At 57.4% G+C, this 230,686-nt stretch carries 191 protein-coding genes, 1 tRNA gene and 15 pseudogenes (2 of these 207 cut by a window edge); 110 read left to right on the forward strand and 97 right to left on the reverse strand.

What is annotated here, in order from left to right; all coding sequences use genetic code 11:
- Positions 1-215 carry the 3' portion of a DUF2789 domain-containing protein gene (locus ACA048_RS16830; RefSeq protein WP_452626926.1) on the forward strand. Its footprint begins 25 nt before the window's first position, so the window shows 215 of its 240 coding nt (coding positions 26-240); the start codon falls outside the window, past its left edge; its stop codon occupies positions 213-215.
- 27 nt (positions 216-242) lie between these two features.
- Here ACA048_RS16830 and ACA048_RS16835 read toward each other — a convergent pair whose 3' ends face one another.
- From ACA048_RS16835 to ACA048_RS16845, 3 genes are all read right to left on the reverse strand, one after another.
- Positions 243-428, reverse strand: coding sequence for a hypothetical protein (locus ACA048_RS16835; RefSeq protein ID WP_497625435.1), 186 nt, complete (start codon positions 426-428; stop codon positions 243-245).
- A gap of 120 nt (positions 429-548) precedes the next feature.
- Positions 549-2,192 (reverse strand): methyl-accepting chemotaxis protein, encoded by a 1,644-nt coding sequence (locus ACA048_RS16840; RefSeq protein WP_497625436.1) that lies wholly within the window; start codon positions 2,190-2,192, stop codon positions 549-551.
- Between the two features lie 158 nt (positions 2,193-2,350).
- Positions 2,351-2,755 (reverse strand): TraR/DksA family transcriptional regulator, encoded by a 405-nt coding sequence (locus ACA048_RS16845; protein WP_007907888.1) that lies wholly within the window; start codon positions 2,753-2,755, stop codon positions 2,351-2,353.
- A gap of 366 nt (positions 2,756-3,121) precedes the next feature.
- Here ACA048_RS16845 and ACA048_RS16850 point away from each other — a divergent pair, with 366 nt between their 5' ends.
- A complete protein-coding gene (locus tag ACA048_RS16850; RefSeq protein ID WP_497625437.1) occupies positions 3,122-3,733 on the forward strand; it encodes a glutathione S-transferase in 612 nt (203 codons plus the stop codon).
- A 25-nt stretch (positions 3,734-3,758) separates the two neighbouring features.
- Entirely contained in the window at positions 3,759-4,862 is a 1,104-nt protein-coding gene (locus ACA048_RS16855) for a DNA alkylation repair protein (RefSeq protein ID WP_497625438.1), read from the forward strand.
- Between the two features lie 99 nt (positions 4,863-4,961).
- Here the strand turns inward: ACA048_RS16855 and ACA048_RS16860 are convergent, their stop codons facing one another.
- From ACA048_RS16860 to ACA048_RS16885, 6 genes are all read right to left on the reverse strand, one after another.
- Positions 4,962-5,822 (reverse strand): alkaline phosphatase family protein, encoded by an 861-nt coding sequence (locus ACA048_RS16860; protein WP_497625439.1) that lies wholly within the window; start codon positions 5,820-5,822, stop codon positions 4,962-4,964.
- Between the two features lie 369 nt (positions 5,823-6,191).
- A complete protein-coding gene (locus ACA048_RS16865) occupies positions 6,192-6,995 on the reverse strand; it encodes a 2OG-Fe(II) oxygenase (protein ID WP_497625440.1) in 804 nt (267 codons plus the stop codon).
- A gap of 83 nt (positions 6,996-7,078) precedes the next feature.
- On the reverse strand, positions 7,079-7,885 hold the full coding sequence (locus tag ACA048_RS16870; RefSeq protein WP_497625441.1) for a glycosyltransferase: 807 nt from the start codon (positions 7,883-7,885) through the stop codon (positions 7,079-7,081).
- A 324-nt stretch (positions 7,886-8,209) separates the two neighbouring features.
- Complete coding sequence (locus tag ACA048_RS16875) at positions 8,210-8,572, reverse strand: DUF6124 family protein (protein ID WP_497625442.1); 363 nt, start codon at positions 8,570-8,572, stop codon at positions 8,210-8,212.
- Between the two features lie 535 nt (positions 8,573-9,107).
- Positions 9,108-9,290, reverse strand: a complete 183-nt coding sequence (locus tag ACA048_RS16880) for a hypothetical protein (RefSeq protein ID WP_497625443.1) — start codon at positions 9,288-9,290, stop codon at positions 9,108-9,110.
- Positions 9,291-9,407: 117 nt separating this feature from the next.
- On the reverse strand, positions 9,408-10,193 hold the full coding sequence (locus ACA048_RS16885; protein ID WP_497625444.1) for a LuxR C-terminal-related transcriptional regulator: 786 nt from the start codon (positions 10,191-10,193) through the stop codon (positions 9,408-9,410).
- 132 nt (positions 10,194-10,325) lie between these two features.
- Here ACA048_RS16885 and ACA048_RS16890 point away from each other — a divergent pair, with 132 nt between their 5' ends.
- The 3 genes from ACA048_RS16890 (at position 10,326) to ACA048_RS16900 (ending at position 13,571) form a co-directional block, all read left to right on the forward strand.
- Positions 10,326-11,141 carry a carbon-nitrogen hydrolase family protein gene (locus tag ACA048_RS16890; RefSeq protein ID WP_497625445.1) on the forward strand — a complete coding sequence of 272 codons (816 nt, stop codon included), beginning with the start codon at positions 10,326-10,328 and terminating at the stop codon, positions 11,139-11,141.
- A gap of 117 nt (positions 11,142-11,258) precedes the next feature.
- Entirely contained in the window at positions 11,259-12,368 is a 1,110-nt protein-coding gene (locus ACA048_RS16895) for a polyamine ABC transporter substrate-binding protein (protein WP_497625446.1), read from the forward strand.
- A gap of 81 nt (positions 12,369-12,449) precedes the next feature.
- The gene (locus ACA048_RS16900; RefSeq protein ID WP_497629884.1) at positions 12,450-13,571 is read left to right on the forward strand and encodes a DmpA family aminopeptidase; all 1,122 of its coding nucleotides are present in this window, start codon (positions 12,450-12,452) and stop codon (positions 13,569-13,571) included.
- A 73-nt stretch (positions 13,572-13,644) separates the two neighbouring features.
- On the opposite strand, the gene ACA048_RS16905 is transcribed toward ACA048_RS16900, so the two are convergent.
- A complete protein-coding gene (locus tag ACA048_RS16905; protein WP_497625447.1) occupies positions 13,645-14,079 on the reverse strand; it encodes a GFA family protein in 435 nt (144 codons plus the stop codon).
- A gap of 70 nt (positions 14,080-14,149) precedes the next feature.
- On the reverse strand, positions 14,150-15,091 hold the full coding sequence (locus ACA048_RS16910) for a carbon-nitrogen hydrolase family protein (protein ID WP_497625448.1): 942 nt from the start codon (positions 15,089-15,091) through the stop codon (positions 14,150-14,152).
- Between the two features lie 104 nt (positions 15,092-15,195).
- Between ACA048_RS16910 and ACA048_RS16915 the strand changes: the two genes are divergently transcribed.
- Positions 15,196-15,891 (forward strand): winged helix-turn-helix transcriptional regulator, encoded by a 696-nt coding sequence (locus tag ACA048_RS16915; protein WP_497625449.1) that lies wholly within the window; start codon positions 15,196-15,198, stop codon positions 15,889-15,891.
- A gap of 357 nt (positions 15,892-16,248) precedes the next feature.
- On the forward strand, positions 16,249-17,151 hold the full coding sequence (locus ACA048_RS16920) for a universal stress protein (protein WP_497625450.1): 903 nt from the start codon (positions 16,249-16,251) through the stop codon (positions 17,149-17,151).
- Between the two features lie 175 nt (positions 17,152-17,326).
- Here the strand turns inward: ACA048_RS16920 and ACA048_RS16925 are convergent, their stop codons facing one another.
- Positions 17,327-17,812, reverse strand: a complete 486-nt coding sequence (locus ACA048_RS16925; RefSeq protein ID WP_497625451.1) for an adenosine-specific kinase — start codon at positions 17,810-17,812, stop codon at positions 17,327-17,329.
- Positions 17,813-18,206: 394 nt separating this feature from the next.
- On the opposite strand from ACA048_RS16925, the gene ACA048_RS16930 reads away from it, so the two are divergent.
- From ACA048_RS16930 to ACA048_RS16980, 11 genes and pseudogenes are all read left to right on the forward strand, one after another.
- Positions 18,207-18,884: a thermostable hemolysin gene (locus ACA048_RS16930; protein ID WP_497625452.1), complete on the forward strand. Its 678-nt coding sequence runs from the start codon at positions 18,207-18,209 to the stop codon at positions 18,882-18,884.
- The gene (locus ACA048_RS16935) at positions 18,874-20,355 is read left to right on the forward strand and encodes an AMP-binding protein (protein WP_497625453.1); all 1,482 of its coding nucleotides are present in this window, start codon (positions 18,874-18,876) and stop codon (positions 20,353-20,355) included. The genes ACA048_RS16930 and ACA048_RS16935 overlap by 11 nt, the downstream gene beginning before the upstream one ends.
- Entirely contained in the window at positions 20,352-21,026 is a 675-nt protein-coding gene (locus tag ACA048_RS16940) for an iron-containing redox enzyme family protein (protein WP_497625454.1), read from the forward strand. The genes ACA048_RS16935 and ACA048_RS16940 overlap by 4 nt, the downstream gene beginning before the upstream one ends.
- Positions 21,013-21,822 (forward strand): SDR family oxidoreductase, encoded by an 810-nt coding sequence (locus tag ACA048_RS16945; RefSeq protein ID WP_497625455.1) that lies wholly within the window; start codon positions 21,013-21,015, stop codon positions 21,820-21,822. The genes ACA048_RS16940 and ACA048_RS16945 overlap by 14 nt, the downstream gene beginning before the upstream one ends.
- Entirely contained in the window at positions 21,819-22,463 is a 645-nt protein-coding gene (locus ACA048_RS16950) for a tetratricopeptide repeat protein (protein ID WP_497625456.1), read from the forward strand. The genes ACA048_RS16945 and ACA048_RS16950 overlap by 4 nt, the downstream gene beginning before the upstream one ends.
- Before the next feature lie 11 nt (positions 22,464-22,474).
- The gene (locus ACA048_RS16955) at positions 22,475-23,137 is read left to right on the forward strand and encodes a response regulator (protein ID WP_497625457.1); all 663 of its coding nucleotides are present in this window, start codon (positions 22,475-22,477) and stop codon (positions 23,135-23,137) included.
- Complete coding sequence (locus tag ACA048_RS16960; RefSeq protein WP_497625458.1) at positions 23,134-24,552, forward strand: sensor histidine kinase; 1,419 nt, start codon at positions 23,134-23,136, stop codon at positions 24,550-24,552. Before ACA048_RS16955 ends, ACA048_RS16960 begins: the two co-directional genes overlap by 4 nt.
- 207 nt (positions 24,553-24,759) lie before the next feature.
- Positions 24,760-25,321, forward strand: a pseudogene (locus tag ACA048_RS16965) (hypothetical protein).
- A gap of 390 nt (positions 25,322-25,711) precedes the next feature.
- A complete protein-coding gene (locus ACA048_RS16970) occupies positions 25,712-26,383 on the forward strand; it encodes a tetratricopeptide repeat protein (RefSeq protein WP_497625459.1) in 672 nt (223 codons plus the stop codon).
- 235 nt (positions 26,384-26,618) lie between these two features.
- Positions 26,619-28,058 carry an IS1182 family transposase gene (locus ACA048_RS16975; protein WP_497625460.1) on the forward strand — a complete coding sequence of 480 codons (1,440 nt, stop codon included), beginning with the start codon at positions 26,619-26,621 and terminating at the stop codon, positions 28,056-28,058.
- A gap of 400 nt (positions 28,059-28,458) precedes the next feature.
- Positions 28,459-28,610 (forward strand): annotated as a pseudogene (locus tag ACA048_RS16980) (Mut7-C RNAse domain-containing protein); the annotation flags it as partial.
- A gap of 53 nt (positions 28,611-28,663) precedes the next feature.
- On the opposite strand, the pseudogene ACA048_RS16985 reads toward ACA048_RS16980, so the two are convergent.
- Both ACA048_RS16985 and ACA048_RS16990 read right to left on the reverse strand, forming a co-directional pair.
- Positions 28,664-29,000, reverse strand: a pseudogene (locus ACA048_RS16985) (DUF6124 family protein).
- 578 nt (positions 29,001-29,578) lie between these two features.
- Positions 29,579-29,794, reverse strand: a pseudogene (locus ACA048_RS16990) (DUF4287 domain-containing protein).
- 227 nt (positions 29,795-30,021) lie between these two features.
- Between ACA048_RS16990 and ACA048_RS16995 the strand changes: the two are divergent.
- Entirely contained in the window at positions 30,022-30,426 is a 405-nt protein-coding gene (locus tag ACA048_RS16995) for a carbohydrate-binding module family 20 domain-containing protein (protein WP_497625461.1), read from the forward strand.
- A 30-nt stretch (positions 30,427-30,456) separates the two neighbouring features.
- Here the strand turns inward: ACA048_RS16995 and ACA048_RS17000 are convergent, their stop codons facing one another.
- Positions 30,457-31,347, reverse strand: coding sequence for a LysR family transcriptional regulator (locus ACA048_RS17000; RefSeq protein WP_497625462.1), 891 nt, complete (start codon positions 31,345-31,347; stop codon positions 30,457-30,459).
- Between the two features lie 121 nt (positions 31,348-31,468).
- Between ACA048_RS17000 and ACA048_RS17005 the strand changes: the two are divergent.
- Positions 31,469-33,061: pseudogene (locus ACA048_RS17005) on the forward strand (GMC family oxidoreductase); the annotation flags it as partial.
- Between the two features lie 229 nt (positions 33,062-33,290).
- On the forward strand, positions 33,291-34,913 hold the full coding sequence (locus ACA048_RS17010; RefSeq protein WP_497625463.1) for an MFS transporter: 1,623 nt from the start codon (positions 33,291-33,293) through the stop codon (positions 34,911-34,913).
- A 51-nt stretch (positions 34,914-34,964) separates the two neighbouring features.
- Here the strand turns inward: ACA048_RS17010 and ACA048_RS17015 are convergent, their stop codons facing one another.
- Positions 34,965-35,333 (reverse strand): DUF427 domain-containing protein, encoded by a 369-nt coding sequence (locus ACA048_RS17015; RefSeq protein WP_497625464.1) that lies wholly within the window; start codon positions 35,331-35,333, stop codon positions 34,965-34,967.
- A 281-nt stretch (positions 35,334-35,614) separates the two neighbouring features.
- On the opposite strand from ACA048_RS17015, the gene ACA048_RS17020 reads away from it, so the two are divergent.
- The 9 genes from ACA048_RS17020 to msrA all read left to right on the forward strand — a co-directional run bounded on the left by ACA048_RS17020 (position 35,615) and on the right by msrA (position 43,080).
- Complete coding sequence (locus ACA048_RS17020; protein ID WP_497625465.1) at positions 35,615-37,564, forward strand: DNA topoisomerase III; 1,950 nt, start codon at positions 35,615-35,617, stop codon at positions 37,562-37,564.
- Positions 37,565-37,642: 78 nt separating this feature from the next.
- Positions 37,643-38,272: a glutathione S-transferase family protein gene (locus tag ACA048_RS17025; protein WP_497625466.1), complete on the forward strand. Its 630-nt coding sequence runs from the start codon at positions 37,643-37,645 to the stop codon at positions 38,270-38,272.
- Positions 38,273-38,323: 51 nt separating this feature from the next.
- Entirely contained in the window at positions 38,324-38,827 is a 504-nt protein-coding gene (locus ACA048_RS17030; RefSeq protein WP_497625467.1) for a GNAT family N-acetyltransferase, read from the forward strand.
- A gap of 519 nt (positions 38,828-39,346) precedes the next feature.
- Positions 39,347-39,676 carry a hypothetical protein gene (locus ACA048_RS17035; protein WP_497625468.1) on the forward strand — a complete coding sequence of 110 codons (330 nt, stop codon included), beginning with the start codon at positions 39,347-39,349 and terminating at the stop codon, positions 39,674-39,676.
- 350 nt (positions 39,677-40,026) lie between these two features.
- On the forward strand, positions 40,027-40,446 hold the full coding sequence (locus tag ACA048_RS17040) for an organic hydroperoxide resistance protein (protein WP_497625469.1): 420 nt from the start codon (positions 40,027-40,029) through the stop codon (positions 40,444-40,446).
- Positions 40,447-40,947: 501 nt separating this feature from the next.
- Positions 40,948-41,400: an Ohr family peroxiredoxin gene (locus tag ACA048_RS17045; RefSeq protein WP_497625470.1), complete on the forward strand. Its 453-nt coding sequence runs from the start codon at positions 40,948-40,950 to the stop codon at positions 41,398-41,400.
- 106 nt (positions 41,401-41,506) lie between these two features.
- Positions 41,507-41,959 carry an Ohr family peroxiredoxin gene (locus tag ACA048_RS17050; RefSeq protein WP_497625471.1) on the forward strand — a complete coding sequence of 151 codons (453 nt, stop codon included), beginning with the start codon at positions 41,507-41,509 and terminating at the stop codon, positions 41,957-41,959.
- A gap of 144 nt (positions 41,960-42,103) precedes the next feature.
- A complete protein-coding gene (locus ACA048_RS17055; RefSeq protein ID WP_497625472.1) occupies positions 42,104-42,565 on the forward strand; it encodes a MarR family winged helix-turn-helix transcriptional regulator in 462 nt (153 codons plus the stop codon).
- 5 nt (positions 42,566-42,570) lie between these two features.
- Complete coding sequence (gene msrA / locus ACA048_RS17060) at positions 42,571-43,080, forward strand: peptide-methionine (S)-S-oxide reductase MsrA (RefSeq protein ID WP_497625473.1); 510 nt, start codon at positions 42,571-42,573, stop codon at positions 43,078-43,080.
- A gap of 39 nt (positions 43,081-43,119) precedes the next feature.
- Here msrA and ACA048_RS17065 read toward each other — a convergent pair whose 3' ends face one another.
- Positions 43,120-44,208, reverse strand: coding sequence for a polyamine ABC transporter substrate-binding protein (locus ACA048_RS17065; protein ID WP_497625474.1), 1,089 nt, complete (start codon positions 44,206-44,208; stop codon positions 43,120-43,122).
- 39 nt (positions 44,209-44,247) lie between these two features.
- Entirely contained in the window at positions 44,248-45,549 is a 1,302-nt protein-coding gene (locus ACA048_RS17070) for an NAD(P)/FAD-dependent oxidoreductase (RefSeq protein ID WP_497625475.1), read from the reverse strand.
- A gap of 145 nt (positions 45,550-45,694) precedes the next feature.
- Between ACA048_RS17070 and ACA048_RS17075 the strand changes: the two genes are divergently transcribed.
- Positions 45,695-46,615: a LysR substrate-binding domain-containing protein gene (locus ACA048_RS17075; RefSeq protein WP_497625476.1), complete on the forward strand. Its 921-nt coding sequence runs from the start codon at positions 45,695-45,697 to the stop codon at positions 46,613-46,615.
- Positions 46,616-46,867: 252 nt separating this feature from the next.
- On the opposite strand, the gene ptrR is transcribed toward ACA048_RS17075, so the two are convergent.
- Positions 46,868-47,746, reverse strand: coding sequence for a putrescine utilization regulator PtrR (gene ptrR / locus ACA048_RS17080; protein WP_452626968.1), 879 nt, complete (start codon positions 47,744-47,746; stop codon positions 46,868-46,870).
- A gap of 100 nt (positions 47,747-47,846) precedes the next feature.
- Here ptrR and ACA048_RS17085 point away from each other — a divergent pair, with 100 nt between their 5' ends.
- A complete protein-coding gene (locus ACA048_RS17085; RefSeq protein ID WP_497625477.1) occupies positions 47,847-49,238 on the forward strand; it encodes an aldehyde dehydrogenase family protein in 1,392 nt (463 codons plus the stop codon).
- Positions 49,239-49,280: 42 nt separating this feature from the next.
- On the opposite strand, the gene ACA048_RS17090 is transcribed toward ACA048_RS17085, so the two are convergent.
- The gene (locus ACA048_RS17090) at positions 49,281-49,652 is read right to left on the reverse strand and encodes a nuclear transport factor 2 family protein (RefSeq protein WP_497625478.1); all 372 of its coding nucleotides are present in this window, start codon (positions 49,650-49,652) and stop codon (positions 49,281-49,283) included.
- Between the two features lie 137 nt (positions 49,653-49,789).
- Here ACA048_RS17090 and ACA048_RS17095 point away from each other — a divergent pair, with 137 nt between their 5' ends.
- Complete coding sequence (locus tag ACA048_RS17095) at positions 49,790-50,461, forward strand: glutathione S-transferase family protein (protein WP_497625479.1); 672 nt, start codon at positions 49,790-49,792, stop codon at positions 50,459-50,461.
- Here the strand turns inward: ACA048_RS17095 and ACA048_RS17100 are convergent.
- Positions 50,458-51,402, reverse strand: coding sequence for an aldo/keto reductase (locus tag ACA048_RS17100; RefSeq protein WP_497625480.1), 945 nt, complete (start codon positions 51,400-51,402; stop codon positions 50,458-50,460). The two genes, ACA048_RS17095 and ACA048_RS17100, sit on opposite strands and share 4 nt — an antisense overlap.
- A gap of 99 nt (positions 51,403-51,501) precedes the next feature.
- On the opposite strand from ACA048_RS17100, the gene ACA048_RS17105 reads away from it, so the two are divergent.
- Together ACA048_RS17105 and ACA048_RS17110 are read left to right on the forward strand one after the other, a co-directional pair.
- Positions 51,502-52,290: an alpha/beta hydrolase gene (locus tag ACA048_RS17105; RefSeq protein WP_497625481.1), complete on the forward strand. Its 789-nt coding sequence runs from the start codon at positions 51,502-51,504 to the stop codon at positions 52,288-52,290.
- A gap of 113 nt (positions 52,291-52,403) precedes the next feature.
- Positions 52,404-53,314, forward strand: a pseudogene (locus ACA048_RS17110) (bestrophin family protein).
- On the opposite strand, the pseudogene ACA048_RS17115 reads toward ACA048_RS17110, so the two are convergent.
- Positions 53,305-53,757: pseudogene (locus tag ACA048_RS17115) on the reverse strand (NAD-dependent epimerase/dehydratase family protein); the annotation flags it as partial. The pseudogenes ACA048_RS17110 and ACA048_RS17115 overlap by 10 nt on opposite strands.
- Here ACA048_RS17115 and ACA048_RS17120 point away from each other — a divergent pair.
- Positions 53,752-53,988 (forward strand): annotated as a pseudogene (locus ACA048_RS17120) (helix-turn-helix transcriptional regulator); the annotation flags it as partial. The pseudogenes ACA048_RS17115 and ACA048_RS17120 sit on opposite strands and share 6 nt — an antisense overlap.
- Before the next feature lie 102 nt (positions 53,989-54,090).
- On the opposite strand, the gene ACA048_RS17125 reads toward ACA048_RS17120, so the two are convergent.
- Positions 54,091-55,425, reverse strand: coding sequence for an MFS transporter (locus ACA048_RS17125; RefSeq protein ID WP_497625482.1), 1,335 nt, complete (start codon positions 55,423-55,425; stop codon positions 54,091-54,093).
- A 128-nt stretch (positions 55,426-55,553) separates the two neighbouring features.
- Here ACA048_RS17125 and ACA048_RS17130 point away from each other — a divergent pair, with 128 nt between their 5' ends.
- From ACA048_RS17130 to ACA048_RS17140, 3 genes are all read left to right on the forward strand, one after another.
- Entirely contained in the window at positions 55,554-56,450 is an 897-nt protein-coding gene (locus ACA048_RS17130; RefSeq protein ID WP_497625483.1) for a LysR family transcriptional regulator, read from the forward strand.
- A 66-nt stretch (positions 56,451-56,516) separates the two neighbouring features.
- Complete coding sequence (gene ilvD, locus ACA048_RS17135) at positions 56,517-58,199, forward strand: dihydroxy-acid dehydratase (protein ID WP_497625484.1); 1,683 nt, start codon at positions 56,517-56,519, stop codon at positions 58,197-58,199.
- A 111-nt stretch (positions 58,200-58,310) separates the two neighbouring features.
- Entirely contained in the window at positions 58,311-58,751 is a 441-nt protein-coding gene (locus ACA048_RS17140) for a hypothetical protein (RefSeq protein WP_497625485.1), read from the forward strand.
- Positions 58,752-58,807: 56 nt separating this feature from the next.
- On the opposite strand, the gene ACA048_RS17145 is transcribed toward ACA048_RS17140, so the two are convergent.
- Positions 58,808-59,671 (reverse strand): methyl-accepting chemotaxis protein, encoded by an 864-nt coding sequence (locus tag ACA048_RS17145; protein ID WP_411741825.1) that lies wholly within the window; start codon positions 59,669-59,671, stop codon positions 58,808-58,810.
- Positions 59,666-60,442, reverse strand: a pseudogene (locus ACA048_RS17150) (MCP four helix bundle domain-containing protein); the annotation flags it as partial. The gene ACA048_RS17145 and the pseudogene ACA048_RS17150, both read right to left, overlap by 6 nt.
- 198 nt (positions 60,443-60,640) lie before the next feature.
- Here ACA048_RS17150 and ACA048_RS17155 point away from each other — a divergent pair.
- Together ACA048_RS17155 and katG are read left to right on the forward strand one after the other, a co-directional pair.
- A complete protein-coding gene (locus ACA048_RS17155; protein WP_497625486.1) occupies positions 60,641-61,501 on the forward strand; it encodes a CAP domain-containing protein in 861 nt (286 codons plus the stop codon).
- A gap of 449 nt (positions 61,502-61,950) precedes the next feature.
- Positions 61,951-64,206, forward strand: coding sequence for a catalase/peroxidase HPI (katG, locus tag ACA048_RS17160; RefSeq protein WP_497625487.1), 2,256 nt, complete (start codon positions 61,951-61,953; stop codon positions 64,204-64,206).
- An 85-nt stretch (positions 64,207-64,291) separates the two neighbouring features.
- Here the strand turns inward: katG and ACA048_RS17165 are convergent, their stop codons facing one another.
- Genes ACA048_RS17165 through ACA048_RS17185 form a run of 5 tightly spaced genes read right to left on the reverse strand, consistent with a single transcriptional unit; the run spans position 64,292 to position 68,594 of the window.
- Positions 64,292-65,221, reverse strand: coding sequence for an amino acid ABC transporter permease (locus tag ACA048_RS17165; RefSeq protein WP_497625488.1), 930 nt, complete (start codon positions 65,219-65,221; stop codon positions 64,292-64,294).
- Complete coding sequence (locus ACA048_RS17170; RefSeq protein WP_310351108.1) at positions 65,218-65,850, reverse strand: amino acid ABC transporter permease; 633 nt, start codon at positions 65,848-65,850, stop codon at positions 65,218-65,220. Before ACA048_RS17170 ends, ACA048_RS17165 begins: the two co-directional genes overlap by 4 nt.
- A 27-nt stretch (positions 65,851-65,877) precedes the next feature.
- Entirely contained in the window at positions 65,878-66,717 is an 840-nt protein-coding gene (locus ACA048_RS17175; RefSeq protein WP_497625489.1) for a glutamate ABC transporter substrate-binding protein, read from the reverse strand.
- A 39-nt stretch (positions 66,718-66,756) separates the two neighbouring features.
- Positions 66,757-67,521, reverse strand: coding sequence for an amino acid ABC transporter ATP-binding protein (locus ACA048_RS17180; RefSeq protein ID WP_497625490.1), 765 nt, complete (start codon positions 67,519-67,521; stop codon positions 66,757-66,759).
- A 50-nt stretch (positions 67,522-67,571) separates the two neighbouring features.
- Positions 67,572-68,594, reverse strand: a complete 1,023-nt coding sequence (locus ACA048_RS17185; RefSeq protein WP_497625491.1) for an asparaginase — start codon at positions 68,592-68,594, stop codon at positions 67,572-67,574.
- Positions 68,595-68,737: 143 nt separating this feature from the next.
- On the opposite strand from ACA048_RS17185, the gene ACA048_RS17190 reads away from it, so the two are divergent.
- Positions 68,738-69,697 carry a LysR family transcriptional regulator gene (locus tag ACA048_RS17190; protein WP_497625492.1) on the forward strand — a complete coding sequence of 320 codons (960 nt, stop codon included), beginning with the start codon at positions 68,738-68,740 and terminating at the stop codon, positions 69,695-69,697.
- An 18-nt stretch (positions 69,698-69,715) separates the two neighbouring features.
- Here ACA048_RS17190 and ACA048_RS17195 read toward each other — a convergent pair whose 3' ends face one another.
- Together ACA048_RS17195 and ACA048_RS17200 are read right to left on the reverse strand one after the other, a co-directional pair.
- Positions 69,716-70,174: a metallophosphoesterase family protein gene (locus tag ACA048_RS17195; protein WP_497625493.1), complete on the reverse strand. Its 459-nt coding sequence runs from the start codon at positions 70,172-70,174 to the stop codon at positions 69,716-69,718.
- Positions 70,175-70,208: 34 nt separating this feature from the next.
- Positions 70,209-71,207, reverse strand: a complete 999-nt coding sequence (locus tag ACA048_RS17200; protein WP_497625494.1) for a bile acid:sodium symporter family protein — start codon at positions 71,205-71,207, stop codon at positions 70,209-70,211.
- A gap of 195 nt (positions 71,208-71,402) precedes the next feature.
- On the opposite strand from ACA048_RS17200, the gene ACA048_RS17205 reads away from it, so the two are divergent.
- A complete protein-coding gene (locus ACA048_RS17205; RefSeq protein WP_497625495.1) occupies positions 71,403-72,422 on the forward strand; it encodes an AbrB family transcriptional regulator in 1,020 nt (339 codons plus the stop codon).
- Positions 72,423-72,764: 342 nt separating this feature from the next.
- Here the strand turns inward: ACA048_RS17205 and ACA048_RS17210 are convergent, their stop codons facing one another.
- Positions 72,765-74,174: an MFS transporter gene (locus ACA048_RS17210; RefSeq protein ID WP_497625496.1), complete on the reverse strand. Its 1,410-nt coding sequence runs from the start codon at positions 74,172-74,174 to the stop codon at positions 72,765-72,767.
- An 860-nt stretch (positions 74,175-75,034) separates the two neighbouring features.
- Here ACA048_RS17210 and ACA048_RS17215 point away from each other — a divergent pair.
- Positions 75,035-78,430, forward strand: coding sequence for an Ig-like domain-containing protein (locus ACA048_RS17215; RefSeq protein WP_497625497.1), 3,396 nt, complete (start codon positions 75,035-75,037; stop codon positions 78,428-78,430).
- A gap of 84 nt (positions 78,431-78,514) precedes the next feature.
- Here ACA048_RS17215 and ACA048_RS17220 read toward each other — a convergent pair whose 3' ends face one another.
- From ACA048_RS17220 to ACA048_RS17250, 7 genes are all read right to left on the reverse strand, one after another.
- Positions 78,515-79,897 carry an LLM class flavin-dependent oxidoreductase gene (locus tag ACA048_RS17220; RefSeq protein WP_497625498.1) on the reverse strand — a complete coding sequence of 461 codons (1,383 nt, stop codon included), beginning with the start codon at positions 79,895-79,897 and terminating at the stop codon, positions 78,515-78,517.
- Positions 79,898-79,956: 59 nt separating this feature from the next.
- Complete coding sequence (locus ACA048_RS17225; protein ID WP_497625499.1) at positions 79,957-80,721, reverse strand: ABC transporter ATP-binding protein; 765 nt, start codon at positions 80,719-80,721, stop codon at positions 79,957-79,959.
- A 25-nt stretch (positions 80,722-80,746) separates the two neighbouring features.
- Positions 80,747-81,532, reverse strand: coding sequence for an ABC transporter permease (locus tag ACA048_RS17230; protein WP_497625500.1), 786 nt, complete (start codon positions 81,530-81,532; stop codon positions 80,747-80,749).
- Positions 81,529-82,434 (reverse strand): ABC transporter permease, encoded by a 906-nt coding sequence (locus tag ACA048_RS17235; RefSeq protein ID WP_497625501.1) that lies wholly within the window; start codon positions 82,432-82,434, stop codon positions 81,529-81,531. The genes ACA048_RS17230 and ACA048_RS17235 overlap by 4 nt, the downstream gene beginning before the upstream one ends.
- 4 nt (positions 82,435-82,438) lie before the next feature.
- Positions 82,439-83,548, reverse strand: coding sequence for an ABC transporter substrate-binding protein (locus ACA048_RS17240; protein ID WP_497625502.1), 1,110 nt, complete (start codon positions 83,546-83,548; stop codon positions 82,439-82,441).
- 35 nt (positions 83,549-83,583) lie between these two features.
- Positions 83,584-84,495 carry a TauD/TfdA dioxygenase family protein gene (locus ACA048_RS17245; RefSeq protein WP_497625503.1) on the reverse strand — a complete coding sequence of 304 codons (912 nt, stop codon included), beginning with the start codon at positions 84,493-84,495 and terminating at the stop codon, positions 83,584-83,586.
- A gap of 867 nt (positions 84,496-85,362) precedes the next feature.
- On the reverse strand, positions 85,363-87,363 hold the full coding sequence (locus ACA048_RS17250; RefSeq protein WP_497625504.1) for a peptidase U32 family protein: 2,001 nt from the start codon (positions 87,361-87,363) through the stop codon (positions 85,363-85,365).
- A 352-nt stretch (positions 87,364-87,715) separates the two neighbouring features.
- Between ACA048_RS17250 and ACA048_RS17255 the strand changes: the two genes are divergently transcribed.
- Entirely contained in the window at positions 87,716-90,007 is a 2,292-nt protein-coding gene (locus tag ACA048_RS17255; RefSeq protein ID WP_497625505.1) for a tetratricopeptide repeat protein, read from the forward strand.
- 275 nt (positions 90,008-90,282) lie between these two features.
- Positions 90,283-92,850 (forward strand): arylsulfatase, encoded by a 2,568-nt coding sequence (locus tag ACA048_RS17260; protein WP_497625506.1) that lies wholly within the window; start codon positions 90,283-90,285, stop codon positions 92,848-92,850.
- A 209-nt stretch (positions 92,851-93,059) separates the two neighbouring features.
- On the opposite strand, the gene ACA048_RS17265 is transcribed toward ACA048_RS17260, so the two are convergent.
- Positions 93,060-93,728, reverse strand: a complete 669-nt coding sequence (locus ACA048_RS17265; RefSeq protein WP_497625507.1) for a flavodoxin family protein — start codon at positions 93,726-93,728, stop codon at positions 93,060-93,062.
- Between the two features lie 849 nt (positions 93,729-94,577).
- On the opposite strand from ACA048_RS17265, the gene ACA048_RS17270 reads away from it, so the two are divergent.
- The 3 genes from ACA048_RS17270 (at position 94,578) to ACA048_RS17280 (ending at position 98,586) form a co-directional block, all read left to right on the forward strand.
- Positions 94,578-95,900 (forward strand): DUF1329 domain-containing protein, encoded by a 1,323-nt coding sequence (locus tag ACA048_RS17270; protein WP_497625508.1) that lies wholly within the window; start codon positions 94,578-94,580, stop codon positions 95,898-95,900.
- Between the two features lie 299 nt (positions 95,901-96,199).
- A complete protein-coding gene (locus ACA048_RS17275; RefSeq protein WP_497625509.1) occupies positions 96,200-96,817 on the forward strand; it encodes a dTMP kinase in 618 nt (205 codons plus the stop codon).
- A 332-nt stretch (positions 96,818-97,149) separates the two neighbouring features.
- The gene (locus ACA048_RS17280) at positions 97,150-98,586 is read left to right on the forward strand and encodes an IS1182 family transposase (RefSeq protein ID WP_497625510.1); all 1,437 of its coding nucleotides are present in this window, start codon (positions 97,150-97,152) and stop codon (positions 98,584-98,586) included.
- 272 nt (positions 98,587-98,858) lie between these two features.
- On the opposite strand, the gene ACA048_RS17285 is transcribed toward ACA048_RS17280, so the two are convergent.
- The 3 genes from ACA048_RS17285 to ACA048_RS17295 all read right to left on the reverse strand — a co-directional run bounded on the left by ACA048_RS17285 (position 98,859) and on the right by ACA048_RS17295 (position 104,979).
- On the reverse strand, positions 98,859-99,791 hold the full coding sequence (locus ACA048_RS17285; RefSeq protein WP_497625511.1) for a GGDEF domain-containing protein: 933 nt from the start codon (positions 99,789-99,791) through the stop codon (positions 98,859-98,861).
- A gap of 433 nt (positions 99,792-100,224) precedes the next feature.
- Positions 100,225-102,234 (reverse strand): putative bifunctional diguanylate cyclase/phosphodiesterase, encoded by a 2,010-nt coding sequence (locus ACA048_RS17290; RefSeq protein WP_497625512.1) that lies wholly within the window; start codon positions 102,232-102,234, stop codon positions 100,225-100,227.
- Positions 102,235-103,086: 852 nt separating this feature from the next.
- Positions 103,087-104,979: an LTA synthase family protein gene (locus ACA048_RS17295; protein WP_497625513.1), complete on the reverse strand. Its 1,893-nt coding sequence runs from the start codon at positions 104,977-104,979 to the stop codon at positions 103,087-103,089.
- Positions 104,980-105,640: 661 nt separating this feature from the next.
- Here ACA048_RS17295 and ACA048_RS17300 point away from each other — a divergent pair.
- Positions 105,641-107,077 carry an IS1182 family transposase gene (locus ACA048_RS17300; protein ID WP_497625514.1) on the forward strand — a complete coding sequence of 479 codons (1,437 nt, stop codon included), beginning with the start codon at positions 105,641-105,643 and terminating at the stop codon, positions 107,075-107,077.
- A gap of 365 nt (positions 107,078-107,442) precedes the next feature.
- Here ACA048_RS17300 and ACA048_RS17305 read toward each other — a convergent pair whose 3' ends face one another.
- On the reverse strand, positions 107,443-107,838 hold the full coding sequence (locus tag ACA048_RS17305) for a hypothetical protein (RefSeq protein WP_497625515.1): 396 nt from the start codon (positions 107,836-107,838) through the stop codon (positions 107,443-107,445).
- Positions 107,839-108,266: 428 nt separating this feature from the next.
- Here ACA048_RS17305 and ACA048_RS17310 point away from each other — a divergent pair, with 428 nt between their 5' ends.
- The 3 genes from ACA048_RS17310 to ACA048_RS17320 all read left to right on the forward strand — a co-directional run bounded on the left by ACA048_RS17310 (position 108,267) and on the right by ACA048_RS17320 (position 109,766).
- Complete coding sequence (locus ACA048_RS17310; protein WP_497625516.1) at positions 108,267-108,545, forward strand: DUF2790 domain-containing protein; 279 nt, start codon at positions 108,267-108,269, stop codon at positions 108,543-108,545.
- A gap of 277 nt (positions 108,546-108,822) precedes the next feature.
- A complete protein-coding gene (locus ACA048_RS17315; protein WP_497625517.1) occupies positions 108,823-109,473 on the forward strand; it encodes a hypothetical protein in 651 nt (216 codons plus the stop codon).
- An 86-nt stretch (positions 109,474-109,559) separates the two neighbouring features.
- Entirely contained in the window at positions 109,560-109,766 is a 207-nt protein-coding gene (locus tag ACA048_RS17320) for a co-regulatory protein PtrA N-terminal domain-containing protein (protein ID WP_497625518.1), read from the forward strand.
- Positions 109,767-109,947: 181 nt separating this feature from the next.
- On the opposite strand, the gene mqo is transcribed toward ACA048_RS17320, so the two are convergent.
- A complete protein-coding gene (gene mqo / locus ACA048_RS17325; protein WP_497625519.1) occupies positions 109,948-111,594 on the reverse strand; it encodes a malate dehydrogenase (quinone) in 1,647 nt (548 codons plus the stop codon).
- A 317-nt stretch (positions 111,595-111,911) separates the two neighbouring features.
- Entirely contained in the window at positions 111,912-112,622 is a 711-nt protein-coding gene (locus tag ACA048_RS17330) for a GNAT family N-acetyltransferase (protein ID WP_497625520.1), read from the reverse strand.
- Between the two features lie 309 nt (positions 112,623-112,931).
- Between ACA048_RS17330 and ACA048_RS17335 the strand changes: the two genes are divergently transcribed.
- Complete coding sequence (locus tag ACA048_RS17335; RefSeq protein WP_497625521.1) at positions 112,932-116,330, forward strand: Ig-like domain-containing protein; 3,399 nt, start codon at positions 112,932-112,934, stop codon at positions 116,328-116,330.
- 199 nt (positions 116,331-116,529) lie between these two features.
- Here the strand turns inward: ACA048_RS17335 and ACA048_RS17340 are convergent, their stop codons facing one another.
- Positions 116,530-117,657, reverse strand: coding sequence for a GGDEF domain-containing protein (locus ACA048_RS17340; protein ID WP_497625522.1), 1,128 nt, complete (start codon positions 117,655-117,657; stop codon positions 116,530-116,532).
- 115 nt (positions 117,658-117,772) lie between these two features.
- Positions 117,773-118,342: a YceI family protein gene (locus ACA048_RS17345; RefSeq protein ID WP_497625523.1), complete on the reverse strand. Its 570-nt coding sequence runs from the start codon at positions 118,340-118,342 to the stop codon at positions 117,773-117,775.
- 208 nt (positions 118,343-118,550) lie between these two features.
- On the opposite strand from ACA048_RS17345, the gene ACA048_RS17350 reads away from it, so the two are divergent.
- Positions 118,551-119,297: an SDR family oxidoreductase gene (locus tag ACA048_RS17350; RefSeq protein WP_497625524.1), complete on the forward strand. Its 747-nt coding sequence runs from the start codon at positions 118,551-118,553 to the stop codon at positions 119,295-119,297.
- A gap of 135 nt (positions 119,298-119,432) precedes the next feature.
- On the opposite strand, the gene ACA048_RS17355 is transcribed toward ACA048_RS17350, so the two are convergent.
- From ACA048_RS17355 to ACA048_RS17415, 13 genes are all read right to left on the reverse strand, one after another.
- Positions 119,433-120,080, reverse strand: a complete 648-nt coding sequence (locus ACA048_RS17355) for a hypothetical protein (RefSeq protein WP_497625525.1) — start codon at positions 120,078-120,080, stop codon at positions 119,433-119,435.
- Positions 120,081-120,605: 525 nt separating this feature from the next.
- The gene (locus ACA048_RS17360) at positions 120,606-121,301 is read right to left on the reverse strand and encodes a phosphoribosyltransferase (RefSeq protein WP_497625526.1); all 696 of its coding nucleotides are present in this window, start codon (positions 121,299-121,301) and stop codon (positions 120,606-120,608) included.
- A 94-nt stretch (positions 121,302-121,395) separates the two neighbouring features.
- Entirely contained in the window at positions 121,396-122,754 is a 1,359-nt protein-coding gene (locus tag ACA048_RS17365) for an MATE family efflux transporter (RefSeq protein ID WP_497625527.1), read from the reverse strand.
- 125 nt (positions 122,755-122,879) lie between these two features.
- Positions 122,880-124,100 carry an organoarsenical effux MFS transporter ArsJ gene (gene arsJ / locus ACA048_RS17370; protein WP_497625528.1) on the reverse strand — a complete coding sequence of 407 codons (1,221 nt, stop codon included), beginning with the start codon at positions 124,098-124,100 and terminating at the stop codon, positions 122,880-122,882.
- A gap of 9 nt (positions 124,101-124,109) precedes the next feature.
- Complete coding sequence (locus ACA048_RS17375; RefSeq protein ID WP_497625529.1) at positions 124,110-125,114, reverse strand: ArsJ-associated glyceraldehyde-3-phosphate dehydrogenase; 1,005 nt, start codon at positions 125,112-125,114, stop codon at positions 124,110-124,112.
- 85 nt (positions 125,115-125,199) lie between these two features.
- Complete coding sequence (locus ACA048_RS17380; RefSeq protein ID WP_497625530.1) at positions 125,200-125,562, reverse strand: metalloregulator ArsR/SmtB family transcription factor; 363 nt, start codon at positions 125,560-125,562, stop codon at positions 125,200-125,202.
- A gap of 249 nt (positions 125,563-125,811) precedes the next feature.
- On the reverse strand, positions 125,812-126,507 hold the full coding sequence (locus ACA048_RS17385) for a tRNA (adenine(22)-N(1))-methyltransferase (protein WP_497629885.1): 696 nt from the start codon (positions 126,505-126,507) through the stop codon (positions 125,812-125,814).
- A 107-nt stretch (positions 126,508-126,614) separates the two neighbouring features.
- Positions 126,615-127,511: an allantoinase PuuE gene (locus tag ACA048_RS17390; protein WP_497625531.1), complete on the reverse strand. Its 897-nt coding sequence runs from the start codon at positions 127,509-127,511 to the stop codon at positions 126,615-126,617.
- Between the two features lie 52 nt (positions 127,512-127,563).
- Complete coding sequence (locus ACA048_RS17395) at positions 127,564-128,427, reverse strand: MurR/RpiR family transcriptional regulator (protein WP_497625532.1); 864 nt, start codon at positions 128,425-128,427, stop codon at positions 127,564-127,566.
- A gap of 37 nt (positions 128,428-128,464) precedes the next feature.
- Entirely contained in the window at positions 128,465-129,700 is a 1,236-nt protein-coding gene (locus ACA048_RS17400) for a cysteine desulfurase-like protein (RefSeq protein WP_497625533.1), read from the reverse strand.
- Positions 129,701-129,720: 20 nt separating this feature from the next.
- On the reverse strand, positions 129,721-130,455 hold the full coding sequence (locus tag ACA048_RS17405; RefSeq protein ID WP_497625534.1) for an amino acid ABC transporter ATP-binding protein: 735 nt from the start codon (positions 130,453-130,455) through the stop codon (positions 129,721-129,723).
- Entirely contained in the window at positions 130,452-131,129 is a 678-nt protein-coding gene (locus tag ACA048_RS17410) for an amino acid ABC transporter permease (protein ID WP_497625535.1), read from the reverse strand. Before ACA048_RS17410 ends, ACA048_RS17405 begins: the two co-directional genes overlap by 4 nt.
- Before the next feature lie 64 nt (positions 131,130-131,193).
- A complete protein-coding gene (locus ACA048_RS17415; protein WP_497625536.1) occupies positions 131,194-131,970 on the reverse strand; it encodes a transporter substrate-binding domain-containing protein in 777 nt (258 codons plus the stop codon).
- A 239-nt stretch (positions 131,971-132,209) separates the two neighbouring features.
- On the opposite strand from ACA048_RS17415, the gene ACA048_RS17420 reads away from it, so the two are divergent.
- Entirely contained in the window at positions 132,210-134,213 is a 2,004-nt protein-coding gene (locus tag ACA048_RS17420; RefSeq protein WP_497625537.1) for a DUF1302 domain-containing protein, read from the forward strand.
- Between the two features lie 16 nt (positions 134,214-134,229).
- Here the strand turns inward: ACA048_RS17420 and ACA048_RS17425 are convergent, their stop codons facing one another.
- The 4 genes from ACA048_RS17425 to ACA048_RS17440 all read right to left on the reverse strand — a co-directional run bounded on the left by ACA048_RS17425 (position 134,230) and on the right by ACA048_RS17440 (position 137,902).
- A complete protein-coding gene (locus ACA048_RS17425; protein ID WP_497625538.1) occupies positions 134,230-134,613 on the reverse strand; it encodes a VOC family protein in 384 nt (127 codons plus the stop codon).
- Positions 134,614-134,701: 88 nt separating this feature from the next.
- Positions 134,702-135,820: an S-(hydroxymethyl)glutathione dehydrogenase/class III alcohol dehydrogenase gene (locus tag ACA048_RS17430; RefSeq protein ID WP_497625539.1), complete on the reverse strand. Its 1,119-nt coding sequence runs from the start codon at positions 135,818-135,820 to the stop codon at positions 134,702-134,704.
- 119 nt (positions 135,821-135,939) lie between these two features.
- Positions 135,940-136,908: an ABC transporter substrate-binding protein gene (locus ACA048_RS17435; RefSeq protein WP_497625540.1), complete on the reverse strand. Its 969-nt coding sequence runs from the start codon at positions 136,906-136,908 to the stop codon at positions 135,940-135,942.
- A 154-nt stretch (positions 136,909-137,062) separates the two neighbouring features.
- Complete coding sequence (locus ACA048_RS17440; RefSeq protein ID WP_497625541.1) at positions 137,063-137,902, reverse strand: HalD/BesD family halogenase; 840 nt, start codon at positions 137,900-137,902, stop codon at positions 137,063-137,065.
- A gap of 132 nt (positions 137,903-138,034) precedes the next feature.
- On the opposite strand from ACA048_RS17440, the gene ACA048_RS17445 reads away from it, so the two are divergent.
- The 4 genes from ACA048_RS17445 (at position 138,035) to ACA048_RS17460 (ending at position 143,283) form a co-directional block, all read left to right on the forward strand.
- Positions 138,035-138,922: a LysR family transcriptional regulator gene (locus tag ACA048_RS17445; protein WP_497625542.1), complete on the forward strand. Its 888-nt coding sequence runs from the start codon at positions 138,035-138,037 to the stop codon at positions 138,920-138,922.
- A gap of 385 nt (positions 138,923-139,307) precedes the next feature.
- Positions 139,308-140,606: a sialidase family protein gene (locus tag ACA048_RS17450; protein WP_497625543.1), complete on the forward strand. Its 1,299-nt coding sequence runs from the start codon at positions 139,308-139,310 to the stop codon at positions 140,604-140,606.
- Entirely contained in the window at positions 140,603-141,214 is a 612-nt protein-coding gene (locus tag ACA048_RS17455; protein ID WP_497625544.1) for a hypothetical protein, read from the forward strand. Before ACA048_RS17450 ends, ACA048_RS17455 begins: the two co-directional genes overlap by 4 nt.
- Positions 141,215-141,246: 32 nt before the next feature.
- A complete protein-coding gene (locus ACA048_RS17460) occupies positions 141,247-143,283 on the forward strand; it encodes an LTA synthase family protein (RefSeq protein ID WP_497625545.1) in 2,037 nt (678 codons plus the stop codon).
- 102 nt (positions 143,284-143,385) lie between these two features.
- Here ACA048_RS17460 and ACA048_RS17465 read toward each other — a convergent pair whose 3' ends face one another.
- On the reverse strand, positions 143,386-144,603 hold the full coding sequence (locus ACA048_RS17465) for a DUF3422 domain-containing protein (protein ID WP_497625546.1): 1,218 nt from the start codon (positions 144,601-144,603) through the stop codon (positions 143,386-143,388).
- A 446-nt stretch (positions 144,604-145,049) separates the two neighbouring features.
- Between ACA048_RS17465 and ACA048_RS17470 the strand changes: the two genes are divergently transcribed.
- From ACA048_RS17470 to ACA048_RS17500, 7 genes and pseudogenes are all read left to right on the forward strand, one after another.
- Positions 145,050-145,454: an antitoxin Xre-like helix-turn-helix domain-containing protein gene (locus tag ACA048_RS17470; RefSeq protein WP_497625547.1), complete on the forward strand. Its 405-nt coding sequence runs from the start codon at positions 145,050-145,052 to the stop codon at positions 145,452-145,454.
- Complete coding sequence (locus ACA048_RS17475; protein WP_497625548.1) at positions 145,448-146,140, forward strand: RES family NAD+ phosphorylase; 693 nt, start codon at positions 145,448-145,450, stop codon at positions 146,138-146,140. The genes ACA048_RS17470 and ACA048_RS17475 overlap by 7 nt, the downstream gene beginning before the upstream one ends.
- A gap of 154 nt (positions 146,141-146,294) precedes the next feature.
- Positions 146,295-146,576: pseudogene (locus tag ACA048_RS17480) on the forward strand (hypothetical protein); the annotation flags it as partial.
- Between the two features lie 197 nt (positions 146,577-146,773).
- The gene (locus ACA048_RS17485) at positions 146,774-147,532 is read left to right on the forward strand and encodes an SGNH/GDSL hydrolase family protein (RefSeq protein ID WP_497625549.1); all 759 of its coding nucleotides are present in this window, start codon (positions 146,774-146,776) and stop codon (positions 147,530-147,532) included.
- Between the two features lie 3 nt (positions 147,533-147,535).
- Entirely contained in the window at positions 147,536-147,964 is a 429-nt protein-coding gene (locus ACA048_RS17490) for a nuclear transport factor 2 family protein (protein WP_497625550.1), read from the forward strand.
- Positions 147,965-148,157: 193 nt separating this feature from the next.
- On the forward strand, positions 148,158-148,481 hold the full coding sequence (locus tag ACA048_RS17495) for a hypothetical protein (protein WP_497625551.1): 324 nt from the start codon (positions 148,158-148,160) through the stop codon (positions 148,479-148,481).
- A 175-nt stretch (positions 148,482-148,656) separates the two neighbouring features.
- Entirely contained in the window at positions 148,657-149,229 is a 573-nt protein-coding gene (locus ACA048_RS17500) for a chorismate mutase (RefSeq protein WP_497625552.1), read from the forward strand.
- 134 nt (positions 149,230-149,363) lie between these two features.
- On the opposite strand, the gene ACA048_RS17505 is transcribed toward ACA048_RS17500, so the two are convergent.
- The 3 genes from ACA048_RS17505 to ACA048_RS17515 form a co-directional block, all read right to left on the reverse strand.
- The gene (locus ACA048_RS17505) at positions 149,364-150,500 is read right to left on the reverse strand and encodes a nickel/cobalt efflux protein RcnA (RefSeq protein WP_497625553.1); all 1,137 of its coding nucleotides are present in this window, start codon (positions 150,498-150,500) and stop codon (positions 149,364-149,366) included.
- An 8-nt stretch (positions 150,501-150,508) separates the two neighbouring features.
- Positions 150,509-150,784 (reverse strand): metal/formaldehyde-sensitive transcriptional repressor, encoded by a 276-nt coding sequence (locus ACA048_RS17510; protein WP_497625554.1) that lies wholly within the window; start codon positions 150,782-150,784, stop codon positions 150,509-150,511.
- Positions 150,785-150,851: 67 nt separating this feature from the next.
- Positions 150,852-150,980, reverse strand: coding sequence for a hypothetical protein (locus ACA048_RS17515; protein WP_497625555.1), 129 nt, complete (start codon positions 150,978-150,980; stop codon positions 150,852-150,854).
- 281 nt (positions 150,981-151,261) lie between these two features.
- On the opposite strand from ACA048_RS17515, the gene ACA048_RS17520 reads away from it, so the two are divergent.
- Positions 151,262-152,749 carry a sensor histidine kinase gene (locus tag ACA048_RS17520; RefSeq protein WP_497625556.1) on the forward strand — a complete coding sequence of 496 codons (1,488 nt, stop codon included), beginning with the start codon at positions 151,262-151,264 and terminating at the stop codon, positions 152,747-152,749.
- Here ACA048_RS17520 and ACA048_RS17525 read toward each other — a convergent pair whose 3' ends face one another.
- On the reverse strand, positions 152,750-153,445 hold the full coding sequence (locus ACA048_RS17525; RefSeq protein ID WP_497625557.1) for a response regulator: 696 nt from the start codon (positions 153,443-153,445) through the stop codon (positions 152,750-152,752). It lies immediately after the preceding gene.
- 727 nt (positions 153,446-154,172) lie between these two features.
- Between ACA048_RS17525 and ACA048_RS17530 the strand changes: the two genes are divergently transcribed.
- Entirely contained in the window at positions 154,173-157,040 is a 2,868-nt protein-coding gene (locus tag ACA048_RS17530) for a multicopper oxidase domain-containing protein (protein ID WP_497625558.1), read from the forward strand.
- Between the two features lie 154 nt (positions 157,041-157,194).
- On the opposite strand, the gene ACA048_RS17535 is transcribed toward ACA048_RS17530, so the two are convergent.
- Complete coding sequence (locus tag ACA048_RS17535; protein WP_497625559.1) at positions 157,195-158,121, reverse strand: Gfo/Idh/MocA family protein; 927 nt, start codon at positions 158,119-158,121, stop codon at positions 157,195-157,197.
- Between the two features lie 283 nt (positions 158,122-158,404).
- Here ACA048_RS17535 and ACA048_RS17540 point away from each other — a divergent pair, with 283 nt between their 5' ends.
- Positions 158,405-159,391, forward strand: coding sequence for an AraC family transcriptional regulator (locus tag ACA048_RS17540; protein WP_497629886.1), 987 nt, complete (start codon positions 158,405-158,407; stop codon positions 159,389-159,391).
- Between the two features lie 63 nt (positions 159,392-159,454).
- Here ACA048_RS17540 and ACA048_RS17545 read toward each other — a convergent pair whose 3' ends face one another.
- Positions 159,455-161,374, reverse strand: coding sequence for a tyrosine-protein phosphatase (locus ACA048_RS17545; protein ID WP_497625560.1), 1,920 nt, complete (start codon positions 161,372-161,374; stop codon positions 159,455-159,457).
- A 493-nt stretch (positions 161,375-161,867) separates the two neighbouring features.
- Between ACA048_RS17545 and ACA048_RS17550 the strand changes: the two genes are divergently transcribed.
- On the forward strand, positions 161,868-162,320 hold the full coding sequence (locus tag ACA048_RS17550) for a hypothetical protein (protein ID WP_497625561.1): 453 nt from the start codon (positions 161,868-161,870) through the stop codon (positions 162,318-162,320).
- Positions 162,321-162,343: 23 nt separating this feature from the next.
- Here the strand turns inward: ACA048_RS17550 and ACA048_RS17555 are convergent, their stop codons facing one another.
- The gene (locus tag ACA048_RS17555; RefSeq protein WP_497625562.1) at positions 162,344-162,736 is read right to left on the reverse strand and encodes a GFA family protein; all 393 of its coding nucleotides are present in this window, start codon (positions 162,734-162,736) and stop codon (positions 162,344-162,346) included.
- A 307-nt stretch (positions 162,737-163,043) separates the two neighbouring features.
- Here ACA048_RS17555 and ACA048_RS17560 point away from each other — a divergent pair, with 307 nt between their 5' ends.
- From ACA048_RS17560 to ACA048_RS17595, 8 genes are all read left to right on the forward strand, one after another.
- On the forward strand, positions 163,044-166,802 hold the full coding sequence (locus tag ACA048_RS17560) for an ATP-binding protein (RefSeq protein WP_497625563.1): 3,759 nt from the start codon (positions 163,044-163,046) through the stop codon (positions 166,800-166,802).
- A gap of 246 nt (positions 166,803-167,048) precedes the next feature.
- Positions 167,049-168,173 carry a response regulator gene (locus ACA048_RS17565; RefSeq protein WP_497625564.1) on the forward strand — a complete coding sequence of 375 codons (1,125 nt, stop codon included), beginning with the start codon at positions 167,049-167,051 and terminating at the stop codon, positions 168,171-168,173.
- A gap of 62 nt (positions 168,174-168,235) precedes the next feature.
- Positions 168,236-168,730, forward strand: coding sequence for a hypothetical protein (locus tag ACA048_RS17570; protein WP_497625565.1), 495 nt, complete (start codon positions 168,236-168,238; stop codon positions 168,728-168,730).
- A complete protein-coding gene (locus ACA048_RS17575) occupies positions 168,727-169,212 on the forward strand; it encodes a response regulator (RefSeq protein ID WP_497625566.1) in 486 nt (161 codons plus the stop codon). The genes ACA048_RS17570 and ACA048_RS17575 overlap by 4 nt, the downstream gene beginning before the upstream one ends.
- 145 nt (positions 169,213-169,357) lie before the next feature.
- Positions 169,358-170,242, forward strand: a complete 885-nt coding sequence (locus ACA048_RS17580) for a winged helix-turn-helix domain-containing protein (RefSeq protein WP_497625567.1) — start codon at positions 169,358-169,360, stop codon at positions 170,240-170,242.
- The gene (locus ACA048_RS17585; protein WP_497625568.1) at positions 170,235-170,726 is read left to right on the forward strand and encodes a hypothetical protein; all 492 of its coding nucleotides are present in this window, start codon (positions 170,235-170,237) and stop codon (positions 170,724-170,726) included. The genes ACA048_RS17580 and ACA048_RS17585 overlap by 8 nt, the downstream gene beginning before the upstream one ends.
- 64 nt (positions 170,727-170,790) lie before the next feature.
- Positions 170,791-171,093, forward strand: coding sequence for a hypothetical protein (locus tag ACA048_RS17590; protein WP_497625569.1), 303 nt, complete (start codon positions 170,791-170,793; stop codon positions 171,091-171,093).
- 223 nt (positions 171,094-171,316) lie between these two features.
- Positions 171,317-171,877 (forward strand): lipid-binding SYLF domain-containing protein, encoded by a 561-nt coding sequence (locus ACA048_RS17595; RefSeq protein ID WP_497625570.1) that lies wholly within the window; start codon positions 171,317-171,319, stop codon positions 171,875-171,877.
- 113 nt (positions 171,878-171,990) lie between these two features.
- On the opposite strand, the gene ACA048_RS17600 is transcribed toward ACA048_RS17595, so the two are convergent.
- Positions 171,991-172,863, reverse strand: coding sequence for a DNA/RNA non-specific endonuclease (locus ACA048_RS17600; protein ID WP_497625571.1), 873 nt, complete (start codon positions 172,861-172,863; stop codon positions 171,991-171,993).
- Positions 172,864-173,264: 401 nt separating this feature from the next.
- Between ACA048_RS17600 and ACA048_RS17605 the strand changes: the two genes are divergently transcribed.
- Positions 173,265-175,433, forward strand: coding sequence for a TonB-dependent siderophore receptor (locus tag ACA048_RS17605; protein WP_497629887.1), 2,169 nt, complete (start codon positions 173,265-173,267; stop codon positions 175,431-175,433).
- A 189-nt stretch (positions 175,434-175,622) separates the two neighbouring features.
- On the opposite strand, the gene ACA048_RS17610 is transcribed toward ACA048_RS17605, so the two are convergent.
- Positions 175,623-176,015, reverse strand: a complete 393-nt coding sequence (locus ACA048_RS17610; RefSeq protein ID WP_497625572.1) for a c-type cytochrome — start codon at positions 176,013-176,015, stop codon at positions 175,623-175,625.
- Between the two features lie 139 nt (positions 176,016-176,154).
- Here ACA048_RS17610 and ACA048_RS17615 point away from each other — a divergent pair, with 139 nt between their 5' ends.
- Complete coding sequence (locus tag ACA048_RS17615; RefSeq protein ID WP_497625573.1) at positions 176,155-176,481, forward strand: DUF7693 family protein; 327 nt, start codon at positions 176,155-176,157, stop codon at positions 176,479-176,481.
- Positions 176,482-176,630: 149 nt separating this feature from the next.
- Here ACA048_RS17615 and ACA048_RS17620 read toward each other — a convergent pair whose 3' ends face one another.
- The gene (locus ACA048_RS17620; RefSeq protein WP_497625574.1) at positions 176,631-177,053 is read right to left on the reverse strand and encodes a DUF1801 domain-containing protein; all 423 of its coding nucleotides are present in this window, start codon (positions 177,051-177,053) and stop codon (positions 176,631-176,633) included.
- A gap of 277 nt (positions 177,054-177,330) precedes the next feature.
- Here ACA048_RS17620 and ACA048_RS17625 point away from each other — a divergent pair, with 277 nt between their 5' ends.
- Positions 177,331-179,043 carry an amidase gene (locus tag ACA048_RS17625; RefSeq protein ID WP_497625575.1) on the forward strand — a complete coding sequence of 571 codons (1,713 nt, stop codon included), beginning with the start codon at positions 177,331-177,333 and terminating at the stop codon, positions 179,041-179,043.
- Between the two features lie 48 nt (positions 179,044-179,091).
- Here ACA048_RS17625 and ACA048_RS17630 read toward each other — a convergent pair whose 3' ends face one another.
- Both ACA048_RS17630 and ACA048_RS17635 read right to left on the reverse strand, forming a co-directional pair.
- A complete protein-coding gene (locus ACA048_RS17630; RefSeq protein WP_223520350.1) occupies positions 179,092-179,472 on the reverse strand; it encodes a RidA family protein in 381 nt (126 codons plus the stop codon).
- A gap of 111 nt (positions 179,473-179,583) precedes the next feature.
- Entirely contained in the window at positions 179,584-180,600 is a 1,017-nt protein-coding gene (locus tag ACA048_RS17635) for a M14 family metallopeptidase (protein ID WP_497629888.1), read from the reverse strand.
- Between the two features lie 172 nt (positions 180,601-180,772).
- On the opposite strand from ACA048_RS17635, the pseudogene ACA048_RS17640 reads away from it, so the two are divergent.
- A pseudogene (locus ACA048_RS17640) lies at positions 180,773-181,258 on the forward strand (TetR/AcrR family transcriptional regulator); the annotation flags it as partial.
- On the opposite strand, the gene ACA048_RS17645 reads toward ACA048_RS17640, so the two are convergent.
- From ACA048_RS17645 to ACA048_RS17665, 5 genes are all read right to left on the reverse strand, one after another.
- A complete protein-coding gene (locus ACA048_RS17645; protein ID WP_497625576.1) occupies positions 181,214-182,221 on the reverse strand; it encodes a DMT family transporter in 1,008 nt (335 codons plus the stop codon). The pseudogene ACA048_RS17640 and the gene ACA048_RS17645 sit on opposite strands and share 45 nt — an antisense overlap.
- Positions 182,221-182,919 carry an ABC transporter permease gene (locus ACA048_RS17650; protein ID WP_497625577.1) on the reverse strand — a complete coding sequence of 233 codons (699 nt, stop codon included), beginning with the start codon at positions 182,917-182,919 and terminating at the stop codon, positions 182,221-182,223. The genes ACA048_RS17645 and ACA048_RS17650 overlap by 1 nt, the downstream gene beginning before the upstream one ends.
- A 5-nt stretch (positions 182,920-182,924) precedes the next feature.
- Complete coding sequence (locus ACA048_RS17655) at positions 182,925-183,638, reverse strand: ABC transporter permease (protein WP_007947843.1); 714 nt, start codon at positions 183,636-183,638, stop codon at positions 182,925-182,927.
- A 120-nt stretch (positions 183,639-183,758) separates the two neighbouring features.
- Entirely contained in the window at positions 183,759-184,541 is a 783-nt protein-coding gene (locus ACA048_RS17660; protein ID WP_497625578.1) for a transporter substrate-binding domain-containing protein, read from the reverse strand.
- A 26-nt stretch (positions 184,542-184,567) separates the two neighbouring features.
- Positions 184,568-186,571, reverse strand: coding sequence for an aminotransferase class I/II-fold pyridoxal phosphate-dependent enzyme (locus tag ACA048_RS17665; protein WP_497625579.1), 2,004 nt, complete (start codon positions 186,569-186,571; stop codon positions 184,568-184,570).
- 404 nt (positions 186,572-186,975) lie between these two features.
- On the opposite strand from ACA048_RS17665, the gene glcD reads away from it, so the two are divergent.
- Genes glcD through ACA048_RS17685 form a run of 4 tightly spaced genes read left to right on the forward strand, consistent with a single transcriptional unit; the run spans position 186,976 to position 191,182 of the window.
- Entirely contained in the window at positions 186,976-188,475 is a 1,500-nt protein-coding gene (glcD, locus tag ACA048_RS17670; RefSeq protein ID WP_497625580.1) for a glycolate oxidase subunit GlcD, read from the forward strand.
- Positions 188,475-189,539 carry a glycolate oxidase subunit GlcE gene (glcE, locus tag ACA048_RS17675; protein ID WP_497625581.1) on the forward strand — a complete coding sequence of 355 codons (1,065 nt, stop codon included), beginning with the start codon at positions 188,475-188,477 and terminating at the stop codon, positions 189,537-189,539. Before glcD ends, glcE begins: the two co-directional genes overlap by 1 nt.
- Before the next feature lie 3 nt (positions 189,540-189,542).
- Positions 189,543-190,760, forward strand: coding sequence for a glycolate oxidase subunit GlcF (gene glcF / locus ACA048_RS17680; protein ID WP_497625582.1), 1,218 nt, complete (start codon positions 189,543-189,545; stop codon positions 190,758-190,760).
- Positions 190,761-190,780: 20 nt separating this feature from the next.
- Positions 190,781-191,182 carry a heme-binding protein gene (locus ACA048_RS17685; RefSeq protein ID WP_497625583.1) on the forward strand — a complete coding sequence of 134 codons (402 nt, stop codon included), beginning with the start codon at positions 190,781-190,783 and terminating at the stop codon, positions 191,180-191,182.
- A gap of 67 nt (positions 191,183-191,249) precedes the next feature.
- Here the strand turns inward: ACA048_RS17685 and ACA048_RS17690 are convergent, their stop codons facing one another.
- Entirely contained in the window at positions 191,250-191,585 is a 336-nt protein-coding gene (locus ACA048_RS17690; RefSeq protein WP_497625584.1) for a hypothetical protein, read from the reverse strand.
- Positions 191,586-191,671: 86 nt separating this feature from the next.
- Here ACA048_RS17690 and ACA048_RS17695 point away from each other — a divergent pair.
- Positions 191,672-192,024: pseudogene (locus ACA048_RS17695) on the forward strand (MocR-like pyridoxine biosynthesis transcription factor PdxR); the annotation flags it as partial.
- Here ACA048_RS17695 and ACA048_RS17700 read toward each other — a convergent pair.
- A pseudogene (locus ACA048_RS17700) lies at positions 192,024-192,732 on the reverse strand (ArnT family glycosyltransferase); the annotation flags it as partial. The pseudogenes ACA048_RS17695 and ACA048_RS17700 sit on opposite strands and share 1 nt — an antisense overlap.
- A gap of 370 nt (positions 192,733-193,102) precedes the next feature.
- On the opposite strand from ACA048_RS17700, the gene ACA048_RS17705 reads away from it, so the two are divergent.
- Positions 193,103-194,524, forward strand: a complete 1,422-nt coding sequence (locus ACA048_RS17705; protein WP_497625585.1) for a M15 family metallopeptidase — start codon at positions 193,103-193,105, stop codon at positions 194,522-194,524.
- Between the two features lie 118 nt (positions 194,525-194,642).
- Here the strand turns inward: ACA048_RS17705 and ACA048_RS17710 are convergent, their stop codons facing one another.
- From ACA048_RS17710 to speB, 6 genes are all read right to left on the reverse strand, one after another.
- On the reverse strand, positions 194,643-195,104 hold the full coding sequence (locus ACA048_RS17710) for a GNAT family N-acetyltransferase (protein ID WP_497625586.1): 462 nt from the start codon (positions 195,102-195,104) through the stop codon (positions 194,643-194,645).
- A 25-nt stretch (positions 195,105-195,129) separates the two neighbouring features.
- Positions 195,130-195,783 carry a peroxiredoxin gene (locus tag ACA048_RS17715; protein ID WP_497625587.1) on the reverse strand — a complete coding sequence of 218 codons (654 nt, stop codon included), beginning with the start codon at positions 195,781-195,783 and terminating at the stop codon, positions 195,130-195,132.
- A gap of 231 nt (positions 195,784-196,014) precedes the next feature.
- On the reverse strand, positions 196,015-197,703 hold the full coding sequence (betA, locus tag ACA048_RS17720) for a choline dehydrogenase (protein ID WP_497625588.1): 1,689 nt from the start codon (positions 197,701-197,703) through the stop codon (positions 196,015-196,017).
- 2 nt (positions 197,704-197,705) lie between these two features.
- Positions 197,706-199,274 (reverse strand): purine-cytosine permease family protein, encoded by a 1,569-nt coding sequence (locus ACA048_RS17725; protein WP_497625589.1) that lies wholly within the window; start codon positions 199,272-199,274, stop codon positions 197,706-197,708.
- Between the two features lie 235 nt (positions 199,275-199,509).
- Positions 199,510-201,018: an aldehyde dehydrogenase family protein gene (locus tag ACA048_RS17730; RefSeq protein WP_497625590.1), complete on the reverse strand. Its 1,509-nt coding sequence runs from the start codon at positions 201,016-201,018 to the stop codon at positions 199,510-199,512.
- A 27-nt stretch (positions 201,019-201,045) separates the two neighbouring features.
- Complete coding sequence (gene speB / locus ACA048_RS17735) at positions 201,046-202,050, reverse strand: agmatinase (RefSeq protein ID WP_007942954.1); 1,005 nt, start codon at positions 202,048-202,050, stop codon at positions 201,046-201,048.
- A gap of 151 nt (positions 202,051-202,201) precedes the next feature.
- On the opposite strand from speB, the gene ACA048_RS17740 reads away from it, so the two are divergent.
- From ACA048_RS17740 to lipA, 5 genes are all read left to right on the forward strand, one after another.
- On the forward strand, positions 202,202-203,116 hold the full coding sequence (locus ACA048_RS17740) for a LysR family transcriptional regulator (RefSeq protein ID WP_497625591.1): 915 nt from the start codon (positions 202,202-202,204) through the stop codon (positions 203,114-203,116).
- A gap of 79 nt (positions 203,117-203,195) precedes the next feature.
- Complete coding sequence (gene gcsR, locus ACA048_RS17745) at positions 203,196-204,704, forward strand: transcriptional regulator GcsR (protein ID WP_497625592.1); 1,509 nt, start codon at positions 203,196-203,198, stop codon at positions 204,702-204,704.
- A gap of 429 nt (positions 204,705-205,133) precedes the next feature.
- Entirely contained in the window at positions 205,134-205,517 is a 384-nt protein-coding gene (gcvH, locus tag ACA048_RS17750; protein ID WP_497625593.1) for a glycine cleavage system protein GcvH, read from the forward strand.
- 41 nt (positions 205,518-205,558) lie between these two features.
- A complete protein-coding gene (gene glyA, locus ACA048_RS17755; protein WP_497625594.1) occupies positions 205,559-206,815 on the forward strand; it encodes a serine hydroxymethyltransferase in 1,257 nt (418 codons plus the stop codon).
- Positions 206,816-206,875: 60 nt separating this feature from the next.
- Positions 206,876-207,862 carry a lipoyl synthase gene (gene lipA / locus ACA048_RS17760; RefSeq protein ID WP_497625595.1) on the forward strand — a complete coding sequence of 329 codons (987 nt, stop codon included), beginning with the start codon at positions 206,876-206,878 and terminating at the stop codon, positions 207,860-207,862.
- A gap of 80 nt (positions 207,863-207,942) precedes the next feature.
- Here lipA and ACA048_RS17765 read toward each other — a convergent pair.
- Positions 207,943-208,017 (reverse strand) — tRNA-Gln (locus tag ACA048_RS17765).
- 509 nt (positions 208,018-208,526) lie between these two features.
- Between ACA048_RS17765 and ACA048_RS17770 the strand changes: the two genes are divergently transcribed.
- Positions 208,527-209,288 carry a bestrophin-like domain gene (locus tag ACA048_RS17770; protein ID WP_497625596.1) on the forward strand — a complete coding sequence of 254 codons (762 nt, stop codon included), beginning with the start codon at positions 208,527-208,529 and terminating at the stop codon, positions 209,286-209,288.
- Between the two features lie 90 nt (positions 209,289-209,378).
- On the opposite strand, the gene ACA048_RS17775 is transcribed toward ACA048_RS17770, so the two are convergent.
- Positions 209,379-211,415, reverse strand: a complete 2,037-nt coding sequence (locus ACA048_RS17775) for an alkyl/aryl-sulfatase (protein ID WP_497625597.1) — start codon at positions 211,413-211,415, stop codon at positions 209,379-209,381.
- 173 nt (positions 211,416-211,588) lie between these two features.
- On the opposite strand from ACA048_RS17775, the gene ACA048_RS17780 reads away from it, so the two are divergent.
- From ACA048_RS17780 to ACA048_RS17795, 4 genes are all read left to right on the forward strand, one after another.
- Positions 211,589-212,548 (forward strand): LysR family transcriptional regulator, encoded by a 960-nt coding sequence (locus tag ACA048_RS17780; protein WP_497625598.1) that lies wholly within the window; start codon positions 211,589-211,591, stop codon positions 212,546-212,548.
- Between the two features lie 137 nt (positions 212,549-212,685).
- Positions 212,686-213,480, forward strand: a complete 795-nt coding sequence (locus tag ACA048_RS17785) for a PaaX family transcriptional regulator C-terminal domain-containing protein (protein ID WP_497625599.1) — start codon at positions 212,686-212,688, stop codon at positions 213,478-213,480.
- A gap of 45 nt (positions 213,481-213,525) precedes the next feature.
- On the forward strand, positions 213,526-214,515 hold the full coding sequence (locus tag ACA048_RS17790; protein WP_497625600.1) for a fatty acid desaturase family protein: 990 nt from the start codon (positions 213,526-213,528) through the stop codon (positions 214,513-214,515).
- Positions 214,516-214,646: 131 nt separating this feature from the next.
- Entirely contained in the window at positions 214,647-215,096 is a 450-nt protein-coding gene (locus ACA048_RS17795) for a hypothetical protein (protein ID WP_497625601.1), read from the forward strand.
- A gap of 38 nt (positions 215,097-215,134) precedes the next feature.
- Here ACA048_RS17795 and ACA048_RS17800 read toward each other — a convergent pair whose 3' ends face one another.
- Positions 215,135-216,103, reverse strand: a complete 969-nt coding sequence (locus ACA048_RS17800; RefSeq protein ID WP_497625602.1) for an AraC family transcriptional regulator — start codon at positions 216,101-216,103, stop codon at positions 215,135-215,137.
- 177 nt (positions 216,104-216,280) lie between these two features.
- Here ACA048_RS17800 and ACA048_RS17805 point away from each other — a divergent pair, with 177 nt between their 5' ends.
- Entirely contained in the window at positions 216,281-217,864 is a 1,584-nt protein-coding gene (locus ACA048_RS17805; protein WP_497625603.1) for a GMC family oxidoreductase, read from the forward strand.
- Positions 217,865-217,977: 113 nt separating this feature from the next.
- Here the strand turns inward: ACA048_RS17805 and ACA048_RS17810 are convergent, their stop codons facing one another.
- Positions 217,978-219,153, reverse strand: a complete 1,176-nt coding sequence (locus tag ACA048_RS17810) for a cation:dicarboxylate symporter family transporter (protein WP_497625604.1) — start codon at positions 219,151-219,153, stop codon at positions 217,978-217,980.
- 107 nt (positions 219,154-219,260) lie between these two features.
- Positions 219,261-220,316: a tartrate dehydrogenase gene (locus tag ACA048_RS17815; RefSeq protein ID WP_497625605.1), complete on the reverse strand. Its 1,056-nt coding sequence runs from the start codon at positions 220,314-220,316 to the stop codon at positions 219,261-219,263.
- A gap of 136 nt (positions 220,317-220,452) precedes the next feature.
- On the opposite strand from ACA048_RS17815, the gene ACA048_RS17820 reads away from it, so the two are divergent.
- The 9 genes and pseudogenes from ACA048_RS17820 to ACA048_RS17860 all read left to right on the forward strand — a co-directional run.
- Entirely contained in the window at positions 220,453-221,376 is a 924-nt protein-coding gene (locus tag ACA048_RS17820) for a LysR family transcriptional regulator (protein ID WP_497625606.1), read from the forward strand.
- Positions 221,377-221,525: 149 nt separating this feature from the next.
- A complete protein-coding gene (locus tag ACA048_RS17825) occupies positions 221,526-221,687 on the forward strand; it encodes a DUF2986 domain-containing protein (RefSeq protein WP_223517388.1) in 162 nt (53 codons plus the stop codon).
- Between the two features lie 311 nt (positions 221,688-221,998).
- Positions 221,999-222,397 carry a hypothetical protein gene (locus tag ACA048_RS17830; RefSeq protein WP_497625607.1) on the forward strand — a complete coding sequence of 133 codons (399 nt, stop codon included), beginning with the start codon at positions 221,999-222,001 and terminating at the stop codon, positions 222,395-222,397.
- Between the two features lie 638 nt (positions 222,398-223,035).
- Positions 223,036-224,118 (forward strand): 2OG-Fe(II) oxygenase, encoded by a 1,083-nt coding sequence (locus ACA048_RS17835; RefSeq protein WP_497625608.1) that lies wholly within the window; start codon positions 223,036-223,038, stop codon positions 224,116-224,118.
- 191 nt (positions 224,119-224,309) lie between these two features.
- A pseudogene (locus ACA048_RS17840) lies at positions 224,310-225,023 on the forward strand (MDR/zinc-dependent alcohol dehydrogenase-like family protein); the annotation flags it as partial.
- A gap of 653 nt (positions 225,024-225,676) precedes the next feature.
- Complete coding sequence (gene hdeA / locus ACA048_RS17845; protein WP_497625609.1) at positions 225,677-225,997, forward strand: acid-activated periplasmic chaperone HdeA; 321 nt, start codon at positions 225,677-225,679, stop codon at positions 225,995-225,997.
- Between the two features lie 233 nt (positions 225,998-226,230).
- Positions 226,231-227,457: pseudogene (locus ACA048_RS17850) on the forward strand (IS3 family transposase).
- Positions 227,458-227,678: 221 nt separating this feature from the next.
- Positions 227,679-228,020, forward strand: coding sequence for a tetratricopeptide repeat protein (locus tag ACA048_RS17855; protein WP_497625610.1), 342 nt, complete (start codon positions 227,679-227,681; stop codon positions 228,018-228,020).
- Positions 228,021-228,295: 275 nt separating this feature from the next.
- A protein-coding gene (locus ACA048_RS17860; RefSeq protein ID WP_497625611.1) for an arylsulfatase crosses the window boundary here: on the forward strand, positions 228,296-230,686 show its 5' portion. It continues 177 nt past the right edge of the window; 2,391 of the gene's 2,568 nt are visible here — the first part of the coding sequence; its start codon is at positions 228,296-228,298; the stop codon falls past the right edge of the window.

Raw genomic sequence — 230,686 nt, forward strand, 5'->3', positions numbered from 1 at the left:
AAGGCTTGTTCGACCAACTCGGCCTGGACTCCAGCCAGAAGGCCATTGATGATTTTATTGCCAGCCATTCCCCCTTGGCCGACAACAAAAAACTGATCGATGCCGAGTTTTGGAGCCCGCAGCAGGCCGGTTTCCTGAAAGAACAGTTACGTGAAGACGCCGATTGGGCACGAGTGGTCGACGACCTGAACCTGCGCCTGCACCAGGTTCACTAGCCCACACACTCAATGCAGGCTGTCTGGTCAGTCAGCGTTCAAATGCGCCAACCAGGCAGTCCTGCACGCTTCGGCCTCATTGCGACTGGCAAACGCCGTCCCCCGGCGCTCGCCGTTGAGCAGTACCACCCAACAGACGCTCTGCCCCATCGCGCGCAAACTGGCGGGTACGCCACTGCCAATCATCACCGCGACATTAACTTTGCTTTGCATGCTGGCCTCTCGAATTTCATTAGCAACCTAACCATGTAGGCATGTTAATGAGTTAATCCGCGAGGAAACAGCAACGAGCCTGCACAGCTTCGTTGCCAGAATCGTAACAATGGCCCGCCTCTAGCGAGGACTCTGTGGCTTGTAACCCAACCGCAAACCACCCCAATGCCGTCCCTTGAGAATGATCGGCACCGAGAGGTCGTGCATCAGTTCGCCGGTGTCGCGGGTGTATGTCTGCAACAACACGGGTTGTTGATGGCTGCCGCAGCGGATACCCGTGCGGTCAGCGAATTTACGTTTGGTGCGGTTTTGCAGTGTATCGACCTGCGTGTCGCCGGTTAGCGGCAGGCTAAAGGTCTTGTTATGGGTTGGCACATAGCCCTGCTGTGTGCAGGCGATGGCAAACACCAGGCCTTCATGTCGCGGTAACAACGGCTCCTGAATCGCCGGCAGGACCTGATCGGTGTAGCGGTCGAAGCGGGTCTGAAACCTGGACGGGCTGGTATTGGGGATCGCCTGGTAATTTCGGTCAAACAGGTCATCGAGGCTGACACGTCCCTGGTCGATATCCGCTTCGAAACGCACGGCAATCTGGCTCGCGCCTTCGCGGGCCAGGTCATAAATCCGTTGGTGATAGTCATCCAGTCCGACTTCGGCCAGGCGTTCACTGATGGATTCGGCCTGACCTTCCATTTGCACAGCGGCCTGGGCCAGACGCTGGGTCTGTTGATCACTGACGGCAAGATCGCTGCGCATCTGTTCGATGGCATGGAACAGGCTGTCGAGTTGTTCGCGATTGGTGTCCGCGCCGCGGGCGATTTCCCCGACCTGGCTTTCGACACCTGCGGCCAGTCGCGCGATGTTCTCCAGGTGCTGACCGGTGTGCTCGACTTGCTCGACACCGCTGTCGAGGTCGCTGGAGAGTTGGCGGATCTGCTCGACGACCTGAGCGGTGCGGTGCTGGATATCGGCAACCATCTCGCCGACCTCACCGGTCGCCGCCGCAGTTCGCGCCGCCAGGCCCCGCACTTCATCGGCCACCACCGCAAAGCCCCGACCGTGTTCACCGGCCCGCGCGGCTTCGATAGCGGCGTTCAACGCCAGCAAGTTGGTCTGGCTGGCGATGGACTGGATCACCAGCGTCACCCGCTGGATATCGTCACTGCGCAAGCTCAAGGCCTCGATCAGCTCGCGACTGTTGCTGGCGCGCTGACTGAGTTGATGCATTCGGGCGATGAACTCCATCAGTTCCTTGCGCCCTGCTGCGCCGCTTTGATGAGCCTCGCTGGCGGCACCGAGGGCTTCGCGGCTGAGTTTGGAAGTGGCTTGTTCGGTCGCAATCATCACTTCGGCATTGCGGACAATTTGCGCTGCCGCGCTGAGTTGCGATTGCAGTTTGTCCGCCAGTTGCTTGACCGAAAAGGCCACGCCCGCTGCGGATAGCGCGTTATGGCTGGTGGTGTAGGAAAGGTCGCGAGTCAACGTGGTGATGGTGCTGGAGTTGTCCGCGCAGGTGGCTTCGGGCGTAGCGCGGGAGCGCAGACGCGGCAGCCAGATAATCAACACGGCCAAGGGCAAGCCAAGGTATAGCGACCAGCCACCCAGCGCCATGCCGCACAACACAAGCATCAGGGCGACGCTTTGCAGGGTCGGCGTCAGCCAACGGTTTATCGGCAAAAGCACTGGCGCAGGCGCTGCCGCCGCCAGAGATCCGTCGCTCGTCATTTTCGTCACCCCACGCCCTTCTAATTGTTGTCTGCGCATTGAACGCCACTACAAAGCCATTATCTATGATCCATTAGTCGTGGGTTGCAGCTGATCAATAGAGGCGTGCGAGGTTTTTTACAGACGAAAAAAAGCATCGCGGGCCAGCCTTGCTCCTGTTGGAGTGAGGCTAGCCCGCGATGCGGAGCGCTGCGAAATCAGGCCTGACGCTGGTGCTTGTCGATCTGTTCGTGACGCTCTTGAGCTTCGATGCAGTACTTGGTGGTCGGGCTGATCAGCAGGCGTTTCAGGCCAATGGCCTCGCCGCTGTCGTCGCACCAGCCGAAGCTGTCTTCTTTGATGCGTTCCAGAGCCTGTTCCAACTGAGGCAGCATGCGCTGGTCGCGATCGATCGCGTTCACCAGCCAGGTGCGCTCTTCTTCGACAGAAGCCGCGTCTGCCGGATCGGCCGGGGTGTCCAGGCTCTCGATGGCGATGCGGTTCTGTTCGATGCGCTCATGGGTTTCGACTTTCATGTTCTGCAGCAGCTCGGAGAAAAAAGCGTGCTGCTCAGCATTCATGTAGTCATCCGCCGGCATGGCCAGCAACTTGTCCTTTGTCATTGATATCTCTATAAAAAAACGTGCATTAAGGCGAATTAGGGAGCGTTCCGGCGGACCTCGGTCGGCCGTCGGAAAGGCGCCATTTATTCCAAGCGCCACCCGGCACTCAATTTACGAGGGGCGGCAGTCTAAGGCCGACTTGAGGCCCCAGCAACTGAAAAGTCAGCGAATTTGTGCGAAAAGGTGCGCAAAGTGCTCTATGGCAACCATTGCCGCCGTTATCGGAGTGCGTTTATAGCAAGAAATTCAATCGAATGGCGGTATATAGAAGACAAACGGCCACACAAGCGCCCCCCGCTTATTGCAGGTCGCGCAACCTGAGCTAAGGTTGTCCGTCCCGCAATGGTCCTCTGAAGGAATGTATTAATGAAGCTGATCGGCATGCTGGATTCGCCTTATGTACGGCGTGTGGCCATTTCCGCCATACACTTGGGCATCGACCTGGAGCACCAATCGGTGTCGGTGTTTAGGCACTTCGAGCAGTTCCAGCAGATAAACCCGGTGGTCAAGGCGCCGACGCTGGTGTTGGATGATGGCGAAGTGCTTATCGATTCAACGCTGATCATCGATTATCTGGAAGCCCTCGCCGGCCCCGGCAAAAGCCTGATGCCCGGCGACCTCAAGGAACGGCTGCGCGCCTTGCGCGTGACCGGGCTGGCGCTGGCGGCGTGCGAGAAGTCAGTGCAGCTTTATTACGAACGCAGCCTGCGCCCGGCCGAGATTCAATTTCAGCCGTGGGTGGAACGCGTCGAAGGCCAATTGGCGGCGGCCTATTCAGCACTTGAACGCGAACTGGAAACGCATCCGCTAACGAATGGTGCCTTGATTGCGCAGGACGGGATCACGGTGGCAGTCGCCTGGAGCTTCACCAATTTGGTAGTGCCGGATCAGGTCGATGCTGAGCGCTTCCCGCGAATCGCCGAATTCACCGCCCAAGCGGAAACCCTTGAGGCATTCATCAGTACCCCGATAACCTGAGCCGCCCACTCAATCGGACTCACCCATGACCGCCGCCGAACAGCCCACCCCGTCGCTGAAGGAAATCTTCAACGCCGAGCGCCTCAAGCACATCGCGACCGAAATGACGGCGGTCTACCCCGAGTTCAACGCCAAAGCCTTCCTGAAGAGGGCCAACGACGGCCTCGCCGAGTTGTCGATCATGCAGCGCATGGCCCGGGTTAGCGAATGCCTGCACGCGGTGTTGCCACTGGATTATGAAGAGACCCTTGAGGTGTTGCGCGCCCTCGCCCCTCGACTTAACAGCGGCTTCGTCAGCATCTCGCTGCCGCATTACGTGGCGCTGTATGGCGCCCATGATTTCGAGCAGTCGATGGACGCGCTCAAATACTTCACCGCGTTTGGTTCTGCGGAGTTTGCGGTACGGTATTTTCTGCGTAGCGATTTGAAGCGCTCGTTGGCGCTGATGCAGCAATGGTCTCGGGATGAAAATGAACACGTCCGGCGTCTGGCCAGCGAAGGCTGTCGGCCGCGTTTGCCGTGGTCGTTCCGGCTTGAGCAGATCCAGGCCGATCCGACCCTTGCTGCCGCCATCCTCGGCAACCTCAAGGCGGATGAAAGCCTTTATGTGCGCAAGTCAGTGGCCAATCACCTCAATGACATCACCAAGGATCATCCCGACTGGGTGCTGGACCTGATCGAAGGATGGTCGCTGGATAACAAGCACACCGCGTGGATTGCCAAGCATGCGTTGCGCAGTTTGATCAAGCAGGGCAATCAGCGAGCGTTGGCGATTATTGGAGCCAGTGGCAAGGCCGAGGTCGAGATTGTTGGGGTGAGGGTCGAACCGGCGGTGATTCGTCTGGGGGAGAAAATCACCCTGTCGTTTGTTGTGAAATCCACGGTGGCGGAGCGTCAGCGGCTGGTGATCGACTATGCGATTGATTACGTCAAAGCCAATGGCAGCACGTCGGCGAAGGTGTTCAAGCTCAAGGCGTTGACGTTGCCTGGCAAGGCGACTGAACGGGTCAGCCGTGGCCAGCAGATCATGGAACTCACCACCCGCAAGCACTATGTGGGTTTGCATGCCGTGCACATTCTGGTGAACGGCGAACGCCTGGCCAGCACCTCATTCCAAATCCTCGCCTAGCCGGCCGCTGCTATAAACGAAGGCGCGCTAATTAACGATGCGGACCTGCTTGGCGATTGAGCTGAGTTGATCTCGGTCGAAACCGACGTTGCTCAACCCTCACTGAATGAAGTCCAGCGAAGCCTGGCCGATATCAACCAGGTTTCTGATGTTCACTGCAGGATGTCCAGACGGCGATATTACCAGTAGCGGCGCCCAGCGCTCGGCTTCTGAATAGCGGCCGTGACCATTGCCGGTGCCACCGTGATCGCTGGCAAAAATGACCAAACGCTGAGGCATTGCATCCTGGGCGGATGGTGACGCAAATGCATTCTCCCACAGGCGACGAATGCGGGAATCTGTTGCTCGCACGGCGGCAGCGTAGCCTGGATCAGACGGGTCAAAAGAACCGTTATGGCCCGCTTGGTCTACAGCATCGAGATGAATGAAGGCCAGATCGGGCTGGCATGCTCGCCAGGTGGTCAGCACTTCATGCTCGACCGCCGCATCGTCCTTACGCAAAAGCGCTGCATGGTGTATCTCTGGCAAAGCCCGCAAACGCCCCTCGACCAAGTCGTACAGCGGCCGCCAGGAAGTAATGAGAACGCTGCGACTATCGGCCTTGCGGCCCTGAAGGCGCTCAAACACGGTTTGAACTTTGATTGGACCTTTGCTGCTGTTATCAACAATGCCATGTGCGCTTGCCCAGCTTGAGGTCAGCACACTGATCCAGCCAGGTGCGGAATAAGTCTGTTGCGTGCGGCCGTTGCTGACATCGACTCTCCCCCAAGCCAACCCCTGAGATTCAGCCAACTGGTACAGAAAGGGGGTCAGTGCCGGGCTAACGGCGTCGGAACGCAGGCCGTCGATACCGATGATGACGACCTGCCGGGCGGGCACTTGCGGCGCAGCATTGCATTGCCCTACCTCGTCGCTAGGTGAACAGCCAAGCAGGCTCATCGCGCACAACGCTACCAGCAACTTGAGCCCCGAGCGCAGAGTGAGATTCCGAGTATTGAAAACCAAAGCTGAATATCCCCCAAAAAACACAGAATTCCGTGGCTGTGCAGAGGGTGTGAATCTGGAACTGACCCCCTCCGAGCGAATCCTTGATCTGATCGGCTGCACGCTGACATACCGTCGACCGCTGGAGCGGGCTGTGAGCCGTTAGTGCCGAGAATGCCCCAGAGAATGAATTCATGATGCCTGCGACACTTCTAGTTGGTGCTGGAGTCTAGCCGTGGATTGATGACCATCGTTTTCCAGCCGCCACGACACACCGAAATCGACGGTGGATTCAACAGGCCGATGCAACAGATTGGCTAAATCGTTCAGCGGGCGTTTCGCAGCTTAGTTTTTCTTCTTGATCAGTTTACTCATGTAGTACTTGAGGCTTAAACGATCTTTGGGTCTTGGCTTGTAGTGGGTCTTGTTTCTTTGTGCGGGATCGATCGCCATGGTTCCTGCGGTGTAGTAATAAAGCGCTATAGACCTGCGCGTGATGTGCTCTGGAGTCGTTAAAGGCTCTGGGTGCCCATGATTGCTGTCTTTGTCTGTATTGAAGATGACGCAACGATTGTAAATGGGCAGAACTTTTTTAAGGCAGGTCTTCATATCGACATCCCAAAGCTCTAGATTACCGCCGTATTCCTCTTGCCAGCTTTCATTCAGATAAATTATGACATTCAGCCTACGCTCAACATTAAGCTTTTTGTTGAGCCTGAAGTCCGAATGCACCCCAAGAAAACCACCACTCTTCGTTTCATGCAGCCCGCCACCACTAAAGTAGGGGTCAGGTATCAAACCTTCGATGCCCGTGAGCTTTTCAAGAAACTGCAACATGGGCGCCGAGTTAAAAGCGTTAAAAACAGTCTTGAGAAAAGGGGGGCATTCATTGGGACTGATTTGACGTTTTAGTTGACCTTTATAGCCGCGCTCGTAGAGCATTTCGTTGTTGGTTGCCTCGACGGGAAAGTGCGAGCATATACTTGCAATCAGGTCTTCGTGTAAGAAGTTATCGATAACGATGTGCGGGAATGGCGTAGCCTGAATATAGTGGCTGGCCAATGAATAACCAAAGGCGCTGGCGGCGTCCTGGTCGAAATCAAGCCCCGAGGAGAGGGTGATAGGTAGTGTTTGAGTGATGGGTGCCATTACCGCTCCAATAACTTAATACAAAAAACTGTGAGATGACTTGAAACAGAGCCAAACGCACTGCTCGTACACGCCTGCTTAACTTATGTTTTGCTGTTGTCCTTGTTCAAGCGCTTAAGGATATTATTGTACATTTTTGTTCGTCTGTGAGTCGATTCATAGCCCCCAGCCGCTGCAACAGTACCAGACTGAATATGATCCAGATAGCCGAAAATTTTACGCGGCGATAACATTTCAACGACATAGCCAAGCTCGGTCATGCAGTCTTGGAGGGTATAACCAGGAACACGATCATCCATTGAAAAATGCAGGCCGTGCTGTTTGATAAGCTTGCAGTTCCACAATGTACAGAAACTCTTCAAGTACACTTCCTTGTATGGTTTTGGCTCTCTTGAGCGTAATCCAACAGAGATTTTCAGGCGTCTGAAATGGTGTTTGAACAGTCGTGAACTAAAGCGCCAAAGAGTTCTGGTGGTCCCACGATTTAATTGCTCTACACAACCGACGGCTACGACTTTCTGATTTTTAATGCATTTATTCAGCATCATCGGGAAAACGTTTTTATCGAAAACAAATGTGTCAGTATGCATGAGGAACAAATAATCAGTTTCAACTCGCTCCAAAACCAGGTCAAGAGCTTTGCCATGCGCGATATGGCCTGGTTCCGGCTCAGAAACAGAACGCTCGATTAAATTAATCCAGTCAAGCGATCTCAAATACTCAGTGCTTTCATCGGCGGAATAGTTATCAACCACCCATATTGGGACACGGCTACCCACATGCTGGTGCAATAAGTCTAAACATATCTTGGTGATTTCTGGCGTCTTGTAATTTACTATAACTATGCTAAAGGCATTAGAGCTATCAGCCGACAAATTAGCACTGCTCATCGTTTAGGTACTCAAGGTATTATATTTAGATGTAGAGATAATTGAGTTTGTATCCAGTTGTCTCTTATATATTCGCGCATGATTTCGCATGACTATAGAACCTGATCTGTTAAGTCGCTTTTTCATACGCTGAATAGCCATAGCTAACTCAAAGCCTGATGGAGAGGAGCATATGCGAATTTCATCTTATAAGGATCCACTCTGCAGGTAAATATCCGTGAGTTAATTTGTTACATCGGAAGGCTGGTTAGGCGAGCTTTTTGGGACGGCGTACTGCATCTCCCTCTGTGGCGAGGAGCTAGCCTTCGCCACAGAGGGTCGCGCTTACTCCTTCAGCTCAACGTGATCCAACGCCTGATTCACCGCCAATTCCCCCAACATGACCACTTGCGTAATCCCCAGCAGGGTTTTGCGGTGTGAGTTCTCCAATAGCGCCGCGAAATTGCTGAGCATGGTGGTGGCCGAGCCCAGTGATTCGCTGGCGTTGGCCAGCAGGGATTCGGTGTCGTACTTAGGATTGGCAAGGAACATGGGTTCGGGTTCGTGGGTACTGGCCATGATTTGGGCCGCCGGGTTGAGGTAGTGGTCGAGTGCGCGTTCGGCCGCTTCGTGGAATTTTTTGGAATCGATGGATTCGTAGGGGGATGCCGGATCGGTGTCCGGTGGGTTTGGCGTTGGTTTGAACATAGATAAAACTCCGATGCTACTTAAATGGAGCCATCACCCTCTCGCTACCAAACGGAGGGTGGCGGCCATACGAAGGTTGGTAGACCGGGCATCGGAACCGGCGCCCCCGAAGGAGCCCTGCGCATGGCCACCATAAAAACGCAGTCCTGAGAAAGGACCGCCGAAGGTGACGCTATGCGTCGATGCTAAGGGTCTACCAAACCCATCACTGTTTTTCAGCGACGAGAACACGATAGAACCCAAGTCATAGACGCACAAGCCGGCGGATTCTGTCTTACCCGTAGGCGATGACGCAAGGCGTTATAGCCTTTGGGTGGTAACAGAAGGCTTCGTTTAAACAGATAAAATCCTTGTTGTTTAAGCGCCAGCAAAGTAGAGGCAAATCTCTGGCTGAGTCAGTCAAACGAAATCCGTGTGGGAGCGAGCGAGCCGGCTCGCTGCGGGCACTGATTGACCATTAAGTACATCCACCCCGCTATTTCAGACCAATGTTGCAAGTGGATCGCAAATGACAAAGGCGCCTGATGATCACGCTTTATTTTGTTTTTTCCGTGGGTGTGCAGAGGGTGTGAATCTGGAACTGAACCCCTCCAAGTGATTCCTTGATCTGATCGGCTGCGTGCTGACATGCCTCCATATTCTTGTACTCGGCATGATCGATCGCTGTAGCGGGCTGTGAGCCGTTGGAGCCAAGAATGACCCAGAGAATGAAGTTCATGATGCCTGCGACGCTTCTAGTGGGCGATGGAGGCTAGCCGTGGATTGATGACCATCGCTGTCAGGCTGCGACGAAGCCGATTGTCTTGGGAGCTGACGCCATCATGAAACTACAACTTCAGCTCTGCGCGTTCAGAAACAGAGAGAACAGCTCGGACTGAGATTTAATCCCCAGTTTGCTGTACATGTGCTTGCGGTGGACCTTCACAGTCTCGGCGGAAATCGCCAGCTTGCGCGCGATCTCCTTGTTCGAGCAGCCGCTGAGCATTAGCCGGCCGACCTCAAGTTCGCGGGCGGAGAGCGGCGTATCCAGCTGCTTGTCAGTAGAGTCCAGCCAGCTCTGCCAACTTGGCGTCGGCAACGCGCTCTGCTCCAGCACCTCCCGCTCGAATGCCATGCGCTGACGCATCAGGGCTGCGACCCAAGGCTGGATGAGTGTGAGCAGAGCGATCTGCTCTGGACTGAAGTGGGCCTCGCTTCCCAGTGACAGGCTGAGGGTGCGTTCCGCGTCGAGTTGGACGTTGATATGTACTTCGTCGGCAACGATATTGAGGCGGAAGTAGCGTTGGTAGTAGTCGGTCTGCTCGAAGCACTCCGGCGCCACGTCGGCTAGCCAAAACAAACCGTTCTGCGGTGCTTCCCGATTGGCCAGGTAAAAGGGATCGAGCAGATACAGGCCTTTGAGGTAATCCTGAAAGAGCGGGTCCGGCCCGCCCTCTTTACCTGGACATTCTGCAAGCACCTGTGGACGGCCATTGCTGAAAACCAGAACGACCCAACTGTCCACCGGTATGTATCTATCCAGCAGACGCACCAGGGCCAGCCAGAAACCAGGCCGGTCAAGGCCCTCAATCAGCCTGCCAATCGCCTGGTGCCAGGCGATGTCCTGCAATGTAATGCTCACGACTCTACCCATACGGGGTTACCCCATCGATGTGATTACTTTCCGTTTTATGGCTCTCCATACTTCATCCAGCCCGGGCGGGTGCTGTTTAGTTTGGAGATTGCGAGCCCACAACACGTGAAAGGATCACCAATGAAGATTGAACTCGTACAACTTACCGGTCGCGATGGCGATACCGCTTATAACCTGGAGCGTACCTTGCAGGCCATCGCTACCTGCGCAGTGGATACCGATCTGCTGATTTTTCCAGAGACCCAATTGATGGGATTCGCCAGCGCGCAACAGCTCGCCGATGTCGCCGAGCCCCTGAACGGGCCGAGTGTGCAGGCCGTGCAGCGCGCTGTACGCGAACGCAACGTCGCGGTGGTGGTTGGCATGGCTGAGAACGACCGCGGCATTTTCTACAACACCTCCCTGCTGATAACGCCACAAGGGATCGCCTTGCACTATCGCAAGACTCACCTTTGGCCGTCGGAACGCGGCCTGTTTCAGCAGGGAGACCGTTATGCCACTGCGCTCTGGAAGGGAGTCCGTGTCGGCATCCTGATTTGCTACGACATTGAGTTGCCGGAAAGTGCTCGGGCCCTCGGCCAACTCGGTGCCGAGCTGATCCTGGTCACTAACGGCAACATGGATCCCTACGGCCCTGTCCACCGTACCGCGATCATGGCTCGCGCTCAGGAAAACCAGGCATTCGCGGTGATGGTGAATCGAGTCGGCGACGGCGATGAAGGCCTCGTTTTTGCCGGTGGGAGTGCAGTAATCGATCCCTTCGGACGCACGCTATTCGAAGCGGGGCGCGAAGAGTGCCGTCAGGTGGTAGAGCTGGATCTCGACCTGCTGCGCACCGCCCGCCTCGACTACGACTACCTCAGTGACCGCCGCCTGCTCCTGATCGGTGAGCAAATTGAGCACAGTGATGGTCGCCGTGAACTACTGATCCCCTGAACCACAGCGATTGTTCCGACATGATTCGATTTTGACCCTGCCACAACAATAATTCACACACTAGCAGGAGCAGTGCTCGTGTCCTTGGACCCGGCGCTAATGCTCTGGAGCATCCCGATGAAATCGACTCGCTACATGCCATTCGTCCTGGTCACGCTTTTCAGTTTCGGCCTGGCCTGCGCCAAGGCCGACGAGCCTGCCAAATCCAGCGTGCACGTCTACAACTGGTATGACTACATTGCCCCGAACACGATGAAAGACTTCCAGAAAGAAGCGGGCATCAGCGCTGTGTACGATGTGTTCGACAACAGCGACGTCATGCAAAGCAAACTGATGGCCGGCCGCAGCGGCTATGACGTAGTGGTCGCCAGTGCCGACCTGCTACCAAACCTGATCAAAGCGGGTGTGCTCAAGAAGCTGGATCGCACCAAATTGCCCAACTGGTCCCACCTCGACCCTGACATCCTCGCCAAGTTGCAGAGCAACGATCCCGGAAACCGCTATGCGGCCCCTTATCTGTGGGGTACCACTGGCATCGGCTATGACGCGGACAAGGTTAAATCGATACTCGGCCCGGATGCGCCAGTCAATTCCTGGGACCTGATTTTCAAGGAAGAAAACCTGGCCAAACTGAGCCAATGCGGTGTGGCCATGCTGGACGCCCCCAGCGAGGTCATTCCCATCGCGTTGCACTACCTTGGACTGCCTTACAACAGCCAGAACCCGGAGGATTACAAAAAAGCCCAGGAACTGCTGCTGAAACTGCGCCCCCATATCGTCTACTTCGATTCTTCCAAGTTCATCTCTGATCTAGCCAATGGCAACATCTGCGTCGTGCTGGGCTGGGCGGGTGGTGTCGCCGATGCGCAAAAGGCCTCTGAGCTGGCTGGCAACCATCGCAACCTCGTCTACAGCATTCCTCGCGAAGGTGCCCCGGTGTGGGTGGAGAGTCTGGTGCAGCTCAACGATGCGCCGAACCCGGAGCAAGGGTTAGCCTTCATCAACTACATGCTGCGCCCCGAAGTCATCGCTCAGTCATCCAACTACCTGAGCTATCCGAACGCCAACAAGGATGCCACCGCGCTCGTCGAGCAGAAAATCCGCGACAACCCTGGTGTGTATCCGTCCAAACAAGTGTTGGACACGCTATTTCCGCTTGAACCACTCCCGCTGAAGATGGAGCGCGTGCGCACCCGCGCGTGGAACACGGTCAAGACCGGCGCTTGATTGACAGACGCGGTTCTGCTGATGACTGGCCAAGCCCCGTCATGAAACAAATCAAACAAAAGAGAAATCATGAAAATGACGATGAAACCACGTGCCCGTGACCTGAACATTCAGTTCGGCCAACTGCAACCCGGCCCCCTCAATGCCATCACCGATGTGCCCGGCGTACGGGTCGGCCACAGCAATGTGCGAGGACGCACCGCCAACGGCCGCGACATCTTGACCGGTGTCACTGTTATCGAACCGCGAGCCTGTTCCACCAGTCTGCAACCGTGCTTTGCCGGCGTCCATGTGCTGAACGGCAACGGTGACGCCACCGGCCTGGAATGGATTCGCGAGGCGGGTCTGTTGACCAGTCCTGTCGCCTTCACCAACACCCACAGCCTGGGCGTGGTGCGCGATGCGCTGGTTGTGCTGGACCGTGAACAACAGCCGGATGACGGGCGACTCTACTGGAACATGCCGGTGGTGCTGGAGACCTTCGACGGCTTGCTCAACGACATCAACGGCTTCCATGTGAAGATTGAACATGTGGCCGAGGCCCTGCGTTCGGCCAAGAGCGGGCCGGTAACGGAAGGCTCCGTTGGGGGCGGTAGCGGCATGATCTGTCATGAATTCAAGGGCGGCATCGGCACCGCATCACGGCGTCTGAGCAGTGCTCAGGGCGGCTGGACCGTTGGCGCCATTGTCCAGGCCAACCACGGCATTCGTAACGAACTGCGCGTCGATGGCTACCCGGTCGGACGCTACACGGAACAGGCCGACTCGCCGTTCCTCAAGGCTTCGCTGCCGCACCCGGGCATGGGTTCGATCGTCGTTTGCCTGGCCACCGATGCGCCGTTGCTGCCGCATCAATGTACGCGCCTGGCGCAACGTGCAAGCCTCGGCCTCGCCCGCACGGGTGGTGGTAATGAAGACCACAGCGGTGACATCTTCATCGCCTTCGCCACCGGTAATCAGGTACCGCCGGCCGCTTACGAAAGTAAGCGCGCGCCGACTACCGACAACCTGAGCATGGTCAACAACGACCACATCAGCGAGTTGTTCCTGGCCGCCACCGAAGCGGTGGAAGAAGCCATCATCAATGCCTTGCTGGCCGCCGACACCGCCGAAGGCAACGGCCATGCCGTGCCGGGCCTGAATTGCGAGACGCTGCTCAAAGCCTTGCATCAGGCCGGCTGGCCGGGAGCGGCGAATAGCTAACTGATCCAGCGGAGTTGAGGTGGTGTGCTGGTTTCGCGGTCATGCCACCTCGATCAGTGAAAGCGTACTAGCGCTATTCGTCCATGCTGACGCCCGACCCCCCTAATTCGCTGGGGACATCCTTCAGTTTGGGCAATCCATCTTTGATGCGCAGCAGGGTCTCCTTATAGTGGACATGAACGCCAGGCGAAAACTCCAGACCCGGGATGACAGCCGCATACACGTCGATGAGCCCCATCCCAGGGTGCTCGGTGAAGAGGTGCCCGCCACAATGCTTGCACCATTTGCGATAACTCTGCGATGTCTTGTTGTAGGTGCCAATGTTCTCAGCCCCCCGAGTTATTTGCACCGCCTCGGGTTTCCACAGCGTGAAGGCATTGACCGGCCCTGCTGACCAATGCCGACACGACTCGCAATGGCAATAGCCCATTGCGGCCGGCTCACCGCTGACGGTGAACTCGACTGCGCCGCAAAAACAACTGCCTTTGTAAGATCTTTGAATGCTCATGGAATAACTCCTTGATCAGGGTTACGCATACCGCCGGAATTGGGATGGATCGTCTGAGCGCTGCGTGGATTCACCCGTCGATGTAACGCACCGCTGTCGCCGGCGTGCGTCGAACATGCAGTTCGAAAATGTCAGGGCGCGCATAGTGCCCGGTGACGTCGAGCGCCCTCCTCGCTGGCGCCACCAGTGAGACATCGATGTCCGCATACAAAATGCCTGCCTCTCGGTGTAATGGACCGGCCACGATGCGGCCTTGAGGATTGACCACCACCGAGTCGCCGTCGTTGATCCATTCGTCCGGATCGGGAAACAGTTGCGCACGAGCCGGAAAGTCATCGGGAATGTCGCTGCCGCGCAGCGAGGTGCCACTGCCGAGCACCCAGCATCGGCCTTCGAGTGCAATGTGACGCATCGTGCAGATCCAGCCCTCGCCAGTGTCGTACGTGGGGGCGACGTAGATTTCCACCCCCTGGGCATACAGCGAATAGCGCGCCAATGGCATGTAGTTTTCCCAGCAGATAAGCGCACCAATACGACCGACGGGGGTATCGACCGTACGCAACCCGGACGCATCACCGAAACCATGCACCATACGCTCGGGATTCGTTGGCATCAGCTTGCGGTGCTGGTTGAGCACTTCGCCGCTCGTACCGATAACGACTACGCTGTTGTAGAGCGTGCCGCCTCCGTTGCGCCGCTCGCATTCATTGATACCGCATACGATTGTCACGGCGTGCGCGCTGGCGGCCTCGCACAATTCGCTCAGGTCACCGTTCGCGATATCAACGGCGTTGGCCAGTAGCCGCGTGTGCAGCTGGCCCATTAAAGCCCCGTCTTTTCCCGCCGCCAGCCGCCAGATCCACGACGGATAACCTGGAATGTACGATTCGGGTAAAACAATCAACGAGGCTCCCTCCGCCGCAGCCTCAGCGACCGATTGCACGGCTCGGGTTATCGTCGCGCTGCGATCGAGCAGCACTGGCGGGCGCTGAATGATGGCTATCGTGGTCATGGCGTTCTCCTGTGGCGGTGGGCGATCGAAGGCTTCAGCGTGCGCGTGGCGAAGTCGCGGGGCTAGTTCAGAATCTGAAGCGTTGTAGTTGCGGAGTACAGGCGATGGATGAAAGCTACGGTCAGTTCTGCACGGTCGCGCGTGGTGCTGAAGCACTGTGCGAGCGCTGGACGCCTTTGGTGGTGCGCGAGCTGTTGTGCGGCAGTAAGCGCTTCAATGAACTGCACCGCGGCGTACCACGAATGTCCACCAGCTTGCTGGCACAGCGGCTGCGCCACTTGGAAGAAATCGGTGTCGTACATCGCACGGCCGCAGGCAAAGTCTGGGAGTACAGCCTGACCGAGGCAGGCGAGGAATTGCGCCCCATCATAATGGCGCTAGGGCATTGGGGCGCACGCTGGATAGGCAGTCGCCTTCGCGATAACGAACTCGACGCGGGCCTGCTGATGTGGGACGTGCGCCGATTTGTCCGCATCGAGATGTTCCCGTCCCGGCCGGTGGTCATCCACTTCAGGTTCCGCGACGCTCGTTCCGGCGAGCAAGAGTGGTGGCTCGTGGTCGAACAGGGTGTGGCAGATCTGTGCCGCGACGACCCCGGACGCGAACTCACACTCATCGTGGACTCTAGCGTACGCGCGTTGACCGAGGTGTGGGCTGGCGACCGCACACCAAGGGAGGTTCTTCAGTCGCGAGAGCTGCGAGTAGACGGCGCAGTGCAGGATGCAGAAAACTTGTGGCGCTGGCTTGGCACGAGTGCGTTTGCCGGTACCCGGCGCGCTGCAATCCAGCCTTTGCAATAGCCATCGAGAACGTAACCGTTCGACCGGTTGAATCCACAGCCGATTGCAGCCAGAACAGATCCGATTTTCCGGCAAAAAAATAGGACGGACGGGACAGCTGGTCTGGAGCGGTCCTGAGAGACACGAGAAGGGGTTCGAATCCCTATCCTCACCTTGGCATCGCAAAGCCATACCCAACGGTCCCATTCGACCGATTCTGTTGAACAAAGTCGCCCCGGCCAAGTGGGGAATTGATGGAATCCCGGCGTATATTGATAGTGTTGATCCAGATAGTTGAGGCGATAGTAAATCGTCGGTGGTCTGACAGGCAAAGGTGCTGGGGGGATCTAGATATCCCGGAAAGTTTGGAGGTGTTACATGAGCCAATATCAACGACTCTTTCTGATAGTCGGTCCAGCCATGCGTCACACCCCGGCGTTGGAGCGAGCTGCAACCATTGCCGAAGCCACTGGCGCAGCGCTGCACATCACGGTATTTATCGAAGACTCCAACCTTATGGGTTTGATGAGCGCCGGTGCGCGTTTTCGTGAGGCCTGTCAGCAAGAGAACGAAAGGTGGCTGAAGGATGAAGCCGATCTAATCCGCGGGCGCGGGGTCATGGTGAGTACCGAAGTGCTTGTTACGCGAACCGCGCTGCAAGAAATACTTCGGCACGTGGCAGAAATGCAGCCGGATCTTTTGATCAAGGACGTGCAACACGAGTCAGCGCTCAAGCGCGTTTTTATTACGCCTCTGGATTGGCACCTGTTACGCGAATGCCCGGTGCCTGTGCATTTGGTCAGCGAAGTCAGGTGTCCACTTCCGCGGGTGGTAGTGGCGGCAGTCGATCCGTCACATCCCGAGGCTCAGATCACTGGCATAAACGACCGCATCATCCAGGCAGCGAACGGATTGTCGATGCAATGCAACGCGGAGCTGCATCTGCTGCATGCCTACGATCTTTCGCAGACACATATTTCCGACGCAGGCGCTGGTACAGTGACGATGCCGGGCTTCAGCAGTGAAGTGCGCAAGTCACTGAAAAAGTCATTTATCGCATTGGCCGCCCACTACGGCGTGCCCGCTGAGCGACAACACTTCGTTGAGGGGCCGCCAGGCAAAGCGCTGGCCGACTTTGCAGCGCATCACCGAGCCGATGTGATCGTCATGGGAAATGCACATCGCAAGGGACTGGGCAAATGGGTGGGCAGTACGACGGAGCATGTTCTGTATCAAGTGCCCTGCAACATTTTCGCCGTTACGGGATCTGCGGATCAGTGAATGGATTCGCTATTAGATGACTCCCAAAGAGCGCCTCAGCGACGGGGGCAGGATTTATTGAGCGCGCGTGTTGAGATACCCGGTAGGTATCGCCATCGGTTGCCGCCCCGACAGGCCAGCAACTTGTCCGCCGGTCGCTCCTCCCCGACTCCAGCCATCCGCGACCATCTGCAATTCACAGCTTGTAGCCAATCTGCCGCAGCAAGTTCTTGCGCCACAGGATGTCTTCGTCGCCTTCAATGTCATTGGCACAGAAGCCATCCACTACGCCGAGGATTGCTCGACCTTGTTCCGTCTCAGCGAGTATCACTTCAGTTGGATTGGCTGTTGCACAAAAAATACGGCAGACCTCTGGCACCATTTTGATGGTGTTTAACACGTTCAGCGGATAGAAACCGTCGCCCAGGAAAATGATGAAGCTATGGCCTGCGGCGATGGCTTTCGCATTTTTCTGTGCAAGTTCAATCATAGAGGTATCGGTGCCAGACCATCGCACCAGACATTTGCCAGAGGCTTCACAAAAGGCCACGCCAAACTGGATACCTGGCACGGCATTTACCAACGCCTCGTGGATGTCCTCGACGGACTTGATGAAGTGCGTCTGACCCAAAATGAAGTTCGTTACATCCGGCTTATCGATTTTCAACGTGATGAGTTGCATCTCAAACACCTCCTTTCACGATGCTGCTACCAGAGACTGGCAACAGACCAAGCATAGCTACTCATTTGTTATTGCTCCGGCCATTGACTGCTTTTGGCTGTGGATTCAACCAGTCGATGCAACAGATTGGCTAAATCGTTCAGGCGTTCCGACGAAAGCGGTAGCGCATTCAACATGGATGTTGGCTGACACATCGCCTTCGTCAGAACGCCGCCCGGAGCCGGCCCGCTCCCAAAGGGTTTGGTGTTTTATCTGATGGGTATGGCCACACCCCACCCCGCCAAGTCTCAAGGCCTCTGAAGACAATTCCCCTCCCCCATTTTCGCCACCTTCAGATTCTCTTAAGTAATGCCTTTGATACTCCTCCCGAACTGACCCGTGGAGGCGTCTTCCAATGCCCGATTTTGAATGGAACATTGCGCTTCCCCTGCGTTTCGGCCAATCCGAAACCGAACAGATGAGTTTGGACCGAGCCCTGCCGGACGAGCCCCTGCGTCGCCTGTTTGAGGACTTTATCCAGCAACGTTTCCGCAAGGCCCACGGTGCCGACATCCGTCATTTCATGCCCGAGCTGTTCGGCATGAGCAACGCGTCAGGCGAGCTCTGCGCGGTGGCTGGCATTCGCATGGCGAGTCTCGGCCAATTGTTTCTGGAGCGTTATCTGGACGATTCAATCGACCCGTTGATCAGCGCTGCTGCCGGCTGCCCCGTGGACCGCGCAGGCATCGTCGAAGTCGGCAACCTGGCCGCCAGTGACACCGGCAGCGCGCGAATGAGCATCATCGCCATCACTTACCTGCTGGCCATGGGCGGCCTGGAATGGGTGGCGTTTACCGGCAACGTCGGCCTGGTCAACAGCTTTCATCGCCTGGGTTTGAACCCCGTGACGCTCTGTGCTGCCGATCCCGAGCGGCTGGGTGATGAACGCCACCACTGGGGCAGCTATTACGAAAGCAAACCTTGGGTGCACGTTGGCAACATCCGCGCCGGCTTCAACCATCTGCACAACAGCGGGATGTTCGATCGCCTGGGGTTGCCGACGTCCAACGAGGTGTCCAGCCATGTCGCCTGAAACCGAACGGTTCAAACAGACATTGCGCAGCCATGCTGAACGTACGCCCGGCGCCACTGCGTTGTGGGGCGATCAACTGAAAGTGGACTACGCCACGCTGTACGCCGAAGTGCTGAGTTGCCAGCAGCGTCTGCGCAATGAACACATCAAGGTGCTTGCTCTGGCGCTGGACAATGGCGTGGAAGCAATACTCTGGGACCTGGCTGCGCTGTTTGAAGGCCTGACCTGCCTGACGTTGCCTCCATTTTTCAGCCCGGCTCAACGCCTCCATTGCCTGGAACAGAGCCACGCAGAACTTGTGATTGCCGAGCCGCAACTGGACGCTGAACTGCAATTGGCCGGGTACGAGAAAACCGGTGAGTTCTGGTGCCGGACCTTCGTTGACCCGAATCGAATGCCCAAAGGGACCGCCAAACTGACCTTCACCTCCGGCACAACGGGTACGCCCAAAGGCGTGTGTCTGAGTGCGCAGAGCATTTTAACTGTCGCACGCGAACTGGATCAGGCCAGCAAACCCACTAACCCGCAGCATCACCTGGCGCTGTTGCCTTTGGCGATCCTGCTGGAAAACCTCGGTTGCTATGCCGCCTTGTATGCCGGGGCAACCTTGAGCGTGCCCAGCCAGAAAACCCTGGGCATTCAGGGTGCCAGCAGCGTTGATGTGCCACGGCTGCTTGGTTGCCTGGCCACCCGTACCCCCGAGAGCCTGATCCTGGTGCCGCAGCTGTTACTGATGTTGGCCAGCGCCGCCGAACAGAACGCCTTCAACCCCGGCACGTTGCGTTTTGCCGCAGTGGGTGGCGCGCGGGTTTCCGAGGAATTGCTGGACCGCGCGCGACGTATCGGCCTGCCAGTTTACGAAGGCTACGGACTGTCAGAGTGCGCCTCGGTGGTGTGCCTCAATTGGCCCGGAGCGCACCGTCCCGGCAGTGTTGGCAGGCCCCTGCCCCACGTAGAGGTTTGTCTGGCAGAGGACGGCGAAGTGCTGATCAAGGGCTCGACCTTGCTTGGCTATCTGGGCGAGGCACCGCCCGCAAATGAATGGTGGCCGACCGGCGATCTCGGCGAGTTCGACCCCGACGGTTTTCTCTACCTCAAAGGGCGCAAGAAGCATCAATTCGTCACCAGTTTCGGGCGCAACGTGAACCCGGAGTGGGTCGAGGCCGAATTGACCCAACGCCGCCACATCGCCCAAGCCTTCGTCTACGGCGAAGCCATGCCACGCAACCATGCACTGCTCTGGCCCCATCGCCCGGCGTGCACCGACGAAGAACTGGCCGCCGCCGTCGCCGAAGCCAACGAGGCCTTGCCCGATTACGCCCAGGTCCATCACTGGACCCGACTGGATCAACCCTTCACCCCCGCCAATGGCCTGCTCACCGCCAATGGCCGACTGCGCCGTGACGCCATCGTCGAGCGTTACCGGGCGCAACTGTCTGAATCTGCACTTCCCGAGGAATCCGCATCATGAGCTTTTTCGACAGGCTGCAAGAAGCCACGCAACAAGAACGCCATACGTTGTTCAATCTGCCGATCATTCTCGATGCCCTTGAGGGCAAGGTCAGCCTGGAAAGCTATCGGGCTTTTCTGGCGCAAGCCTATTACCACGTGCGCCACACCGTGCCCTTGATGATGGCCTGCGGTGCGCGTCTGCCGACGCGCCTGGAATGGCTACGCAAAGCAGTTTGCGAGTACATCGAGGATGAATACGGCCACGAACAATGGGTACTCGATGACATCGAAGCCTGCGGCGGCGACAGAGACACGGTGCGCAACGATCGTCCGTGCATGCCGATCGAATTGATGGTCAGCTTTCTCTACGACCTGATTGCGCGAAACAACCCGGTCGGCCTGTTCGGGATGGTCAACGTGCTGGAAGGCACCAGCATCGCCCTGGCCACCCACGCGGCCGGCAGCATTCGAGAGCGGCTGGACTTGCCGGAAAGTGCCTTCAGCTACCTCAGCTCGCATGGCTCTCTGGACATCGAACACATGCAGACCTATCGCCGATTGATGAATGCACTCGATGATCCGGATGACCAGGCGGCCGTGATACACGCCTCCAAAGTGGTGTACACGCTCTACACCGACATGTTCCGTGGCTTGCCGCGCGACGGGGAGAACTTGCATGCGCCTGTCTGAAGCTCGTGTGGTACTCACCGGGGCCAGCGGTGGCATCGGCCTGGCGATCGCAACCGCCCTGTGCGCCAGTGGTGCCCGGGTGCTGGCGGTGTCTCGGCAAAGGGAACCGTTGGCGTCGTTGTTGGCGCGCTATCCGCAACAACTTTGCTGGATCGGTGCGGACCTGACCAATCTCGCCGACAGGCGTCGGGTGCTGAGCGCTGCCGAAATCATTGGTGGAATCAACCTGCTGATCAATGCCGCCGGGGTCAACCAATTCGCCATGCTCGAACAGCTGGAGGACAGTGACATCGACGCCATGCTGGCGGTGAACATCAGCGCGCCGATCTGCTTGACCAAACGACTGCTGCCGCTGCTCAAACTAGCCGAGCGCGCGATGGTGGTAAACGTCGGCTCAACCTACGGTTCCATCGGCTACCCCGGTTACGCCAGCTATTGCGCCACCAAGTTTGCCTTGCGCGGGTTTTCCGAGGCCCTGCGCCGGGAACTGGCGGACACCCGTGTCAGCGTGCTCTATGTCGCCCCGCGCGCCACCCGCACCCGCATGAACAGCCCGGCGGCGCAGGCCTTGAACGATGCACTGAAGGCAAACGTCGATGATCCGCAAACGGTCGCGGCCGCGGTGATTCATGCGATAGCGGGTGATCACCGCGACGTGTACCTGGGCTGGCCGGAGCGTTTTTTCGTTCGTCTGAACAGCCTGCTGCCCAATCTGGTGGACCGAGGCTTGCGCAAGCAATTGCCGCTGATCCGTCGCCTGAGCGAAAAGCCCGACAATGAGCATTTAAAACCATGAAAAAAACCATCGCTTGCCTGCTACTGGGAGTCTTCAGCCTAAGCGCCTGGGCGCTGGACCCCGCCGACCAGCAACGCCTCAAGGGCATCCAGCAAAGCTGGGCGCACATTCAATACGAAATTCCCGAAGCACAACGCACCGCGGCGTTTGAAAAACTAGCGGCCCAGGCTTCCGCGTTCACCCAGGAACGCCCGTCGGTGGCAGAAGCCTGGATCTGGTCCGGTATCGTCACCAGCAGTTGGGCCGGTGCGCAGGGTGGCCTCGGTGCGCTGAGCAAGGTCAAGGCAGCTAAAACCGATCTGGAGAAAGCCCTGTCCCTGGACCCGAAAGCCCTGCAAGGCTCGGCCTACACGAGTCTGGGCGCGCTCTATGACCGCGTACCGGGCTGGCCCATCGGTTTCGGCGACTCGGACAAGGCCGAACAACTTCTCAAACAGGCCTTGCAACTCAACCCGGACGGCATCGATAGTCTGTACTTCTGGGGCGATCACCTCTACCGTCAAAAGCGTTACAGCGAAGCCAGAAGCGCGCTGCAAAAAGCCCTGCAAGCCCCCCCAAGGCCAGGTCGGGAATCCGCCGACGCGGGGCGGCGCAAAGAGATCGAAGCGTTGCTGGTGGACGTGAACAAGAAACTCGATTGACAGGAGCTCGTGTGCGCTTATTACTGATCGAGGACGACGTTGCCCTTGGCGAGGGCATCCATCAAGCCTTGGGCCGCGAAGGTTACACCGTCGATTGGCTACAGGATGGCGCCAGCGCCTTGCACTCGCTGCTGAGCGAAACGTTTGACCTGGCGGTGCTCGACCTCGGCCTGCCGCGCATGGACGGGCTTGAAGTGCTGCGTCGCTTGCGCAACAGCGGTTCCAACCTGCCCGTGCTGATCCTCACCGCGCGGGACGCGACCGAAGACCGCATTGCCGGGCTGGATGCCGGAGCTGACGATTACCTGATCAAGCCCTTTGACCTGGCTGAACTCAAGGCTCGCCTGCGAGCCTTGCTGCGGCGAAGCGTCGGGCGCGCTCAAATGTTGATCGAACATGCCGGGATCAGCCTGAACCCCGGTACCCAGCAAGTCAGCTATCAAGGCGAGCCGGTAGCACTGACGCCCAAGGAATATCAGTTGCTCCACGAATTGCTCTCACCCCCGGGCCGGGTCATGACCCGCGATCACCTGATGCAGTTGCTCTATGGCTGGAACGAGGAAGCCGAAAGCAACACCCTGGAAGTGCACATCCACCATTTGCGCAAAAAATTCTCCACCGACCTGATCCGTACCATTCGCGGTGTCGGTTATCTGGTGGAGGAGCGTCGATGACGTCGATCCGGCGCCGCAGCCTCACGCTGATCATTGGCCTGATGCTGGTCGGCGTGGCAGTGATCAGCCTGCTCAATCTGTACGACAGCAATCACGAAATCGCCGAAGTTTATGATGCCCAACTGGTTCGAAACGCCCGTCTGTTGCAGGGTGTGATGCGCATGCCCATGGCCTACAAGGAACACGCCGACCTGTATCAGGCGTTCAATAAAGCCTTGGGTGAAGCAGTGCCCAAGGGCGACGGCCATCCTTATGAAACCAAACTGGCTTTTCAGGTCTGGAATCGCCACGGCGAAGTGCTGGTACACACGGCCAGCGCGCCCTCCTTCAGCACGCCGCCATCGACCCCGGGCTTCAGTGATGTGGTCGACCTGACCAACCGCCACTGGCGGGCGTTCTTACTGGAAGATAAACAAAATGATCTGAAAATTTGGGTGGGCGAACGGGACGACGTGCGTGCGGATCTGGTGGATCGGATCGTGCGCCATACCTTATGGCCCAATGTCCTGGGCAGTTTGATTTTGGCGGCGATGATCTGGATCGCTATCGGCTGGGGCCTCAAACCACTGGAAAACATGGCGACGACCTTGAGGGCGCGGCACAGCGGCTCGCTGGAACCGTTGCAACTGACCCCGCTGCCCAGTGAACTGGAACCGATGCAGGCGGCGCTCAATCGCATGCTTGCGCAGATTCAAGAAGTGCTGGGCCGCGAACGCCGCTTCATCGCTGATGCCGCCCACGAAATGCGCACGCCCTTGGCGGTGCTGCGCGTACATGCACAAAACCTGCTGGAGGCCGGCACCGAAGAGGAGCGCCGTGACTCGCTGGAGTTTCTGATCGCCGGCGTCGACCGCACCAGCCGACTGGTCAATCAATTGCTGACCATGGCCCGCCTGGAACCCAAAGCCATGGAGCCGGTGTTGCACAGCATGGATTTGGCCGAAAACGTGCGCGACAGCCTGGCACAGCTCACGCCCTGGATACTGAGTAAAAACCTTGAGTTGGCCTTCGACGTCCAGGACTGCCCCTATAAAGTGGTCGCCGATGCTGCGGCCATCAACATTGCGCTGAACAATCTGATCAGCAACGCGGCAAACTTTTCACCCGAACAGGGCGTTATCACTGTGCAGTTAGGTCAGGCCGACGGGTTCTATTGGCTGAGCGTCGAGGATCAGGGCCCAGGCATCGACGAAGCGGATCGCGAGCGGTTGTTCGAACGTTTTTACAGTCGCGGAAATGTTCAGGGCGCGGGACTGGGGCTGACCATCGTCAACACCATCGCTACTCGGCTAGGCGGACGCATCACGCTGGTCAACCGACCGGAAGGCGGGTTGCGTGCGACGTTGACTATTCCTGATAGCCCGCCACGCGCTTCTTTACCGCACATTACACGCGAGTTTCCGCCGAGCGTTTGAGTAAAATCCCACGCTGCTCCAGCTGATCGGAGTCCATGTGGGAGCGAGCAGGGGCTCCTGAACGCCTGTTTTTTTGCCGGTTGCAGCCTGTGCCAAAGGGCAGCAAACGGCTGTGGATTCAACCGGTCGTGCATCTGCGGTTTAACCCCCTCCCGATTAATTACTTGGGGTCTACGCTTGCCTTATCATTCGTTAGCAGGAGGCGTCATGAGCAACTTCCCTATCGTTGCCACGGTACTCTCGATGATATTGGGTCTGTCTGTCACCCGCCTCCTTCTTGGTGCGTTGACCGTATTCCGCATCCGTCGCGTGGCGGCGCCCGATTGGGTTGCTCTTGTCTGGGCAGTAATGCTTTTTTACGACACAGTTGGATTTTTGGTGGGCAGTCAATGCACTGCCTGAGGTAAAGGCGTCATTCTCATTTCTAGAATTTTTATTGCTCGTTCTTTTGGCGCTATCGCTTTTTGTCTCCGCCGCATTATTGCTTCCAAGCCGAAGTGAGGACGAGCAAAATGGTCTACGTATATACTTCGAGCAGGATGGCCGGTATGCACTTCTATCTCTGTCGACGTATCTTTTTGTCGGACTTATCGTAAATACTCTGTTATTTCAAGCATCCCCGTTAGCGCTTTGGGGCGCGCTCGACATTATTATGATTGTTCTTCCTATCTGTGCATTTGCTTCCAAATCACGCAAGGTGTATTCGTTTGCAACTTTGATTTATATACCGATTAATGCAATTGACTTAGCAATATCACTTACAACCTAGGATCAATCGTGTGTTTTTTTGAATCAACGGTTGTCACTAAAGTCCGCCTGGTGTTGATCGCAACCCATCACAGAACAAAAAAGCAGCGAATTTCGGCCAATGCTGATCGGTTGCTTTGGGTCGATTGCAGCACTTGATAACAGGCAGAAATCGGCCAAAAGCAGCCGGTCGCAACGTGCAGAATTGCGGGGGCGAAGGCTTGGCATTGGGCTGTAGCGAGAGGTGGCTGGTAAGACCGGAGAAGCTTCGCGAAAGAGATGTGAGGGCAGTAATATCGAGGGATAGACTACGATTAAACCGTAACAGCCTAAACCGTGGACTGCCTCTGGTTGTCATTAGAAGTGTTAATCATAGATCAGCGGTCTTCACCAACGAACCAGAGACTTTCACATGATAGCGATGAATCGAATACTTCACCCCACCACAGCCCTAGCGCTCGTGACGATCTTCAGCTTTCTGAGCGGACCGGCGCAAGCCGGCTTGGAGGAAGGCGTTACGGCCTATCAAGCCGGTGACTTGCCGCTGGCATTTAAGGAATTTAGCACCGTTGCGGACACAGGCAACGCCGATGGCCAGTTCAATGTGGCTCTAATGTACGAGCAGGGCATCGGGGTCGCCAAGGACGAAACACAAGCAATTAGTTGGTATGAAAAATCTGCGCAGCAAGGCAACTCCAGCGCGCAATACAATCTCGGTGTGCTGTATGAAAACGGTCGTGGCACTGCCGTGGACTTTGCGCAGGCCAATCAGTGGTATCGCAAGGCAGCAGCGCAAGGCGATGCGCTCGCCGTCGGTAATCTGGGCATGCTCTATATGCGCGGCGATGGCGTGAAGGTGGACAAAAATCTCGGCCTAGCTCTGCTTATACAGTCGGCAACCATGGACAACTCGCCCACAAACAACGCCAAAAGTAACATTGCAGCGACCAGGGGTTTAACCACCAACATGATCACAACAGCCCAGACACTTTCGGATGAGCTAGGCCAAGCCAAAAATCTGCTGATACCGCTGGATCAATACTTGAAAACCACGACGACTACCGCTGGCGGCGAATCGCAATAGGCTGAAACGCGTCCTCCGGAATACAGGGGGCGCAGGTAGCAAATTACCGCCCGCCAATATGGGGCAGACCACGGTTTTGCGAAATTTCGATTTAAACGTGAATCGCCCCTAGTTTTGTAGTCACTACCTAATCTCATTACGGCCGTACCACCGGCCGCTTTTGGCCCAGAGTGTGTAAAAACGCATTCGCGAACCCTTGCTATGATTTCTGAGGAATTCATCGCAGGGATCGCCCATGAAGCGCTTTATCCAAGGTGAACATCGAGGCCAAGGCACCTTACTTCCCGAAAGCCTCGACGACTACGTCAGCGATACCAATCCGGTGCGCGTAGTCGACGTATTTGTCGATGAACTCAACCTGGTTTCCTTGGGTTTCGACGGGGCTGTTCCGGCTGACACAGGCCGTCCCGCTTACCACCCCGCAGTCCTGTTGAAGATCTACATCTACGGCTATCTCAACCGCATTCAGTCGAGCCGACGCTTGGAGCGAGAAGCCCAACGTAATGTCGAGTTGATGTGGCTGACTGGGTGTTTGACTTCCGATTTCAAGACCATCGCCAACTTCCGAAAAGACAATAGCAAGGCGATCCGAGGCGTCTGCCGTCAGTTCGTTGTGCTCTGTCAGCAGTTGGGGCTGTTCGGAGAAAATCTGGTCGCCATCGACGGCAGCAAGTTCAAGGCGGTCAACAATCGCGACCGCAATTTCACCAGCGCGAAACTGAAACGGCGAATGGAGGACATTGAGTCGAGCATCAACCGTTACTTGGCCGCGCTCGATACTGCCGATCGGCAAGAACCAAATGTCTCAGAGGCCAACGCCGTGCGACTGGAAGAGAAAATCGCCAAGCTGAAGACACAAATGAAGGAGCTTCAAGCGATTGAAATCCAGCTCAACGAATCACCGGATAAACAGGTCTCACTGACCGATCCAGACGCCCGTTCCATGATGACGCGCGGCACCGGAATCGTCGGTTACAACGTGCAGACGGCAGTCGATACTCAGCACCATTTGATCGTTGCACATGAGGTGACTAACGTCGGTTCCGACCGCGATCAACTCAGCTCGATGGCCAAGCAGGCCCGCGAGGCGATGGCATCGGAAACGCTGTCGGTAGTGGCTGACCGAGGTTACTTCAAAAGCGAACAAATCCTGACTTGTCACGATGCCAACATCACCGTCTATGGGCCCAAGCCAATGACCTCTGGAGCCAAGGCCGACGGGCGTTTCAATAACGATGCCTTCATCTATGACTCGGCGAAAAACGAATACATATGCCCGGCTGGCCAAGCGCTGATCCGGCGCTATAGCAACGTTGAAAAAGGCATGAAGCTGCACCGTTACTGGAGTTCGAAATGCCAGGACTGCGCGCTGAAGTCGCAGTGCACACCGAGCACGGAACGACGGGTTCGACGGGTTCGACGCTGGGAGCATGAAGCCGTACTGGAAGAAATGCAGGACAGGCTGCGCAATGCGCCGGAGATGATGCGAATCCGTAAACGAACGGTCGAGCATCCCTTCGGGACGCTTAAACAATGGATGGGTGCAACGCATTTCCTGACGCGAAAGCTGGCAGGGGTAAATGCAGAGATGAGCTTGAACGTGCTCGCCTACAACTTGAAACGGGCCATGAAAATCGTTGGTGCCAATGGTTTGATGAAGGCGCTGTCGGCCTGAAAAGGTTCGTTCTGGAGGATCTAAATAGCTGTAGAACCTTACTGAGGGGCTCCGATGCGATATTGATCAACTAGGGTGCCTTAAGCGAAATCAGTCAGCGAACGGCCGTCGGCTCTTCGCGCCGACAAAGCCCTAATGCGTTTTTACACACTCTGGGCCGAATGCTGTCTATCGCGAAGGACCGCAATTAGCTGTGAATTCAACCGGTCGATGCTACAGATTGACTCAATCTTTCAGCGAATGTTTCGTAGTTTGGGGCCTGTCAGAGAAGATGTGCGGACTAAAGGCGCTGTTCTTGCAGCCCTGCCATACGGTTCAACATGACCAGTGCAACCTTTTGCTTCTACAAGGAGTTCAACGATTTCCTGCCGGCCGAACGGCCGGCGGCAGTCCATCACCTGCGAGTGCAGGATGCAATGTGCTAACCCGCGACCGCGAACTGCTCAAGCAGCGGATCATCAGCCATTCTGTTACGTGCATACCCTGAAACCGTCACTGCAGCTGCTCGAATTGTATGAGCGCCTCGACTTGGCATCACGCCCATATGTACTTACTCCATCTCCCTCTGCGGCGAGGAACTAATCCCGCGCCACAGAGGGTCATGCTTACTCTTTCAGCTCAACCTTATCCAACGCCTGATTCACCGCCAATTCCCCCAACATGACCACCTGCGTAATCCCCAGCAGGGTCTTGCGGTGTGAATTTTCCAGTAACGCCGCGAAATTACTGAGCATGGTGGTGGCCGAGCCCAGTGATTCGCTGGCGTTGGCCAGCAGGGATTCGGTGTCGTACTTGGGGTTGGGTACTGGCCATGATTTGGGCGGCCGGATTGAGGTAATGGTCGAGGGCGCGTTCGGCCGCTTCGTGGAATTTTTTGGAATCGAGGGATTCGTAGGGCGATGCCGGATCGGTTTCCGGTGGGTTTGGCGTTGGTTTGATCATGGCGAAACTCCTGATTGTTCATTAGGAGCTACCCGCATCACTTGCAGATGATGGGTGGCAGCTATGTGCGGGTCTGCAAGACCGGGAAACCAGGAACCCGGCAGATCCGAAGATCTCCCGCACAAAGCCGCCATTTCGCGGACATGAACGAACATCCTTTGACAGGGCTATGCGACTGGTATTCCGGCGGGCTTGCAGACCCGATCACTGATGAGCAGTGACAGGAATCAAGTTACTGGCGGGCACTTGGACGCACAAGCCAGCGGATTCTGTCTTACCCGTAGGCGATGGCGCAAGGCGTTGTAGCCTTTGGGTGGTGACAGGAGGCTTCGTTTAAACAGGCAAGATTTTTGTTGTTTAAGTGCCAGCAAAACAGAGGGGAATTATTCACTGCGTCAGTCAAACGAAATCCATGTGGGAGCGAGCCGGTTCCGGGCGGTGTTCCGACGAAAGCGGTGTGTCAGCCAACATCCATGTTGAATGTGATGGCCTCTTCGCGGGCAAGCCCGCTCCCACAGGGGGTTGTGTTGTGTCAAGGGGGTATTGGGGGCATGAACATGCCCTGCCTCCCTGCTCGGTCACTTTTTGTTGGCGGCTAGATAGTGCGCGACCAAAGCGTTGGCGTGGCCATGGCCCATACCGTGTTCATCTTTCAGTCAGGCCACGATGTCCATGTGCTTTTTACCGCTCACTGTTCCGAGCAACTCCAGCCAGTGGCTAATCGGTTGCCCATACTTTTTCTCAATGGACGGGAAGTACGACGCGGGTCCTTTTACTTGTGTCTCTTCGGTCATGCTGCAAGCTCCCATTAGCGCGACGGAGTGTCGGAGGACGCTCCTTGTCTTCATCCCGAAAATTGAACGCCAGGACGGCTGAGCAGTCCAGTACAAACAAGCTCGTCGTTAATAAGCAACGATTGAAACTATCGCGAAGCGTTCTAATGAACTGTCAGTTCTAACAGGTCACGTTCGATTTCTCCGGGGCTAAGCTGCCCCCACTGAAGTGAATGGAGGCGTTCATCATGTTCCGCAATCTTTATCTATTGCCGCCCGGCGTTCTCTTGTTGGCGATGCTGCCGGTGTTCCACGATGCACAAGGTGGCCAGTGGGCGCCCATAACAGACGAAGTGGAGTTTCAGTGCGATAAAGGCAACACGACCTGGGGCTACAGCGTGTATGTGGTTGGCAACCGTGCGGAGATAGGGAATTGGGATCCAGCCAAGGCCGTAAAGCTCGACCCTAAACCCGCCCCTAACAACGCTACATGGACCGGCAAGGTACTTTTCCAATTCCCAGACGAAAAAGTTCCTGTGGAATGGAAATGTATCGTGCGCAAAGAGAGCGACCCGAAAGACGTTAGGTGGCAGCCCGGTAACAACAACACGGTGATGTTGGTTTTCCGCACAAAGAGCTTCGGCACGTTATAAGGCGTGAGTGAAGCGGATTGCGTGCACCGGTCAAGTTGCGCCCAGCAGTAAGTGTTGCTCGCGATCACACAACCCCACCACATAATCCCAGACCACCCGTAGCCGCACCGACTTGTGCAACTCGCGCCGGGTACTGATCCAGTAACTGCGTTCAATGCTTTCATCCGGCAACAACGGCACCAAATCAGTATCGGCACTGGCCATGTAGCACGGCAACACGGCGATGCCCAACCCGGAACGCGCGGCCTGTTGTTGGGCGATGACGCTGGTGCTGTGGAACACCACTCGCGGGTTGCGGCAGAAGCTGTTGAGGAACATCAATTCCTGGCTGAACAGCAAGTCGTCGACGTAGCCGATCCAGGCGTGACGACCGAGGTCTTCGCGGCTGTGCAATGGCGGTGATCGGTCGAGATACGCATGGCTGGCGTAGAGCCCCAAGCGGTAGTCGGTGAGTTTGCGGGTGACCAGCATGTCGGCGGCCGGGCGTTCGAGGTGGATGCTGATTTCCGCTTCGCGGTTGAGGATGCTGACGAAGCGCGGCACCGCCACCAGTTCCACTTCCAGCCCCGGATAGCGTTCGAACAAACCGTTCATGCGGCTGGCGAGGAACATGATGCCCAGCCCTTCCGTCACGCCGACACGAATCTTGCCCAGCGGCGCGGTGGATTGGGTGATTTCCTCCTGGGCCAGCAACGCGACGTCTTCCATCGCTTCGGCGTGTTTGAGCAGCGCTTCGCCGGCCGGGGTCATTTCATAACCTTGGGCATGCTGGACGAACAACGCCGTGCCGAGGCTCTTTTCGATGGCCTCGATGTGCCGGGCGACGGTGGTATGGGTAGTGTTTAAACGCCGGGCAGCGGTGAGCAAACGCCCGCTGCGCTGCAACTCGAGAAAAAACCGCAGGTCATTCCAGTCGAACATGATCCGTCCTTGAGGCAAGGCTGTTTAAAAACGCACAGCGGCTGCGCAAAAACTAACATTCTTTTGCCGAAAGCTAACAACTAGGATGACTGACAACAAGAACAACAATACGAGGTCAGGGATGCAGACTTCCCTTGATGAATTCGACTACATCGTGGTCGGGGCCGGGCCGGCCGGTTGTTTGCTGGCCAATCGACTGTCGGCCAACCCGCAACACCGGGTACTGCTGCTCGAAGCGGGTGGCCGCGATAACTATGCGTGGATTCACATCCCCGTGGGTTACCTGTTCTGCATCGGCAACCCGCGTACCGACTGGTGCTTTAAGACCCAGGCGCAACCCGGCCTGCAAGGGCGCACTCTGAGCTACCCGCGCGGCAAGGTGCTCGGCGGCTGTTCTTCGATCAACGGCATGATCTACATGCGTGGCCAGGCGAGCGACTACGATGGCTGGGCCGCTGACGGCAATCCGGGCTGGAGCTGGAACGACGTGTTGCCGCTGTTCAAAAAGAGCGAAAACCATTTTGCCGGCGACTCCGAGTTTCACGGCGCCAGCGGCGACTGGCGGGTCGAGCGTCAGCGGTTGTCGTGGCCGATTCTCGACGCCTTTCGCAATGCCGCCAAGCAAAGTGGCATCGCCAACATCGATGATTTCAACCAGGGCGATAACGAAGGCTGCGGCTACTTTCAGGTCAATCAAAAGGCCGGGATCCGCTGGAACGCAGCCAAGGCGTTTCTCAAACCGATCCGCCACCGCGCCAATCTCACGGTGCTGACCGACGTCGAAGTCGACCGCGTGTTGCTGGACAACGGCCGCGCATCGGCAGTCATTACACGCTGGCAAGGTCAGGCGATAACCTTCAAGGCGCGCAAGGAAATCGTCCTGTGTGCCGGTTCCGTCGGCTCACCGGGCATCCTCCAGCGCTCCGGGATCGGCCCTCGCCCGCTGCTGCAAAAACTGGGGATCGGCGTGGCGCATGAACTGCCGGGGGTGGGCGGCAATCTGCAGGATCACCTGCAACTGCGGCTGATCTACAAACTGGAAAACGCGCGGACGCTGAACCAGATCGCCGGCAGCGTGTGGGGCAAGATGGGCATGGGCTTGCGCTACCTGTATGACCGCAGCGGCCCGCTGTCCATGGCGCCGAGTCAACTGGGGGCCTTTGCCCGCTCAGGACCGGAACAGGCCTCGGCGAATCTTGAATACCACGTGCAACCGTTGTCGCTGGAACGCTTCGGTGAGCCGTTACACCCCTTTCCTGCCTTTACCGCGTCGGTCTGCGATCTACGGCCCCAAAGCCGTGGCCGGGTAGACATCAGTTCTGCCAACCCCCAGGACGCGCCGCTGATTCAGCCCAACTATTTGAGCCACCCGGAGGACTTGCGCGTGGCGGCTGATGCCATTCGCCTGACCCGACGCATTGTTGCCGCGCCGGCGTTGCATGCGTTCAAACCGGTCGAGTATTTGCCCGGTGACCGTTTGCAGACTGAAGAAGAATTGCACGAAGCCGCTGCGCAGATTGGCACGACCATTTTCCATCCGGTCGGCACGTGCCGGATGGGTAACGATGCGGATGCGGTGGTGGATGCCGAGTTGCGTGTCCATGGCATCCCCGGGTTGCGTGTTGCTGATGCCTCAATCATGCCGCGCATTACCTCGGGCAATACCTGCTCGCCGACGTTGATGATTGCTGAAAAAGCCGCACAACTGATGCTCGAAACCACAGCCAACACGACCCCTGTGGGAGCGGGCTTGCTCGCGAAAGCGGTGTGTCATTCAACAATGATGTCGACTGACACGGCCTCTTCGCGAGCAAGCCCGCTCCTACAGGGGGATTTGCAGTCCCGCAGGGATTGAACTTTGTTCGCGGCATTGAGCACTACCTCTACAAGGAACACGCAACACCAGTGGAACAACAAAAACAATCACTGTGAGGGATACCGATATGTCAGAACAGGTTCAGTCTCTGGAAGCCGTGCCGGTCGAGACGATCAGCCACGACACCCGCAAAGTCATCTTCGCCTCGTCGCTCGGGACGGTCTTCGAGTGGTACGACTTTTTCCTATATGGCGCCCTCGCGGCGGTGATCAGCAAACAGTTTTTCGCCGGGGTCAACGACACCACGGCGTTCATTTTTGCGCTGATGGCCTTCGCGGCGGGCTTCGTGGTGAGGCCCTTCGGCGCCCTGGTATTCGGACGCCTGGGGGACATGATCGGGCGTAAATACACGTTCCTCGCGACCATCGTGCTCATGGGCCTGGCGACTTTCTGCGTCGGCTTGCTGCCGACCTATGCAAGCATCGGCATTGCCGCGCCGATCATCCTGGTGGTGCTGCGCATGCTTCAGGGCCTCGCCTTGGGGGGTGAATACGGCGGCGCTGCGACGTATGTCGCTGAACACGCACCGATGGGCAAACGCGGTTTCCACACCAGCTGGATTCAGTCCACGGCCACCCTTGGCTTGTTGCTGTCACTGCTGGTGGTGCTCGGTTGCCGCTACTTCACTGGTGACCAGTTCGAAGTCTGGGGCTGGCGCATTCCGTTTCTGTTTTCGATCATTCTGCTGGGCATCTCGACCTGGATTCGCCTGAGCCTGCACGAATCGCCGGCCTTCGTGAAAATGAAAGCCGAAGGCAAACTCTGCAAGTCGCCGCTGCGCGATTCCTTCGGCAAGTGGGAAAACCTCAAAGTTGTGCTGATTGCCCTGTTCAGCATCAACGCCGGGCAAGCAGTGACCTTTTACGCCGCGCAGTTTTACGTGCTGTTTTTCCTCACCCAATTCCTGAAGATGGACCCGGCCTTGGCCAACGGCCTGCTGATCGTCAGCGTAATCATCGGCGCGCCGTTCTTCATCTTCTTTGGCTGGCTGTCGGACAAGGTCGGGCGCAAACCGGTGCTGATGATCGGTCTGCTGCTGGCCACTGCGCTGTATTTCCCGATCTTCAAATCCCTGGCGCATTACGCTAACCCGGCCATTGACCAAGCCAGCCGTCAGGCGCCGATCACAGTATTGGCCGACCCGGCGACTTGCACGTTTCAGTTCGACCCAGTGGGCAAGGCGAAATTTGATAGCCCGTGCGACAAGGTCAAAACCTTTCTGGTCAAGCAAGGCCTGCCTTACGCCAGTGCAGCCGCGCCCGCTGGCAGCAGCGTGCAGGTCAGTGTCGGTGACGTGACGCTTGATGGCTTCGACGAAGCAGCGCTACGTGGCGCGGTGACCCTCGCCGGCTATCCGTCAAAGGCTGACATGCAGCAAATCAACAAACCGATGATCGTCGCGCTGATCGTGATCCTGATCATCATCTCGGCCATGTGCTACGGCCCGCTGGCGGCGTTGATGGTCGAGCTGTTCCCGACGCGCATCCGCTACACCTCGATGTCACTGCCCTATCACATCGGCAATGGCTGGTTTGGCGGATTCCTGCCGACCGTATCGTTTGCGTTGGTGGTCTACACCGGCGACATCTTTTACGGGCTCTGGTACCCGGTGGTGATTACCGCGGTGAGCCTTGTGGTGGGGATGATCTGTTTGCGTGAGACGAAGAACGTGGACCTCGATAAAAACTGACGGGCCTTTGTGGCGAGGGACTCCCTCGCCACACCGTTGAGAAAACGATCCTCAGACCTCGGAATCGAGCAACTCGAATTTCACCTGATCGGGGTAGAACGCCACGTATTTGCGAATCTGGTCGACGGATATTTTAGGATTTTCGTAACTCCAGACCGCATTGGCGCTTTCATGCCCCGGGACTTGCAAGCTGAAATAACTGGCATCGCCCTTGTAGGGGCAATAGCTGGTGTGATCGGTGCGAGCGAAATACTTTTCGTCGATGTCCTCTCGCGGCACGTAGTACACCGGCGGGTAATTGGCCTCCAACAGCACCAGTGCGCGCGCGGACGCGGCCACCTGAATGCCATGAAACTTCACCAGCAGGCAGCCTGGCTGCTCGGCGATGGTAATGACAGGACTAGGAGCGGAGCTTTTCATGGAATACGTTCCTCATTACGGTGATGAGCCTGTGGGAGCGTGCGGTGCGGCGATCCGACCTGCCCGCGATGGGTCGCGCAGCGGCCCCAACTCCTGAGACCACATCTGTCAGGTATAACCCAAAATCCATCATCACTACGGCCTCGCAGCCGAACGGGCCGTTTGGCGGCAGCAACCAAACGTAACAGCTTTGCTGTACATCCATACAGATAAAGATTGATCGATTGCTCATCACCGGCCATTCTGTGCGCCTCTGACACACTTGAAGAACGATGGTGGTTATGCGGCTGTACCTCTGTGAAAAACCTTCCCAGGCCAAAGACATTGCGGCGGTGCTCGGCGCCAAGCGTCGGGGCGATGGCTGCTGGCTGGGAACAGACGTCACGGTGACCTGGTGCATCGGCCATTTGCTCGAAACCGCCCCACCGGACGCCTACGACGCGCGCTACAAACGCTGGGTACTGGCGGACCTGCCGATCATTCCCGAGAAATGGAAGATGACCGTCAAGCCGCGCACGGCCAGTCAGTACAAAGCCGTCAAACGCTTGCTCGGCGAGGCCGATGAGCTAGTAATCGCCACCGACGCCGACCGTGAAGGCGAGATGATCGCCCGCGAACTGGTCGAGCACTGCCGCTATCGCGGGCCGATCCGCCGGCTGTGGCTGTCAGCGCTGGACGATGCGTCAATCCGCAAGGCACTGGCCGCGCTCAAGCCGGGGGCCGAAACCTTCAGCCTTTATCATTCGGCGTTGGGTCGCTCCCGGGCTGACTGGCTGATCGGGATGAACATGAGCCGGTTGTTTACGCTGCTGGGGCGTCAGTCCGGTTACCAGGGCGTGTTGCCGGTCGGTCGGGTGCAGACACCAACATTGCGGCTGGTGGTGGACCGTGATCGCAGCATTGCCGATTTCGTCCCCGTGGCCTACTGGGCCATCGACGTGCAGCTGCTGCATGACGGCACGGCGTTCACGGCGCAGTGGCGCGCGGCATCCGATGCTTGCGATGATCAGGATCGCTGCCTGAATCAGTCCCTCGCGCAAGACGCGGCTCAGGCGATTGGCAACGCTGCGAGTGCACGCGTGATCAAGCTGCGCACCGAGCGAATGCGTGAAGTGGCACCTTTGCCGTTCGATCTCGGCACCTTGCAGGAAGTCTGCTCGAAAAAGCTCGGGCTCGGCGCCCAGGAAACCCTCGATATCGCCCAGGCGCTCTACGAAACCCACAAGGTCATCACCTACCCGCGCAGCGATTGCGGTTTTCTGCCGTTGAGTCAGCACAGCGAAGCGCCAGGCATTCTCGCCGCACTGCGCCAGGCCGATCCGTCCCTGAACGCGCTGAACGATCACCTGGAACCACAACGGCGCTCTCGGGCATGGAACGATGCCAAGGTCACGGCTCACCACGGCATCATCCCGACGGCGGCGGCGAAAAATCTGGATCGGCTGGTGGGTAAACAGCGGGCGGTCTACACGCTGATCCGCGCCCGTTATCTGGCGCAGTTCCTGCCCAATCATGAATACGACCGCACCCAGGCCGACTTCAACTGTGCCGGTGAAGCCTTGCGCGCCGTCGGCAAGCAAATCGTCGAGCCCGGCTGGAAACGTGCCCTGCCGGAAGCCCTCGCCCCCGCCAAAGGCCGCGAGGCGCACGCGCCACAAACCCTGCCGGCATTAGCCGAAGGGCTCGATTGCGCGGTGGCCGACGTGAAGCTCAAGGACCTCTGGACGCAGCCACCCAAACCGTTCACCGAAGGCGACCTGATCAAGGCCATGAAGAACGTGGCCAAACTGGTGGAAGATCCGCTGCTCAAACAGAAGCTCAAAGACACCACCGGGATCGGCACCGAGGCGACACGCGCCTCGATCATCCAGGGCTTGCTCGACCGTGGTTATCTGATCAAGAACGGCAAAACCCTGGCCGCCACCCCGGCGGCCTTCAGCCTGATCGATGCGGTGCCGCGCGCGATTGCCGACCCCGGCACCACCGCGATCTGGGAACAGGCATTGGACATGGTGCAGAGCGGCGAAATGAGCCTGGAAGAATTCGTCACCAAACAGGCGGCGTGGATGAGCAAGCAAGTCGCGCGTTGCGCCGGTCTGAGCCTGACCATCAGCGGGCCGGCCAGTCCTGCCGGGGGTGGTGCCGCGCCGTGGAAAAACAAACGCAAGACAGCGAAACGTAAACCCTCGACGGGCAGCAAACGCGCCACCAAACCGGCAAGCAAGGCTTGATGGCACTTCGAACAGATCGTGATGGTCTAGTGTTCTTCAAGTCCGTCGACCGCCCTCCTTTCTGAAAAGGCATCGCTCATGATTATCGTGCATCACCTGAACAACTCCCGTTCCCAACGCATTCTCTGGCTGCTGGAAGAGTTGTCTATTCCTTACGAGCTGAAACAGTATCAGCGCGACCCAAAAACCAATCTCGCGCCGCCGGAACTGAAAGCGATCAATGCGCTTGGGAAATCTCCGGTCATTGAAGACGGTACGCAGACGCTGATCGAGTCTGCGGCGATCATCGACTACTTGATTCGCCGACATGGCCAGGGTCGCCTGCAACCCGATCCGTCCACACCCGCCTACGATGAATACATCCAGTGGCTGCACTTCGCCGAAGGCTCGGCCATGTTGCCGCTGATGTTGAACCTGTATGTCGGACGTCTGGGTGAAGCCGGTGCACCGCTGCATCCACGCATCAACTCGGAATTGGCCAATTACCTTGGCTACCTCGACACCGCACTGAGCCAGTCCGATTATCTGCTCGGTGATAAGTTCAGCGCCGCCGACATCCAGATGAGCTTCATTGGCGAGATCGCCAGGGCCCAGGGCAAGCTGGGCAACTACCCTCATGTAGCGGCCTGGATCGATCGCTTCCAGGCGCGCCCGGCTTACATCGCCGCATTGCAGAAAGGCGGCAAATACGACTTCGCGCCGCACTGAGTGATCCTGACAGGGCCGCGCACGGCCCTGCGCAATCTGGAGCGCCACTAAATGCCTTCGATAGAACTGCACGCCGCACAGCGCGACGACCTCGACACCCTCGAAAACCTGATGCAGTTCTACGTGTACGACTTCAGTGAATGGCTGCCACTGAAATTGGGTGAACATGGTTTTTTCAGTATCCAGCCCAAACCGGAGTACTGGCGTAACCCTGCGACCCGGCCATTTCTGATCAGGGTGGACGGTGAGCTGGCCGGTTTCGCGAGCGTGGATGATGACACCCATATCGAGGGGGCCGAGTTCAACATCGGCTACTTTTTTGTCACTCGGCGCTTCCGTGGCCAAGGTGTGGCGAAGTTTGTCGTTTCTACCCTCTTGAGCCAATTCCCCGGTCAATGGCAGATTTTCCACATTGATGCGAACTCGCCTGCACGGCGGTTCTGGGCCAAAGCTATACCTGATCTCGCAGGCGGCCTATTCACCCTGCATCAGCGGCCAGTAGACGGTTATCCCTGCACCTTCTACCGCTTCCACTGCCCGCCGCCGTCGCCCTGACGGACGCGTCCAGGCTTTCGTTTTTCATTCCAATCCGTTTTGTCCGACAATATGTAGTGACTGAAAATAATCACTACATAACGGTTGACGCCTCCGATTTGCCCTTGCATGATGCAGACATCTCCCCGATCGGGAGTACCGCAACATGTTTGAGCAAGCTCGTCTGACCGCCGAGCTGTTTTTCCCGGATACACGCTGCCCACAAGGCAGATTGAAGAAGCTGACCTGGCCCGAACGTCCAGTACAAGGACGAGAAGCGCTGGCGATCAATCCTCAAGAAGCTTGTGCCCGACCCTCAAAAGTCGGCAGTGGCCTCCAGGTATTCGCTGCTTCTCTTCGTTGTGACGCTAACGCGTAGCAGTTATTCAACACGACTACATGCAACAGATGCGGGACCCCGTTGAATTCGACGGCCGACCGCTGACGTCCTGGTTTCGGTGCCAGGGATCAACTAACCGATGGGCTACTTGTATTAGCGACTCAACTTAAAAAAATTACCAAATGGTCAAGGGGCATATTATGAATCTGAACAATCAACCTACTATCGATGAACTGGCTCGTATGTTCGCGGCGCAAAAAGACAGCCTCGACAGCCACATTCTGTGGATCAGCAAATCGGGCCAGGTTCATATCGACTGCCTGTCGCCTCACGCTCATGAAGCGGAGTTCGACCAGAACAACCAGAACTTGCTCGCCCGACTGAAGATGTACCGTCGCGGCCAGGGCTATGTCGGCAAGAAAGCCGCAGCCGACAAGGACTTCATCGGTAATGTTCTGCAAACGCTGAAGCAGGCGTGGGCATCGTTGCAGAACCAGAACGACGTTCGGGTGATTGATCGGTTCTACTAATGACGTGACGTCAAACCTGACTCACTCATAAAAAAGCACTTCACGGATTACCGGGAAAGACGTTCTTGATCTTCATGAAAAAGAACTCGCTTTCCCGGTAATCGTTCGTTTGCTTGATTGACTTCGTTCCACTTCATCAATCACTTCCCCCTCTCGCTATCAGATGCGTTGACGACGCGCAAATTTGTATCGATCTGTATGTTCGGCGCGGATCTTACACAGCGTTACACAACGGCCGGTTCAAGACACATACGCACGACATGAGGGTGCAAAAGTGGGCTTCATCGCAAGGGTTTCCCAAAAACCTGCGACTTGAATGATGAAGCCCCTACCCTTAGCAGGAACCTGCCATGATCAATCAAATCGATACTGTGCTGTACACCGGAAAAACCAACACCACCGGCGGCCGTGACGGTCAGTCGAAAAGTTCGGATGGGCGTCTGGACATCAACCTGTCCCCACCCGGCTCATCTGGCAGCGGCACCAATCCGGAACAGCTACTGGCGGCGGGTTGGTCGGCCTGCTTTATCGGCGCAATGGGCAAAGCAGCGGTTGCGTTGAAGGTGACTCTGCCGAGCGACGTTGCCGTGAATACCGAAATCGACCTGGGCAAGACTGACAACGCTTTTTTCCTCCAGGCACGCCTCAATGTCAGCCTTCCGGGCCTTGATCCGGTGGTCGCCCGCGCAGTCGTGGATGCCGCCCATCAAACCTGCCCGTACTCCAAGGCGACCCGCGGCAACATTGATGTCGAGATCAATCTGATTTGATCCGGCCCCTAGTGACAGCCTGTCTTCAGGGGCAGGCTGTACCGATAGTATTTTTCCGTCCTGAGACTTTTTGGCCAGGATCAAATCGGTCTAAAAAACACGGTTTACACCGCGCTCGCTTTGCTATTCTCAAGGTGTAGGTGAAGACGCAGACTGATGCGCAAGCGGATAGCAAGGAGACGTGGGGCACGTCCCGAAGGGTACACGGTTAGAAAGATCTCCGCGCTGAGATCCAGCCCTTACGCCGTGTGAAGCAGAAGTACATAACACTGTTCTGTCAGAGTCCTGATAAACCTTGTAAGCCAGATACCAGCACTGGCCACCTACTCGAAATCCGAAGCCCGCGTTAAGCGGGCTTTTTCGTTTTTGACCACTCGTCGCGAAGACGCCCTGCTCCCACTTGACACCGATAGGGGTCTGCGGGAATATTATTCCATCGCATGCGATACAAACGCATTCGATAAAAAAGTCAAACCTACTGCAACATTGAGGATTCATCCCATGAGCAAGATCGAAAAAGTCCTGGCCTCCGGCAAGACCCACACCAAAATGAGCGCCGCTGGCGTCACGTCGCGCGGCCATAACGGCACCGTCGACATTCAGCTCTCTTCACCTGGCAGCGCGGCTCCTGCGCATGTATTCGAAGCCACCCAGCCACACCCAAAAGCCGAGCAATTGTTCGCCGGTGCCTGGTCGGCCTGCTACATCGCCGCCGTTGGCCTCGCCGCCAAGCAAATGAACGTCGAACTGCCCTCTGATGTGGCCGTGGACATCGAAGTCGACCTGGGCCAGACCGGTGAGGCCTACTTCCTCCAGGCTCGATTGACGCTGCGCGCACCTGGCCTGTCGCACGAGGTCGCGACAAAACTGGCACACGACGCTGACCAGATCTGCCCGTACTCGAAAGCGACACGCGGCAACATCGACGTGGCCTTGAACGTCATCACGGCCTGAAGAACCGTGTAACCGAGCCAGTCATTGGCTTCTAAAAACCCCATATATATCGCATACGATGTAAGCGCATGCGAAACACAGATCACCGAGCGCTTAGGGAATCATCATGAGCAAGATTGAAAAAGTACTGGCCACTGGCAAAACCCACACCACAGCCAGCAGCACCGGCCACACTTCGCGCGGCCATAACGGCAGCCTTGATATCGCGCTCTCGTCGCCCGGCAACGCCACGCCTGCGCACGTGTTCGCCGCGACCCAGCCGCACCCGACCGCCGAGCAACTGTTCGCCGGTGCCTGGTCGGCCTGCTACACCGCCGCCGTCGGGCTGGTGGCCAATGACATGAACGTGGTGCTGCCGGCGGATTTGTCCGTCGACATCGAAGTCGATGTCGGTCAGACCGGTCAGGATTACTTCCTTCAGGCGCGTTTGACCCTGCGCGTGCCCGGCCTGGCGGACGACATCGCGAGAACGCTGGCCCACACCGCCGACCAAATCTGCCCGTACTCGAAAGCAACGCGAGGCAACATCGACGTGGACTTGAACGTGCTCACAGCGTGATGCCCGGCGCGGCGGGTTCGAGCAGTTCGCCGAACCCGCCACCTGCCGCTGATCAACTTTGAACTTATCGCTCTTACGACACCATCGCACACGAGGTATATTTCTGCCTTGCGCGACAGCAGTCTTTGACGAATGAGGCCACCGATGAAACCCACCGACCCAGCGGCACCCGCGAGCCACAAGCTCTCTGACTTTCTGTGTTTTGCGGTTTATTCAACCAACCTCGCCTTCGGCAAGGCTTACAAGCCGATTCTGGAAAAACTCGGCCTGACCTACACGCAATACATCACCATCGTGGCGTTGTGGGAGGAAGATAATCAGACCGTCGGCAGCCTGGGTGAAAAGCTGTTTCTTGAGTCGAACACGCTCACGCCGATCCTGAAAAAGCTCGAAACAATGGGCTACCTGCAACGCCAGCGCGATCCCGAGGACGAGCGTCAGGTGCGCATCAACCTGACCAAAGAAGGTAAAGCTTTGCGCGAAGGTCGCCCGGAAACGGGCCTCGCCGGCGCAACAGGCCTGACGGCGGACGAGTTCACGCAGATGCAGAAAGCAATCGTGAAGCTGCGAAACAACCTGATCAAATCGATGAATACTGAGGAGTGAGTTTTATGACCACGCAAACCGAAACCGCGATCCTGGCCGGTGGCTGCTTCTGGGGCATGCAAGATTTGATCAGACGAATCCCCGGCGTGCTGTCTACCCGGGTCGGTTACTCGGGCGGTGATGTGCCCAACGCCACTTACCGCAACCATGGCACTCATGCGGAAGCCATCGAGATCGTCTTCAATCCGGCGGTGATCAGCTATCGCCAGATCCTGGAGTTCTTCTTCCAGATTCACGACCCTTCGACCGCCAATCGTCAGGGTAACGACATTGGCGCCAGCTATCGCTCGGCGATCTTCTATTTCAACGAAGAACAGCGCGATGTCGCCGAGGACACTGCGGCCGATGTGGATGCATCCGGTCTGTGGCCTGGCAAGGCCGTGACAGAAATCGTCCCCGCCGGCCCGTTCTGGCAGGCAGAGCCGGAGCATCAGGACTACCTCGAAAAAGTGCCTGACGGTTACACCTGTCACTTTATTCGGCCGAACTGGAAACTGCCGAAACGCGCGCTCTGAAGTAATGCCTTGGGTCCCGGCAACGGGACCCAACGTTCATCAAGTATTGGTCTTCAACTTGGTCCACAACCGGGTACTCAGCCGTGCGATGGCAGCGGGCAGCTCCTCTACGGTGAACAGTTTATCCAGCACACTGTTTGGTGGGTAAATCGCCAGGTCCTGCTTCACGGCGGGCACCACGTACTCATCCGCGGCACTGTTGGGATTGGCGTAATGAATGCTGTTACTGATGTTGGCAATCACTTGCGGCGTCAGCAGGTAGTTCATGTAGGTGTAGCCGTTCTTCTCGTGGGGTGCGCTCTTGGGCATGACCACCATGTCGAACCACAGCGTCGAGCCTTCGTCAGGAATCGAATAGGCGATGTTGATGCCGTTGTTGGCTTCCTTGGCGCTGGCAGCGGCCTGCACCACATCGCCGTTGAAACCGATCACCGCGCAGACATTGCCGTTCGCCAGGTCGCTGATGTACTTGGAGGCATGAAAATACTGCACGTAAGGCCTGATCTTGAGTAGCGCCTGCTCGGCTTTCTTGTAATCAGCCGGGTCGTGACTGTGAGGCGGCAGACCGAGGTAATTGAGTGTGATCGGCAGGATCTGTGTCGGGTTATCGATAATCGCCACCCCGCACGCACTCAACTTCTTGATGTTGTTTTCATCAAAAAACAGGTTCCAGGAACGGGTGACGTCGGTGTTGCCGAAGATCGCTTTGATTTTCTCGACGTTGTAACCAATGCCGGCAGTGCCCCACATGTACGGATAGCCGTACTGGTTGCCGGGGTCATTGACCTCGAGTTTTTTCATCAATGCAGGGTCAAGGTTCTTCCAGTTGGGCAGCTGACTTTTGTCGAGTTTCTGAATCGCCCCGGCCTTGATCAATCGAGAGAGGAAATGGTTCGACGGGCTGACCACGTCATAACCGGTGTTACCGGTCATCAACTTGGACTCCAGCACTTCGTTGCTGTCGTGAATATCGTAAGTGGCCTTGATCCCGGTTTCCTTGGTGAAGTTGACCAGGGTGTCGTCGGCGATGTAGCCGTTCCAGTTGGAGATATTGACTTGTTCGTCAGCAAACGTGGCTGCCGAAAACGTCGTGAGCATGACCATCAGGGACAGAGTGTTAACGCGCATGTTCGATCACCTTTTTGTTCTTTTGTGGTAAGCGGATTTCTAGATTTCTGACTTTGCCCGGATGGCCTCTACGCGCATTCGCAGCATGGCACCGATGTCGAGCAAGGGGCGCGGCGGCAGCCAGCCGGGTTGGGCCCTGCGCATCACCGAATCGAGCATCGGCGAGTCAACGCCCGACGCCAGCTCGGCGAGCAGCCGCCCCCACAGGGTGCCGCGCGCCACGCCGGATCCATTGCAGCCGGCGACGGCAAATACGCCCTCTTGCACCTGTGAAAAATACGGCTGCCCGGAGCGCGAGGCGCTCAGGTGACCGGTCCAGGTGTATTGGATGTCGTGCTCGCCCAGCCAGGGGAAACGTCGTTGCAAGCCGAGCACATGGTGCTGTCGGCGGATCGACAGCTCGTTGGTGGACAAATCCCGCGAGCGGTATTCCGCCGTGTTGCGGATCATCACCCGACGATCCGGGGTCAGGCGTACTGTGGCGCCCAGAGGACGGGTGGACAAAACACCCCAAGATTCGACGTTGCCCATCTCGCGAAACTCGGCATCACTCAACGGCCGCGTGAGACTGGCGCTGAGTTCCATGGCAAACGTGCCGCTGTCCTGGATGCCTGCACGAGGCACAAAGGCGTTCAGGCAGACCAATATCCGTTTCGCCTCGATGCTGCCCTCGACACCGTTGGCCCGCAGACCTCCTTGACCCAGACGTTCGAGGCCGGTGATGTCGGTGTTTTCGTAAACCGTGACCGTCTGGGGCAGCGCATCGAGCAAGCCTTTCACGTACTTCGCCGGTTGCAGCAGCGCGTTGCCATTGCCGCACCAGATTGCCGCGCGGTAATGCCGGGTGCCGAGTTTTTGAGCCAGTTGTTCACCTTCCAGAAACTGCCCAGAAGCCCCGAGTGCCCGCAGCGTTTGCAGCTTTTCCTCGACGTGGGTCAACTTGCCGGGATCGCTGACGGCGAAGAAATAGCCGGAGTCCTTGAAGTCGCACTCAATGCCGTGACGCGCAATCATCGTGCGGACTTCCGCGCTAGCCGCGCGTGAAATAGTGGTGTCCACTTCAAACTCGACGAACCCGGGGCTGCCGATCAACTCGTCGTTGCCCGGATGTTCGTGAGCTACCACAAAGCCGGAATTGCGTGCCGAAGCGCCTTGCGCGGCGCGCTGGCGGTCGACCACCACAATGCGCGCCTGAGGGTGCAATTGTGCGAGGGCATGAGCGGCACTCAGGCCGGTGATGCCGGCACCGATCACTAACCAATCGGCTTTTTGCGAACCGCTCAGACGATCACGCGCCGGTACGCTTTCGGTTTGCGCGATCCAGCCACATTCATTTTTCATGCATCACCTGCCTGGATTGTCGTTCCGGCCTTCTCATGCAGCAATCGCATAGACGATGATGGATGGCGGCCGTCAGGGCTAGAATTTATTAGGTCTTCGGTGATACAACCAACGTTATAAAATCATTGAGCTATTCTCAAAGCGCATGAATAAAATTCGCCACGTACCCAATCTCCAAGCCCTGCAAGCCTTGGTGGAAGTCGCTGAAGCTGGCAGCTTCGCGCAAGCGGCGCACACGCTGTGCCTGACCCAAAGCGCCGTAAGCCGGCAAATCCAGCAATTGGAAAGCCACTTTGGTGTGCCGATGTTTGTGCGCAGCAGTCGCAGCAGTCGCAGCCTTCGCCTGACGCCGGAGGGTGAACTGGTTCTAGCCAGCGCGCGCACTATCCTTGAGCAATTGAAAACTCTCGAAGACCGGCTGTCCCCGCAAAAACGCCCCTTCCGCATACGCATGCATGTGTCGCTGGCGGTTCGCTGGTTGCTGCCGAAGCTGAGCGACTTCTATCGTCATCATCCGGACATTTCCCTGTCGATCGAGACCGTGGCCACCGAGATTGTCGAACCGGCCAGCGACAGTGATGCGTACATCCTCTATCTGCCTGAGCCGTCCAGTGATCCCGCCTGCCTGACCCTGTTCGAGGAAGCGCTGATTCCCGTGTGCGCCCCCGGTCTCGGCAGTCCGACCCGGCCACTGGCCTCGGTGGAAGATCTGAGCAACTTTGCGCTGCTGCATCGTTCGGCGGACAAACAAGCGTGGATCGACTGGCTGGCAGCCAATGACGGACAGTCGCTGGAGGACTACCGGCACATCCCCTTCAACCTCGATGAGTTGGCGCTGGATGCCGCCGCGCGTGGTCTGGGGGTGGCGATGACGGACATGACCCTGGCTGAGGAATCGATCGAGCGTGGTGTGCTCATCGTCCCGTTCGGCCGCCCCTTAAAGACTCGAGGACGCTATTCGCTGAGCCTGCAACCCTCGGCCACGTCTCATCCGGCGTGCGCACTGATCATGCAATGGTTTGCCGGCCAGTCCGAGGGGATTACGAGTATCAGCAAACCCTCCTGACCAACACAAACCCCCTGTAGGAGCGAGCTTGATCGCGAAGGCGCAGGGTCAGTGGACATTGATGTTGCCTGACTCACCGCATTCGCGAGCAAGCTTGCTCCTACAGGGGAATTTTGTCGGCCACAAAATTTGTGATCCATGGAGATCAATTGTGGGAGCCTGCTCGCGATAGCGGACTGACCTTCAACATCAATGTCGACTGGCCCACTGCATTCGCGATCAAACTCGCTCCTACAGGGTTATGGGATGGGCTCAGGGTTGTGGCTGAACCACCCCGCGCTCTTCCAGCAAGCGCACAAACATGGTCAGGCTCTGGGACACTGTGCCTCGGCGCCACACCAGCCAGGTGCGCAGATACCGGAACGATTCCGATAACGGCCAGATACTCACCGTGGTGCACCCCGGCATGCTCTCCAGCATGCTGCGCGGCATCAACGCCAGGCCGGCACCGGCGCTGACACAGGCCAGCATGCCGTGATAGGACTCCATTTCGAAGATCTTGCCAGGCACTGCCGCGTCCTTGGTGAACCAGCTCTCGAAGTGGTGCCGGTACGAGCAATTGGAGCGGAAGGCGTAGATGTTTTCGCCGTTCACATCCTGCGCGCGATGGATCGGCGAATGGTTGAGCGGCGCGATCAGCACCATCTCTTCCTCAAACGCTGGCACGCCTTCCAGTGCCGGGTGCAGCACCGGCCCGTCGACAAATGCGGCGGCCAGGCGGCCCGACAACACCCCATCGATCATGGTCCCCGAAGGACCGGTGGACAGGTCCAGTTCAACTTTGGCGTGTTTCTGGTTGTAGGCAGCCAACAGCTCGGGAATTCGCACCGCCGCCGTACTCTCCAGCGAGCCCAGGGGAAACGAGCCTTGCGGCTCTTCACCTGCCACGGTGGCGCGGGCTTCCTGAACCAGGTCGAGGATTCGCCGGGCATAATCGAGAAAACTCCAGCCGGCCGGCGACAAACGCAGGCGGCTTTTCTCGCGGATAAACAGGTCCACGCCCAGATCCAGTTCCAGCTGCTTGATCCGCGTCGTCAGGTTGGAGGGCACCCGGTGGATGTGCTGCGCGGCAACGCTGATGCTGCCGTGCTCGGCAACTGCCTTGAAAATTTCCAACTGAACCAGATCCAAGTCATTCTCCAAACGTGAACGTTATGCTCAGTATTATTCAGTTTCCAGAAAATAGACACCACCGTAACCTGAGCGCATTCCCACCCAGCAGGACGGTGCCATGACCAGCGTTTCCAGCCTTACCCATGCGATTTCGATCAACCCGGCCACCGGCGAGCAGATCCGCCACTACCCTTTCGAGTCCGAATCGGCACTGCAAGCCGCCCTGTCGCGGGCCGCTGGCGGGTTTCGCGTCTGGCGCAAAACAGCCATCGAGCAACGCTCGCAATTGTTGATCGCCCTGGCTCGGGCACTGCGCGACAGTGCCGACAAAATGGCCAACATGATCACCCTGGAAATGGGCAAGCCGATCACCCAGGCGCGTGGCGAAATCGAAAAGTGTGCGCAGCTCTGCGAGTGGTACGCCGAACACGGCCCAGCCATGCTAAACGCCGAACCGACGCTGGTTGAAGGCGGCAAAGCGCGCATTGAATACCGCCCGCTCGGGCCAATTCTCGCGGTGATGCCGTGGAACTTCCCGATCTGGCAGGTGCTGCGCGGTGCGGTTCCAGCGCTGATCGCTGGAAATACCTACGTGCTTAAACATGCTCCCAACGTCATGGGCAGCGCTTATCTGCTGCTGGAAGCCTTCAAGAACGCCGATTTCCCTCAAGGTGTTTTCGAGGTGCTGAACGTCACGCCGGAGGGCGTCTCCACGGCGATTGCCGACCCTCGTATCGCGGCAGTGACCCTCACCGGAAGCGTGCGCGCCGGCATGGCCATCGGCGCTCAGGCCGGTGCGGCGTTGAAGAAATGCGTGCTGGAACTGGGCGGTTCCGACCCCTTTATCGTGCTCAACGATGCGGACCTCGATGAAGCGGTCAAAGCCGCCGTCATTGGCCGCTACCAGAACACCGGGCAAGTCTGCGCGGCGGCCAAGCGCTTGATCGTCGAGCAAGGCATTGTCGATGCATTCACGCGCAAGTTCGTCGACGCCACGCGCAAACTGGTGGTCGGCGACCCACTGGCCGCCGGCACGTATATCGGCCCGATGGCCCGTTTTGATCTGCGTGATGAACTGGATCAACAAGTGCGTGCCACCCTCGAGGAAGGCGCGACGTTGTTGATGGGCGGCAAGAAGGCTGAAGGCCCCGGTAACTACTACGAGCCGACCGTGTTCGCCGGTGTCACCGATCAGATGACGTCGTTCAAACAGGAGCTGTTTGGTCCGGTGGCGTCGATTATCACGGCGCGGGACGCTACGCATGCGCTGGAACTGGCGAATGACAGTGAGTTCGGTCTGGCTGCAACCATTTTTACGGGCAATGTCGCGCTCGCCCAACAGATGGCCGGCGAACTGGAAACCGGTGGTGTGTTCATTAATGGCTACAGCGCTTCCGACCCGCGCGTGACCTTCGGTGGCGTGAAGAAAAGCGGTTTTGGCCGAGAGCTGTCGCACTTCGGGGTCCGCGAGTTCTGCAATGCGCAGACCGTGTGGCTGGACCGTCGCTGATTGCTTGACGGTGCCTGGGAGCTTGGCTCCCAGGCAGCGGTTTTACTCGTGGAAGAAGTAGAGCTTGCTAACGATCATCCAGCGCTCGTTGATTTTCAGTAACGACAAATAATCCGTGAAGCGCATGCCAATGTAGTCGTCCATCACTTTGACGGCGGCAGCATCTCCCGTGATATCAACGCTGATCGTTTCCCAGAACGGTTTGACCTCTTTGGGCGCCGGCCCTTCGGCCTTGATCGCGCTGATAAAGTCATCCAGCGATAACCATTCCAGCTCGCCATGGTAGTGACCAATGATGCGACAAGCGGGATGAAACGCATGCCGCAGCAGCACTTCGTCGGCGAACACCATCCCTTCTACATAATTGCGAATGACAACGCTGATGTGCTCCCTGTCCAGCGATTGAGCAGTCATGACATACCTCCAGCTTTCTCGTCCTCACACCACAGGTGAGGGCTGATCGGTCCAACCAGAAAAGTCTAGCACCGCAAGTTAACCCTCGCGGACGGCGACTATGCTGATGGAGGCCACTTCCCCGCAGGAGCTGAATAATGTCACTGACGCTTTATTACCATCCGCTGTCGTCGTACTGCCACAAAGTGCTGATCGCGCTCTATGAACACGCTGTCGACTTCGAAAATAGAATCATTGATCTGGGCGACGCTGCAGAGAAAGCAGAGTTGCAGGCACTCTGGCCGATCGGCAAATTCCCGGTCATTCGCGATCACACCGGCCTGTTCGACGTGGCGGAGTCCACGATCATCATTGAATATCTGGATCGCTATTTTGCCGGGCAAAACCGGTTGATTCCGGGCGATTGGGACACTGCGTTGGAGGTCCGTCTGTGGGACCGGATCTGCGACAACTATCTTCAGACCCCACTGCAACAAATTGTGCTGGATCGCATCATCGGTGCGAACGGCAATCTGACCCAGCAACGCTCCACGCTACAGACCGTCTACGGCATGCTCGACCGCCAACTGGCGAACGGCACCTGGCTGGCCAGCGCCGATTTCAGCATGGCCGATTGCGCAGCGGCCCCAGCACTTTTCTATGCCAGTACGCTTGAGCGGATTCCTGATGAATACGGCCACTTGAGCGCCTATTTCGACAGACTGATGAACCGGCCGTCCGTGCAGCGGGTGATAGACGAAGCCAGGCCTTACTTCTCGTTCTACCCATTTGAGCAAGACATCCCGCAACGGTTTTACCCGCGCACCTAACGCACAATATCGATCAGCTGCTCGCGCTGCGCGCCGGTGAGCATCGGCCCGAATCCGGCACCGGCATTGTCCGCCATGTAACGCGGATTGCCGGTGCCGGGGATCACGCAAGTCACCGCCGAATGGGACAGCAGGAACTTCAACGCCAGTTGCGCCCAGCTGTTGACCCCCACTTGCGCTGCCCACCCTGGCAGTGGCTTGCCCTTCAATCGTTCGAGCAAACCACCGCCACCGAAGGGCCGGTTGCAGATCACCGCCACACCGCGTTCGCGGCACAGCGGCAAGATGCGTTTCTCGACACCGCGATCGTCCAGGGCATAGTTGATCTGCAAAAAATCCAACGGTTCGGCCTTGAGCAGCGCTTCCACTTCATCGTAAGCCGACGCCGTGTAATGAGTGATGCCGATGTAGCGAATACGCCCTTGTTCCTTCCATTGGCGCAACGTCGGTAAATGGATTTGCCAGTCCAGCAGGTTGTGGATCTGCATCAGGTCGATGCGATCGGTTTGCAACAGGCTGAAGGACTTTTCCATCTGCGCGATGCCCTCCTCGCGGCCACGGGTCCACACCTTGGTGGCGAGAAAGGCTGGCGAGCGCGGCTCATGGATCGACAGCAATTCACCAGTGGTCTGTTCGGCGCGGCCATACATCGGCGAGCTGTCGATGACCGTCCCGCCCTTTTTGAACAAGGCGCTGAGCACCTCTGGCAATTGTTTGTAGGCGGGGCTGGAAGGCTCGACATCAAAACCGCGATACGTGCCCAACCCGACGATGGGCAATGGCTCGTTGCTGGAGGGAATGGTGCGGGTCAGCATGGTCTTGCCTCCTGTTTCCGTCGACGGCGCAGAGGTTGCCCACGCCCGTTCGAAGGTGAAAACCGCCGAAGCACCGGCAGCCAGCGTGAGTAGTTGTCGACGCGTGTATCCGTCAGTGTGGCTCATCGTATTTGCCTGTCTGGCCCAACCCGGCGTGCCTCGCTACCGTTGAACTAAACTCTGGCACTGATTATGTGTTAGCGGTCCTCAACTCCAGAGCCGCCAATGTCGCTCACTAAAGTTAGTCGAATGTTCAGAACCCTGGCGTTTTCCATCGTCATCATTGCCGCGTTGTACCTGGCGCTGTGTGCGGCGTTGTTCGTGTTTCAGCGAGCCTTGATCTACTTCCCGCAACCCAGTGTCATCGCAACACCCGCTTCGCTGCTGACGCTGACGGTTGAGGACGCGCAGGTGCAGGTTTCAGTCAGGCCGCATGACGGCCCGAACGCGCTGATCTACTTCGGCGGCAATGCCGAGGATGTATCTGGCAATCTGGCCGCGTTTTCGCAGGCGTTTCCCGAACATGCGCTGTACTTGATGCACTACCGAGGGTACGGCGGCAGTACCGGCTCGCCGTCCGAAGAGGCGATTGCGCGCGATGCCCTGACCTTGTTTGACACGGTCTACAACCACCATCCGACTATTGCAGTGGTCGGTCGCAGCCTGGGCTCGGGCGTTGCCGTGCGCCTGGCCAGCCAACGCCCCGCCCAGCGCCTGATCCTGATCACGCCTTACAACAGCCTGGAAAGCCTCGCCAAACAGCGCTTCCCGTTGTTTCCGGTGAAGTGGCTGTTAAAGGACCGATTCGAATCCTGGCGATACGCGGCGCACATTACGGTGCCGACGTTGTTGATCGCCGCCGGGCATGACGAGGTCATACCGCGTTCGAGCACGCAGCAGCTCTACACCCATTTCACCCCCGGCGTGGCCACGCTGAAGGTGATACCGGACGCTGGTCATAACTCCCTTTCCGACAAACCCGAATACCTCAAGTTACTGGGCGACGGATTATGATCACGAACCCCTTCATAGACGGCATCGATCACGCGGTAACGGAGAGTGATTGGACTCCACACCTGCTTGCTCTTAGCCTGCGCGCGACGCGAAATACCTGAAGGCAGAACTCCATGATCGTCAGACCCAAACCGAACTTATCAATATCCTCAGCGCGATCAAGGGCTCGATTTCCAAACGGATTGCCTTGCGCAGCCTGATGGTCATGCCGCTGGCGTCGGTCATCGTGCTCGTCGAAACGATGCACCCCAGCTACTTTTCCAAAGTCAGCGCGACGCCGTTTACGTTGCTGGGATTGTCACTGTCGATCTTCATGAGCTTTCGCAACAACGCCTGCTACGACCGCTGGTACGAAGGCCGCAAAGCCTGGGGCGACGTGATGGTTGCGATTCGTTCGATGATTCGCGAAACCGCGATCATCAAGGACGCCGACACGCGAAACGCCATCTTGAGTGACTTGTGCGGATTCGCCCATGCGCTCAAAGCCAAGCTGCGCCAGGAAAACGAACGGGCGGCGAGTGGCCGCTGGCTCGACCCGATCCCCAATGACAACGCGCCTGACTTCAGCGGGAGCATTTTGTCGCAGGTCGGGCAGCAGTGTTCGGCGCTCAGCGAGTCGGGGGTGATCAACGAATGGCGCTACACGATCATGGCCAATCATCTGGCCCACCTGATCCAGGCTCAGGCCGCCTGCGAACGGATCAAACACACGCCGCTGCCGTTTGCCTACACGTTGTTGCTGCACCGCACCAGTTACCTTTACTGCTTCCTCCTGCCCTTCGCCATGGCCGAACCCTTGGGCTGGATGACACCGATCTTCACGGCGATTGTGAGCTACACCTTTTTTGGCCTGGACGCGATTGGCGATGACTTGGAGGACCCTTTTGGTCGTGACGAAAACGATCTGCCGCTCGATGCGATCGTGCGCACTATCGAGCGGGAGATCTTGACCGCGACGGGAGAAACCCAACTACCTCCAGTGCTGGCGCCGGTGGACTTTGTGTTGAGGTGGTTTCACACCTGATAAAAGTGCCGATACCATTCCACAAATTGCGCGACTCCGGTTTCAACGGTCACCTGCGGCCGGAAGTCGACCCAGTCCGCCAGCGCCGACACATCGGCCCAGGTCTTGACCACATCGCCCGCTTGCATCGGCAAGTAATTGCGCTGAGTCGGTATGCCCAATGCCGACTCCAGGCATTCGATAAAATCCAGCAGCGCGACCGACTTGCCACGACCGATGTTGAAAATCCGGTTGACGCCCTCGACCTCCTGGCTCGATACCGGCGGCTTTGTCCGCAGCCGGACTATGCCTTCGACGATGTCGTCGACGTAGGTGAAATCGCGCGCCATCTGACCATGGTTGAACACATCAATCGGCCGGCCCTTGAGAATCGCTTCAGTGAACTTGAACAGCGCCATGTCGGGACGCCCCCAAGGCCCGTAGATAGTAAAAAAGCGCAGGCCGGGTACGAAGCCGAGGTGATCTTTCGCACCTCGGACGACAAGGAAATCGTCGCGCACAACTGCGTGTTCCACCGCCTCGCCGCCGCTCACCCGGTGGTGTGCGAACTGGACCTGGCCTTGATCGGTGCATTGGGCGGTGGTGAGGTCGACCATACGGAATGCATGGTTCGGGGCGGGAATGTCTGCCGGTTCAAACTGCGGCCGAATGAGCGTAAGGATGACGAAGGCTGACGCCCCGTGCAGTCCCCTGTAGGAGCTGGCTTGCCGGCGAAAGCGGTGGATCAGTCGATATAAGTGCTGACTGAGATGCCGCTTTCGCTGGCAAGCCAGCTCCTACAGGGGGACGGCTGCGAGCTGGCGCTTTTGGGCACGTAACGCGATGGCCAATGCCAGCACGATCAGCCCTGCTGCAACCGCAAACGTGACCCGCATGCCATTGCCGGCAAACACTGCGCCCATCGCCGAGGCGCCGGTGATCAACCCCAGATTGCGCGACAGGCTGAGCAACCCGGCGATCACACCCCGCTGATCCGCACTGACGCCCGTCATGATCAAGGTGTTGTTGGCCGCCTGAAACAACGCATAACTGGCGGTGATCACCGCGATAGGCGCGATATAGCCGGGAATGCCGAAACCCGCCGGCATGATCGACAACACCCCGGCGCCCACCGCCATGGTGATGAGCCCGAACACGGTCATGCGCTGCGCGCCAAAACGATCAACCAGACGACCGGCCGGAACACCCGCCAGCACCGCCACCAGCGGGCCGACCGACAAGGTCAGCCCCACCAACGCCGCGTTCAGCCCCAGCGTGCCCGAGAGATAAAACGGCCCGACCACCAGCGTCGCCATCATCACCGTCGACACCAACGCGCTCATTGCCAGGCTCGCACTCAGTCCGCGTTCACGCAACAGCGCCAGTCTGATCAAGGGCGATCTGGACGTCGCCTCTACAAACAGGAAAATCCCGGCACCGACACCCGCGACCAGCAGCAAACCCCAATGCCCCAAAGTCATGGCCAGCGCATACGTACCTAGCGTCAGCGCCAACAGCAGCGTCCCCGGAAAATCGAAACCGCCCCGCCGGGCCACCGGCCGATCCGCCGGTAAGCAACGATATGCGAGCACAAAGTTCAGAACGCCCAACGGCACGTTGACCAGAAAAATCGCCTGCCAACCAAAACCGGACATCAACACGCCGCCCAGGGATGGACCCAGCGTGGTGCCCATCGCCGACATCGTTCCGAGCAAGCCCATGGCGCTGCCGGTCTGCGCCTTCGGCACCGTGTCCCCGACAAATGCCACAGTCAGCGCCAACAGGATCGCCGCGCCAAAGCCTTGCACGGCGCGGGCGGCGACCAGCCAGCCCAACGAAGGGGCGAGCCCGCAGGCCAGCGAAGCCAGGGTGAAAATCACGATCCCACTCAACAATAAGCGTTTGCGACCGACCAGGTCTCCGAGTCGTCCGACGCTGACAATCAACGTCGTGATCGCCAGCAGATAAGCCAGGACGATCCACTGCACGTCTTCAAACGCTGCGCCAAAGGCCTGCGCCAATGTCGGCAATCCGGCATTGGCGATGCTGGTGTCGAGGGACGGCATCAACATCGACAGTGAAAGGCTGGCGAGCGTCCAGCGGACCGGGGCGGATTGTGTGAGGGTTTTCATGGGGTGACCGCTTCTGAAAGAGTGGCTTTCAGCGTATGCGCGTGGCTGACAGGGCGGAAGACGCAGCGTTCGCACTTAATACCTGCACGCAACGCCACGTCACCGCACAGTCGTGCTAACGTTCAGCCATGACCACGCCCGATCTGAACCTGCTGATTACCCTCGATGCCCTGCTCGCCGAAGGCAGTGTGGCGCGCGCCGCCCAGCGCTTGCGCCTGAGTCCCTCGGCGATGAGCCGGGCACTGGCGCGTTTGCGTGAAACCACCGGCGATCCGCTACTGGTGCGCGCCGGCCGTGGGCTGGTGCCGACGCCGCGAGCGCTGGAGCTGCGCGAGCAGGTTAGCCAACTGGTCCAGCACGCCGAAGCGGTGTTGCGCCCTGCCGAGCAACTCGACCTCAAACACCTGATTCGCACCTTCACCCTGCGCACCAGCGACGGCTTTGTCGAAAACTTCGGCCCGGCGCTCATTGCTCGCCTCAGCGCGGAAGCACCCGGGGTGCGTTTGCACTTCGTGCAGAAACTCAACAAGGACAGCGCGCTACTGCGTGACGGAACGGTCGATCTGGAAACCGGCGTGGTGGGCGACACCACCAGCCCCGAAGTGCGCACCCGCGTGCTGTTCCAGGATCGCTTTATCGGTGTGGTGCGCGCCGGACATGGGATGAGCGACGGCGAGATCACGCCCGCCCGCTACGCCTCGGGCAGGCATATCCTGGTCTCGCGACGCGGGCGGGACAGCGGGCCGATGGATGACGCCTTGAAAGCATTGGGACTGGAGCGAGACATCGTCACCATCGTTGGCGGTTTTTCTGCCGCGCTGGCACTGGCCCGCGCCTCGGACCTGATCGCGACCGTGCCTGAGCGACATACTCAAAACCTGCGCGCCGGTTTGCACAGCTTCCCCCTGCCAATCCCGACGCCACCGATCACAATCTCCATGCTCTGGCACCCGCGCATGGATGCGGACTCAGCGCATCGGTGGTTGCGCGAATGTGTTCGTGAGGTGTGTGCGCAGGCAAACTGATTTTTGCGGCACCCGGGTCTAGACTTCAATCCTTGCCGATACGGTCTGCTGATGTGAGCAAAAGTCATGAGCGACAAAGACGATCTGCGCAAATACTCGTCCCAAGTCATCGACGGCGTCGAAGCCGCGCCCGCACGCGCCATGCTGCGCGCCGTGGGCTTCACCGATGCCGACTTCAAGAAGCCGCAGATCGGTATCGCGTCCACCTGGGCGATGGTCACGCCGTGCAACATGCACATCGACAAGCTCGCCCTTGAGGCCGAGAAAGGCGCCAACGCGGCCGGCGCCAAAGGCGTCATTTTCAACACCATCACCATTTCCGACGGCATCGCCAACGGCACCGAAGGCATGAAGTACTCGCTGGTGTCGCGCGAGGTGATCGCCGATTCGATTGAGGTGGTGGTCGGCTGCGAAGGCTTTGACGGCCTGGTGACCGTGGGCGGTTGTGACAAGAACATGCCGGGCTGCCTGATCGGCATGGCGCGGCTCAATCGCCCCTCGATTTTTGTGTACGGCGGCACCATCCGTCCGGGAGCCGGCCACACCGACATCATTTCCGTGTTCGAGGCCGTGGGTCAGCATGCGCGGGGGGATATCAGTGAAATCCAGGTCAAACAGATCGAAGAAGTGGCGATACCCGGCCCCGGCTCCTGCGGCGGGATGTACACGGCCAACACCATGGCCTCAGCCATTGAAGCGCTGGGCATGAGCCTGCCCGGTTCCAGTTCCCAGGACGCGGTCGGCAGTGATAAGGCGTCAGACAGTTTCCGCGCCGGTCAGCAGGTCATGGAACTGCTCAAGCTGGACCTCAAGCCACGCGACATCATGACCCGCAAAGCCTTCGAAAACGCGATTCGCGTGGTCATCGCCCTCGCCGGCTCGACCAATGCCGTGCTGCACCTGTTGGCTATGGCGAATGCCGTGGATGTAGAGCTGACGCTGGATGACTTCGTCGAGCTGGGCAAGGTCTCGCCGGTGGTGGCCGACCTGCGCCCCAGCGGCAAGTACATGATGAGCGAACTGGTGGCCATTGGCGGCATCCAGCCGTTGATGAAACGCATGCTCGACGCTGGCATGTTGCATGGTGACGTGCTGACGGTCACCGGCAAGACCCTGGCTGAAAACCTGAAAGACGTGCCCGATTATCCCGAAGGCCAGGACGTGATCCTGCCCTTCGACAAGCCGATCAAAAAGGACTCGCACCTGGTGATCCTGCACGGCAACCTCTCGCCCACCGGCGCCGTGGCCAAGATCACCGGCAAAGAAGGCCTGCGTTTTGAAGGTACGGCCCGGGTTTATCACGGAGAAGAAGGTGCGCTCGCCGGCATCCTCAACGGCGAGGTCAAGGCCGGCGACGTCATCGTGATCCGCTACGAAGGGCCCAAGGGCGGGCCAGGCATGCGCGAAATGCTTTCGCCGACGTCGGCGGTCATGGGCAAGGGGCTGGGCAAGGATGTTGCGTTGATCACTGACGGCCGATTCTCCGGCGGCTCCCATGGTTTTGTCGTGGGGCATATCACGCCGGAAGCCTTTGAAGGCGGGCCGATTGCATTGATTGAAGACGGCGACAAAATCACCATCGACGCCGAAACCCGGCAGATTACGGTGGACGTAACCGATGCGGTTTTGGCCGAGCGCAAGAGCCGCTGGGTGCGGCCGGAATCCAAATACAAGCGCGGAGTGTTGGCGAAGTATGCGAAGACGGTGTCCAGTGCGTCGGAAGGTGCTGTAACGGATAAATACCTTTAAGACCCAATCGCTATTAGACCGACTATCCGAAGCAAGCCCGGATTTGTATGGACGACTAGAATTTATAGGGGGATCACTTCAACGCGCCTTTTGCAGGGCAGGAGGTTTACGATGAAAATCGTATCTTCGCTGGCGTTGATGGTAGCGGCAGGGTCCATCTCCGTGGCTGTATCAGCCCAACAGCAGATCGACGCCGTTCCCTTGAACGCAACGACTTACAATGCCGGGCATATCGCTCAGGCTGTTCTAACCCCCATGAACAGTAATGAAACGGAGCTCTCATTGTTCGTGGGTGGTGTACCCGATGGCACTTTGGTTCCAGCGCACTTGTACACCTATATCTACTCGGGAAGCTGTGCCAAGCATGAGCCGAAACCGGCTTATTCACTCAACAGAGTCATTACCAACAACTTCAACGAAACAGAGGGAATCCATCTCCAGAAAACTGTTCCTGTGCCTTACGACACACTGCGTTCCGGCCATTACTCGCTGGTGGTGCGTGATAGTCCGGCCGATGGCAATCACGAAATTTTCTGCGGTGAACTGACCTGAGAAGCTCTCCCCCGCTTCCACGCAAAAGCGTGGGAGCGGGAAGGTGCTCAAATCCGTCAGAGCCGAAACCGATCCACCGACTGCGACAGCTTGCCCGCCAGACTCGACAGTTCATCGGTCGTCGACGCGGTCCGTCCGATCACCTTGCTGTTGCCTTCCGACATCCCGGCAATCATGTCCACCTGATGGGCGATTTCGTTACTGGCCAGGCTTTGCTCGCCGATGGTGCGGGTAATGTCGTTGACCAGTTGCGTGGTGTTGAGCGTGGCGTCGAGGATTTGACGAATCGCACGCTCGACGTCGGCGGTCACAGCCATGCCTTTATCGACCTGTGCCACGCCGGCCTCCATGCTGGTCACCGCCTCGCGGGTGCTTTGCTGGATGCGCGCGACCATACTGGCAATTTCCTGGGTGGAGGCGCTGGTGCGGCCAGCGAGGCTGCGCACTTCATCGGCGACCACGGCAAAGCCACGGCCCTGTTCGCCGGCACGGGCGGCTTCGATAGCGGCGTTCAACGCGAGCAGATTGGTCTGGTCGGCGATGCCCTTTATCACCTGAATGATGTTGAAAATCCCTTCGGACTCCTTGTCCAGCGTACGGATCACCTGAGCCGACTGCTGCGCGGAACGGGCAATGCCGTCCATGTCCTGAACGACCTGATGGATCACCCGGCCGCCATCCTTGGCCAGTGACTCGGCTTGATTGGCCATGTCCAGTGCACGTTCAGCGTGGCGGGTGATTTCCTCGATGCTCGCGGTCATTTCACTGGCGGCAGCGGCCATGGTGCTGGCGGCGGCGCTTTGCTGCTGGCTGCTGTCGGCGACCTGGTGGCAACCGCTGCTCAATTGATCGCTCATGCCGCTCACACCGTGAGCGTTGCTGCGCACCACCTCGATCATGCCGCGCAAATCGCGCTGCATGGTCGCCAGGCTGCGGATCAATGCGCTGGCTTCGTCTTGTTGCGTCGGTTCGGCAATCGGTTCGCTCAAATTGCCATGGGCGATGCTTTGGGCAATCCGGCTGGCGGTCTGCAATGGCCCGATGATGCTCAGCGTCACCCAGCGCCCCTGAACGAGCAGCAACACCAGGCTGGCGACCAGCACGATGCCGAGGGTGAAGTTGGCGCTCTGGATGGCTTGCGCAGTGCCTTGGCTGGTCTGCTGCGTGTTGGTTTCGATCAACTCGCTGAGGGCCGCCATCTGGTCTTCCAGTTGGCTGAACACGGTATTGAAGGTGCCCAGTTCTTTTTGAGCCGCTTCCGGATTTTCCAGCGCCAGGCCGACAATGCGCTCGGCCGCGCTGATGTAGGTGTCGAGGCTCGGTTTGACCTTGTTCAGCCCGGTTTTGATGGTGTCGTTGACCGGCAGCTTGAGGTTTTCGCCCAGTACTTCGCGAAAATGCTGCGCATGCTCCTCGATGGAACTGTGCACCTCGGCTTTGCTGCTGGTGCTTTTGCCCAGGCCCACCAACATCGCCGACAGCACATCGGCGCGCAGGGCGTCGTGCATCATGTCGGCTTCGAGGTGATTGCGCAGCGCGGTCATGCTGACCTCGTTCTCATTCACCGCTTCAGCCATCTGCGTATTTCCCACGTAACTGACCAGGCTTACGATCAGCGCGGTGAGCACACTGGTGCCAATCAGCAAGAGTAAACGGAGTTTTATCGACACGGTGAAGCCCTCTGTTGTCACGTCGGCATTATGAAAACGCTATCGACTGCAGCCGGCACATGTTTAACGCCAGACCGGGGCTTTTAGCAATTTGCGACATGCGGTAGGCAAAGCCGCTCTTTTTGCACCTCGCCCTCCTGAACCTAGCGGGCAAACCCCAGTCTTACTCCCGCCGTGAATTCCCATTACCACCCTCCTCTTATCAGAGCTGTCCGCCTCATGCACCCGACCGTCCTCGCCTTGCGCTGCGCCTCGCTGTGTTGCTTGCCTGTACTTGCTCTATCCGCCGCCCCCGCTCATGCCAATGGCGAACGCCAACTGGTAGCGGCGATCAACGACTATCGTGCCCACCCGCAACGTTGCGAGAGACGCCCGGCCCAGCGTCTGGCACCGCTGGCGCTGAACTCCAGCCTGGCGCTGCCGATTGGCTATGGCGGCGGTTTGCGCGAACGGCTGAAAGATTCCGGCTATTCAGCGGTGGCGGTACGCAGCATTCGCGTGGTCGGCGCACAGGATGCCGATGACGCCTTCGATAGGTTGCAGGACGATTACTGCGGGGCGTTGCTGGACGGCCAATACGCCGACATTGGCGTCAGTCGCGCCAAGACCGAATGGCAAGTGGTGCTGGCGCGGCCGGTGCTCGACAGTCAGATCGGCAATTCGCGAGCCGTCAGCAAAGCATTGTTGGCGCAGGTCAACGCAGCGAGGTCGAAACCGCGGATGTGTGGCGGCCAGCGCTTCGCCGCCGCGCGACCACTTGGCTGGAGCCCCGCTCTTGGCGCTGCCGCACAAGGGCACAGCAAGGCCATGGCCTACGGTGATTACTTCGCGCACCAGGACCCCGACGGTGATATGCCAGCGGATCGAGCGAGGGCCGCCGGTTTTCGCGGAAGGCAAATCGGCGAAAACATCGCCGCCGGGCAGAGTTCACCGAGCAAGGCCATGGCAGGATGGCTGACCAGCCCCGGGCATTGTGCGAATTTGATGAACCCGATGTTTACCCAGGTAGGCGCAGGTTATGCGGCGGATGCGCGCAGTGATAGAGGCGTGTATTGGACGATGGTGTTTGGGGCGCAATGACCGTGGTAAGCCTGCGGCTTTTTAGCTTGAAAGGAACATCACCCACCCTCTGACAAAGGCACCGGCAACTTACGGCAGTGACTCGAACGTCTGGTTGCCGGCCGCCTCAATCTCGAAGGCCTCAGTAAAAGCTTTTGCCTATGAGCGCCGAATACTCCACCTATTAGCTGACTTGCGGATAGGCGTCTAACCTTATCCCTGCGCTGGCGTCAGCCGGCCGGTTTTGAGCTGATAAGGAGACAGGAATTGAGTCAGAAACATGACTAAGCCTGCCGTGGGCCACCGTGATTGCACCTCGTTTTCTGCTGTACCGATTTCCGTGTGATCAAAACAATCAGTGAATCGAACTGCTGGCCCAGCAGCCTGTGTCATTGCTTTCGCTCGTCGCTATTCCAGAACCCACAAAGGGCCGAATAGCCCGGATGAACACGACCAAAGGTAGCTTGCACATGGCAAATGAATCGAAATGCCCGTTTAACCACGCCGCTGGCGGTGGCACGACGAACCGCGATTGGTGGCCGAACCAACTGAATCTGAAAATCCTGCACCAGCACTCGTCCCTGTCCGATCCCCTGGACGAGGGTTTCAACTACACCGAAGCCTACAAAAAACTGGACTTTGCAGCGGTCAAACGAGACCTCACGGCGCTGATGACCGATTCGCAAGAATGGTGGCCAGCGGACTTTGGTCATTATGGGCCGCTGTTCATTCGCATGGCCTGGCACGCCGCAGGCACCTACCGCACCGGTGACGGTCGGGGGGGGGCTGGCTCCGGTCAACAACGCTTTGCACCGCTCAACAGTTGGCCGGATAACGTCAGCCTCGACAAGGCGCGCCGGCTGCTCTGGCCGATCAAGCAAAAATATGGCCGCAACATTTCCTGGGCTGACCTGATCGTGCTCACCGGCAACGTTGCACTGGAGTCGATGGACTTCAAGACCTTTGGCTTCTCTGGTGGTCGTGCGGATGTATGGGAGCCGGACGAAGACGTGTACTGGGGCTCCGAAAACAAATGGCTGGGCGGCGACACCCGCTACGGCAAAGAAAACGAGCCCATGCAAGAGCCCGGCGAAGGTCCGCTGGTGGCTGAGCCAGGGGAAAACGAGGAAAGCCGCACCGAGCAGGGCCGCAATCTGGAAAACCCACTCGCTGCCGTGCAAATGGGTCTGATCTACGTCAACCCCGAAGGCCCTGAAGGCAATCCGGATCCCGTGGCTTCAGCCAAGGACATCCGTGAAACCTTCGGTCGCATGGCAATGAACGATGAAGAAACCGTGGCCCTGATCGCGGGCGGTCACGCGTTCGGTAAAACCCACGGCGCCGGACCTGCCGACAATGTCGGTGCCGAGCCCGAAGCCGCCGGTCTTGAACAGCAAGGCTTTGGCTGGAAGAACAACTTTGGCACCGGCAAAGGCGCGGACACCATCACCAGCGGCCTGGAAGTGACCTGGACCACCACGCCGACAAAATGGAGCAACAACTACCTGGAAAACCTGTTCGGATTCGAGTGGGAACTGAGCAAAAGCCCGGCAGGGGCGCATCAGTGGGTCGCCAAAAACGGCGCCGGTGCCGGCACCATTCCGGACGCACACGACCCGTCCAAACGGCGTAATCCCACCATGCTGACTTCGGACCTGGCCCTGCGCTTCGACCCGATCTATGAGCCGATTTCGCGACGCTTCCTGGCCAATCCCGATCAGTTGGCCGACGCCTTCGCCCGCGCCTGGTTCAAGCTGATCCATCGCGACATGGGCCCCCTCTCCCGCTACCTCGGCCCGGAATTGCCGAACGAAGAACTGCTGTGGCAAGACCCCATCCCAGCGGTGGATCATGCCTTGGTCGACGACAGTGACGTCGCCGCACTCAAGGGCAAACTCCTCGCCTCCGGCCTGTCGGTCTCGCAGCTGGTATCGACGGCTTGGGCAGCCGCTTCCACCTTCCGCGGCTCCGACAAACGCGGTGGCGCCAACGGCGGACGCCTGCGTCTGGCCCCACAGAAATTCTGGCAAGCCAACCAGCCCGAACAACTGGCGAACGTACTGGCGAAACTCGAAAGCATCCAGAGCGAGTTCAACAGCGGCGGCAAAAAAATTTCGCTCGCGGACCTAATCGTGCTGGCCGGTAATGCGGGTGTCGAACAAGCGGCAAAAAATGCCGGCCAAACCGTTGCAGTGCCGTTCACGCCAGGGCGGACGGACGCGTCGCAAGAGCAAACGGACGTGGATTCCTTCGGCTTCCTCGAACCGATTGCCGATGGCTTCCGCAACTACCTGAAAACCCGCTACCGCGTATCGGCCGAGCACCTGCTGATCGACAAGGCGCAACAACTGACGCTCACCGCGCCCGAAATGACCGCGTTGATCGGCGGCCTGCGCGTGCTCAACACCAACGTCGGACAAACCCGGCATGGCGTCTTCACCCAACAACCGGAAGCGCTGACCAACGACTTCTTCACCCACCTGCTCGACATGGGCGTGGAATGGAAACCCACCTCCGAAGCTGCTGAAGCGTTTGAAGGACGTGATCGCAAAACCGGCGAAGTGAAGTGGACCGGGACGCGTGTGGACCTGGTCTTTGGTTCGCATGCGCAGTTACGGGCGCTGGCTGAGGTTTATGCGAGCAGTGATGCGAAGGAGAAGTTTGTTAAAGACTTCGTGGCGGCATGGACCAAGGTGATGAACCTGGATCGGTTTGATGTGAAGTGAGGCTTTGAATGGGCCACCCCGACCCGGTCATTCGGGTTGGGGTGGTCCAAAGGCAGGCTCGATCCCGTTGTACAAAAGCATCGAACTATTTATCGCGAGTGGACGCTTGCGTTGACACATTACCCAGCGCAGGCGTTACACCAGGAATACCGCCAAGCGTTTCTGCAAAAACCACTGCGGCTATAACGCCGTCGTCCCCTTTCGCCGTTCGGGAGGTATAGGCCTGGCGTCGTTCGATCCAGCGGCGCAGTGCCAATAGCAGCGCGCTGACAAAGCCATACATGACCGTCACGATAAACGCGGACTGAAGCAGTGTTTGCGGTGCGAAGCTGGATATCTGTTGTGATCGGCGCAACAGCTCCTCATAGGGAATGATGTAGCCCAGTGACGTATCTTGAACAATGGCCAGTACCGCACTTATCAAGGCCGGCAACATAAGTTTTAACGCCTGTGGCAGCACAATCCACAACATCGCCTGGTGCTCTCGCATGCCGATAGACAGTGCTGCTTCACGCTGCCCTCGGCCCAAAGAAAGAATCCCTGTGCGCACGATTTCCGCCGTCATTGCACTGTGATGCAACACCATGCCGAATACCAGATACCCCAAGGCCGACCAATTGAGCCCCATGGAAGGCAATAGGATGACAGTAAACAGGATCAGCAACAGTAACGGTACTGCACGGAAACAGCCGATATAGGCAGCTGCCAGAGTACGTAACCAGAATTTGGAGGATAACCGCGCAACCGCCAATGGCACAGCGAGGCTGAACGCCAAAATCATACTGATCACGGCGGCGAGCAAGGTCGCCACCAGCCCATCAAACAAAAAGCGCAGCGTCCCCGGGTGGAGGAAAATCTCCCAACGTTTGGCGTCGAACTGACCGCTCTCGTCTAACCTCAGGCCCGCCGCAATCAGACCCGCGACCAGGAGTATCGCGCCGAGCGCTGAGATGAGTCGGTTACGCCTTCTGGCAATCGGCCCCGGTGGTTCGTACAACACATTATTGAAGCTCATCGGATCACCGCCATTTTTTGCTCCAGGTAGCGAAAGAACCAACCGGCGGGAAGGGTCAGCAACAAATAAGCAGCCATGGCGCCGAGGAAAGTCGGCACGGCCAGGGCCGTATCGAAGTTGATCCTTTGTGCGGTGTAGGTGATATCCGCGACACCAATCGCAGCACCAATCGCCGACGCCTTGATTTGAATGATGAACAGATTTCCCAGCGGTGCGATGACCGACTGCACCGCTTGCGGTAAAACCACTTCGCCGAGAATCTGATCAAAGCGCATCCCGATGCTGCGCGCGGCTTCGATCTGCCCCAGTGAAACGGTATTGATGCCCGCCCGTACCACCTCACAAATCCAGGCAGCGCTATACAAGCCCAGCACCAGGACCGTAGAGGTGAACAGCGAATAGATGAAGCCGAGCTTGGGCAATCCGAAGGTAAACAGCAGTAATAGAGCCAGAAGCGGCATCATTCGCATGAGCTCGACGTAACCGCTGGCGAACCAGCGAAATGTCGGCCATGGGCTTACCCTCATGACAGCCAAAAGCAGTCCCAGGACAATGGCTATGGCGAAGGACAGCAGGGTGAGCTCGACACTTATCGCGATACCCCCAAGAAAGCGCTCGATATAAGGCATCAACGTCACCCTCTGCAGATTTCTTTCTTATTGGATGACGGGTACTTGGGGCGCGCCCAAACCGGCTTCAAGTTCCTTGTCATACATTTTTTGCCACTGGCCATCACGGATCGACGTGCTCAGTTGCGAATTGATCCAGTCACGCCACACGTTGTCTTCCTTGACGACGGCAATCCCGTAGGGCTCCTCGGTAAAGGGGGTGCCGACTACGCGCATCTTGCCGGGTTGGCGCATCGACTCACCGACCAGCGTGGCGCCGTCGTCGACATAGGCATCGAAACGCTTGTCGATCAGTCCTTCCACGCACGCCGAGGCGTCGCTGAAGGTCACTATTTTGGCATTGGGCGCCACAGGTTTGAGGTTACGTTCAACGGTGGTGCCGCTCAGAACACAGACGGTTTTGGTGTCGAGGTCTGCGGTTTTATTGATCGAATGGTCGTCCGCCCTGACCAGCGAATCTTGCCCCGCCAAGTAATACGGACCGGCAAATCCAATGACCTGTTTGCGCTCATCAGTCACCGTCATTGTCGAGATGACCAGGTCGACGCGTTTGTTCTGCACCAACGGGATGCGGTTTTCCGGCGTAGTGCTGACCCACTCGATGTTGTCTTCCGAGCCCGTCAGCCGTTTGGCCAGCATCCTTGCCAACTCAGCCTCGAAACCCTCGACATTCCCGGTCATGGGATTGCGTGAGGAAAACATCAGCGTGTTCAGCGAGGTGCCAACGACCAGCTTGCCTCGCTCGTGAATTTTGGCCATGGTCGAATCGGCCGCGAATTTCTCTGTCGTGTCGGCCGACGCAACACCGGCGAACATGCAGGACGTCAGCAGGGAAAGGCTAAGAGCAACAAATCGGTTTGAGCGCATGGTGTATTTCTCTTGTTATTGTGGGTTCTACTGCGTGATTCAGTGTGCGAGTACTTTGGAAAGAAAATCGCGAGCACGCTCTGAGCGGGGAGCGCTGAAAAAAATCTCGGGTGGCGCACTTTCGACGATGCGACCGGCGTCCATGAAAACGATCCGGTCGGCAGCCGAGCGAGCAAAACCCATTTCATGGGTTACCACCACCATTGTCATGCCGCTGCGGGCCAATTCGACCATCACCTTCAGAACCTCGTTGACCATTTCAGGATCAAGTGCCGAGGTCGGCTCATCGAACAACATGACACTGGGCTTCATCGCCAGTGAACGCGCGAGCGCGACGCGCTGTTGCTGTCCACCCGACAACTCTGCGGGGTACGACTTCCCCTTGTGCCCCAAACCGACTTGATCGAGAAGCTGCATGGCCCATGCCTCGGCATCAAGACGATTCATGCCGAGTACTTTGCGTGGGCCCATCGCGACATTCTGCAAGGCTGTTCGGTGGGCAAACAAATTGAAGTTCTGGAAAACCATACCCACTTTGGCACGCATCTTCGCCAACGCACCGCCCTCTTCCGGAAGGCGTTCACCGTGCAGAAAAATCTCACCGCTATCAATCGCTTCCAGGCGATTGATGCACCGGCACAACGTCGATTTACCCGAGCCGGAGGGACCGATAATTACCACCACTTCACCGGGCTCTACTTGCAGGTCTACATCAAACAGCACCTGCTGGCTGGCGAAAAATTTGTTCACCGCCCGCAGTGAAATGGCTGGGGGTTTCTGATCCACTGAGCGCGTCGATAGCATGGCTTGTGCTCTGCATTAAATTTCTGATTCGTGCCTGCTGGCACTGCGCATTAGATGAATTTCAATTGCACAGTGGCTTTCAATTGACCCACCGGCGCGCCATTGCAATTGTTCAACGCGGGATCTGCCCACGGTGCCAAAAACCGATTCTCGCCTTCATCTTCCAACACGCCCAACTGCTTGAGCACCGAGATGGTGACGGCAAACACACTGGGAAAATCACCATCACTGACCTTGACCGCCACGCCCAGTCCGCGACTGCGGATCCCCACCGTCTGCACGCCATCAGCACCCGTTTTGGCGACCCAGTCGCCTTTGGAGGCAAGCGTGATTCCCAGATCGGATCGACCGGTACCGGAGACCATTTGCGGATAATGACGCATGGCGTCGAACAGTCGCTGCAAAACAGGACTGAGGCTTGTGTCGTTCCCGGCATCACCACTGGCCAGACGCGCCCATAACAGCGCAAGTCGCGACAGAGGCATTCCCAGGTTTGGCGCGTTACAGCCATCAGTTCCCGTCCAAAGCTGATTCTGCGGCAATCGCGTCAGCCCTGCGACGACCCGCTGGATATCGCGTTGCAAGGGATGCTCCGGTGCCAGGTAAGAACTGCTCGCTAGTCCGTGGAGGCGGCAGTAGGCTAGAAAACCGGTGTGTTTTCCGGAGCAGTTGTGGTGGCGTTGATCAAAGTGGAAACCTTTGGGCGGTAAATTGTCGCCACTGTAGAAGTCCGGCAAATGACAACCACACCCCAGGTCATGCGCTTCGTGACCGATTTTCGTCAACATTTTGCTCACGGCGTCGACATGCGACTCTTCCCCGGAATGACTGGCACACATCAGAGCGACCTGATCATCGGTGAAACCAAAGCGCTCGGGACCGCCGTCACGGACAAAAGGAACGGCCTGGAACGGCTTGAGCGTAGAACGGGAAAATGTCATGGATGCCGGGTCGCCAGCGTAGGCCAGTAACGCGCCCTCACTATCGACCACTGCCACTGACCCCCAATGGATTCGCTCCACATGTTCGTTTCGAGTGGCGATGGCGATTGGAACATGGGCAGGAAAATTCATAAGGTTCTTCAAACTCCAATGGGCGACGGGAGACACCGAGGTGCCCGCTGCGATGGAAATCAGTCTATATTCCGATAAAAACCGGTGGAACATCGAGCAAAGGAATTCGGTTTTGCACCCAGCGCAAAGGCAATCCATCTGAAATGAGTTCCGAAATTGCACGCATCGATCATCTAGGTGTGATGAGGGCCTTGGTGAAAGTCGTCGAGTTGGGTAGCTTTTCTGCCGCTGCCCGAGAGATGCACGTCTCGCCCTCAACCTTGACACGAACCATTTCGGCGCTTGAAAAGTCGCTGAACACCACCCTGCTCCATCGCACCACGCATATCGTCGCACTGACCGAGGCGGGGCAAATCTATCACGCGCGCGCGCTATCGATGATCGCCGACCTGGATGACACCTTACGTGTGGTCAGCGATCTCAACCTTGCACCCAGCGGCCCTCTGAAACTCACGTCACCCGTGGCGTTCGGCAGGCGCTTCCACGCGCCGCTTATCGCCCCCTTTCTAAAGATGTACCCCGGCATCCAGATGGACTTGCGCCTGACAGACAATCACAACGATATGATCGTCGGAGGCTTTGATCTGGATATCCATGAGGGTGAAAACCATTTGGAGAACTTGATCGCCTACCCGATTTGCCGCAACGATTCGCTGCTTTGCGCCACGCCTGAATACCTTGCACAGCATGGACATCCCCAATCGCCTGGGGATCTGAGCGCACATAACTGTCTGGTGTATGTACACCCGGATAGCGACCCCCATTGGTATTTTGTCCAGGAAGAGGAAAAGCACTCGATTTTCCCGCAGGGCAATCTTCAATCAGACAACTCGGAGTTGTTGCTCGAAGCGGTTTGTGGGGGGCTGGGAATAGCGGAATTCGAAATCTGGCTGGTGCGCGACCTGCTGTTGAACGGTCAATTGCAAATTGTCCTGCCGGACTATCGTTTCGTTAACTCGCTGACCGGAAGACAGATCTACATGGCCTACCTTCCCAATCGACGGTTTTCGACAAAGGTACGCGTGTTGCGCGAGTTTCTCGAAACCCGACTACAAGGCATTGGCGAATTACCTCCTGACTTCCTCCGTCATAAGGTGGAATAGACACCGGTGCAGAAAAAATCATTCCACCAGCGAAACCAGTCGCGGCTCAATCGAGTCCTCAAGCACCTCAACCAACGCCAGCGTCACTGGCAACTTGAAGCGCCGCCGCCCCGCGCTGCCGGGATTGAGAAATAAGCGGTCGCCGCGCCATTCGATGCGTGGCTTATGCGAATGCCCGGTGATCACCAGCTGGATGCCTTCATCCAGCACGACCGGAACATCGGCGATGTCATGCACCAGCAAAGTGTCCCATCCGTTCAGGTCAAAACGCAGGAGATCATCCAGCTGTTCTGCCCAAGACTCGCCCAGATCATTGTTCCCACGCACGACATGCAACGGAGCAATGGACGCCAGTTGATCGAGAATGTCACGGCTGCCAATGTCGCCCGCATGAATGATCCACTCACAGCCCTCCAGCGCAGCAACCGCTTCGGTGCGGAGCAATCCGTGGGTATCGGAAATCACGCCAATCTTCATGCATTACTCCAGATGAGGCTCGGAACTCGGGCGATCAAGGATCTACGTGCGCCATCAGTTCAGCAACCGATTCCTGGCGTTTGGCGTAGCGCTGGGCCAGCACCGCGCAGACCATCAACTGGATTTGATGGAACAACATCAGCGGCAGGATCAACACGCCGATGGTGCTGCCGGCGAACAGCACCTGGGCCATCGGCACACCGGTGGCCAGGCTTTTCTTCGAACCGCAGAACACGATGGTGATGCGGTCTTCCACATTGAAACCAAAGGCTTTGCCCAGCACCGTAGAGGCCACCAACACCAACCCCAGCAGTACGCAGCACGCCACCACCAGCCCGGCCAGTTCCCATAGCGGAATCTGGTGCCAGATGCCTTCGTTCACCGCTTCGCTGAACGCGCCGAAGACCACCAACAGAATCGAACCCTGATCCACGAACTTCAGCCAACTTTTGTTGCGCCCGACCCAGGCGCCGATCCAGCGCCGCGCGATCTGCCCGGCAATGAACGGCAGCAGCAGTTGCACGCTGATCTTAACCATCGCATCAAGGGTCGAGCCGCCATCGCCCTGCACATTCAACAGCAGCGTCACCAGAAGTGGCGTGATAAAGATCCCGAACAGACTGGACGCCGCCGCACTGCAAATCGCCGCCGGAATGTTGCCACGCGCCAGGGAGGTAAAGGCAATGGCCGACTGCACCGTGGCCGGCAGCGCGCAGAGGTAGAGCATGCCCATGTACAGATCGTCACCAATCAGCGGCGACAGCACCGGTTTGAGCGCCAGGCCGAGCAGCGGAAACAGCACAAAGGTCAGACTGAATACCAGCACATGCAGACGCCAATGTCCGGCACCGGCAATGATCGACTCGCGTGAAAGTTTGGCGCCATGCAGAAAAAACAGCAGGGCGATGGCGGTGTTGGTCAGCCACCCGAAGCCCACCGCGATCTGACCGCTGGCGGGCAACACGCTGGCGAGCAGCACGACGCCGATCAGGGTCAGGGTGAAGTTGTCAGGTAAGAAACGAGGGCGCGTCATCAGGGTCATCCGGGTTTGCCAGGAACGTGATCACGACTCTAACCCGTCCGAAGATTACCGACTAACGCTAGTAAGCCAGGAGATGTCGCCTAAAGGACAGGATGACCAGCGTTCTTGACGCATCATGCTGTTAGGTGGGAAAACATGGGCGGCCCGGATTCAAGCGTCGGGGAATTCAAGAATCAAGGAAGGCTCATGAAAACCCTACTGTGTTTACTGATCGCCACCGGCGTCGGCGCCGCGCTGCAATACGCCGGCATCCCCCACGGCCTGTTGCTGGGCTCGATACTCGCGAGCGCAATGATCGCCAGTAACCTGCGCTTCTCCCCTTCCCTGCGTTTCGGCCTCGGCTACGTGCAAATCGTACTGGGGATCGCGACCGGCCTGATGTTTACGTCGTGGGACAGCCACACGGTCGCGGCCATCTTGCCCAGCCTGGGCGTCATGCTGCTGTGCCTGATGGTGCAAAGCGCGGTGGCCGGTTTTGCGCTGCTGAAAATCGCCGGATGGAACCGCAAGGATACCCTGCTGGCCGTCTACCCCGGCGCACTCGCGGCGGTATTTGACCTGCTCGAATCCGAACGCGCGTCCAGCAAGGTGATCGTCGTGCATCTGGTGCGACTGCTCTCCATCACCCTCCTCGTCAGCTTTTGCATTCCCGGACAGGCAGACGTGGCGATTGCCCAAAGCAGCCCGTTGGACTTGAGTCTGGCGCTGAGCCTGCTGTCGCTGATCGCCCTGTGCCTGTTGCTCGGTCGTTTGCTGTTGAACGTTGGCGTGCCGGCACCGTTCATGCTCACCGCCATCGTGCTCACCGGCGTTTACGTCAAGACCGGCTACTTGCAGGGCTTTCACATGCCGTCATGGAGTGTCGACTCCGCTGCCATCCTGCTCGGTGTGCTGATCGGCTCGAAATTCAAGGACATCAGCTTCGCCGAACTTGTTCGCCACGGGCGTGCCGCGCTGATGTCCGTTGGTCTGATGCTGCTGATCGCCGCAGCGTTTGCCAGCGTGGCCGGGCGGGTTGGGGGCAGCGATCCTTGGTCGTTATGGCTGGCCTACATGCCGGGCGCCATCGAGACCATCTCCATGGTCGCCTTCAGTGGCGGGCTGAACGTTGTGTTCATCCTGACTCATCATCTGGTGCGCATGGTTGTGCTGCACTGTGCGCCGGCACTGGTGGTTCAGGCGCGACGATGGCGGGAGGATGTTTGATCAGCCGTCTGGAGGCATCGTACATGCGTCGTATCGGAGGAAAGGATTAAACGGGAGAGATCGTGGCCAGGGCACCAATCAAAATGGTCAGCACCAGAAATCCACCCAGGAAAATTGCCATCTTGCCCATTGGGGCCTCCTACATTATGAGTTCGCTGTGTGCCGCCATTGTGAGCCTGCCACTGAGTGCATTACAGAGGCAGATAGCGCAGGAAAATACGGATCAGCACTTCGAACCTGCAGGACCTACGGGCCGCGTTCGCACGATTTTTTAAAAGTTAAAAACGAAAAAACCCCGCCCCACTGAAGTGGGACGGGGCCTTCTACTGCACTAATCGCTGTTTACAGATCAGTGATTTCCTTGTGGCGTGGCACCAGCATCTTCATCACGCTCCATGCCACCAGATAGGCTACCGAACAGATAGCGAACATGATCATGTAGCCGGTGTGGATATCGTTGATCGATTTATAGTAGTCGAACACATAACCGCCAACCTTGGTCATCACGACACCACCCAAACCACCCGCCATACCGCCAATGCCGACCACCGAAGCGATGGTTTTTTGCGGGAACATGTCGGACACCGTCGTGAAGATATTGCACGACCACGCCTGATGCGCCGATGCGCCAACGCCAATCAGCAACACAGGGACCCAAAAGCTGATGTATCCGAATGGCTGAGCCAGCAGCACCACCAACGGGAACAGCGCGATCACCAGCATGGCTTTCATGCGACCGTCATACGGCTTGTCGCCGCGGGACATGAAGTAGCTCGGGAACCAGCCGCCACCAATACTGCCGATCATCGTCAAGCTGTACAACACGGCCAGTGGCGCCACGATGGCCGCTCCCTTCATGCCGTATTGCGCCGCCAGGTAGGTCGGAAGCCAGAACAGGAAGAACCACCACACGCCATCGGTCATGAACTTGCCGAAGGCAAACGCCCAAGTCTGGCGGTAAGTCAGCAACTTGAACCACGATACTTTTTTGGCAGCGACACCCGACACTTCCGGGGTGGTTACTTGCACAGGTTCATCGCTACGGATGTATGCCAGTTCCTCCGCCGACAGACGCTTTTGCTGATCCGGCTTCTGGTAGAGCGCAATCCAGACGGCGACCCAGACGAAGCCCAGCATGCCGATCACGATAAAGGCCGCTTCCCAGCCCCAGAGAGCCGCAATCAACGGTACGCATATTGGTGCCAGGACCGCCCCCACGTTGGCACCGGAGTTGAAGATACCGGTGGCGAATGAGCGTTCTTTCTTCGGGAAGTACTCTGCGGTGGCCTTGATCGCGATCGGGAAGTTACCCGCTTCACCAATCGCCAGAACCGCGCGAGACAGCATGAAACCGGCAATCGAGACCGGAATGACGGCAAGGCCGAGCGCGCTGCTCAGGGCGCCAATGCCCTCACCCATCGGCACCGCGAAGGCGTGCATGACCGCACCCGTGGACCAGATGCCAATCGCCCATATATAAGCTTTCTTGGTACCGATCTTGTCGACGAAACGGCCGGCGAACAGCATGGAAATCGCGTACACAAACTGGAAAACCGAGGCGATGTTGGCGTAGTCGGTGTTACTCCAGCCAAACTGCGTCGACAGTTGCGGCGCCAGCAAACTCAGTACCTGGCGGTCCAGGTAATTGACGGTTGTGGCAAAAAACAACAGCGCACAGATCGTCCAGCGGTATTTGCCGACCGTTTGGCCGACGCGTTGCGCATTCGCATTGATGGGCTCGTTCAGATTCATGGCATCACTTTATTATTGGATTATGGTGATGATCTCTCGGTTTCAAGCGAGATCAATAGTGTCGTAGAGCATCGCCAAGACGCGAAGAGTCCGCGCCAAGGCTGGTCAGATTCAGCCGGGTCTTGCGATCAACTTATGCTGTACCCCGCCGCCGTTTGCATCACGCGCAGTGCAATTGCTGGTGGCTGGAGCTGGGCGTGTAGCGAGTGCTAGCAGGGGTTTGGCGGAGCAGTCGCCTGTGACGGAACTGACTGTGCAGGCGCGCAAGCAGACAAGATCAGGCCAGAGGAAGCGACGTTGAGGGGGATGAGTACGCAAGTTGAATTCATGATGGGGCCGACACTCTTTTTATTTTTTGGCATGAACAGTCGACGTATCGTCTGTCGTCGTACAACTGTGCCTTTTATATCGAGTTCAAGGGTGGGCTGTCAATATCAAAGATAGCCGTTGGTCTTGACGAGGATTGCTTGTGAAAATTTCGATTTCTTAAAGAACTCGCTGGGTACAGGATCATCAACCGTATGAATTGTTGGCCATTGACGACGGGATGTTAGGTCCTGGAACATCAAGCCATGTTGTACGATGACAGATGTTCACAGTGCGGAAGCGGGAGTTCAATCACCCACATTGGGTTGCTCCCCCACCTATTCAGGCAAAAAGCCACCTATTTAGAGGAATATCCCCCACCACTCAGTTGTGTCATTTGGGAAATACTCCCAATCAAACCCCTAATAACCCTGAACTTTTTTCCCCCTTTTGCGGTTGGCCCGACTTTTGCCACAGCCCCTTACAGCGCAGTAGCTGTCGTTTCCGTTGGGGACGGCGGGATTCGCCATTTGGCATGACGCGAGGGGAACACAATGAAAAACGCTGCTTCGGCGTTCAGTTCGCTCAACTTCCTGAGGAAATGGGGTGTAGCCGCTGTCATTTTCTTCAGCCTGGCTAAGGCCGGTGCAGCACCGCTCGATGATGTAAGCCCGCCACCGCCCACTGACCCTTCAGCCTTCAACAATCCGCCTGCCGATCCCAAAGCTGCGTTGGAAGCCTTGGAAACAATGCCGGCAGCCAACCAGGGGGCCATTGCCCTGCCCAATGGCGTGTTCGGCGACCGTGACACGCCGCGTGCAGACAACGTGCTGCCGCCGAATGTGCAGACCTCGTTCAACTTCCCTACCAACGGTAAACCCAGCCCCTTGTTCGGGGCTCTACCCTTTACCCAGCAATTACTGCTGTTCGAGGAATTCGGCACGGAGAAACTCGACCCGACGACCCCGGCACCGCCCTTGACCTTCCCCGTCCCCACCGTCGGCCCGGCGCCTGCGCAGGACCCGAACAGCGTTGCTCGCAGCGCCCCGTCGAGCGCGGCACTGGATGCGTTCATGCGCCAGCCTGGTCTGTTCCCGTTCCCATCGCAGTTCTCCAACGTACTGGACCGCAATCCGTGGAAGGCGCAGATCGAAAGCTTTCTCAACCGCCATCCGGTCGGCTCGCCCGCCGAAGGTCGGCCACCGGGAAAAGGTTGGTCGCATCAGCGCTGGAACGAGTTCTACCCGCAAGTCGCGTACAAAACCGTGCAAGTGGGCGCGCGGGTCAACACCGGCATGCGTGACCGCAGGCAATTGCACAACTACGCCGTCGGTGAATTCGGGCCGGGCGGGCTCTACTATCAGACCTCTGACATCCCGACCACGACGGGCACCACCAAAGGCATCGATACGCGCTTCCACCCAAGTTTCCCCCTGCAAAATCACAACGCCTTGTGGACTTTCGACGGTACCTTTCCGGCAAAATTGCTGATGGTGCGGTATGGCCAACCGGTGCTGATGCGTCACTACAACGCCCTGCCCATCGACCCCGCGGCCAATATGGGATTCGGTCTGCACACCATCAGCACCCACGAACATAACGGCCACTCCCCGGCCGAAAGCGATGGCTACACCAACGCGTTTTTCTTTCCAGGGCAGTACTACGACTATCGCTGGCCGCTGCAACTGGCCGGTTACGACACCATCAACACCGATGCCCATGATCCACGTGCTGCGTTCCCCTGCGCACCGGGCGAAAAACTTTTCGTCAACGACGCCAGCCCAGGCCTGAAGACCTGTGAAAACGGCAGCATCAAGATTCGTGGCGACTGGCGTGAAACCATGAGTACCCACTGGTTCCATGACCACATGCTCGATTTCACCGCGCAGAACGTCTACAAGGGCAACGCGGTGATGATGAACTACTACAGCGCCCTGGATCGCGGCAACGAAGCGCTGGAAGATGGGGTCAACCTGCGCCTGCCCAGCGGTTCGGCACTGCCCTGGGGCAACCGTGACTACGACGTCAATCTTGTGGTCGCGGACAAAGCCTGGGACGCCAACGGTCAGTTGTGGTTCAACCCGTTCAACACCGACGGCTTTCTCGCCGACCAGATCCTGGTCAACTGGCAGTACCAGCCGCGCCTGAAAGTGCGCGCACGCAGTTATCGTTTCCGCATTCTCAACGGCTCAGTGTCGCGCTACTTCAAGATTGCCGTGGTGCGTGAAATCGCCGGCAACGGAGGCGAATTCCCCGGCCCGCGCGGCTCAGGCGTCTCCTACAATCGCGTGCCGTTCCACATGATTGGCAACGATGGCAACATCATGGAACACGCCGTGCCCTTCGACGGCAGCATGGACCTGGACGGTGACGGCGATAAACAGCGGCACAACGCGATCCTGCCGACGCAGGCAATCGCCGAGCGTTACGACATCATCATTAACTTCGCGAAAAACGGCATCCAGCCCGGCGACAAGCTGTACTTCGTCAATCTGATGGAACACCAGACAGGCAAGGGCCCGCAGAAAGAGGAAGTGAGCCTGGCCGACGTGCTGTCGGAGGAGTACAAGGCTGAGCTCAAGCAAACCAGCAAAGGGCCGATGTGGGACAAGGGTGACCCGGTGGTGGGCAAGTTTTTGCAACTGTTGGTGCAACCTTACTCCGGCCAGGACGTGAGCATGAACCCGGCCGACTATGAACCCGCCAAACCGGGCAAAGCGGCCGGCAAGAAAATGATCCCGTTGACCATCGATCGAGACAATCCCACCGACCAGGCCAAACTCAAGGTGGCGCGGCATCGCGAGTTCATTTTCGGTCGCTCCGATGGCACCGACGAAGCACCCTGGACCGTCAAGACCGACGGCGGTTTCGGCTACGCCATGGACCCGCGGCGGATTAGTGCCGCCCCGCAATTGGCCAACGGCCCGACGGACGCCGGATTCTCCGGCGACGGCACCCTCGAAGTATGGAAAATCAAGAACGGCGGTAACGGCTGGAGCCATCCGGTGCACGTGCATTTCGAAGAAGGCATCATCCTCAGCCGCGACGGTAAAGCACCACCGGAATGGGAAAAATGGGCGCGCAAGGATGTCTATCGCGTCGGCCAGGAGATCGACAGTTCGGTGGATGTGGACATGGCGATCCATTTCCGTGAGTTCGCCGGTACGTTCGTCGAGCATTGCCACAACACCCAGCACGAGGACAACTCGATGCTGTTGCGTTGGGATGTCGAGCATCCCGGCCAGTTCCAGTTGATGCCAACGCCCCTGCCAGGCTGGGACGGTGTCACCTACGTGGCTTCTGCGGCCCTGCCGACCTTCCGCAGCGGCGATAACGATGAGGATCACGAAGGCGATAACCAAAAACCGGTGGCCAACCCCGACAGTGCCATCAGCAGTAACGGCCTCCCGCTGACCATCAATGTGCTGGCCAACGACACCGACCCCGATGGTAATCTGCCGCTAAAAGTGGTGGGCCTGAACCAGCCGGATTCGGGCAAGGGCACGGTCAGCACCGACGGTGTGCGCGTGATCTACACCCCACCGCCTATCGTCCCTGCACCGTTCACCGCGACCTTCACCTATAACGCCAGCGACGCCAAGGATGCGGTCTCGGACAAACCGGCAACGGTGTCCGTGGCGGTGTCAGCAGCGGCGGTCAACGAAGACCTGGTGGTCACCAGCGCTTCGGTCACTGCCCGCAGCAACAGCCGCTACACCTGGGACCTGGCCGGCACCACCTCGCGAGGCACGGGCAACACCATCACCGTAACGGCCTCGACCACTGCGGGCCCGGTGAGCCTTGGCACGGCCAGTCTGACCCCGACCGGTACCGGCGCTCGCTGGCGGATATCGGTGACGACTACCGGCAGTGGCCCGTCGCCCAACCCGACCATCACCATTAACTCAGCGTTCGGCAAGACGGTGACGGCGCCGGTTGTCTCTCACTGAGCCCTCAACAGAACGTTAGCGATGAGAGCCTCACAAGTCTTTCGAGGCTCTCTCCCGCTGATCCTCCAATCGCCCTGAACGAGATCAAACAGGGTCCGGAATCAAATGCACTTCGCCGCGCAATGGCAAGGTCGCTGAGGCGGGCTTCAGGGCAAAACGCGAAACGGGGCGACTCAGACCATAATGCTCGCGCAGCGTACTGCCCGCATATTCATGGCGGAACAGCCCACGCTTGCGCAGGATCGGCAGCACTTCATCGAGGAACACTTCAAAGCCCTCGGGGAACGCTGGCGGCATCACATTGAAACCATCGGCAGCGCCACTGCGGAACCACTGCTCAATCAGGTCGGCAATCTGCACCGGCGTACCGACCGGAACCCAATGCCCGCGAGCACCGGCCAGGCGATTGATCAGCTGGCGCAGCGTCGGTTTCTCGCGGTCGACGATGTCGAGGATCAGCTTGAAGCGACTGGACTGGCTCTCGTTGCTATCGAAATTGACCAGGTGGCGCGGGAATGGCGCATCCAGATCGTGACCGGACAGGTCGACCCCCAACATGCGGCGCAGTTGACCGAGTGAAACATGCGGCAGCACCAGGTCATTGAGCTCGTCGAATTTGCGCTGGGCTTCGGCTTCGGTGCTGCCGATGTACGGGCTGATGCCCGGGAGAATTTTCAGCTGGCGAGGATCGCGCCCCCCCGCCTTCACCCGAGCGCGGATATCGTTGGCGAATTCGGTCGCGCTTTGCAGGGTCTGGTGCGCGGTGAAAATCGCTTCGGCATGCCTGGAGGCGAAATCACGACCATCCTCGGAAGACCCGGCCTGCACCTGCACCGGTCGCCCCTGCGGGGAGCGTGGCGAATTGAATGGGCCTTTGACTTTGTAGTAAGTGCCCACGTGGTTGATCGAATGCACCTTGTCACTGTCGGCAAACACCCCGGAAGTCTTGTCCAGCACCAGCGCATCGTCCTCCCAGCTGTCCCACAGGTCGCCGACCACCTGCACGAATTCTTCGGCCTGAGCATACCGGTCATGAGCCGACGGATGTTGGTCCAGGCCAAAATTGGCGGCTGCAGCCGCCATGGAAGTGGTGACGATGTTCCAACCGGCGCGGCCCTTGCTGAGGTGATCCAACGCACTGAACGAGCGGGCCAGATTGTAAGGCTCGCTGTAGGTAGTGCTGGCCGTGGCGATCAGGCCTATGCGTTGGGTCACCGCAGCAATTCCCGCCAGCCAGGTAACGGGTTCGAAACGAATGCGCAGACCTTCACGCCCGCTTTCGGCCAGTGACGGCGAATCAGCGAAGAAAATCGCATCAAGCTTCTCGCGTTCAGCGCGTAGCGCCAGTTGCTGGTAATACCCAATATCCATGGAAGCTTCCGGCACCGACTGCGGGTGACGCCAGGCGGCTTCGTGATGGCCGTTCGGGTAGATGAATAGGTTGAGGCTGAGCTGACGTTCGGACATTTCCCGTTCCCTGAAAAAAACAAGCATGAAAAATATGGGCTTGCGCGCGGCGCAGAGGCTCAGTGCAGCTCGGCGAAATCGCTCAGCACATCGTCGCGCAGGGCGATGAAGCGGCCGTCACTGCGGTTGCGCGGGCGCGGCAGATCGATGTCGAGAATGCGCCGAATGCGGCCAGGATTCGGTTGCATCACCACCACGCGATCGCCCAGGAATACCGCCTCATCAACATCGTGGGTGACCAGGATCATGGTGATTTTTTCCTTGGCCCAAATGTTTTGCAGCTCGCCCTGCAGGCGCGCACGGGTCAAGGCATCGAGCGCACCCAGCGGTTCATCCAGCAAGAGCACGCTCGGTCGATTGACCAGGCCGCGGGCTATCGCCACGCGTTGCGCCATGCCGCCGGATATCTGATGCGGATAGGCATCGATAAAGTCTTGCAGGCCGACCAGTTCGATGTGCTCGCGTACGGTCTCGCGTTTCTGCGCAGCGCTCAGGTGTGAATTCTTGAGCCCGACCGCGACGTTTTGCTCGACGTTGAGCCAAGGGAACAAACGGTGATCCTGAAAGACGATGCCGCGTTCCAGGCCAGTGCCTTCGATGGGTTTGCCATCCAGCAGGATGCGCCCGTCGTATTCTTCGTCCAGGCCAAGAATCAGTCGCAGCAGCGTGGATTTACCGCAGCCGCTGGCACCGACGATACTGATGAACTCGCCAGGCGCAATGTCGAGCTGGAGGTTGTCGAGTACTTGCAACTGCGTCGAACTGCCCGGTCGGGAAGCGAAACGCTTGCTGATGTTTTCCAGGGTCAGGCTGTTGTTGAGCATGTTGCGATCCTTTTGAAAGTGCCAATCAACGAGGAGCGATGCCATACAGGCGCTGCATCTGCCGCTCAAGTGTCCGGGCCAATGCGTTGAGACCCCATCCCACCAGGCCGATAACCACCATTCCAAACAACACCAGGTCCATCATGAAATGTTCGCTGCCATCAATCAGCGTGTTGCCAATCCCCTCCCCCGATACCAGCAGGTATTCAGCGCCGATGGTCGCCAGCCAGGAATAGACCAGCGCCAGATAAAGCCCGGTAAAAATCGACGGCAAGGCAGCGGGCAGCATCACCCCGATGATGGTTTGCCAACGGGTGAAGCCGTACACCCGCGCCACTTCCAGCAGGTTGGGCGGGACGTTGCGCAAACCGTCACAGGTATTGACCACCACAGGCACCAGTGCTGCCAAAGACAAGAACACCACCTTGGCCACATCGCCCAGGCCGAACCACACCGAGATCAACGGGATCCAGGCGAACAGCGATATTTGCTTGAAGGTATTGAAACTCGGCCCGACCACGCGTTCGAAATTCCGCGACAGGCCCAGCAGGCAACCCAGCACCAGACCTAGTGTGGTACCGATGAAAAAGCCACTGAGGTTGCGCGCCAGGCTGGCAGAAATGGCCCGCCAGAATTTGCCCGAGGCGATTTGATCCCAGGCCGTAACCGCCACTTTTTCTGGCGAAACGAACAACCCCGAATGACTCCAGCCCTGGTTCGACGCCAGCCACCACACGGCGATGACGGAAATGGGCAAGACCCAACCGCGATATCGGCGGCTACCGCTACCTACTGACAAGATCGCGCTCATGACAGGCGCCCCCCGGCAGTTGGCCGACCCCGATTGAGGCGTTTCTCCGCGTATTCGAAACCGCGGTCTATGAACAGACCGAGTGCACCCACTACCACAACGGCCGCCATCACCAAGTCCAATTGAAACAGCTGACGCCCATAGACGATCAGGTAACCCAACCCCTCACTCGATGCCACCAACTCGACCACCACCAGAGACAACCAGGCTTTGGTGAAGCCCAGACGCAAACCGGTAAACAGCGTCGGGACAGCCGCTGGCAAGACGATGGAGATGACGCTTTGCCGAGGACTGAAGCCGTAGGCCCGGCCGACTTCCAACAACCCTTTGGGCGCCTGGCGGAAAGCCTGCAAGGTACACAGCGTGATCGGCACCAAGGCCGCCTTGGCAATCAGCACATACTTGAGCGTCTCGCCAATGCCGAACAGCAACAGGGCAAACGGTAACCAGCCCAGTACCGGTATTTGCACCAGTGCGTTGAAGGTAGGCAAGAGATAATCCTCTAGCGTCCTGGACAGTCCCATGGCCAGGCCCAGCGCTATGCCGATAAAGGCGCCCAATGTAAATCCGACGACAACCCGCTGCAGGCTGGCGGACGCGTTCAGCCAGAGATCACCGCTGGTGACCAGGTCCGACAAGGTCTGGTAGACGTAGACTGGCGGGGGCAGCACCTGCTCTGAAAGCCAGCCGCGTTCCACCCCCAGGTACCATAAGCCCAGCAATACCAGCGGCAACAGCCAGGGCAAGGCCTTGTCAACCAGACTGAAGGGCCTGGCTGACTGGCGCGGCACTTCAATCTTGCGAACTGGGCGGACCGGTGACGGTGGAAAACGTTTAACGTTGTCGCTCGGCAATGCCGGCGCCGCATACGGCTCTAGTCTGACGGTCTGTGCCCTGGCCATTTGCCTAGCTCCCTTGCTTGCTAGTCGCGGCCGCTACTGCATTACCAGCCGGCGGTTTGCCATCCAGACCGTAGGGCGTCCAGTAGTTCTCAAGCCCCTTGGTTTTGAGAGACTTTTGCAAATAGCTGGTCTCGAACCAGCCATCGATACTGACGGGGCGACGGATCAGCTTTTCTTCCTTGGCTTGATCCGCCACGGCCTGATAGCGGCCAAGCAGGAAGTTGTCGACCAGAGGCGAGGCTTTGTCCCTGATGCTCACCCCGGTAAAGTCGGCGCGTAGTGATTCTGCCGGTTCATTACTCTTGGCCCATTCCGTGAAGACCGCGTCACGATTACTGTCTTCCGACGTCCACTTCGCCGCATCCACCAGCGTATCGACGACTTTCTGTACGTTGTCCGGATGTTCTTTTTCATAGGCACCCCGAACGACCAGTGCGGTCTGTCGGGTGTAGCGCACATCTTGAGTGGGGTTGTCGTAAACGATGTCGATCAGGCCCTGATCACGCAGCTTGAACAACTCGCGCCCGCCGAATGCGGCATCTACCCCATTGGATACCAGTGCAGCCTGAGTGCTGCCGGTATCGAGGTTGATGACCTTGATATCGCGTTCGGTAAGACCATGCTCCGCCAAGAGATTGATCGACACCAGATGGCCGTTGGTGCCACGAAAGATCGCCACCTTCTTGCCTTTCAGGTCATCGATACCTTTGATGTCAGATCCCTTGGGAACGGCCAGGTAAAGATTGGCACGTACGCCCAGTGCGGCCAGCAGTTTGGTGTCCAGCCCATTGGAGCGCCCGACGACGGCGGGCAGATCGCCCTGGTAGGCGAAGTCAAGTTGCTGGTTTGACAAGGCTTCGTTTACCGCGGGACCAGCCCCCTTGAAAAAGAACCATTGCACTTCAGTTCCGGTTCCCGCGAAGGCTTTTTCCAGCCGTTGCTGATTGCGCACGATGCCCAGGGTCGACCCACTGAACGTCACCGGGTCACCGCCTCCAGCTGTCGCTACACCAATGCGCAATACATCGGCCTGGGCCAGGGGGATGGCAAGAACCGTAGCCAGTGCTGCAGCGATGCTGCATTTGAGAAACAGGGGAATACCTTTGAGTTCCATGTTCAAGCCTTCCTTGTGTCAATGAGACCCGCTTGTCAGGCGGCGAGATGTTTTTTGTCGGCTTCGGTTTTCGGCGAGCGGGTATCCGGGCTTGGCTTGAGCGCTTGGCTCAAGCGACCATCCACCCCGACCGGCACATCACCGTCGATGGTGGTCCGGCGCACGATACGCTGGGCATCGCCGTAGTCGTTGATCGCGATGTGCTGCGTGGCGCGGTTATCCCAGATCACCACATCGCCCTCCTCCCAGCGCCAGCGCACAGTGTTGTCGACATGAGTAATACGGTCGTGAAACAGGCGAATCAGTTGTTTCGAATCGTTATTGCTTACTCCCTGTATCTGTTTGACAAAGTGCCCCAACAACAAACTTCTTTCACCCGACTCCGGGTGCACCCGCACTAAGGGATGTTCGGTCTCGTAGACTTCAGCGGTAAACTGTTCGCGGTAACGTTTAAGACCCGACTCATGGGTATTACGCGGCGCCGCATAGTCATATAAGTTGGTGTGCAACGCGCGTAGATTATCGGCCAGTTGTTTCAATGGCTCGGGCAAGTCGGCGTAGGCCGCCGCAGTATTGGCCCACACCGTATCGCCGCCATAAGGTGGAATAACCACACCGCGCAAGATGGATATTTTCGGGTAATTGGCAACAAAGGTGACATCGGTGTGCCAGGAATTGGCTCGAGTTTCCTTGGCGTCCAGGTGCAGAATGGCGGCGCTTTCTTCAGCAGAGCGCACGGTCGGATGCGGCACCTGATCCCCAAAGCGCCGGGAAAAAGCTTCGTGCTCGGCGTCATCCAGATGTTGGTTGCGAAAGAACAGCACTTTATATTTCAGCAGTGCCTGATTAATAAATTTGAAATCCCCAGCACTAATGTGCTCACCTAATTTCACGCCTTCCAGTTGCGCGCCAATTCGACCAGCGACCGGTTTAATTTGAATGGCCATCGAGCTACCTCCTGTCTCACGAGTTGTTGTGGGGCAGATCATAAAGACATAAAAGCAGCCGTGACTAATCACAAATTATTCTAAAGATATAAGAACAGCCATATAGCAAAACCTTTACCACGCCCGGAGAAAAGCTATAAGCCAAGTGGTATTAGCTCATAACTTTTTAGTTGGTTTAACGAACGAGTTTGATCCACATCGAAACCGACGTCGCCAAGGAGGCTAAAATCCATTAAACATTAGGTCTGAGCGCTTCAGCGATCTTCTGGAATTAAACTCTTTCAATAAAATTGGCTGAAAGGCTGCACAGCAGATGTCTTCAGCATTCGACAGAGAGTGCGGATCATTGGCCTGTTTTTCTATTTTCGCGGCGGCGGGGTTTTTCTTTTCCAGCAAGAAAATTTATTGACCTTCAGATTGGCCACCTGCAAGCGCTGGTCAGCGCCTTCTCATCGAAAACAAACTGTCTGTACCTAATGGCAAAAGGCATACAGCAACCAGACATTCGAAGCTTGGCTAGCGCAGCCTCGATTCGGACCAATGCTACTGCAACAGTTCGCACACGCACCGTAAAAGTACTCAGTTCAAACAATCGCATAACCTGCTCCGCTCATTCGTTGCCCTTAGCCTAAACCAGAGCCTCAAAGGCGAGATATTGAGACGAACCCCTTGGTGTACGGCGATCACCTTAGTGCTCTAGGTAGTTTCTTTATGGCAACAGTCAGCAGCTCAGCCCATGCACAGAAAATAAACCCCCTTTTCGCACAGCAAAAAAAGCCATACATCCTGATTCGGTCAGCGCAGACATATCCAACAAAAAAGCCTGAGGAGGCGAACGCAGTACAGGATGCTGCGTTCGCCTGTCACTCAATGCGGCGCGCGAGGAATCGTCTTGAGCAGGTCTTCGGGACTGATGTGGCCAACGATCGGTTCCGAGACACTGCCCGGCAGCGGCAGGTCAAGGATGTGGCCCTTGATCTTGCCGATGACGTGCATTTCGCAAGGTTTGCAGTCGAACTTCAGGGTCAGCACCTCGTCACCGTGCACCAGTTGCATCGGCGCGACCTTGGTGCGTACACCGGTGACGCCTTTGGCTTGCTTGGGGCAGAGATTGAAGGAGAAACGCAGGCAGTGCTTGGTGATCATCACCGGCACTTCCCCGGTTTCTTCATGGGCCTCAAACGCTGCGTCGATCAGCTTGACGCCGTGGCGGTGATAGAAGTCCCGAGCCTTCTGGTTGTAGACGTTGGCCAGGAATGACAAGTGCGATTCCGGATACACCGGCGGCGGATTGGTTTCTGCCTTGCGATGACCTCTTGGGTGGGCGAGCAGACGGGCCACGGTCAACGCGTCAATCACTTCGCGGCGCAAGGCTTTGAGCTGCGAGTTGGGAATGAAGAACGCCTGAGGTGCATCCAGTTCGATGGCGGTGGCGTGGTAGTCCGTGGTGCCCAATTGACCGAGCAGATCGCGCAGTTGCTCCAAAGCCTGCTCCGGCTTGTTGGCCAGACCGAACGGACCGTCCAGAGACAAGCTGGCACAGACGCCCTCCTCGCTCGTGGCGGTCAGTTGCAGGCGCTGCTCGTCAAGACGTGCCACCCAACTCAAACCGATACGACGCTCGGCGGAGGTCTTCTGCAAGGCTTGCTGCCAGTTATGGTCAAGGTTGCGGCTCAGTGGATGGTTGGGCCGCAACTTGAACATCCCGTCCGGCATCTCGTTGGGTTCGATACGGTAGCGATAGCGCTTCTGGCCCTCTTCGAGGAATTCACCCTTGGGCTCGGCGATGTTGGCGCGAAAGCCCACAACATCGCGCTTGATCTGCACGTTAAGGCCGTCACCATTGGACAGCGGTTCAAAGGTCACCACCTGCAAATCACGCTTGCCCACCTTCTCCACCACGCCCACCGACAAGCCAGTGAAGGTCGGTGAGTCGAAGGCGCCGATGTCGATCTTGCGCTCACTGACGAAATAGTCGGTGCTGCCACGGTGGAAGGTCTTGTCCGGGTCGGGCACGAAGAAGTGTGCGGTGCGGCCGCTGGATGCCCGAGCCAGATCCGGACGATCTTCAAGCACGTCGTCCAGACGCTGACGGTAATAGGCCGTGATGTTCTTCACATACCCCATGTCCTTGTAGCGCCCTTCGATCTTGAACGAGCGAACGCCGGCTTCGACCAACGCACGGATGTTGGCGCTCTGATTGTTGTCTTTCATCGACAGCAGGTGTTTTTCGTAGGCGACTACGCGGCCCTGGTCGTCCTTGAGGGTATAAGGCAAACGACAGGCCTGGGAGCAGTCGCCACGGTTGGCGCTACGACCGTTCTGTGCGTGGGAAATATTGCACTGCCCGGAGAACGCCACACACAACGCGCCGTGGATGAAAAATTCGATCGCCGCATCGGTCTCGTCGGCGATGGCGCGAATCTCTTGCAGGTTCAGCTCGCGAGCCAGTACCAGTTGGGAGAAGCCAGCCTGGTCAAGGAACTTTGCCCGCGCCAGTGTCCGGATGTCGGTCTGGGTGCTGGCGTGCAGCTCGATCGGCGGGATATCCAGCTCCATCACGCCCAGATCCTGAACGATCAACGCGTCGACGCCAGCATCGTACAGCTGGTGGATCAGCTTGCGCGCCGGCTCCAGTTCGTTGTCATGCAGAATCGTGTTGATAGTGGTGAACACCCGGGCGTGGTAGCGACGGGCGAACTCCACGAGCTGGGCAATATCGCTGACTTCGTTGCAGGCGTTGTGGCGAGCGCCGAAGCTCGGGCCACCGATGTACACGGCGTCGGCACCATGCAGGATGGCCTCGCGAGCGATGTTCACGTCACGGGCGGGGCTGAGCAGTTCAAGGTGATGTTTGGGCAGAGACATATTTTTTTTCTGGTTTGTCACGGTCGAGGTGCGCATTGTAACGGCCAAAAGCCGGATGGGCACGTGGGGCGACGCAATGGAGCCTGTCACTCACCCGTGACATCCAGAGCGTCAAGGGTCTCGGTCCTGACAGGCGACTTTCGGCTGTGGATTCAACCGTTCAATGCAACACGATGAGTTCAGGCGCCGAAGATTACGGACGCCTCAACCATGATGTGTTCGTCTAAAAAAGGCGAAAAACGTTGGATCGTTATCGTGCCCGCGCCTTTTGAGTAATAGCGTAAATTTCCAATGCGGCTATAACTTTGAGGTTTGCAGTTATTTTTCGTCGCCCTGCCTCAAGGATAATTCTTTGCATTTGTTCAAATACGCTTTGCGGCGCTTGTTGTTCACGATGGTTCTGCTAATTGCCCAAGGGGCTTTCGGGCAGCCCCCCGGACTTGCCACCGACGCCAAGGGTTATGCGCCCGCCGACAGCTGCATCGGATGCCATGTCGAGCAGGCCAGCGCCTGGAAAAACTCTGACCACGATTGGGCGATGCGTGCAGCAACCCAAAACAGTGTGCTGGGTGACTTCAAGGATGTGCGTTTCAAGGACGGTAAGGTTGAGGTCCGCTTCTTTCGCAAGGGTAAGAAATTTTTCGTCAATACCGAAGGCTCTGACGGTAAACCTGCGGATTTTGAGATCCTCTACACGTTCGGCTACAAACCCTTGCAGCAGTATCTGGTGGCATTTCCCGGTGGTCGTCTGCAAAGCCTGACCGTCGCCTGGGACACGCGAACCAAGGCCGAGGGCGGACAACGCTGGTTTTCCCTTTACCCAGGACAACATTTCGCACCCACCGATCCGTTGCACTGGACCGGCCGCTACCAGAACTGGAACGCCATGTGCGCCGATTGCCATTCGAGCAATCTACTCAAGGGCTACGACGACAGAACCGATACTTTTGCCACCACTTGGCATGAGCAGAATGTCGGCTGCCAAGCCTGTCATGGTCCCGGTCAGGCCCATGTTGACTGGGCCGCCAAGGAGAGACCTGCGCAGGTCAGTTACAACTCACCAGCCGAAATCGGCCTGATCGTCGATTACAAGGCCTTGGGCAGCAAGGGCCTGGGGGATCAGTGCGCTTACTGCCACAGTCGTCGACAGAGCTTGAATGTGGGTCAGCAACCGGGCAAGCCATTGCTCGACAGCGTATTGCCAGCGACCCTGGACCCTGGCATGTACCATGCCGATGGGCAAATGCAGGGTGAGGTTTATATCTATGGTTCTTTCTCCCAAAGCAAGATGTTTGCTGCAGGCGTGACCTGCACCGACTGCCATGATCCACACACCACCAAAGTCAAAATCCAGGGCAACGGCCTTTGCCAGCAGTGCCATAACACCAGTCCACCCACCCGTTTCCCCAGCCTGCAGGCGAAGAACTACGACAGCCCCGAGCACCATCACCACTCGGTTGGCTCTCAGGGTGCGCAGTGCCTCAATTGCCATATGCCGGCCCAGACTTACATGGTGATCGACCCGCGACACGATCACAGTTTCCGTCTGCCGCGCCCGGACCTGGATGGACAGACCGAGAGCCCCGATGCCTGCACCACCTGCCATAAGGACAAGGCGCCAGCGTGGGCGGCGAAAGTCATCGAGGGTTGGTTCGGTACTCCGCAACGGCCTCCGCACTATGGCCAGGCCCTACATGCCGCTCGCACTGGCCAAGCCGACTCGCTGCAACAATTAACGGCGCTGATCGGCGACCTGGGTAAGCCCGCCATCGTTCGTGCCACTGCCGTCCAGCAATTGACGTCGATGGATGATCCCGCGTTGCCAAGCTTGGCGCAGGCGCTCAAGGACGAGAGTTCTCTGGTACGGGCTTACGCGGCATCCGGTTTCAGTGGGCAACCTCCCGTACAGCGGGTCAAGTATCTGTTGCCATTGCTGCACGATGACAGTCGCGCTGTCCGTGACCAAGCCTTGAATGCATTGGTCGGGATCCCGATGATTGCCTTGCCTGAGGCTGAGCGCGAATTCTTCAAAACGGCCCAGGCAGACTACGAACAGCGCCTTCGCGGCAATGCCGACCTGCCGGGCAATCGCCTGAATCTGGCGGTATTGCTGGAGCGCGATGGACGCCAGCAGGAAGCCATGGAGCAATATCACCAGGCCTTGAAGCTCGACCCCTACTTCGTCCCTGCTCGGGTGAACCTGGCGACTCTGGCAAACTCGATGCTGCTCCAGGACGAGGCCGAGCAGGTTCTGCGCGACGGCGTCGCCTTGAAGGACATGCCCGTCACCGATCACGGCAATATCGCCTACATGCTGGCCTTGCTGCTGGCTGAACGGAACAAGGCCGACGAAGCATTGCCGCTGTTTGAGACGGCGGCAATCGAGCTTCCGAGGAACTCGCGTATTCGTTACAACCAAAGTCTGCTGTTGCTGAAAATGCAGCGCCGTACAGAGGCACAGGCGGCACTGGAAGCGGGCCTGGCCCAGGTGCCAGACGATGCAGACTTGCTCTATGCGATGGTTTACCTGCATGGATCCGCCAATGAGCGGCAAGCGGCAATCGACTACGTCCGTCGCCTGGAAGCGGTTGCTCCGCAGGATCAGCGTCTGTCCAGTCTGAAGCGTCAATTAGGGTTGCACTAGGGCACTGGGCAGCAGCATCTGTAGGGACGACGGCGACGGTCGACATAGCCGTCAATTTTGTTGCCGGGCTACTGGTCAGCTCAGACACAAAACCGGGAGTCGTACTTGCTGAACCCGGATTGGGTACCGCAATAAAAACTGACAGCTTGATGACGCGACAACCCGCTTGAAAGCTGCCATTTGTCGGCCTCAGGCTGATTGTGGACGCAGCTTTATTGACCTTGACTACGCTCCACGAGGGGCGAGGGGAATTTCGGGAATTCAGGAGAATTTCAATGAAGCGTTCGGCATCGGTATTAGCACTTGCTGTGAATTTCGCATCAAGACCATCGAAATCAGGATCTCTCGTGTTGGGGATCCTGGCTTGTATGTTGTCAGCCATACTGACAACACCGGCCTTGGCCGAGCAAACCACCGGTGAGCCGGGTTCGCCCGATGCGACCACCACGATTGATGGCCGCTACCTGCCGCCGCCACCTCCTCCGTTCCAGGGCCAGATCAACCTCAATGCCATGCAGTCGAAGGCAGCGTGGCCGGCCCGCGTGGTGCCCCCCAAGGGTGCGCCGAATATCCTGGTCATCATGACCGATGATGTCGGCTTCGGCGCGCCATCGACCTTCGGTGGCGTCATCCCGACGCCGACCATGGACCGCATTGCCCAGAATGGCCTTCGCTATACGAACTTCCATACGACCTCGCTGTGCTCCCCGACGCGAGCGGCGTTGCTCACCGGGCGCAACCACCACTCTGTTGGCTTCGGTGTAATCTCTGAAATTGCAACCGGCTTTCCAGGCTACGACAGCATCATGGGGCCCGAAAGCGCCACCATAGGCAAAGTCCTTCAAGAGAACGGCTACCGCACTTCGTGGTACGGCAAGAACCACAACACACCCGCTTTCGAGACCAGCCAGGCCGGACCGTTCAACCAATGGCCGACCGGCATGGGGTTCGATTACTTTTACGGGTTCAACGCCGGTGATAGCTCTCAGTGGGAACCGATGCTCACCCGTAATACCACGCCGATCACCCCCTTCGACGGGAAGCCCGGATGGAATCTCATTACTGCCATGGCGGACGAAGCCATCAACTGGATGAGTCAGATCAACGACGTCGACCCGTCGATTCCATTCATGATCTATTACGCGCCGGGGGGCACGCACTCGCCGCACCATCCGACGCCGGAGTGGATTGAGAAAATCAGCGCCATGCACCTCTTTGACAAGGGCTACGAGGCCGTGCGGGAGCAGATATTTGCCAACCAGAAAAAGCTGGGGGTGATCCCGGCGGATGCCCAGCTGACACCCTGGCCGAAGGACTTGCTCAAGGCGTGGGACCAATACACGCCTGAAGAAAAGAAATTGCTCATCAAGGAGGCAGATGTCTACGCAGCCTATCTGGCCTACACCGACAACGAGATCGGTCGCGTGGTCCAGGCCGTGGAAGACCTGGGCAAGCTCGACAACACGATCATCGTTTACATCAGCGGCGACAATGGTGCTTCGGCTGAAGGCTCGCCAATGGGTACCTGGAACGAGCTTCTTCCATTCAATGGAATCAATCTGACTGCGGCCGAGCAAATGCCTATGTACGATGCCTGGGGCAGCAACCAGACTTATCCGCATTACTCCATTGGTTGGGCCTGGACTTTCGACACGCCGTACAAGTGGACCAAGCAGATCGCCTCCTACTTCGGCGGCACCAAGAACGGCGCGGCGATTTCATGGCCCGGTCATATCAAGGACGTTGGCGGTATCCGCTGGCAGTTCCACCACGTCATCGACATTATGCCAACGCTACTGGAAGCTGCCGGTATTACCGCACCGGTCCAGGTTGACGGCATCGCACAGAAGCCGCTTGAAGGTGTGAGCATGGCCTACACGTTCGACGCCAACGCCGGTGGGCGCGATGCCAAGTCGCATCACACCACCCAGTATTTCGAGATGCTGGGTACTCAAGGTCTGTACAACGATGGCTGGATGTTGAGCGCGGTGCCACTTCGCGCACCGTGGAACCTGACCGGCGCAGCAATCACTGATCCCGCGACAGCGTTCAAATTCGAGCTCTACGACCTCAGTAAAGACTGGACACAATACACCGACGTCGCCGCACAGCAACCAGCGAAGGTTGAGCAAATGAAGGATTTGATGTTCGGCGAGTTTGCCAAATATCAAGTACTGCCACTGGATGCCTCGGCGGCAACGCGGTTCATAACACCACGCCCCAGCCTCGCGGCGGGCAGGACGGTCTTCAACTATTCGGGCGCGACCATCACCGATATCCCGGCTGGCAACATGCCGAACCTGCTCAACAGCTCCTACACCATCACCGCCGAGGTTGACGTACCCAAGGCAGGTACCGAAGGCATGATCATGAACGAAGGTGGGCGGTTTTGGGGCTACGCGCTCTACATGGTGAAAGGAGCACCAACGTTCACCTATAACCTGCTCGGCCTCAAGCGCACCAAATGGCAGGGGCCTGCACTGACACCGGGCAAGCACACGATCGTATTCGACTTCAAATATGACGGACTCGGTGCCGGCACCTTGGCCTACAACAACGTGAGCGGAATCGGTGCTGGCGGGACTGGGACGTTGAAGGTGGATGGCAAACCTGTGTCCACCGAGCGGCTGGAGCACTCCCTTCCGCTCACCAAACCTCTGGACACTGTGTTCAACATCGGCGCGGCCTCCGGTACACCCGTGAATGATCAGGACTACCAGATCCCGTTTGCATTCACCGGCAAGATCAACAAGCTGAATATTGTGATCGACCGGCCGAAGCTGTCACCAGCGGACGAGAAGAGGCTGCAGGAAGCTGAAGCGAAGGTGGCAAGCGACAAATAAACTCGGGAGAGCGCTGGATCGTTGCCAAGATCCAGCCTCTGATTTCACTGGCCTGCGCGGTCATCCACACAGGCCAGTGAATGACAAACGGTCAGGGACGGCAAACAGCAGAAACGCCTGAATGGATATGTTCACGCAAATCCCACAGCTGCAGAAAGTTTCACAGACAACCAAATGCGTCGCCATCGTCTTCTAGCATTCGGGGGTGATCATACATTGCTCGCCTCGGTGAGCCGATCTGCCAGACCGTTCGCGAACGCCTGTGCCTGCCCGACATAGCTGGGCGGCAGAGTTGCTGGCGGAATCTTTATTCCCAGGTAGCGATCTTTGGTGACACCCGTCGAGAGAAAGCCAAGCAGCGCCAGCATCGAATCGACTGGGCCACCGCCAGCAGTGAAGTGGCTGCCATCCACGTATTTGCCGCCTCGTTTGACGCCGAGCCGTTTCAGGATTTTCAAGTCATCACGCCAATAGCGGTGGGCCACTGCAACGGCGGCAAAGGGCTTTCCGGCAAGCAGTGTCCCGGCGACGTCGGACTCGAGAAACGAACGAATCGGCATGCAGGGGTGCAGCCACCAAGTCGGGGATGCGATGCAGACCAGGTCGAAGTGGCTGTCGCGAGCCTCATCCGGGATAACGATCTGACCGGTCACACCCCGTAGCTGCGGGAGGATCATGCCGAAAATATCGCGGTATACATGGCGCAGAGGAAAGCTGGAGAACCGGTCCGCGTACCGGGGGTCCGTGAACTCTATCCTGGCCAGGCGCACCTCGCAGCCTCGTTCGCGCAGAGCATTTGCCATGACCTCGACCACCAGCCGCGTCTGCTGGCTGTATGTGTAGTAAACAAACAGGACCGACTTTCCTGCAAGACTCATATAGATTGCTCCTGGCTCGCGCCGCAGGTCATTCAACCACAACGCTGGCCTCCTTCTCCCTTGTACTATTTCAGCCACTCAAGGAGCGACCGCCAAGGCCTGGAGGGCTAGTTGTTTCCATTGATATTGAAAGCAGAAAGGACGCCGGCCTGAGATTGGCATCTCGACTTCTGCGTGAAGATTTGAGCGTAGCAGTAGATTCTTGTTTCACTGCGCAAATGGGCTTGATGCACCCAGGCTTCCTCTGACTCGGAGCGGGGCTTTGTGCCCAACAGGCTTTCCCTTATCCAAGGCTGATGGCTGTTCCAGCATTAGCGTTCACGGCTTGTCCCCCACGTCAGAGGAGGACAGGGGTGAGTCAGTCACGGTGTTTGGCCGCTATACGCCCCAAAGCTGACGGTGGCGACAGACAGTAATCGGCCAAAAACGGACGCCGAGGTGGGAGAAATAATCCTTTGCCCTTCCCTGTTGCGTTTATCCACGCAAGGCTCCAGAGGTAATGGTTCAGCTTTGAACGGTGCGAACGACTAAATTACCGCGCTTTGGAAAAGGGCGTTTAGAAGATTTGTGCAGGTGGGTGCTGTGCCATAACTGCCGGTCGTGACCGACAAGGCACTGCCGGCCCTGACTGAACCAATCACAGCCGCCATGCCCGCGGAATATTTTGGGTCTGTCATGAAAAGCCAAGCGAATGTCGTCAAATGACATGCGCCCCCGATTCGGGGGCTTTTTAATGGGAGCCATAAAAAAGCATCTGGCGATTGAGCCAGTCTGGTCGCCCACAAGGCGAACGCGACGGCTGCGCCTGCGTCACGAGTTGCTTGGTACGCCAAGCAGGAGAACAACAATATGAAATTCGTGAAAAGTTTTCTGGCTGCTCCACTCCTCATGGCCCTGACCATCGATGTACAGGCCTATGTATCGAGTCAGGAAGCCGCCCAACTGGGCACCAGCCTGACGCTGGTAGGCGCTGAAAAGGCCGGTAATGCCGATGGCACCATTCCGCCTTATAACGGTGGCCTGACCACTGCCCCGGCCAGCTTCAAGGCCGGTGACAGCATGCGCCCTGATCCCTATGCGAACGAAAAACCACTGCTGGTGATCAATGGCAAGAACGTTGACCAGTACAAAGGCATGCTGACTGCCACCACCGTCGAGTTGGCCAGGCGCCACCCCGACTACCGCATCGACGTGTATCCGACCCACCGCACCGCATCGCTGCCGCAAGCGGTACTGAACAATAGCCGACGCAATGCCACTGCCGCCCGGTCCCTCGAAGGCGGGTTAGCCATCGACAACGTAATGCCGGGGGTACCGTTCCCCATCCCGCAATCGGGCGCCGAGGCCATGTGGAATTTCCTGCTGCGTTACCAGGGCGTCAACATCCATTCCAAGTACGACTCCTGGAACGTCGACTCGGCAGGAGTGCCGAGCCTGGCTATCACCGGCGAGGCACACATCTCCTTTCCGATTTACGAAAACCTGTCGAAGCCCTTCAACAACTCCGACATCTACTATCAGATGAAACTGTCCTATACCGGACCTGCGCGGCGAGCCGGCGAGTCGATCATGCTCAAGAACGCCACCAACCCGCTGCAGCGTCCTGGCCGTGCCTGGCAGTACATGCCGGCCCAGCGCCGGGTCAAACAGATTTCGATCCTGGCCTACGACACTCCGAACCCCGGTACCGCCCGTGCACTCGAACTGTACGACTGGACGCTGGTGGGCAAGCAAGAAATGATCGTGCCATATAACACCTACAAACTGACCTATGCCCGGGATGCCAAGTCGCTGACCACCCCCAACTTCATTTCCCCGGACTTCGTACGCTGGGAAAAACACCGCGTCTACGTCGTCGAGGGCAACCTCAAGCCCGGTGCAAAGCACATCTACCAGAAACGCCGCTTTTACCTGGACGAAGACACCTGGGCCGCTCTGGCCTCCGATCAGTACGACACGAGTGGCCAGCTGTACCGTGGCTCCTTCGCGTTCCTCAGCCAGAGCTATGACCAGCAGGTCCCGGATGCCACCCCTTTCATGACGTACGACCTGTCGCGCGGCACCTACAACATCAATGGCGTGGTAGGCCCTCATGGCGGCATTCAGTATACCGAGCCGCTATCGACGGCGCAGTGGGTGCCAGAGTCCATGGCGGGTGCCGGCATTCGCTAGGTCCGGGGTGATACCGCACAGACAATGAGCCTTAGCCTCAGGACGAGACACGGTTGAATCCAGAAAACGGCCATTTCCGGTCAGTCGTGACAAGTAAAATTTCGGCCGCAGGCCTCGCTGCGGCTCCAGATTTTTGCCCTGAGTGGGGGGCCGAGCATGTCGGATTAGCCAGAAACCAGGTTAGAGTGTTCATCAATGTCTGTTCATAAGGTCCCTCCACTCGATTCGCGTAGTCGCGCCAAGAAATTCCAGCGAACGAACCGGGCAAAAAAAACCGTATATCAATCGTTATTTGAAGAATGAATCGTCCGCTGTTTATTTCTCTAGATGGGCCCAAGGGAACCGGCAAAACCACACTGTTGGAGGCCGTTACTAAAGTACTGAGGGCAGACAACAAAAAGGTGATCCGACTTTGCGAGAAAAAAAGCGATCCCTATAGAGGTGAAACAATGGCCCTCGTTAACAAGCTCGTCAGAAATCCCACCCGGGATTTGGAGTTGGGGGTTTGTGAGCGCTTTGCTGATAGCCGTACTTGGATTTCCCAGCACGTGCTGGCTAAACAGCCACCAGGCAGCATCATCTTGATCGATCGCTGGTACCCGTCTGATGCCGCGTTTCGCCGGATAGTCCCGTTTGCAGAGATTCTACAGTTGAACATTGATCGAAACGTGCGAGTGCCAGACCTGCATGTCGGGGTTGTCACCGCCCCTGATATTTCATGGGCAAGGGCAGCGGCACGACGGCGTGGGCTGAGCAGTACTGTGATCCATAAGCTGGAAGAACATGTCGCTTGTACCGAGACGTTCGAGCAAGCGATTGCAGATCACGGCTGGGTTTTATGCCGTAATGAAGGAACGATCGAAGACGCAACGATGCAGGTGATTTCTGAGATCTATAGAGTCCTCGATGCCCCGTAGGCGAAGTTCGCTGCGCCGGCCTTGATGCGGTTGAGATAGCCGTAGATATGGATCGTTAGCAGGATCGAAGGGGTGATTGGGGGGTGGGTCTTACATGATCAGACGGTTCGAGCATCGATTGCTGGATGCCAAGAGGAAAGCAGACCGATAGGGAAACGGACAGGACCTATGCGCAACCATAGAGCAATCCACGACTTAACATAAACGCCGTTATGTGCAGTACCTCGCTCGCTTACCATGGCTCGGCTTACCGACCGCTTTGGGTCCAGGCTGTGTGAAAACTCCCGCAATTGTCTAATCTTCTGATCGTCGAGATCGTAGCGGGGACGATCATGAAGCGATTTATTGAAGGTGAGGCTCGGACGCAAGTCACCTTGCTGCCGGAGTGCCTGGACGATTACGTGACCCAAGAAAATCCAGTCCGTGTGGTCGACGTTTTCGTCGATGAACTCGACCTGGGCGCACTTGGTTTTGAGGGCGTCGATCCTGCCGCAACGGGTCGTCCGGCCTATCACCCAGCGGTGTTGCTGAAGATCTATATCTACGGCTATCTCAATCGGATTCAGTCCAGCCGCCGACTTGAACGTGAGGCCGCGCGCAACGTCGAGTTGATGTGGCTAACGGGGCGTTTGGCTCCGGACTTCAAAACCATTGCCGACTTTCGCAAAGACAACGGCAAAGCCATTCGCAGCGTATGCCGCCAGTTCGTAGTTCTTTGTCGCAACCTCAATCTCTTCTCCCAATCGATCATCGCCATCGACGGCAGCAAATTCAAAGCCGTCAATAATCGCGACCGCAACTTCACTCAGGGCAAGGTGAAGGCACGCATGCAGCAGATCGAGCAGAGCATTGATCGCTATCTGGCGGCGATGGATTCGGCGGATCGGGCAACGCCCGAGGTGGCCGAGGCCAAAGCAGAGCGGCTTAAAGAAAAGATAGCAACACTGAAAAAGCAGATGCAGAAACTCAAGGACATCGAGGCGCAGCTCCACGAAAGTCCAGACCAACAGATCTCCCTCACAGACCCAGATGCACGCTCAATGGCTACGAGCGGCCGAGGCACCGGAACGGTTGGCTACAACGTACAAACAGCGGTCGACGACAAACACCATCTGATCGTTGCCCATGAGGTGACCAACGTTGGTAATGATCGTGGGCAACTGAGCAATATGGCGAACCAGGCGCGTGAAGAAATCAAGGCTGAATCGCTAACGGTGGTGGCCGACCGAGGCTATTACAAAGGTCTGGAAATCCTTGCTTGCGAGCAAGCTGGCATCACTACCTTCGTACCCAAACCCCTCACATCTGGCAGCAAAGCCGAAGGCCGATTTGGTAAGCAGGACTTCATCTATCTTGCGGCGTCGGACGAGTATCGATGCCCTGCGGGGCAGTTACTAACCAGGCGGCATTCGTCGATGGAAGACGGCATGTTATTGCATTGTTACTACTTCTCGGGCTGCCAGTCCTGCTCAATGCAAAAGCAATGTACGACGGGTAAGGAGCGCCGTGTGAAACGCTGGGAACATGAGGCTGTAGTCGATGCGATGCAAGTTCGGCTAGAACATGATCCAGCGATGATGAGGGTTCGTCGACAGACCGTTGAACATCCTTTTGGAACGCTCAAGTTCTGGATGGGAAGTACCCACTTCCTGACCAAAACCCTGCCGAGGGTGAGCACTGAGATGAGCCTTCATGTGCTCGCCTACAACCTCAAACAAATGATGAGCATCTTCGGCATCGCAGGACTGCTTGAGGCGATCAGGGCGTGAGCCCAGCCGCTTGGCCCGCCAGTTAGAAGCCGATTGGGCCGCTGCCGCGGCCCAAAGGGCATTACGAACGTCTATGTCACTGACTAAGCTAATTCGCGCTTCCGCCCGCTGATTCCATAGGCAAACTTCGCGACTCTCAGTTTTCTAGGTGTTTAGCGCGTTTTCACACAGCCTGGACCCATTGCAGCCAGTCGCGACAGGCGACAATTGGCCATTAGGGGGCGACATGATGGTGATACAAACGCCATTTTCTCCAGATTTTCATACAGAACCTAAAGACTAAAAGATTGATCTCTCCCCCGTTCTTTAGCTAAATAGAGAGCTTTATCCGCTTGCACCAGCAGTAAGTTAGACGGGTGCAGGGGACCAAATGTGTGAACTGAAAAACCGATGCTAATGGTCAAGTAGCCTGTGCTGGAAGCGGAGTGCGGTATTCTCAAATCTCGCACGCGTTGGCATAGCGACTTGACATACAAAGCTGCCTGGTCTTTCGCCATGCCGTTGGACAGAATTACAAATTCTTCGCCGCCATACCTGGCTGCAAAATCAGAGCCTCGCTGGAAGGACTTATTCAAACTATCTGCGACACGTATTAACGCTTCATCGCCAGCTTGATGTCCATAAATATCATTATATGATTTGAAGTGATCGACATCAATCATGGCAAGGGTCAATGAATCGCCATTGCGGCATGCAATTTTACATTGAATTTCGAATTGCGTATCAAAAAAGCGACGATTGTAAATGCCTGTGAGTCCATCTTTTATGGATAGTTGCTCGAAGTGTGTTTTCATTTCCTCGAGCGACTGATGCTCGTCGCGAAGTTGTTGCTGTATTATCACTCTAGGTGTTACATCCTTTTGGATTCCAATAAAGTTGGTTACAGTTCCATTCTCATCAAAAATTGGCGATATGCTTAACTCGTTCCAAAACATAGTTCCATCCTTGCGGTAGTTCCGCAAGATTACAAGGCAGTACTCACCTTTTTTAACCGCATTGTGAACAACTTCCAGCTCAGGCTGTTTTCGATCGCTTCCTTGTAGGTATCGACAGTTGATGTTAGTAATTTCTTCGAATGAGTAGCCAGTCATGCGCTCAAAAGCAGGATTTACAAAAATCAACGGATTGTCGTCGATGCAATTGTCGGAGATGGTAATGCCGTCTCGTGAGTCCATAACCGCTTGCTTAAGAATTTCAATCTTCATGTAGAGTCCGCTAGCAGGATAAAAGGGAGGACGCTGTTTTCAAGGGGAATAACATCTAGATATCAAAATTCATTTAATTATTTGATTTACAAGTGTAGCCGCTGGAAAAAAATACAACGTCTGTTTTTCTATACTATTCGATAATGGTCGGGATTGATTTCAGTCAAAAGCTCCGCTGAAATGGCCTTAGCTGCGCTGAATCGCATCAGAAATGACACTGCATTGGGCCACAATGACGCCAGCCGTATTAAGGGCTTAACCGGTCACTTCTTGCGCGACCGCCTGATGACAGGCACCTTCTGGCCGTTTTCTGCCTTTTGCCGCCGGCAGGTATAATGGGTCGTTTTGAGCCCATCGCGACAGACAGAAATCGGCCAAATGCAACCAGTGAATGTAACTCTTCCAACCTACCCATCCGGTAAAGGTTGATCAACTAATTGCACTCTCGCTGTCCATACCATTGTATGAACGCTTCCGCGCTTACCGGTCGGCAGACGTGAAAACCCTGAGCCATATCGCAGTTGTAGTCACCCAGCGCATTGAGCACGTCGGCTGTTTCTACACCTTCGGCGATGACCTCCATGCAAAGGTTATGACCCAGATCGACGATGCTTCGTACTATGAGTTCGTTCGCCTGGTCGCTCTGCATGGCCAGTACAAAGGATTTGTCGATCTTGAGCTCGCTGATGGGCAAATCCTTCAACTGAGCCAGACTCGTATAGCCGACGCCGAAATCATCGATGGCGATATGGATACCCATGGAATGTAACTGCCTCAAGATGGTTCGAGCTGCATAGGAATCGAGCATGATCGCGGACTCAGTGACTTCGAGCATGAGCATGTTCGGGGTCAAATTATAGTGTTCAAGTAGGTCGACGATCTGAAACACCAACTTGTCGTCCAGCAGGTTGCGTGCAGAAATGTTCACGGCAACCGGTATGCATATCCCGATGTCAGCCCAGTCTCGCACTTGAGACAGCGCGAGGTTCAGCACGTATCGCGTCAAGGAGCCGATGATTCCCGTCAGTTCGGCAAACGGAATGAACTCATCTGGACTCACCAAGCCTCGTACGGGATGCTGCCAGCGCACCAACGCTTCGACTCCGGTGACGTTTCCTGTGCTCAGGCTGACCTTAGGCTGATACTCCAGGAACAATTCGCCGCGCTCCAGACCTCGCCGTAGTTCGCCGAGCATTGCCAGTCGTGCCGGAGAGCGCCGATCCGCTCCCGGATCGTAGGCGAGTATGCCCTTGCCCTGCTTCTTGGCTGCATACATGGCGATGTCGGCGCGCAGCAAGAGCGTTGAAGGATCGTCACCGTGCAGCCCGGAAACCACTACCCCAAAGCTGGCCTCGACATCCAATTCGACCCCATCGATTTCGAATGATGCGGTAATCGCCGCACGCAACCGCCGCGCTGCTTTCAAAGCCCCATCCAGGCCTTCAACGGAGGGGAGCAGAATCGCAAATTCATCACCTCCCAGCCGGGCGACTGTGTCGATTTCCCGTGCTTCACTGAGCAGGCGCTTGCCCATCTGGACAAGCATGCGGTCCCCGTAGTGATGCCCCAGGGTATCGTTGACTTCCTTGAACCGATCAAGGTCAATCAGCAACAGGCCTGTTGTAGTTCCCAGGCGACGGCCTAGGCGTAGCGCCTGTTCGAAACGGTCGGCCAGCAGTGTTCGATTGGCCAGCCCGGTAAGTTTGTCATGCAACGACGCGTGCAGGGCATCCTTGCGCTGACTGTCGAGTTCGATACGCGTGCCCCGTAGCACCTGGGCGAACAAGCCGGCGAGAAGCAGCCCGGCCAAAAAAACGATGGGAGTGGTATTGGAGTTAAACGACTCCCGTGTGCGCAGCTTCTCCAGCGCCGCGATCGACTCCTGATGGTGAGCGGCCGCTGTTTGCAGGACGGCATTTTCAATCTTTTCGAATAGCGGATCGGCCTCCTCTTCATCAATTCGGCGCGCCAGCGTGGAATCTCTACGCTCTACGGCGTCGAACATCTTGTAGATGCTCTCCAGATAAGAAACCAGTGAAGTACGAACATCCTCGACAAGCAAACGATCGGCAGGCGATCCGGAGTGGTGAATACGCTCGAGCGCCGTGCTCAGTTGCGCTACGGCGCTTTTGAAATCACGAAGTATTTTAGGGCTGGGGTCCAGCCGATACTTATGCTCCAAAGACTCGGCGGCTATCACTGCAAATGCCGCTGCTGAATAGTGGTCAGACAGAATGCTTGAGGCGATCGCGTCCTGCCCCAGGCGGCCAGTGACTATGGACGACCATACCGCAAAGCCGCTGATAGCCAGCAATACGACGACCAGACCATGGCGCGCCCACCTACTGGGAATTGATTTACTCCAACGCAGGAAATGAGGCGTGGCACTCACTTGCGCAAGGGCTTCTGGATCCTGCGAACTTGCTGGCGGTAAATTGCTCATGCGCTACCTCATGTAGACGTGAATGCGTCCATTCTTTTGGCAATATCCACCAAAACTTAAGCTTAGATGAAAAATTAAATTAACTTTGAAATGTTCGATAATTTTTGTATAGCATTCATTACACCTAATACAACCAACTGATAAGGCTCATTATTTTGAACAATTTATATTTAAATTAATTATTCTCTCTCCATACCCCTCTAATCTACGCCATGAATTCAATTAGACTTAAGGCGCAGCTACTGGCGACCAACGGAGAAACACACTTGATGCGACGTTTAATATCACCTTGGCAAGCCAAATTTATTTAAATTGCTTCCTTTGATATTTGAGCTGCGGTTTTTATAGAATTATTTTTTGGGTAGTAATCCTGCATTTTTTTCGTAACTGACGTGTAGTCATTTACTGATGGAAAAATTTTCCGAGGAAGAAAAAACCCCTGAAAAGTACATATTCCCTGCCGCCGACGGTCCTCAAGCTCAGATCCAGCTAGAAACATTGTGAGCGTCTTTCCAAAGCCTCAACCTGATTCATTATTGAGTTTTTACCTATTTTAATGACCTCTTTGCCTGTCCCGATGTCCGCATTTGGCCGTTTTTTGCCTGTCGTGAAGGACGGCAACCGACCCTTAGATGCCTGTGGCGAGGTCAGTAGTCGACAACGCGGCCAATTGAATCAGAACCATTAAGCAACACGTGAATCAAAGTTCGTTAATTCGCAGTCGCTGACGAGCAAAACAAACTCTAATTCGGCTTACGTTGGTTTTTCTGTTCCATTGCTCCCCAAACCCCAAACCCGCTTAATTGCGGGCTTTTTGGTTTTTGGCCTGGCGCTATCTGGCAGGTTTTAACGTCATTCAGGTTGCTCAGGTTCTTTTGCAAAAAGGGTTTTTTGGTAAAGATTGTAAGAGAGCAATCTGTTTTTAACGGTGTTGAATTCAATACCAAGGACAGGCCGCGGTTGAATCTCCTTTGGATCATTTTCGATATTGTATTTTGTAATAGTGTCTGCGCTGTATTCGTATATGTATTTATAGGGGGGATCGACTAATGCTGATGACAGTTGGTCAAAGAAAGTAGACATAAAATACACGCGCTTCCCGTGTTCCCTCAATAAACTAACGCCTTGTACATTGAGGGGGGATTCGGTCACGCCAAAAAAATCAGCAACTGTTGGTGCGATGTCAGTCTGATGACTCGTTGTTGATGTGTTCTTGTGGAGCACCTTGCCATTTGCCCAGAAAATCAAAGGCACCGTAACCTCCTCTTCGTGCATGGAGGAGTTGTGAATGAATAGCCCATGCTCACCAAACGATTCGCCATGATCGCCCACAAGTACGAATAGCGTTGAGTCGAGGATGCCCGACGTGTCGAATTTCTGTAGCATTTCACCTATCAGGGTGTCAGTTTTCATGATGCAGGCTTCGTATTTTTTTATTTCGGCCTGTGAAGCTGATTCGCTGGAGCAGTCATAGGGGTAATGTGCAGCGCTTGGGAAGTACAGCGCTATGAACCCCTTACCTTGTTTGTTGATGTTCTCTAAGTATGGAATGCTTGAAAAGAAAAGATGTTCGTCGCTTTCTCCAAAGCTACTGCTTTTTTGTGTTTGTGTTTGAGTTTTATCTGGAATGATGTCGGAAACTGCATAGGCCTTCGATACACCGATTGACTTTAAAAAGCCATCCATGTTTTCAAATTGTAAAAACAATGAGCTGAAGGCAATGGCCTCCATGTTTTTTTTCTTTTTTAATTCATGGATTATGCTGGGTTGGTACAGGTGCATCGCTTCTTTGATTTCGACATCTGGATAGGCGTGCAACCCGGTGAGAATGGCATGGTAGCCTTTGGAGGAATGAGGAATGGATACATACGATTTAAAGAGCATGCCCTCTTGGGAAAGCCGCACAAAGGTTGGGTATTGTTCAGCAGTTTTTACATCGGCGCCGAAGATGCTATTCCAGCGCACCGATTCCATGACAATGTACACCAGGTTCTTGAATTCTGGAGTGGGCTGGGTATTAAGCTTTTGAATACCGTTGATTGCTGATAAAGGGTAAGCAGGTTGTTCGAATTCGGGTAGGTTTTTATTGAGAGCAGCATTCAGTGACGTGGTGCTTCTAAATGCAGTGACCAGTGGGTTTACGATAATATTTTTACTCAAATCGTAGCGTGCGTCTCTTGTGTAAACGGATCCTGAAAATAGAGCACATAAAAGCATTGCAAATGCGACCTTGTAGTTGCGCTTTTCTGTTTTGCTTGACTGTCGATTTTTATTGGCCATGTAGGTAGTCATCCCAACGAGAAGCCAAACAGCCAAGTAAGCCAGGAAAAGAATGAACATGATGAATCTAAACGTAAATCCGAAGCCAGAGGATTGGCTGAGGAATATGTCTAGCCCTGAGACCAAATCACTTGAGTGTTTAAGGCTATAGCTTATGAGTTGCCAGTCTAACGGCTTTAGCCATAGCTCGCGTACGCGCATATCAAGTAGCAGGAATAAAAGCAGCGCTCCTGAGGCGATGGCCAACAAGTAAAAATTGAACTTATTTTTTCTTATCGTGGTTACTGCTATCAGGTATGTCGCAGCTACAAGAATCAGGTCTTGCAAAAAGTACAGAAAAATACTGGATGTCCCGGTGTCAATCCATCTGTTGGAGAAGAAGTTGATCAAGATAATTTTCGGGACAAGAAAAAGAGAAACAGCAAGAAGGAGAGCGATGTTCAGTAAGTAGTTTCTTTTCCACATAGTGGCCCCTGAGTTCTTGGAGTAGGTGCAACCTTTGAAGCGAGAGGCAGCGAACCTGCCACCGGCAGAACCCCAATTTGAGTGGAGACTCGATCGTCCTTGATGCATAAAAAAGCCTGAGATTGTAGGGATGATGTCTCGATGATAGCAGTGAGTCTGAGGGCTAGCGAATGGCCCGAGGGGCATGTCGTGAACGAGCCCCATGAAAGGCAGGGCATCACTTTGATTGATTACGGTCAGCAATGAAACCTGTTTGCAATAGCGGTCAGCAGGCCTGAAGTTTGCCCCACGGCGAGTTTTTTATTCAGGCTTAGGCCGAGAGATCTACTCAAAAACGTTTGTACGCAGTCTCGGCCGATATAAATCGGTGGCGTTGAAGCGCATCAAGCAGAGGCTGTTGCCTCGTCAATAGCGGTTGCAGTCAGGTTTTTTTTACCAATTGCTCTACGGTCATAGGGCTGTCAAGTAAAAAGCCCGGCAATGTGTGGCAACCTGGTTGGTGGAGAAGGTTTTGCTGTTCGCTGACCGAGAGCTGCCCCTGGTGACTGACTGCTTTTGGCCGTTTTCTGCCTGTGGCGACCGGCTGAAAACGACCCAGGCTGTGTGAAAACTCCCGCAATTGTCTAATCTTCTGATCGTCGAGATCGTAGCGGGGGCGATCATGAAGCGATTTATTGAAGGTGAGGCTCGGACGCAAGTCACCTTGCTGCCGGAGTGCCTGGACGATTACGTGACCCAAGAAAATCCAGTCCGTGTGGTCGACGTTTTCGTCGATGAACTCGACCTGGGCGCACTTGGTTTTGAGGGCGTCGATCCTGCCGCAACGGGTCGTCCGGCCTATCACCCAGCGGTGTTGCTGAAGATCTATATCTACGGCTATCTCAATCGGATTCAGTCCAGCCGCCGACTTGAACGTGAGGCCGAGCGCAACGTCGAGTTGATGTGGCTAACGGGGCGTTTGGCTCCGGACTTCAAAACCATTGCCGACTTTCGCAAAGACAACGGCAAAGCCATTCGCAGCGTATGCCGCCAGTTCGTAGTTCTTTGTCGCAACCTCAATCTCTTCTCCCAATCGATCATTGCCATCGACGGCAGCAAATTCAAAGCCGTCAATAATCGCGACCGCAACTTCACTCAGGGCAAGGTGAAGGCACGCATGCAGCAGATCGAGCAGAGCATTGATCGATATCTGGCGGCGATGGATTCGGCGGATCGGGCAACGCCCGAGGTGGCCGAGGCCAAAGCAGAGCGGCTTAAAGAAAAGATAGAAACACTGAAAAAGCAGATGCAGAAACTCAAGGACATCGAGGCGCAGCTCCACGAAAGTCCAGACCAACAAATCTCCCTCACAGACCCAGATGCACGCTCAATGGCTACGAGCGGCCGAGGCACCAGAACGGTTGGCTACAACGTACAAACAGCGGTCGACGACAAACACCATCTGATCGTTGCCCATGAGGTGACCAACGTTGGTAATGATCGTGGGCAACTGAGCAATATGGCGAACCAGGCGCGTGAAGAAATCAAGGCTGAATCGCTAACGGTGGTGGCCGACCGAGGCTATTACAAAGGTCTGGAAATCCTTGCTTGCGAGCAAGCCGGCATCACTACCTTCGTACCCAAACCCCTCACATCTGGCAGCAAAGCCGAAGGCCGATTTGGTAAGCAGGACTTCATCTATCTTGCGGCGTCGGACGAGTATCGATGCCCTGCGGGGCAGTTACTAACCAGGCGGCATTCGTCGATGGAAGACGGCATGTTATTGCATTGTTACTACTTCTCTGGCTGCCAGTCCTGCTCAATGCAAAAGCAATGTACGACGGGTAAGGAGCGCCGTGTGAAACGCTGGGAACATGAGGCTGTAGTCGATGCGATGCAAGTTCGGCTAGAACATGATCCAGCGATGATGAGGGTTCGTCGACAGACCGTTGAACATCCTTTTGGAACGCTCAAGTTCTGGATGGGAAGTACCCACTTCCTGACCAAAACCCTGCCGAGGGTGAGCACTGAGGTGAGCCTTCATGTGCTCGCCTACAACCTCAAACAAATGATGAGCATCTTCGGCATCGCAGGACTGCTTGAGGCGATCAGGGCGTGAGCCCAGCCGCTTGGCCCGCCAGTTAGAAGCCGATTGGGCCGCTGCCGCGGCCCAAAGGGCATTACGAACGTCTATGTCACTGACTAAGCTAATTCGCGCTTCCGCCCGCTGATTCCATAGGCAACCTTCGCGACTCTCAGTTTTCTAGGTGTTTAGCGCGTTTTCACACCGCCCGGGTCGGTTACGGCCCTTCGTGATAAGCATCAATCGGTCCAAATCAACCAGTCGAATACATCTAGGAAATCGAGGACAACTCGAGTATCGATCCGAAATTTGAGCGAAACCGGGGCGGTGCAACATCGGGTCCCTGGCATTGCTGGACCATCAACGTAACTGAAATTCGCCGCCACGGTACCCACCTCAGGTCACGGGCTGAGCTTCAAATGCGCATTGACTTTCCCGCTTTTGGGATCAACAAACCAGTACTCATTATTAGCCATCTTCACCTGGCTGCATTCCGTTGGATAGTCTTTCGGTATAACGCAAACAACACCCTCATTGAGGGTCCAGCGTTCTTTTTCGGACGGGTTAGGCGCCATTTCGAACACGTCTGTTCCATCAGGAGAAAAGCTGATCGAATACGGATGACTGCCTTCCCGGGTGATTCCGTACAGCTTCTTACCCATCAACGTGCCGTGAATTTGCTCATCATTTAGCGTTACCGCGGATGCAGGCACTGGTGGTGGTTGATAAGCGCTGCTTGTGGTGCAACCTGCCAGACAGAACAACAAGATGAACGTACTGAGCTTTGATAACGTCATGCCACACCTTCCTTGTATTTGCCGAAAAAATATTCGGCAAATCAAAGCTTAGACAATACTGTTTGACAGCCTGATGCAGGTGCCGAACGGTTGACGCTCATGGAAAGCGTTTGTTTTTATTGTGATACCCGTGATGCCATAGAAGTATCTGAATGGCTGGTTTAGGTTGTGGATTCAACCGGTCGATGCAACAGGGAGAAATCTGTCGTCTCCTGCCCTTCGCGACAGGCAGAGAAAGGCGTTTTTCCAACTAATACGGGGTTTAAAGGACGAATGGTCGAGGGGCGTCAAGCGCGGGAAATTGCCGGGAGTTTGCAGCCACTACAGGCTTTTCAAGCAGGCGCGTTCGTCGCGGAGAAGTGAACTTCGCTTTCATCACGTGTCACATTAGGTCCCCGTCAAGCGAACTTCAGTAGAGGTACAGCCTTATGAGCATGGCCACAATTGTTAGTGCCGTGATTTCCAGTCTCGCACCAAGTGTCTTCGACCAGAACAGCCTGCAAGAACCCGGCGCGCATGTCTCAGCCATCGAATACCACTACGGGATGGACATCGATGTGAAACGGGTACTGCAGCGCACCGATACATCCGATAAGACCGGCGTGGTACCGGTGACGCTGGTCTACGAAGACAGCGAGGGCGAAGTTCACAAGATCCGTTTCCTCGAATGGGGTGGAAGCCCCGCCGACCCCACCAGCATTGCCTGATCCGCTCGCCGATAGAGTTCTGGGCCTCGCCTGCCCCCCAGAAGTGGTAGTTAAACCTCATATGCACAAAGTGCGGATGATATTTTTTGTTACCAGAAAATTGACATGATCGAATGATTGAAAGTTCATTCGCGAAAATCGCTATTATCTTGGCAGCGTAATGCCGCAAGATTAATTAATAGTAATTGCTGGATCTTAACTGCAATCAGAAACGGCAAAATACAATTATCCCGTGCTGAGAGCCAAGTTGATCCACCGTTATAACCAAGAGGTAACCATGGAACTTAGTATGTTTTCTTCGTCCACCGTGGAATATTTGCGTTTGGGCATTGTATATTTTCATTTTATCGCCTGCTGTGTGGCAATCGGGCTGGTTTTGACCAGTGACATTGCGATGATCAAGCAACTCCTGAAGGGAGATGCGTCAGGTCACCACGATGACGCGCACATGGAAAGTCTTCAAAAAACCGTCGTACTTGCACTTGTAGCTCTTTGGATTACGGGCATTGGTATTGTCGGGATAGATTATGCCGGCAAGGGGATGGAATATTTCCTCAATCCAAAATTGCAAGCCAAAATCGGGATAGTTGTGCTGTTGACCTTCAACGGCTTCCTGTTGCATAGCGCTGTATTGCCGGCTCTGAAAAAAGCCGGTTCGTTACTCAAACTCTCCTTGAGCCTGCGCATGCTGGCGCTGTTCTCGGGTGCGCTCTCTGGCGTGTCGTGGTTCTATGCCGCCATGCTGGGTGTGGGTCGTCCGCTGGCCTGGAAGTACTCGCTAGTGGAGTTGCTGGCAGCCTATCCGGTTCTCATCGTCGGTGGATTCGGGATGATGGTACTGCTCACTGCCTGGGCAAAAAGCAGAGACGCTGAAGGGCGCATGGAGCAAGGCACCTGGGCAGTAAGAAACACCGCCCTGGCTGGATGATGAGGCCACGTTGAACAAGGAAGTTCAGCTTTAGCAAATAAAACCCGCTGTGAGCAGTTCACAAAGTTTTACTTGAGGATACCCAAATGAAATCCATGAAAGCTCTCTTTGTAGTCGCCGCTCTGACCGCTTCTTCTCTGGCCATGGCCACAGGTGGCGGCGATCGGACCTTCACACGCATGGAGGCGGCCCGGAAAGTCTCGATGGAAGCCTACCAGGTTGCACAGAAACAGAAGGCTGAAGCCGCTGTAGCTCAAAGCAAAGCCAAGGCGGCCGATCACGCCAGCAGCTGATCTGTGTAGCGCGCCCCCAGGCTGACCGAAATGCGTGGTCTGAAGCCTCGAATGCAGCACCCAAGGTGCTGCTAGCGCCGGTTTAACCGAGATCCCGCCTACACAAAATCCACCGTGTTGAACCCCACAAAAAAGCCCACTGACCGTCCCCGGTTCAGTGGGCTTTTGTTTAGCTCTCTAGTTACAGAGCCATATCAGTCGCAGCATTAGCCTTCGGTGCCTTACCCGCATCAGCCGGAGCAGCAGCCGGAGCCACCACCTGACCCATCGCTGGCGGCGGAGTCAGCTCCAGCACCTTGGCGGTGTAAGCCCACTCCTCGGCCACCTTCTCAGGATTGCCATTCAGCTGAGTGCCATAGCTCGGCACGATCTGGTGCAGTTTTTCCTGCCAGGCTGGCGAAGCCACTTTGTCTTTGAACACTTTCTGCAGCACGGTCAGCATGATCGGTGCAGCGGTCGATGCGCCTGGCGAGGCGCCCAGCAGGCCGGCAATCGAGCCGTCAGCAGAAGAAACGATCTCGGTACCCAGCTTCAGCACACCACCGGCGGCTTCATCGCGCTTGATGATCTGCACCCGTTGGCCAGCTTGCCACAGGCGCCAGTCTTCGGCTTTGGCGTTCGGGAAGTATTCTTTCAGGGCGTTCATGCGGTCTTCGTCAGACAGCATCAGCTGGCCTGCAAGGTACTCGACCAACGGGTATTCCTTGATGCCGACCTTGGTCATTGGCCACACGTTGTGCGTGGTGGTGGTGGTCAGCAGGTCCAGGTACGAGCCTTCTTTGAGGAACTTGGTGCTGAAGGTCGCGAATGGGCCAAACAGGATGACGCGCTTGCCGTCCAGAACACGGGTGTCCAGGTGCGGAACCGACATCGGCGGTGCGCCAACGGAAGCTTTGCCGTAGGCCTTGGCCAGGTGTTGTTCGGCGATGGTCGGGTTTTCGGTCACGAGGAACGAGCCGCCGACCGGGAAGCCTGCGTATTCCTGGGCTTCAGGAATGCCGGACTTCTGAAGCAGGTGCAGTGCACCGCCGCCCGCGCCGATGAACACGAACTTGGCGTCGGTTTCAGCTTTGCTGCCGTCTTTGAGGTTTGTGTAGCTGACGCGCCACGTGCCGTCTTCGTTCCTGGTGATGTCTTGCACTTCGCTGGACAACTTCAAGTCGAAGTGTGGCGTGGTTTGCAGGTGTGCGACGAACTGGCGGGTGATCTCGCCGAAGTTGACGTCGGTGCCGATCGGGCTCCAGGTGGCCGCGATTTTCTGGTTCGGATCACGCCCTTCCATCATCAGCGGAACCCACTTCTTGATGACTTCCGGGTCTTCGGAGTACTGCATGCCGGCGAACAGCGGGCTCGCTTGCAGGGCTGCGTAACGTTTCTTCAGGAACTTGATGTTGTCATCGCCCCACACAAAGCTCATGTGCGGTGTGGAATTGATGAACGAACGCGGGTTCTTCAGCACGCCTTGCTGAACTTGCCAGGCCCAGAACTGACGAGAGATCTGAAACGCTTCGTTGATTTCAACGGCTTTCGGGATCTGGACGTTGCCCTTGTCGTCTTCCGGGGTGTAGTTCAATTCGGCCAGGGCGGAGTGGCCGGTACCGGCGTTGTTCCAGCCGTTGGAGCTTTCCTGAGCGACGCCGTCGAGACGTTCGATCATTTCCATCGACGTACCAGGTTCCAGCTCATTGAGCCAGACACCCAATGTTGCGCTCATGATGCCGCCGCCAATCAGCAGCACATCGACTTTCTTTGCCTCTTGCGCCTGTACGGACGTGATCCCTATCGACAAAGCCAGCCCCAGCAGGGCCGTGTTCATTTTTTTAAACATGTGTAGCACCTATGAAAAAACGCCATCCGCCCTTCCATCTTCACGACAAAACCCTTGGTTCACGGCATTCAGGCAAGGATGTCGTGGGTGTTCGTACATGTTGATTGGAAGGTGGGCACACAAGGCCGACCGACTGCGTCGACCTCAGTTATATGTCCCTACTGAACTGACTTTTTATCATTATTGGCTTCAGCTGCTTGAGCGACATTGATCCTGTCGGCACGTCTGCGGGACGGGCCAACTGAACAGGTCAAACCAAGTTGGCGCGCAGAATATCACGGCTCGGCGACCGTGCGCTCCCGAAAGGACTTGTGAGTCTAGTCCAGACGAGGCTCGTTCGCCGCGTTCTGGCCCAAACGATTCAGCACAAACACCTTGGCGTTGCGGGTCATCTGGTCCAGATGCCGGTCGCGTTGCTTCTCGGCATCGATCATTGCGCGCTGGCCGTGTTTTTGCAGCAAGTAGTGATGGATCTGCCGAACTTCAAGCGAACTGTAGATCGAGGCCACATCCAGCAGCCCCATCAAACCGTCACTGCTGTGGTCTCGAGTGTTCATCAGCACTTGCGTGCCACGCACGCCCAGCACCTGAAAACCCATCGACTCGAACCACGGCACTTTGGCCACGGCGCAGGTCAACTCGGCGTGCGGGTAGCGGTTGATCATGTCTTGCAGCATGGCGCGCGCAACACCTTTACGACGATGGCCCGCGTCGACCGCCATGTAGGCCAAGCCGCACGCGTGGGGATCGTCTTTGATCGGCAAGTACAGCAGGAAGCCGATGACCTTTAACGGATCTTCTTCGTCGGTGGCGACAATCAACTCGACTGCAATCCCTTTGGCCCCGTTGAGCGCTTCCAGGTAAAGGTGCACTTCGAAGCCGACCGTGTATTGGTACACGTTATACAGCGGATTGCTCGGTACGATGCCGACCATGCTGATGTCGGTCAGGTTATCGACGACCAGTTGCAGGATCTGGCTGTTGATGTGCTCCGGGCACGGGGCTGCGAAGTGGGTGAGTTGGGGCATTGAAATTCTGACTCCGGGATAAGGCTTACAGGGCATCGGCCAGGGTATTGTCACAGATTGATCGCCGCGCTGCTTCTGCCAGCGGCTACAGGGGTTGTCGCGAATAGATAACTTCATTCCCCGACAATGAGGAATTCCCCCCAGTTTTACGCACTTTTCCCCAATGCCGGGATAACCCATTTGTTTGTCACAGGAGTTTGTTTTAATAAGTTTTACTAAGACTTTGGTCTGATTGTGCTCATGGCTCAGCTTTTGCTTCGGCCAAAGGGCGAGTGCCATCACCGTGGCATGCCCTCAATGAGAACTATCATGAAAAGCTCAGTCCCTGCGAACAAGTCATCCGGCTTTTCCATGGCGCAGGGCATTACTTCGGTGGTGATGATCACGTTCAGCGTGACCACCCTGAACGCTGCCCCCATCGATGATGTCGGACAACCACCACCCACCGACCCCTCAGCGTACATCAACCAGCAGGCTGATCCTGCCGCTGCGCTGGAAGCACTGAAGACCATGCCAGAGGCGAACCAGGGTGCATATGCCCTGCCTAACGGGATGTATGGCAACAAGGACACGACCCGCACCGAAAACGTGTTGCCACCTGCGGTGCAAACGTCGTTCAACTTCCCCACGAATGGCAAGCCCAGCCCCCTGTTTGGCGCTCAACCGTTCACCCAGCAACTGCTGCTGTTCGAAGAATTTGGCACGGAAAAACTCGACCCGAGCCTGCCGCAACCGCCGCTGACGTTCCCCGTGCCGCTCGCCGGCCCGGCGCCCCAGCAGGACCCGAACAGCATCGCCCGCAGCGTCCCGTCGAGTGCCGCGCTGGATGCGTTTATGCGCCAGCCGGGGCTGTATCCGTTCCCGTCGCAGTACTCCAATGTGCTGGACCGCAACCCGTGGAAGTCGCAGATCGAAGCCTTCCTCAACCGCCATCCGGTCGGCTCGCCCGCCGAAGGCCGTCCACCGGGAAAAGGCTGGTCGCATCAACGCTGGAACGAGTTCTACCCGCAGGTCGCATTCAAAACCGCGCAAGCCGGCGCACGGACCAACCTGGGCCTGCGTGACCGCAAGCAATTGCACAACTATGCCAAGGGGGAATTTGCCCCCGGCGGGCTCTACTACCAAACCTCGGATATTCCGGCAACCGTTGGCACCACCAAGGGCATCGACGCGCGTTTTCACCCGAAAATGCCGGTGCAAAATTACAAGTCTGTGTGGACCTTCGACGGCACCTTTCCGTCAAAATTGCTCATGGTGCGGTATGGCCAACCGGTGCTGATGCGCCACTACAACGCCCTGCCGATCGACCCGGCGGCCAATGCCGGTTTCGGCTTGCATACCCTCACTACCCACGAACACAACGGGCACTCCCCGGCGGAAAGCGACGGGTACTCCAATGCATTTTTCTTTCCGGGGCAGTACTACGACTATCGCTGGCCGATCCAGCTGGCCGGTTACGACACCATCAACACCTCGGCGCAGGATCCACGCGCGGCATTCCCTTGCGCACCCGGCGAAACGCTGTACGTCAACGACGCCAGTCCCGGGCTGAAAACCTGCGACAACGGCAGCATCAAAATCCGTGGCGACTGGCGCGAAACCATGAGTACGCACTGGTTCCACGACCACATGCTCGATTTCACCGCGCAGAACGTCTACAAGGGCAACGCGGTGATGATGAATTATTACAGCGCGCTGGATCGCGGTAACGAGGCCATCGAGGACGGCGTCAACTTGCGCCTCCCCAGCGGTTCGGCAATGCCGTGGGGCAACCGCGACTACGATGTGAACCTGATGATCGCCGACAAGGCCTGGGACGCCAACGGCCAGTTGTGGTTCAACCCGTTCAACACCGACGGCTTTCTCGGGGATCAGGTACTGGTCAACTGGCAGTACCAACCGGTGCTGAAAGTGCGGGCACGCAGCTATCGCTTCCGCATCCTCAACGGCTCGGTGTCACGCTACTTCAGACTGGCGTTGGTACGGCAGATCAGCGGCAACGGCGGCGAGTTTCCGGGCCCGGCAGGCTCAGGGGTTTCCTACAATCGCGTGCCGTTTCATCTGATCGCCAACGATGGCAACATCATGGCGCACAGCCTGCCCTTCGACGGCAGCATGGACCTTGACGGCGACGGTGACTTTCAGGATCACAACGCCATTCTGCCGGTCCAAGGCATCGCGGAACGCTATGACATCATTGTCAACTTTGCGAAATACGGCATCAGCACCGGCGACAAACTGTTCTTCGTCAACCTGATGGATCACCAGACCGGTAAAGGCCCGGAGAAAATAGCACTGTCGCTGGCCGACGTGCTGTCCGAAAAATACAAAGCGACGCTCAAAGTAACCACTAATGGCCTGAAATGGGAAAACGGCGATCCGGCGGTGGGCAAGTTTCTGCAGTTTTTGGTGCAGCCTTACGCCGGTCAGGATGTGAGCATGGACCCGGTCGCCTATGAGCCGGCCAAACCCGGCAAGCCCGCCGGTAAGATCATGATCCCGCTGACCATCGACCGCGATAACCCGAACGATCAGGCCAAACTCGCCGCTGCGCGGCATCGCGAGTTCATTTTCGGGCGTTCCGACGGCACCGACGAACAACCCTGGACCATCAAGACCGACGGCGGTTTCGGTTACCCCATGGACCCACGCCGGCTAGATGCCGCACCGCAATTGGCCAATGGCCCGACCGATGCCGGGTTCTCCGGCGACGGCACACTCGAAGTATGGAAAATCGTAAACGGCGGTAACGGCTGGACCCACCCGGTGCATGTGCATTTCGAAGAAGGCGTTGTTCTCAAGCGCGACGGCAAGGCACCACCGGATTGGGAAAAATGGGCACGCAAGGACGTCTATCGCATTGGCGAAGGCATCGACAGTTCACAGGATGTTGAAGTAGCGGTGCGCTTCCGTGAGTTCGCCGGCACTTACATGGAGCACTGCCACAACACCCAGCATGAAGACAACTCGATGCTGTTGCGCTGGGATGTCGAGCATCCGGGCCAGTTCCAATTGATGCCAACACCCTTGCCGGGCTGGGACGGTGTGACCTACGTCGCCTCCGTGGCGCTGCCTACCTTCCGCACCGGCGATAACCGTGACAATAACGAGGGCGACAACAAAAAACCCGTGGCCAACCCCGACAGCGCCACCGCCAGCAACGGCCAGCCGCTGACCATCAACGTGCTGGCCAACGACACCGACCCCGACAATAATCTGCCGCTCAAAGTGGTGGAGCTGAACCAGCCGGATTCCGGTAAGGGTACGGTCAGCACCGACGGTTTGCGGGTGATCTTCACCCCACCGGCCATCGTCCCCGCACCGTTCACCGCGACCTTCACCTATCGCGCCAGCGATGCCAAGGACGCGAAGTCGGACCCGGCGACAGTGTCCGTCAATGTCACCGCTGCAGCGGCCAACGAGACTCTGGCGGTCACCAGCGCTTTCGTCACCGTTCGTACCGGCAATCGCTACACCTGGGATATTTCCGGGACCACCACGCGTTTTACCGGCAACAGCGTGACGGTGACCGCGTCCACTACCGCCGGGCCGCTTAATCTGGGCAAGGCCACGCTCACGCAAGTCGGTACGGGTGCGAAGTGGCGAGTGTTGGTGGCGACCTCCGGTGCCGGACCGGCGCCAAACGCGACCATCACTGTCACGTCTGCGCTTGGCAAGACGATAACGGTGCCGATCAGCGTGCGTTAAAGCGGCATCGATAGGCGCCCCTGTGGCGAGGGAGTTTGTTCCCTCGCCACAGGACGGCGGTTACACGGGTGGCTCAATCGTATCCAGCACCCGCTTCGCCGTGATTTGCGCCACCATGATGCGCAGATGTTTAACAGGCAGACGAACACTCCCTACACACTTCATAACCTTGCTCGTTCAGGCCCACCCTGCCCCGCCCTTACTCTGAAACAGCCACTTGATTACGCCCGCGTGCCTTGGCCCGATAAAGCGCTTTGTCCGCATTGTTCATCAAACTTTGCAGATCATTGTCGTGGAACGCCATTGAGGCGACACCGAGACTGGCCGATATGCGGTGGACAGGGCCGGACATCAAACCACCGATAGACTGAATGAGTTGCTCGGCAAGATTAAGGGCGACCTCAATGGGCGTGTCCGGCAGCAGGATGGCGAACTCCTCGCCACCCAACCGGCCGTATACGTCCTTTTCGCGAAAACAGCCACTGATGACGACACCCATTTGACGCAATACCTGGTCGCCGACCTGATGACCGTAGGTGTCATTGATGTGCTTGAAGTGATCCATATCCAGCATCACCACACACAGTGGCAACCGCTTGTATTGGCAGTCATTGAACAATTGCTGCGCGCGCTCAAAAAAAGCCCGGCGGTTTTTCAACCCGGTGAGTTCATCGGTTTGTGCGGCGAGTGTGGAAATGCGGTGCGCCAGTTCCATTTCACGGGTCAGGCGAAAAGCCGCTTCCAGGGCTTCGGACAGTTTGCCAGTCGCGTTGACGACAAATGAGGCGAACACCAGGACCGCCAGCGCCATACCGAATTGCAGGGCCGACGGTTGAAACAACAGCCACGTGGTACACGGCAACAACACCAGGCCAATCGACGCTAACGTCATGGACCGATAGGACGAGTAACACGACACCGCACTGACCGACATGCCGACGGCGAAGAGCATGACCAGCGACTGGGCCAGCAGGTCGTTTGCCGGAATGACCGCCAAAGCGCCTGCGCCCCAGATACCGGCAGACAACATCAGCGTTACCCAATAGGTCCGCTCCCAGCGTTGAGGTGTGCGCTCACTTTCCGGGCTACGAAAATAGACAAAAAACATCAAGATGCGCAGCAACGACGAGGCGCTTAGCAGGACGATCCATACGTACACGACGCGGTGATCAATACGCTCCCAGCACAGCCAACACAGCATGATCGCGGCCAGGTAACTGCCGAACACAGCCGACACGGATTGGTGGAATAGCTGACGCAATCGGTCACCACGGACTTGCGCGGTGATGAACGTCTCCTGATCGTGCCGATATCCTGGGCCACCCATTTGATCCTCCTGATCATGATGCTGTGACAAAAAATCGATTGTGACACCCTGCCAACTGGGTAAACAAACGAATCACATGCCTAAAGATCACGCCGCCAATCGTGAAGCTCGTTCGTTACTGCTGCGGCGCAACCATCTTGAACCGGATATTGATGTCGTCGGAAACGACGGTATCAGCATATTCACCCTCGCCGACTTTGAAGTCGCTTCGCTTGAGCGTTAACTGGCCATCGAAAATCCCGATGGTCTTCTCCGCCTTCAGCTGGACCGGAACCGCCACCTGACGGGTAACGCCTCTGAGTGTCAGTTTGCCGATGATTGTGTACTTGTTGTCGCCAAGTGCCTTCACACCGGTTGATTCAAAGGTCGCCACCGGATAAGCCGCTGAATCGAACCAGGCGGGTTTTTGCAGTTCAGTGTTGGCCTCGCTGCTGCCGGCATCGATGCTGTCGAGCTGGATGGTGAGCGACGCATGGGCCGCTGCGGGGTTGGCCGTGTCGAAATCAAGTTTGGCCTCGAACTCGCCAAAAGTACCGTATACCCGCGAGGTGAACTGGTTGTACGTGAAGGAGATTTTGCTCGCAGTCTGATTGACCTGCGTGTACTGGACCGCTTGCGCGCAGGGCAAGGCGCCGACAGTGAGCAAGGCAGCCAGAACAGCGAGCCGCGGGAATCGAAAAGTCATGGGATTCTCCGGTCAAGGCGTCCGGTCATGAGCCGAAACGCCCGCACACCTACGCCAGCGATAGGTGGACTAAAGCAAAGAACCACCAATTCTTCCACCTGCCGTGCTGACTGGCGACCACCTGTCGGCCAATCCGGATCAACGCCCGATCCTGCCACCTTTGCGGGTGTTTAATAATTGCTGCACTCACCACGGCGGGAGACAGGACATGAAGATCGTCGTTATCGGAGGTACCGGGCTGATCGGCAGCAAAGTCTGTAAAAACTTGCAGGATCTGGGCCATGAGGCCTTCGCGGCGTCACCGAGTACCGGCGTGAATGTCATCAGCGGCGAAGGGCTGAAGGAGGCGTTAAAGGGCGCCGACGTGGTGGTCGACGTCGCGAACTCGCCCTCCTTCGAGGACCACGCGGCGTTGCATTTTTTTGAAACCGCCGGGCACAACCTGTTCGCGGCGGAAAAGCTCGACGGCGTCAAACACCATGTGGCCCTGTCGGTCGTCGGCACTGAACGGATGCTCGACAGCGGTTACTTCCGGGCAAAAATGGCGCAGGAAAATCTCATCAAGAAATCGGGTATTCCCTACACCATTTTGCGGGCTACGCAGTGCTTTGAGTTTATCCATGCCATTGCTCACTCCGGGCGTGAAGAAGGCGACACCATTCACTTGACGTCCGCCGCGTTGCAACCGGTAGCCTCGGCCGATGTCGCGGCGGCGCTGACCGATATCGCGCTAGAAGCACCTGTCAATCAGACTGTCGAAGTGGCAGGACCTGATAACCGCCCTCTCGTCGAGTTCGCGAGCGATTACCTGAAGCACACCAAGGACCCGCGCCAAACCGTAGCGGACGACACGGTTCCTTACTTTGGTGCGCCGATCAATGACCAGTCACTGACACCTGGCGCCAACCCCATCATCGGCGCGACCCGGTTTCAGGATTGGCTCAAGACCCACTAGGCGCCCATCTGCCATGGTGATGGTGGCTGGAAAACAAAAACGACCTCCTTGATGCTGGCATTAGTTGCCCAGCACAAAGGAGGTCGCTTCTGTCAGGCTCCGAACAAGCCTGTAAGGTCTACTCGCTTAACCGACTTAACAAGCGCCTGCGAATGTCCGCGGAGACGCAACGGCGTAGTCCGGTTGTTTCGCCCGCTGCGTCAACGCAAGCATCGTCAGGAAACCCAGTGCAATCAGCACCGGATAGGCCATCAATAGTTCAGTAAGGGAATACTTCCAGGCCAGAGGACGACCGACTCCCAACATGGCCGCGTACATCCAGGATACTGCCGACAGCGAGCCGCAGAACAGCGCCGTCATCCGGGCGCTGAACCCGAGATTGAGCAATGAGCCGGCCTTTTGCAGAGCAGGCAGTACCAGGCGATGCAATACGACACCGTTGTAAGTCAGCAAGGCGACAATAATGACTTTGGCTTGAAGTTTTGGATTCATAAAGTAGTTCATGCCTTTTTCAAGGTAATCGATACCGATGACCGCGGCACCTGTTACCCACAAGGCTATCAACGCAACACTGACAGACTTCTGAAGACTTTCCATGTGAGCATTATCATGCTCCGTAAATGTTTTTCGCTTAAATAGATCTTTCACCATCGCAATATCGCTGGTCAACACCAAACCAATGGCGACACAACACGCAACTAAATGGACATAAATAACGCCCAATCGCAAGAACTCCATGAATTCTTTATTTTCAATCAGGCTCATAATTGTATTTATCGCCACGGTACGTTCTCCACCTTATTCGACAGTACTGATCGATGCTCTACAGGTTATGTATTTATTCCAAAACACCTGTTCGATCTTACTGATTCAAGATAAGCCAAATCATAGACTTGGCACGGCTAATATCATTGATTCGCACAGCGAACCAACGATCTGCTTAAGTGTTTCTCCCGGATTTCAGTAAAAAAAATCCCCATAGCATTCAATGCACATGAGGTTCACTTTTCCACTTCTTTACTACGGATTCAGGTGCAGATCAAAAATGACTGCTGAAGAATGAGAGCCCCAGAATACTCGAATGTTCATTTTTTGAGCACACTACCGACAAACGGTAGTTAGAATCTGTGACTTATCGCGCCGAGACTAAGTCATCAACTTCCCTGATAGGCCCATGACAACTGGTCTGGCGAATTTACATAGACTTCACAATAAATTTATTGGATCCATTAGTTGCTGGCCACGCCAGGCGCGTGTAAAAGCGAGCGGCTCGTATTCAGAACACAACAACTAAAACAGTCATACTTTTTACGTTGGCAACTCTCTGGGTGAATCGGCGCAGTCCTCTTTCCGCCACGCCCGTTGCAACAGCCTGATGACCTCCGCATCCGAGGTCTGGGAAAAATCCATGTACCAATGCCCAATCGACATCAGCCACTCAGGCATGAGCGGGCAGATCAATTCATCCACTTCACTGCGCAACGCCTCGACTGTCTCGGGTGGCCCAACCGGCACCGCGACCACGATGCTAGACGGCGCATGCACCCGCGCTGCGTGAATCGCGGCCATCATTGAGGCGCCTGTCGCCAGGCCATCGTCGATCAGAATCACCACTTGATCCTTGAGTTGCACAGGCGCGCGCGCTCCCCGGTAAACCTGCTCGCGCCGCAACAGCTCCCGCGTCTCCCGGGCGACCACCGCATCGAATGCAACCTTATCAATCGGGTGCGCCCGCAACGCCTGTTCATTGAGAATCTGGATGCCGCCGCTGGCTATCGCGCCCATGGCGAACTCCTCGTGCGACGGTACACCGAGCTTGCGTACCAGCATCAGGTCGAGGCGAACGTCCAGCGCCGTGGCCACTTCATAGGCCACCGGCACGCCGCCACGGGGCAAGGCGAGGACGATCACTTGCGGGCGATGAGCGTAAGCGAGCAACGGCGCCACCAGATGCCGACCAGCCGCTGCCCGGTCCTGTAAAACGATGTGCGATGGGGGACTCATTTGAAAACCTCCTCAGGCGATTACGCCCGTCGGTTTCATCACGCAGTCCCAGAGAATTGTCGGCCTGACTGTGGCCGACATCAAGCGGCGCCACTTACACCAATCGCTGGATTCTCTGATGCCGCCAAACGAAGCTGTAATACGCGGTCTGCAACGCCAGCATCCCCAGATACGCCACCGGAAACGCCATCCACACGCCCTGCAAACCAAAATGCCCGTCCAGCACATACGCCACAGGCAACTGCACCAACACCACGCAAAAAATCGACACCGCCATCGGCACCAACACCGTGCCGCTGGCGCGCATGATGCCGCCGACAATCGCCTGGAAGCCAAACACCAACAGACTCCAGAGCATGATGTGCAACAAGTGCTCGGCCATTGCCCGCGTCGAGTCATCCGTCAGAAACAGCCCCAACAACCAGTGCGACAACAAGTAACCCAACACCACCAACCCACCGGTCAGGCACACATTGATCAACAACCCCGTGCGCAAAATCGGCCCCATGCGCTCCAGGCGCCCTGCCCCAATCGCCTGAGCCCCGAGAATCGACGCCGTGATCGCAATCGACAGCGCCGGAAACTGCACGTAATTGACGATCTGCGTCACCGCCCCATACGCCGCCGTCGCCTGCGAACCGTGCTGGTTCACCAGCGCCAGAATCACCAGCTCCGATACCGACAACACCACCATCTGCAACCCGGTCGGCAAGCCGATGCGCAACACCTTGCCAAGAATCGCCCGATCCAGCTTCATCGCCGCAAACATTTCCCGATCCGGCGCCAAAGGATGCCCCTTGCGAATCAACCGCCACGCCAGCCACCCCATCGCCGACAAGTTACCGGCCAACCCGGCATACGCCGCACTCTGAATCCCCATCATCGGCAACCCGAACCACCCACGAATCAACGCCGGCGTCAGTGCCAACCCGATACACGTCGACACCACCAACGCGATCAGCGGCGACAGCGTGTCGCTCACCCCGCGCAGCAGTTGGGTAAACAGCACGTAAACCAACAGCGACGGCATGATCAACATCATCACGTGGGCGTAGGACACCGCGTCGTCCAGCACATCAGCCGGCGTGCCCAAGCCCTGCAAGGCTGGCCTGGCGAACACACTGCCCAGCACCGCGGCGGACAGACCTATCATTGCGCCCAACAGCAAAGTGGTCGCGGCAATGGTCTTCACCAGATGCGACTCGCGCGCGCCCCAGGCCTGGCCGATCAACACGCTGGCGCCCGCGCCCAAGCCGATCACCAAGGCGATGAAGAAGAAAACGATGGGGAACATGCCTGATACGGCCGCCAGGGCTTGGGTGCCGAGCATCTGGCCGATGTAGATGCTGTTGACGGTGCCTGACATGGACTGAAGGAAGTTCGACAGGACCATCGGGGCGAGGAAAAGGAGGTAGGTTTTCCAAAGCGGGGTTGATTGGGCGGGGGTTTGCATGGAGGGTCCATCTCGGATGGGGGGGCGCGGTTTTGGGATTCTACGCCAGGGCGCTGATATCTGACCGCTCCTGTTCAGGGGATTTGGAGAGCATGGAAAGTCATGTCTGCTATCGCCCGAAGCCGTTATTCACTCAGCGCGTGACGGGGCAATGCAATTGAAATCAAAGCTGCAAGCAGCACGAATGCACTTGATATCCATAGGCACGCCCCCAGCCCAGACACCTGGTAAACCCAGCCGGAAAGCACCGTGCCTATCAACCGCCCCATGGCGTTCGACATGTAATAAAACCCCACATCCAGCGACACGCCGTCTTCCTTGGCGTAAGACACGATCAGGTAGCTGTGCAGCGACGAATTCACCGCGAACAGCACGCCAAAAACCATCAGCCCACCCAGCAGCACTACCTGTTGCGACAACCCGCTGTTCAGCCCGAGAGCAATGGCCGCTGGCAGGCCCGCCAGTGCAAGAGCCCAAAGAAACGCCGCACGACCATCCGGTACGTGCCCACGCTTCTTTCCGGTGATGTTGGGCGCGAAGGATTGCACGATGCCATAGCCAATCACCCAGGCCGCAAGAAACCCGCCAACCTTCCAGAAGTCCCAGCCCAAGACACTGCTCAGGTACACCGGCAAGGCCACCACGAACCAGACATCACGGGCACCGAACAGGAACATCCGCGCTGCCGAGAGGATATTGATCGCCCGACTCTTGGACAGGATGTCGCGAAACTTCGGCTTGGCTTTCGCTTTTCCCAGGTCCTTCTTCAACAGGATCAAGCTGCTGAGCCAAATCAGCGCAAGGCCACCTGCCATGGCCAGCAAGGCGCCTTTGAAGCCAATCAATGCCAGCAAGGCTCCGCCCAGAAAGAAGCCGACGCCCTTAAGTGCATTCTTCGAGCCGGTGAGGATCGCCACCCACTGGTAGAGCTTGCCCTGCTGCCCATCCGGAACCAGAAGCTTGATGGAGCTTTTGGCGCTCATCTTGTTCAGGTCTTTGGCAATCCCGGACAACGCCTGAGCGCCCATCACCCATGGAATGGTTAGCCAGGCCACGGGAACCGTCAGCATCAACAGCGCCGCGACCTGAATGCCCAGCCCGATGTTCATGGTTCGGTTCAGACCCAGCCGGGCGCCGAGGTAGCCACCCACCAGGTTGGTGATCACGCCAAAGAGTTCGTAGAACAGAAACAACGCCGCGATTTGAAGTGGGCTGTAACCCAACGCGTGAAAGTGCAGCACCACCAACATGCGCAAGGCGCCGTCGGTGAGGGTGAAGGCCCAGTAGTTGCCCGTGACGAGCAAGTACTGCCGCACTTGCGGAGCGAGGGCTGACAACGCTTTCATTGCCGCTCCTTAGACAGCCAGACCGACCATTCTGGCCAGCTCGACGGTGCGGTTGGCATAGCCCCATTCGTTGTCGTACCAAGCATAGAGTTTGACCTGGGTGCCGTTGATGACCATGGTCGATAGCGCATCGATGATCGATGAGCGTGGGTCGGTACGGTAGTCGATGGACACCAGTGGACGCTCTTCGAATCCGAGAATGTCTTTCAGCTCGTTCTCGGAAGCGTCCTTGAGGAACTGATTGACCTCTTCGACCGTGGTGGCCCGCTCGACTTCAAAGACACAGTCAGTCAGCGAAGCGTTGGCCAGCGGCACGCGAACGGCGTGACCATTCAGGCGTCCGCGCAATTCCGGAAAAATTTCAGCGATGGCGGTGGCCGAGCCGGTGCTGGTCGGAATCAGGCTCATACCCGAAGCACGCGCACGGCGCAGATCCTTGTGCGGCTGATCGAGGATGCTCTGGGTGTTGGTCAGGTCGTGAATCGTGGTGATCGAGCCGTGACGAATACCCAGCTTTTCGTGGATCACTTTGACGACTGGAGCGAGGCAATTGGTAGTGCATGACGCCGCCGTGACGATGCGATGCTCTCCCGCATTGAACAGCTGATGATTGACGCCCATGACGATGTTCAACGCGCCTTTTTCCTTCACCGGGGCGCTGACCACCACACGTTTCACGCCTTGATCGAGGTAGCCCTGAAGCACAGCGACGGTCTTCATCTTGCCGCTGGCTTCAATCACCAGATCGCAGCCCGACCAATCAGTGTCGGCAATCGCCTTGTTGGCCGTTACCTTGATGCGTTCGCCGTCGATGACGAGGCTGTCGCCCTCGGAATCGGCCTGGTAATTCCAACGGCCGTGTACCGAATCGAAGTTCAGCAGGTGCGCATGAGTCGCCGCATCCCCTGCTGGATCGTTGATCTGCACGAACTCAAACTCCGGCCAGCTCCAGGCGGCTCGCAAAGCGAGGCGACCGATCCGGCCAAAACCATTGATGCCAACTTTGATTGTCATGTTGTTGTGCTCTGTAGCTGTTGTCAGTGGGAGTTCGACTGGGTGTCGAACTGGCCGATGTATGCAATGAGGGGGAATCGGCGATTCAGCTTTCGCAGCAGGCCAGCGCCCGCTCAGGACGGTCACCCATTTCTTCAAGGCGTTTGGCGTCAGGGCTCAACCAATGCTGGTTGCTTTCGAGCGCAGTGGTCAGCACTTGATGGACCCAATCAGGGAGATTTGGGTGCAGTCGGTAATACACCCATTGGCCTTGCCGACGGTCCGACAGAAAACCGCAACTGCGCAGCTGCGCGAGGTGTCTGGAGACTTTTGGCTGACTCTCATTCAACGCGCAGGTCAGTTCGCAAACACACAGCTCTCCTTCACGGGTGATGAGCATCATCGTGCGGACCCGAGTGTCGTCAGCCAGGCATTTGAAAACAGTGGTCGGTGTCAGAGGGGCAGCCATATCGTTTCTCAGTAGTTGTTTTTGACCAAGAGAGTGATGGCTGATCGAAACGCTTACCTGCGAAAGCACACGGGCTTTGCTGGTCAGGTTGAAGTCTCAGCTCATATACGAGCCAGCGAATATATGGTTTCCCGTATACAAGGTAAATAGTTCACTTCAGATTAATCCATCAAAGCGATTGGACTCCGCTGCCCCCCGTCAATAAAAGCTCTGAATGTCGGCATCAGTACCCAGACACCCTGGACGGGCTCAAGCCAGCAGTTCGGTGATCCACCGGGCCTGTCGAGCGATGTCCTGCACCTTTTCCTCGGGCACAGCCTGCCGCGCCTGGGCAAAGCTGTTCAGGGTCCGCTGCTTTTCGCGCAGCAGGCGCTGCCACTTGACCAGGAACGCCGGGCTGCGTGCCTGCATCTGCAGCGGGCCGAAATACAGCTCCTCGGCGGTGTACATCATCGGCGCGTCGCGCTCGGCGACGATGATTTCGTAGTCGAAGCGGTTTTCCCGCAGCACTTCCTCGCAGAGGATGCGGTAGCCATTTTCCATCAGCCATTGGCGCAGTGGCTGCTCGCCGCCGTTGGGCTGCAGGATCAGGCGCTCCTCGCCACTCAGGCGCGCCTTGCCGCTGTCGAGGATGTCGCGGATCGTCTCGCCGCCCATGCCACAGATGCTGATCGCCGTGATCCCGTCTCCCGGTTCGATCGCCGCCAGGCCATTGGCCAGGCGCACGGTGATCCGCTGGTCGAGGTCGTTCTCACGCACGGTACGTTCGGCCGAGCGGAACGGCGTCAATGCCACCTCTCCGGCCACCGCCGCCGCGATGTCGCCCCGGCGCATCAACGCCACCGGCAGGTAGCCGTGATCCGAGCCGATATCGGCCAGGCGCGCATCTGCTGGCACATGCGCCGCCACGCGTTCCAGGCGCATGGACAATGTCTGTTCGTTCAACTGCAGTTCCTTTTCATCACGAACGTCCGGCACCTTTGGACAGATCGGGACGCGATTCTGCCGGGCAACGCCGTGCATTTCAAATTCCTGCGACCACGGCCATCCCTTTAACTGCGCTCAAGCCAGGCACGAGCGATTTCTTCACGCGTGGCGAACCAGACCCCACCGTGTTGCTTGGCATACTCGATGAATTGCTTTATCGCCCTCACCCGCCCTGGACGGCCCACCATGCGTGGATGCAACCCGATCGACATCATGCGGGGTCCTTCAGCCGACTCCTCATAAAGGACCTCAAAGCTTTCTTTCATGTACTCGAAAAAGTCCGATGCCTGGGAAAGCCCCGGAGAGTTCCAGTAGCGAAAATCATTCACGTCGGCGGTGTAAGGCACCACGAGGTGACGCTGACCCTCAACCTCGACAAAGTAGGGAACATCGTCGTTGTAGGCATCGGAATCGTAGAGAAAGCCGCCCTCTTCCACGACCAGACGACGTGTGTTGACGCTGGCACCATACCGGCAATACCAGCCAACAGGACGCTTGCCACAGGTGCGTTCGAATGACTCGATTGCCAGGCGCATGTGTTCACGCTCCTGCTCTTCGGTCAGACGAAAGACTTCCTCCCAGCGATAACCGTGGCTGCAAATTTCATGACCACCGACCACCGCCGCACGTGCGACATCGGGGTTTTGTTCAAAGGCCACTGCGCACGCATGAAACGTCGCACGAACCGATTGCTGATCGAGGATATCCAGAATTCGCCAGATCCCGACGCGAGAACCGTACTCATACATCGACTCCATCGCCAGATTGCGTGTGCCGTCGGGTATTGAATAGCTGCCCCATTCGGTCATCGACTCCTGGTCCGGATCACCCATGGCCAGCGAACGCTCGGAACCTTCTTCATAGTTGATAACGAGGCTGATGGCCAAACGTGCACCATTGGGCCAAGTGCCTTGGGGGCGTTGTTTACCGTAACCGATCAAATCGCGGGCAGGTGAAACCATCGGGATGAACTCCTGAAATTCTGGCTAATGGATAAATGGTGGAAACAGGGGTTTAACAGTCGATATCGTTCAACCGGTCATGACTGAGGGAGCCCCACTCGCGGAAGGCCAGCCCCATGGCCAGGGTTTGTGCAATGCAGAACGAAGCCGTGAGAGAACGGAAGCCAAGTAACTCGGCGTCGTTGACCTCAATGACCGTATCGGCCATCTGTCCGATAGGGCTGAGCACGCTGTCAGTGATCGCAACCAGCGTCACACCCGCTTCCCTCGCCTGACGACAGGCCTCAACGGTGTCATGGGCGTACGGCGGAAAGCTGACGGCGATCAACAAATCATCATCGGCAATGGCACTGACCTGTTCGGGCAACGTGCCGCCAGCGCCGCTGATGTGCACGGTGCGCTGACCGACGCGGCTCAATGCATAACTGAGGTACGCGGCAACCGGAAAAGCGCGGCGCATGCCGATGACGAAGGTGGTCCGAGCGGCTTGCAAGTGGGCGATAGCCGCTTCGATATTGGCCTGTTCACCGCCTTCCGCCAGGTGCTCCAGAGAAACGATATTGGCCTGGCTGAACTCCCGCAAAATCCCGCCGACATCACTCGGATCTTCCAGCAACGTCTCACCACCGTAGTGGCGGATTCGCTCGCTATAGTGGGTGTCGGCAGCCTGTTGCAGCGGTGCGCGGAACAACCGCTGCAAATCCTTGAAACCGGAAAAGCCAAGGGCCTGCGCCAGCCGAATATAAGCCGACGGTGCGATGTTTGAACGCTTACCCAGTTCGGCCACCGTGCTGAGTGCGATCTCTTGCGGGTTGTCGATCAGGAATCGTGCAGCATCGCGCAGGCGACCGGTCAGTTGTTCGTGCTGGGCCGCGATACTGTCACGCAGCTCTGCAAGGGTTTCAGGTAAGGCCATAGGGAAGGCTCGTTAAAATAAAAGGTGTGTGCGTCGATCAACGTAACGCCGTGATGGCTTGATCCAGCGCCGTGATGAGCCGGTCGACTTCTTCCAGCGTGTTGTAATGCGCCAACGACACCCGCACTACCCCGCCAAACCGGTCAAGCCCAAGGGCTTCGATCAGTCGCCGTGCATAGAAGTCACCATAGCGGATACCAATCCGGTGCTCATCGACCCTGCGCACAACAGCCTCGGACTGAACGCCCTCGACCACGAAACTGATCGTCGGCACTCGATTGCGGGTATGCGCCTTGCCAATGATCCGAACACCCTCGCGCTGGCGCAAAAATGCCAGCAGACGCTCGGCGAGCAAATCTTCCTGCACCTCGAAGGCATCGAACGCAGCCTGCATGCACTTGCGCTCGCTGCCTTGCGCGTCAAGCCGAGTGCTGATGTCGAGCAGGTAGTCGGTAATGCCAATGCAACCGAAGGACAACTCATAGTTGACGTTGCCCGGCTGCAATTTGTAAGGCACTACATCCTGGCCGATAAAGAAATGGTTAAGGCTCGGCAACTCCAGCAACAGATAACGACGTCCCCAGAGCACAGCAAAGTGTGGACCGAAGGTTTTGTAGAAGCTGTAGACGTAGAAATCGGCACCGCTGGACTGCACATCAACCAGTCGGTGTGGCGCATAAGCGACGGCGTCCACACACAACTTGGCGCCTACCGCATGGACACGTCGCGCAACCTCGGCGACTGGATTGATCGAGCCGAGAATATTCGAGGTATGCGTCATGGCCACATAACGGGTTTTGTCATTGAGCAAGACCTGCAGGTCATCCAGCTCCAGCTCACAACTGTCCTGGTTGACCTGCCAAACGCGCAGGGTCGCACCGCGGCTTTCGCAAATCTTGACCCATGGGCCGATGTTCGCCTCGTGGTCGCAATTGGTGACGATGATTTCATCGCCCGGAACGATTGACGGAGCGATGGCGCGACACAGTATTTGCAACAAGTGGGTGGTCGAACCGCCCATGATCACTTCTTCGGGATGCTCGGCGTTGATCAACTGCATCACCGAGTGACGCGCCTGCATCACTCGCGCCCCAGCGTCGACGGAAGGTTGGTAGGAAGCGCCCAGTTGCACGCTGCTGTTGAGCATGTAATCAACGACCCGCTCAGCTACGGCGCCCAGCACCATCGAACCTCCGGCGTTATCCATGTAGGCATAGCCATCGGCCAGACCTGGAAATTGCTTGCGAACGTAATCAATATCGAGAGGATTCACTCTACTTTCTCCAGCCGGATTCAATGATGCAAGATGGCCTGCAGGAACGCTCGTGTGCGGGGTTCTTGAGGTGCGGTAAAAAACGGTTCAGGGATGTTCTGCTCAACAATGCGTCCACTTTCCATGAAGATCACCCGGTCAGCGACCCGACGGGCAAAGCCCATTTCATGAGTGACCACGACCATCGTGACGCCGGAACGAGCGAGGTTTTGCATGACATCGAGTACCTCACCAACCATTTCCGGGTCCAGTGCCGACGTCGGTTCGTCGAACAGAATCGCGCGTGGTTCCATGGCCATGGTGCGGGCAATGGCAACACGCTGCTGTTGGCCGCCAGACAATTGGCTCGGGTATTTGTGCGCGTGATCGCCCATGCCGACCTTCACCAATAATTCCTTGGCCCGCGCATGCGCGTCACGCCGGCTCAGACCGCGAACACGGATCGGCGCCAGCGACACATTGTCGAGAACAGTGAGGTGCGGATAGAGGTTGAAACTCTGAAACACCATGCCTACTTCACTGCGGATGGCGGCCAGTCGCGGGCCGTTTTCGACCCGCTCACCCGCCACGCGGATATGGCCTTGCTGGTAGTCTTCAAGCAGATTGATGCAGCGGATCAAGGTCGATTTTCCCGAACCGGACGGGCCAAGAATGACCACCACTTCACCCTCTTCAACCTGCAGGTTGATATCGCTCAACGCTTTGAAATTGCCGTAATACTTGTCGAGCTTTTCGATGTCGATCAACGTGCTCATGCGGTTTTTCCTCCAGAGGCGTTACGACGCTCAACCCAGCTGACCATTTGTACCAGCGGCAACAGCAGCAACAGGTACAGCAAGGCGGCCCCAACCAGCGGTGTCGGGTTGGCAGCCAGTGCCTGCGCCTGGGTCGCCTGCTTCAGCAAGTCAGGCATCGCTACCACCGAGGCGAGCGCTGTGTCTTTCATCACGTTGATGCAATTGCTGGTCATGGGCGGCATGACGATGCGGATGGCTTGCGGCAAGACAACGTCGCGCATGGTATTGAAAAAGCTCATGCCTTGAGAGGCCGATGCTTCGAACTGGCCACGGGGAATGGCCTCGATGCCCGAGCGAAATATCTCCGCACTGTAGGCGCAAGAGACAAGCGAGAGCGCACTGGCGGCGGCTGCAAAAGACGACAGTCGGATGCCGACAAAAGGCAACGCGTAATAGATAAGTACCAGCAAAACCAGCAATGGAATGGAGCGCATGATATCGATGTAGATACGTGCAAGGGCTCGAACGGGTGTGTAGGAGTACAACCGCAGCAACGCCAGAAGAAGCCCGCCCACCAGGCCCAAGGCGATGCTCACGACCCCCAGCACAATCGTCACGCCCAGACCGCGCATCATCAACGGCAGCGAATCGACGAGCACATTCCAGTTAAAAAATGTCTGCAAAAGATCCATGGGATACCTCGGTCAATACAAATGGCGAACGGGCGCCGCCACTTGCATGCATCATCAGCAGGGCTTACTTGAGGACAGCGGTCACTTGCATCGTGCTCGAATCTTTACCAGCTTCGGCGCCGAACCATTCTTTGTGGATTTTTCCGAGTGTGCCGTCTTCTTTCATCTTGCTGATGATGTCGTTGACCTGATCGCTCATTTCCCAGCCTTTAGCGTGCATCAGCGAATAGCGTTCGCCGGTGGGAATTCGCGCAACAATGGAATACTGCGGTTTGTCCTTGATGTAATAAAGAACCGCCGGAATGTCGCTGAGGTAGCCATCGATTCGCCCCGAACCCAGATCGAGCATCGCCGGGGAAAGCCCTTCGTAACGCGAAACATCTTCAAACTTGTAATCGTCCTTGTGTTGGCCTATCCACATGTCACCTGTCGAGCCGGTGTCGACACCAACAACCTTGCCGTTCATATCGGCCAGGCTCTTGACCTTGGACGTAGTCAGTGCGGTGAGGGACTGATCGCTGTCGAAGTAAGGCTGCGCAAAGGCTACCGACTCGAGACGTTTCGGGGTGATGGTGATCGATGAAATAGCGATGTCGACACGTTTGGATTGCACGGCACTGAACAGGCCGTTGAAAGGAATGTTGACGAACTCGACGCTTTTTCCGGCGCGTTTAGCCACCTCTTTTACAACATCGACTTCGAAGCCGACAAACTCACCTTTGGAATCCTGAAACTCCCAAGGCACGTTGCCAACGTTAGCACCTACGGTCCAGTCAGCGGCCCAGGCTGGCAGTGAAACGGCGGCCGTCATGAATAATCCCAACATCACTTTCGCTTTCATGTTTGCTCCCGATTGTTTGTTTTTTTAGGTGCTAACAGCGGTTGATTTCGTACAACGCAGGATCGAGACTAAATCAGTGGAATATTTATTTCAACACCGTTGATCTGTGAATTTTTTACTCCGCGGCCATATTCGGTGCCTTGACCCGTGGAAAGAGGTCATCACGGAAATTTCGTGGAACAAGGAGTGCGGGAATGTCGCTACGCTTGTAAAAAAATACAAGCAGGCGGAGACACGTAATGCCCAACAATAAGCGTCAAGGGTTCACGGTTTCGTGTTACACCCTGCTGGCTTCGGCCATCCTGGCGGCTTCCATGCCGACCGCCCAGGCAGTTGAACTGGATACGGGCAATCCGGACTGGACCGCGCGTATCGATAACACCGTCAGGTACAACTACGGTGTGCGCACCGAAAGCACCGACAAGCGCATGTTGGGGACGCCAAACAACAACGATGGCGACTATAACTTCCGCAAGTCCGGAACCAACATCACCAACCGTGTCGACCTGTTGACCGAGATGGACGTGGTCTACAAGAACGCCATGGGCTTTCGCGTCAGTGCTGCCAGCTGGTACGACAAGGCGTATGAAAACACCGGTTCCAACTCCAACCCGTTCGTTAACGGCAATGATTCAAGGTCCGGTCTGGTCGCTAACGACCCACGTCTGGCCGGCGTCACCAACGACAACGTCGGCTTTGGCAGCCCGCACCTGAGCAACTACGCCCAGCGTTATTACACCGGTCCGTCTGGCGAAATTCTCGATGCGTTCGTGTTCTACAGCACCGAAGTGGGCGAAGAGTCTTTGTTCAGCGCCAAGGCCGGTCAGCACAACGTGTTCTGGGGCGAGACCATTCTCAACCCGGTGCACTCGATCAGCTACGGCCAGTCCGGCCTCGACCTGGCCAAGCTGGCGGCGTCGCCGGGTACGGAAGCCAAGGAGTTGTTCGTTCCGCGTAACCAGTTGTCGATGTCGTTCACCGTGAACTCCGAGTTGACCGTGGGTGCGCAGTATTTCCTGGATTGGGACGCCGCTCGCCTGCCTGAAGCGGGCACCTACTACGGTGGTTCCGATCTGGTGGGCTTTGGCGCCAAATCGTTCCTGTTGGGCAACACCAACGCCGTGGTTCCGGGCAGTCCGCTGGGTTGTGGCCTGGCACCGTGCGACGCGTTGACCAACGTGCGTCGCGGTAACGACCTGAACCCGCACAACAGCGGTGACTGGGGCGTGATGGCCAAGTGGTCGCCGGCCTGGCTGGACGGGACGCTCGGCGTTTACTACCGCGAAACCTCGGACATCCTGCCGCAGGCCTGGCTGGATACCAGAGGCATCTCCTCGGCCAACCCGAACGGCACCCCGCCAGCCGGGCAAGGGCCGGCGCTGGTCAACACGCTCAACTCGTTGAGCACCGCCACCTATCAACTGGCCTATGCCGACAACATTCAGATTTTCGGCCTGAGTCTGTCCAAGGATGTTGGCGTTGTGAGTGTGGGGTCGGACCTGAACGTGCGTCACAACATGCCGCTGGCCAGTATCCCGGCCATCGTCAGCTCCACCAGCCCGCTGAGCCTGGGCCAAGGCCTCGGCCTGTTACCGGCGCGCACGGCGTCCACGGGTGTGATCTACGACACCCCGAGCCGCGGCGACAGCATGAGCGCCACCGGCGACACCTTGCACTGGACGCTGAACGGTCTGTTGCCCCTGCCGAAAACGCCGCTGTTCGATTCGGCAACCGTGCTGGGCGAGCTGTACTACAGCAACCTGCTCAAGCTCGATGACAAGAACGAAGCGCTCTACAAAGGTAAAGACACCTATCGCGGCATCGACCAGCCGACCCGGGACAACTGGGGCGTCGCGGTCAACTTCACACCGACCTGGTACCAGGTGTTCCCCGGTGTTGACCTCAACGCGCCAGTGTCCGTCAACGTCGGCCTCGCCGGCGTGTCACCGGTGTCCGGTGGCGGTGCCAAGGACACCGGCAACTATGCCATCGGCCTCGGTGCGGTCGTGTACAACAAATACTTTGTCGACCTGAAGTACGTGGACGCCTTCGGCCAAACCGACAAGTGCAATACAAGTGGCGTGAGCACCGGCCCGACGGGTGGCGATGGCTCTACTCCAAACGCCTTTAGCGGCAACGAAAACTACGCCTGTTACGCCGGTGGCTACTCGTCCTTCTCCGGTGTTGGTGCAACGATTGAGGATCGTGGCGCCGTGTACCTGACGATGAAAACCACCTTTTGAATGAGAGGCTTGCCCCTTAGGCAGGCTTGAAACAGTACGCGGCCAGTTTGTTACCGTCCAGATCTCGGGCATAGGCGGCGTAAGCATCAGGCGCCCAGCCCCGTGGTCCGGGTGCGCCTTCGTCGGTACCGCCGCAGGCCAGAGCTGCCGCGTGGAAGGCGTCGATGGCTGCGCGATCCGGGGCTTCAAAGCTGACAGTGACGCCGTTGCCAACACTGGCAGGCGCGCCGTTTGCCGGTTTCAGCACGAAGAAGGAAGGGGCGTTCTCCCCCCAGATCGAGCCATTTTCATCCAGATCAGCGATGCGTTTCTGGCCGAGTGCGCCGAGTACATTGTCGTAAAAACGGCGGGCCTTTTGCAGATCATTGGTACCGACGGTGACATGAGTGAAGATGCTCATTTTGATTCTCTCTTTGATAACACAGGGGATGGGCAATGCAGTTCGACCGGGCGCTGCTCGATTGACGATGTACGCCGGGGCGGTTCTATCAGCGATCGAAATGGATAACAGTGCGTATGCTCTTGCCTTCATGCATCAACTCGAAGGCCTTGTTGATGTCTTCAAGCCCCATGGTATGAGTGATGAAGGTGTTTAGCGGGATTTCGCCGGTCTGAGCCTTCTCGACATAAGTGGGTAATTCGCTGCGACCTTTTACGCCTCCAAAAGCGGAGCCGCGCCAGACGCGACCGGTCACTAGCTGGAACGGTCGAGTACTGATTTCCTGGCCCGCGCCGGCGACACCGATAATCACTGACTCCCCCCAACCCTTGTGACAACACTCCAGGGCAGCGCGCATGAGATTGACGTTGCCAATACATTCGAATGAGTAGTCCACACCACCTTGCGTCATCTCGACGATCACGTCCTGGATCGGTGCGTCGTAATCCTTGGGGTTGATGAAGTCGGTAGCACCCAGCTGCCGGGCAATCTCGAACTTGGCCGGGTTGATATCGATCGCGATTATTCGACCGGCCTTGGCCATGGAGGCACCGATTATGGCTGCCAGGCCAATGCCGCCCAGACCGAAGATGGCCACGCTGGCGCCCTCTTCCACCTTTGCGGTGTTGAGTACCGCGCCGATGCCGGTCGTCACACCGCAACCGAGCAGGCAAACCTGCTCCAGCGGAGCCTCCTTCGGAATCTTGGCCAACGAGATTTCCGGCAGCACCGTGTACTCGGAAAAGGTCGAGGTACCCATGTAGTGGAACAGCGGTTGGCCGTTGTAGGAAAAGCGGCTGGTGCCGTCTGGCATCAGGCCTTTCCCCTGAGTCGCACGAATTTTCTGACAGAGGTTGGTTTTCCCTGACTTGCAGAATTTGCAGTCGCCACATTCCGGGGTATAGAGAGGGATCACATGATCGCCCACCGCCAGTGAAGTGACCCCCTCGCCAATTGCTTCGACGATACCGCCACCTTCGTGGCCAAGAATGACGGGGAAGATCCCTTCGGGATCGGCACCGGACAGGGTAAACGCATCGGTATGGCACACTCCTGTCGCAACAATGCGTACCAGTACCTCGCCGAACTGTGGCGTAGCCACATCGATTTCGACAATTTGAAGAGGCTGGTTTGCCGCGAAGGCAACGGCCGCTCGTGATTTGATCATGTTTGTAATTCCCGGACGCAAAGAGGGGGCCGCCTCTGTGTAGAAGCAGTAAAAATCAGTAAAAAGAATGTGTTCAGAGGGGCGTTACAAAGGGCGGGCGTCCTTGCCCTCGTGGCCGACTAGAGTGATGCCTGGATCTTTTTTGCAGCGGCTTCATCGACCCAGGCATGCCAGACTTCCGGGTGTTCCTTAAGGAACAACCTGGCCAGCTTCGGTGATTCGATGCGCTCCTTGGCCATCCTCGCCAGGTTCTGGTTCAACATATCGATAGGAATATTAACCTTCTCCAGCACCGCGACCAGTTCGGGAGCTTGTTCATGAAAAGGCTTGGAGAGTCCAACCATGGTAATGACGTTTTTGTTGGCCCCGGTCTTCTCTTCCAGTCTTATCGCATCGATCTGACCCATTAGCGGAGTCGGTGACCAGTAGTAAAACAGTACCGGCTCACCGCGTTTATAGCTGGACAGGACAGCCGCATCCAATGCGGCACCGGTTCCCGGACGGAAATTCGTGAACGTGTTTTCAAGACCATACTCTTTCAGCATCTCGGTATTGTCCTGCTCACAAATCCAACCAGCAGGGCAGTTATAGAAGCGCCCTTTAGACGGTTCCTCCGAATCTCGAAAAACCTTCGGGTATTTGCTCAGGTCAGAGACTGTTTTGAGGTCTGGTGCGGGTGCTGGCTTATTGCGCTTTGCGTCCCCCTCAACGACATAGCGCGGTACATACCAGCCCTGAGTCGCACCGATGATCGGAGCGCCAACCCCGACAACCTTTCCAGCGGCCGCAGCTTTTTTCCAGACTTCACTGCGCTCCATCCACTCTTCGCCAAACACTTGAATGTCGTTGCCGGCCAAAGCAGTCTCAAGAATGATGGTGTTACCCACCAACTGATCTGTTGCACAGCCGTAGCCCTCCTTGAGCACGATCATCATGATATCGGTGAGGAGCATCCCGCTCTCCCAATTCAGACCGGCAAATTTCACCGGTTTGCCCGATTCACACCATCCTGAAGCCTGGCTTGAAGCACTACCGACGAGCAAGCCAAGGGTGAGTAACGAGGCCAGCAAACTCTTCCTGTTTTTCATAATCAGACGCTCCGAATCATTATTATTGGGGGCAGCGAACTGTTGTGTGCGACACAGGAGCAAACGAGCCCATCAGATTCAGTATGGACAGGTGCGTGCGCAAACATGTAAAGCGAAGAAGTGAATCAATTGCTTTTATTGTTTTTGGCGAAACTTAAACCAATGGATCTACGGAGGTACGCCCGTAAAACAATTGGCGGGCATAGGCACTGAATTCGACATTGGGCTGATCCACGTACGCAAACACCGCGTTGAGCCTAAGCCTGTCACCTTCGACCGGCGTCACCCGGTGTAATGAATAGCGACCACGGAACAATGTCAGGGTGCCGGGCACTTGAGGCAGAACCTCTATCTGTTGTGTTTTCGGGTCATCGAGAAACTGTCTGACCGCCTCATAGCAATCGTCGCTTTCATTACGCAGCATGCGTACGTACTCAAAATCCCCACCGGCGCTCGCCGCCTGAAGGGACAGCGTGACACTGAAATCGGAACGATCAAAGTGCCAGCCCAACTGCTGCCCCGCCGTAAAGCCCTGCAAGTTAAGGGCGGCCAACGGATCTGCATGACGATAGAGCGTGTCCAGATCCAAAACATCTTTGATGAAAGAAAGTACTTCATCCGACTCATAGATCTGCCTGATCAAATGATCGGCCGGGATATCAGCATAAGCGACGGTATCTTTTGCAGTGTTCATCAACCGTCGTAGCGGGTGTTCTGGATCAACGCTTTCATCTTGAGGTTTGAAATAAACCGTGTGGTTTTCCCGAAAATGAAACATGTGCGAATGCAAGGCGAGCGTCTGATCCGCCATTGCGACAACCGATGGATTGCGAACGAAACCCGGGAAGATCGCAACGCCCTCTTGTCCCAGCAACGACTGACTGTGAGTGACCAGTGCGAGATAGTCGGGATTGGTGCGATCGGTAATGGGGTAACGCTCGAGATCGACGATGTCGTCCAGTGATAGCGCAGGTGCGAAAGGCAGGGTAGTCATTTTTGTTGGTCTCCGGTGGCTCTGCTGGATTCAGATTGCATCGGCACCAAAAACAAGTCACGCTCATAATTTTACGCAATTTCGTGAATTATTTTCAGGTCGCTCGCCATGAGACTCACACTGGATCACCTTGTGATGCTGCAAACCCTCTCGGAAGTCGATTCGATAACGGCGGTTGCCGAGCGCTTATGGCTGACACCTTCAGCCGTCAGTCACCGGATACGCGAAGCCGAGCGGCGGCTAGGTGTGAGCCTGACGGAAAGATCAGGCGGAAAACTAAGACTCAGCCCTGCCGGTGTGCGCCTGGAACGGGCGGCCAAAGACATCATTGCGATACTGAATGAAGCCGAGTCTGAAGCCAGGTCGATGGCCGGAGGCGTCACGGCTTTTGTGCGTATGGGCGTCACCTCCTACGGCCCGTTTCGCTGGATTCCAAAATTCATCAAGCATTACTCGAACCTTCGGCCAGACATCGAAATAACACTGGTGACCGTACCTCGTAATGACGTTTACGCGAGTCTGATGCAAGGAAGGCTTGATGTGTCCATTATCGATGACGGCATGGTGCCTAGTGGTGTAGCAAAACTGCCACTTTTCCGGGACGACTTGATTGCGATCATGGCAACCGATCATCCCCTTGCAGGAAGGAAAAACATTTATGCCGAAGACTTCAAAACTTACAACCTGGTGACGTACTCAACTGATCGCGCAAGTGGCTGGGAATATGATCGGTTCTTTGCCCCCGCCAGCATCTTGCCACGCCGTATGATCACTGTGGAGTTGATCGAAGCCATCGTCGAACTGGTTCGCTCAGGATACGGAATCAGCATATTGCAACGCGATTTGGTGACCCCCAGCCTAGAGCGTGGGGAGCTTGCGTGGGCAGCCCTGAATGACGGCCTTGATATCGCCTGGAACGCTATTGTTCGACCCTCGGAACAGAAAGATAGTGAGGTCAATAGAATGGTTACAGAGCTTGATACCTGGATTAAATATGCAGTAAAACCTGACCACAGTTAACCCATAACTAACGCGTAAATAGTTTCTTTGGGCCGATAACCGTCTTTCGCATCAGGCTGGTTTCGGCCAGAAACGGTCCCGCCATCACAACGCAAGCGGCCTGTGCGATTGTGAATTCAGCCGATAATTCAGCTACTTTGTCTGGTTCCTCCCTGTTCAGGTCCAGTTTTTCGACCAGTGGCGGAGAGGGCTGACGAGTACCTTGGTCCGAGGCGCAAACCATCTAAGCCGGTGGTGTCAGCAACTCAATCAGTCTTTATTCGCCGACAGCGCAGTAGCGCTATAAATAATTGCTTACACAATAGAAACTCATAAAGTCCGATCCTGTACTACCGAGTGTTAGGTTGTGCGCTTTATCGGGCCATGAGAGGCCAAAGCCTTCGTTATGCGCATAAAGTTCCCCAGCATTCCTGCCCTCGGTGTTTACCTTGCCCTGGCTTGCCTCTTTGCGGGCGCATGGTTCACCCACCCTGCCCCCAAGCATTCTTCCTTTGCCCTGACAAGTCCGGTTTTGCCTGAGGCGGATGAAGCGGCCAAGCCCGTTTATACCAGCCGTTTCGCCTCCTCCGGGTTGGTGGACTTCGTGCATTCCTCGGCGGTAACTGCCTTGCCTGACGGTAGCCTGATGGCGGTCTGGTTCGCCGGCACTCGCGAAGGCGCAGCCGATGTGCAGGTGCGCTCCGCCCGTTTCAACGTGAGCACCGGCGAGTGGGGGGAGGAACAGGTCATGGCGACCCGGGAATCAACCCAGCAAAGCACTCGAAAATACATCCGCAAACTGGGCAATCCGGTCGTTGCATTGGCGCCGGACAATCGCCTGTGGCTGTTCTACGTCTCCGTATCCATGGGCGGCTGGGCCGGTAGCGCGGTCAATGTGATGGTTTCAGACGACTTTGGTGTGAATTGGTCGGCACCGCGCCAATTGATCACTTCACCTTTCCTGAACATCAGCACCCTGGTCCGGTCGGCACCGGTGTTCCATGTCGACGGTTCCATCGGCTTGCCGGTCTACCACGAATTTCTGGGCAAGTTTGCCGAGTACCTGTACTTGAGCGCAGACGGTGAAGTGATCGATAAATACCGCATCAGCCACGGCAATAACTCGTTGCAACCCGCGGTCGTTCCGCTGGATGGTCAGCGCGGTATCGCCTTGTTGCGCTATGCCGGCGACACCCACCATCGAGTCCTGGCGAGCCGCACCGAGGATGCCGGGCAAACCTGGAGCGAACCTTATCCGCTCGATCCTTCGAACCCCAATTCCTCGCTGGCGGCCGTTGCGACGCCCGAACACGGATTGCTGGTTGCGCTCAATGACCTGCAAGAGGGGCGTTTCAAGCTGAGCCTATATCTCACCGATGCGAAAATGGACGATTGGCGCTTGGTGCACGATCTGGACAAATCACCGGATCCCGAGGGTGATCCGTTTTCACCCCTCGCCTACAAGGAAATCATCGGGAAAGAGTTCCGCGATTCCAGTGGCGAGCTCCGCCAACCGCTAGAGGCGCAATTCCTCGACAACCTCGACAAACGCGTCTGTAAAAGCGAAGGGTGTGAGTTTGAATATGAATACCCGTACTTCATCCGCAGCCCCGACGGGATGTATCACTTGGTTTATACCTGGAACAACACCTTCATCAAACACGTCTCCTTCAACCATGCCTGGCTGTCCGAGCGTCTCAAATGATTAGTCTGTGGCAAGCCCATGCCAGCTTCGCGATGATCATCTTCTTGGTAATGCCGTCGTTTGGACTGAACAGGGGCTGGCGCATCGCGCTGTTGCTGGCATTGCTGGCCGCCAGCTTCATACCCCTGGGCGGGGTGTCGCTGGCCGCTTTCTTGCGCAGCCATATTGATGACCTTGCGATTACCTCATTGGTGTTCATGGGGTGGGGCTGTTTGCGTCGACTGGGAGTGTTGCCACCTGCGCAGCAGGGTCACATCAGCGTATTGATCCTCTTCGCCGCGATGGCCTTGGTGCTGTACCCGGCAACCCTGGGCTTGAGTGATCTGGATCCTTACCGGCGGGGTTTCAGCCCGCGCCCCCTGTTGCTTGTCGTCGCACTGCTGACCTTGAGCCTGTTCTACCTGCGCAATTACCTGGCCGTCGTGTTGTTGACCAGCGCGACCCTGGCCTTCATCGCCGGGATCAAACCTTCCCACAACTATTGGGATTACTTGATTGATCCGCTGCTGGGCCTGTATTGCTGCGTGGCAGTGCTGGTGCTGGCGACACGCTGGGCGCATCGCCGGCTCATCACGTTGCGCAGGCCAATGCGAAACAGATCCGTTTGAAATTCAACGACATTTTTAATAGGGAAACTTCGATGGGTTGGCTGAAATCGAGACGTTTGCATTACTGGCTGGGCGCAACAGCGATCGCGTTTGTGCTGTTTGCACTGCTGCGGGTGGTGTTCTTTTTCGGTTTTTCCGGTTTCGACGCCAAAGCCCTGAGCGACGACAATGCCGTCCTGACAACCCTGGGCATCGGCTTTCGTTTCGACTTGCGCCTGGCCATTCTAGTCATGCTGCCATTGGCGTTGTTGGCCTGGATCCCTCGCTGGAACCTGATCAGCAGCCGCCTCGTTCGCTGCATCGCCCGGGTGTATCTGGTTGCCGTCCTCAGCGCTCTGTTGCTGATCTACATCATCGATTTTGGCCATTACGCGTACCTCGGTGTGAGGATCAACGCCACGGTGTTGCGCTTCATCGACGATGCGCAAATATCCCGCGATATGGTCTGGCAAACCTACCCGGTTATCTGGATTTCACTGGGTTGGCTGGCCACAGTCGCGTTGGTGACACTGGCCTTGGTGCGTCTGGAGCGCGTCACGCTGGACCGTCTCCGCAAAGTCATTCACCGGTTCTCCGCGACATGGGGTAGTGCGTTGATGGTCGTGCTGGTGCTGCTGGGTATTTTGGGCCGTGTCGAACACTTGAACATTGAAAACCCTGTGCCGCTGCGCTGGAGCGATGCGTTTTTCTCGGGCAATAACCAGGTCGCCGCATTGGGCCTGAACCCGGTGATTTTCCTCTACGATACCGTCAAGGTCGGCCAGTCGCGCTATGACGAAGCGCAGGTGCGCGAACATTACGCGGTCATGGCCAACTATCTGGGCGTCGACCAACCCGACCCGCAGACCCTTGACTTCGTCCGCCACCAGGCGCCACAACCCTACAAAGTACCGGGCTCGCGGCCACCGAACGTGATGTTCGTCATGCTTGAATCGCTGGGCACCAGCGCCGTCGGGGCCTATGGCAACCCGATTAATCCTACGCCCAATATTGATCGCCTGGCGACGCAGAGCTGGTTCTTCAAGCACTTCTATGTGCCGGTGACGGGGACCGCAAAAACCGTCTGGGCCAGCATCAGTGGGGTGCCTGACGTTACTCGACAGGAAACCGCGACACGTAATCCACTGATCACCAACCAAAACACGCTGGTCAATGCCTTCACTGGCTACGAGAAGATCTACACCATTGGCGGCAACTCCGGTTGGGCCAACATGAATGCCTTGATCAGGCAAAGTATCGACGGCGTCCGCCTGTTCGACGAGCGCGACTGGAAATCCCCAGTGGTGGATGTCTGGGGGATCTCGGATCTGGACCTGTTCAAGGAAACCGACCAGATCCTGCAAACGCTGCCCGAGGACAAACCGTTCTTCGCCTATGTGCAAACGGCCGGTAACCATCGCCCCTTTACGATCCCAAAGACCAATGACGGATTCGAGGTCAAGCACCCTACCCTGGAGGAAGTCCAGGCCGCAGGCTCGCGCAGTGTCGAGCAATACAACGCCGTGCGCTTGCTGGACTTCAACATCGGACGCTTGATGGAAATCGCCAAGGCCGGCGGCTGGTATGAAAACACCATATTCGTGTTGTTTGGCGACCACAACACCCGAATCGCCCAGATCCCTTTCCTCGCTCCGGCCTACGAGCAACTGGGTCTGGAAAGCAACGCGGTGCCGATGATCATCCACGCGCCAGGCATGATCGGGACGCGCAAGGTCGAGGAAGCCGTTGGCCTGGTGGACTTGCTACCAACCGTGGCGGGTATGGCCGGCCTTGAGTTTCGCAACAGCGGCATGGGCCGTGATATTCAGCAGCCCGCGCCCGAAGGCGAACGCGTGGTGCCATTGGTGTTGCGCGAAGGCACGTTCCCGCTGATTGCCGGCGTGACTCAACACTACTTGGTACAGATGGAACACGACGGCAGCTCGCCAAGTCTCCATGACCTGGCCTCACCGACGCCGCTGGACAACGTCGCCGAGCAACACCCCGAAGAGTTCAAGCGGCTGTCAGAGTTGACCCGCGCCATGCATGAAACCTCACGGTTGATGCTGTACCAGAACGTGCGCAAGTAATGGCTGTCCCGCGTTTTTATTGCCAATAGACGCGGGCTTCTCCCCTGATACCAGTCACTAAAACCAGCTTTCGGTAAAAAGACCAGCATCAGAACCATCGCCTCAATGCTCTTTGACTTTCTTGATACGAAGCACAATCAACGCAAGAATGCCGATCGCGAGCGGCGTCATCGCCAGCATGGCCTCTCGCGGGGCCACCGCTACGCCGAGCAAGTGCAGCCCCGAGTAGCCAAGTTTGAGCAGGTTAATCAGGTAGTAGGTAATAGCAATAATCGACAGACCTTCCACTGCGCGCTGGATCTTGATTTGAGCATCGGCGCGGGCGTTCAGGCTTTTGAGAATTTCCGAGTTCTGTTCTTCCATTTCGACCTGAACCCGTGCTTGTAACAAATCGCCCAGGTTGGCCACGCTTTTTGCCAAATGCTCCAACCGCTGTTCGGTGGCGGAGCAATACCTGACGGTGGGTTTGAAGCGGCGTTCGATAAACACGCCAAGGCGTTGGCAATCGCCCACGTGACTTTCCCGCAACTCACCCAAGCGTTCAAACACCAGTTGAGCATAGGCCTGAGTGGCACTGAAGCGGTGGCGGGTTTTCGCGGTGCTGCTGACCACTTGGGCAGACAGGTTGGAAATATCTGCGAGCAGGGCTTTCGCATTACTACCGTCGGCATGGGCATTACGTTCAGAGAGTGTGACCAACGTCTTGTCAAAAACATCGAGCTGCGCGCTCAAGGACTTGGCCATGGTCAAGGATAACGAGGCCATCATCCGGTAGGTCTCGATTTCCAGAAGGCGACGTATCATTCGACCTTGGCGGTAGGCGTTCAGGCGCCGGTTGACGAACAATAAGTGGTTGTTGCCATCCTCGCTGATACGAAAATCGCTCCAGACCACCGCATCGCCACCACCCACGCAAGAACCGCTCGGGTCCTTGAAACCATAACGGGAGAGATCCAGGTCAGCTTCACCACGCACTACGATCTGCACTGAGTTGATGAGAGCCGGCAAATGCCCTTCGACCTTCCGTGCCAGCACCTCGGGCAGCGTTGTCCAGGACAGGTCATTGCAGGATGAAGTGACCACCAGGGTCAGGGTGAAAAACTCGGCATGGCGCTCCCATTTCAGTGCATGGCCATCGAGTTGAGTAATGCCTTGGGCGGCATTCAGGTCGAGGGAGCCAGGGCAGCAGTTTTGAAGGAATGCATTGCACTCCTGATCGCTACCGAGGAAGGCCAGATGAAACACATGGGCCGGCTCATCGAAATACAGTGACGGGCGCGCGTGTAGTTCGTTGTGCAGGCTTTGTCGTAACGGGTGCATGTTGTGTGGCCATGTTGGAGTTGTTTTTGGCGCTTACGATTAATGCCACCCGAGTAACGAGTCCGGATCCCCCATCAAGCGCTGCTCGGTTGGATCAATGTCCAACCCTTCACAAAGCATGCGATGGCCACACCGATAACCAGGACCATGGGTATTGCCAGCCCTGTTTGAAAGCGAGAGCAGTACTCGGTTGCCTGGCGCCAAGTCTTTCGGGGCATTATCGACTGCTGTTGTTGGTGGGACTGTTTGACGAACTCATGAGTCACCACCAAGTGACGAACTACTCGAAACGCAAGAAGTCCGCAAGAATTGACTCAGCGTGTGAATCAACGGTGAATTTGAAGGCTGGGCTGTCGCGATGGGGTATGGATTCCTTCCGAGCCACCATTGATCTATAGATTCAACCGATATATTTTTGAATCTACAGATTAATTTAGGTCTAGAAGATGGCAGTCCCCCTCCAGGAACAAGCACTCACCAAGACCCAGTGCGTCACGGGCTTGCGTGCAGCAATTGGCATACTCGAAAAATGGTCCGCGTCCAGCGATCAGGCCTGTCGCATCCTGCGCATTTCCCGCAGCACCTATACCCGCGCCCGGCAGCGCGATCCCGAATGGGCGGTGGCGCTGGACGCGGATCAGATGCAGCGCATCAGTTTTGTGCTCAACATCCACGCAACGCTGCGCCTGGTCTTTGATAATCCGGAAAACGTCTACGGTTTTCCGTCGATGGCTAACGACAACGAGTTTTTCAATGGGCGCTCCCCGCTCGAAATCATGTCCCAGGGCGATATGATTTCTCTGTATGAAACCTTTCGGCGCATAGATGTGCTGCGGGGCGCGCAATGGTGAGGGTGAGCGAACTGGCAGCCCTTGCCGGCGAGCAGTTACAGGCCTACCGACTGGTAAATTCGAAGTTTCCACCGATTGCGCTGTTTGATGACGTGGCAGACGCGGAGGAGTTTGAGGTGCTGTATCAGATACAGGCGATGACAAACCCCCGGCTACATAACGAAATGGGGCGTCTGGAGTTGATTGCGCGAGATCAGATCCCATTCGGAATTCCTGGCTGCTCTTATGCGATCGCGCCTTTTACCCACGTTAACCCGGCAGGCTCGCGGTTCAGTGATGGCAGCTTTGGGGTGTTGTACCTGGCGGACTCCATGGAAACGGCACTGGCTGAAGTGCGGCATCACCAGAGTCTGTATTGGTCGAATGTTCGTAACCTGAACTATGAGCGCTTCGTTTTTCGTGGGCTGTCCTGTTCCTTTGTGGACGTGGCGATGAAAGATGCTACGTCCATTGCGCTGACGGATCCTGTCTATGCGCCGGACGATTACACGCATTCCCGTCAATTGGGCAGATCGATCAAAGAAGCGGGATGTCCCGGCATTCGTTACCACTCGGTGCGGATGCAACGCAGTTATTGCTGGGCGCTGATGACACCCCGACCGGTTTCATCGATTGTTCAGACGGCTCATTACGAGATGATCTGGAATGGTCAGATCACCAGTGTCAGCAAGATCAGTGAAGCGTGAATGCGAACTGGCTGCGGTGGAACGTATGAAAAACGGGGGCCGCATGCATCCATTGCCGGCATCGATAGTCACCATCAACTCAATGAAGTTCTCATAAAAAATCCGCGGCGTAACATCCGCTCCATACCAACCCATAACCCCGGAGCACACCATCATGAAACGCCAAACCCTCCTCAGCATCGCTTTCTCGGTTTTCGCAGTTAACGCTTTTGCCGCTACTTCTGCTCAGCCTGTGGTCGCTGAAGGCGGCGCGGATCGTCTGATTGAAAGCCGTGTGGCTGAAGGTGGTTCGGATCGTTTGATTGAAAATCGTGTGGCCGCTGATGGTTCTGACCGACTGATCGAAAACCGTGTAGCCGCTGATGGTTCCGATCGCCTGATGCAGAACCGCGTTGCCGAAGGTGGCTCCGACCGTCTGATTGAAAGCCGCGCTGCATAAATGCAGGGCTTTACCGCGGTACTCAATGAAAAGCCCGGCCTGATCAGCCGGGCTTTTTCTTGAGCTATTTTTGATGCACTCACCGCGCTGGCGTTATACATGTATCGCTGACAACGGTTAGTGCTCGGCCCATCGAAAGCATTTTCGACGACGAACTCTCCAGATAACCATGGCCCTCAACACGGCACCCCTGCATGAACCACACTGAAGCGCTCGCCAAAATTCTGCTCGGTCCCTTGTTGCTCATGCAGGGCGTTTACACCCGGTGGGTAACGCCCAGACTGCCGGAGGCCGAGGGCGAGCGCCAAGGCATGGCCGGCAGTGGCGAGACCCTGCGGTTATTGATTGTGGGAGACAGCGCCGCCGCAGGCGTTGGGGCATCGACTCAGGACGAAGCACTCAGCGGTCAACTGGTCAGCCAGTTGGCCAATGATTACCAGGTGTCCTGGAAACTCTGGGCTAGGTCCGGGCTTGATTCGCAAGCGCTGATGGAGCTGCTCGAAGGCAACGCTCCAGAACCCTTCGATGTGGCACTCGTGTCTATCGGCGTCAACGATGTCGCCAGTACATTGGCGGCTGACGAGTGGCTCGCTCGACAAGATCAGTTGATGGACTTGCTGCGCAGCAAGTACGCGGTGAGGCAGATCGTGGTGTCCCCTCTTCCGCCCATGCACCTGTTTCCAGCGCTGCCGCAACCGCTGCGTTGGTACCTGGGGCGCAGGGCCAGTGGTTTCAACACGCGTCTTGCGGAGCTGGCGGCGCGCATCGATCACTGCACGATGCTGACGATCCGATTGGCCCCCGTGACGGGTTCAATGGCACGGGATGGCTTCCATCCGGGTCCTGCGATATACAGTCAGTGGGCGGACGATGCGGCGGCGGTCATTGACCAACGCTTTCGCAACACCACGCCACTCGACGTTGCAGAACCCACAATAAAAATACAGGAGTAGCAAATGTCTGAACTGAACCTGCACCCCAACGCCGCGGCCTCCTTGAAGCTATGGCACGAGATGGTCCGCACGGCTGACTTGAGCGCCTTGCCCGACTTGCTGGACCCGCAAGCGGTGTTCCGCTCGCCGATGGCTCACACGCCTTATCCGGGAGCGCCTGTGGTTTCGATGATTCTCAAAACCGTTGTTAAAGTGTTTGAGGACTTTGCCTACCACCGCGAACTGACGACAGCAGACGGGTTGAACGTCGTCCTTGAATTCAGCGCCAACGTGGGCGGGAAACAGTTAAAGGGCATCGACATGATTCGCTTCAATGAACAAGGGAAAATCGTTGAGTTTGAGGTGATGGTGCGTCCCTTGAGCGGTTTGCAAGCCTTGGGCGAGCAAATGGGACAACGCCTTGGGGCTTATCTGGCGGCCAGTAAGGGCTGATTTAGTACGTTGCATTTCCGGGCTTCCCGCCGTTTAGACGCCCGGAACTCAAGTGCCGCGCGGTGACGTCAGCGCGCGCGATGATCCATTGCCGACATCGATAGTCACCATCAACTCAATGAAGTTCTCTTAAAAAATCCTCGGCGTAACATCCGCTCCATACCAACCAACAAGCACCCCGGAGCACACCACCATGAAACGCCAAACCCTTCTCGCTATCGCTTTCTCGGTTTTCGCAGTTAACGCTTTTGCCGCTACTTCTGCTCAGCCTGTGGTCGCTGAAGGCGGCTCGGATCGCCTGATTGAAAGCCGCGTGGCGGAAGGGGGTTCGGATCGTCTGATCGAGAATCGCGTTGCCGCTGATGGTTCTGACCACCTGATCGAAAACCGCGTTGCCGCTGATGGTTCTGACCGCTTGATCGAAAACCGTGTAGCCGCTGATGGCTCCGACCGTCTGATACAGAACCGCGTCGCAGAAGGTGGTGCTGACCGTTTGATCAAGTATCGCGCTGCATGAATGAATAGCCTTCCCGCAGCACTCAACGAAAAGCCCGGCCAAACAAGCCGGGCTTTTTCGTGCACAAATAAATCAGTCCCCACTTAACAAATAAATCAGTCCCCACTTAAAGCCTCTGCCGCACCTGTGGTACATAAGACCTGATTGTGAATCCTGCGCTCAATGAGGTTTGCCCATGCTCCACTCCCTACGCTTGCCGCACCTGCTGAGCGGCGCCCTGTTCGGTTTATTCGCTTGCGGCGTCCAGGCCGGTACACCCTCCCCTGCACCCGATAGCTTGTTACCGCTGCTGGTGACGATCAACGAGCGCTTGAACATTGCTGATCTTGTGGCGTTGACCAAATGGGACAGTGGCAAACCGATCCAGGACACGCCCCGGGAAACGCGGCTTATCGACAGCGCCAGGAAGACAGCCGAGGGCCAGAAGCTGAATTCGGACGAGTTTGCCGAGCTGATCGCCGCACAAATCGAAGCCAACAAGCTGGTGCAATACGGTCTGCTCGCTCAATGGCGCGCGGCGGACAAGGCGCCAGACACTCCACGGCCGGACCTCATCAATCAAATCAGGCCACAACTGGATGAGCTGCAACACCGCCTGCTGCAGCAATACGCCGACTTCGTGCCCTATCGTAATGACCCCAACTGCCCAAACTGGCTGGGGACCGAGCGAGGCAGACTGATCAAGGATCAACTGCACGGTCAAGCCCTGATCCGCGCCACCGGGGAGCTGTGTGTCATCGCTCAATAACCCGTTAACCCCGAGTTGAGGCATCCATCGTCTACATCAAATGCATGGCGTTAGCGCGGTACGCAATGAAAAGCCCGGCTTGATCAGCCGGGCTTTTTCGTGCACGAAACAGATCCGCGCCCATTCAAAGCGTCTTAAGCGTTCAACCCGATCCAGCCATGAATGCCGACATACAAGCCCACGCCGATTATCAACGCCCCGGACAAATAAGGTGCCCGTCGCGCAACCGCACCCAACCATGGCCATCGATTGGTCGCTTGACGGGCGCCAATGGCTGCCGCCGCGCCGACCGATACCAGCGTAATTGCTAAACCAATACTGAAGCACAAGACGAGTGCGCCACCCAAGGCGACTTCCTTGACCTGAAGGCAGAGCAGCAAAACGGTGATGGCCGCCGGGCAAGGAATCAACCCTCCCGTCAAACCGAACACGATGATCTGGCCGGTGGTCACTTCACGATTGGTAAAGCGCTTGCGGATGTCATTGGCATGGGCACGTTCATGCGCATCCTGATAACCATCAACCGACAATTCCAGGCCTTCCAGTTCCGCGTGCGAATGCCCGTGATCATGCTCCAGGTATTCCAGGTCGTAGTCGTGAGAGTGCCCGGCGTGTCCAAGGCTCAAGCGAACGCTGAATTCATGGGGTTCGGGAATGTCCGCCGTCGACTGCAGAAAACCGTCATGCTCAATAAATGAGAACGCTTGGGTGCTGCCGTCCGGACGCGTCGTCAGCACCCGGACATCCGCAGCGCCCCAGGCATGCCCGCTCAATGCTTTCAGGCGCCAGTGCGGTGGCATGCCGGCTTCGAAAATCGAAAGCTCGATACGGCCATGACCGGTATCGATACGCTGGGTTTCATCGTGGTGACCGTGGTCATGTTCGCCGTGGTGGTGACCTTCACCTTGCTCGAACTTGAACATCTGTTCGCCACGCCAGGTGCGCCACAACATCCAGAGCGCAATCAAAATAATCAGTGCAGCGGATGCCAACTGGAAATACGGCTCGGTGGTTTGAGCATCCAGCCCCTTGCCCAAATACATGCCGCCGATAGCGACCAACCAGACCACTGCCGTATGCGACAGCGTTGCGGCCAGGCCCAACAACACCGCTTGTTTGACCGAGCCACGAATGGCCACGATGAACGCCGCCATCATGGTTTTTGAATGCCCGGGCTCAAGCCCGTGCAAGGCACCCAGCAGTATCGCGCTGGGAAAATAGAGCCACGCGTGGGCGCCACCCTGTTGAAGCAGTTCTGCGAAATTTGGCATTACCGGGCCTATTTGGAGTAACGGCGGATGGCTTCGAGCAGTTCTTCGACGCCTTTGGCCCGCTCTTCATCGCTCAGTTCAGGATTGGCGACATGTGCATGCGCGTGAGCTTCGATGATTTCATCCATCAAACCGTTCATGGCCCCGCGAGTCGCTGCGACGAGATGCAAAGTCTTGGTGCAATCGGCCTCTGACTCCAGCGCTCGCTCTATCGCCTGAACCTGTCCGGCGATGCGTTTTACCCGTTTCAATAGATCGTCTTTTTGCCCGTGAATGTGCGCCATACCATACCCCCCCTACCTATATGGCGCATAATCACCTGCATTTGAGAGATTCGCAATCCCCTGGCGTTCACGCCGCCACATCAGGTGTAAAGAAATAGGCCAAACCGATGACGTAGCTGACCAGCACGAGAACGGGGGCCACGAAAAGGGCAACCTGAACGCTGGAACCAATCGCAATCGAGAGCGAGAGGTCCATGCGATTTTTCATGGCCGCCGAAACCACGCAAGAATGTTCAGCTGCGTTTCCGGTATCGCGACTATAAAAAAACCGACAAAGTGGTTGCTGAGGCCAAGTTGATGCGCACTCGGCTGGCTCACTTACGTTACCCCGTCGAAAAGGAAACCTGCTGGTCAAGAAACGAAATATCATTTTGATTGAGGGGGAAGCGCTTTAGCCGATACATGCCAGACTCCAGATACCCGTTGAATTGCAGGGTTTTCCAAACGACTTATCACGATGATCAGGGAACCAAATCGATGGTAAAAGATGCAAAAGTCGAATCAACAAACGAGACGTTTATCGCGCAGGAGACTGAGGCATTGGTCGAACCAACCCCTGTTTCCGATGTGGTTCGCAATGGAATCTGGCGCACACGGATCAGTGTCCGGGCACGGGAGCTGAGTCGCTCGACCCAGTTTGTCATTGCCGCTGCGGTGATCCTGGGACTGACCATGTTCTTCGTCGGCAAACTGGTGAGCCAACGAATAGAAAGAGCCGCGGTACATAGCGCGGCAGAAGCAGCCGCTCAGTACATGGACACGTTTCTGGAGCCCTACGTGCAGGAGTTGGGCCGGGACAACGGCCTCTCGGCTGAAAGCGTCCAGTCCCTGGACCGCCTCGCGCAAAGTCGTGCGCTTAAACAGCACATTGTCTCGATCAAGATCTGGCGAGCGGATGGCACGGTGGTCTACAGCACGAATAAAGACATCACCCACCACAAATTCCCACTGGAACACGTCCCCGAGGCACTCAAGGGCAAAGTGGTCACCGACCTTGAAGAGCTGAGCCAGGATGAGAACAAGTTCGAGCGCAAGCTCAACATTCCGCTCTATGAGATCTACGCGCCCCTGCGGGATTCAAGCTCCGGGAATATCATCGCGGTGGGCGAATTTTATGAAAAAGCCGATAGCCTCAAGCGCGAGATCAATCGTGTCCGACAGCAGGTATGGGGGGTTGTTGGCGCCGCGACGCTGGCAATGCTGACGCTGCTTTTCTTCATCGTGCGACGCGGTGACAAGATTATCCAGCGCCAACAAGTGGCACTGCACTTACGGCTGCAGGAGCAAACCCGTTTACACATCAGCAATGCCGAACTCCAGCGCAAGATGGCGACGGCGACCCAGGAGTTTTCCCGGGTCAACGAACTCACCTTGCGGCGCATTGGTGCAGACCTGCACGATGGGCCGGCGCAGTTATTGACCTTGATTCTGATCCGGCTCGATGACCTGGTCGAAAACTGCTCGGCTGTCGATCAGGAGTCGCTGGAAACCATTCGTGGTGCCGCCACCGACGCATTGCGTGAGGTCCGCGAATTATCACGAGGCCTGGCACTTCCAGAAATCAACGACTTGAGCCTGGTGGAAGAGTTGCAGCTGGTGGCGCAACGGCACGAGCAACGCACTGGCACCAAGGTCACATTAACTCTGGGGCAGCTACCGAAGGCCGCGCCACTGCCGCTCAAACTCTGTTTGTACCGTTTTGTGCAAGAAGCCCTCAACAACGCTTACCGTCATGCCAACGGCGAGAGTCAGGTCATCCAGGCGAAGTGCATTGATAAAGTATTGAATATCAGCGTCAAGGACAGTGGTCCGGGCATGGCGGCGGACGCCATGCAGCTCGAAACATCCGGCAGAACCCGGTTGGGGCTCGCCGGTTTGCGTTATCGCGTTGAATCTTTGGGCGGGTTGTTCAGCATCGACTCCTGCGCCTCTGGTACGTCGGTAAATGCCCAGTTCAAACTCTAGTCAGGAGCCGCCCTGGGCATCCATTGGTGTATTCCCTGCGCCGATGTGAAGCCGCCCGAGAGCTTCGCGCTCCCTGTAATGCCGTAGGGCCGTGACCGCTTCGACACGATTTCGGGCGTTCAGTTTCTGCATCACACAGCCCATGTGGTGCTTGACGGTTTTTTCGCTGATCAACAGCTTTGACGCAACCTCCCTATTGGTCAGCCCCTTTGAAACCTCACGAATGACCTCCTCCTCGCGATGGGTCAGATCAAACGTGTGATCCGTTTCGTGTTTCTTGATGTTATTCAGCAATTTGTTGGCAAAATCGGGGGTGACATACGTTTTACCCTTGGCAACCAACCTGATCGCCTGGGCCAGTTCCGGTCCGCTGACACCTTTCAACACATACCCTCGCGCGCCGGCCTCCAGCGCCAAAAAGGCGTCATTTTCGGATTCTGAAACCGTCAGCATCAGCACCTTCACACCCGAAAGCTCAGTGGAAATGAACCGCACTGCGGCGAAAACATCACCCGGCATATTGACGTCCATCAGCATCACATCCGGAAGCACCCTCTGGGCGATATCCCTGGCATCTTGCGCACTGGCGCCCTGCTCCACGACCTGAAGATCCGCCCGTTTTCTCAATGTATTGGCAACGCCTTCACGCAACAACGGATGGTCGTCGGCAATGCCGATGCGAATGAATGGATTCATGACGCGCTCCCGAAAGGATTAGCATTCGAACAATCATTCATTAATAGCAGGGAACCCGGGATCACGCCCATCACCCGCTGTGTTTCCCTGGCTCCTGGCGTTCGGATATCAGACTTAGGTCGGATAAAATCCGATCGTCAATAAGCAATCATGATTACAAGACTCTATACATTTATAACCCAACCCATTGTTTTAAAAGGCCGCTAAAAACATCAAAAAAAGACAGCCTCATAAAACCCGGATCCATCTTTCATCCGACCAACAGTCGCTCTCCTACGCTTAAGCACAGACAGCCACAGCAATGACCCTTCCCGATGGACAGAAAAACCGCCGGCAATCTGCGTGATATCGCTAACCTTCTCCCACAAAACGGCGGATCTACATATCGCGGTCGCTCACCAGAGGTAGTCATCGGCCACAAGCGGCCATCGATACATTCAGAAAGTGGCCACTTCTCTTAGCCCACCCCCCCCACAATCGCACCTGTATTGGGTGATATTCCCCGTCATAGGGGCTTTCATGCTGTCTTCCCATACGCCCGCTTAAAGCCAGCAGACAAGGGGAACGCGGCGTAGAGCCATTAGTCACTTTCTGTCACTTTTGGCAGTAAATATGCATCGTCCCCATCCCGGTTCGAAATCAAATGTTTCGCCAGCTGGGCCAGAAGCAGTGGCTCGTTGCCCATGTATTGCCACGCGCTCCTGGGAACCAGTCAGAGGTGTTTGCGATGAAACTAGATACCGGAAGGTTGCAACCTAGTCCATTGTTCAAAACCAGGCTGGCGCTGAGTATCTCTGCTGCCGTGATCATGCTGGGGCTGGGCTTTTCCCAGACCCAGGCAGCCCCCCTCGACAACACCGATCCACCGCCGCCTACCGACCCATCGGCGTTCACCAATCAGCCGGCCGATCCCAATGCCGCATTGAGGGACTTGCTCAAGCAGCCTCCCGCAAACGTCGGCGCCTTCGACTTACCCAATGGAGTGGCCGGTAACCGCAAGACCCCCTTGGTCGACAATGTGCTGCCACCCAATCTGCAAACCAGCTTCAATATCCCCACCAACGGTAATGCAAGCCCAGTGTTCGGGGCTCAACCGTTCTCGCAGAAGCTTGAACTGTTCGAGGAATTCGGCTCGAACAAACTGGATGCGACCGACCCGCCATCACCTGTTCCGTTTCCGGTTCCGACCCTGGGCCCTGCACCGGCGCAAGATCCATTGAAGGTGGCTCGTAGCGGTCCGTCGCCGACTGCGCTGGATGCCTTTCTCAGGCAGCCCGCATTGACGCCCTTCCCGACAGAGTTCTCCAATGTCCTGGACCGCAATCCCTGGAAGGCGCAGATCGAGGATTTCCTCAATCGCCGAGTCGATTCGCCCGCAGAAGGCCGGCCACCGGGAAAAGGCTGGTCGCATCAGCGTTTCAATGAGTTTTTCCCGCGCGACGCCTTCAAGACTGTGCAAGCAGGCGCGCACGTCAATAGCGGCTTACGTGATCGTATGCAACGGCATAACTACGCCGTGGGAGAATTTGCGCCAGGCGGGCTCTATCACAACACCAATGGCAACCCGGCCAACGAGGGCACAACCAAGGGCATTCAAGTGCAGTTTCACCCCAACCTCCCTGTCCAGGACCATAATGCGTTGTGGACATTCGACGGCACCTTTCCGCCCAAACTGCTTCAAGTACGCTATGGCCAAGCGATGCTGATGCGTCATTACGATGCCTTGCCCATTGACCCGTCGGCCAACCGGGGCTTTGGCCTGCACACCATCGCCACCCATGAACATAACGGCCACTCACCCGCGGAAAGCGACGGCTTTACCAACGCGTTCTTCTTCCCTGGCCAGTATTACGACTATCGCTGGCCGATCCAGTTGGCCGGTTACGACAGCATCAATACTAATGCCCAGGACGCACGGGCAGCGTTCCCCTGCGACCCCGGTGAAAAGCTTTTCGTCAACGACGCCAACCCCGGCTTCAAGACCTGCAACAACGGCGCCATCAAGATCCGTGGCGACTGGCGCGAAACCATGAGCACCCACTGGTTCCACGACCACATGCTCGATTTCACCGCGCAGAACGTCTACAAGGGCAATGCGACGATGATGAACTACTACAGCGCCGTGGACCGTGGCAACGAGTCGGTCAACGACGGGGTCAACCTGCGCTTGCCCAGCGGTTCGGGGCTCGGGTGGGGTAACCGCGACTACGACATCAACTTGACGATCGCCGACAAGGCCTGGGACCAGACCGGCCAGTTGTGGTTCAACCCCTTCAACACCGACGGTTTTCTCGGTGACCAGGTGCTGACCAACTGGGAGTACAAGCCCTTCCTGGACGTACGTGCCCGCCGCTACCGTTTCCGCATTCTCAACGGATCGGTTTCTCGCTTCTTCAAGCTGGCGGTGGTGCGTCAGGTCAATGGTAATGGTGGCGAGTTTCCTGGGCCGAGAAACTCCGTGGTTTCATATAACCGAGTGCCGTTCCACATGATTGCCAACGACGGCAATATCATGGAGCACGCGGTGCCGTTCGATGGCAGCCTGGACCTCGATGGTGACGGCGACAAACAGGACAACAATGCCATTCTGCCGATACTGGGTATTGCCGAACGCTATGACATCGTCGTCGACTTCGCGAAAAACGGCATCAAGCCGGGCGACAAGATTTTCTTCGTCAACATTGAGGAGCATGAAAACGGCAAGCTTCCCAAACGTGACATTCCATTGGCGGATGTACTCTCCGAGACATACCTGCCCGTTGTCAGGCAAACCAGCCACGGGCCACAGTGGGACAAGGGTGACCCGGGCGTGGGCGTGTTCATGCAACTGAACGTCAAACCCTACACCGGCCAGGATGTCAGCATGAATCCGGTCGACTTCGAGCCCGCCAAGCCTGGCAAGCCCGAGGGCAAGTTCATGATCCCCCTGCCCTTGCACCGTGATGACCCTGCCGATATCGCCCGACTTGCCCAAGCGCGGCACCGCACCTTTATCTTCGGCCGCTCCGACGGCACAGATTTCAAGCCCTGGACGATCAAGACCGATGGCGGCGAAGGCTTCAACATGGACCCGCGCCGGATTTCAGCCGCGCCACAATTGGCCACTGGCCCTACACCGGCAGGGTTCAAGGGTGAAGGCACGCTGGAAGTCTGGAAGATCCAGAACGGCGGCAATGGCTGGAGCCACCCGGTGCATGTGCACTTCGAGGAAGGGATCATTCTCAGTCGAGGTGGCAAAACACCACCAGAATGGGAAAAAGGGGCGCGCAAAGATATTTACCGTATAGGCCCCGATCCTGACAGCCTGGACAATGTCGAAATGGCCATACGCATCCGTGAGTTTGCCGGTACCTACATGGAGCACTGCCACAACACACAGCATGAGGACACGTCGATGCTGCTGCGCTGGGACTCTGAGCACCCGGGCCAGATCCAGTTGATGCCCACACCATTGCCTAGCTGGGACGGTGTGAAATTCGTGAACTCGGTTGCGTTACCGACATTCCGTACGGGAGATGGCGTCGGGCCACAGGTCAAGGTCAACAATCACCCAGGTAGTAGCGGTAGCAGCAGTGTCAGCGGAGGCAAAGGCTAGCGTCGTCTAACAAACCGCTGGTTATGTCGTCAGCAAACGCAAAAAACCGCTTATATGACCGTTTCAACCCCAAAGCCCCCTGTCATCACAGTCGGCTTTGGGTTGTGGATTCAACCGGTCGATGCAACAGATTGGCTAAAACTTTCAGCGGTCGCTAATCGTAGAACGGCTCAACCGACGCCCGACTGCCGACAAAAAAACTATCCGCAACCAGTCGCAGCGGCTGGAGGTCCAGGTCACTGGCTTTGTCGCCAATCAGCTGTTGAAAATGTCGATACACCGCCGCGTACTCACCCTCCTCCGATACGGCTTGGCGCACGCCGTCAATACTCAACAGTGCACCACCGTTGTCCAGTCGCAGGATGCCTTCGGTGCAGCGAATCTCGATGCTCCAGAGTTCCTCATGACCGTGGTCGAAATCGAACTCCGCGCGGACATCGAGGTGGCGCGCATCAGACATTTTGATGGAAGCGGCAATAGGCGACTGGCAGTTGCTGGGGACGCGCAGTTCGGCAGACTCGACAAACAGCGGTAACGCCAGCAGATGGGTTGCAATCGACAAGGCATTGATGCCGGGATCGAAGACGCCCAAGCCTCCTGGCTGCCAGATCCATGCCTGACCGGGGTGCCACTTGCGCACATCTTCCTTCCAGTCGATCTGTACGCTTTGCAAGGTACGGGTGGCCAGCCAGTCACGGGCGGCTTCGATGCCGGGCGCGTAGCGTGAATGCCAGGCGAACAAGCCACTGACTCCTTGCTCCCGGGCCTGATTCACCAACGCCATCGCTTCACCCAACGTGGCGCACGGCGGTTTTTCTACCAACACGTGTTTGCCAGCGGCCAGCGCTTGTTGCACCAGAGCGAATCGCCCTTGCGGCGGTGTGCAAAACGCAATCGCATCGACGTGCGGCCCGTTTTCGAGCAGCTCGCTCAGGGACTGAAAACTCTCTACCCCGGCGCAGGGCTGCCCTTGCGTTGCGACAGACACCAACTGGAACGCGGGGTTGGCGTTGATCGCTGGAACGTGTTGATCCTGGGCAATCTTGCCGTAGCCCACCAGGCCGAGACGGATTGGTTGCATCAATGACTCCTGTTTTTTTTCTTGTCTTGGTACGCGAATCGGCAAGGTTACGTTTGTATAGCGGGGAAGTCATTGATGACGTGCTTACGGTCCATCCAGCACGCGAGCTTGAGCGCTGCTATCCCTGTTTATACCCGCTTTGGATCGACCGCCGCCCTCCAAAATCCACGCCATCACAAACCTGTCACCTGCGCCTGCTAACGTCCTCACGCTCCCCGCCCACCTCACCTCGCATCCCATCGTCCCTGTACCCAAGCTCCCTCGACCCAAGGTGCCACTCAAGGTGTACTCACCCCCGACACGCCAGCCAATCATCCTCAGATCCAACGACCTGCGCTGCGATGACTTTGGCGCGCTGTTCTCGACCCTGTTCGGCAACCGCTACTCCGATACGCCGCCCCCGCCTGCCAACATCATCATTGGCGGCGTCTACGGCAGGCATGAAGGCGTCAGCTTTCGCAGGATGCATTACCGCGGCGACTTCACGGTGGTCTTTCCCGATCCCCATGATGAAATCACCTTCGTCATTCCTACTAGCGGCAAGATCGTCTTCAATCACACGACCGAATCGGTGGGCGTCACCCACGTTGGTCTGGCAATCGACAAAGCCGATATTCGCTCGATGCACTTTCTCGACAATCATGCCCAGCACGGGATTTCAATCAGACGCGCCCTCCTCACCGAGCGCCTGTCGACGCTGCTGGACAAGCCCATCCTGGAAAAGCTGCACTTCGAGCCGGTGGTAGATTTGAATATTCCGGCCTTCCAGGGCATCAAGGCCTTGATCGATCTGGCGACGGGCACTGAGTTCGACCTGCTGATCAACGCCGGTACGCTGATGCCTTCGCGTCTTCGGGAAATGCTGATCGACGCGGTACTGGAGGCCTGGCCGCACAACTTCACGCAAGCCCTTCGGCGCCCTGATCCGCTGATAGCTCCGCGGCATGTGAAGCGGGCCGTCGAGTACATTCAGGACCATCCCGATCAACTGGTCAGCGGCACGGATCTGGCCCGGCTGAGCAACGTCAGCCAGCGCGCGTTGCAGGAAGGTTTTCGGCGTTTCGTGGGCGTTTCGATCGTTGCCTATCAACGGCAAGTGCGTCTGGAGCGTGCCTACGATGCGCTTGCGCAGGATGTCCCGACGTCGGTGACCGAGGTGGCCTTACGGTTCGGGTTCAGCAATGTCGGCAGGTTTTGCCAGTACTTCCAAAACGCCTATGGTGTGAGTCCCGCTGATTTGAAATCAGGGCGCACGCGAGCCCGACGCTAACCGGTTCGTCCTGCATAATGCCAAGGCCGCCGAATACCGGCGGCCAGAACCCATGCAGCAGTGTTAGAACGAATAGCTGGCGTTGAGGCCACCGCTGAAACCGTGACTGTCCCCTCCGCCGCTGGCACCGATTTCGCCCCCAAGGCTCAGCGGGCCGATATTGGCCATGAGATTGACCCCGGCGGTGAACTGATCCCGGTTATCAAAGGCTGCGCGTTGTTCGACATCAAGACCCAGCAGGTGTCCCTCGCTATAGACTTCGTTATCGCCCAGCACATGCTCATAACCCACCTGAACACCCGGCATCAGGTGCCAACTACCCATGCCGACCGGGGCAAATGACACATTCAGATTGGCCACCGCACTGCGCCGGGTTTCATTGATATCGTCGACGTCGAGCGCCAGCTCGCTGCCCTTCTCCTGGAAGCCGGACACGTTCAGGAGACTGACGCGTACACCGAGGCTCGGTTCGAGGATCATGCCGCTCACCGGCACACGATAGCCCAACGCCAAGGTTGCGCCGGAGAGACTGCCATGGCTGTCACCTTTGGCCGTGCCCAGTCCGCCACCAAGGTCGCGTTTGCTTTCGTAGTCAAGCCACCCGGCGTTGGCGTCGGCGTCGACAAACAGGCCACGCTCCAGGCCGCTTGGGGCGTAGCGGGCGCCGGCGGTGAAAAAGGTCCAGTCAGTGTCCACCTCGCCGCCCGCCCCGCCGACATTACCGCGACTGTATCCGAAACCCGCGTGGGCGCTGAGTTGTTCGGTGAAGCGCTGCGTCAGGCCGATCATCAACCCTTGGCTGTGCTCGTTGCTGCTGGCGGTCTCGGACGAACCATCGGTGCCCAGATAGCCCGCCAGTGCAGTGCTCCACAGACGATATTGGCCGATCTTGAGGTCCGTGCCGCTGGTGAAAGGTGCTGCGGCCCGGTCGACCATCGCCCCCTGGCGCAGCAAGTAGCTGGCAGCGTCGGCGTGCACCTGGCCACCGACGGTGGACTCGACACCGCCAAGGGTGCCGGCATCAATCGCCGATTGCAGGTAATAGTTGTAATCGCTGTAGGTGCCTGACAGGTGGCTGTTCTGCAACTGTTGCAAAAACCCGGCACCCGCGGCGGCGTTGCCGAAGAGACCTGCCTGGCCAGGCAGGCTGTTATAGAAAACCATCTTGCCGCGCAGCACGTAAATGGTTTCCTGGGACAGGCCAAGGCCGAGCTTGAGGTAATTGTCCATGCTGCCGTACTGCGCGGTTACCTGATCCAGGCTGGCTTGCAGGTAACTGGCTTCCACGCCGAGAAGCGGCGCATAGATCGCTGCCATGCTCGGCGGCATGCTCGCCAGCGTCGCCGCCACGCGTTCAGCGGTGTATTCGTTGGTCGCCAGGTAATCGCTCATGATGGTGGCGCTGTCGACCCCGGCAATGCTCAGCAGCACAGCGGCGGTCCAGCCCGTCCGATCTTTGCCGGCCGTGCAATGGAACAGCGCGGCACCGTCAACGCCGGCCAGTTCATTGAACAGCGTGTTGAATTGACCGCGCACCCCCGCATCACTGACGAATGACCGGTTTATGTCCTGCATCATGGCGATGGCATCGGCGGCACTTTCGATCGAGCCCGTAGGCAGGTGTGAACCCGACGTGGCATTACCAAGAATGTCGATGTTCAAATAGCGCGCACCGTTGGGCAAGGTGTCGGGCGTACCGGCGATTTCGCTCGGCGTGCGCAGGTCGTAGACGGCTTTGATGCCGAGGCCATTCAAGGTGCCCAGATCCGCCGCCGACGGGGTCAGCGCGTTGGAGCGGTAGAACACGCCGCTACGCATCGTCCCGTCGTTGGCCGTGGAATACGCGGTGGTGGTGCCGGCGACATCGCGCAAGTTGTCGATGCTGCTCAAGCGGGGGGTGTCGAGGGGGTTGGTCTCGGCAGCCTGGGCAGCCGCGATAGACAGGCTCAAAACGGACAGTGAACACAGAAGACGTCGAAACACAGGTGCAGCCTCATTTAAAACGCATTGGGCTGACAACTATCTGCAATGAAGAAATACCGAATATGACAGATGGCGGACGGATGAAAATCCGTGCGCGAAAGGTCCGGATAGCGCGCTTTTGGTCCGTATATTCCTATGGAAAGTGGCCGTGCAAAATTCTCTCGCAGAGGGTAGGCGAAGATTCCCACCTACCACTCTGGACAAAACTCCCCACCGAAGAAATCGAACTGACCTCAAGCGTACAGCAGACTTTGCATTTGAGTCTGCTGCACTTCCCGGTCAGTCGTTATGGATGATCAGTGCGACTTTTTGATACCGACCTACCGGTTTTGCTCAAACCTTTCGAGTTGTGATCCCTGCTCCAACATCTCTTTGAAAATTTAGCTCTGCGCTGCACAAGTACACGGAATTTCTCTCAGACAACATCAGAGCGGCAATTAATGAGCTATACCGGCTAATCACTCGTGCAGTTCTTCGACACAGGAGTTTGGCAATGAACCTCAGAAACTCACTGGCAGCACTACTGGTCAGCGCAACCCTATTCGGCTGCGCTACATCATCAACCCCTAGTGTGAACGTTCCTTTGGTTGCCACGCAGCAGAACGCCGGTCAGATCGGCAATGTAACGTTGACGAGCTTTGACGATAAAACCGGATTAAATTTCTTTATCAGCGGTGCTCCAATGGGTGTCACCCTGCCCTTGCGCCTCTACACCTTCGTTTATAAAGGCAGCTGTCAGAAACCCGGGGCGGTCGCCTACTCGATGAACGAACAGGTCAACACCGAACGCCAGCCCATACGCGGCTGGACGTTATCAAGAACCGCGCCTGTTGAAATGTCGGTTCTGCTTTCCGGTGAGTACTCCATCATCGTGCGCACGGCACCGTCGGATGGCAACGTTGATATCTATTGTGGGGATATCAAGCAAGGTGTCACGACGAAGTAGCCACGATCCTTGGGATTCGACAGCTAGTCTTCAACGCGCCCCATGGCGTCACGATCGTGCTCGTATCGTCTTGTGAGCGCAAACGCCGGCAACCAGGACTCGCGACGCACTGTCCAGCTTTCGTAGGTCGGCTTGAGTTGGTCTGGAGCATCCAGGGAGCCCAGGTTCACTTCGACTTCGTCGGCGGTGCGGGCGAACACCGAGGAACCACAGCGAGGGCAGAAAAAACGCCCGGCATAATCGCGTGTTTCGCCTTCGATCATCACCGCCTCCTGAGGAAATATCGCGGACGCGTGAAAAAGCGCCCCATGGTGTTTGCGGCAGTCCAGACAATGACAAAGGCCGACCCGGTATGGGCGCCCCGATGCCACAAACCTGACATTGCCGCACAGGCAGCCGCCGGTGAATCGGTCCATGCTGCACCTCCTCTGAAATCAAGCACTCGCTGGCTACCTGGCCATTGCAGGTCAGGCTCAGGTCGACTTCGATGTCTGGCCTGTTCGACTTGCTGCAGCAACGGCGCGGACATAGAAACCCTACTGTGTTCCGACGAGGAATACGTTCCTCTTTGACGTTCAAAGGGGCGTTTCATAGCTTTTCAGCGCTTTTCATCAGATCAGTTTGACTGCATCAGGGGTTTTCACAGCAACGGAAAAGGCGCCGCGGTTTACTGCGTATCTAAGCTTCCGGCGCGTGTTCGGGACTGTTGTCGCAGGAGAGCCCATGAGCCTGGAACGTCTGAGCAAACTCATCTCGATAGGATTTGGTATTGCGTTGGTTGCCTGCCTGACTACCGTGGCACTGGATAAGTACTTTGGCAAGCAGGCCGACCAAGCCACTGATCGACGCCACCAGACCGTCACCCACGTTGCCCAATTGGGTACCCTCACCCGCGAACTGACTGAACTGGCTCGCCTTTATGTCAGCACTGGCGAGAAGCTGTTTCTGACCGAATATAACCAAAAGTGGCAGGACGGCCGGATATTCCACGAAGCTGCGCAGGAGCTCCGAGCGATTGGACTGAGCGCCGCCGAAACCCAATTGCTGGCCACGGTAGAGGCCATGGATATCAAGCAGACGGGCATGGAACGCCTGGCAATGGAGCAGAGCTGGCACCGAGAGGGTTCGTCACTGCTTTCAAGTACCACTTACATCAACTCCGAGTGGAATTTTGCTGATGCGCTTAACAAGCTGAGAGTCTCAACCACTCAACGCTTCAATAGCGACTTCGAGGCGGCTCGGCACAAAGCCGCGCTGGCCAGCTACGTCAATGCCTTGATGCAGTTGACTATATTGGTCGCGGGCCTACTGGCATTTTTGGTCATCCTGCGTCGCCAATTGGTGAAACCTCTGCTGAATCTTTCCGAACGCATCCGCCGCTTGCATGCCGGCGAAAATGTTGGGGAGTCGGTGCAGCACCACGGACTTGCCGAAGTCGTGACCCTGACCAAAGCATTCGATGCCTATGTCAATGTCAATGAAGAACTGCAACGAAAGCACTGGGTCAAGGTGCGCCTCAGCGAACTGGTGCAGGCGTTGCAGTTGTGCACCAGTCGGGAGGTGTTTACCGCAACGTTGCAGCAGAAACTGGGCGAATGCCTGGGTTGCAACACGGTTGTGCTATTCGACGCAGAGCCCGTCGTCAAGCGTACTGGCCAAGTGCACTACAGTTTGCCATTGCTGCAGGAGGGGCAGCAGTTGGCCAGCCTTGAACTCGATTTCGCCCATCGCCCGGATCTCGCCCAGCTCAAGCTGCTCGACAGCTTGCCCAACAAACTCGGCACACTGCTGAATTTGCTGCAACAGCGCACCCACAATCAGCAGTTATTGCAGCAGGCTCGCCTGCAGGCCCAGCAATTGGAGCGCCAGGCGGTGAAACTGCAACAGCGCCAGCAGTCCCTGGAAGCCACCGAGAGCTGGTATCGCGGCATCGTCGAGGTTGCCCCTAAAGCGCTGTTGGTGTTCGACGAGGACGGTGTGATCCTGGCCAACCAGGAAAGCGAAGTGACCTTTGGTTATGCCCCTGGCCGCCTACTTGGCCAGAACTACCGGACACTGATACCTGACAGCCAGCTCGAGGCCATTGATTCGATGCTCGAGCGAGTGCGTGTAACCAAGGTGCTCGACACGGGCGAGCTGATTGCCCTTCGTGCTGATGGTAGCGAGTTTCCTGCCGAGTTGCGCCTGAGCCTGCTGCCGGCGCGTGAGGATCGAGGGCAATGCCTGTGCGTTGCGATTCACGATCTCAGCCAGCGCAAAGCTGAAGAACGCAGCTTGCGTGAAGCGCACGAACAGCAGCAAGCCATCGTTACCGCGGCGCCCTATGGAATTGCACTGGTGCGTGGTGGTTTGATCGTACAGAGCAATTCGCGGCTGGACGAGTTGCTCGGTTATGAACCGGGCGAACAGTTGCAGCGCTCCCCGCTGGCTTGGCTTGATCAAGTCGCTTGGGCGGAGGCATTACTGGAGCTCGAAGCGGAGATTCGAAGGACATTGGACCGTGGCGACATCTTCAAGCAGCAGATACAGCTTTGCCGCAGGGACGCCAGCAGCTTCTGGGCAAGTGTGAGTGCACGTGCTGTTGCGCCCGGGTATCTGTCTTCGCGGGGTTCGATCTGGATCATCGAAGATATAACCGCCCAGCATGCGGCGGCGGACGAGATGCGGCAGGCGCGGCAACTGGCCGAGGACAGTGCACGCATCAAGACGGAGTTTCTGGCCAACATGAGCCACGAGATTCGCACGCCGATGAACGCCATCATCGGCATGACGTACCTGACCTTGAGGACGGAGCTGAACGAGCGTCAGCGCGACTACCTGAACAAGGTACAAAGCTCCAGCCGGCATTTGCTGGGCGTAATTGACGATGTTCTGGATTTTTCCAAGATCGAGGCCGGCAAGCTTCAGCTGGAGGCCCGCGACTTCGGCCTGGCGCAATTGCTGGAAGAAGTGCTCGATCAGGTGCGTCCACGTATTGCCGATAAAGGCTTGAACATGCGGCTCAACGTCGCTGCGGATGTGCCTGAACGATTGTGTGGCGATCCGCTTCGACTGCGGCAAATACTGCTCAACTACCTGAGCAATGCAGTGAAATTCACCGAACGTGGTCAGATCAGGGTTGAGGTGAGCCTGCGTGAGGCCGGCGCGGATGACGCTTTGCTTTACTTCAGCGTGACCGACAGCGGCATAGGGCTCTCGGCCGAGCAGTTAAAACATATGTTCCAGAGCTTCGAGCAGGCTGATACCTCCACCACACGACGCTTTGGTGGCACGGGCCTGGGGCTGGCCATTGCCAAACAACTGTCCGAGTTGATGGGTGGCCAGGTCGGTGTCCAGAGCGTGCCGGGTGAAGGCAGCAACTTCTGGTTTGAGGTCCGTTTGCTTTTGGCCCAGAGCACGGTCATTGATGACCTGTGCACAGGGGAGCAACCCTGCGACTGGCGAGTGGCCGAAGGGACTCGTGTTTTACTGGTAGAAGACAACGAGTTGAACCAGCAGGTCGCTGCCGAATTATTGCGCACGGTCGGTTGTTCCGTCGATATCGCGGCTGATGGCCGTCAGGCGCTCAATCGGTTATCTGCGCAGCGTTATGACCTGGTGTTTATGGATATGCAGATGCCGGTGCTCGATGGTCTGGCGGCCACCCGCCTGCTCCGTCGGCTGCACGGTCTGAGCAGCCTGCCCGTTATCGCGATGACCGCCAACGTCAGCAGGCGTGATCATGACGATTGTCTGGCGGCAGGCATGAATGATTATGTCAGCAAGCCCTTCGAACCGAAGACGCTCTACGCGGTTTTGCGACGCTGGCTGGCTGAAACACCGGCCCCAAAGCGCATCGTGGCGCCGGAGTCGGGTGCGAAGGTGAGTGGCGCTGAGGCGGGCTTGAAACTCGACGGTGTGGATATGGTTGCCGGGCTCCGAAGGGTATTGGGAAGGCACAGCTTGTATGCGGATGTGTTGCAAAGCTACCTGACCAGTCAGGGCCCCTTGCAGAAACAGTTGAGCGCGGCGCTGGCGGCAGGCGAGCTGGATAAAGCCGAGTTGTTGGCGCATAGCTGCAAGGGCGTATCAGCGACTATCGGTGCCGACACCATCGCGCAGGCAGCAGATGTTTTGGAGCAGGCACTGCGCGCAAAGCGACCACCTGATGAGTTGCAAATCTGTCTGGAGGCGTTGTCTGAACCCTTGGAGGCCCTGCTGAGGCAACTGCGAGAAAAGTTGCCCGGTGAGGTCGAAGTCGCGCAGGTAGTGGTCGATTTTGGCGAACTGCAACAAATCTGCCGACATCTCGATAACCTGCTGGGTGACTTTGATGCGCAGGCAGTGCCCTACTTTTCCTTACATGCGGGCGTACTGCGCGGCGCGTTTGCCAGCAGCTTTCAGTCCCTGGAAGGCGCTGTGACACGGTTTGATTTCGAGTGGGCGCGGGCCTGTCTGAGCGAGGCACTGCAGGCTTGTGGAACTGGCGCAATGAGTGAATAGAAACATAAGGGCAACACCCACTCATGCCTTTAAAAGCGCGTTGTTCAGAATTTTTCAGCGTTTTTCAGCGCCCGGCAGAGACCGTTCAATTCATTTCAGAGCAGATGTGTAGGTGGCATGCGTTACTGCCAGTCACTTGGCAGAAGCGACGGGCGGTACCTTTCCCCGCCGTGCTCCCGCGGTAGAAGCGTTTCCCCCCCGGCCGCTTTACCGCCCCATCTGTGACCCCGTCGAGAGAACGTCCAGTTGAACAGCTCAACCCCTAGACCCACCGTGCTGGTGGTCGACGATATGCCGACCAATCTGCAGCTGATCAGTGAACTGCTACGCGAGCTTTATCACGTCAGAATTGCGACCAGCGGTGCCCAGGCGTTGCAGATCGTTGATCGGGCGATACCGGATCTGATCCTGCTGGATGTGATGATGCCCGATATGGATGGCCATGAGGTCTGTCGTCGTCTCAAGGCTGATCCCAAGACATGTGATGTGCCGATCTTGTTTCTGAGCGCCCGCAATCTCGACGAAGATGAGTGCCTGGGGTTCGCGCTTGGAGCGACTGACTACCTGTACAAGCCGATCAACCCCCCCATCCTGCTGGCGCGGGTGCAGACACAGTTGCGCCTGAAGGCGACAACGGACCTGTTGCGTTCGCAGAATACGTATCTCGATCAGGAAGTATTGGCACGAACCCGTGAGCTGCAAGCCACCCATGACGTGACCATCCTGGCCCTTGCGTCATTGGCCGAGACCCGCGACAACGAGACCGGCAACCACCTGCGGCGCACGCAGCACTATGTCCGGTTGCTGGCCGAAAAACTAAGCGATCACCCGCGATTCAGCGCCCATTTGGATGATCAAAGCATTGAGCTGATGTTCAAGTCGGCACCGCTGCACGATATCGGCAAGGTCGGTATTGCTGACCAAATCCTGCTCAAGCCGGGGCGCTTTGAGCCTGCCGAGTTCGAAATCATGAAGACCCACGCCCGGCTGGGTTATCAGGCGTTGGTGCATGCCGAGGAAATGTTGGGCGCACAAGTGCCCTTCCTGCGCATCGCCAAGGAAATTGCGCTGTGCCATCACGAAAAATGGGATGGCAGCGGTTACCCCAATGGCCTCGCCGGTGACGCCATTCCTGTCAGCGCACGACTGATGGCAGTCGCCGATGTCTATGACGCGGTCATTAGCCGACGGGTGTACAAGTCAGAGATGAGCCATGAGACGGCCGCCGCGATCATCCGCGACGGCGCCGGTCAGCATTTTGATCCAGATGTGGCGGCGGCCTTCATTGCCCTCGAAAAAGAGTTTGAAACAATCTCCGAGCGCTACGCCGATACCCCAACCGAGGAGCCCCTTGACGCCATGGCCGGTTAACCGCTGGTGAGCAATGGTAGATGCAAGACAAAAGGTGCGGCTGTTACATCGGAGTAAAGATCATGAGTTGGGTCGTTGAGCACGCGCGGGCTATCAAGCGTAGTGGCTGGATTATAGTGGCCGTATTGTCGATTCTGACGGTCGCTGGCGTGATCGATCGCTATCAGAACCAACGCGTCATGTTGTTGGAGGGTCAGCAAACACTGCTGGCTCAACGAAGCGCCTGGGGATACTCCAGCCTGTTGAGCAATCTGCAAACCCATAAGTTGCAACAATCATTGCTGATGGCAAATCCGCCTCCGCAAGGATGCCTGTCAGACCCGTTCATTGCCGAGCACCAGAAGTCCACGCAGACCCAGACGGCGGATATCGACTGGCTATCACAGTACATACTGCGGGTGCCGAAACACCAACTGGCCGCTCTGCCCAAGCCACAGTCCCCATCCATGAGCCTGCGAGAAGGCGCTATCCGCATGACCAGCCGGCAACTCCTGGGCTACACCTGCGCAGTCATCCCCGAGCCAGTCGGATTCCGGTCATCTTCATCACCGCGATGACCGACCCCTCTACTCGTCGGCAGGGGCTGGAATTGGGTGCGGTCAATTTTGTGACCAAGCCCATCGAACCGGAGTTGTTACAGTTAAGGGTCAACAACCAGCTGCGTCATGTAGAGCAGCACAAACAGCTGCAGACCGACTATGACGATCTGTTGGCTCTGGCCAGTTTGCGCGACGACATCGAGCAGTTTGCCCGCGATGATCTGAAAGCGCCGCTCGTCTCGATTCTTGGGCTGGTACGTGCCCTGCTCGAAGATGGCAATCTGCTTCGTGGACAGCAGGGTGTGTTGCGCCTGCTGGAGCAAAACAGCCATCAGTTGCTCAACATGCTCACCCTCTCTGGCGAACTCTGCGAGGTAGCCAATGAAGGGCAGCACGATGACCGGGAGGATGGCCTGAGGCATTTTTCGCAGCTCGACAGTCTGCTACAGCATTGCGACGAAGCTGCGGCAATCGGATCGCGCGTAAGCGTTGCCGTGTAATGGCGATGACATTGCGTAACATCGATGAGAACCGGTCGGCTGTTCCAGTAACGACGCTGTTGGCCAAAGCCAAGAATGACCGCTTAACTCTAGAGGTCGACGACACGTCTTCGACTTACCTTTTTGCCTCATACAGATGGTCGACATGGGTCAACTGCTAATTGATGAACACTTGGTATTCGACGAGAACAACTTCCTGTTGTTTCGCGTTGAAGCCGCCAATGAGGAGCCTTTGCGCATAGGTGCAATCGCCAGCCGCTGCCTGGCCATGCTGCTCAGGTCGGGTGGGGAGGTGGTGCGCAAGCGCGAACTGATGGCCGGGGCCTGGGGGCAATACGGCCTGGAAGTGACCGACAACAGCCTGGCCCAGGTTGTCCGGCAATTGCGCCTGGCGCTGGAGAAACTGCAGCCCGATCGCGAATTCATCCAGACCTTGCCACGCATAGGTTACAAGCTCGCCGATGGCGTGAGAGTCGAGGAGTTGCCAGCCGCTGCGAATGCGGCGTCTGCCCCGTGTGCGGCTGAGCCTGGCAGCGAGGCGCCCGCCCCTGCTACGTCTCCTGTATCGACCGTGGCCGATGCCGAGGATGCCCCCGTCGAACCGCCATCAATCAAGGCAATGCCGCTGTCAGCCGATCCGGATTCAGGGGCTCTGCCAAAGCACCCGATAAAGTTACCAAGGCGTTGGGTGCTGTGGCTCGCACTGCCCCTTTGGGGCGTATTGGCATTTCTACTGGGAAAAATCTGGCTGGCACCGACTCTTGAGGTGGTACCGCCAGCGTTCGACGCGCCGGTAACGATGGATGACGTGCATGTGCATTTGTCCGCTCAAGAGGCACACCCCCCGGAGGTGGAACACCTCAAGCGGATGGTTCAGCAAAGCCGGAAACTGGCGGAGCATCTGGGCATTTCGGCGCAAAACATCCACCTGTACCTGTTACCGTCGCGTCGCGGGGCAGATCAGATTCTTTGCGATGGCGAACTGGAAACGGCGAGTAGTCGCTGCATTGGCGTACAACAACATGACTAGACGTGCCGCAAACGCGGGTTGGTGCCTGGCCTTCGTACTCGTTGGCCTGCTGGGTGTGGCCCTGGGGCGACTGTCGGGTGAGCAAAAGGACCTTTGGTGCTCCGGAGAGAGCGCACATCAAGTGCCATCCCCATCGCACCCTTCATGGCTGACGACGCGTTTCAGACTGGATTTGAGGCCCAGCGGGCTCAGCCATTTGCGCATGGTGGCCCAATTGATCGATGCCGACTCCGGGTCGAAATCAGATACCCTGCGCCGCAACAGCGCTTTTCGGGTGCAACAACAGGGGCACCGCTTGCAGGTCAATGTCGAGCGCAGCGCCAAAGGCGAAACGGATAGCACGATTCCTGAACTGGCGAACACACTGGGCCTGTATATTTTCCGCCCGGACAGCAGCCAGAGTTACTGGATGCGACCGTTGTCCGAGACGCGTTACCTGTTCGATGATGGTAATGACATGTTCATTTTGTGCAGTAAACGATGACACCGGCGAACGCCATCGTTCAGGACCACAAACACGCCTAATCTCTTGATATAGGGGAAACGGGATGACCAAAAAAACAGCGCGCCACTGCTGGTCATGGGTCCTCCCCTCCCTGCTTGCCATCAGCTTCGCGCTGACAGCGGGATGTTCAGGCAAAACTTCCAAGAATCGCTATTCGACCTCAAGCATAGGCTCCAATTGCTATGCAAAAGCGCTACCCACCGCCGGCGAGGGCGGCCTGGCCTGGGGCTCCACCCTGAACATCGCTCGCAAAAAATCCCTGGATAATTGCATTCGCTATGCCGGCCGCTCCGGGGGTACGCCGAAGACCTGCAAAGTGGTGTTGGCGGAGTGCAAAAATCAATAGGGGTAGAAAGCAGGCTCTGACGACGAACCCGGCCGTTCCACAGTGGTCACAACAACTGATGGCATTGCCCTTGATCAGTGGCCTTGGGCTTTCTGCATTCAAGCGCGACGCTTGCGATCCACACATTTCAGGGTGCGCCGGATAACTTCAGTAGGTTCAGTTCCCGTCTCACGCAGGCGCTGACTGCTGCTCTCATCCAATGCTCCCCTCTCGGAGTACGGAAATGACTCAATCAATGCGCTTCTTTCTATCGATCTTCCTCGCGACAGCAACATTGGCCTCGACGAGCCTCCTGAACAGTGCCGGTGCGGCCACCGCAGAGGATCTGAACAAAGAATCTCAGCAAGCATTGGATATGCTCTACAAGGCCAATCCGGCAGCCAAATCCATCTCGCAAAAAGCCAAGGCGGTGCTGGTCTTCCCGAAAATCATCAAGGCGGGCCTGGTATTCGGCGGCAGCTATGGCGAAGGCGTATTAATGAAGGGTACGACCGTCGTGGACTATTACAACTCCGTCAGCGGGTCATGGGGGCTACAGGCGGGCGCCCAGTCCTATGGCTATGCAGTATTTCTGATGAATGATAAAGCGCTGAAATACATAGCTGAAACCAAGGGTTGGGAAGTTGGCGTAGGGCCAACCGTGGTTGTCGTGAATGAAGGGATTGCGAAGAACCTGTCCAGCTCGACGCTGAAAGACGACGCATATGCATTCATCTTCGACCAGCAAGGGTTAATGGCTGGGGTCAGCATCGAGGGCTCGAAAATTTCCCTGATCAAACGCTAAAAGCGGCCGTCAGGTCGGTTTCTGCCCAACGTAACAGGCAGAAATCGGCCAAGCATGAATCACCCCATCGGTTGCCTCCAACCTTTGGGGTGCAGCCCATTAAGTGGAAGCCATCAAGTGCGGCCCACGGAACCTGTGACCGGTAGGTTACCCAGCAACTTGAGCCCCGTGGTTTTCACGAAAGCGTCATAGTCCATCGGTCTCTCGATACGGGTTTCTGCGTTGGGTAGCACGTACGCCCAGGCACGCTGGGACGATGCGTCGTAGACCAGCTTGAACAGGCGCGTCGGCACCCAGACCTTGTTGTCGCCAATGGTGGTGTGGCCCGGGTCAAACAGCGGACCGGTAAAGACATAAACATTGCCCTCGGCGCGCTTGGCGAACTTCCTGACGTCAGACTCGACCTTGCTCCAGATCTTCCGGTTGTTGGTGGGATCTTGCGGCACCATGTTTGACAGCGCGAAGGATTGGGCCATTGCATTGGGGTTCGGTGCATCGGCTGCCGGGGATTGATGGCCGCGGTCCACCGCCGGGTGTTGGCTACGGTAGTCGCTCAACTCTGCCCGTCCACGCTTGGGAATGCGTGGGTCCGGATAGAACTGGTTGGTGCGCTCCTCCCCTTTGGCATCTTGAAGCTGGGCGGCATTAAGACGCTCGACTACTACCAGTGGCGTCTTGCTGGTTTGCGAGTACAGCACCGCGAAGTGGTCCGAACACAGGGCCAAGGGGTTCATGGTTGCAGGCACAGTGGCCACGTTGATCGGTTTGGCTCCCGGGAACAGATCTGTACAGCCGTCGAACGATGCCTGCTTCTGCTTGTTTGAATAAAGGTCCAGCGCCGCGTTCTGGCTGATCGAGCCCGAGCGGGACACTGGTGCCTGTTGCTGGGTGGGCGGCTTGATGAAATCCAGCAGGCTACGGGCTTCTGCCCCGGTCGAGAGCAAAACAAGGGCCGACAGCCCAACTGCAATTTTGCGTAGGTACATGCGTTAGATCTTCGAATGGGATTTAGAGGTAAACGTACGGCGGTCCCGATTCACGGAACCAGATGCAGGCGGTTGCTGGTTATAGGGCGGGGTACATGCTTTCACTGTCCTTGATCAAAATACCGGGGCGGATCCGGTTGGCGCCGAACGTATGAGCGCTGACGCTCATGCGGGGTTTATTGACCATCGCAAATCCCATTAGTGCTGAGCGGCGGCTGCATTCTACTCGCCAATTCGAAATCAGTGTTTGGCAATCAATCACATTTGCGTATGATAGTTATTCTCAAACAATACCTAATCAAATGTGAGTTCGCATGACCGCCCCACTCCTCCAGTGTTCAAAAAACTCCGTTACGCCGCGCGCGCCTTTGGCACTGCGCCCTTTGGCTCTCGCAGTGCACATGCTTGCAGCCGGTACAGCCTTCGCTGCGCCCTGGGTGCAGGCGGCGGAACAGACTGAGCAGACCGAGACGGGCAGCTCTTTGACCTTGGCTCCTATCGCTATCACGGAGACCGCCACGGGTGAACGCCTCTGCGTCACCGAAGGCACCCATTCATACACGACTGACGCTGCACGCACGGCCACGCCATTTGACATGTCACTGCGAGACACGCCGCAGTCGGTCAGCGTCGTCACCCAACAGCGCATACAGGACCAGGATCTGCAGACGATCCTCGACGTGGTCAACAATGCCACCGGTGTGTCGGTCAACCGCTACGAAACAAGCCGGGCGCAATTCAACGCCCGTGGCTTTGAACTCAACTCGCTAATGATCGATGGCGTGCCCACCATCTTTGAACAGCCATGGAGTTCAGGGGAGATTTTCAGCAGCCTGGCCATGTATGACCGCGTTGAAATAGTACGCGGCGCCAACGGTTTGATGACCGGTGCCGGCGATCCTTCCGCGTCCATTAATATGGTGCGCAAGCGCGCTTACAGTACTGATCTGAAGGGTTCGGTAGAACTGAGCGGCGGCACGTGGGACACCTATGGAGCGCTAGCCGATGTGTCCACTGCGCTGAACGAGGAAGGCACTATTCGCGCGCGGTTGGTCGGTGAGACCAACGACGGTGACACGTGGATCCATATGAACTCGAACAAGCGCCAAACCCTCTACGGCACCATGGATATCGACCTGACTCCCGACACCACGCTCTGGTTCGGTTTGAGCCATCAAGAAAACAACGCCGACTCGCCGATGTGGGGCGGTCTGCCAGTGTGGTACGCAGATGGCAGCCGCACCAACTGGAGCCGCTCGAAGACAACCTCCGCCAATTGGAGCAAGTGGGACACCACCTTCGATACCTACTTCGTCAATCTCGATCACACCTTTGCCAACGACTGGCAAGTCAATCTCAGCTACAACCGTGGCGAGCGCACCGGCGATTCTTCCCTGCTGTACCTCTCAGGCAACCCAGGGCAGAACGGTAGCGCCCCTATGTCTTCGTTCCCGGCGACCTACAAGACCAAGACCACCCAGGACGACTACGGCATCCGCGTCAATGGCCCGTTCTCGCTGTTGGGTCGCCAGCACGAATTGGCCTTTGGTTATGTGGACAGCAAGCAGAAATTCGACGCCGATTCACTCGACGCGCAAACAGGCTTTGAGGGTGTTGCCAATTTCGATGCCTACAACGGCCATTTCCCCGAGCCGATTTGGGGCCCGAGGACAGATTATGGCTACAGCGAGACCCGGCAGAAAGGGCTATACGCAGCCACCCGCTTGAACGTGACCGACGATTTGAAAGTGATTCTTGGCGCGCGTGAGAGCTGGTACGAGAAGACCAGTGATGACATCTTTTCAGAAGTCAGCAAGACCGATGTCGATCATGAGCTGACCCCCTATGCAGGCGTCGTCTACGACCTCACCGAAAACCTCTCGGCCTATGCCAGCTACACGGAAATCTTCCTGCCGCAGTCGGTACGCGACAGCAGTGGCCAGCAATTGGAGCCCATCGTTGGCGAGAACAAGGAAATCGGTCTCAAGGGTGCGTACTTCGGTGGCCGTTTGAACGCCTCCGCTGCGATTTTCCAGATCAACCAGGAAAACCTGGGCCAGAACACGGGCGTGCTGATCGATCCTTCGAACCCCGTCGGCGGCTTCGCGTTCGAGGCCAGTGAAGGCGCAACCAGCAAGGGCTTCGAGCTGGAAGTGTCCGGCGAGCTCGCTACGGACTGGAATGCAACAGTGGGTTACACCCAGTTCAAGGTCGACGATGCCAACGGCGACGACGTCAACACCCTGTACCCGACCAAGCTGCTGCGAACGTTTACCGCCTACCGTCTGCCAGGGGCTTTCAACAAGCTGACCATTGGCGGCGGGGTTAACTGGCAAGACTCGATCTACACCTACGCCATCAACCCGGCAGGCAACTCCGAGAAGATCCAGCAGGATGCCTATGCGCTGGTCAACCTGATGGCTCGCTACGAGATCACCGAAAACCTCTCGGCTCAGGTGAATGCGAACAACGTCACCGATGAGAAGTACTTCGACATCTTCGATGCCTTCGGTGCCCTGACGTACGGTGCACCGCGTAGCCTTACTGCTTCCGCGAAGTACCGCTTCTAAGCTACCAGGTGGGGTGGCGCTGCTCTGTGCTACCCCCCAACCCCCAGGTGAACACGACGCAGAAAACACAAAAGTTCGGAAAATCAGATTAGAAGCGACTGCGCGATTCTTGAATGAACAACGCCGGGATGTACACTTATTACTCAACTCGGAAAAGAGAAATGAAGGTTTGCTTGGAGCAGCAAATCGCTACTGCGACTGAAAGGTCTGCAGGTAAGCCAGCAGGTTGTCGATCTTTTCCGGATCGCTGAGCCCCCAGAAAATCATGCGGGTGCCGGGGACCACTGCTTTCGGTGCTTCGAGGTAGGCGGTCAGTGTTTCGCGAGTCCAGACGATACCGGCGGATTTCATCGCGTCGGAATACTGATAATCCGTAGTGCTGCCCGAATGTCGTCCAAAGATGCCATTGAGCTGCGGACCAAATGAACCCCGTGCCGATTCCCCAACCTGGTGGCAACCCCCGCAGATCCGTTTGAACAGTGTCGCACCCGCTTCCGCATCGCCGGCCGCGTGTGCCGGGAGGCTGAACAAACCTGCATTGAGAAGACAGGTGAGGGTGATGAATACGGCGGATTGCTTCATGTTCTGTTCCCGAATGTGTAGAGCCAGGCACGAGTGAATCAATGGGCGCCTACTTGCAGACGCAAAAGTCTACGTAAAGAATGGCTGTCTTCGTAGCCCGACGCATCGGCGCCTGACAAACATCTCACTGGAGACACCTGTGCCCCCGCTGACCGCCCGCGAGGTTTACCAGACATTGCGCGACGCCGCCCTGGGCATTCACCCTTTGCGGCGCCTCGACAAACCCACCGGGCCCGGCCAGGTGCAGGTCGACATCGAGGGCTGGCAGCTAACTCTCGACGTCGATGGCGCCCATGTGCGCCACTGCCAACGCTGCCGCAGCCCCGACGGCCGCGAGGGTGATCTCGACAGCTGGCAACGTTACGGCACCGACCCAGTCAGTTTTCTCAGCGCATGGAAGCTGGCGCAGATTGAGCGGCTGCTGACCGGGCAAACGCCACCGATGGAAAAGCCCGTTAAACCGTGATGCCGATCAGTTAAGCCATCGCGAACCTCGTAGCAGCTGGCGAAGCCTGCGTCCGGCTGCTACGGATTGTCTCGCTCTTTAAATGAACAGCAATTGGGCTAAACCAGGCTGTACCCGGCAACCGGAAGGGTTCTGCGCATTCTGCTGGATCACTTGGCCGGTTTACGCCGAGCCGCCGCCCGCGACAGGTTGAGCGCCACGGCGGCACCAATCAACGCCTTCAACGCTTTGTCATCCAGCGTTTCACCCTCATGCACATCAATGGCTCGTCGGGTGTTGCCCTCAAGACTGGCATTGAACAAACCTGAAGGGTCCTCCAGCGAGGCGCCCTGGGCGAAGGTCATTTTGACGACGCTCTTGTACGTTTCTCCGGTGCAGAGGATGCCGGCGTGAGACCACACCGGTACGCCCCGCCACTTCCATTCCTCGATAACGTCGGGGTCGGCCTGGCGGATCAACGTTCGGATGTGACCGAGCATCTCGCCCTGCCAATCATCCAGCGCCTTGATTCTCGCGTCTATTTGTTGCGAGGCCGCGACTTGCGCCTCTGCAGACGTCGTGTCCTTTTTCATCAGAGTGATCACCTTCTTCATGAGGGTTTTGACCCGCCTCATGATAGTTGTCGCTCGCCTTATGCTCGAGTGTCACTGACTGACGGCGCCCACATCAGGCTCGCACCGCGGACAACGTTTCCTCTGCTCCCGGCTTAATGCCAAAATGCAACGCTCAGGTCACCCGTCCAGCCCCTGTCGCGTAATGCAGTGCAACGAGAATCGATATGAACACCCATTTTCAGATAAGTGATGCCCCTGAATCCCACGTCTCCCATCAGCAGCCGGCGGTAACAGCATGATTGAGGTCACTGAGGTTTCCATTGCGCAACTGCGTGCTGCGCTCGAATCCGGCCAGACAACGGCGGTCGAGCTGGTGCAGGCTTATCTCGCCAGGATCAATGCCTACGACGGTGCCGACACCCCTACCGCCCTCAACGCGGTCGTGGTTCGCAACCCCGACGCGCTCAACGAAGCGCAAGCGTCCGATACCCGTCGGGCCAAAGGCGAGACGCTGGGGCCGCTCGATGGCATCCCCTACACGGCCAAGGACAGTTATCTGGTGAAGGGGCTGACCGCTGCGTCCGGAAGCCCCGCCTTCGCCCACCTGATTGCTTATCGCGATGCGTTCACCATCGAACGCCTGCGTGGCGCCGGCGCTATCTGCCTGGGCAAGACCAACATGCCGCCCATGGCCAACGGCGGCATGCAGCGCGGGGTCTATGGCCGCGCCGAGAGCCCGTACAACGCGGACTACCTCACCGCGCCGTTCGCCTCGGGTTCCTCCAACGGTGCCGGCACGGCAACCGCCGCCAGTTTCGCCGCGTTCGGCCTTGCGGAAGAAACCTGGTCGAGTGGACGCGGTCCTGCCTCGAACAATGGTTTGTGCGCCTATACGCCCTCGCGCGGGGTGATTTCGGTGCGCGGCAACTGGCCGTTGACGCCGACCATGGACGTGGTCGTGCCGTTTGCCAGAACCATGGCAGACCTGCTGGAGGTGCTCGACGTGGTGGTGGCCGAAGACCCGGACACACGCGGCGATTTGTGGCGGATGCAACCCTGGGTGCCGATTCCGAGTGTCACCTCGGTCCGTCCTGCCTCCTATCATGAACTGGCCGCGCAACCCGAGGCTCTCGCCGGCAAGCGTTTCGGCGTACCGCGCATGTACATCAACAAAGACCTCGAGGCAGGCACCAGCGAGGCGCCGGGTATCGGCGGGCCGACGGGGCAGCGAATCAACACCCGCGACTCGGTGATCGGTCTGTGGGAAGCGGCTCGCCAGGCGCTCGAAGCGGCCGGCGCGGAAGTGGTCGAAGTCGACTTTCCGCTGGTTTCCAATTGCGAAGGCGACCGTCCGGGAGCGCCGACCGTGTTCAATCGCGGCATCGTATCCAAAGAGTTCCTTCACCATGAGTTGTGGGACCTGACGGCTTGGGCGTTCGATGACTTCCTTCAGGCCAATGGCGATCCGAAGTTGAACCGCCTGGTCGACGTCGACGGACCGCTGATTTTCCCCCACGACCCCGGCACGCTTCCCAACCGCGAGGGCGACCTTGCGGCCGGCATGGACGAATATGTGCGGATGGCCGAGCGCGGCATCACGCAGTGGAACGAGATCACCACGGTGCCTGATGGTTTGCGAGGGCTTGAACACACGCGGCGTATCGATCTTGAGGAGTGGATGGATCGCTTGGGGCTCGATGCGGTGCTGTTCCCGACGGTCGCCGATGTCGGTCCGGCAAACGCCGATGTCGATCCGGCGTCTGCGGACATCGCGTGGAGCAACGGCATCTGGGTCGCCAATGGCAACCTCGCCATCCGCCACCTGGGCGTGCCCACGGTCACCGTGCCGATGGGTGTGATGCCGGACATCGGCATGCCCGTCGGGCTGACCTTCGCCGGTCGCGCCTATGACGATTCGTCGCTGCTGCGCCTGGCCTCGGCATTTGAAGCGACCGGGTCGAAACGCTTGATCCCGCCGCGTACCCCGCCGCTGCCTGACCAGCAGTAAACATCGAGCGGGATTGGGGCTGTGCAGGCTCCAATCCCGCTCAACGATTTAGCCCTTGGCCGCCATCGCGGTGACTTCCACACGCATGCCTTCGACCGCCAGAGCGGCCACGCCCACAGCGGCGCGAACCGGCCACGGCTTGGCGAAGAAACGCTTATAGACTTCGTTGAATGCGGCACGGTCGGCCATGTCGGTGAGGTAGATGGTCAGGTGCAACACCCGATCCATCGAACTGCCGGCGCGCTCCAGTGCGACTTTGAGCGCTTGCAGCGTGCATTCGCTCTGCTCGACGATGCCACCCAACTCCAGACTGCCGTCAGCGCGAGTGGGAATCTGCGTGGAGACCAGCAGGCCGCCGAAACCGGCAACGTCGGAGGAGATGGAATCCTGGTCTGGATCTGGGGTGAACGTGATGTCTTGGTTGGCCATGGGGATCTCATGCTTGAGGTGATAAGGGGCTGTCGCGTATCAGGCGCGCAGTTTACAACGCCCACGGCGTAATGCTGTTCATGATCGAATCGAGAAATTTTGTGCGATCACCTAGTTCGGGTCCAGCAACCCGCCACTCCAGTTGCGCGAAACCCGGCTGCCGGTGAATTTCGCCACTACCATGCCCTGCGACACCAGCCGATCCCGATAGCGGGTCACCATGCGCCCCGCTTGCTCAGCGACCAACACCACTTCGGAAGACGGATCACCCGGGCGTCGCAGAATCCGCGCAAATCGCTGCCCTTCCTCGACGAAATCGCCCAGCTCTTTTTCAAAGATCAGCACGCCGGGCTGCGGCGCCAGAAGGGTTTCCATGTGGCCCATTTCCATGGCTTCGACGGGCCAGTCAGCGGGCGCCAGCGCCTCATCAATAACTCCGCAACCGCACAGCCAAGCGTACAACCCTTCGGCGTCCTGCTCGGCAAACCGGTCACTGACATCGCCCTGCCCACGCAGCTCCAGCGTCGCGGCCATGTGCTGGTCGGTGACCCCATCGCGCAGCCACGGCACGATGATGGTTTCTTCAAAGGAGCCATCGCCGCCGTCATCCCAGATGATCGCCACGTCCATCTTCATCGCGGCGGCCAGCTCGCGGCCACGGGGCCAGAAACGGCGGTGAACGTAGAGGTAGGGCAACGCCTCGTCATCGGTGTGCAGGTCGAGCATCACATCCGCAGAGGCCGCCAGTTGCACCAGTTTTTTTTGCCATTCCTGAACATTGGTCGACGGTTGGGCCATGGCGGCCGACTGGTCGAACGAGCGGTTGAAGTTATGCCCGGTGGCGTCGTGAAAACGACCGAGAATTCGCCCTTGGCGAAACTGCCCGATGCCCAGCGGATTGGCTTGCGGCACCACCGTCACACGGCCGTTGAGCCTACCGTGGGCCTCGGCGACCTCAAGCTTTTGCATCAGCAGATGCAGCACCAGCATCCCGGCGATTTCATCGGCATGTACCCCGGCCTGCAAATGCACTTTCGGCCCGCTGTCATTGCCCTCGAAGCGCCAGGCACTGACCTGCACCGGGTCGCCGTTATTGTTGCGAACACTGAACGAAACATCCTGCGCCATCTGCTTGTTCTCCCGCGTCACGAACGTCAAAAACAAAACATTGCCATGGCCGAAACTGGAGATTGAACGCACGTTCAACTAAGCTCGCCAACCAGGCAACACACCCAAGGACTCCCGTGTGACAACTGCTCCTGCAAAAAACCGCCGCGCTGAACCCGATGAGCGTCGCGAAATGCTGGTGGCCGCCACTCTGCGCTGCCTGGTACGCGATGGTCACGCCGGCATTTCCGTGCGCCGCATCGCCACCGAGGCCGGGGTGTCCGTAGGGTTGCTCAATCACCATTTCGGCAGCATCGATGCGTTGATTGCCGACACCTACCAAAAGATCGCCAGCGAACTGACCACCGCCCTGCTCCAGGAAATCCAGCAAGCCGGCACGCCTGCGCAAAAGATGGACGCGTTCCTCACAGGCTCCTTCTCGCCTCGGGTCATGGACCCGCAATTACTCGGGGTCTGGGTGGTGTTCTGGAGCCTGATCCGGCACTCCGAACACGTCAGCCAGTCCCACGAAAAAAGCTATCGCGCCTACCTCGACCTGCTCCGCCAATTGCTGGATGACATGGCGGTCAGCGAAGGGTTCGTGATCCACGACACGCGCCTGGCCGCCATCGGTTTATCGGCGATGCTCGACGGACTCTGGATCGAGTGGTGCCTGAACCCCGAAACCTTCAGCCCCGCCAACGGCCTCCACATCTGTCGTTGCTGGATAAAGGGGCTGCGACACGGAGCATTCAGCACCGACGACGTCTTGTGATGGGTGACGCCCGAAGATCATCGCCAGGGTGCCGCTGACCGCGATCAGCCCGGCACCGACCATCAGCGACACGTCCATCAGCGTGCCCCAGATAAGGCTCGACAGCAGGAATGCCCAGATCAGCCCGGTGTATTCGAACGGCGCCAACAACGTTGCGGTGGCCCGCTGAAAACTGGCGAACAACAGAAACTGACCGATACCGCCGACCAGCCCGGCGCCGAGCATCCCCAGCCAGGCCGGGGTCGGCGCTGGGGTGTAGGTCCAGGGCAACGCCACCGTCATGCAAATGACAAACACCACGTTGGTGATCAACATCTGCTCCAGCACTGACGTCTGCTCATCCACTTGGCGCAACTGGATGTAGGTGAACGCCCAGCACATCGCCGCCAACAGCGTCAGGACCACCGGCACCGGATCGGCCATGTTGCTGGGACGACAGGCAATGATCACGCCGACAAAACCGATGATCAGGCTGAACCACTGCCACGCGCTGGCGCGCTCCTTGAGAATCACCGCCGCCAGTACGGTGACCATGATCGGCGCGGAGAAATACAGCGTGGTCATCTCCGCCAGGGTCAGGTCCCGGGCCGCCGTGTAATACAGCACCCAAGCGACTATCGACAACAATCCGCGCACCACCAGCAAACGGCGACTCGGCGAACGCCACGCGCGCTGGACCAGGCGCAAGCGCCCCACCAGCAGACAAGCCAGCACCACCACGAGGGCGCGCCAGAATAGAATGCTGACCACTGAATAATCCGCCACCAACCACTTGATGGCGGCATCCTGCAACGCCAGGAACGTATAACCCAAGGTGCACAGGCCGATGCCTTGCAACGACCGGTCGACGATCCGTGGCGCGTTCATTACATCGACCTGCGCACGGGCGTACCGCGCCGTTCGGCAAAGGCAAACAGCGCTTCGATCAGAAACGTCAGGCAGACATAGACGCCAGCCACCAACAGCAAGGGTTCATACACTTGCAGCGTCTGGGCCCGCACCACGTTGGCAGCGCCCAGCAGGTCGATAATCGCAATCGTCGACGCCAGTGCCGTGGACTTCAGCAGCATCACGGTCTCACCGGCGAGTGTCGGCAACAACAGGCGCAGCGCTCGGGGTAAACGCACTCGTAACAACGACTGGCGCGGGGTCATGCCAAACGCCGAAGCCGCTTCCATCTCACCTTTGGGCACCGCCAGCAGGCCACCGCGAATCACTTCGCCGACATAGGCGCCCACCGACACCACCAAGGCAAACACGATGTACCAATAACCGTCCCGCAGGTACGGCCAGAGGAAACTGCTGCGAATCAACGGGAACTGCGCAAACAGGCTGCCCAGGCCGTAGTAGAAAATGTAGATCTGGATCAGCAGCGGCGTACCGCGTGTCACGCTGGTGTAAAACAGGCTGACCTTGGCGATCACTCTGTTCTTCGAGATCCGCGCCAGCGCCACCAGCACCGCGAGCGCGAAACCCAGCACGCTGGAAATCAACAGGATGGTGATGGTTGTTTGCAGCCCCCGGCCCAACAGCGCCGCGTATTCAACTATCCACGCTGGAATCATTTCATTCACTCAGCCAAAGGCATCCAGCGTCGGATGCGTCGCTCAAGCCGTCCAGACAGGTAGTTGGACGCCAACGTCACCGCGTAATACATCGCCGCGGCAGTGAGGTAGAACAACAAGTAATGCCGTGTCGAACCCGCGCCTTGCTTGGCGGTGTACAGCAGCTCGTTGGTGCCGACTACGCTGATCAATGCGCTGTCCTTGATCAGGTTGATCCACAGGTTGGCCATCCCGGCCATGGCGTAAGGCGCCATGATCGGCAGCGTGACCCTCCGGAACAGGCCGAACCCGCTCAAGCCAAACGCCTTGCCCGCCTCGATCTGGCCGAAAGGAATGGCCTGGATCGCCGCCCGAAAAATCTCCGAGGCGTAAGCGCCCTGCACCAGACCCAGCACCACAATCGCCGCCAGCGGACCGCTGACATTCACGGTGCCATAACCCATCTGCACCATGAGCGAATTGAGGAGCATCGAGCCTACGTAGTACAGCAGCAGGATCAGCAACAACTCCGGAACCGCCCGAAACAAGGTGGTGTAGCTGCGCATCAGCGCCGCGATCGGTTTGGGCGCGCTCAGCTTGAGGCAGGCCACCACCAGCCCGATCATCAGCCCGAGCACAAACGCTCCGGCCGAAATCTGCAGGGTCATCCATAGCCCCTTCAACAGCGCACTGCCCCATCCTTGCTCGCTGAAATTGATCAACTCGAACATTGCCGGCATTTCACTCTCCAGATAGCGACGTTCACGGCATCACCTGACCCCTGTAGGAGCATGGCTTGCCCGCGATGCTTTTGGCGATTTCAAAGGCCCCATCGCGGGCAAGCCCGGCTCCTACAGAGGTCAGAACGCGGGTTTCACGCTGGTACCGAAGTAGTGTTGGGACAGGTCGTCATAGTCCTTGCTCGCCAGCAGGCCCTGGATGGCCTTGTCGAGTTTGGCCTTGAGCTCGGTGTCATCCTTGCGCAGACCGGCGCCCACACCTTTGCCGAAAATCGGGTCATAAGGCACCGCGCCGAGGTATTCCAGGTTGCTCGCATCCGGCGTCTGGACGAAGGCCGCCATGGCCGTGCCGTCTGCCATCATCAGGTCAATGCGACCGGCAATCAGGTCGGCGTTGGCCGAATCCTGGGTATCGTAATACTTCACGTCGGCGATTTTTTCGTAGTACTGCTTCAGGTAGCTGGCGCTTACGGTGGAATTCTGCACGCCGATGATCTTGCCCTTGAGATCGTCCGGGTACTTTTTAACGGAAGTGCCCTTGGGCCCGACAATCGCGATCACCGAGTCGTAGTAGGCCTTGCTGAACGCGATCTGTTTTTCGCGCTCTTCTGTCACCGACATCGAGGAAAAAATCACGTCGATCTTCTTCGCCAGCAACGATGGAATGATGCCGTCCCACGCCACTTCCTTGATCTCGCACTCGGCTTTCATTTCGCTGCACAGCTTGTGGATCAGGTCGACTTCAAAGCCTTTCCATTCACCGTTGGCCTGTTTCTCGGTGTACGGCGGATAAGGTTCGGCTGCGACCGCGAACCTGATTGGCTGGGCCTGCGCCGCGCTCATCCCGGCCAGCAACAAGCAAGCCGCGCCGGTAAACCAGTTTGCCAAACGTCGATTTCCCATGATTTTTCCCCGTCTTTTTAGATTTATTAGCGAGTCTGATGAGCGTTGACGAATTGTCGGCAACGTTCGCTGCGTGGGTGTACGAACACTTCATCCGGCGAACCGGTTTCCTCGATCAGCCCTTGATGCAAATAGGCAACTTTGGAAGAGACATCGCGGGCAAAGGCCATCTCATGGGTCACCAGGATCATGGTCCGGCCTTCTTCCGCGAGGGAGCGGATCACCCGCAGCACTTCGCCGACCAGTTCCGGGTCGAGTGCCGAGGTGGGTTCATCGAACAGCATGACCTTGGGCCGCATGGCCAGGGCCCGGGCGATGGCCACCCGTTGTTGCTGTCCCCCGGAGAGAAACGCCGGGTACTCGTTGCGCTTGGCCGCAAGCCCTACGCGTTCGAGCAAGGCTTCGGCGCGCTCGGTCGCCTCGGCACGGCTTTCACGCAGGACCTGGGTCGGCGCTTCGATGAGGTTTTCCAGCACCGTGCGATGGGGCCAGAGGTTGAAATTCTGAAACACCATGCCCAGGCTCGAACGGATCCGCACCAACTGCCTGGCGTCGGACACCAGCGGCGCGCCGGGGCGGTCGTGGTTGAGCTTGATGCTTTCGCCGTCCACCAGAATGCGCCCCTGGTCCGGCACTTCGAGCATGTTGATGCAGCGCAGCAAGGTACTTTTTCCCGAGCCGCTGGCGCCGATCAGGGAAATTACATCGCCTTCGCGAGCGGTCAAGGAGACGCCCTTAAGCACCTCGATATTGCCAAAGCGTTTATGCAGGCCATCGACTTCAATCATGGTCTTGGCCGTGACCGGTGCAACCGTGGCCTGGCTGGTGACGCGGCTGATCACCGGGCGTGGCGCTTCACCTTTGAGCACCAGGACAAAATCGCGAATGCGCTGGCACGCCTGGGCCAGTCGTTCTTCACCCAGGGTGAACGAGAGTCGCACAAAACCTTGCGCCGGCTCGCCAAACGCCGCCGCGTCGAGGACCGACACGCGCGCCTCACGCAGCAGGCGCCAGGCGAATTCCAGCGAAGTCAATCCGGTGTCACGCACGTCCACCAGCACGAACATGCCGGCATCGGGGTTGAGCACTGAAATGCCCGGGCAATCCGACAAGCTCGTGACCACCAGATCACGGCGGCGGCGATAGATGTCGCGCATGCCGTGGGTCACGTCGTCGTGGGCCTGCACCGCTTTCAGCGCCGCTTCCATGACAAACCCCGGCAAGCCATACAGCATGCTCAGCACCAGGGTTTCGGCGTGAGCGATCAAGGCTTCGTTGGCGACAATCCAGCCGATCCGCCAGCCAGTCATGGCATGGGATTTCGACAGGCTGCCAATCACCACGCAGCGCTCGGCCATGCCCGGCAAGGCGGCGAGGCTGAGGTGTTCACGTTCGAACGCGAGGCTTTCGTAGACTTCGTCGACCACCACCCATAAGTCATGTTCAATGGCGAGGTCGGCGATGGCTTGCAGCTCTTCGCGGTTGAGCACCACGCCGGTGGGGTTGTTCGGGTTGGAGAAGAAAATCGCCCGGGTGCGCGTGGTGATGGCCTTCGCCAGCACGGCGGCATCGAGCCTGAAACCTGAATCCGCTGAGCACGGCACCCGCACCAGCGTTGCACCGGAGGCATTGAGCGTCGCCTCGTAGGTCACGTACATCGGGTCCAGGGCGATCACTTCATCGCCGCTATTGAGCAGGCACATCGAGGTGATGAACAGCGCGTTCTGCGCCCCGGCCGCGACGATCACGCTGGACGCTTGCACCTCACGGTCGAACAGGGGGCTGTAGCGGGTGGCGATGGCTTCGCGAAGGGCCTGGCGACCGGCGATCTCGGTGTAGTGGGTGTCGCCCTCGCGCAACGCTTCAATAGCGGCATTGGTGATGAAATCTGGCGTGGGGAAATCCGGGTCACCGACACTGAGGATGATCACATCCTCACCACGGCGCTGGGCTTCAAAGGCTGCATTGTGAATATCCCAGGCGGCCACACCGTCGCCTGAAATCCGCTCAACAAAGGGTGAAAACCGCATGCCAGTGCCTCGTTCGAATTGAAGAAACGCAAGCCCGCGCAACCAGCCGGGGAAGGTGGCCACCAACATAGTCGAAGCTGAACAGTCGTTCAACAGAAAAGTCGCGATGCTTCGCGTTCAGCGCAAACAGGTCGTTTTCACGACAGTCGCGACGTTTTTCAATAACGGGGTTGGGTGGTTGAAAGGCTCACACGGCCGCAGCTTTGGCGTGTCCACCTCCATGCAATGGAGGCGAACGAGCATCGATGAGCTAATGTTTTGAAGGTTGTTTTCTCTATCAGCCAAAAAACAGCCGGACGGCCCGTTAAACAACACATAGACAGAAAAACCCGTCAGGCCAATGATGCACATTAACTGCCACCGGAAGTCCTCGAATAAAAACAACTGAGGGTTGCGATCAGGCGATGAACATTCTTTACGATGAACGCGTCGACGGCGTTTTGCCTGACGTCGACAAAGCCGCTCTGCTCCAGGCGCTGCACGCGTGGCTGCCCGATCTGGAAATTCTGCACCAGCAGGAGGAACTCAGGCCGTACGAATGCGACGGGCTCTCCGCTTACCGCACCACGCCCCTGCTGGTGGTGCTGCCCCGCCACCTCGACGAAGTCCAGGGCGTCCTTAGAGTCTGCCATGAGCGGCACGTCCCGGTGGTCGCCCGTGGCGCCGGCACGGGTTTGTCCGGAGGCGCATTGCCACTGGAAAAAGGCGTGCTGCTGGTGATGGCGCGCTTCAACAACATTTTGCACATCGACCCCGACGCCCGCACCGCGAGGGTTCAGCCGGGGGTGCGCAACCTGGCTATTTCCCAGGCGGCGGCGCCCTTCGGCCTGTATTACGCGCCGGACCCCTCCTCGCAGATTGCCTGTTCTATCGGCGGCAACGTCGCCGAAAACGCCGGTGGCGTGCATTGCCTCAAGTACGGCTTGACCGTGCACAACCTGCTCAAGGTCGAGATCCTGACCGTCGACGGAGAACACCTGACGCTGGGCTCCGATGCCCTGGACTCGCCCGGCTTCGATTTGCTGGCGTTGTTCACCGGTTCCGAAGGCATGCTCGGGGTGATCACCGAGGTGACCGTCAAACTGCTGCCCAAACCGCAGTCCGCAAAAGTGCTGCTGGCCGCCTTCGATTCCGTCGAAAAAGCCGGCCGCGCGGTGGGTGACATCATTGCCGCCGGCATCATTCCCGGCGGCCTGGAGATGATGGACAACCTGGCCATTCGCGCCGCTGAAGACTTTATCCACGCCGGCTATCCCGTCGACGCCGAAGCCATTTTGCTTTGTGAACTCGATGGCGTGGAAGCCGACGTGCATGATGACTGCAACCGCGTGCGCCAGGTGCTGGAACAGGCCGGCGCCACCGAAGTCCGCCAGGCCCGCGACGAGGCCGAACGCGTGCGTTTCTGGGCCGGACGCAAGAATGCCTTTCCGGCCGTGGGACGCCTCTCGCCCGATTACTACTGCATGGACGGGACGATCCCGCGCCGCGAACTGCCCGGCGTGTTGCAGGCTATCGCAGCGCTGTCGGCCGAATATGGCCTGCGGGTGGCCAATGTTTTCCATGCCGGCGACGGCAATATGCATCCGCTGATTTTGTTCGATGCCAACCAGCCAGGTGAGCTCGACCGCGCCGAAACCCTGGGCGGCAGAATCCTCGAATTGTGTGTGAAGGTCGGTGGCAGCATTACCGGTGAACACGGTGTGGGCCGCGAGAAAATCAACCAGATGTGTGCGCAGTTCAACAGCGATGAGCTGACGCTGTTCCATGCGGTCAAAGCCGCCTTCGATCCGAGCGGACTGCTCAATCCCGGCAAGAACATTCCGACCCTGCACCGCTGCGCCGAATTTGGCGCCCTGCACGTGCATATGGGTCAGATGCCCTTCCCTGATCTGGAGCGCTTTTAATGCCCAATGAAGACGACATGGATGACAGTGCCGCGCTGCTGGAGCAGGTCAACCAAGCGCTGCAAAACGCCACGCCGTTGCGCATTCAGGGCTCCAACAGCAAGGCGTTCCTTGGGCGCATCGTCGCCGGTGAAGTGCTCGACACGCGCACCCACCGAGGCATCGTCAGCTATGACCCGACCGAACTGGTGATCACCGCCCGTTGCGGCACGCCCTTATCAGAACTGGCTGACGTATTGGACGACGCACAGCAGATGCTGGCGTGCGAACCGCCCTCCTTCGGCGAAGGCGCCACCGTCGGCGGCATGATTGCCTGCGGGTTGTCGGGGCCCCGGCGCCCGTGGTCAGGCTCGGTCAGGGATTTTGTCCTCGGGACGCGAGTGATCACCGGGCATGGCAAGCATTTGCGCTTTGGTGGTGAAGTCATGAAGAACGTCGCCGGCTATGACCTGTCGCGCTTGATGGCCGGCAGTTACGGGTCGTTGGGGGTGGTGACTGAAGTGTCACTCAAGGTGTTGCCCAAACCGCGTCAGTGCCTGAGCATCGGCCTGGAAATGAACAGTGATCGCGCTTTGCTGCGCCTCGCGGAGTGGGGCCAGCAGCCCTTGCCGATCAGCGCGGCATGCCACGACGGACAGCGCCTGCACTTGCGGCTTGAGGGCGGCGAAGGCTCGGTGGCGGCGGCCCATGACCGATTGGGTGGCGAGTTACTCGACGCGTCATATTGGGAGGATCTCAACGAACATCGACTGACTTTCTTCGATGAAGACCAGCCTCTGTGGCGGTTGTCATTACCACACAACACACCTCGGCTTTCCCTGCCCGGCGTTCAACTGATCGATTGGGGCGGCGCACAACGCTGGCTTAAATCCGAGGCGCAGGCGTCGTTCATTCGCAAGATCGTCGGTGAGGTCGGCGGGCATGTGACCTGTTACAGCCACGGCCTGATCGACAGCCCGTTCCAACCGTTGCCTGCTGCCCTGATGCACTACCACCGCAACCTGAAGCAGCAACTCGATCCACGGGGCATCTTCAACCCCGGTCGCCTGTACGCGGAGTGTTGACCCATGCAGACCACACTCAGCGAACAGGCCCGCCAACTGCCACGAGCCAAAGAAGCCGAAAGCATTCTGCGCACCTGCGTGCACTGCGGTTTTTGCAATGCCACTTGCCCGACCTATCAACTGCTGGGCGATGAACTGGATGGGCCGAGGGGGCGCATCTACCTGATCAAGCAAGTGCTGGAAGGCAACGAGGTCACCCAAAAAACCCAGCAGCATCTGGACCGTTGCCTGTCGTGCCGCAACTGCGAAACCACCTGCCCCTCTGGCGTCGATTATCACAACTTGCTCGACATTGGCCGCGCGGTAGTGGATGCCGCCGTACCGCGCTCACTCGACCAGCGCTTGTTGCGCGAAGGTTTGCGCAGCGTTGTGCCCAATCCCGGACTGTTCAAATTACTGGTCAACACTGGTCAGATGTTTCGTGCGTTGTTACCAAACACTGTGCAAGCCAAGTTGCCTCGCCGTGTGTACCCGGCCAAACCGCGCCCGACGATGCGCCACTCGAGGCGGGTGCTGATACTGGAAGGTTGCGTGCAGCCCGGGCTGTCACCCAACACCAATGCCGCCACCGCGCGCGTGCTGGATCGGCTGGGCATCAGCATAACACCGGTCCCCGAGGCCGGGTGCTGTGGCGCCGTGGATTATCACCTCGACGCTCAGGCAGCGGGCCTTGATCGCGCACGGCACAACATCGATGCCTGGTGGCCGGACATCGAAAACGGTGTCGAAGCCATCGTACAAACCGCCAGCGGTTGCGGTGCGTTCATCAAAGACTATGGTCACTTGCTCCGCTCCGACCCGGCCTATGCCGACAAGGCGCAAAAGGTCAGTGCGCTGGCCAAGGACCTGGTCGAAGTGTTGCGCGCTGAACCGCTGGAAAAACTCGGCATCCACTGCGCCCACCGCCTGGCGTTTCATTGCCCTTGCACCTTGCAACACGCACAAAAACTCGGCGGCGCGGTTGAAGCGCTGCTGATGCGGCTGGGTTTCAACCTCACGCCCGTGCCCGATAGCCACTTGTGCTGCGGCTCGGCGGGCACCTATTCACTGACCCAACCGGAACTGTCCCGACAACTGCGCGACAACAAGCTCAATGCGCTGGAGAGCGGATATCCCGAAGTCATTGTCACCGCCAATATCGGTTGTCAGGCCCACCTCGACGGCGCGGGTCGAACCCCCGTCAGGCACTGGATCGAACTGGTCGAAGCCGCCCTGCCCTGATCACGCATTGGAGAATTGCCATGAACAGCAAAGCCGTACTGAGTCAGGCCGAAGTCAGCCAGATCCTCGCCGCCGCCCGCAGCGAAGCACAGAACAATCAATGGGCCGTGACCATCGTGATTGTCGACGACGGCGGTCATCCCCTGGCACTCGAACGCCTCGATGGTTGCGCGCCCAGCAGCGCCTACATCGCCACCGAAAAAGCCCGCACTTCGGCCTTGGGCCGGCGCGAATCCAAGGGTTATGAAGACATGGTCAATGGTGGACGCTACGCCTTTTTATCAGCGCCGTTACTGACGTCTCTGGAAGGTGGCGTGCCGATTATTTTTGATGGTCAGGTGATCGGCGCGGTCGGCGTGTCCGGCGTCAAGGCCGAGCAGGACGCGCAAGTGGCCAAGGCCGGGGCGCAATGCCTGAAGTGACGACACCTGCAAGCGATGAGTATCCTGTGGCGAGGGGGCTTGTCGGAAAGATTGGCATCGAGCGTTATTACTTCCGCGCCAACTTATACCTGATGCACTCTTCATAAAAACTCTGCCGGACCGCAGCAGGTTTAAACCGCGATGGGCTGTCGTAAGTCTGCTCGGTAATGCCCATGGCCATCATGTGCATCCACGGTTTGTTGAACTTGTAGGTCTGTATCTTCTGGCGAGCGGCATACAGCGACACCCCGGATAGCTTGAGTTCCTGGGCTCTGGCTGCCGTCCCCGCGCCCCAGTCGCACATATAGCGGTCATTGGGCATCAACGCCTTGGCCTGGACCGCGCCAGCCATGCTCGCCAGGGCGAGCGAGATCATCGTGACCGCTACATTGCGCAATTGCATTCCGCCTAACCACCTGAAAATAAAGTGATTTTGGCGACTACTTTGAACCAGCGGGGCCAGCAAATTGCCTTACCCGTGTAAAACAGATCACTCATGCACTGCTCAGGCCGGGGGACCGCGTGCTCGTCGAAGACCCCGGCTATTTGCCCACACCACAGTTGTTGGAGCACCTGTAAATAAAGGTTGCCCCGGTTCCGGTGGATGCAGACGGCATGCGCGTCGCGCAAGGTATTCAGCGCACGCCCGGCGCCCGCGCAGCCGTCGTCACGCCGGCCCATCAAAGCCCGCTGTGCGTCTCGCTGTCGTTGCCACGACGCCTGGAATTGTTGGAGTGGGCAGGCAGCAAGCGTGGATTGTCGAGGACGACTACGACGGTGAATACCGCTACACCAGCCGTCCACTGCCTGCACTCAAGAGCCTGGATCGCGAGGGTCGTGTGACCACGATGGACAACGCCAAGGGCAGCAACCAGATCGCCGTGGCGCCCAACATCACCGCCAACCCCAGCCACCACTTGCGCGCCTCGCCCGGCATCGCCACCACGCCGGGCCAGTCTTTGCGCACCGCATAGGCATACGGAATCAGCATCAGCGCCCGGACAAACCTGACCCCTTTGGTGATCACGCCCACGCCCATCGCCGTGCAACCGATGTAAAACCAGCGCCAGGCCGGGCCGAGCAACAGGTGACGCGCCAGGCCGTACAGACCGACCGATGTAAACAGCACCAAAAAGCTGTCGATTTGACCGGTTTGCAAGATGCTGTGGGTCTGATAAGTGGCCAGGTACAACAATGCCGCAATCCGGCCGATCCGCCGATTCCACAGGCGACGGCCCAGATCGTAGACCACTGCGGTGACCGTCACGCCGGATAACAGGCCCGGAATATAAAGGGCAACGGCAGGTTTCCGGTCAGCCAGCTCAAGAACGCTACGGTCCACATGAAAATCGGCGGCTTGTCGCCTTAAATTCTGCGGCGCGATGCGGAATGAGCCACGAACTGTTGTGCAACATCTCCAGGGCAACGCCGAGGAATCGTTCCTCGTCGACATTCTGCGGCTGGCGCAGCCCCAACCCTGCGCCGATCAAAAGCAACGCCAGCAACATCAGGCCCAGGCACTCAACGCCGGGCGATAGCGATCTACGCATGAGTCAGTCCTTCAAGGGCGTGCTATTGGTCTGGTATTCACTGTAAAACCATTGCAAAGCAAAGCGGCGAGTGATGGCGATCTGGTCTATGAAGCCGACCGTCAGTCACAGTGTTTCGCGGGAGAGGGTCATCCTTCGACTCCTGGGCTTTGGTGTTGAGGTGCGTATGTTTGATCAGCCACCAAGGAAGGTTTTTCAACACGTTCCAGCCTTTGCAATCGAAAGCCCGGTAAAGACGCCAACTCATTGAGCCGTGCCTGTTTGAGCTCTACGCTGTAGGGGTCATTGAGGCCGTGACATCGTCGACTCAGAGCCACAGTTACCCTGCCCATCCAATGGTGAGATTGTGTTAAGCATTCGTTTAAATCGTATGAACGTTACAAACACCGCCAATCAGCTGTTGATTGTGCTGCTGGGCTTTATCGTGCCCGGCATGGCCAGCGCCGAGCCAAGGCCTGCGAATATGGTCTATTTGCGCACCATCGATCCGAGCATCGAGCAGGACATGCGCTATGCCGGCGCCCACAACTTTACCGGGCACCGGCTCGACGGCTACGACGCCGCCGAATGCCTGTTGTCCGTGGACACCGCCAAGGCCCTCGCCCGGGTGCAAGCGGTATTGCGCACGCAAGGCTATGGTTTGAAGGTATTCGATTGTTATCGCCCCAGCCGCGCCGTCGCCGACATGGGGCGCTTCGCGACAGAGCCGGGTGACCCGCACAAGGCCGAGTTTTATCCGCGCGTGGACAAGCAGGACTTCTGGCACCTGGGCTATGTGGCGCGGGTGTCGGGGCACTCCAAAGGTTCAACCGTGGACCTGACACTCACCGGCCCCAAGGCGTTGCCCGCCGACACTTGGACACCTGCAGCGGCGCAAGTCGACTGCACCGCCCCCTATGATCAACGCTGGCACGACGGTGCCCTCGATATGGGCACCGGTTTCGACTGCTTCGATGAGCGCGCACATACCGCTAACTCGACGATCAACGCCAGCGCGAAAGAAAACCGCCAACGCCTTGGCAGCGCCATGGAAAAAGAAGGGTTTGCCGGGTATTCGAAGGAATGGTGGCACTTCACATTCAGTGGCGAGGGAGCACCGAAGGACGTGATGGACTTCCCCATTACACCGATGAGCTCCAGCGATGTAATCGGTGCCAGCGGTCAGCTGATCGTGGTCACCTCCAAGAACTGGGATGACATCCAGGGCACCGCGCAGCGCTATGAACGTGATGGGAAAACCTTTCGAAAGTACGGCGATGCCTTTCCCGTGGTAGTTGGCAAAAACGGCATGGGTTGGGGCAAGGGCCTGAGCGGCGCTGGTGTTTTTGAGGGTCCGGTCAAACGCGAAGGCGATGGAAAAGCACCTGCGGGGATTTTCAAACTGGGCACGGCGTTTGGTTTCGACGCTACCGTTGACACCCATCTGCCCTACCTTGCGCTCACACCGACCACCGAATGCGTGGATGACAGCCAATCCCAGCGCTACAACGAACTGGTCGACGGCGCGGCGATGGCTAGAGACTGGAACAGCTCAGAACACATGCGCAACGAGGAGGGTTATCGCAAAGGCATTTTCATCGAGCACAATACCCCGGCGACGGCGGCCTCGGGCTCGTGCATTTTCTTCCACATCTGGCGTGGCCCCACTTCGCCGACGGCGGGCTGCACGGCCATGGATCAGGGGGATATTGCTGCGTTGCTCAAGTGGCTCGACCCTCGCGAGTCTCCACTGCTGGTGCAGATGCCAGAGGCGCAATACGAGCAGTTTCGTGAAGGGTGGAAATTGCCGTGATGTGGGTGGGGTTTGGACTCGATCAAGGCTCACATATCAGACATCACCTTACTGTCCGGTAGCCACAAGACCTTGCGTCGTTGCCCACCATTGGCCCTGAATCCGCCGGTTTGTGCGTCTATGAGTTGAACCTCAAATCAAGGCAATACGTGTAATAACCCGCCTCACGCACATACCCCAACGACTCATACAACCGCTGCGCACCAACATTGTCGGTGGCGGTTTCCAGCACCATGCCCTTGGCACCGCTCAACACTGCAAAGGCGCGCGCGGTGTTCATCAGCAACGTGCCCACCCCTCGCCCTCGGGCCTCAGGGGTGGTGAACAGGTCGCTGAGCAACCAGGTGCGGTGAGCATCGATGGAGGAAAACGTCGGGTATAACTGTACGAAGCCCAACGCGTCACCCACGGCGTCTTCGGCGAGGAAAATCGCAGACTCGTCCAGGGCGATGCGTTCAGCGATGAAATCGCGGGATTGCGTCAGGTTCGAGGGCTGGCCGTAGAAGCCTCGGTAGGCGTCGAAAAGGCGCGCAACCTGGTCGAGATGGCTGGCGTCGACGCGAAAGGCTTTTACGACCATGTTGCGCGGCTCCTCGGGGGTTGGATTACTTCGGCTGCGCCACAGTGCGCAAGTAAGGTTTGATGGTTTTGAAACCGTCCGGGTACTTCTTCCGCGCGTCTTCATCAGACACCGACGTAGGGATGATCACGTCCTCCCCCGGACGCCAGTTCACCGGGGTGGCGACAGTGTGCTTGGCGTTCAATTGCAGGGAGTCGAGCAGACGCAGCACTTCATCGAAGTTGCGCCCGGCACTCATCGGGTAGATGAGCATGGCCTTGACCTTTTTGTCCGGGCCGATGATGAACACGGAACGCACGGTGGCGTTGTCTGCGGCGGTGCGGGCGCCGCCACTGGCATTCGGGTGGATCATGTCGTAGAGCTTCGCCACCACCAGGTTTTCGTCACCGATCATGGGGTAATTGACCGCATGCCCCTGGGTTTCTTCGATGTCCTTGGCCCAGCTTTCATGATTGCTGACCGGATCGACGCTGAGTCCGACGATCTTGGTATTGCGCTTGTCGAACTCCGGCTTGAGCCCAGCCATGTAACCGAGTTCGGTGGTGCACACCGGGGTGAAATCCTTGGGATGCGAAAACAGGATGGCCCACTTGTCGCCAATCCATTCGTGGAAATGTAGCGTGCCTTCGGTGCTTTCAACGGTAAAGTCCGGTGCCTCGTCGCCAATGCGGATTGCCATGCTTGTTCTCCTTATTTTGGGGTCGCAGGGAAAACCGTCAGAATCGGGGTACATCTCCAACGGCATTCGAGATCGGTGTTGAACCTGTCAACGCGGATCAGTATAGGAGACGCGGCAAGACAAGGGCGTTACCGCCAGCCCCTATCTTTAAGTCATTGAATTCAAAAAATGACAAAACAGCCAGACCGACACGCCGTCGATCTGACTGTTCCTGAGCAAAACCCGACGCCACTAAACCCGGACGTTGCGTCCCGGCAGCGACGAGCGCTGGCTGGTTTCCCAATCCTGTACCAGACCGACGGGCGCATCGGAGGCCGGCAGCATGTTGCGCCCGCGCACCAGGTCACTGGCCCGCTCGGCGAGCATGATGGTCGGTGCGTTGAGGTTGCCATTGGGCTCGGTCGGGAACACCGACGAGTCGATCACGCGCAACCCGGCAATGCCGTGCACACGCAGCTCGGAATCGACCACCGCCATATCGTCCTCGCCCATGCGGCACGAACCACAAGGATGGTAGGTGCTCTCAAGGTTTTCCCGCACGAAGGCGTCAAGCTCTTCATCGGTGTTCACTAGCGGGCCTGGGGCGATTTCGCCGTCGCGGAAGCGGTCCATTGCCTTCTGGCCAATGATCTCCCGGGTCAGGCGGATGCAGCGGCGGAAGCCTTCGCGGTCCTCTTCGCGTTGCAGGTAGTTGAACTGGATCTGCGGATGTTCGTACGGGTCAGCCGAACGGGCGCGCACATAGCCGCGACTCTTGGGTTTGTTCGGCCCGGTGAGCACCATGAAGCCGTGGCCCTTGATCGGCTTGTTGCCGTCGTAACGCATGGCAGCAGGCAGAAAGTGGAACTGGATGTCCGGCCAACGCAAGCCCTTGTCCGAGCGAATGAAACCACCGGCCTCGAAATGGTTGGTGGCGCCGAGTCCGTCCTTGAACAGCAGCCAGCGCAAACCGATCATCAGTTTGCTCAGCGGGTCCATTTTGCTGTTGAGGGTCACCGGTTCCTTGCAGCCGAACTGGATGTACACCTCGGCGTGATCCTGCAGGTTCTCCCCTACCCCAGGCAGATCATGACGCACGCCGATCCCGGCTTTGCGCAGGACTTCGGCCGGACCGATACCGGAGCGTTGCAACAGGTGCGGCGACCCGATCGGCCCTGAGGAAATCAGCACTTCGCGGTTGCAATAAACCTGATGGGTCTGGCCGTTGTGGTCATACATGACGCCGACCGCGCGCTTGCCTTCAAGGATGATCTGCCGGGTCATCGCGTGGGTGATCACGGTCAGGTTCGGACGGCCCATGGCCGGGCGCAAGTAAGCGTTGGCCGTGGAGCAGCGCACGCCGTTTTTCACCGTCATGTGCATGGCACCGAACCCTTCCTGCATGTAGCCGTTGCAGTCTTCGGTCTTGATGTAACCGGCTTCAGCACCGGCGTCCACCCACGCCCCATACAGCGGGTTTTTCATGTGGTTGCCGTTCGTGGTGTGCAACGGCCCGGTGCCGCCGCGATAGCCGTCGCCACCTTCCTCGTAGTGTTCTGCCCGCTTGAAGTAAGGCAGGCAATTGCGGTAGCCCCAGCCTTGGGCACCGAGCGATTCCCACTCGTCGAAGTCGTAGGCGTGGCCACGGATGTAGACCAGGCCGTTGATCGACGACGATCCGCCCAGCACCTTGCCGCGTGGGCAGTGAATGCGTCGTCCGTTGAGGAATGGCTCTGGCTCGGTTTCGTAGCGCCAGTTGTACTTCTTGGTGTTCATCGGGATCGAGAACGCGCTCGGCATCTGGATCACCACACTGCGGTCACTGCCACCGAATTCCAGCACCAGAACGGAGGTGGCCGGGTCTTCGCTCAAGCGGTTGGCCAACACACAACCCGCCGAGCCGGCACCAATGATGATGTAGTCATATTTTTGCGTAGCCATGGTTATCTCCCGGCCTCCGATTCATTGAAAACGGGCGACGAGCGAAAGCTCAGCGAGTCGCCAGTGGTGTATTGCGGAGAGGTTTTCTCAATGTGCTGGATGACGGTTTCTTCGCGCTTGAGGTCGATCGAACGGCTGAACCAGTAGTACACCAGCCCCGAGACGATCAGCCCGACCAGCCAGGCGATGTCGATGCTGCCCAGTGCTTTGGCGAGTGGGCCGACATAGACCTCGCGCTGCTCAACGCCGTCGTAGATGTAGAAGAACGGGATCATCGACACGAAACCGATGGCGTACGCGGCGATGCCACGCAGGCCCCAGCTACCGTAGATGTTGCCGTGGGGCATGAAAAAGTGCGGGATGGCGTAGCGGCCCTTGCGCACGAAGAAGTAGTCAGTCAGGTTGACCGAGGTCCAGGGCACCAGGAAGTACAACATCACCACCAGGTAGATTCCCAGCACCGACAAGCCTTTGCCCGAACTCTGGATGCTCAGGGCCACGCCCAGTTGCAGCAGGATCACGAATCCAATCGCCAGAATGCGTGCCCTGCGGGTCGGCTCGATGTGCTTGATGGAATCGACGCAGGTCAGCGTGGTCAGTTTGGCGCTGTAGATGTTCATCGCAATCACCGGCAGGAACGCCAGGATCGTGATCACCACCACCGCTGTGCCTATCAGTGGCGAGACGACGTTGCCGACTTGTCCGAGGGCGACCAGCACGTCCGTGGAATGCAGGTGATCGGCCAGCCAGCCACCCACCGAAATCATCCATGCGCCGGACAACGAAGCGCCGAGAAACACCACGGCAATCAGCTTGCCGCTGGAGGTGTTCTTCGGCAGGTAGCGCGAATAGTCGGACACGTACGGGGCGTAGGCGATGTTGTAACTGGCCGCTGCGGCGAACTGCGCGATGAAACCGGTCCAGTTGAAGCCCAGCGGCGCGGGAGCCACTTCACCGGCAGCCAGTGCTGGCATCACGGCATCGGGCACCCAGCCCATCATCACCGCGAGCGTTACCAGGCCGTACAGCGGAATCGACAGGTACAACGCCCATTTGAAGCTGCGGTGCATCCAGTCATGACCGAGGATCGCGAGGATCGCCGCCGGTACCGTCACCGCCACCGCGATCATCCAAGGATCGAACCCGAATAAAGTGTGCAAACCCTGCATCATCAACACCAGATTGACGATGTTGAACCCGGCAAACACAAACAGCGTCGCCAGCAGGACGAGGATCACACCGCGATAGCCGAACTGCGCACGCGACTGGATCATTTGCGGCAAGCCCAAGTGCGGGCCTTGCGAACCATGGAACGCCATGAACAAGGTGCCGAACATGATGCCCAGCGTGCCGGCGAGTGTGGTCCAGAGCGCGGTCAGGCCGACGCTTGGGCCAACGAAGCCGATGGTCATGGTGAAGAAGGTGAAATTGCCGAGGAACCAGAACGGGCCTTGACTCGACAGTTTGTCGGTGCGCTCGTTTTCCGGGATGAAGTCGATCGAATGGCTTTCGACGACAGGTTTGCCGTCGAGGAGCGACACATTAGGTGCGGCTTTGGCGTCAGTATTCATGATGGACTCTTATTGTTGGAAGATCATGACGGAATAACTGCGTTCTTTCGGGTGAACGACTCCCGGCCGCGTCCCTGCCGTTCCCGATTCAGATTGATTCTGTAGCAGCCGCCACACGCTGCCTCTGTAGGAGCAGAGCTTGCTCGCGATGGCGGTGGCACATTCAGCAGAGTTGTTGACTGACACACCTCTATCGCGAGCAAGCTTTGCTCCTACAGAAGCCGATTGCGCCAGCTCAGGGCAGCGTAATCCAGACGGCTTTGGTTTCGAGCAGATAATCGAGCTGCTCGGCGCCCAGGTCCTTGCCGAATCCGGACTGTTTGTAGCCACCGAACGGCATCGACGGGTCGAGGGTACCGTGAGCGTTGACGTAGACCGAACCGGCTTTCAACCGCGGAATCAGGCTGTGCACCTTGCCAAGGTCGTTGGAGTACAACGCGGCGGCCAGGCCGTACAGCGAGTCATTGGCCAGAGCCAACGCCTCCTCCTCATCGTCGAACGGTGCGGTGACCAGCACCGGGCCAAAAATCTCTTCCTGGACAATGCGCATGTCGTTGCGGCAATGGGCGAAGATAGTCGGCTCGACGAAGAAGCCAGGACCATCGACAGGTTGGCCGCCGTAAACCAGTTCGGCGCCTTCCTGCTTGCCGGTTTCGATGTACTCGGTCACACGCTGCTTTTGCAGTGCCGACACGAGTGGTCCAATGAAACAGTCAGGGTCCAGGCCCGGAGCCATTTTCAATGTGCGGGTGCAGGCGATCAGTTCGCGCAGGAATTCGTCGTAGACACTGCGATGAACATAAGCGCGTGTACCGGCATCGCACACCTGCCCCGAGTTGAAAAATACGCCGTTGGCGATTGCTTGTGCAGCCGCTGGAATGTCGGCATCGGCCAGCACAATTACGGGTGATTTTCCTCCAAGTTCAAGGGTTAGTCGCTTCATTTCGTCCAGCGCGGCGCGCCCGACGGTACGGCCTACCGGGGTAGAGCCGGTGAAGGTCAGTTTGTCGATGCCAGGGTGAGTAGCCATGGCCGCGCCGACCACACTGCCGCGTCCGGAGACGATGTTGATCACACCGTCCGGGATCCCGGCTTCCTTCACCAATTCGGCAAAACGCAGGGCCGACAGCGAAGTCAGTTCAGCAGGTTTGACCACCACGGTGCAACCGGTGGCCAAGGCAGCGCCGAGCTTCCAGGCCATGGTTTGCAGCGGGAAGTTCCACGGCACGATAGCGCCGACCACACCCACCGCTTCCTTGCGCGTATAGGCCAGGTAATTGCCCGGCAGCGAGGGTTCTACGGTGCGCCCATGCAGCTTGGTCGCCCAGCCGGCGAAATAGCGCAGGGTATCGACCGTGCCCTGGATATCGACGTCCTTGGCAAACGCTACTGACTTGCCCATGTCGATCGATTCGATTTCTGCCAGTTCTGCGGCGTTCTGTTCAACCAGGTCCGCCAGGCGCTGCATCATTCGCTCGCGTTCGGCCGGTTTGGCCTGACTCCAGGCGCCACCGTCGAATTGTGCACGAGCGGCTTGCACGGCGCGGTCCAGGTCCTCGGTGGTGCCCATCGGAATGCGCGTGATCAGGCCCTCGGTCGACGGTTCGATGACGTCGGAGGTCTGTCCGTCGCTGGCCTCGACAAAGGCGCCACCGATGAACATTTTCTGGACCTTGCTGAGGAAGGTCTGGGTCGCTTCGGATACACCGAATTTTTGCAGGTACTGCTTAACAGTCGTGTCCATTTTCATGCCCTCTGTGCGGCGGTCAGTTCACGCCGTAGCCGTGGTGGTTTCGCTCACGGCGTGCTTCGCCTGAGCCCGCTCATGGAAGATGAACCCAATGCTGTTGAGCAGCAGTTGTGCCGCCAGAATCGAGGTCATGCCGCTCGGGTCATACACAGGTGCAACCTCTACCAGGTCCATACCGACGATGTTGCCTTTGCTGCGCTTGGCCAGGGCCTGGATGATTTCCAGCACTTCGTAGTAGAGGAAGCCACCATGGCTTGGGGTACCGGTGCCCGGGGCGATGGACGGGTCGAAACCGTCGATGTCTATAGTGATGTAGTAGTTGATGTTTTGCGGGATCAGCGCCAGCACACCCTCGACGCCGAGGCGGCGGACATCACGCACCGAAAGGATTTTCGAGCCGGCAGCATGGGCCGCTTCGTAGTCATCGCGGTTGGAGGATGAGACGTTGCGAATGCCCATCTGGGTCATGCCGACAATGTGGTTCATTTCCGAAGCGCGACGCAGCGGGTTGCCATGGCCGTAGCGCACGCCGTGGCGTTCGTCGACGAAGTCCAGATGCGCATCGAAGTGGATGATGTGGATCGGGCCACGACCCTCGAATGCCTTGATCACCGGCGCGTGCACCGAGTGGTCGCCGCCGAGCACTACCGGCATGACACCGGCATCGAGGATCTTGCGCACGGCGTATTCGGTGTTCTCGTTACTGGTGACCATGTCGGTGTGGACGATGTCGGCATCACCGACGTCGACCATGCGCACGTCGGCGGCGGTCAGGTACATCACGTCGTCTTCGTGGTCATAGGCGCCGGCGTGGCCAAATGAAAACAGCGTCGATGCTTCACGAATCCCGCGTGGCCCGAAGCGTGCGCCGGAGCGCCACTGGGTACCCATGTCGTTGGGAACGCCCAGCACCGCGACGTCGGCATCCAGTGCATCCCAATCGGTGCACACCGGGGATTTGCCAAAGGTGCAATGACCTACGAATGGCAGGTTCAGGCGACCGGATTCATAACCGTTATTGGACATTTCAAGCCTCTCCACTTTTTGTTATCGGCTGGGCGGACTGCAAGGCGACCGCCGTTGGAAAGACTATGGACGCAGGTTTTCGTGGAAAAAATGCTAAACATCAGATACTCATATCGGCATTGCCGATGCATCCACGCGAGGGAGGTCCAAGGTGATTCAGCTGCACGATGTCGATCTGAAGTTGCTCAGGGTGTTTGCCACGATTGTCAGGTGCGGGGGCTTTTCTGCCGCGCAGGCGGCATTGAATGCCGGCCAGTCGACGATCAGCGAACAGATGACTCATCTGGAAACCCGACTCGGGGTTAAACTCTGTCAACGCGGGCGCAGCGGCTTTCGCCTGACCGAGCAAGGCGTGGCGATTCATGAAGCGACGCAGCGCCTGTTGTCGGCGGTGGAGAACTTCTGCATGGACGCCGATGTGCTCAAGCAACACATCAGCGGCAAGCTCAACCTGGGGATCATCGACACCACCATCACCGACCCCGACTCACCGCTGCCGCGCACCACTCAACGCTTCGTGTCCCGGGGGCACGACGTGCACCTCAACGTGTACGTGGGCACCCCTGCCGAACTGGAAGAACGGGTGCTCGACGGCCGACTGCACCTGGCCATCGGGCACTTCCCGATCCATGTGCCGGGGCTGCTGCATACCCCGCTATACCAAGAAGCCTTGGGCTTGTATTGCGGGCGACGGCATCCGCTGTATGGCAGCAAGGCCGAAGGTGACGAACTGCTCGAAGAAATTGCCGCAAGCCGCATTGTCGTGCGGGGCTACATGCAGCAATACGACCTCGAACATTTGGGGGTCAGTAAAGCGGCGGCGACCGTGGACAACATCGAGGCGCTGGCCATTTTGTTGATCTCCGGTGCCTACCTGGGGTTTCTACCGGCGCATTTCGCTGCGCAGTGGATCAAGACCGGGGAGATGCACCAACTGGCGCCGAACAGTCTGCAGTTGGTGTCGCCGTTCGACGTGATTACCCGACGCGGAACAGCACCACCGCCGATCCTCCAGGCCTTCCTTGAGGACCTGGCGGCCAGCTCGCGTAAAACCGCAAAAGGCTGATGTCCGCTCGCCACACCGGAGCCACGCCCGGCATACTCATTGACGCAGCCACCCCGTTCGCCACCCTTGCAGGCCCGTTATGCGCATCCACGTCACCTTCATCGACCGCGTCGGCATCACCCAGGAAGTACTGGCCCTGCTCGGTGGGCGCCGGTTCAATCTGGACGCCGTCGAGATGGTGCCGCCGAACGTTTACATCGATGCGCCGACCCTCGGCGCCGAGGTGCTGGAAGAGTTGCGCGAGGCCTTTCTCGGCGTGGAGGGCGTGCAAGCGGTGACAATGGTCGACATCCTTCCAGGGCAACGCCGAAGCTTGCAGCTCGATGCCTTGTTGGCTGCCAGCACCGACGCGGTATTGGCCGTGGATGATCGGGGTTTTGTGCTGCTGGCCAACCCGGCGTTGATCGCCCTCTGTGGTCGCGAGCCGGCCGGCGAATCGCTGACGGCACTGTTTGATGATCCTTCCTTGCAGCACACGTTGATCGAACACGGTTTTCGCCTGCCAATGCACGAGGTCAGCCTGGGCGGCCAGACGTTGCTGCTGGACGCCATGCCGATCACCGGCGCCGGCGCCCTACTGACCCTGTATCAGCCAAACCGCATCGGCGAACGCCTGTCGGCGCTGCACCATGACCATGCCGAAGGGTTCGATGCGCTGTTGGGCGAGTCACCGGCGATTCGCACGCTCAAGGCCCGTGCCCAACGCGTCGCCGCGCTCGACGCGCCGCTGTTGATCCAGGGCGAAACCGGCACCGGCAAAGAGCTGGTCGCCCGCGCCTGCCACGCGATCAGTGCACGGCATGATTCGCCCTTTCTCGCCTTGAACTGCGCGGCACTGCCGGAAAGCCTCGCCGAAAGTGAACTGTTCGGCTACGCCGCCGGCGCGTTCACCGGCGCCCAGCGTGGCGGCAAACTCGGCCTGCTGGAACTGGCCGACCAAGGCACGGTGTTCCTCGACGAAGTCGGTGAGATGTCGCCTTACCTGCAGGCCAAATTACTGCGCTTTTTGAGCGACGGTTGCTTTCGCCGGGTCGGCGGCGATCGCGAGGTCAAGGTCAACGTTCGGGTGCTGAGTGCGACCCACCGCGACCTGGAAAAAATGGTCAGCGAAGGCCACTTTCGCGAAGACCTGTTCTACCGTCTCAACGTGCTCAACCTGCAAGTACCGCCGCTGCGCGAACGCGGCCACGACATCCTGTTGATGGCCAATCACTTCATGCAACAGGCCTGCGCACAGATCCAGCGCCCGGTGTGCCGTTTGGCGCCGAGCACCTTTGCCGCCCTGCTCGGCAACCGCTGGCCGGGCAATGTGCGTCAGCTGCAAAACGTGATTTTCCGCGCGGCGGCGATTTGCGAAAACCCGCTGGTGGACATCGACGATCTGGACATCGCCAGAACGGCGGTAGAGCGGCAAAACGACGGTGAAGTGGGCAGCCTTGAAGAGGCCGTTGAAGGGTTTGAAAAACATCTGCTCGAGCAGCTCTATCGCAGTTATCCCTCCAGCCGCTTACTCGCTGCGCGCCTGCAAACGTCGCACAGCGCCATCGCCATTCGCCTGCGCAAGTACGGCATTCCCACCAAGCCCTGAAGCCCTGCCCCCTCCCCCGAACAACACAAATCCCCTGTAGGCGCTGGCTTGCCGGCGAAAAGGTCGTGTCAGGCAACGTTTTAGCGACTGACACACCGCATTCGCCGGCAAGCCAGCGCCTACAGGGGATTTTTGTTGTGGCTGAAGTGAGTGTTTGCAAATCGATACAGCGTACCGAATTCAAGACAGTCAACCGCAACCCCGTGTTTTCCTGCCCAGCAACCCTCCTTCCTTTTGCCTGTATTGAATTCAATACAAAAAGCATGCTTTGCCTTGAACAAAATCACATCAAGTCATTGATTTAAAACAACTAACTAACATTGGCACTGCCCTTGCTCACACAGTTCCAACCACGCTCGATGCCTCGCACGAGCCTGTAAACGTCATCCGCCATCAGCAGCGGATGGGTCTGAACAATGAGGAGCTGTTATGAGTGAATTGCGTTTTACCGTCGATCACGAATGGCTAAGGCTTGAGCAGAACGGCCTGGTCACCGTTGGCATCACACCGTATGCCCAGCAGGCGTTGGGCGATGTGGTGTTCGTGCAAGTGCCCGAGTTGGGGACGTTCGGCGCCGGTGATGAAGCGGCGGTGCTGGAGTCGGTGAAAGCGGCCAGCAACATTGGCATGCCGCTGGACGGTGAAGTGGTCGAGGTCAACGCGACGCTGGAAACCGCCCCCGAACTGGTCAACGAAGACCCCTTGGGCGAAGGCTGGTTCTTTCGCTTCAAACCGGCCGACGTCGAGGCCATTAACCACCTGCTGGATCAAAACGCCTACGCACGTTTGACCCAGGAATCGGCCGACGCTTGATGCCCCTCAACACCTTCCCGTCATCCACACAGGACACCACCATGTTCAGCAAACACGACCAGATCAAAGGCTACGACGACCAACTGCTGGCGGCGATGAACGCCGAAGACGCACGGCAAGAGCACCACATCGAATTGATCGCTTCGGAGAACTACACCAGCCAACGTGTGATGGAAGCGCAAGGCAGCGGCCTGACTAACAAGTACGCCGAAGGCTATCCGGGCAAGCGCTATTACGGCGGTTGCGAACACGTTGACGTGGTCGAGCAACTGGCGATTGATCGGGCCAAACAATTGTTCGGTGCCGATTACGCCAACGTGCAACCGCACTCTGGCAGCCAGGCCAACGCCGCAGTGTTCCTTGCGCTCCTGCAAGCCGGCGACACCGTGCTGGGCATGAGCCTGGCCCATGGCGGCCACTTGACCCACGGCGCCAAAGTCAGTTTTTCCGGCAAGCTCTACAACGCCGTGCAGTACGGCATCGACACCACCACTGGCTTGATCGATTACGACGAGGTCGAACGCCTGGCGGTCGAGCACCAACCGAAGATGATCATTGCCGGGTTCTCCGCCTACTCCAAGACCCTGGACTTCCCGCGTTTCCGCCAGATCGCAGACAAGGTCGGTGCTTACCTGTTCGTCGACATGGCCCACGTTGCAGGGCTGGTGGCGACCGGTCTGTACCCGAACCCGATTCCATTCGCCGACGTCGTCACCACGACCACCCACAAAACCCTGCGCGGTCCGCGTGGCGGCTTGATCCTGGCCAAGGCCAATCCGGAACTGGAGAAAAAACTCAATGCGGCGGTATTCCCCGGTGGTCAGGGCGGCCCGTTGATGCATGTGATCGCCGCCAAAGCGGTGTGCTTCAAGGAGGCGCTGGAGCCAGGCTTCAAAACCTATCAGGCGCAAGTGATCCGCAATGCCCAGGCGATGGCCAAGGTGTTTATCGACCGTGGATTCGACGTGGTGTCCGGCGGCACCGACAACCACCTGTTCCTGGTCAGCCTGATTCGTCAGGGCCTGACCGGCAAAGACGCCGACGCCGCCCTCGGCCGAGCCGGGATCACGGTGAACAAGAACGCCGTACCCAATGACCCACAATCGCCGTTCGTGACCTCGGGCCTGCGCATCGGCACGCCAGCGATCACCAGCCGTGGTTTCAAGGAAGCCCAGAGCATCGAGCTGGCAGGCTGGATCTGCGACCTGCTCGATCACCTCGGTGATGCCGATATTGAGGCGCAAATCGCCCAAAAAGCCGCTGCGATGTGCAGTGACTTCCCGGTCTACCGCGATTGATCCGGCACCACCAACCCCTGTGGGACTCGCCTCCGCCCCTCGAACAAAAGAAAAATACACATGAACCCAATCGTGGAATCAACCGACAACACCCCGGCCAAAATGCAAGTCGGCGTCAAACTGCGCGGTGCGGAAAAGGTCGCGCGGATTCCGGTCAAGATCATTCCGACCGATGAGTTCCCACGCAAACCCGACTGGATCCGGGTGCGCATGCCGATCTCTCCCGAGGTCGACCGGATCAAGCAGCTACTGCGCAAACACAAGCTGCACAGTGTCTGTGAAGAAGCCTCGTGCCCGAACCTCGGCGAGTGTTTTTCCGGGGGCACGGCGACCTTCATGATCATGGGGGACATTTGCACCCGCCGTTGCCCGTTCTGCGATGTCGGCCACGGTCGGCCGAAACCGCTGGACGCCGATGAGCCGATGAACCTCGCCGTGGCCATCGCCGACCTGCGCCTGAAGTACGTAGTGATCACGTCGGTGGACCGCGACGATCTGCGCGACGGTGGCGCACAACACTTTGTCGATTGCCTGCGTGAAATCCGCAAGCTCTCGCCGGGCGTGCAGCTGGAAACCCTGGTTCCGGATTACCGGGGGCGCATGGACGTTGCGCTGGCGATCACCGCGACTGAACCTCCAGATGTGTTCAACCACAATCTGGAAACCGTGCCGCGCCTGTATAAAGCGGCGCGGCCAGGTTCGGATTTTGAGTGGTCACTGGACCTGTTGCAGAAGTTCAAGTTGCTGGTCCCGTCCGTACCGACCAAATCTGGCCTGATGCTGGGCCTTGGCGAAACCGACGAGGAAGTGATCGAGGTCATGCAGCGAATGCGTGAGCACGACGTCGACATGCTCACGCTCGGCCAGTACCTGCAACCGTCGCGCAGCCACTTGCCGGTCCAGCGTTTTGTGCACCCGGACGTGTTTGCCTGGTTCGCCGAGGAAGGACTGCGCATGGGATTCAAGAACGTCGCGGCCGGCCCACTGGTGCGCTCGTCTTACCATGCGGACCAACAAGTTCAGGGCGCGAAGTCCGTTGAACGCTGAGGCGTATCGCCTGGAGAGAAAGTGACGGGCATAAAAAAACGCCAGACCGTTTAGGTGCTGGCGTTTTTTTATACAGAATATGGCAGGGGCGGCTGGATTTGAACCAACGCATGGCAGGATCAAAACCTGCTGCCTTACCGCTTGGCGACGCCCCTGTAGCAGTTGCTGCGTGTGGGCGGAAATTTATCAACTTTCGCGTCGTCCGGGAAGCCCCTATAGAAAATAATTTTGTTCTAAAACAGCCACTTAACATTATTCGTGATCAGATACAACGGGCGTCGCTGCAGATTAAACCCATGGCTGATGACCGGTCACAGTTATGCCTTGCGATGTACGACGGCGCCATCCACCTCGTCATGCGCCTGCAAGCGAAGTAAATAGCTGTCCAACGGCTATGCTTTCGAACGCATAACCGTTGTTAACGATGGACCAGGATCCCGATCACTGCCGTTGCTATTGTTTTTGACCGGCAGAGCTGTAATGGGAAACCCGGTTGCTTGAACGGTGAGAGCGTCGCCTCATCGAGCGCGCAGGTTAGATTTCAGCCCTTGGCGACCTTCAGGGAGCGGCCAGAAGCGGACAAGCAATCACCCAGTCAATCCTGCTACGTGTCACTGCATCATTGCCAAACGTGCAGTTCCGTTGCCATAACTGGAGATGTAACTTGAGCCCTTTTCTCATCGCGCTGATAGCTTTTGCATGTGTATTTGGCAGCGCGCTGCTGGGTCTTTACATACAGAAGTTGTTGCCGGAACACCACCTGAGCGATGAATCCATTGCCGTTGTAAAACTGGCGACCGGACTGATTGCGACAATGGCTGCCCTGGTTCTCGGGCTGTTGATCTCGTCCGCGAAAGTTACGTTCGAAACGACCAGCACCGAGCTCACGGTCAATGCGGCCAAGGTGTTTCAGTTTGACCGGGTGTTAGCGAGGTATGGACCCGAAACCCAAGACATCCGTGCGGTGCTCAAGCGCAACTACGCTACCGTGATCGAGCTTGTTGCATCACACGACAGCGCAACGATCTCACAACTCGACAGCCCGGAGGCCATTAGCCGTTCGGACGCTCTCAGGCAACAGATTGATAATTTGAAGCCTGGCAACGATTCGCAACGAGCACTCAAGGCTCGTGCGCAACAGATTGCCGATGAAGTGCTAGCTGCACGGGGGTTAACACTGCTGCAAGCACATGGCTCGATTCCCGCTATGTTTTTGATCATTCTCATAGCATGGCTATCCGTTATCTTCGGCGCGTTCGGCTTGTTCGCCCCCTACAACGGGACGGTCATTGCCGCGTTTTTAACGTGTGCGCTTTCGGCCTCCGCGGCGATCCTGCTTATTCAAGAGATGAACAGACCGCTCGATGGGTTGATCGGGGTATCCGTCGAACCGATGCGCGACACACTCTCTCGTCTCGGACAGTAGCCCGAAAAACGTGCTCCCGAATTTTGTGCACCTTGCGCACGATAGGTTTCCATGTGCGCAAGGTTACTTCACCGTATAGCAGACGCTGGATTACTGATTGGTGCCTGGTATTAGTTCAAACGCGGGGTTAAATGGGGTGATGGCAGCCATCAACTGCGCGAAGGGTTTATGGTCGCCTTCGAAGGTGGCTTTGCCAGCCTGGACGAGTTGATCGAAGCCGGTTTTCCTCGCCATTACGCCTTCAAGATCAGAGCGATTAACGGTGATCGTGAGGTCGGCATTTTTCGCTTGCTGCCCTTTGATATTGGTCAGCGTCGAATTGCTCAACTCAACCACAAACTGCTCACCATTGTCCGGAGTCTTAAGGTTCAAGACAAAGTGTTGGTCAGCGACTTTGCTGCCGTCCAGGGCGATGCCGAGGTATTCCAGCCACAACTCGGTGCTCATGGCGCGGATCATGTCAGGTCCGGTGGTTTTTGGCGGCACTCCCTTGGGCATGCCATGGCGCAATTCATACGCCGCAGAGAGGAAACTGTTGCGTACGCCGGCACTTTCCTTTTGATAGCCAACTTGCTCATAAACATCCGCCAGCAGGTCCTTGGCCTTGCTGTTTTGTGGTTCGGCATACACCAGTTTATTGAGGATCTCATAGGCTTCGCGGTACTTGCCCTGATCGAACAGGGATTTCCCCTTGGTCATGATCTTGTCTGCGCCACCCATCATTTCTACATACAACGGTGCCGAATCTTTCGGAGACAGCGGCATCAGCGTTGCCGGGTTGGCATCCCAGTAACCCAGGTAGCGGTTGATCACGGCACGGCTGTTGTGCTCTTCCGAGCCATGGTAGCTATGAGTCGCCCAATTGTTTTTCAGGCTTTCGGGCAATTTGTAGACGTTTTGAATCTCGTTGATGGTGACGCCCTGGTTGGCGGCGTGCAGTACGGCATTGTTCAGGTTGGCGTAGGCATCGCGTTGCGCACGCATGACGTCCTGAATTCGCTCATTGCCCCAACGTGGCCAACTGTGGGACGCGAACATCACATCGGCCTGTTGTCCGTAACGATACAAAGCGTTGTTGATGTTCTTCGACCAAACCAGTGGATCACGGACCAAGGCACCGCGCAGGGTGTAAATGTTATGGATCGTGCCGGTGATGTTTTCGGCGGCCCAGAAGGCCTTGAATTGCGGGAACCAGGTATTCATCTCCGCAGGCGCTTCGGTGCCGGGAGTGCTTTGAAACTCCATTTCCACACCGTCGATGGTCAGGGTCTCGAAGTCTTTCGCGATATAGCGATTGGGCTCAATCAGCCCCATGTTGCCAATGGAGGCATTTTTTCCTATGGCCATGTCGACATGGCCATAGGGGCTGTGCGGCAACATCACACCATATTGGAAAAACGCGCGCCGAGTCATGGCATTGCCGGCGTAGACGTTTTCAGCCACGGCATGTTCCATGAAACCTTGCGGTGCGATCAGCGGGACCTTGCCGCTGCGCACGTCGGCTTCATCGACCACACCGCGAATACCACCGAAATGGTCGGCATGGGAGTGAGAGATCACTACCGCTACAACCGGGCGCTTGCCGAGTTTTTCATTGATGAAGTCCAGGGCTGCCTTGGCGGTTTCTTTCGACATCAGTGTGTCGAACACAATCCAGCCTGAATCGCCCTTGATGAAGGTGATGTTGGCCAGGTCAAACCCACGCACTTGGTAAATCTTCTCCGGAACCACCTCATACAGACCGAAGGCCATATTGAGGACTGCCTGGCGTTGCAGGGACGGATTGACGCTGTCGAAGTCCTTGCCTTCCAGCAGGAAGTTATAGCTCCCCATGTTCCAGGCGACGTTCCCGGCGTCAGCCATGATCTTGTTGTAGGACGGTGCAGCGATGAAGCCTTTTTTGGCTTCTTCAAAGTCGCGCTTGTCCGCGAATGGAAGTGCCTTGCGCACCCCCTTCTGCAGTTCGATCGTGTAGGTCGAAGGTGGTTTGCCCTTGCTATCGAAGTGCGCATTTTGTGTTGAGGCCGAATCTGAAGGTCCGCCGTTTGCATCTGCAGCAAAAATGACTGGGCTTACGCCACTGCCAAGCGTCATTGCCAGAGCCAGATGAAGGGTCTTGTTATGCATGAAATGGTTCCTGCGCCAAAAGGGGGTGCCGATGAGCGTCAAAGCCGTTGTTTGCGCACGGTTTACCTGTGTATGTGCGTCGCCAGCTTGACCCGGTCCAGCCATGAATAGCATATTCATTTGATTACGAAAAATTCCGTTTTTACGCGTTTCGATAACATAAAGGTTATGACATGACGCCACGTCGCCTACGTCAGTTTTTGGCATTGATTGAACACGCACACTTTGGCCGGGCAGCAAAAGCGTTAGGGGTTTCCCAGCCAGCATTGAGCAAAAGCATCCAGTTATTGGAAAGCGAACTCGGCGTCACCCTTTTCGACCGACGCACAGAAGGCGTCGTGCTGACTGCGTTTGGACAGCTGCTTCGTGAGAAAAGCCAGCGCTTGTTGATGGCCGAGGAAGACCTGCGGCGAGACATTGCCTTGTTGGCGGAAGGCGATATTGGCGCACTGAAGGTCGCTTTGGGTCCCTATCCAAGCGTCACCAGCGGCTACGCCAGCATCGCGCGATTGCACGCCCGGCATCCGCACATCAAGGTGACTGCACATGTCGCCGGATGGCGCGAGGTTGCTCATCAGGTCGCCACAGGGGCAGTGGATCTGGGGATTGCCGAAATCAGCACGTTACTCGGCAGGGAGGAGTTCACCTGTGAGCTGGTGGGTGAACATGTAGGACGCCTGTTTTGCCGCCCCGGCCATCCGCTGCTGTCGAAACGTCGTTCACTGACGTTGGCGCAAACTCTCGATTATCCGTGGGTGGCGTCGCGCCTTCCACTGCGGCTGGCCCGCCATTTGCTCCCGGCAACGCTGGGCTGTGCTGGCACTTATGATGCGGTGACGGGTGATTTTGTACCGGCGATCGAAATAGACGTGCCCATGCAAATCGTCAAGTTCGTCGAGACCAGTAATGCGTTGGCCTTAGGGAATTTATCGACGTTTGAGCAGGAAATCATGGCGGGTGAAATCATACCGTTACCCATTCATGACCTCGCACTGCGTACCCGTTATGGCTTCATCTACCTCAAAGAGCGCTCACTGCCACCCGCGGTAGAGGTTTACATGAGGGAAGTGAGGGCTGTGGAAGAAGAAATTTGTCAACGTGAAAGCCTTCTTGCCGCGATGAGGATGGAGTGAATTTAGCAGTACATCTGGCAGCCCCATCTTCCCGCATCAAGCACTGATAATTACAACATTTATTTTTTAATTGCCTATTGCGTAATATTACCAGCCGCGATAATTTTCCGCCGAAAGCGTAACGACTTGGGAAGACAATGAAACCTTGCGCAAAAAGCCTGGTGCTCGAACTGCTGGTCGCTAAAAACGGTGTTCCCTTGCAGGTCAAGGAAGCCATCGTCGCGTGTGAGCTATTCGGAATCAGTGAAAACAACGTTCGGGTCACGCTGGCGCGCCTCACGATCGAAGCATTACTAGAAGGTGCGGGGCGCGGTAGTTATCAATTGGGACCGCAAGCCAAGGACATTTCGGCGCAGCTGTTTGGGTGGCGTAGCGTGGAGCAGCATCTGCGCCCATGGGACGGTAGTTATCTGATGGTTGCGTGCAACGCCTTGGGGCGCAGTGACCGCAACGTCTTGCGCCAGCGTGAACGTGCGCTGCACATGCTTGGCTTCGCGGAACTGGACAAGGATCTGTACGTGCGCCCGAACAATGTCGAGCCTGATATCGAATCTTTACGGCGACGTTTGATCGAGCTCGGCCTGGAGCCGGCCGCATTGGTTTTCCAGGCCACGGGCTTCGAAGATACGCAAGCACAGCGAATACAAAGCCTGTGGAATGGCGAGTTGCTTAACGACAGTTATCGCCGCAATTGCGAGCAACTGGAAAGCTGGGCCCTGCGCGCCGAACAACTGAAGCTGGATGCGGCCGCACGCGAATCTTTCATCCTCGGCCGCGAAGCCATCCGCCAGATCGTCTTCGATCCCCTGCTGCCGAACCCTCTGGTCGATGTGGCGCTGCGCACCGAATTCCTTGCCTGCACCCAACGTTTCGTGGATCACGGTCACCAGATCTGGCGCACCTTTTTGCAACAACCCTCAAGCCCCAACTGACTCATCACCCAGGCCGGCTACAGGCCTTTGATGTCGAGGATAGACATGCATAACAAGACTAAAATCAGCGATATTCTCAGCCGCGACGAAATCAAATCCTTTAGCGAACGCTCAGATTGGTGGGGCGCGTGGGCGGTGGGTTCTACCTGGGGGGTGCTGGCCTTGACCTTTTTGGGTCTGGCCTGGGCTCGCGATTTTTTGCCCTGGTGGGGATTCAGCCTCGCCCTGATCCTGGGTGTGGTTATTATTGCCGGACGCCAGCTGTGCTTTGGGATTTTGCAGCACGACGCCGCGCACGGCACTTTATTCAAGACCAAATGGTGCAATGACGTACTGGTCGATTGGTTGTGCGCTCGGCCGATCTGGAATGAGCTGCGCAAGTACCGTCCGTATCATCTGACCCATCACGCCAAAACTTCTACTGTCGACGATCCCGATCTCTGTCTGGTGGCGGGATTGCCTACGACTCGCCGCTCATTGATGCGCAAGTGCCTGCGTGATCTTTCAGGTGTTACCGGCCTCAAGTTCCTGATGGGACGCTTGCTGATGGATGCCGGCGTGCTGCAGTGGTCGCTGACCAGCGATATCCGGCGCCTGCCACAGACGGGGCGTCGCTGGTGGGACTATCCACGGACCTTCTTCAAAAACGCCAGCGGGATGTTAGTCACCAACGCCCTGCTCCTTGCTGTGTTCTGGATCAGTGGAAATGCCTGGCTATACGGCGTTTGGGTACTGGCCTATATCACACCGTTCCCGCTGTTCATCCGCATTCGCTCCATGGCGGAACATGCCTGTCTGGAATCAAGCCCGGACGTGCTTCGCAATACCCGTACCACACACGCCGGTTTGATCGCCCGCGCCTGCGTGGCACCTATTCGGGTCAACTTTCACATTGAGCATCATCTGATGGCCTCGGTACCGTATTTTCGCCTACCGAAATTGCATGCACTTTTGCGACACCGCGGCATCGTACCGGAGCCGCCCACCTACCTACAGATGCTCAAGCGTGTAAGTCTGCGGGTTCACGATGTCTGACTGATAAACCGGGGCGTCCAGGGATTTTTTGAAGGTTATAAAAAGTAGATGCTCAAGAATGCGACGCCGTATTAATGAGCTATACCCAATAAGTCCCCCCCATGCACTTCTTCCATTACTGGAGATTGGCAATGAAATTCTGCACTCCTCTGGCAGCGCTATTGGTCACCGCAAGTCTCTTCGGCTGCACCAGCTCATCAAACCACTCGATGAACCTTCCTCTGGCTGCGACCCACGCGAATCCAGGGAAGATTGCTACTACGACGTTGACTAGCGTGGGCGATCAAACCAATTTCGACTTCTACATCACAGGTGTTCCAACCGGAACCATCATGCCCCCGCGCATCTTCACGTTCATCAACAAAGGCAGCTGCCAGCAACCCGGACCAGTCGCCTATGCATTGAACGACAAGGTCAATACTGAACCCAATGCGGGGACCGGTGGGTGGACCTTTTACAGAAGCGCGCCGATAAAAATGCAAGACCTGCTTGCCGGCAATTACTCCGTTCTTCTGCGCACCTCACCCGAGGATGGCAACACCGATATTTTCTGCGGCAATGTCGCGCAAGCGACTAAATGAATTGCCTTGGACGGTGGTGCCCATCAGTGCCGCGATCATCAGAGGTCGCCACCTCCGAGCAACTGACGACGCCTGGCTCCCGGTGACATGGAAAACCAGCGACGGCAAGCGCGATTGAACACGCTCTGTTCGCTATACCCCAGAAGACCGGCAACCTGGGACATCGGCATGTGCCTTTCCACCAGATAGTGGTCGGCACGTTCGCGGCGAAGGGCCTCAACCACTTCATCGAAACTTCGCCCCTCCTCGGCCAACCGTCTTTGCAACATGCGCACGTGCATACCGAGCTGCTCGGCAATCAATGGCAAACGGCAACGCTGTATCGGCATCATGCGCAGGACCAGGCGTTCGACTTGATTGACGACACTCGATGTCGCTTGCAAGTCGAACTGGTTGAAATACTGCTCCAGTGCGTGATGCAAGTAGGGGGCATGTTGTTCGAGTCGCTGACTCAGTTGTTCGTCGCGCAGAACCAGCGCGTTGCAGGATTGGCCCGTGTACACCGTCGTTTTGAAATAGCGCCGGTAAGCCTGCGCAGGTGAGAGATGACTGGAAAACAGAACGGACTGGGCTACGAAGTTGTCGCCATACAGCAACTTCATACCGTTATGCGCCACCCCCATCGCCAGCTCCACCATTTGTCGTCGCGGGCTCGGTCCGGACAGCCGGATATCGATCACTAAACGCGGAGCTCGGGCCTCACTCAGGTCGAGATCAAGCTGGATGCCGGGGCTGTGGTAACCGATAAAACGGATGACTTGCGCCAGCGCCTCTCCCGCCGTTGCACACGTTCGAGCGATCACCGCAATCGGTCCGAGTACATGCAAGTCCTGATACTCGGCCATGCGCAGACCAAAATCAGGGCACTCCAGCTCTCGCGCGGCAAACTCCAGCAGCCCTACCAACGAACGCAGCGGCACGCGCGCGTCCTCGTCCATCAGCAGATCCGGATTGATGCGGAAGCGTTCAAGCATCACGTCAGCTTGCCCGCCTAGCTGGCTCGTCACTTCACGAAACCCGGTAAATGATGTTGTTCTGATCAAAGAAGTCATGTCATCAAAGATCAAATAAATGTCATGAGAGGTCAATAGTTTTCTGTATGTTTCAGCCAACAATCCATCCCGGTTATCCACTATTGCTTCCTTGCGAAGCAGCCCCTGTTCGCTCATCGGGATCGTGCTGTGATGGAATTCGACTACGTAATCATCGGCGCCGGCTCAGCCGGCTGCGTCCTGGCTAATCGCCTGAGTTCAAATCCCAATATCACGGTCTGTTTGTTGGAGGCCGGTCCGGAAGACCGCTCGCCTCTGATCCATGCACCCGTGGGGGTCGCTGCGATCCTGCCGAGCCGACATGTCAATTGGGCGTTCCAGACAGTACCGCAACCTGGCCTGAACGGACGTCGCGGGTATCAGCCGCGCGGCAAGGTGTTGGGTGGCAGCAGTTCAATCAACGGCATGGTTTATATCCGTGGTCATCACAGTGACTTTGACGACTGGCAGGCCTTGGGTAATCCGGGATGGTCGTTCGCCGACGTACTGCCGTATTTTCGCAAGAGTGAAATGAACCACCGCGGAACCTGCGACTATCACGGCGCGGATGGCGAACTCTATGTCGGCAAGAACCCGATACATCCGGCCACCCAAGCCTTTATCGAGGCGGCGCAGATGGCCGGACACCGTCATAACCCCGACTTCAACGGCATCGACCAGGAAGGCGTCGGTCAGTATGACGTGACTATCCGCGACGGTCGGCGTTGGAGCACCGCCACCGCTTTCCTCAAACCGATTCGTCATACCCGCAAAAATCTCACCGTGCTGACTTCCGTCACCGCCGAGCGCATCGTATTGGAAGGCAAGAAGGCCGTCGGCGTGGAGCTGCGCATCAAGGGCAACCGCCAGACGATCAAGGCCCGCCAGGAGGTACTGCTCAGTGCCGGATGCTTTGGTAGCCCGCACTTGTTGATGCTCTCGGGGATTGGCCCGCAAGCGGAACTCAAGCCACAGGGCATTCCGGTGCAGCACGAACTTCCCGGTGTCGGGCAGAACCTGCAAGACCATCCGGATGTTGTGCTCAGCTACAAAAGCCCCGACACATCCTTGATGGGGGTCTCCCTGCGCGGCGGCGCGAAGATGGGTAAGGCGTTGATCAACTACGTCCGGCATCGACGCGGCCCTTTTGTCAGCAACTTCGCCGAAGGTGGCGCGTTCCTGAAAACCGACGCCCACCTTGCTCGCCCGGATATCCAGTTGCATTCGGTGATCGCGATGATTGACGACCACAACCGCAAACTGCACTGGGGCCATGGTTTCAGTTGTCACGTTTGCGTGTTGCGCCCCAAGAGCGTCGGCAGCGTCGGTCTGCAATCGAATGACCCGAGCGCCCCACCGCGTATCGATCCCAACATTCTGGGGCATGACGATGATGTGGAGACCTTGCTCACCGGATACCGAATGACCCGGGAGATTATCTGGCAAGCCCCGATGGCACGCTACGGTCTGAAGGATATGCACAGCGAAGGGATATACGGTGACGAACAGCTGATCGAGCTTTTGCGCCAGCGCACCGACACCATTTATCACCCGGTTGGCACCTGCAAAATGGGAAGTGACGAACATGCCGTGGTGGACAGCCAATTGCGTGTGCATGGGATCGAGGGGCTTCGCGTGGTGGATGCCTCGATCATGCCGACGCTGATTGGCGGTAACACCAACGCCGCTTCAATCATGATCGCCGAACGTGCCGCCGACTGGGTGTCCGCTAGCTAGCGATCCTGGCCGTCAGTTCGTCAGTGGAGCCGCCTTTCTCGCACAGCGCGAGCGGCGGTTTTGGGTTGAATCAAAAATGGCGCTAAACATCGCTGCATTCAGCGCCATGCACCCTACGCCCGAGAGGCTTCTTTCAGACGGGGCAACACGCTCCCCTCGCCCACCACCGAATGAGCAAAAATGCGATTGGCCTCATCAACCGTGGCAGACTTTTCCTCCTCGACTTCACCGTTGAGCGCCTTGTTCATTTTGACCGTGTCCAGCGCCCCGACCCATTTGGCGATGGCCATGGTACCGACACCATTGCCGATGGTGTTGGTGATTGCCCGCGCTTCCGACATGAACCGGTCGACACCCAGCAGCAACACCATGCCCGCCTGCCCGTCCGGGTTGAAGGTCAGACCGGAGGGAATGATCATTCCGGCGACGGGTTTGGACACCCCGGCCTTTTCCATTTTGGAAATCATCTGCGGCAGCACCGATTCCGACGAACTGGTGCCCAGCACCGTGAACAGTTCTTCCTTGATGAACTTGAGGAACTTCCACAGGCTGAATCCGCTGTAGCGACAGATCGGGCCAAGCACAAAAATCACGAACACCGCACAGGTCAGGTACACACAGGCCATCAGCTTGCCAAGGGAGAACAGCGAGCCGAAACCGTATTTTCCGATGGTGAAGGCGATGGCGCCGAAAGCGCCGATCGGTGCCAGTCGCATCACCATGTTGACGATGCGGAACATGCCCTGCATCAGGCTGTCCAGGGTGTCGACAAAGGGTTTGCCCCGCGGCCCGACGTGGGCCAGGGCGATGCCGAGCAGAATGGAGAACAACAGGATTTGCAGGACGTTGCCCTTGGCGAAGGCATCCACAATCGTATCGGGGATGATGTTCATGACGAAGTCCATGAACGAGGCATGCTTCACCGCCGAGGTGTAGGTGGCCAGGCTTGAGGTGTCGAGGGTCGCGACATCGATGTTCATGCCCGCGCCGGGCTTGAACACATCGACCACCACCAGGCCGACCACCAGCGCCAGCGTCGACACGACTTCGAAATACAGCAGCGCGCGAAAGCCGACCCGCCCCAGCTCCTTCATGTTTTCCATGCGTGCAATGCCCGTGACCACGGTCAGGAAGATCACCGGTGCGAGGAGCATTTTGATCAATTTGATGAAGGCATCACCCAAGGGTTTGAGCGCAGTGCCGGTTTCAGGAACGAACACGCCAACGATGGCACCGAGGATGACGGCGATGAGCACTTGTACATAGAGTTTGCCTAATATTCTTTTCATGACAGGGCCCTGATTTTTTATTGTTGTCAGGAAATGCCAAGGAGTCAGGTCAAGCGATCTGCCCCTCGGCGTTGTGCCGCAGTACTACTTTGAATCGCTGGAAAAAATCAGCGGTTGATCAACGCGATGACCGCATCGGTAATCTGCCGAGTAGTGGCGTTACCGCCCAGATCCGGAGTATGCAAACCGCTTTCGGTCACGGCTTCGATAGCGGACATCAGCTGTTTGGCTGCGGCGAGTTCTCCGAGATGCTCAAGCATCATTGCCGCAGTCCAGAACGTCGCGATCGGGTTGGCCACGCCTTTTCCGGTGATGTCGAATGCCGAACCATGGATCGGTTCGAACATTGAAGGGAATTTGCGTGACGGGTTGAGGTTGGCGGTCGGCGCAATGCCCAGGCTGCCGGACAGCGCGGCGGCCAGGTCAGACAGAATGTCGGCGTGCAGGTTCGTGGCGACAATGACATCGAGTGTCGATGGCTTGAGCACCATGCGCGTGGTCACCGCATCGACCAATTCCTTGTCGATTTTGACGTCCGGGAAATCCTTGGCCACTTCGTAGAAAATTTCGTCCCACAACACCATGCCATGACGCTGGGCGTTGGACTTGGTGACCATGGTCAGGTGCTTGCGTGGACGGCTCTGCGCCAGTTCGAAAGCGAAGCGGTGAATGCGCTCGACCCCGGCACGGGTGAATACCGAGACTTCGGTGGCGACCTCTTCCGGCAGGCCACGGTGTACGCGACCGCCGTTGCCGGAATATTCGCCTTCTGAGTTTTCCCGCACGACCACCCAGTCGATCTGATCGCCGTTGTGTAGTGGGCTTTTCACCCCTGGCAGTACCCGAGCGGGACGTACGTTGGCGTATTGATCGAAGCCCTGGCAGATTGGCAGGCGCAAGCCCCAGAGAGAAATATGATCAGGTACGTTGAGCGCGCCGACGGCACCGAAGAAGATAGCGTCGAAGGTTTTCAGTTCATCCAGGCCACCTTCAGGAATGTAGTAACCGTTTTTCAGGTAGTTATCCGAGTTCCAGTCAAAGTGTTTGAAATCAAGTTGGAAGCCGGACTTTTTCGACAGGGCTTGCAGCACCTCGACGCCAGCGGCAATCACTTCGACACCGATGCCATCGCCTGGAACCGCTGCAATTTTGTATGCGCTCATGGTCAACTCCACTCTTTTAACGTTCTTGTTGTGCCTGTCGAACGGGCTGTTCAATCAGGGTGTGAGCGGAGTATATGTAGTGAACAAATAGGTGTGAGTTACTCAGAATCACTACATAAATAACTTTGAGTTACGAATGAGCCAGACCCTGGATTTGTCATTTTTTTACCTCTTGGCCAATAAAGGCAGCCTCGCCGCGACCGCACGGGAATTGGGTATCACACCGCCGGCGGTGAGCAAGCGTCTCACCGCGCTGGAGGCTCGATTGGGCGTCCGCCTGGTCAACCGCACGACACGCTCAATGAGCCTGACCTCTGAAGGTGAACTGCTTTTCTCGCATGCCGCCCGCATCCTGACCCAGATCGATGAGGTCGAGCAGTTGATCCATAGCAGTCGGGCTACGCCTAAAGGCCTGATTCGGGTCAACGCGTCGTTGGGGTTCGGTCGCCGTTACATCGGCCCTGCCCTGGGTGCGTTCTTCGCACAGTACCCGGAGGTGGAAGTACAACTGGAAATCAGCGATCACCCGCTTGATCTGACGACGCACGGGTTTGACCTGGGCATTCGATTCGGCACGCTGCCGGACGCCGCCTTCCATGCACGCAAGATCGCGTCCAATCGTCGACTGTTATGCGCATCGCCGCTGTACCTGGAAAAGCATGGTGTGCCGCAACGCCTGACGGACTTACAGCAACACAACTGCATCTTTCTACGGCAAAACGAAACGCCCTACGGCGTGTGGAGTTTCACCAACGGTGGGCGCACACAAAACATCAAAGTCCGTGGAGCATTGGGTTGCAATGACGGTGAAGTGGCCCTGAACTGGGCGTTGGAAGGGCACGGCATTCTGTTGCGAGCCGAATGGGACATCGCCCGATACGTGCGCAGTGGCCGCTTGCGATTAGTACTGGAAGACCAGACACCGACACGCGCCGATGTCTATGCGGTGTACCCGCAACAGTTACACCTTTCAGCGCGAGTGCGCAGCTTGATCGATTTTCTGGTTGAGCGTTTCAAGCACATTGACCACCTGGAAGAAGCGGCAGATCTGCACGACTGAACAGCATTGGCCCGCCCCTTCCCGATGCATGCATCAGCGCCCTCGAAACGACGGTTGCCAGATCGACAATGCACCAAGAGCGCAGCTCAGAGATCTGGATTAACATTCAAGCTGATACCCTTCAAGAATTTACAAGCTGAGCAGAAAACATGAATCGTCGTAAAAAAATACAGCAGTTATTAAAGGCTCACGCCAAAAAGGCCAGTGCCAAATTGGCACCGGCAAGCAAGTCTAAATACATTAGTAAAGCTGACCGATTGAAGCTGGCCGCTGAATCCAGTGACGACTCAATCATTTCCTCTGAGAGCTGACCCATGTAGCTCAACCACCACCGGAATTTACAATTCTGGTCGGGCCAGGCATTCCGATGGCACGTAGGAGGCGGCCTGACAATTCATTCAAGCCCAAGCCGCTTCTTGGCAATCCGACGGACATCGAGATAGTAAACCTCAAAGTGGCGAACACTGAAGCCGTTGGCTATTTAAACAGCGGCCCCCTAGAACTTTTCCCTATTTATCGGTCTATGTGGATAGGCACATCCGCTGGGTAAGCGCGAACCCGCAGGCTTCCCCGCAACCAGATGGCCCCACGTCCAATTGTCAATCAGAGGTTGTCTTCGCTCATGAAATTCCAAGACCCACGGATGGTGCTCTTCGGCCTGTTCGCGTTCGCGGCAGTGGGCTCGGCATCAGCAACACAGATGAAGACCTCAACCTCTGTTTTCGCAACTGAAGTCACAGCCGTTCAGGCTCCTGTCCAGGCCGCCGGTAACCCTTGGCCGACCTTGGCTAGTATGGCCGCCAAGCAGCCAGGTCCGTTGCTTGCCCATGACGATCGATACTGGCACGACGGCCGTTGGCACGACCATAGAGACGATTGGCGCCGAGACGACTGGCGTAGAGACAAGTGGCGTAGAGAGCAAGCCCGCCAAGAAGCTGAACGCCATCGTGATTGGGAGCGCCACCAAGATCGGGCCATGCGGCAACGCTACGAGGACGATCAACGCTACTATCGTCGCTAGTGCAAAGCCACGGAATCAATCCGCCCGCAACACGGGCGATACTCCGCCAACCTGCAAAACCAGGACTCAAACCGGCCCGAAATAGCAGTGCTCGCCCACTAGGTTGTAGAAATCAGGCGGAATACGTCGACGAGGCAGAATCGGATGTTTGTTCAGCGCTTCCCAAGTGAAGTCTGATCGTTCGCAATGGGTGGTTTTCAGCCCCTCGTGACAGGCAGAAAACGGCCAAAAAACGGCCCTTCTCGACCGGTTAAATCCATGTCGCCTTAGGGCAAGCAGGCCCTACCAAAAGCGGCTGGTGAAATAGGGCCGCTACTCTCTCCACAAATGGGGGCTTGACTAGTTTGGATGATTGCCAGAACCCTGGGTGTCTCAGATAGACCGCACCTTTCTCTACGAAGAACCAGAGATACAAGTCATGAATGAGGAGTCGCCATAGCTCTGGGCAGCTTCAACAAGACTGAGCTAGTTTTACCTACAAGCTTCGAGTGCTTGGAGTTCTTCCTGCTTCGGCATCGCAGTGAGCGGCACCGTAAGCCCATCTGCACGCGGCACCTTTGGGGAAGAAGCAGTGCTCAGCATGAGTCTTCTGGCTTTATTCCTAATAGCGATCCACTGCCTACCGTCAAGGAGTTGTGATGCGCGCCACAACGTTTTCAGTCGGTCAACCCGCCCCTTGGTTCCATTGCCGCACTCAACAAAGAGAGCGCTTTTGTTTCGACACTATTGCCGGTCGGTATGTAGTGCTTTCTTTTTTCGGTTCTGCGGCTGATCCCGCATCAATTAAAGTTCTGGAAGGTGTTCGGGCCCATCGTCAGCGGTTCAATGACGATCAAGTCTGCTTCTTTGGTGTTTCCGTAGATCCGGATGATGAAAAGCTGAAGCGGGTAGAAAGTGCGATACCTGGTGTGCGCTTCATCTGGGACTTCGATCGGTCAGTTAGTAAGCTCTACGGTACATTGCAGTTAGACGGCAGCATCAGGCAAATGACCTATGTGCTGGATCCTGCGTTACGTGTCCTGGCCATCGTCCCGATAGAGACGCGAGTTGATAACCATGTACCCTCGTTAATGCGTTTTCTGGATAGATTACCCGCACTGGCGCCACCACATGCCGCCACTCCACACGCACCCGTCCTGGTAATTCCCCGTATATTTGAGCCCACGCTGTGTAAAGCACTAATAAGTTACTACGACGAACGTGGCGGAGTGGAATCCGGGTTTATGGTGGAGCAGTCGGGTAAAACCGTCCACATCACCGACCATGGCCACAAGCAACGTCGTGACTGCACTATTGAAGACGAGGCTCTATCCAAAGCATGTTCGTTGCGTATAGCCAACCGTCTGCTTCCAGAGCTACATAAAGCGTTCCAGTTCAATGCCACTCGAATGGAGCGCTATCTTGTGGCCTGCTACAACAGCGAGGAAGGCGGGCATTTCCGGCCCCATAGGGATAACACAACGAAGGGTACAGTGCATCGCCGTTTTGCCGTTTCCTTGTTTCTTAATACGGGAGAGTACGACGGCGGCTCTCTGCATTTTCCCGAGTATGGAAAAATGCTTTACACCGCGCCAACAGGAGGGGCCGTGGTGTTTTCGTGTTCACTTTTGCACGAAGCCACTCCTGTAACCCAAGGTCGCCGTTATATGTTTCTCCCGTTTCTATACGATGATGCTGCTCGCGCCATTCGAGAAGAGAATCTCCCATTTCTTAACATCTGACTCGTGCTCAACAACCCAAAGCAGACGTTGGCAAAAGGTAACCGTCCGGCCAACACACCTTCCTGACACCGTCGCTTGAGGCGATGGTGTCCACCTAAGTTTTAAGTGGACACCATTTTTAGCCTTTTTAAGCGGACGCCCATGCCACAAGAACGCCGTTCCTATTCCAAGTCCTTCAAGGCCCAGGTCATCGCGACCTGACTTGCCTTTCCGACATCCTGCCCACCGGTTATCACGGGACGGTCACAGCAGGCGTAGGACCTGGTAGCACGGTGTATATCGCCGGGGCAGGCCCGGTCGGTCTGGCCGCAGCGGCTTCCGTCCGGATGCTGGGAGCGGCAGTGGCAATTGTGGGCGACGTCAATCCTGTACGCCTGGTGCATGCCAAGGCTCAAGGATTCGAAATCGCCGATCTGTCGCAAGACACTCCGCTGCACGAGCAGATTGCGGCCCTGCCTGGGGAGCCTGAAGTCGACTGTGCGGTAGATGCGGTCGGCTTTGAGGCGCGTGGACATGGCCATGCGGGGGCCGGGCATGAGGCCCCTGCCACCGTGCTCAACTCGCTAATGGGCGTGGTCCGGGTGGCTGGCAAGATTGGCATTCCCGGTCTCTATGTGACGGAAGATCCTGGTGCTGTTGATGCGGCGGCAAAAATCGGTAGCTTGAGTATTCGCTTTGGTCTCGGCTGGGCCAAGTCCCACAGCTTCCACACCGGCCAGACTCCAGTAATGAAGTACAACCGACAGCTCATGCAAGCGATCATGTGGGATCGGATCAATATCGCTGAAGTGGTGGGCGTGCAGGTCATTAGCCTGGATCAGGCACCCAACGGATACCACGAGTTTGATGCCGGTGTACCGAAGAAATTCGTCATCGATCCACACAAGACCTTCAGTGCAATCTGAACAACCCATAAATCGATAAGTCGTGAGGTTCATGAGGCGAGACAAGTGGCCCTCATCGCGAAATAGCAGTAGCGATGAGGGCCAAACTGCACATGCCCAATGTTCTGTGGGTCCAGGCTGTGTGAAAACGCATTCACGGTTTTGAAGTCTGCGTTGCTACGTAAAATCTGCTGACCTTTGATTAGTAAGCAGACCTGAAATTTGCATAGGACCGCAATTTTCATTGCGGTTTTGCCTGCTAAACACGCTCAAAAACTTTTTCACACAGCCTGGGTCGGGGGCAGCCGTTGAAATACCCGGCACGACCCGGCCAAGTCGAGCGAACAACAAAAGTTCACGCCCGCTACTTCTCTATTATTGTCTGGGGGAGTTCCACTCATCTTTGAATAGCGTCGAGTTTACGTGCGTGAAGGACTGTGCCAGTAACGCATATGTCCCACTTCGGATATCAGGCCCGGTTTGAGGGGATCCTTAAATTGCCGGTGGCTTCCTTTCACAGCCGCTTTGTACCAATCCAATCACTTCAACACTCCGCATCCTCCTTCGCCCAGACTAGCAGTTTGCGTGGCTATGGTTGATTGTCTATGGTTGATTGGGCGTCGTGAAAAAAATGCTCCCTAGTTTTCATTATTCAATTAACAGAGGATTTAATAATGCAGCGCAAACTGATTGTTATAACAGCCTTGCTACTAGCCGCCAGCTCAATGACCATGGCCGCTGGCAGTACCGGAAAAAAACCTGTTTCAACGTGGACCTGTGAAGACTTCCTTGACGTAACTGAAACTGACCGGCCAGTCGCAGTGGGTATCGGGGAGGTGGTGAGCCGCAAGGGTAAGGTGGAAGATGAGGTAGTGGATGTTGAAAGTATCGCTACCGTTACCCCTGCGTTGATTCAGGTGTGTGGCCAGGAACCAAAGGCATCCTTTATCACCAAGCTCAAAGCTGAATGGGCAAAAGTTAAAAAAGCTATGTAAGTTCAATGGGTTCCACCGACAGGGTGGAAAACATTACTAACAGGCAGTGTCAAAACATGAAATCAAACAAGGACGCTGAAGCGCCCTTGTTTGGATAGTTGTGCGCCCGGAAGAATTTTCCGGCAGCCCACTCCTGACCTGCTGCACTACAAACAATGGACGAGCCCCCTGAAAGACAGGACACCGTTTCCCCCATAACACTTAACATAAGGGATAGGCAAACGACTGTGTATATGACTAATAGAAACGATAAGGATGGGGAGCTTTTGGGCCAGGAGCGGCGTCGCTGCTGGAGTCCGGAGCAAAAACTGGCCATGGTTCGCGACAGCCTGCAACCGGGGCAAAGCGTTTCGGTGGTGGCTCGGCAGAATGGCGTTAATGCCAACCAGCTGTTTCAGTGGCGCACGCTCTATCAGAGTGGCAGTCTCTCGGCCGTCAGCGCCGGAGAAGCCGTGGTGCCAGCTTCTGAGTTGGCCGACGCGCTCAAACAGATCCGTGAGTTACAACGGATGCTCGGCAAGAAAACCATGCAGGTCGAGATCCTCCAGGAAGCCGTGGAGATCGCGCGCTCGCGAAAATAGATTGCGCACTCACCCTTGTTGCCGGGGGAGGACCAGTGAGCTGATCAGTGAAAGTCTCGGTGTAGCGCGCTCCCAATTGACGGTTCGACTCAACCCCCAAACGGTGCCAAGCAGACGTCGGCGCGTGCTGGACGATGCCGTTTTGGTCGAAGAGATTCAGGCTGAAGTCAGTGAACTGCCCAGCTATGGCTACCGCCGTGTGTGTGTGTGTGTGGGGGGGGCTGCGTCATCGGCGTGAAACGCAGAGTCAGGCGCCGATCAACGTCAAGCGGGTCTATCGTGTCATGCGCGATCACCAGTTGCTCCTGGAGCGACGGATTAAACAACCCGGTGTGGCACGCCGCCACGAAGGCCGTTTTTGCCGTCGCCACCAGCGATACCCGCTGGTGCTCGGACGGGTTTGAGTTTCGCTGTGAAGACGGCGCCAAGCTGAGCGTGACCTTCGCCCTGGACTGCTGCGACCGCGAAGCCATCGGCTGGGTGGCCAGCCCGACAGGTTACAGCGGCGACGATATCCGTGACCTGATGCTGGAAAGCGTGGAGAAGCGTTTCGGCGATCAACTTCCCACCACGCCAGTGCAGTGGCTCAGCGATAACGGCTCGGCCTACATCGCCGAACAGACACGCCTGTTTGCCCGAGAGATCGGCTTACAGCCGGTGACTACGCCAGTACGCAGCCCGCAGAGCAACGACATGGCCGAGAGCTTCGTCAAAACGATCAAGCGCGACTACGTCGCGCACATGCCCAAACCTGACCGGGAAACAGCCTTGCGTAACCTGACGATTGCCTTTGAGCATTACAACGAGGAGCATCCGCACAGCGCGCTGAAATACCGCTCACCACGCGAATTTAGGCGCTTGGCTGCGGTATCAATTTAACGGGGTAAAGGTGTCCGGTTTAACAGGGCCAGTCCAAACAACAAGCCTCCACGCCTCAACTAAAATCGACACAAGCGGGCCCGAATGGTAGCGATTGTATTGTCTGCCGAGCAGCCGCTGAACGCGTAAGCTTCCCGAGTGACTGGGCGTTTATTTCGCAGATAAGGTCGGGCGCACTACACGAAGACACCCTGCCAATTTGCAGAGCTTGGGGACGTATCATGACGCAACTACTCGGCTTTGAGCTCGACATTTGGAACAAGGCCGACGAAGCATTGCCGCTGTTTGAGACGGCGGCAATCGAGCTTCCGAGGAACTCGCGTATTCGTTACAACCAAAGTCTGCTGTTGCTGAAAATGCAGCGCCGTACAGAGGCACAGGCGGCACTGGAAGCGGGCCTGGCCCAGGTGCCAGACGATGCAGACTTGCTCTATGCGATGGTTTACCTGCATGGATCCGCCAATGAGCGGCAAGCGGCAATCGACTACGTCCGTCGCCTGGAAGCGGTTGCTCCGCAGGATCAGCGTCTGTCCAGTCTGAAGCGTCAATTAGGGTTGCACTAGGGCACTGGGCAGCAGCATCTGTAGGGACGACGGCGACGGTCGACATAGCCGTCAATTTTGTTGCCGGGCTACTGGTCAGCTCAGACACAAAACCGGGAGTCGTGCTTGCTGAACCCGGATTGGGTACCGCAATAAAAACTGACAGCTTGATGACGCGACAACCCGCTTGAAAGCTGCCATTTGTCGGCCTCAGGCTGATTGTGGACGCAGCTTTATTGACCTTGACTACGCTCCACGAGGGGCGAGGGGAATTTCGGGAATTCAGGAGAATTTCAATGAAGCGTTCGGCATCGGTATTAGCACTTGCTGTGAATTTCGCATCAAGACCATCGAAATCAGGATCTCTCGTGTTGGGGATCCTGGCTTGTATGTTGTCAGCCATACTGACAACACCGGCCTTGGCCGAGCAAACCACCGGTGAGCCGGGTTCGCCCGATGCGACCACCACGATTGATGGCCGCTACCTGCCGCCGCCACCTCCTCCGTTCCAGGGCCAGATCAACCTCAATGCCATGCAGTCGAAGGCAGCGTGGCCGGCCCGCGTGGTGCCCCCCAAGGGTGCGCCGAATATCCTGGTCATCATGACCGATGATGTCGGCTTCGGCGCGCCATCGACCTTCGGTGGCGTCATCCCGACGCCGACCATGGACCGCATTGCCCAGAATGGCCTTCGCTATACGAACTTCCATACGACCTCGCTGTGCTCCCCGACGCGAGCGGCGTTGCTCACCGGGCGCAACCACCACTCTGTGGGCTTCGGTGTAATCTCTGAAATTGCAACCGGCTTTCCAGGCTACGACAGCATCATGGGGCCCGAAAGCGCCACCATAGGCAAAGTCCTTCAAGAGAACGGCTACCGCACTTCGTGGTACGGCAAGAACCACAACACACCCGCTTTCGAGACCAGCCAGGCCGGACCGTTCAACCAATGGCCGACCGGCATGGGGTTCGATTACTTTTACGGGTTCAACGCCGGTGATAGCTCTCAGTGGGAACCGATGCTCACCCGTAATACCACGCCGATCACCCCCTTCGACGGGAAGCCCGGATGGAATCTCATTACTGCCATGGCGGACGAAGCCATCAACTGGATGAGTCAGATCAACGACGTCGACCCGTCGATTCCATTCATGATCTATTACGCGCCGGGGGGCACGCACTCGCCGCACCATCCGACGCCGGAGTGGATTGAGAAAATCAGCGCCATGCACCTCTTTGACAAGGGCTACGAGGCCGTGCGGGAGCAGATATTTGCCAACCAGAAAAAGCTGGGGGTGATCCCGGCGGATGCCCAGCTGACACCCTGGCCGAAGGACTTGCTCAAGGCGTGGGACCAATACACGCCTGAAGAAAAGAAATTGCTCATCAAGGAGGCAGATGTCTACGCAGCCTATCTGGCCTACACCGACAACGAGATCGGTCGCGTGGTCCAGGCCGTGGAAGACCTGGGCAAGCTCGACAACACGATCATCGTTTACATCAGCGGCGACAATGGTGCTTCGGCTGAAGGCTCGCCAATGGGTACCTGGAACGAGCTTCTTCCATTCAATGGAATCAATCTGACTGCGGCCGAGCAAATGCCTATGTACGATGCCTGGGGCAGCAACCAGACTTATCCGCATTACTCCATTGGTTGGGCCTGGACTTTCGACACGCCGTACAAGTGGACCAAGCAGATCGCCTCCTACTTCGGCGGCACCAAGAACGGCGCGGCGATTTCATGGCCCGGTCATATCAAGGACGTTGGCGGTATCCGCTGGCAGTTCCACCACGTCATCGACATTATGCCAACGCTACTGGAAGCTGCCGGTATTACCGCACCGGTCCAGGTTGACGGCATCGCACAGAAGCCGCTTGAAGGTGTGAGCATGGCCTACACGTTCGACGCCAACGCCGGTGGGCGCGATGCCAAGTCGCATCACACCACCCAGTATTTCGAGATGCTGGGTACTCAAGGTCTGTACAACGATGGCTGGATGTTGAGCGCGGTGCCCCTTCGCGCACCGTGGAACCTGACCGGCGCAGCAATCACTGATCCCGCGACAGCGTTCAAATTCGAGCTCTACGACCTCAGTAAAGACTGGACACAATACACCGACGTCGCCGCACAGCAACCAGTGAAGGTTGAGCAAATGAAGGATTTGATGTTCGGCGAGTTTGCCAAATATCAAGTACTGCCACTGGATGCCTCGGCGGCAACGCGGTTCATAACACCACGCCCCAGCCTCGCGGCGGGCAGGACGGTCTTCAACTATTCGGGCGCGACCATCACCGATATCCCGGCTGGCAACATGCCGAACCTGCTCAACAGCTCCTACACCATCACCGCCGAGGTTGACGTACCCAAGGCAGGTACCGAGGGCATGATCATCAACGAAGGTGGACGGTTCTGGGGTTACGCGCTCTACATGGTGAAAGGTGCACCCACGTTCACCTATAACCTGCTCGGCCTCAAGCGCACCAAATGGCAGGGGCCTGAACTGACACCGGGCAAGCACACGATCGTATTCGACTTCAAATATGACGGACTCGGTGCCGGCACCTTGGCCTACAACAACGTGAGCGGAATCGGTGCTGGCGGGACTGGGACGTTGAAGGTGGATGGCAAACCTGTGTCCACCGAGCGGATGGAGCACACCCTTCCGCTCACCAAACCTCTGGACACT

It is taken from the genome of Pseudomonas sp. LBUM1659 (assembly GCF_059716045.1).

Excerpts from the sequence above, each read along its gene's own strand:
- ACA048_RS16835 (WP_497625435.1), bottom strand. The coding sequence starts at position 428 with ATGCAAAGCAAAGTTAATGTCGCGGTGATGATTGGCAGTGGCGTACCC.
- ACA048_RS16840 (WP_497625436.1), bottom strand. The coding sequence starts at position 2,192 with ATGCGCAGACAACAATTAGAAGGGCGTGGGGTGACGAAAATGACGAGC.
- ACA048_RS16845 (WP_007907888.1), bottom strand. The coding sequence starts at position 2,755 with ATGACAAAGGACAAGTTGCTGGCCATGCCGGCGGATGACTACATGAAT.
- ACA048_RS16850 (WP_497625437.1), top strand. The coding sequence starts at position 3,122 with ATGAAGCTGATCGGCATGCTGGATTCGCCTTATGTACGGCGTGTGGCC.
- ACA048_RS16855 (WP_497625438.1), top strand. The coding sequence starts at position 3,759 with ATGACCGCCGCCGAACAGCCCACCCCGTCGCTGAAGGAAATCTTCAAC.
- ACA048_RS16865 (WP_497625440.1), bottom strand. The coding sequence starts at position 6,995 with ATGGCACCCATCACTCAAACACTACCTATCACCCTCTCCTCGGGGCTT.
- ACA048_RS16870 (WP_497625441.1), bottom strand. The coding sequence starts at position 7,885 with ATGAGCAGTGCTAATTTGTCGGCTGATAGCTCTAATGCCTTTAGCATA.
- ACA048_RS16875 (WP_497625442.1), bottom strand. The coding sequence starts at position 8,572 with ATGTTCAAACCAACGCCAAACCCACCGGACACCGATCCGGCATCCCCC.
- ACA048_RS16880 (WP_497625443.1), bottom strand. The coding sequence starts at position 9,290 with ATGAACTTCATTCTCTGGGTCATTCTTGGCTCCAACGGCTCACAGCCC.
- ACA048_RS16890 (WP_497625445.1), top strand. The coding sequence starts at position 10,326 with ATGAAGATTGAACTCGTACAACTTACCGGTCGCGATGGCGATACCGCT.
- ACA048_RS16895 (WP_497625446.1), top strand. The coding sequence starts at position 11,259 with ATGAAATCGACTCGCTACATGCCATTCGTCCTGGTCACGCTTTTCAGT.
- ACA048_RS16900 (WP_497629884.1), top strand. The coding sequence starts at position 12,450 with ATGAAACCACGTGCCCGTGACCTGAACATTCAGTTCGGCCAACTGCAA.
- ACA048_RS16905 (WP_497625447.1), bottom strand. The coding sequence starts at position 14,079 with ATGAGCATTCAAAGATCTTACAAAGGCAGTTGTTTTTGCGGCGCAGTC.
- ACA048_RS16910 (WP_497625448.1), bottom strand. The coding sequence starts at position 15,091 with ATGACCACGATAGCCATCATTCAGCGCCCGCCAGTGCTGCTCGATCGC.
- ACA048_RS16915 (WP_497625449.1), top strand. The coding sequence starts at position 15,196 with ATGGATGAAAGCTACGGTCAGTTCTGCACGGTCGCGCGTGGTGCTGAA.
- ACA048_RS16920 (WP_497625450.1), top strand. The coding sequence starts at position 16,249 with ATGAGCCAATATCAACGACTCTTTCTGATAGTCGGTCCAGCCATGCGT.
- ACA048_RS16925 (WP_497625451.1), bottom strand. The coding sequence starts at position 17,812 with ATGCAACTCATCACGTTGAAAATCGATAAGCCGGATGTAACGAACTTC.
- ACA048_RS16930 (WP_497625452.1), top strand. The coding sequence starts at position 18,207 with ATGCCCGATTTTGAATGGAACATTGCGCTTCCCCTGCGTTTCGGCCAA.
- ACA048_RS16935 (WP_497625453.1), top strand. The coding sequence starts at position 18,874 with ATGTCGCCTGAAACCGAACGGTTCAAACAGACATTGCGCAGCCATGCT.
- ACA048_RS16940 (WP_497625454.1), top strand. The coding sequence starts at position 20,352 with ATGAGCTTTTTCGACAGGCTGCAAGAAGCCACGCAACAAGAACGCCAT.
- ACA048_RS16945 (WP_497625455.1), top strand. The coding sequence starts at position 21,013 with ATGCGCCTGTCTGAAGCTCGTGTGGTACTCACCGGGGCCAGCGGTGGC.
- ACA048_RS16950 (WP_497625456.1), top strand. The coding sequence starts at position 21,819 with ATGAAAAAAACCATCGCTTGCCTGCTACTGGGAGTCTTCAGCCTAAGC.
- ACA048_RS16960 (WP_497625458.1), top strand. The coding sequence starts at position 23,134 with ATGACGTCGATCCGGCGCCGCAGCCTCACGCTGATCATTGGCCTGATG.
- ACA048_RS16970 (WP_497625459.1), top strand. The coding sequence starts at position 25,712 with ATGATAGCGATGAATCGAATACTTCACCCCACCACAGCCCTAGCGCTC.
- ACA048_RS16975 (WP_497625460.1), top strand. The coding sequence starts at position 26,619 with ATGAAGCGCTTTATCCAAGGTGAACATCGAGGCCAAGGCACCTTACTT.
- ACA048_RS16995 (WP_497625461.1), top strand. The coding sequence starts at position 30,022 with ATGTTCCGCAATCTTTATCTATTGCCGCCCGGCGTTCTCTTGTTGGCG.
- ACA048_RS17000 (WP_497625462.1), bottom strand. The coding sequence starts at position 31,347 with ATGTTCGACTGGAATGACCTGCGGTTTTTTCTCGAGTTGCAGCGCAGC.
- ACA048_RS17010 (WP_497625463.1), top strand. The coding sequence starts at position 33,291 with ATGTCAGAACAGGTTCAGTCTCTGGAAGCCGTGCCGGTCGAGACGATC.
- ACA048_RS17015 (WP_497625464.1), bottom strand. The coding sequence starts at position 35,333 with ATGAAAAGCTCCGCTCCTAGTCCTGTCATTACCATCGCCGAGCAGCCA.
- ACA048_RS17020 (WP_497625465.1), top strand. The coding sequence starts at position 35,615 with ATGCGGCTGTACCTCTGTGAAAAACCTTCCCAGGCCAAAGACATTGCG.
- ACA048_RS17025 (WP_497625466.1), top strand. The coding sequence starts at position 37,643 with ATGATTATCGTGCATCACCTGAACAACTCCCGTTCCCAACGCATTCTC.
- ACA048_RS17030 (WP_497625467.1), top strand. The coding sequence starts at position 38,324 with ATGCCTTCGATAGAACTGCACGCCGCACAGCGCGACGACCTCGACACC.
- ACA048_RS17035 (WP_497625468.1), top strand. The coding sequence starts at position 39,347 with ATGAATCTGAACAATCAACCTACTATCGATGAACTGGCTCGTATGTTC.
- ACA048_RS17040 (WP_497625469.1), top strand. The coding sequence starts at position 40,027 with ATGATCAATCAAATCGATACTGTGCTGTACACCGGAAAAACCAACACC.
- ACA048_RS17045 (WP_497625470.1), top strand. The coding sequence starts at position 40,948 with ATGAGCAAGATCGAAAAAGTCCTGGCCTCCGGCAAGACCCACACCAAA.
- ACA048_RS17050 (WP_497625471.1), top strand. The coding sequence starts at position 41,507 with ATGAGCAAGATTGAAAAAGTACTGGCCACTGGCAAAACCCACACCACA.
- ACA048_RS17055 (WP_497625472.1), top strand. The coding sequence starts at position 42,104 with ATGAAACCCACCGACCCAGCGGCACCCGCGAGCCACAAGCTCTCTGAC.
- msrA (WP_497625473.1), top strand. The coding sequence starts at position 42,571 with ATGACCACGCAAACCGAAACCGCGATCCTGGCCGGTGGCTGCTTCTGG.
- ACA048_RS17065 (WP_497625474.1), bottom strand. The coding sequence starts at position 44,208 with ATGCGCGTTAACACTCTGTCCCTGATGGTCATGCTCACGACGTTTTCG.
- ACA048_RS17070 (WP_497625475.1), bottom strand. The coding sequence starts at position 45,549 with ATGAAAAATGAATGTGGCTGGATCGCGCAAACCGAAAGCGTACCGGCG.
- ACA048_RS17075 (WP_497625476.1), top strand. The coding sequence starts at position 45,695 with ATGAATAAAATTCGCCACGTACCCAATCTCCAAGCCCTGCAAGCCTTG.
- ACA048_RS17085 (WP_497625477.1), top strand. The coding sequence starts at position 47,847 with ATGACCAGCGTTTCCAGCCTTACCCATGCGATTTCGATCAACCCGGCC.
- ACA048_RS17090 (WP_497625478.1), bottom strand. The coding sequence starts at position 49,652 with ATGACTGCTCAATCGCTGGACAGGGAGCACATCAGCGTTGTCATTCGC.
- ACA048_RS17095 (WP_497625479.1), top strand. The coding sequence starts at position 49,790 with ATGTCACTGACGCTTTATTACCATCCGCTGTCGTCGTACTGCCACAAA.
- ACA048_RS17100 (WP_497625480.1), bottom strand. The coding sequence starts at position 51,402 with ATGAGCCACACTGACGGATACACGCGTCGACAACTACTCACGCTGGCT.
- ACA048_RS17105 (WP_497625481.1), top strand. The coding sequence starts at position 51,502 with ATGTCGCTCACTAAAGTTAGTCGAATGTTCAGAACCCTGGCGTTTTCC.
- ACA048_RS17125 (WP_497625482.1), bottom strand. The coding sequence starts at position 55,425 with ATGAAAACCCTCACACAATCCGCCCCGGTCCGCTGGACGCTCGCCAGC.
- ACA048_RS17130 (WP_497625483.1), top strand. The coding sequence starts at position 55,554 with ATGACCACGCCCGATCTGAACCTGCTGATTACCCTCGATGCCCTGCTC.
- ilvD (WP_497625484.1), top strand. The coding sequence starts at position 56,517 with ATGAGCGACAAAGACGATCTGCGCAAATACTCGTCCCAAGTCATCGAC.
- ACA048_RS17140 (WP_497625485.1), top strand. The coding sequence starts at position 58,311 with ATGAAAATCGTATCTTCGCTGGCGTTGATGGTAGCGGCAGGGTCCATC.
- ACA048_RS17145 (WP_411741825.1), bottom strand. The coding sequence starts at position 59,671 with ATGCAGCGCGATTTGCGCGGCATGATCGAGGTGGTGCGCAGCAACGCT.
- ACA048_RS17155 (WP_497625486.1), top strand. The coding sequence starts at position 60,641 with ATGCACCCGACCGTCCTCGCCTTGCGCTGCGCCTCGCTGTGTTGCTTG.
- katG (WP_497625487.1), top strand. The coding sequence starts at position 61,951 with ATGGCAAATGAATCGAAATGCCCGTTTAACCACGCCGCTGGCGGTGGC.
- ACA048_RS17165 (WP_497625488.1), bottom strand. The coding sequence starts at position 65,221 with ATGAGCTTCAATAATGTGTTGTACGAACCACCGGGGCCGATTGCCAGA.
- ACA048_RS17170 (WP_310351108.1), bottom strand. The coding sequence starts at position 65,850 with ATGCCTTATATCGAGCGCTTTCTTGGGGGTATCGCGATAAGTGTCGAG.
- ACA048_RS17175 (WP_497625489.1), bottom strand. The coding sequence starts at position 66,717 with ATGCGCTCAAACCGATTTGTTGCTCTTAGCCTTTCCCTGCTGACGTCC.
- ACA048_RS17180 (WP_497625490.1), bottom strand. The coding sequence starts at position 67,521 with ATGCTATCGACGCGCTCAGTGGATCAGAAACCCCCAGCCATTTCACTG.
- ACA048_RS17185 (WP_497625491.1), bottom strand. The coding sequence starts at position 68,594 with ATGAATTTTCCTGCCCATGTTCCAATCGCCATCGCCACTCGAAACGAA.
- ACA048_RS17190 (WP_497625492.1), top strand. The coding sequence starts at position 68,738 with ATGAGTTCCGAAATTGCACGCATCGATCATCTAGGTGTGATGAGGGCC.
- ACA048_RS17195 (WP_497625493.1), bottom strand. The coding sequence starts at position 70,174 with ATGAAGATTGGCGTGATTTCCGATACCCACGGATTGCTCCGCACCGAA.
- ACA048_RS17200 (WP_497625494.1), bottom strand. The coding sequence starts at position 71,207 with ATGACGCGCCCTCGTTTCTTACCTGACAACTTCACCCTGACCCTGATC.
- ACA048_RS17205 (WP_497625495.1), top strand. The coding sequence starts at position 71,403 with ATGAAAACCCTACTGTGTTTACTGATCGCCACCGGCGTCGGCGCCGCG.
- ACA048_RS17210 (WP_497625496.1), bottom strand. The coding sequence starts at position 74,174 with ATGAATCTGAACGAGCCCATCAATGCGAATGCGCAACGCGTCGGCCAA.
- ACA048_RS17215 (WP_497625497.1), top strand. The coding sequence starts at position 75,035 with ATGAAAAACGCTGCTTCGGCGTTCAGTTCGCTCAACTTCCTGAGGAAA.
- ACA048_RS17220 (WP_497625498.1), bottom strand. The coding sequence starts at position 79,897 with ATGTCCGAACGTCAGCTCAGCCTCAACCTATTCATCTACCCGAACGGC.
- ACA048_RS17225 (WP_497625499.1), bottom strand. The coding sequence starts at position 80,721 with ATGCTCAACAACAGCCTGACCCTGGAAAACATCAGCAAGCGTTTCGCT.
- ACA048_RS17230 (WP_497625500.1), bottom strand. The coding sequence starts at position 81,532 with ATGAGCGCGATCTTGTCAGTAGGTAGCGGTAGCCGCCGATATCGCGGT.
- ACA048_RS17235 (WP_497625501.1), bottom strand. The coding sequence starts at position 82,434 with ATGGCCAGGGCACAGACCGTCAGACTAGAGCCGTATGCGGCGCCGGCA.
- ACA048_RS17240 (WP_497625502.1), bottom strand. The coding sequence starts at position 83,548 with ATGGAACTCAAAGGTATTCCCCTGTTTCTCAAATGCAGCATCGCTGCA.
- ACA048_RS17245 (WP_497625503.1), bottom strand. The coding sequence starts at position 84,495 with ATGGCCATTCAAATTAAACCGGTCGCTGGTCGAATTGGCGCGCAACTG.
- ACA048_RS17250 (WP_497625504.1), bottom strand. The coding sequence starts at position 87,363 with ATGTCTCTGCCCAAACATCACCTTGAACTGCTCAGCCCCGCCCGTGAC.
- ACA048_RS17260 (WP_497625506.1), top strand. The coding sequence starts at position 90,283 with ATGAAGCGTTCGGCATCGGTATTAGCACTTGCTGTGAATTTCGCATCA.
- ACA048_RS17265 (WP_497625507.1), bottom strand. The coding sequence starts at position 93,728 with ATGAGTCTTGCAGGAAAGTCGGTCCTGTTTGTTTACTACACATACAGC.
- ACA048_RS17270 (WP_497625508.1), top strand. The coding sequence starts at position 94,578 with ATGAAATTCGTGAAAAGTTTTCTGGCTGCTCCACTCCTCATGGCCCTG.
- ACA048_RS17275 (WP_497625509.1), top strand. The coding sequence starts at position 96,200 with ATGAATCGTCCGCTGTTTATTTCTCTAGATGGGCCCAAGGGAACCGGC.
- ACA048_RS17280 (WP_497625510.1), top strand. The coding sequence starts at position 97,150 with ATGAAGCGATTTATTGAAGGTGAGGCTCGGACGCAAGTCACCTTGCTG.
- ACA048_RS17285 (WP_497625511.1), bottom strand. The coding sequence starts at position 99,791 with ATGAAGATTGAAATTCTTAAGCAAGCGGTTATGGACTCACGAGACGGC.
- ACA048_RS17290 (WP_497625512.1), bottom strand. The coding sequence starts at position 102,234 with ATGAGCAATTTACCGCCAGCAAGTTCGCAGGATCCAGAAGCCCTTGCG.
- ACA048_RS17295 (WP_497625513.1), bottom strand. The coding sequence starts at position 104,979 with ATGTGGAAAAGAAACTACTTACTGAACATCGCTCTCCTTCTTGCTGTT.
- ACA048_RS17300 (WP_497625514.1), top strand. The coding sequence starts at position 105,641 with ATGAAGCGATTTATTGAAGGTGAGGCTCGGACGCAAGTCACCTTGCTG.
- ACA048_RS17305 (WP_497625515.1), bottom strand. The coding sequence starts at position 107,838 with ATGACGTTATCAAAGCTCAGTACGTTCATCTTGTTGTTCTGTCTGGCA.
- ACA048_RS17310 (WP_497625516.1), top strand. The coding sequence starts at position 108,267 with ATGAGCATGGCCACAATTGTTAGTGCCGTGATTTCCAGTCTCGCACCA.
- ACA048_RS17315 (WP_497625517.1), top strand. The coding sequence starts at position 108,823 with ATGGAACTTAGTATGTTTTCTTCGTCCACCGTGGAATATTTGCGTTTG.
- ACA048_RS17320 (WP_497625518.1), top strand. The coding sequence starts at position 109,560 with ATGAAATCCATGAAAGCTCTCTTTGTAGTCGCCGCTCTGACCGCTTCT.
- mqo (WP_497625519.1), bottom strand. The coding sequence starts at position 111,594 with ATGTTTAAAAAAATGAACACGGCCCTGCTGGGGCTGGCTTTGTCGATA.
- ACA048_RS17330 (WP_497625520.1), bottom strand. The coding sequence starts at position 112,622 with ATGCCCCAACTCACCCACTTCGCAGCCCCGTGCCCGGAGCACATCAAC.
- ACA048_RS17335 (WP_497625521.1), top strand. The coding sequence starts at position 112,932 with ATGAAAAGCTCAGTCCCTGCGAACAAGTCATCCGGCTTTTCCATGGCG.
- ACA048_RS17340 (WP_497625522.1), bottom strand. The coding sequence starts at position 117,657 with ATGGGTGGCCCAGGATATCGGCACGATCAGGAGACGTTCATCACCGCG.
- ACA048_RS17345 (WP_497625523.1), bottom strand. The coding sequence starts at position 118,342 with ATGACTTTTCGATTCCCGCGGCTCGCTGTTCTGGCTGCCTTGCTCACT.
- ACA048_RS17350 (WP_497625524.1), top strand. The coding sequence starts at position 118,551 with ATGAAGATCGTCGTTATCGGAGGTACCGGGCTGATCGGCAGCAAAGTC.
- ACA048_RS17360 (WP_497625526.1), bottom strand. The coding sequence starts at position 121,301 with ATGAGTCCCCCATCGCACATCGTTTTACAGGACCGGGCAGCGGCTGGT.
- ACA048_RS17365 (WP_497625527.1), bottom strand. The coding sequence starts at position 122,754 with ATGCAAACCCCCGCCCAATCAACCCCGCTTTGGAAAACCTACCTCCTT.
- arsJ (WP_497625528.1), bottom strand. The coding sequence starts at position 124,100 with ATGAAAGCGTTGTCAGCCCTCGCTCCGCAAGTGCGGCAGTACTTGCTC.
- ACA048_RS17375 (WP_497625529.1), bottom strand. The coding sequence starts at position 125,114 with ATGACAATCAAAGTTGGCATCAATGGTTTTGGCCGGATCGGTCGCCTC.
- ACA048_RS17380 (WP_497625530.1), bottom strand. The coding sequence starts at position 125,562 with ATGGCTGCCCCTCTGACACCGACCACTGTTTTCAAATGCCTGGCTGAC.
- ACA048_RS17390 (WP_497625531.1), bottom strand. The coding sequence starts at position 127,511 with ATGGTTTCACCTGCCCGCGATTTGATCGGTTACGGTAAACAACGCCCC.
- ACA048_RS17395 (WP_497625532.1), bottom strand. The coding sequence starts at position 128,427 with ATGGCCTTACCTGAAACCCTTGCAGAGCTGCGTGACAGTATCGCGGCC.
- ACA048_RS17405 (WP_497625534.1), bottom strand. The coding sequence starts at position 130,455 with ATGAGCACGTTGATCGACATCGAAAAGCTCGACAAGTATTACGGCAAT.
- ACA048_RS17410 (WP_497625535.1), bottom strand. The coding sequence starts at position 131,129 with ATGGATCTTTTGCAGACATTTTTTAACTGGAATGTGCTCGTCGATTCG.
- ACA048_RS17415 (WP_497625536.1), bottom strand. The coding sequence starts at position 131,970 with ATGAAAGCGAAAGTGATGTTGGGATTATTCATGACGGCCGCCGTTTCA.
- ACA048_RS17420 (WP_497625537.1), top strand. The coding sequence starts at position 132,210 with ATGCCCAACAATAAGCGTCAAGGGTTCACGGTTTCGTGTTACACCCTG.
- ACA048_RS17425 (WP_497625538.1), bottom strand. The coding sequence starts at position 134,613 with ATGAGCATCTTCACTCATGTCACCGTCGGTACCAATGATCTGCAAAAG.
- ACA048_RS17430 (WP_497625539.1), bottom strand. The coding sequence starts at position 135,820 with ATGATCAAATCACGAGCGGCCGTTGCCTTCGCGGCAAACCAGCCTCTT.
- ACA048_RS17435 (WP_497625540.1), bottom strand. The coding sequence starts at position 136,908 with ATGAAAAACAGGAAGAGTTTGCTGGCCTCGTTACTCACCCTTGGCTTG.
- ACA048_RS17440 (WP_497625541.1), bottom strand. The coding sequence starts at position 137,902 with ATGACTACCCTGCCTTTCGCACCTGCGCTATCACTGGACGACATCGTC.
- ACA048_RS17450 (WP_497625543.1), top strand. The coding sequence starts at position 139,308 with ATGCGCATAAAGTTCCCCAGCATTCCTGCCCTCGGTGTTTACCTTGCC.
- ACA048_RS17455 (WP_497625544.1), top strand. The coding sequence starts at position 140,603 with ATGATTAGTCTGTGGCAAGCCCATGCCAGCTTCGCGATGATCATCTTC.
- ACA048_RS17460 (WP_497625545.1), top strand. The coding sequence starts at position 141,247 with ATGGGTTGGCTGAAATCGAGACGTTTGCATTACTGGCTGGGCGCAACA.
- ACA048_RS17465 (WP_497625546.1), bottom strand. The coding sequence starts at position 144,603 with ATGCACCCGTTACGACAAAGCCTGCACAACGAACTACACGCGCGCCCG.
- ACA048_RS17470 (WP_497625547.1), top strand. The coding sequence starts at position 145,050 with ATGGCAGTCCCCCTCCAGGAACAAGCACTCACCAAGACCCAGTGCGTC.
- ACA048_RS17475 (WP_497625548.1), top strand. The coding sequence starts at position 145,448 with ATGGTGAGGGTGAGCGAACTGGCAGCCCTTGCCGGCGAGCAGTTACAG.
- ACA048_RS17485 (WP_497625549.1), top strand. The coding sequence starts at position 146,774 with ATGAACCACACTGAAGCGCTCGCCAAAATTCTGCTCGGTCCCTTGTTG.
- ACA048_RS17490 (WP_497625550.1), top strand. The coding sequence starts at position 147,536 with ATGTCTGAACTGAACCTGCACCCCAACGCCGCGGCCTCCTTGAAGCTA.
- ACA048_RS17495 (WP_497625551.1), top strand. The coding sequence starts at position 148,158 with ATGAAACGCCAAACCCTTCTCGCTATCGCTTTCTCGGTTTTCGCAGTT.
- ACA048_RS17500 (WP_497625552.1), top strand. The coding sequence starts at position 148,657 with ATGCTCCACTCCCTACGCTTGCCGCACCTGCTGAGCGGCGCCCTGTTC.
- ACA048_RS17505 (WP_497625553.1), bottom strand. The coding sequence starts at position 150,500 with ATGCCAAATTTCGCAGAACTGCTTCAACAGGGTGGCGCCCACGCGTGG.
- ACA048_RS17510 (WP_497625554.1), bottom strand. The coding sequence starts at position 150,784 with ATGGCGCACATTCACGGGCAAAAAGACGATCTATTGAAACGGGTAAAA.
- ACA048_RS17515 (WP_497625555.1), bottom strand. The coding sequence starts at position 150,980 with ATGGACCTCTCGCTCTCGATTGCGATTGGTTCCAGCGTTCAGGTTGCC.
- ACA048_RS17520 (WP_497625556.1), top strand. The coding sequence starts at position 151,262 with ATGGTAAAAGATGCAAAAGTCGAATCAACAAACGAGACGTTTATCGCG.
- ACA048_RS17525 (WP_497625557.1), bottom strand. The coding sequence starts at position 153,445 with ATGAATCCATTCATTCGCATCGGCATTGCCGACGACCATCCGTTGTTG.
- ACA048_RS17530 (WP_497625558.1), top strand. The coding sequence starts at position 154,173 with ATGAAACTAGATACCGGAAGGTTGCAACCTAGTCCATTGTTCAAAACC.
- ACA048_RS17535 (WP_497625559.1), bottom strand. The coding sequence starts at position 158,121 with ATGCAACCAATCCGTCTCGGCCTGGTGGGCTACGGCAAGATTGCCCAG.
- ACA048_RS17550 (WP_497625561.1), top strand. The coding sequence starts at position 161,868 with ATGAACCTCAGAAACTCACTGGCAGCACTACTGGTCAGCGCAACCCTA.
- ACA048_RS17555 (WP_497625562.1), bottom strand. The coding sequence starts at position 162,736 with ATGGACCGATTCACCGGCGGCTGCCTGTGCGGCAATGTCAGGTTTGTG.
- ACA048_RS17560 (WP_497625563.1), top strand. The coding sequence starts at position 163,044 with ATGAGCCTGGAACGTCTGAGCAAACTCATCTCGATAGGATTTGGTATT.
- ACA048_RS17570 (WP_497625565.1), top strand. The coding sequence starts at position 168,236 with ATGAGTTGGGTCGTTGAGCACGCGCGGGCTATCAAGCGTAGTGGCTGG.
- ACA048_RS17575 (WP_497625566.1), top strand. The coding sequence starts at position 168,727 with ATGACCGACCCCTCTACTCGTCGGCAGGGGCTGGAATTGGGTGCGGTC.
- ACA048_RS17580 (WP_497625567.1), top strand. The coding sequence starts at position 169,358 with ATGGGTCAACTGCTAATTGATGAACACTTGGTATTCGACGAGAACAAC.
- ACA048_RS17585 (WP_497625568.1), top strand. The coding sequence starts at position 170,235 with ATGACTAGACGTGCCGCAAACGCGGGTTGGTGCCTGGCCTTCGTACTC.
- ACA048_RS17590 (WP_497625569.1), top strand. The coding sequence starts at position 170,791 with ATGACCAAAAAAACAGCGCGCCACTGCTGGTCATGGGTCCTCCCCTCC.
- ACA048_RS17595 (WP_497625570.1), top strand. The coding sequence starts at position 171,317 with ATGACTCAATCAATGCGCTTCTTTCTATCGATCTTCCTCGCGACAGCA.
- ACA048_RS17600 (WP_497625571.1), bottom strand. The coding sequence starts at position 172,863 with ATGTACCTACGCAAAATTGCAGTTGGGCTGTCGGCCCTTGTTTTGCTC.
- ACA048_RS17605 (WP_497629887.1), top strand. The coding sequence starts at position 173,265 with ATGCTTGCAGCCGGTACAGCCTTCGCTGCGCCCTGGGTGCAGGCGGCG.
- ACA048_RS17610 (WP_497625572.1), bottom strand. The coding sequence starts at position 176,015 with ATGAAGCAATCCGCCGTATTCATCACCCTCACCTGTCTTCTCAATGCA.
- ACA048_RS17620 (WP_497625574.1), bottom strand. The coding sequence starts at position 177,053 with ATGAAAAAGGACACGACGTCTGCAGAGGCGCAAGTCGCGGCCTCGCAA.
- ACA048_RS17625 (WP_497625575.1), top strand. The coding sequence starts at position 177,331 with ATGATTGAGGTCACTGAGGTTTCCATTGCGCAACTGCGTGCTGCGCTC.
- ACA048_RS17630 (WP_223520350.1), bottom strand. The coding sequence starts at position 179,472 with ATGGCCAACCAAGACATCACGTTCACCCCAGATCCAGACCAGGATTCC.
- ACA048_RS17635 (WP_497629888.1), bottom strand. The coding sequence starts at position 180,600 with ATGGCGCAGGATGTTTCGTTCAGTGTTCGCAACAATAACGGCGACCCG.
- ACA048_RS17645 (WP_497625576.1), bottom strand. The coding sequence starts at position 182,221 with ATGAACGCGCCACGGATCGTCGACCGGTCGTTGCAAGGCATCGGCCTG.
- ACA048_RS17650 (WP_497625577.1), bottom strand. The coding sequence starts at position 182,919 with ATGATTCCAGCGTGGATAGTTGAATACGCGGCGCTGTTGGGCCGGGGG.
- ACA048_RS17655 (WP_007947843.1), bottom strand. The coding sequence starts at position 183,638 with ATGCCGGCAATGTTCGAGTTGATCAATTTCAGCGAGCAAGGATGGGGC.
- ACA048_RS17660 (WP_497625578.1), bottom strand. The coding sequence starts at position 184,541 with ATGGGAAATCGACGTTTGGCAAACTGGTTTACCGGCGCGGCTTGCTTG.
- ACA048_RS17665 (WP_497625579.1), bottom strand. The coding sequence starts at position 186,571 with ATGCGGTTTTCACCCTTTGTTGAGCGGATTTCAGGCGACGGTGTGGCC.
- glcD (WP_497625580.1), top strand. The coding sequence starts at position 186,976 with ATGAACATTCTTTACGATGAACGCGTCGACGGCGTTTTGCCTGACGTC.
- glcE (WP_497625581.1), top strand. The coding sequence starts at position 188,475 with ATGCCCAATGAAGACGACATGGATGACAGTGCCGCGCTGCTGGAGCAG.
- glcF (WP_497625582.1), top strand. The coding sequence starts at position 189,543 with ATGCAGACCACACTCAGCGAACAGGCCCGCCAACTGCCACGAGCCAAA.
- ACA048_RS17685 (WP_497625583.1), top strand. The coding sequence starts at position 190,781 with ATGAACAGCAAAGCCGTACTGAGTCAGGCCGAAGTCAGCCAGATCCTC.
- ACA048_RS17690 (WP_497625584.1), bottom strand. The coding sequence starts at position 191,585 with ATGCAATTGCGCAATGTAGCGGTCACGATGATCTCGCTCGCCCTGGCG.
- ACA048_RS17705 (WP_497625585.1), top strand. The coding sequence starts at position 193,103 with ATGAACGTTACAAACACCGCCAATCAGCTGTTGATTGTGCTGCTGGGC.
- ACA048_RS17710 (WP_497625586.1), bottom strand. The coding sequence starts at position 195,104 with ATGGTCGTAAAAGCCTTTCGCGTCGACGCCAGCCATCTCGACCAGGTT.
- ACA048_RS17715 (WP_497625587.1), bottom strand. The coding sequence starts at position 195,783 with ATGGCAATCCGCATTGGCGACGAGGCACCGGACTTTACCGTTGAAAGC.
- betA (WP_497625588.1), bottom strand. The coding sequence starts at position 197,703 with ATGGCTACGCAAAAATATGACTACATCATCATTGGTGCCGGCTCGGCG.
- ACA048_RS17725 (WP_497625589.1), bottom strand. The coding sequence starts at position 199,274 with ATGAATACTGACGCCAAAGCCGCACCTAATGTGTCGCTCCTCGACGGC.
- ACA048_RS17730 (WP_497625590.1), bottom strand. The coding sequence starts at position 201,018 with ATGGACACGACTGTTAAGCAGTACCTGCAAAAATTCGGTGTATCCGAA.
- speB (WP_007942954.1), bottom strand. The coding sequence starts at position 202,050 with ATGTCCAATAACGGTTATGAATCCGGTCGCCTGAACCTGCCATTCGTA.
- gcsR (WP_497625592.1), top strand. The coding sequence starts at position 203,196 with ATGCGCATCCACGTCACCTTCATCGACCGCGTCGGCATCACCCAGGAA.
- gcvH (WP_497625593.1), top strand. The coding sequence starts at position 205,134 with ATGAGTGAATTGCGTTTTACCGTCGATCACGAATGGCTAAGGCTTGAG.
- glyA (WP_497625594.1), top strand. The coding sequence starts at position 205,559 with ATGTTCAGCAAACACGACCAGATCAAAGGCTACGACGACCAACTGCTG.
- lipA (WP_497625595.1), top strand. The coding sequence starts at position 206,876 with ATGAACCCAATCGTGGAATCAACCGACAACACCCCGGCCAAAATGCAA.
- ACA048_RS17775 (WP_497625597.1), bottom strand. The coding sequence starts at position 211,415 with ATGCATAACAAGACCCTTCATCTGGCTCTGGCAATGACGCTTGGCAGT.
- ACA048_RS17780 (WP_497625598.1), top strand. The coding sequence starts at position 211,589 with ATGACGCCACGTCGCCTACGTCAGTTTTTGGCATTGATTGAACACGCA.
- ACA048_RS17785 (WP_497625599.1), top strand. The coding sequence starts at position 212,686 with ATGAAACCTTGCGCAAAAAGCCTGGTGCTCGAACTGCTGGTCGCTAAA.
- ACA048_RS17790 (WP_497625600.1), top strand. The coding sequence starts at position 213,526 with ATGCATAACAAGACTAAAATCAGCGATATTCTCAGCCGCGACGAAATC.
- ACA048_RS17795 (WP_497625601.1), top strand. The coding sequence starts at position 214,647 with ATGAAATTCTGCACTCCTCTGGCAGCGCTATTGGTCACCGCAAGTCTC.
- ACA048_RS17805 (WP_497625603.1), top strand. The coding sequence starts at position 216,281 with ATGGAATTCGACTACGTAATCATCGGCGCCGGCTCAGCCGGCTGCGTC.
- ACA048_RS17810 (WP_497625604.1), bottom strand. The coding sequence starts at position 219,153 with ATGAAAAGAATATTAGGCAAACTCTATGTACAAGTGCTCATCGCCGTC.
- ACA048_RS17815 (WP_497625605.1), bottom strand. The coding sequence starts at position 220,316 with ATGAGCGCATACAAAATTGCAGCGGTTCCAGGCGATGGCATCGGTGTC.
- ACA048_RS17820 (WP_497625606.1), top strand. The coding sequence starts at position 220,453 with ATGAGCCAGACCCTGGATTTGTCATTTTTTTACCTCTTGGCCAATAAA.
- ACA048_RS17825 (WP_223517388.1), top strand. The coding sequence starts at position 221,526 with ATGAATCGTCGTAAAAAAATACAGCAGTTATTAAAGGCTCACGCCAAA.
- ACA048_RS17830 (WP_497625607.1), top strand. The coding sequence starts at position 221,999 with ATGAAATTCCAAGACCCACGGATGGTGCTCTTCGGCCTGTTCGCGTTC.
- ACA048_RS17835 (WP_497625608.1), top strand. The coding sequence starts at position 223,036 with ATGCGCGCCACAACGTTTTCAGTCGGTCAACCCGCCCCTTGGTTCCAT.
- hdeA (WP_497625609.1), top strand. The coding sequence starts at position 225,677 with ATGCAGCGCAAACTGATTGTTATAACAGCCTTGCTACTAGCCGCCAGC.
- ACA048_RS17855 (WP_497625610.1), top strand. The coding sequence starts at position 227,679 with ATGACGCAACTACTCGGCTTTGAGCTCGACATTTGGAACAAGGCCGAC.